The sequence below is a fragment of the Flavobacterium sp. W22_SRS_FK3 genome, from assembly GCF_052113665.1.
GTDB lineage: Bacteria > Bacteroidota > Bacteroidia > Flavobacteriales > Flavobacteriaceae > Flavobacterium.
In genome coordinates, this window is sequence record NZ_JBGQOF010000011.1 from 1 (window position 1) to 170,418 (window position 170,418).

General features: G+C 32.9%; 139 protein-coding genes, 3 tRNA genes and 2 riboswitches. Of the genes, 59 read left to right on the forward strand and 83 right to left on the reverse strand.

The genetic code is table 11. The annotated features are described in order from the left end of the window. Nucleotides 1-126: 126 nt before the first annotated feature. From gldD to mutY, 4 genes are read right to left on the reverse strand one after another with little or no spacing between them, the layout of a single operon-like run. Entirely contained in the window at nt 127-687 is a 561-nt protein-coding gene (gldD, locus tag ACEN2I_RS12185; RefSeq protein ID WP_441766376.1) for a gliding motility lipoprotein GldD, read from the reverse strand. Next, nucleotides 687-1,979, reverse strand: a complete 1,293-nt coding sequence (locus ACEN2I_RS12190) for a gliding motility-associated protein GldE (protein ID WP_441766377.1) — start codon at nt 1,977-1,979, stop codon at nt 687-689. Before ACEN2I_RS12190 ends, gldD begins: the two co-directional genes overlap by 1 nt. Nucleotides 1,980-2,002: 23 nt before the next feature. Then, on the reverse strand, nt 2,003-2,440 hold the full coding sequence (locus tag ACEN2I_RS12195) for a single-stranded DNA-binding protein (protein ID WP_441766378.1): 438 nt from the start codon (nt 2,438-2,440) through the stop codon (nt 2,003-2,005). 36 nt (nt 2,441-2,476) lie between these two features. Continuing rightward, a complete protein-coding gene (gene mutY, locus ACEN2I_RS12200; RefSeq protein WP_441766379.1) occupies nt 2,477-3,523 on the reverse strand; it encodes an A/G-specific adenine glycosylase in 1,047 nt (348 codons plus the stop codon). A 140-nt stretch (nt 3,524-3,663) separates the two neighbouring features. Between mutY and ACEN2I_RS12205 the strand changes: the two genes are divergently transcribed. Together ACEN2I_RS12205 and ACEN2I_RS12210 are read left to right on the forward strand one after the other, a co-directional pair. After that, complete coding sequence (locus ACEN2I_RS12205; protein ID WP_441766380.1) at nt 3,664-3,954, forward strand: HU family DNA-binding protein; 291 nt, start codon at nt 3,664-3,666, stop codon at nt 3,952-3,954. Nucleotides 3,955-4,342: 388 nt separating this feature from the next. Then, entirely contained in the window at nt 4,343-5,887 is a 1,545-nt protein-coding gene (locus ACEN2I_RS12210; RefSeq protein WP_441766381.1) for an Rne/Rng family ribonuclease, read from the forward strand. Nucleotides 5,888-6,147: 260 nt separating this feature from the next. On the opposite strand, the gene pbpC is transcribed toward ACEN2I_RS12210, so the two are convergent. Then, complete coding sequence (pbpC, locus tag ACEN2I_RS12215; RefSeq protein ID WP_441766382.1) at nt 6,148-8,523, reverse strand: penicillin-binding protein 1C; 2,376 nt, start codon at nt 8,521-8,523, stop codon at nt 6,148-6,150. A gap of 152 nt (nt 8,524-8,675) precedes the next feature. Beyond that, complete coding sequence (locus tag ACEN2I_RS12220) at nt 8,676-14,363, reverse strand: alpha-2-macroglobulin family protein (protein WP_441766383.1); 5,688 nt, start codon at nt 14,361-14,363, stop codon at nt 8,676-8,678. Nucleotides 14,364-14,579: 216 nt separating this feature from the next. Between ACEN2I_RS12220 and ACEN2I_RS12225 the strand changes: the two genes are divergently transcribed. Then, a complete protein-coding gene (locus tag ACEN2I_RS12225) occupies nt 14,580-15,110 on the forward strand; it encodes a hypothetical protein (RefSeq protein ID WP_441766384.1) in 531 nt (176 codons plus the stop codon). Nucleotides 15,111-15,112: 2 nt separating this feature from the next. On the opposite strand, the gene ACEN2I_RS12230 is transcribed toward ACEN2I_RS12225, so the two are convergent. After that, entirely contained in the window at nt 15,113-15,556 is a 444-nt protein-coding gene (locus ACEN2I_RS12230; RefSeq protein WP_441766385.1) for a nucleoside deaminase, read from the reverse strand. Between the two features lie 61 nt (nt 15,557-15,617). Here ACEN2I_RS12230 and ACEN2I_RS12235 point away from each other — a divergent pair, with 61 nt between their 5' ends. Genes ACEN2I_RS12235 through ACEN2I_RS12245 form a run of 3 tightly spaced genes read left to right on the forward strand, consistent with a single transcriptional unit; the run spans nt 15,618 to nt 19,362 of the window. Next, the gene (locus ACEN2I_RS12235) at nt 15,618-16,478 is read left to right on the forward strand and encodes a hypothetical protein (RefSeq protein ID WP_441766386.1); all 861 of its coding nucleotides are present in this window, start codon (nt 15,618-15,620) and stop codon (nt 16,476-16,478) included. 55 nt (nt 16,479-16,533) lie between these two features. Continuing rightward, nucleotides 16,534-18,321 carry a 1-deoxy-D-xylulose-5-phosphate synthase gene (locus tag ACEN2I_RS12240; protein WP_441766387.1) on the forward strand — a complete coding sequence of 596 codons (1,788 nt, stop codon included), beginning with the start codon at nt 16,534-16,536 and terminating at the stop codon, nt 18,319-18,321. Between the two features lie 39 nt (nt 18,322-18,360). Next, on the forward strand, nt 18,361-19,362 hold the full coding sequence (locus ACEN2I_RS12245; RefSeq protein WP_441766388.1) for a DUF3078 domain-containing protein: 1,002 nt from the start codon (nt 18,361-18,363) through the stop codon (nt 19,360-19,362). 122 nt (nt 19,363-19,484) lie between these two features. Here the strand turns inward: ACEN2I_RS12245 and ACEN2I_RS12250 are convergent, their stop codons facing one another. The 3 genes from ACEN2I_RS12250 to ACEN2I_RS12260 all read right to left on the reverse strand — a co-directional run bounded on the left by ACEN2I_RS12250 (nt 19,485) and on the right by ACEN2I_RS12260 (nt 21,892). Next, complete coding sequence (locus ACEN2I_RS12250; protein ID WP_441766389.1) at nt 19,485-20,831, reverse strand: deoxyguanosinetriphosphate triphosphohydrolase; 1,347 nt, start codon at nt 20,829-20,831, stop codon at nt 19,485-19,487. A 67-nt stretch (nt 20,832-20,898) separates the two neighbouring features. Beyond that, the gene (locus tag ACEN2I_RS12255; protein WP_441766390.1) at nt 20,899-21,375 is read right to left on the reverse strand and encodes an RDD family protein; all 477 of its coding nucleotides are present in this window, start codon (nt 21,373-21,375) and stop codon (nt 20,899-20,901) included. A 55-nt stretch (nt 21,376-21,430) separates the two neighbouring features. Then, on the reverse strand, nt 21,431-21,892 hold the full coding sequence (locus ACEN2I_RS12260) for an Lrp/AsnC family transcriptional regulator (RefSeq protein WP_441766391.1): 462 nt from the start codon (nt 21,890-21,892) through the stop codon (nt 21,431-21,433). 157 nt (nt 21,893-22,049) lie between these two features. Here ACEN2I_RS12260 and metE point away from each other — a divergent pair, with 157 nt between their 5' ends. Further along, nucleotides 22,050-24,374 (forward strand): 5-methyltetrahydropteroyltriglutamate--homocysteine S-methyltransferase, encoded by a 2,325-nt coding sequence (gene metE / locus ACEN2I_RS12265; RefSeq protein ID WP_441766392.1) that lies wholly within the window; start codon nt 22,050-22,052, stop codon nt 24,372-24,374. 408 nt (nt 24,375-24,782) lie between these two features. Beyond that, nucleotides 24,783-25,679, forward strand: coding sequence for a gliding motility-associated ABC transporter ATP-binding subunit GldA (gldA, locus tag ACEN2I_RS12270; RefSeq protein ID WP_441766393.1), 897 nt, complete (start codon nt 24,783-24,785; stop codon nt 25,677-25,679). 272 nt (nt 25,680-25,951) lie between these two features. Here gldA and ACEN2I_RS12275 read toward each other — a convergent pair whose 3' ends face one another. The 19 genes from ACEN2I_RS12275 to ACEN2I_RS12365 all read right to left on the reverse strand — a co-directional run bounded on the left by ACEN2I_RS12275 (nt 25,952) and on the right by ACEN2I_RS12365 (nt 48,694). Then, a complete protein-coding gene (locus tag ACEN2I_RS12275; RefSeq protein WP_441766394.1) occupies nt 25,952-26,104 on the reverse strand; it encodes a hypothetical protein in 153 nt (50 codons plus the stop codon). A 158-nt stretch (nt 26,105-26,262) separates the two neighbouring features. Continuing rightward, nucleotides 26,263-27,495, reverse strand: coding sequence for a DUF4374 domain-containing protein (locus ACEN2I_RS12280; RefSeq protein WP_441766395.1), 1,233 nt, complete (start codon nt 27,493-27,495; stop codon nt 26,263-26,265). Nucleotides 27,496-27,581: 86 nt separating this feature from the next. Next, nucleotides 27,582-29,909, reverse strand: a complete 2,328-nt coding sequence (locus ACEN2I_RS12285; RefSeq protein ID WP_441766396.1) for a TonB-dependent receptor — start codon at nt 29,907-29,909, stop codon at nt 27,582-27,584. A gap of 319 nt (nt 29,910-30,228) precedes the next feature. Beyond that, complete coding sequence (locus ACEN2I_RS12290) at nt 30,229-31,632, reverse strand: pyridoxal phosphate-dependent decarboxylase family protein (RefSeq protein ID WP_441766397.1); 1,404 nt, start codon at nt 31,630-31,632, stop codon at nt 30,229-30,231. A gap of 22 nt (nt 31,633-31,654) precedes the next feature. Next, on the reverse strand, nt 31,655-32,884 hold the full coding sequence (locus tag ACEN2I_RS12295; protein WP_441766398.1) for a dicarboxylate/amino acid:cation symporter: 1,230 nt from the start codon (nt 32,882-32,884) through the stop codon (nt 31,655-31,657). Nucleotides 32,885-32,972: 88 nt separating this feature from the next. Beyond that, the gene (locus tag ACEN2I_RS12300; protein ID WP_441766399.1) at nt 32,973-33,629 is read right to left on the reverse strand and encodes a class I SAM-dependent methyltransferase; all 657 of its coding nucleotides are present in this window, start codon (nt 33,627-33,629) and stop codon (nt 32,973-32,975) included. A 268-nt stretch (nt 33,630-33,897) separates the two neighbouring features. Next, on the reverse strand, nt 33,898-34,854 hold the full coding sequence (gene metF / locus ACEN2I_RS12305; protein ID WP_441766400.1) for a methylenetetrahydrofolate reductase [NAD(P)H]: 957 nt from the start codon (nt 34,852-34,854) through the stop codon (nt 33,898-33,900). 180 nt (nt 34,855-35,034) lie between these two features. Beyond that, nucleotides 35,035-35,301: a four helix bundle protein gene (locus ACEN2I_RS12310; protein ID WP_441766401.1), complete on the reverse strand. Its 267-nt coding sequence runs from the start codon at nt 35,299-35,301 to the stop codon at nt 35,035-35,037. A gap of 78 nt (nt 35,302-35,379) precedes the next feature. Next, nucleotides 35,380-38,055 carry a methionine synthase gene (gene metH / locus ACEN2I_RS12315; RefSeq protein ID WP_441766402.1) on the reverse strand — a complete coding sequence of 892 codons (2,676 nt, stop codon included), beginning with the start codon at nt 38,053-38,055 and terminating at the stop codon, nt 35,380-35,382. Between the two features lie 254 nt (nt 38,056-38,309). Beyond that, entirely contained in the window at nt 38,310-38,750 is a 441-nt protein-coding gene (locus tag ACEN2I_RS12320; protein WP_441766403.1) for a hypothetical protein, read from the reverse strand. Nucleotides 38,751-38,815: 65 nt separating this feature from the next. Next, nucleotides 38,816-39,820: a homocysteine S-methyltransferase family protein gene (locus ACEN2I_RS12325; protein WP_441766404.1), complete on the reverse strand. Its 1,005-nt coding sequence runs from the start codon at nt 39,818-39,820 to the stop codon at nt 38,816-38,818. Nucleotides 39,821-40,145: 325 nt separating this feature from the next. Beyond that, a riboswitch (SAM riboswitch) is annotated at nt 40,146-40,260 on the reverse strand. 217 nt (nt 40,261-40,477) lie between these two features. Beyond that, a complete protein-coding gene (locus tag ACEN2I_RS12330; RefSeq protein ID WP_441766405.1) occupies nt 40,478-40,612 on the reverse strand; it encodes a hypothetical protein in 135 nt (44 codons plus the stop codon). Nucleotides 40,613-40,837: 225 nt separating this feature from the next. Next, on the reverse strand, nt 40,838-41,890 hold the full coding sequence (locus ACEN2I_RS12335) for an NAD(P)/FAD-dependent oxidoreductase (RefSeq protein WP_441766406.1): 1,053 nt from the start codon (nt 41,888-41,890) through the stop codon (nt 40,838-40,840). A gap of 94 nt (nt 41,891-41,984) precedes the next feature. Continuing rightward, nucleotides 41,985-42,566: a precorrin-2 dehydrogenase/sirohydrochlorin ferrochelatase family protein gene (locus ACEN2I_RS12340; protein WP_441766407.1), complete on the reverse strand. Its 582-nt coding sequence runs from the start codon at nt 42,564-42,566 to the stop codon at nt 41,985-41,987. 42 nt (nt 42,567-42,608) lie between these two features. Beyond that, nucleotides 42,609-43,385 carry a uroporphyrinogen-III C-methyltransferase gene (gene cobA / locus ACEN2I_RS12345; protein WP_441766408.1) on the reverse strand — a complete coding sequence of 259 codons (777 nt, stop codon included), beginning with the start codon at nt 43,383-43,385 and terminating at the stop codon, nt 42,609-42,611. Next, nucleotides 43,378-45,468, reverse strand: a complete 2,091-nt coding sequence (locus ACEN2I_RS12350; RefSeq protein WP_441766409.1) for a HEPN domain-containing protein — start codon at nt 45,466-45,468, stop codon at nt 43,378-43,380. Before ACEN2I_RS12350 ends, cobA begins: the two co-directional genes overlap by 8 nt. Before the next feature lie 95 nt (nt 45,469-45,563). After that, nucleotides 45,564-46,808 (reverse strand): sulfate adenylyltransferase subunit 1, encoded by a 1,245-nt coding sequence (locus tag ACEN2I_RS12355; RefSeq protein WP_441766410.1) that lies wholly within the window; start codon nt 46,806-46,808, stop codon nt 45,564-45,566. A 146-nt stretch (nt 46,809-46,954) separates the two neighbouring features. Continuing rightward, nucleotides 46,955-47,854, reverse strand: coding sequence for a sulfate adenylyltransferase subunit CysD (gene cysD / locus ACEN2I_RS12360; protein ID WP_310276513.1), 900 nt, complete (start codon nt 47,852-47,854; stop codon nt 46,955-46,957). Between the two features lie 129 nt (nt 47,855-47,983). Then, nucleotides 47,984-48,694 carry a phosphoadenylyl-sulfate reductase gene (locus tag ACEN2I_RS12365; RefSeq protein WP_441766411.1) on the reverse strand — a complete coding sequence of 237 codons (711 nt, stop codon included), beginning with the start codon at nt 48,692-48,694 and terminating at the stop codon, nt 47,984-47,986. Nucleotides 48,695-49,019: 325 nt separating this feature from the next. On the opposite strand from ACEN2I_RS12365, the gene ACEN2I_RS12370 reads away from it, so the two are divergent. Next, nucleotides 49,020-49,802 (forward strand): sulfite exporter TauE/SafE family protein, encoded by a 783-nt coding sequence (locus ACEN2I_RS12370; RefSeq protein WP_441766412.1) that lies wholly within the window; start codon nt 49,020-49,022, stop codon nt 49,800-49,802. An 80-nt stretch (nt 49,803-49,882) separates the two neighbouring features. Here ACEN2I_RS12370 and ACEN2I_RS12375 read toward each other — a convergent pair whose 3' ends face one another. From ACEN2I_RS12375 to ACEN2I_RS12415, 9 genes are all read right to left on the reverse strand, one after another. Further along, nucleotides 49,883-50,293, reverse strand: a complete 411-nt coding sequence (locus ACEN2I_RS12375; RefSeq protein ID WP_441766413.1) for an RrF2 family transcriptional regulator — start codon at nt 50,291-50,293, stop codon at nt 49,883-49,885. A gap of 62 nt (nt 50,294-50,355) precedes the next feature. Further along, on the reverse strand, nt 50,356-50,874 hold the full coding sequence (locus tag ACEN2I_RS12380) for an alpha/beta hydrolase (RefSeq protein ID WP_441766414.1): 519 nt from the start codon (nt 50,872-50,874) through the stop codon (nt 50,356-50,358). Nucleotides 50,875-50,887: 13 nt separating this feature from the next. After that, nucleotides 50,888-51,403, reverse strand: a complete 516-nt coding sequence (locus tag ACEN2I_RS12385; protein ID WP_441766415.1) for an RDD family protein — start codon at nt 51,401-51,403, stop codon at nt 50,888-50,890. A gap of 159 nt (nt 51,404-51,562) precedes the next feature. Further along, the gene (locus ACEN2I_RS12390; RefSeq protein ID WP_441766416.1) at nt 51,563-52,735 is read right to left on the reverse strand and encodes a trans-sulfuration enzyme family protein; all 1,173 of its coding nucleotides are present in this window, start codon (nt 52,733-52,735) and stop codon (nt 51,563-51,565) included. Nucleotides 52,736-52,773: 38 nt separating this feature from the next. Beyond that, nucleotides 52,774-53,208: an OsmC family protein gene (locus tag ACEN2I_RS12395; protein WP_441766417.1), complete on the reverse strand. Its 435-nt coding sequence runs from the start codon at nt 53,206-53,208 to the stop codon at nt 52,774-52,776. A 78-nt stretch (nt 53,209-53,286) separates the two neighbouring features. After that, nucleotides 53,287-55,701 (reverse strand): bifunctional aspartate kinase/homoserine dehydrogenase I, encoded by a 2,415-nt coding sequence (gene thrA / locus ACEN2I_RS12400; RefSeq protein ID WP_441766418.1) that lies wholly within the window; start codon nt 55,699-55,701, stop codon nt 53,287-53,289. Nucleotides 55,702-55,722: 21 nt separating this feature from the next. Then, nucleotides 55,723-56,685 carry an alpha/beta fold hydrolase gene (locus ACEN2I_RS12405; protein ID WP_441766419.1) on the reverse strand — a complete coding sequence of 321 codons (963 nt, stop codon included), beginning with the start codon at nt 56,683-56,685 and terminating at the stop codon, nt 55,723-55,725. Between the two features lie 76 nt (nt 56,686-56,761). Then, nucleotides 56,762-56,869: riboswitch (SAM riboswitch) on the reverse strand. A 180-nt stretch (nt 56,870-57,049) separates the two neighbouring features. Then, nucleotides 57,050-57,250 (reverse strand): hypothetical protein, encoded by a 201-nt coding sequence (locus tag ACEN2I_RS12410; protein WP_441766420.1) that lies wholly within the window; start codon nt 57,248-57,250, stop codon nt 57,050-57,052. A gap of 687 nt (nt 57,251-57,937) precedes the next feature. Further along, entirely contained in the window at nt 57,938-59,245 is a 1,308-nt protein-coding gene (locus tag ACEN2I_RS12415; RefSeq protein WP_441766421.1) for an O-acetylhomoserine aminocarboxypropyltransferase/cysteine synthase family protein, read from the reverse strand. Between the two features lie 985 nt (nt 59,246-60,230). Here ACEN2I_RS12415 and metK point away from each other — a divergent pair. Next, on the forward strand, nt 60,231-61,481 hold the full coding sequence (gene metK / locus ACEN2I_RS12420) for a methionine adenosyltransferase (RefSeq protein ID WP_441766422.1): 1,251 nt from the start codon (nt 60,231-60,233) through the stop codon (nt 61,479-61,481). A 222-nt stretch (nt 61,482-61,703) separates the two neighbouring features. Here the strand turns inward: metK and ACEN2I_RS12425 are convergent, their stop codons facing one another. Together ACEN2I_RS12425 and ACEN2I_RS12430 are read right to left on the reverse strand one after the other, a co-directional pair. Continuing rightward, nucleotides 61,704-64,391, reverse strand: a complete 2,688-nt coding sequence (locus ACEN2I_RS12425; RefSeq protein WP_441766423.1) for a carboxypeptidase-like regulatory domain-containing protein — start codon at nt 64,389-64,391, stop codon at nt 61,704-61,706. 47 nt (nt 64,392-64,438) lie between these two features. After that, a complete protein-coding gene (locus ACEN2I_RS12430) occupies nt 64,439-65,341 on the reverse strand; it encodes a GLPGLI family protein (protein WP_441766424.1) in 903 nt (300 codons plus the stop codon). A 234-nt stretch (nt 65,342-65,575) separates the two neighbouring features. On the opposite strand from ACEN2I_RS12430, the gene ACEN2I_RS12435 reads away from it, so the two are divergent. Together ACEN2I_RS12435 and ACEN2I_RS12440 are read left to right on the forward strand one after the other, a co-directional pair. Continuing rightward, the gene (locus ACEN2I_RS12435; protein ID WP_441766425.1) at nt 65,576-66,391 is read left to right on the forward strand and encodes a hypothetical protein; all 816 of its coding nucleotides are present in this window, start codon (nt 65,576-65,578) and stop codon (nt 66,389-66,391) included. Next, nucleotides 66,391-67,005 carry a deoxynucleoside kinase gene (locus ACEN2I_RS12440; protein WP_026983862.1) on the forward strand — a complete coding sequence of 205 codons (615 nt, stop codon included), beginning with the start codon at nt 66,391-66,393 and terminating at the stop codon, nt 67,003-67,005. Before ACEN2I_RS12435 ends, ACEN2I_RS12440 begins: the two co-directional genes overlap by 1 nt. A 70-nt stretch (nt 67,006-67,075) precedes the next feature. On the opposite strand, the gene ACEN2I_RS12445 is transcribed toward ACEN2I_RS12440, so the two are convergent. Then, the gene (locus tag ACEN2I_RS12445) at nt 67,076-69,925 is read right to left on the reverse strand and encodes a triple tyrosine motif-containing protein (protein ID WP_441766426.1); all 2,850 of its coding nucleotides are present in this window, start codon (nt 69,923-69,925) and stop codon (nt 67,076-67,078) included. A gap of 371 nt (nt 69,926-70,296) precedes the next feature. On the opposite strand from ACEN2I_RS12445, the gene ACEN2I_RS12450 reads away from it, so the two are divergent. From ACEN2I_RS12450 to ACEN2I_RS12485, 8 genes are all read left to right on the forward strand, one after another. After that, on the forward strand, nt 70,297-73,383 hold the full coding sequence (locus ACEN2I_RS12450; protein ID WP_441766427.1) for a SusC/RagA family TonB-linked outer membrane protein: 3,087 nt from the start codon (nt 70,297-70,299) through the stop codon (nt 73,381-73,383). 26 nt (nt 73,384-73,409) lie between these two features. After that, nucleotides 73,410-74,957, forward strand: a complete 1,548-nt coding sequence (locus ACEN2I_RS12455) for a RagB/SusD family nutrient uptake outer membrane protein (RefSeq protein WP_441766428.1) — start codon at nt 73,410-73,412, stop codon at nt 74,955-74,957. Between the two features lie 317 nt (nt 74,958-75,274). Further along, nucleotides 75,275-76,735 carry a glycoside hydrolase family 30 protein gene (locus ACEN2I_RS12460; protein WP_441766429.1) on the forward strand — a complete coding sequence of 487 codons (1,461 nt, stop codon included), beginning with the start codon at nt 75,275-75,277 and terminating at the stop codon, nt 76,733-76,735. Nucleotides 76,736-76,798: 63 nt separating this feature from the next. Further along, nucleotides 76,799-78,259, forward strand: coding sequence for a glycoside hydrolase family 30 protein (locus ACEN2I_RS12465; RefSeq protein ID WP_441766430.1), 1,461 nt, complete (start codon nt 76,799-76,801; stop codon nt 78,257-78,259). Between the two features lie 35 nt (nt 78,260-78,294). Beyond that, entirely contained in the window at nt 78,295-80,553 is a 2,259-nt protein-coding gene (locus ACEN2I_RS12470; RefSeq protein WP_441766431.1) for a glycoside hydrolase family 3 N-terminal domain-containing protein, read from the forward strand. A gap of 169 nt (nt 80,554-80,722) precedes the next feature. After that, entirely contained in the window at nt 80,723-82,465 is a 1,743-nt protein-coding gene (locus tag ACEN2I_RS12475; protein WP_441766432.1) for a cellulase family glycosylhydrolase, read from the forward strand. Between the two features lie 138 nt (nt 82,466-82,603). Then, the gene (locus ACEN2I_RS12480; RefSeq protein ID WP_441766433.1) at nt 82,604-83,443 is read left to right on the forward strand and encodes an endonuclease/exonuclease/phosphatase family protein; all 840 of its coding nucleotides are present in this window, start codon (nt 82,604-82,606) and stop codon (nt 83,441-83,443) included. A gap of 9 nt (nt 83,444-83,452) precedes the next feature. Then, complete coding sequence (locus ACEN2I_RS12485) at nt 83,453-85,681, forward strand: glycoside hydrolase family 3 N-terminal domain-containing protein (protein WP_441766434.1); 2,229 nt, start codon at nt 83,453-83,455, stop codon at nt 85,679-85,681. A gap of 99 nt (nt 85,682-85,780) precedes the next feature. Here the strand turns inward: ACEN2I_RS12485 and ACEN2I_RS12490 are convergent, their stop codons facing one another. From ACEN2I_RS12490 to ACEN2I_RS12515, 6 genes are all read right to left on the reverse strand, one after another. Beyond that, the gene (locus tag ACEN2I_RS12490; RefSeq protein ID WP_441766435.1) at nt 85,781-88,330 is read right to left on the reverse strand and encodes a sodium-translocating pyrophosphatase; all 2,550 of its coding nucleotides are present in this window, start codon (nt 88,328-88,330) and stop codon (nt 85,781-85,783) included. A 112-nt stretch (nt 88,331-88,442) separates the two neighbouring features. Further along, a complete protein-coding gene (locus ACEN2I_RS12495) occupies nt 88,443-88,973 on the reverse strand; it encodes an inorganic diphosphatase (RefSeq protein ID WP_441766436.1) in 531 nt (176 codons plus the stop codon). A 189-nt stretch (nt 88,974-89,162) separates the two neighbouring features. Then, nucleotides 89,163-89,762, reverse strand: coding sequence for a DNA-3-methyladenine glycosylase family protein (locus ACEN2I_RS12500; protein ID WP_441766437.1), 600 nt, complete (start codon nt 89,760-89,762; stop codon nt 89,163-89,165). Nucleotides 89,763-89,818: 56 nt separating this feature from the next. Then, on the reverse strand, nt 89,819-90,874 hold the full coding sequence (locus tag ACEN2I_RS12505) for an acyltransferase (RefSeq protein ID WP_441766438.1): 1,056 nt from the start codon (nt 90,872-90,874) through the stop codon (nt 89,819-89,821). 47 nt (nt 90,875-90,921) lie between these two features. Further along, nucleotides 90,922-93,423 (reverse strand): DUF5686 family protein, encoded by a 2,502-nt coding sequence (locus ACEN2I_RS12510; RefSeq protein ID WP_441766439.1) that lies wholly within the window; start codon nt 93,421-93,423, stop codon nt 90,922-90,924. 68 nt (nt 93,424-93,491) lie between these two features. Beyond that, on the reverse strand, nt 93,492-94,469 hold the full coding sequence (locus ACEN2I_RS12515) for a pyruvate dehydrogenase complex E1 component subunit beta (RefSeq protein WP_441766440.1): 978 nt from the start codon (nt 94,467-94,469) through the stop codon (nt 93,492-93,494). Between the two features lie 484 nt (nt 94,470-94,953). Between ACEN2I_RS12515 and ACEN2I_RS12520 the strand changes: the two genes are divergently transcribed. From ACEN2I_RS12520 to ACEN2I_RS12535, 4 genes are all read left to right on the forward strand, one after another. Beyond that, nucleotides 94,954-95,700: an electron transfer flavoprotein subunit beta/FixA family protein gene (locus tag ACEN2I_RS12520; protein ID WP_441766441.1), complete on the forward strand. Its 747-nt coding sequence runs from the start codon at nt 94,954-94,956 to the stop codon at nt 95,698-95,700. Between the two features lie 74 nt (nt 95,701-95,774). After that, nucleotides 95,775-96,743: an electron transfer flavoprotein subunit alpha/FixB family protein gene (locus ACEN2I_RS12525; protein WP_441766442.1), complete on the forward strand. Its 969-nt coding sequence runs from the start codon at nt 95,775-95,777 to the stop codon at nt 96,741-96,743. 166 nt (nt 96,744-96,909) lie between these two features. Beyond that, nucleotides 96,910-97,533 carry a bifunctional nuclease domain-containing protein gene (locus ACEN2I_RS12530; protein ID WP_441766443.1) on the forward strand — a complete coding sequence of 208 codons (624 nt, stop codon included), beginning with the start codon at nt 96,910-96,912 and terminating at the stop codon, nt 97,531-97,533. Between the two features lie 120 nt (nt 97,534-97,653). Then, nucleotides 97,654-98,505, forward strand: coding sequence for a thymidylate synthase (locus tag ACEN2I_RS12535; protein WP_441766444.1), 852 nt, complete (start codon nt 97,654-97,656; stop codon nt 98,503-98,505). Between the two features lie 34 nt (nt 98,506-98,539). On the opposite strand, the gene ACEN2I_RS12540 is transcribed toward ACEN2I_RS12535, so the two are convergent. Further along, a complete protein-coding gene (locus tag ACEN2I_RS12540) occupies nt 98,540-98,836 on the reverse strand; it encodes an isoamylase early set domain-containing protein (RefSeq protein WP_441766445.1) in 297 nt (98 codons plus the stop codon). Nucleotides 98,837-99,075: 239 nt separating this feature from the next. On the opposite strand from ACEN2I_RS12540, the gene ACEN2I_RS12545 reads away from it, so the two are divergent. From ACEN2I_RS12545 to porT, 4 genes are all read left to right on the forward strand, one after another. After that, nucleotides 99,076-99,420, forward strand: coding sequence for a 2TM domain-containing protein (locus ACEN2I_RS12545; protein WP_441766446.1), 345 nt, complete (start codon nt 99,076-99,078; stop codon nt 99,418-99,420). Between the two features lie 12 nt (nt 99,421-99,432). Next, nucleotides 99,433-99,915, forward strand: a complete 483-nt coding sequence (locus ACEN2I_RS12550) for a dihydrofolate reductase (RefSeq protein ID WP_441766447.1) — start codon at nt 99,433-99,435, stop codon at nt 99,913-99,915. A 556-nt stretch (nt 99,916-100,471) separates the two neighbouring features. After that, entirely contained in the window at nt 100,472-101,203 is a 732-nt protein-coding gene (gene ubiE / locus ACEN2I_RS12555; RefSeq protein WP_441766448.1) for a bifunctional demethylmenaquinone methyltransferase/2-methoxy-6-polyprenyl-1,4-benzoquinol methylase UbiE, read from the forward strand. 1 nt (nt 101,204) lies between these two features. Continuing rightward, a complete protein-coding gene (gene porT, locus ACEN2I_RS12560) occupies nt 101,205-101,912 on the forward strand; it encodes a type IX secretion/gliding motility protein PorT/SprT (RefSeq protein WP_441766449.1) in 708 nt (235 codons plus the stop codon). Nucleotides 101,913-101,921: 9 nt separating this feature from the next. Here the strand turns inward: porT and ACEN2I_RS12565 are convergent, their stop codons facing one another. After that, nucleotides 101,922-102,650, reverse strand: a complete 729-nt coding sequence (locus ACEN2I_RS12565) for a TrmH family RNA methyltransferase (protein ID WP_441766450.1) — start codon at nt 102,648-102,650, stop codon at nt 101,922-101,924. Nucleotides 102,651-102,687: 37 nt separating this feature from the next. Here ACEN2I_RS12565 and tamL point away from each other — a divergent pair, with 37 nt between their 5' ends. The 3 genes from tamL (at nt 102,688) to accD (ending at nt 107,341) form a co-directional block, all read left to right on the forward strand. Then, nucleotides 102,688-105,243, forward strand: a complete 2,556-nt coding sequence (gene tamL / locus ACEN2I_RS12570) for a translocation and assembly module lipoprotein TamL (RefSeq protein ID WP_441766451.1) — start codon at nt 102,688-102,690, stop codon at nt 105,241-105,243. Between the two features lie 59 nt (nt 105,244-105,302). Further along, nucleotides 105,303-106,370, forward strand: a complete 1,068-nt coding sequence (fbaA, locus tag ACEN2I_RS12575; protein WP_441766452.1) for a class II fructose-bisphosphate aldolase — start codon at nt 105,303-105,305, stop codon at nt 106,368-106,370. A gap of 116 nt (nt 106,371-106,486) precedes the next feature. Continuing rightward, nucleotides 106,487-107,341, forward strand: a complete 855-nt coding sequence (gene accD, locus ACEN2I_RS12580) for an acetyl-CoA carboxylase, carboxyltransferase subunit beta (protein ID WP_441766453.1) — start codon at nt 106,487-106,489, stop codon at nt 107,339-107,341. Nucleotides 107,342-107,496: 155 nt separating this feature from the next. Here accD and ACEN2I_RS12585 read toward each other — a convergent pair whose 3' ends face one another. Beyond that, a complete protein-coding gene (locus ACEN2I_RS12585) occupies nt 107,497-108,744 on the reverse strand; it encodes an ABC transporter permease (protein WP_441766454.1) in 1,248 nt (415 codons plus the stop codon). A 165-nt stretch (nt 108,745-108,909) separates the two neighbouring features. Here ACEN2I_RS12585 and purH point away from each other — a divergent pair, with 165 nt between their 5' ends. The 6 genes from purH to rodA all read left to right on the forward strand — a co-directional run bounded on the left by purH (nt 108,910) and on the right by rodA (nt 116,167). Next, a complete protein-coding gene (purH, locus tag ACEN2I_RS12590; protein ID WP_441766455.1) occupies nt 108,910-110,436 on the forward strand; it encodes a bifunctional phosphoribosylaminoimidazolecarboxamide formyltransferase/IMP cyclohydrolase in 1,527 nt (508 codons plus the stop codon). Nucleotides 110,437-110,493: 57 nt separating this feature from the next. Then, nucleotides 110,494-111,522 (forward strand): rod shape-determining protein, encoded by a 1,029-nt coding sequence (locus tag ACEN2I_RS12595; RefSeq protein ID WP_008466528.1) that lies wholly within the window; start codon nt 110,494-110,496, stop codon nt 111,520-111,522. A 109-nt stretch (nt 111,523-111,631) separates the two neighbouring features. After that, nucleotides 111,632-112,456: a rod shape-determining protein MreC gene (mreC, locus tag ACEN2I_RS12600; RefSeq protein ID WP_441766456.1), complete on the forward strand. Its 825-nt coding sequence runs from the start codon at nt 111,632-111,634 to the stop codon at nt 112,454-112,456. Then, nucleotides 112,449-112,955: a rod shape-determining protein MreD gene (locus ACEN2I_RS12605; protein WP_441766457.1), complete on the forward strand. Its 507-nt coding sequence runs from the start codon at nt 112,449-112,451 to the stop codon at nt 112,953-112,955. Before mreC ends, ACEN2I_RS12605 begins: the two co-directional genes overlap by 8 nt. Further along, nucleotides 112,952-114,916: a penicillin-binding protein 2 gene (mrdA, locus tag ACEN2I_RS12610; RefSeq protein ID WP_441766458.1), complete on the forward strand. Its 1,965-nt coding sequence runs from the start codon at nt 112,952-112,954 to the stop codon at nt 114,914-114,916. The genes ACEN2I_RS12605 and mrdA overlap by 4 nt, the downstream gene beginning before the upstream one ends. A 15-nt stretch (nt 114,917-114,931) precedes the next feature. Further along, the gene (rodA, locus tag ACEN2I_RS12615) at nt 114,932-116,167 is read left to right on the forward strand and encodes a rod shape-determining protein RodA (RefSeq protein ID WP_441766459.1); all 1,236 of its coding nucleotides are present in this window, start codon (nt 114,932-114,934) and stop codon (nt 116,165-116,167) included. Between the two features lie 51 nt (nt 116,168-116,218). Here rodA and ACEN2I_RS12620 read toward each other — a convergent pair whose 3' ends face one another. The 8 genes from ACEN2I_RS12620 to ruvC form a co-directional block, all read right to left on the reverse strand. Then, a complete protein-coding gene (locus ACEN2I_RS12620; protein ID WP_441766460.1) occupies nt 116,219-116,929 on the reverse strand; it encodes a PH domain-containing protein in 711 nt (236 codons plus the stop codon). 49 nt (nt 116,930-116,978) lie between these two features. Then, nucleotides 116,979-117,350 carry an MmcQ/YjbR family DNA-binding protein gene (locus tag ACEN2I_RS12625; protein WP_441766461.1) on the reverse strand — a complete coding sequence of 124 codons (372 nt, stop codon included), beginning with the start codon at nt 117,348-117,350 and terminating at the stop codon, nt 116,979-116,981. Between the two features lie 8 nt (nt 117,351-117,358). Beyond that, on the reverse strand, nt 117,359-117,709 hold the full coding sequence (locus ACEN2I_RS12630; protein WP_441766509.1) for a DUF4260 domain-containing protein: 351 nt from the start codon (nt 117,707-117,709) through the stop codon (nt 117,359-117,361). Next, nucleotides 117,709-118,110 (reverse strand): GNAT family N-acetyltransferase, encoded by a 402-nt coding sequence (locus tag ACEN2I_RS12635; RefSeq protein WP_441766462.1) that lies wholly within the window; start codon nt 118,108-118,110, stop codon nt 117,709-117,711. The genes ACEN2I_RS12630 and ACEN2I_RS12635 overlap by 1 nt, the downstream gene beginning before the upstream one ends. A 52-nt stretch (nt 118,111-118,162) precedes the next feature. Next, nucleotides 118,163-119,242 (reverse strand): DUF4421 family protein, encoded by a 1,080-nt coding sequence (locus ACEN2I_RS12640; protein ID WP_441766463.1) that lies wholly within the window; start codon nt 119,240-119,242, stop codon nt 118,163-118,165. A 39-nt stretch (nt 119,243-119,281) separates the two neighbouring features. Further along, complete coding sequence (locus ACEN2I_RS12645) at nt 119,282-120,043, reverse strand: cyclase family protein (protein WP_441766464.1); 762 nt, start codon at nt 120,041-120,043, stop codon at nt 119,282-119,284. 21 nt (nt 120,044-120,064) lie between these two features. Next, a complete protein-coding gene (hemW, locus tag ACEN2I_RS12650) occupies nt 120,065-121,201 on the reverse strand; it encodes a radical SAM family heme chaperone HemW (protein WP_441766465.1) in 1,137 nt (378 codons plus the stop codon). Between the two features lie 79 nt (nt 121,202-121,280). Continuing rightward, entirely contained in the window at nt 121,281-121,835 is a 555-nt protein-coding gene (gene ruvC / locus ACEN2I_RS12655; RefSeq protein WP_441766466.1) for a crossover junction endodeoxyribonuclease RuvC, read from the reverse strand. A gap of 139 nt (nt 121,836-121,974) precedes the next feature. Between ruvC and ACEN2I_RS12660 the strand changes: the two genes are divergently transcribed. Further along, complete coding sequence (locus tag ACEN2I_RS12660; protein ID WP_441766467.1) at nt 121,975-122,904, forward strand: hypothetical protein; 930 nt, start codon at nt 121,975-121,977, stop codon at nt 122,902-122,904. After that, nucleotides 122,901-124,004, forward strand: coding sequence for a glycosyltransferase family 2 protein (locus ACEN2I_RS12665; RefSeq protein ID WP_441766468.1), 1,104 nt, complete (start codon nt 122,901-122,903; stop codon nt 124,002-124,004). Before ACEN2I_RS12660 ends, ACEN2I_RS12665 begins: the two co-directional genes overlap by 4 nt. A 115-nt stretch (nt 124,005-124,119) precedes the next feature. Here the strand turns inward: ACEN2I_RS12665 and ACEN2I_RS12670 are convergent, their stop codons facing one another. Continuing rightward, nucleotides 124,120-124,605: a hypothetical protein gene (locus tag ACEN2I_RS12670; RefSeq protein ID WP_441766469.1), complete on the reverse strand. Its 486-nt coding sequence runs from the start codon at nt 124,603-124,605 to the stop codon at nt 124,120-124,122. Nucleotides 124,606-124,651: 46 nt separating this feature from the next. Continuing rightward, entirely contained in the window at nt 124,652-125,029 is a 378-nt protein-coding gene (locus ACEN2I_RS12675) for a hypothetical protein (RefSeq protein ID WP_441766470.1), read from the reverse strand. A gap of 50 nt (nt 125,030-125,079) precedes the next feature. Between ACEN2I_RS12675 and ACEN2I_RS12680 the strand changes: the two genes are divergently transcribed. Beyond that, nucleotides 125,080-125,580, forward strand: coding sequence for a DUF456 domain-containing protein (locus tag ACEN2I_RS12680; RefSeq protein WP_441766471.1), 501 nt, complete (start codon nt 125,080-125,082; stop codon nt 125,578-125,580). 269 nt (nt 125,581-125,849) lie between these two features. Beyond that, nucleotides 125,850-126,437: a DUF937 domain-containing protein gene (locus ACEN2I_RS12685; RefSeq protein WP_441766472.1), complete on the forward strand. Its 588-nt coding sequence runs from the start codon at nt 125,850-125,852 to the stop codon at nt 126,435-126,437. Nucleotides 126,438-126,455: 18 nt separating this feature from the next. Here ACEN2I_RS12685 and ACEN2I_RS12690 read toward each other — a convergent pair whose 3' ends face one another. The 6 genes from ACEN2I_RS12690 to xrtF all read right to left on the reverse strand — a co-directional run bounded on the left by ACEN2I_RS12690 (nt 126,456) and on the right by xrtF (nt 131,190). After that, nucleotides 126,456-127,136, reverse strand: a complete 681-nt coding sequence (locus ACEN2I_RS12690; protein ID WP_441766473.1) for a DedA family protein — start codon at nt 127,134-127,136, stop codon at nt 126,456-126,458. A gap of 132 nt (nt 127,137-127,268) precedes the next feature. Continuing rightward, complete coding sequence (locus ACEN2I_RS12695; RefSeq protein WP_441766474.1) at nt 127,269-127,610, reverse strand: heavy-metal-associated domain-containing protein; 342 nt, start codon at nt 127,608-127,610, stop codon at nt 127,269-127,271. A 51-nt stretch (nt 127,611-127,661) separates the two neighbouring features. After that, on the reverse strand, nt 127,662-129,668 hold the full coding sequence (locus tag ACEN2I_RS12700; protein WP_441766475.1) for a TonB-dependent receptor plug domain-containing protein: 2,007 nt from the start codon (nt 129,666-129,668) through the stop codon (nt 127,662-127,664). 106 nt (nt 129,669-129,774) lie between these two features. Further along, complete coding sequence (locus ACEN2I_RS12705) at nt 129,775-130,173, reverse strand: HYC_CC_PP family protein (protein WP_441766476.1); 399 nt, start codon at nt 130,171-130,173, stop codon at nt 129,775-129,777. Nucleotides 130,174-130,217: 44 nt separating this feature from the next. Further along, nucleotides 130,218-130,664, reverse strand: a complete 447-nt coding sequence (locus ACEN2I_RS12710; RefSeq protein WP_441766477.1) for an exosortase F system-associated membrane protein — start codon at nt 130,662-130,664, stop codon at nt 130,218-130,220. After that, on the reverse strand, nt 130,654-131,190 hold the full coding sequence (gene xrtF / locus ACEN2I_RS12715; RefSeq protein ID WP_441766478.1) for an exosortase family protein XrtF: 537 nt from the start codon (nt 131,188-131,190) through the stop codon (nt 130,654-130,656). Before xrtF ends, ACEN2I_RS12710 begins: the two co-directional genes overlap by 11 nt. A 68-nt stretch (nt 131,191-131,258) precedes the next feature. Between xrtF and ACEN2I_RS12720 the strand changes: the two genes are divergently transcribed. From ACEN2I_RS12720 to rpe, 10 genes are all read left to right on the forward strand, one after another. Then, a complete protein-coding gene (locus tag ACEN2I_RS12720) occupies nt 131,259-131,714 on the forward strand; it encodes a GAF domain-containing protein (RefSeq protein ID WP_441766479.1) in 456 nt (151 codons plus the stop codon). 31 nt (nt 131,715-131,745) lie between these two features. Then, on the forward strand, nt 131,746-132,441 hold the full coding sequence (locus tag ACEN2I_RS12725) for a hypothetical protein (RefSeq protein ID WP_441766480.1): 696 nt from the start codon (nt 131,746-131,748) through the stop codon (nt 132,439-132,441). A 220-nt stretch (nt 132,442-132,661) separates the two neighbouring features. Further along, nucleotides 132,662-132,928, forward strand: a complete 267-nt coding sequence (gene rpsO, locus ACEN2I_RS12730; RefSeq protein WP_042566099.1) for a 30S ribosomal protein S15 — start codon at nt 132,662-132,664, stop codon at nt 132,926-132,928. Nucleotides 132,929-133,145: 217 nt separating this feature from the next. Next, a complete protein-coding gene (locus ACEN2I_RS12735) occupies nt 133,146-135,281 on the forward strand; it encodes a polyribonucleotide nucleotidyltransferase (protein WP_441766481.1) in 2,136 nt (711 codons plus the stop codon). Between the two features lie 183 nt (nt 135,282-135,464). Continuing rightward, entirely contained in the window at nt 135,465-136,208 is a 744-nt protein-coding gene (locus tag ACEN2I_RS12740) for a hypothetical protein (protein WP_441766482.1), read from the forward strand. Beyond that, nucleotides 136,209-138,992 carry a TonB-dependent receptor gene (locus tag ACEN2I_RS12745; RefSeq protein WP_441766483.1) on the forward strand — a complete coding sequence of 928 codons (2,784 nt, stop codon included), beginning with the start codon at nt 136,209-136,211 and terminating at the stop codon, nt 138,990-138,992. It abuts the gene before it with no gap. A gap of 4 nt (nt 138,993-138,996) precedes the next feature. Then, nucleotides 138,997-140,223, forward strand: a complete 1,227-nt coding sequence (locus ACEN2I_RS12750; protein WP_441766484.1) for a DUF4249 domain-containing protein — start codon at nt 138,997-138,999, stop codon at nt 140,221-140,223. A gap of 13 nt (nt 140,224-140,236) precedes the next feature. Continuing rightward, nucleotides 140,237-142,030 carry a hypothetical protein gene (locus tag ACEN2I_RS12755; protein ID WP_441766485.1) on the forward strand — a complete coding sequence of 598 codons (1,794 nt, stop codon included), beginning with the start codon at nt 140,237-140,239 and terminating at the stop codon, nt 142,028-142,030. Between the two features lie 223 nt (nt 142,031-142,253). Then, nucleotides 142,254-143,117, forward strand: coding sequence for a sigma-70 family RNA polymerase sigma factor (locus ACEN2I_RS12760; protein WP_007804760.1), 864 nt, complete (start codon nt 142,254-142,256; stop codon nt 143,115-143,117). 195 nt (nt 143,118-143,312) lie between these two features. Next, the gene (gene rpe, locus ACEN2I_RS12765; protein ID WP_441766486.1) at nt 143,313-143,975 is read left to right on the forward strand and encodes a ribulose-phosphate 3-epimerase; all 663 of its coding nucleotides are present in this window, start codon (nt 143,313-143,315) and stop codon (nt 143,973-143,975) included. Here rpe and ACEN2I_RS12770 read toward each other — a convergent pair. Next, a complete protein-coding gene (locus ACEN2I_RS12770; protein WP_441766487.1) occupies nt 143,952-144,725 on the reverse strand; it encodes a DNA/RNA non-specific endonuclease in 774 nt (257 codons plus the stop codon). The genes rpe and ACEN2I_RS12770 overlap by 24 nt on opposite strands. 87 nt (nt 144,726-144,812) lie before the next feature. After that, nucleotides 144,813-146,999 (reverse strand): carboxy terminal-processing peptidase, encoded by a 2,187-nt coding sequence (locus ACEN2I_RS12775; RefSeq protein ID WP_441766488.1) that lies wholly within the window; start codon nt 146,997-146,999, stop codon nt 144,813-144,815. Between the two features lie 212 nt (nt 147,000-147,211). On the opposite strand from ACEN2I_RS12775, the gene surE reads away from it, so the two are divergent. The 5 genes from surE to ACEN2I_RS12800 all read left to right on the forward strand — a co-directional run bounded on the left by surE (nt 147,212) and on the right by ACEN2I_RS12800 (nt 152,027). Next, complete coding sequence (gene surE, locus ACEN2I_RS12780) at nt 147,212-147,991, forward strand: 5'/3'-nucleotidase SurE (protein ID WP_441766489.1); 780 nt, start codon at nt 147,212-147,214, stop codon at nt 147,989-147,991. Further along, on the forward strand, nt 147,984-148,256 hold the full coding sequence (locus ACEN2I_RS12785; protein ID WP_441766490.1) for a hypothetical protein: 273 nt from the start codon (nt 147,984-147,986) through the stop codon (nt 148,254-148,256). The genes surE and ACEN2I_RS12785 overlap by 8 nt, the downstream gene beginning before the upstream one ends. A 78-nt stretch (nt 148,257-148,334) precedes the next feature. Next, nucleotides 148,335-149,447, forward strand: a complete 1,113-nt coding sequence (lpxB, locus tag ACEN2I_RS12790; protein WP_441766491.1) for a lipid-A-disaccharide synthase — start codon at nt 148,335-148,337, stop codon at nt 149,445-149,447. 17 nt (nt 149,448-149,464) lie between these two features. Then, a complete protein-coding gene (locus tag ACEN2I_RS12795; RefSeq protein ID WP_441766492.1) occupies nt 149,465-149,947 on the forward strand; it encodes a C40 family peptidase in 483 nt (160 codons plus the stop codon). Nucleotides 149,948-149,996: 49 nt separating this feature from the next. Further along, complete coding sequence (locus tag ACEN2I_RS12800) at nt 149,997-152,027, forward strand: ComEC/Rec2 family competence protein (RefSeq protein WP_441766493.1); 2,031 nt, start codon at nt 149,997-149,999, stop codon at nt 152,025-152,027. Between the two features lies 1 nt (nt 152,028). Here ACEN2I_RS12800 and ACEN2I_RS12805 read toward each other — a convergent pair whose 3' ends face one another. The 6 genes from ACEN2I_RS12805 to ACEN2I_RS12830 form a co-directional block, all read right to left on the reverse strand. After that, entirely contained in the window at nt 152,029-152,475 is a 447-nt protein-coding gene (locus tag ACEN2I_RS12805) for a thioredoxin family protein (RefSeq protein WP_441766494.1), read from the reverse strand. A 566-nt stretch (nt 152,476-153,041) separates the two neighbouring features. Beyond that, a complete protein-coding gene (locus ACEN2I_RS12810) occupies nt 153,042-153,494 on the reverse strand; it encodes a thioredoxin family protein (protein WP_441766495.1) in 453 nt (150 codons plus the stop codon). 221 nt (nt 153,495-153,715) lie between these two features. Beyond that, the gene (locus tag ACEN2I_RS12815; protein ID WP_441766496.1) at nt 153,716-154,210 is read right to left on the reverse strand and encodes a thioredoxin family protein; all 495 of its coding nucleotides are present in this window, start codon (nt 154,208-154,210) and stop codon (nt 153,716-153,718) included. A gap of 48 nt (nt 154,211-154,258) precedes the next feature. Then, nucleotides 154,259-155,743 (reverse strand): peptide MFS transporter, encoded by a 1,485-nt coding sequence (locus tag ACEN2I_RS12820; RefSeq protein WP_441766497.1) that lies wholly within the window; start codon nt 155,741-155,743, stop codon nt 154,259-154,261. A 1-nt stretch (nt 155,744) separates the two neighbouring features. Then, complete coding sequence (locus ACEN2I_RS12825) at nt 155,745-157,421, reverse strand: peptide MFS transporter (RefSeq protein ID WP_441766498.1); 1,677 nt, start codon at nt 157,419-157,421, stop codon at nt 155,745-155,747. 36 nt (nt 157,422-157,457) lie between these two features. After that, nucleotides 157,458-159,629, reverse strand: coding sequence for a S9 family peptidase (locus tag ACEN2I_RS12830; protein ID WP_441766499.1), 2,172 nt, complete (start codon nt 159,627-159,629; stop codon nt 157,458-157,460). A gap of 180 nt (nt 159,630-159,809) precedes the next feature. Between ACEN2I_RS12830 and ACEN2I_RS12835 the strand changes: the two genes are divergently transcribed. Together ACEN2I_RS12835 and ACEN2I_RS12840 are read left to right on the forward strand one after the other, a co-directional pair. Beyond that, nucleotides 159,810-161,108: a hydroxymethylglutaryl-CoA reductase, degradative gene (locus ACEN2I_RS12835; RefSeq protein ID WP_441766500.1), complete on the forward strand. Its 1,299-nt coding sequence runs from the start codon at nt 159,810-159,812 to the stop codon at nt 161,106-161,108. An 89-nt stretch (nt 161,109-161,197) separates the two neighbouring features. Then, entirely contained in the window at nt 161,198-162,118 is a 921-nt protein-coding gene (locus ACEN2I_RS12840) for a GYDIA family GHMP kinase (protein WP_441766501.1), read from the forward strand. 6 nt (nt 162,119-162,124) lie between these two features. On the opposite strand, the gene ACEN2I_RS12845 is transcribed toward ACEN2I_RS12840, so the two are convergent. The 7 genes from ACEN2I_RS12845 to ACEN2I_RS12875 all read right to left on the reverse strand — a co-directional run bounded on the left by ACEN2I_RS12845 (nt 162,125) and on the right by ACEN2I_RS12875 (nt 169,086). Continuing rightward, nucleotides 162,125-162,559 (reverse strand): hypothetical protein, encoded by a 435-nt coding sequence (locus ACEN2I_RS12845; protein WP_441766502.1) that lies wholly within the window; start codon nt 162,557-162,559, stop codon nt 162,125-162,127. 287 nt (nt 162,560-162,846) lie between these two features. Further along, the gene (locus ACEN2I_RS12850; RefSeq protein ID WP_441766503.1) at nt 162,847-164,943 is read right to left on the reverse strand and encodes a peptidylprolyl isomerase; all 2,097 of its coding nucleotides are present in this window, start codon (nt 164,941-164,943) and stop codon (nt 162,847-162,849) included. A 109-nt stretch (nt 164,944-165,052) separates the two neighbouring features. Further along, nucleotides 165,053-166,312, reverse strand: a complete 1,260-nt coding sequence (locus ACEN2I_RS12855; protein WP_441766504.1) for a hemolysin family protein — start codon at nt 166,310-166,312, stop codon at nt 165,053-165,055. Between the two features lie 3 nt (nt 166,313-166,315). Beyond that, complete coding sequence (locus ACEN2I_RS12860; RefSeq protein WP_441766505.1) at nt 166,316-166,510, reverse strand: hypothetical protein; 195 nt, start codon at nt 166,508-166,510, stop codon at nt 166,316-166,318. 13 nt (nt 166,511-166,523) lie between these two features. Then, nucleotides 166,524-167,081 (reverse strand): LPS export ABC transporter periplasmic protein LptC, encoded by a 558-nt coding sequence (gene lptC / locus ACEN2I_RS12865; RefSeq protein ID WP_441766506.1) that lies wholly within the window; start codon nt 167,079-167,081, stop codon nt 166,524-166,526. A 51-nt stretch (nt 167,082-167,132) separates the two neighbouring features. Further along, complete coding sequence (locus ACEN2I_RS12870; RefSeq protein WP_441766507.1) at nt 167,133-168,359, reverse strand: hypothetical protein; 1,227 nt, start codon at nt 168,357-168,359, stop codon at nt 167,133-167,135. Beyond that, nucleotides 168,352-169,086, reverse strand: coding sequence for a type III pantothenate kinase (locus tag ACEN2I_RS12875; protein WP_441766508.1), 735 nt, complete (start codon nt 169,084-169,086; stop codon nt 168,352-168,354). The genes ACEN2I_RS12870 and ACEN2I_RS12875 overlap by 8 nt, the downstream gene beginning before the upstream one ends. A 142-nt stretch (nt 169,087-169,228) precedes the next feature. Between ACEN2I_RS12875 and ACEN2I_RS12880 the strand changes: the two genes are divergently transcribed. Then, nucleotides 169,229-169,304, forward strand: a tRNA-Phe gene (locus ACEN2I_RS12880). A gap of 655 nt (nt 169,305-169,959) precedes the next feature. Here the strand turns inward: ACEN2I_RS12880 and ACEN2I_RS12885 are convergent. Then, nucleotides 169,960-170,033 (reverse strand) — tRNA-Asp (locus ACEN2I_RS12885). Between the two features lie 320 nt (nt 170,034-170,353). Continuing rightward, nucleotides 170,354-170,418 (reverse strand) — tRNA-Asp (locus tag ACEN2I_RS12890).

A 170,418-nucleotide genomic window follows, 5' to 3' on the forward strand; every position in this document is an offset into this window, starting at 1 on the left:
CGTTGACTACGCTTTACATATTTTATTTGATCTTCCATAACGATGCTTTTTGTGTATCGCTATTTCAGGACTAGACATTTAAAACATATAAAAAAAGCGTTCAATTGAACGCTTTTTTTATATGTTTTATTTCCATTTCAAAGTTTCCATAAGTCGCTGCATATCGTTTTTAATATAACTTGCTGCCGGCATAATAGAATCAAAATTTGGTTTTGCATAAAAATAAACTGATCCCGTTATAAAATGTTTTGTACTATCGGTCACATAAAACTGCGAGTTAGTAGCTGCATTTCCATTTACCTGATAAAACATTCCGTACACCTTGTTTTCAGGGTTTAAATACGGCTGTTCCAATATATCATCTGCCTTAATAACATGCTCATAGGTTAATTTCTGGGCATCTCTAAGTAATTTATCGATATTATTATTAACAGGTTTGTAAGTCAGATAAATCGTGGCTTTCATTTTTGGATATGTAATAGCAAAACCACACTCTTTTTCACCTTTTATCACTGCAGCTTCATTCATTTCAAAAGAAAAAGGACATGGATTTTGAAAGTTTACATATTTAGCTTCCGGGTAATCCAGCCGTAAAAAACCAGCTGGCTTGGGAAGCACTTCATCCTTACAACTGCACACAATTAATAATAGAGAAATTGTTGTCAGGAAAATTATTTTTTTTAACATTATTCAATTGTTACTTTTATTTGTTTAACACGTTTTTTATCAACTGCTTCTATGGTAAAAACACAGTTTTCAAATGCCACTTTTTGATCTTTTTTAGGGAAATTTCCAAGAATTTCGAGAATAAAACCTGCCAGTGTTTCTGCTTCACCTTTATGAGATTCAAAAACATCTTCATCAACATCTATAATTCTATAGAAATCTTTCATGTTTATTTTTCCTTCAAAAAGATAATTTTTATCATCAATTTGAGAGAAATTTAAATGCTCATCATCAAATTCGTCACTTATATCTCCTACGATTTCTTCAATTACATCTTCTAAAGAAACTAAACCGGACGTTCCTCCATACTCATCAACCACAATCGCAAGATGGCTTTTCATATTCTGAAAGTCTTTAAGCAAATTATCCAGTTTTTTATTCTCCGGAACAAAAAAAGCTTCTCTAATTAAGGTTTTCCAGTCAAATTCGACTTTATCAATATGAGGCAATAAATCCTTAACAAATAAAACGCCTTCAATTTGGTCAATATTATCGCGATAAACCGGAATTCTTGAATATCCTTTCTCAATTATTTTGGCGTAAATTATTTCGAAAGATTCTGATATTTCCAATGCAAAAATATCTATTCTCGGACTCATTACCTGTTTGGTATCTGTATTTCCAAAAGAAACAATTCCTTCTAATATTTTTTGTTCCTCACTTGATGTTCCTTCAGAATCTGTGAGTTCTAATGCCTGTGAAAGCTGATCCACCGAAAAATTAGTTTTTTGTTTCCCTAATTTATTATGCAAATATAAAGTAACTGCTCGCATTGGTAAACTTACCGGAGAAAGTAATTTATCTAAAAAAGCCATTGGATAAGCTATCTGTTTGGCAAATTTTATATTATTTCTGCTGGCATAAACTTTAGGCAGCACTTCCCCAAAAAGTAAAATCAAAAAAGTAACAACAATTACTTCTAAAATAAACCTCAATAAAGAGGAATTAATACCATCAAAAACATTTTTACCTACAAATGAGAACAGAATCACTACTCCAATATTTAAAAAATTATTGGCTACCAACAATGTCGCTAAGAGTTTTTTAGGCTTATCTAATAGGTTCGAAATTATTTTACCCTTAGGATTATTTTCCTGAAGGACATCGTCTATATCCTTTTGAGACAGGGAAAAAAAAGCTACTTCAGCACCTGAAACAATAGCTGACAAAAAAAGCAAAACCAATATTCCGACAAAACCAATAATTAAATTAGTGTCAGCTGATGCAAAAAACAAACTGGGCTCCGGGTCCAAATTAAAAAAAATTAGTTAAACAATTAAAAAGGCAAATCATTGATAGGCAAGCCCTCATTAGGAGTTTCAAAGTTAGTGTTTTTTGGTGATTCTGAAGGCTGATGTTGTTTATTATCTGTTTCTTTTTTTGTTGTCAGAAACGTAAATTCGGTTACCTGAATTTCGGTAGTATATTTTGTAATTCCGTCCTCAGCTTGCCATTGCCTTGATTTTATGCGGCCTTCAACGTATATTTTATCTCCTTTTGATAAATATTTTTCACAGATTTCAGCAGCTTTATTGCGGACAACTAAATTATGCCACTCAGTCGAAGTAATTTTTTCACTTGTAGATTTATTGATATACACTTCGTTTGTTGCCAATTGAAAGCGCCCGATGCAGTTACCTCCATCAAAATAATGCATTTTAACATCATCGCCCAAATGGCCTATCAACATCACTTTGTTTAATGTTCCGTTCATGATATAACATTTGTGTGTACCAAAGATACATTTTTTTTAACGTCTTATTTCTTCCTTTTCAATAAAATTATAAATAACAATAGGGAAAGGAAATGTTTTTAATTCACTATTATTCAATCCATTAGGAATAATTTCATCAATTTTAACTTTCCAGAATTGAATATGTAAATGCTGGTGGGAAAGTTTATGAATTACTGTTGCATGCGAACATTCTTCAACACATTTAATAGTATATGAGGCCAAAATGCCATGCTGAATTGTTTTTGAAATAAAATCAAAATCGACAATTTCATCAGTTTCCAGCAAAGGAAATTCATATAAATTATGCCAAATACCTTTTGAAGTACGTTTTTGAATTAAAGTGTTTCCTAAAACATCTTCTAAAATCAGATAATTAAAAAACCGATTGGTAATCTTTAACTTTTTAGATTTTACCGGCAAAACATCAACTTTCTTTTTTTGCAGAGCCAGACAGCTTTCATTAAAAACACAAATAGAACAATCAGGATTTTTGGGCACACATTGCAAAGCTCCAAATTCCATTATTGCCTGATTGAAAATTGCCGGATTATCTTTTGGCATCAATTCATAAGCTAGTTCTGTAAACTCTTTTTTAGTCGCAGGCAAAGCAATATCAGATTCGATATCAAAATAACGTGCAAGAACCCTAAATACATTTCCATCAACCACCGGAACAGCTTCATTGTAAGAAAAAGAAGCAATAGCAGCTGCTGTATATTGGCCAACTCCTTTTAATTTTAATAAATCATTATAAGTAGCCGGAAAAATTCCATTTAAATCATTTGCAATATATTGAGCGGTTTTATGCAAATTTCTGGCCCGCGAATAATATCCTAATCCCTGCCAAAGTTTTAAAACTTTCTCTTCATCCGCATTTGACAAATCAAATACGGTAGGAAATTCTTTGGTAAAAGAAAAAAAATAGGGCATTCCCTGCGCTACTCTTGTCTGCTGCAACATAATTTCTGAGAGCCAAATATGATACGGATTAACAGTATTTCGCCACGGCAAATCACGTTTGTTTTGTAAATACCAATTTATCAGAAAGTTATGAAATTTCATTGCAAAATACTTAGAATGCAAAAGTAAATGTTTATGTGATTAAAATTTAACGAATTAGCTTGATTAATTATTTTTTTAATTCCTATATTTGCAAACTCAAAAAATAGTACATCATTTAAAAAAATAAAATAGGAAAGAAAATGACGAAAGCAGATATCGTAGCGAAGATTGCAGAAAAACTAGGTCTTGAAAAAGGAGATGTTCAGGCAACAGTAGAAACTTTTATGGAAGAAGTAAAAACTTCTTTAGAAACTGGAGATAATGTTTATCTTAGAGGTTTTGGAAGTTTCATCGTAAAAACTAGAGCTGAAAAAACAGGAAGAAACATTTCTAAAAATACCACAATCAAAATTCCTGCACACAATATTCCTGCTTTTAAACCTGCAAAAGTTTTTGTAGAAGGAGTAAAAACAAATAACGAAGCAAAATAACACTATTAATTAATCATAAAATCGATACGATATGCCAAGTGGTAAAAAAAGAAAGAGACATAAGGTAGCTACTCACAAAAGAAAGAAAAGAGCGAGAGCTAACCGTCACAAAAAGAAAAAGTAGTTTTAAACTACTTTTTTCTTTTTAAACGTTCATTGAAATTGAAAAAAGACGAAAGAGTAAAGAAAAAAGAATATAGACATCAAAATCTATTCTCTTTGTCTATTCTCTACTAGTCTTCTTTTCCCCGGGTTCAATACCTGTTAAAAATATTGTTTAATCCATCCTTGCAGAAGTTGATGGTTTTTAGTTTTTCAGACTATATGGTTATTTCACCAATGACTGATAATTAATTACTGTAACTAATTCACGGATAAAAATTTACAAATGAATAAAGAATTAATTATTCGATCAAGTTCAGATTTCGTAGATTTTGCCTTATTAAAAGATGGAAAACTAATTGAATTACACAAGGAAGAAGAAAAAAGCAACTTTCAGGTTGGTGATATTTTTATTGCCAAAATACGAAAACCAGTTGCCGGACTTAATGCTGCTTTTGTAAATGTGGGCTTCGAAAAAGATGCTTTTTTACATTATCACGATTTAGGCCCAAACTTAGCTTCCCAACTGAAATTCATAAAACTTGTAAGCGCAGGTAAATTAAAAGATTTCTCCCTAAAAACCTTTCAGTTTGAAAAAGAGATTGACAAAGATGGCATCATTACTGATATTTTAAGTGCCAATCAATCTGTCTTAGTACAAGTTGTAAAAGAACCTATATCTACCAAAGGCCCAAGGATAAGCGCTGAGCTTTCATTGGCAGGAAGATTTATTGTTCTCGTTCCGTTTTCTGACCGCGTTTCTATTTCACAAAAAATAGAAGACAAAAAGGAAAAGGATCGTCTAAAAAAACTTGTATTATCGATCAAACCTAAAGGATTTGGTGTTATTGTTCGCACAGTAGCCGAAGGCAAAAATACAGCCGAATTAGAAAAAGATTTGCAGAACCTGCTTGGCAGATGGACTGCAATGTGTAAAAAATTACCAACTGCTCATCATCCATCCAAAGTATTAGGAGAACTCAACAGAGCTTCTTCAATATTGAGAGATGTTTTTAATGATACCTTTAGTGGTATTCAAATAGATGATGAAGAGTTGTACCATCAAACGAAGGATTATTTGCAAGAGATTGCACCTTCAAAACAATCAATTGTGAAGTTTTATCAATCAAACGACACTCCGATTTTTGAGAAATACAATATAGAGAGACAAATCAAAACTTCTTTTGGAAGAACGGTTTCGATGAGCAAAGGTGCTTATCTTATTATAGAACATACTGAGGCTCTTCATGTTATAGACGTAAACAGTGGAAATCGTTCCAATAAAGCCACCAATCAGGAGGATACAGCCATGGAAGTAAATATGATTGCTGCCGCTGAAATTGCCAGACAACTTCGTCTGCGTGATATGGGCGGAATAATCGTAGTAGATTTTATCGATATGTCTAATCCCGAAAACAGGAAAGTTTTGTTCGACTTCTTGCGAGAAGAAATGAGCGACGATAAAGCAAAACATAAAATCTTACCGCCTAGTAAATTTGGCCTGGTTCAAATTACCAGACAACGCGTAAGACCGGAAGTTAATATTAAAACCAGAGAAGAAGATCCAAACAATGAAAATGGCGAAATTGAAGCACCAATTTTAATCATTGATAAAATCGCATCCGATCTGGACAGAATTTTAAAAAACCACAATAAAGTAGTACTTAATGTACATCCGTTTGTGGCTGCATACCTCAGTAAAGGTTTTCCATCCTTACGTTCAAAATGGTTTTTTGAGCATAAGAAATGGGTGAAAATCATACCTCGTGACGCTTACACGTACTTAGAATACCATTTCTACGACAAAAAAGGAAATGTTATTTCAGAATAAAATAAAAACCGCCTCTCGAAAGACTGGCGGTTTTTTTATGCGTCTTTGCGAGTAAATCTCGTCTTCAAAATTTGGAATTTAGGTTTTTAAAATTGGAACTTGTTTTACTAGGAGCTATTTCCAGCTATCCGCTTGTATCTTTTTCTGGCTAAAAGAGCCAGAAAAAGGATACCGCTCCTATCTGGGCTAGGGCTCTCATTTTCATGAGAACCTTTAATACTTTGAGATATCTTTGGCTTTTTGAATTTATTTTTTAATTTTTATTCTCTCACAATTTCAATCTTTCTTCTAATTTCATTCCCAAATGCATCCACAACCGTAATATAATGTATTCCTGAAGTTGGTATAATCGGCAATTCATGAAACGTTTTGGTTGTTGCTTTATAAACATCATCAAGATACCAAAACAATTCTTTATCTCTTTCGGAATAAGCCACTTTCAAAATTACAGGCTGTACTTCGCTGTTAAAATCCTTGGTCAAATAAATTTTACTATTGGCTTTCGGGTAAATAAAATCCATTGTCTTATTCTGCGTTCCCTCACAACCATCCTTAAAAGGAGGCAAAGGTAAATATTCAATATGCTGGCTCTTGTAATACCAAGCCATAACCGGAGGTAACACAAACCAGCCTTTAGTGACAATATCATCAACACTCTCACAACTACTGTTTACCTGAAATAGCTCAGATTTATCTAAATGAACCTTTTTATGATACGGACAAACAACAGTAGATTTTCCTTTTTTAGAAACCCATTGCTTAATTTTTGGACAATCTTCCTTTGCTAAATAACCGCTTAATCGGCAAATCTCAACATTTTCTAAATCTTTATAAGGTATTTCAAACCATCTTTGCCTTGGTAACAAATTAAAAACATCAAATAAAATAGGTGCGGCACTAGTAACTCCTGTTAAAGCTGGCCTTCCCTCCCCAGTTGCATTTCCTACCCAGATTCCTACCACATATCTTGAATTAGTCCCAATAGCCCATGCATCTCTGTTTCCGAAACTGGTTCCTGTTTTCCAGGCAATTTTTAAGGAACTGTCATAAAATTTCCAGGCTTCGTCACCTTCCGGTCTGTTTACTTCTTCCATTGCATTATACGTTAACCAGATTGATCCTGCTCCCAAAATATTCTTCTGATCTGTTTCTGTTCCAAAATCTGGTTTAAAATTATTTTTATAATTTAATTCTGTAAACTCATTTGTTCTATACTTATCCTGATTTTTACAGAAGTAATTTAATGTTGAAGATAAATTAGCGTAGGTTCTGCATAAATCCCATAAATTACTTTCTGCTCCGCCTAAAATAAGGGAAAGTCCATAATGATCTGGCGTTTTATTAATATCTCTCAGTTTGAACTTTTGCAATTCCTCATAAAACTTATTTACACCAAAATCCTGCAGCATCAGAACTGCCGGGATATTCAATGATCTTGATAAAGCACGATGAGCAGGAACAGCACCATCAAAAGTGAGATTGTAATTTTGCGGTGTATAACCGGAAATTTGTGTTGGAATATCAGCAATTAGAGTATTTGGCAATAATTCACCATCATCCAGCATTGCTCCGTATAAAAGCGGTTTTAAAATACTTCCGGTACTTCTTGGAGCCTCAATAATATCTACATCCTTTTGATGATCTTTATCTGTTGGTGCATTTCCAACATAACTCATTACATTTCTATTTTGTACATCAATCACCAAAATAGCCAGATTATGCACTTCATTCTGTTTATACTGGTTATAATAAGATATAGCTATCTGATTTACTCTATTCTGTAAAGCATAATGAAGTGTCGTTTTTACTCGTGTTCCTTCCTCTTTTTTAGCCACTCTTTGTAATAAATGCGGTGCAATTTGTGGCAAATTATAAGGTTTTTTCGGTAACGGCTCTTGTATAGAAAGTTCATAAGTCTGACTATCAATAATTCCTTCGTGATATAGCTTTAATAAAAGCCGGTTTCTCTTATTTAATAGCTTAATCTGATTCTTACCTGGATAAATCAAACTTGGTGCGTTGGGCAAAACGGCTAAAACAGCACTTTCAGCCCAGGATAATTGATTGGACTGCACGCCAAAATAACGCCATGAAGCCATTTCCAGTCCAACAACATTTCCCCCAAAAGGCGCATGAGCGGCATACATTTCGAGAATTTCATCTTTAGAATAACGCAATTCTAATCGGGTTGAAAGAATGATTTCGATTAATTTTTCAAAATAAGTTCTGTTTTTCCCTTTTCTGGATAATCGAATAACTTGCTGTGTTAAAGTACTTCCGCCTCTAACTACTTTCCCTGCTTTTCTGTTTTGCTTGAAAGCATTTACCATCGCTCCCGGATTAAATCCCGGATGTTTATAGAAATATTCATCTTCAAAATAAACAATGCATTTTTTGAATTTATCCGGCACACTGTCTTGCGCAGGAAAACGCCATTGTCCGTCACTAGCGATTTTAGCTCCAAGTAATTCTCCTTCTTTACTTTCTATAACGGTTGAATAGGGCTCTCTGAATAAAGTTCTGGGTATGGAAAAATAGTAAATCAGCAAGAGTATAAATACAATTGCTGATTTTATTTTATTCTTTTTTATCCAATTTATAATGCGTTTTGAGAACGCTATTAATTTATTTTTCAACCTATTAGTTATTTAGTAGCGAACCAGCACAAAGGTTTACGCCAAAGTTCGCAAAGAATATTCTTTAAAAATTTTAGCCCGCAGATTAAGCAGGTCTTGCAGATCAGAATTTAAAAAATCAGCTAAATCTTAAAATCTGCGTGCTATTTAATTTACTTCGCAACCTCAACCCAGAATCCTTTTGTTCTGGCCAGGAAGGTATTGTCGTACATAGCTTCACATTGTAAACCTGGCAAATAATAGTTTCCTAAATACGATGCGTTTAAGAGAATTCTGAAAACTTTGGTTTCTCTGGCTTTCATTCCAAAATAAAAATTAGTTCTATCGTCACGAATATCAATATAATCGGCAATGTTATTTACTGGGTCTCCATAATCTGTAAAACGAGTATTTACGATTTCAAATCCGGAAGGCAGAATTTGAGATAATGCCACATTTTTAACACTCTCTCCTCTTTGATTTTTAATAGTAACCTCAGCAACAAACTCTGTTCCCTGATTAATTTTCGAAACATTAATTACATTTCCTTTTCTGTTTTTGAAAACTAGAGAAGCTGAAACATCATTTTGAACAGCATTTTCTTCTCCGATCGGTAATATTCCTGTATTCAATACACGAACATAAATCGTATTATTTTTATTGTTTTTCAACGTTATACTATTTGTTCCGGTTGCTACCGATAAACCACGATCAGCAACAGTTTTTTGAGTATTTATCGTTTCAGCTTTACCATTTTTGCTAAACTGAAGATTGATTCCTTTAGGACCGTTACTAATAGCGAACTTCGACATTGCATACAAACAATACGCCGTAGTTTGTGTACTCATCCATTGATTGGATGACATTTCTTTGGCTAATTTCGAAGCCATTGTAAAGACTTTTTGTTTTTGTCCTAACAGCAGCATGGTTTCCAAAGCCATTGCTCTGTTTCTTTCGCCCGAACCATAATAGTAGTAACTATAACCATCTGAATTACCATCAATACTTGTTTTCAAAAACAAATTTTGTCCAGCCGATTTTTGACCAGCCAAAACATAGGCAGCTGCCAAACGAAGCATACTTTCATTAGAAATACCTTTTGTTTCGCGCAATCTGTTCATTGAAGATAAATCGGCATTTCCGGTTAAAGCTAATGTATATAATCTATAAGCCTGAGCTAAATCATTACCATATTTTGGTTCAAAACGCCATTGTTTAGCTTCTTTTTGCTGATATGCCAACCATTTTGATTTGAAATTTATTGGCAATACATATCCTTTTTTCTCTGCTTCTATCAGGAAATGGCCCGCATATGAAGTCCCCCAATCATCAGCAATTGAATTTCCCTGCCAATAAGATAATCCACCATTTGACAATTGGAAATTCCCTAATCTTGCAATTCCCGCTGCAATATTTTTTTGGATAATATCTTTACGTTTCGCATCAATATCGGCAACATCGCTTAAGAATAATTGAGGAAAAACGGATGAAGTCGTCTGCTCCACACAACCATACGGATATTGAATTAGATATTGTAATCTTCCGTTCAAATTCATGGATGGCATTGACGATACTTCTAATCTTGCTTTATTACTTCCTGCTACACCAAAAGTTTTCCATGAAAGTGTTTTAGTACTATTTGGCGACAGAACGACATCTGTAAAAGTATTTGTTACGGGATTCGGATTTGTCATGTCAATCTCAACATCATAAACTGACTTCTCATTTCCTGAAGTAGCAATAACCTGTACTTTTGCTATTCCGGTTGCAGCACCTACCACTAAATTGAAATACGCCATTTTTTCATCTGGCTGTGCAAAACATAGTTTTTGAACAGGGCTTCCAATTACTTTCAATCCGTTACTGGTTTTTACCTGAATCGAAACATTTTTAATTTTGCTTTCTGTAGCAAAAACAGTTACCGGAAGTGTCACTTTTTCTGATGGTGAAATTTTTCTCGGTAATGAAGCCAATACCATCAAAGGACTCTTAACCGGAGTTGCTTTTTCTACACTTCCATACGCACTTGTTACTGCATCTCCAGCCACAACCATTGTCCTAACAGAACCTATATATTTTGGAAGCTTTAATTGATGTGATTTCGTTTCTCCTTTTTCTAATTTAAACGGACCGTAATACAATACAACCGGTTTAAAACGATTGGCTTTTTTAGCTTTTCCGCCGCCCAAATCCTGATCTCCACCAATACTGAAAATCTGATTTATTTTTCCGCCATACGCACCAATTACATCATCATAAACATCCCATGTTTTTACACCCAAAGCTTCTCGCACATAAAAACTGTCCCAGGCATTTGGTGTTTTAAAACGGGTCAAATCCAAAAGTCCTTCATCAACAACGGCAATCGTATATGTCATTTCTTTGCCCGACTTCTCTCCTACCTTTACTGTAAAAAGCTGTTCTGGTTTCAGTACATCATGCATATTAATTGTTGGTGCCAGAATGGTGTTTTTATCGACAACTTCAATCGGAACGATTCCATACATACGAATAGGCGAATCATTTTTGGTTGAAGCGTGCGGCTGTAATAAGGTGATATTAAAATAGACATTTGGTGCCATTGCTCCCGTAATTGGAACTTCGACTTTTGTTTCTCCATTTTTAGTTTCTGCCCATATGGTCTGGATTACCCGAGATCCGTTTTCAATAGAAATTAAAGCGCGTCCGCCATCACTTGAAGGGAAAGATATTTGCGCTTTTTCTCCAACAGCATAATTCTTTTTATCAGTAGAAAAAACCAGCATATTTGCTGTTGAAGCATCTCTGTTTCGCGTTTTTCCTGACCAGATTGGCCAATCTATATTTACCGTTAAGGCAGTTGCGTGTCCACCGTTTGTGTCTTCAACCCGGATCAAATAACGACCCCATTCTTCATCGGTCAACGCAAATTCAAAATTTCCTCTACCGCTTGAATCTGTATTAATCATTTTGCTTCTGTAAGAAGTCGTTGCATTAGAAGAATTATAATTGGATAAATTATCGCTTGAAGCATCCCACCACCAGCGCCATTCTACTTTATAAATTCTTACTTCGAGATTTCTTACTGCTTTAGCTCTTCCGTTTTCGTCAACGGTAACAACTTCAAAACGATTATTAGTTCTGGTCTCCAGCATGCCGTATTTGTTAGGCTCAGGCGATTTAATACCTACATATGTTTTATATGGAGAATAAGTTGTCGAAATCACATCAGTACTAAAATCTCCTCCTTCTTCATATACTTTTGTAATAAACGAAGCTCGTAACATTCCCGGAGCCTGACCTTGTAATTTTGGCTCAATATTTACTGATGCTTTTCCGTTTTCATTTAATTTTCCGGAAAAAACATTGATTTCTTCTGTACTGAACTGACGCACTAAATCATCAAAAGTATATTTCTCAAACCCTTTAAAACTGGTTATTTGCTGAGAAAATTTTGCCTGCATTTCTACATTTAAATTCTTAGCAATCGCACCATGAAGCCAGGTTACTTCAAGATTATCTGTATTGGGAGAAGAAGAAGAAAGTGTTTTTCTGGCAAATGTATTTTTAATTTTCAAACGATTTGGTTTGATCGTTTCTATTTTAATACTTTTATAAAATTTAGCACCTCCAACACTAACCATCGCTTCCCAATTTCCTGTGGGTGCTTCTGTACTTGTTGGAACTGTAAAGACATAATGATTTAATTCATTAGTTTTTTGAACAGTCTGATAAACCGTTTTTCCATTCGGATCATTCAGTCTAAATTTAATTGGATGTGATTTTGGAAGCTTATTCGAAGCATCATTCAAAATAAAAGACAAATACAAATTATCTCCCGGTCTCCAAACGCCTCTTTCACCATAAATAAATCCTTTTAGACCTTTCTGTAATGTCTCACCAGAAACATCAAAATTACTGACAGACAACGAAAGTCCGTCATCCAACTTTACATAAGTCGATTGTTCTCCTAATGTAACTATAGCAAAATAAGCAAATTTGTCTAATTGGAAAGAAGCAATTCCTTCGCTGCTTGTCGCTTCAGTTCTAATTTTTTGTTGTTGGTAATTATACAAATCAACTCTGGCATTCGAAACTGGTTCTGTCGTTACAATGTTATTTACAGCAAATAAATAAGACTTATTTTCACCTCTTTTAGCGATAACTCCTAAATCTGAGGCCAGAATATTAGTCGCAATTTTGGCATTATAATAATAGGAACCAGAGCAGGGATCCTGACTTTCTCGCCAGTCATAATCATCATAATAATAATCGTCATACGAGTTACCGCTATAATTTACGTCATTTTCATCAACTTCTTCCTCTTCTTCATTTTGATCCCCATCTGATGTTTCGCATTTATATAAAGAATATTTCTTTTTGTATTCAAATTCTACTCTATAAATCGCGCCCGGTTCAGGTTTGATAATTTTAGATAAATCTAAAGCATATGTATTCCATTTTGCGAGGTTAACCAGTGTGCTTTCTTTTAAATTAAGTGTAGTCTTGGCAATTGGCTGTGCTACTTTCTTAAGATTTTGCGCTCCGTTTAATTCGTTGTACTGAAGAAATTGTAGAATATTGTTTTTGTAGATTTTATATACTTTTACATCAACAGCACTTAAATTTACGGCCTCAAAATTTAATTTTAGATTATTTGAACTTGGCAGAATCGTCCCGTTTTTAATAAAGCGAACACTTGGTTTTATCTGGTCAAAAGAAATTTTCTCACTATAATTTGCGTCCATCTTTTTGCCGTACTGGCTCTCGATTCCCTGAAAAACTTCCAAAAGTAATTCTCCTGTAATAACTTGTTCCGGCTCTTCGTCAGGAACTACTTCAACGGCTGTGTCTGCATAATCAGCAGCTGCGACCTCAACTACAGCTGCGGCAGAATCAACAACAACTACAGTCGAATCAACAGTAACAACTTCGGTTTCTTCCTCAACAACAATGGGCTCAGGTTGTTCTTTTTTAGTGGCAGTTTCATTTTTAAAATATACTTTCAATAAATTTCCCTGTGTAGAAAACTTTAAATTATTGGTGTTCTGAATTGATACTAATCCTTTAAAATCCTGTCCTTTTTCCAAAGGTTCAGAAAAATTAATCAAAACCGATTGACTGCTCCCGTCAGGAACTTCAACTTTTATAATTTTAAATTCGTTTATACTGGTAACTGGAAAATCAATCTGCCCTTTCTGTTCGATATCAAAATCTTTTCCATCATATAAAATTTCAAGATTTGTAGCTTCAGGGTAACGCTGAATACTATCAATTATAAAACGAAATTCTTTAGCTGTACCAGTCGTTTTTTCAAACTTGATTTTAAGGTTATTTCCTTTTTGTTTGGCTTCAACTAATTTAACAGCAGTTTCAAAATCAATATTATCTGCTGTTTTTAAAACACAGTTTAAATATTGATATTCTTTACTATACGATTGAATATCTGCCGTATTTATCGTAAAATCCTGTTTGATTGTTTTAACTGTGAAATTAAATTTTGAAAGTTCTTTTTCTTTCTCTTTCGGAATCGCAGTCAGCTTATCTAGGTTTAAAGTTACCTGGTATTCTGTTCCGGGCGCTAACTTTTTCCCCGGAATAAAAGCAATTGTATTGGTAGAAAGAGCCACGACTTTTCCGCTTACACCTGGCGAAATATCAAATAAGTCCTCATCTAATTCCTGATTGGGTTTCCAGTCGTTTTTATCGAAAGCCAAGACCACTCGAATATCAGAATCAGAAGAAACGATTCCACCCGTAAAACTGGTTATATACTCTTTAAAAAGTGAAAAATCGGAATTGAAATCTGCCGCCGATTTTTTGCCGCAAGATTGAAAAATAAAAAATACAAAAAATACGAGACTTAATCCTTTTACTTTCACTTTTATGTAATGTTTATGGTTAAAAAATTAGAAATTTAATAGGATTCACTTTAAAAACAAAACAGTAAATTCAAATTAAATTGCAGTAAATATAAAATTTTTTTTGCTTTTTTTTAAGAAGAATTTTCTTTGTACCAGCACTTAACTTTTTTATTTAAGTTTTAGAAAAACGAATCCTTAAAATACTATATTTCACAACATTTTAATACTATAAAAATGGCCGCCCCAAAAAACAGATATTCTACTGAAAGTGAATTTATTATAAAAAATAAAGGTGTAATTATATATTTGCTGACTGTAGTAACATTTTTTATTTTGACTGGTTTCGCAGATTATTACATTTTGCCAGTTTCAAAAACTACAGATTTAATAACTCATTACAGTGTTCAAACTACTGGAAAATCCAAACAAAAAGTTTCTTACCATTATTTTACAAAAAAGGGATTTACATTCTCAACAGCAAAAGAATACATTCAAGACAATAATATTGAAATCGAAACTTCCGTATTATTTAAATCAATAACTGAAGTAAAGTCAAACACAAGAAACTATACAAGTCTAATTTCAAGCGGATTAAGCATTAATGGTGTTCTGTTTTATTTTTGCCTTGTTCTGCTTTTTTCGATAGGAATAAGTTTAAAAATACTTCTTTCAAAAAAAGGTTTCTCAGAAAACACGTTTTATAATATAATCTGCTTTAATTCATTTATGATTTTCCTATGTCTTTACATGACTTACTTATTCTAAAATTATTTTCTTCTTTCTAAAAAAAAACGCTTCATAAGATCTGCTGCTTCATTCGCCATAACACCTGAAACGACAGTAGTTTTAGGATGCAGTTTTGTTCCCATAATCATAAAGCCACGTTGCTCATCACGAGCGCCAAAAACGATTTTAGAAATCTGACTCCAATACAAAGCTCCGGCACACATTTGACAAGGTTCAAGAGTCACATATAAAGTACAATCTTTTAGATATTTTCCACCAAGAAAATTGGCTGCGGCCGTTATCGATTGCATTTCGGCATGAGCTGTAACATCATTTAGCAATTCGGTTAAATTGTGACTGCTTGCAATTACTTTATTAGCCACAACAATTACGGCTCCAACAGGAATTTCGCCCTTTTTATAGGCTATTTCTGCTTCCTGTAAAGCTTTTTTCATAAAATATTCGTCAGTGAAGGGATTTATCATAGTTACAAAAATACTGTTTTAGTATTTATTTTTTATTACATTTAATTTTTGAAATTAAAATATGGAAAGAAAACATAAAATAACGATTCCGGAACCTTGTCATGAAAATTGGAATAAAATGACTCCTAAAGAAAATGGCCGTTTTTGTTTAAGCTGTTTTAAAACTGTTGTGGATTTTACGACCATGTTACCAGATGAAGTGCAGCATTATTTTATTCAAAATAAAAATGTTTGCGGAAGGTTTAAGAAATCACAATTAGATACAATTACAATACAAATTCCGAGTCGGATTTTATATACTCAAACACATTATCATAAAATGTTTTTATTAGCCTTGTTCATTGCAATGGGTACAACTTTATTTAGTTGTCAGGATAAAAAAGGGAACAAACAAAAAATTGATACAGTTGAAGTAGTTAAAAATTCAAAAACAGAACATATACAAGTTGGAGATATCAAAATAAAAAATATTGACACAAATAATATACCGCCTCCGCCACCTCTGCCCAAAGTTGACCATGTTAAATTTGTAAATCCTGCTGATATCACTAAAAGCAAAAAAATAAAATCAGCAAAAATCAGCAGCAAAGAAAAAAGTAAAGAAGATGATTCATCATTTGTTACAGGTGCGGTAATGCAGAAAAATGCAGAATTCCCAGGTGGCATTGACCCGTTTTACACCTTTTTTGGAAATGAATTTAAAACTCCGGAAAATACAAACACCAAAAATCTCAAAATTAGAATATCATTTGCAGTTGAAAAAAATGGATCTTTGTCTTACATACAATGTGAACCGGCTATTGACAAAACAATAGAAGCAGAAATCATCAGGGTTTTAAGCTTATCCCCAAAATGGCAGCCGGGAGAATCAAATGGCAAAAAAATAAAAATGCAATACTCCTTACCAATTGTATTGGAATAAGATCTCAGTTAAAAAAATTAAATTTAAAAACCGTAAATTTGCTTTTTATCATACAATGAAAAGCAATTTACTTTCAACCCTATATAATCCTGCAGATTTACGATTACTTTCGGAAGAACAGCTTCCGGAAGTTGCAAAGGAATTACGACAATTTATAATTGATGTTGTTTCTGTAAAAGAGGGACATTTAGGTGCCAGCTTAGGCGTCGTTGAATTGACAATTGCCTTACATTATGTCTACAATACACCCGAAGATTTACTGGTTTGGGATGTAGGGCATCAGGCTTACGGGCATAAAATCTTAACCGAAAGAAAAGAAAACTTTCATACCAACAGACAAATCGGAGGTATTTCCGGTTTTCCAAAAAGAAGCGAAAGTATTTACGACACATTTGGTGCTGGACACTCTTCAACCTCTATTTCAGCAGCATTAGGAATGGCCATTGCCTCTAAATTAAAAGGTGATTTCGACAAGCAGCATATTGCAGTTATTGGCGATGCTTCGATCGCAAGCGGAATGGCATTTGAAGGCTTGAATCATGCCGGAGTTAGTGATGCTAATTTATTGGTTATTCTGAATGATAATGCTATCGGAATTGATCCAAGCGTTGGAGCACTAAAAAAATATCTGACAGCTGTAAAAGAAGGGAAAAACCCGAAGCAGAATAACATGATCAAATCATTAAATTTTGATTATTCGGGTCCTATTAATGGCCATGATCTTCCGGCCCTACTGAAAGAATTAAAACGCTTAAAAAAAACAAAAGGCCCAAAATTCCTTCATATCGTTACGATTAAAGGAAAAGGCCTGCAGCAAGCAGAAGAAAATCAGGTAAAATATCATGCACCGGGAAAATTTGATGCTTCAACAGGTGAGATTCATTTAAAATCTGAAGAAAATTTACCTCCAAAATATCAGGATGTATTTGGTTTAACTATTTTAGATTTAGCCAAAAAGAATGAAAAAATCATCGGAATTACACCAGCCATGCCATCCGGAAGCTCCTTGAAATTTATGATGGATGAAATACCGGAACGCGCTTTCGACGTTGGAATTGCTGAACAGCATGCTGTAACACTGGCTGCAGGAATGGCGACACAAGGCATGATTGTATATTGTAATATTTATTCTACATTTTTGCAACGCGCTTACGATCAGGTTATACATGATGTTGCATTGCAAAATTTGCCGGTAATTTTTTGTTTAGACCGAGCTGGTTTGGTAGGTGAAGATGGCGCTACACATCACGGTGTTTTTGATATTGCTTATTTACGAGCAATTCCAAATATGATTGTTTACGCACCAATCAACGAAATTGCTCTTCAAAATATTTTATATACTTCTCAATTAGGACTAAATCATCCTATAGCAATTCGATATCCGCGTGGTCGTGGTGTTTTGCCAAATTGGGGAGTAGAAAATTTCGGACATTATGAAAAAATTAAAATTGGAAAAGCAAATTGCTTAAAAAACGGAAATAAGATAGCTGTTTTGTCAACAGGAACTATTGGAAATAATGTGGTAGCTGCGTTAAATGAATCTGGCAATCCTGAAGCTATAGCTCATTATGATTTTCCGTTCATTAAACCTTTGGATATCAAATTATTAATTTCTATTTTTTCAGATTTCAATACTATAATCACTATTGAAGACGGCACAATAAATGGAGGTTTTGGAAGTGCTATTTTAGAATTTTCTGCTGCCAATAATTTCACTAAAGAAATAAAAATTTTAGGTGTTCCCGACCTTTTTATCGAACACGGCACAGTAATTGAGCAGCAACAATTTTGTAAAATTGACGTTAAAAGTTTAATAAATCTTTTTTCAAAGATTGAAAAATAAGTATTTTGCAACTCCAAAAAAAATCAAAAGTTAAACCTAATGAAATTATTGCGAACATCCCTTTTATTACTTCTTTTTTTATTTTCTTCCAACAATTTTGCCCAGAGTATTATCCGGACTACATTAGATCCTGGCAAAGTTCCGCCTCCACCATCTAATTGGAGCAAAAAAAACAAACTTGGTTTTGATATTTCAGAAATTGCGTTCGTGAACTGGAGTGCCGGGGGAACTAGCTCCATTTCAGGACTTTTTAAGGGTGAGTTTACAAGAACGTATGCTAAAGAAAACCATAAATGGTTTAATGAGCTTATTGTAAAATATGGTATGAACAAACAAGATGGGACCGAACTGAGAAAAACAGATGACGCCTTTCAATTTAACTCTACATACGGATTTAGAAATGATACACTTTCAAATTGGTATTATTCGGCTAAGTTTAATTTCAATACACAATTTACCAACGGTTATAAATATCCAAACAGGGATATTGCAATTTCAAAACCTTTTGCACCAGCTTATATCTTCCTTGGAGCCGGAGCGGAGTATTCAGACAAGAAAAAAAACAGGACCTTTTATTTCTCTCCAATTACATTAAAAACTACTTTGGTATTGGATGACAATTTAGCAAACCAAGGTGCTTTTGGTGTTAAAAAAGCAGTTTATGCTCCTGACCCACTCGATCCTGAAAACCAGATCTTAATTGAAGAAGGCCAAAAAGTAAAGGCTGAATTTGGTATATTATTTACCGGATATATGAAAAGCGAAATTTATAAAAACATTTTTTACGAAAACAGATTGACTTTATATACAGATTATTTAAATCATTTTGGAAACGTAGATGTTGATTACGATACACGCTTAGATCTGGTAGTTAATGCTTATGTAAAAGCAAACATTGGTGTTCATCTTGTTTATGACGATGATATCAAAACAAAAAAAGATGTTGTTGACCCTACAACGGGTACAACATCTCAGGTTAATGATGGACCAAGAACTCAATTAAGACAAGTTTTAGGCGTGGGTCTTGTATATGCTTTTTAGAAACTTGTAAAAACAGATTTTCTTATTTGAAAATAAAAAAGAGAGCAGTAAGTTCATTTTTTCTGCTCTCTTTTTTAGGGCTATTACATCCTATTTTATTAAATGCTAAATATTTTCAACTACTAATTCGTTTTCCTGCCGTTGATTGTTTCAAATAACTCCAAAGCATTACCATCAGTTAGAAGCGAAACATAATGGCAAATATGAAGCAATCGTTCATACAAATTGGTTTTGTCCAAATGATGCTTTTCCGGCAGCATTTTTAAAATCAGTTTATCATAATTGGATGCCGTTCCATCGTATTTGTTGTTAAACGCATTGATAAATTTATCCAGCAAAGTCTGAATAATTTGATAACCTACAATTTCTTTCTCTATAACTTCACGGCTCTGATAGATTTTTTCGACGCTCAATTTGATGATGTCATCCATCTGGGCTTTGTATTTACTTTTATCTGTTAGAGCATAAGGAAAATTTCCGGACAAAATTTCTTCTTCATTTTCAATAAAAACATTCACTGCATCATTGATTAGAGCACCAATTGCCAATGCACGCAGATAACTGATTCTGTCTTCTTTAGTTTCTAACAATTTATACTTGGCAACCCCAATATTGTCTTTTACTAATTTTATTAAATATTCTAAGGCGAAATCTTCAGAAACCAAACCTAAATTAATTCCGTCTTCAAAATCGATAATGGTGTAGCAAATATCATCTGCTGCTTCAACCAAATAGGCTAAAGGATGTCTTTCAAAACCAATGTCGCCATCAGATTTATTAGCAATCATCCCCATATCATTGGCAACTTCTTCAAAAAATGATTTATCTGTCTGAAAAAAACCATATTTTTTATCGGCAATATTATTTGTTGGCTTTTTAGGAAGACTTTCTTTTGGATATTTCATAAAAGCACCCAAAGTGGCATACGAAATTCTAAGTCCGCCTTCAATTCCCGGTCGACTTGCTGTCAATACTGAAAATCCGTTCGCATTTCCTTCAAAATCAATTAAATCCTGCCATTGTTTAGCGGTCAGTTTATCTTTATATTTTAAGCCTTTTCCGATTGAAAAATATTCTCCAATTGCTTTTTCGCCAGAATGCCCAAAAGGAGGATTACCTATATCATGCGCTAAAGAAGCTGCTGCTACAATAGCACCAAAATCGTTCATATGATAGCCATGAATCTCTTTTAAATATGGGTATTTTTCAATAATTTTTTTTCCAACTAAACGCCCCAGCGAGCGTCCCACAACCGAAACCTCTAAACTATGCGTTAACCGGGTATGCACAAAATCTGTCTTAGAAAGCGGAATCACCTGTGTTTTATCCTGCAAAGACCGAAAAGCCGCCGAAAATATGATTCGGTCATAATCTACCTCAAAGCCTAATCGGGTATCATCTTGTTCTACACGTAATCTTTTGCTAGTATCGCCTTGGCGTTTTAGTGATAAAAGTTGTTCCCAGTTCATTATGATTTTTGATTGTCGATTAACGATTTAGAATTATGATTCAGAAGATTCAAAAATACGTTTTATTTTAGGACTTTTCTAAAGATACTAATTCAAGATGTTCTTTTATTTCTTCTTCGAGTTTACATTTTAAAACAACAAAAGTTTTAGAATTTTTATCATGAAGACCGAAATCGCGACCCCTTAAAAAACTAAATGCTTCGAATGGCAAAATACGTAATAAAGTCCGCGCCATGATAGTCATTAGGCTAGGTTTTGAACCGTCATCCATAACAACAATTGTTTTAGTAAAATATTTGGCTGGAGACCGGGAAAGAAACGTTTCTGTCATTCCATAATATACAAAACTAATAATGCTCCAGAACAAGTAGCGTTCGACCATATCTAATGAGTCTATCCTATTTGCAATCTCCGAAATATTTAGGAATGTTATCACCAATCGAACAATAATTAGCTTTATTATGCCATCAAAAATAAAGTTCAAAAATCGCTTTTGTTTTGATGCCAATAAATAATTTGAGATTTTAAAACCTTCGCTTTTCATTTCAATTTCTGATTTAAAAACCAAAAATACATTTTATTTTAGGACTTTCTAAAGATCAAAATTCCAGTGCCGTACTATGTTTAATTTCTCCCATTACAAAAATACTGTTCGTATTTCCAATGTTTTCAATGGTAGATAGTTTATTCATTACAAAATCCTGATAGCTTTCCATATCTTTCACTAATAGTTTGAGCATAAAATCGTAATCTCCGGCAATATTGTAGCATTCAATAATTTCCGGAAGTGCCACAATATCCTTTACAAAATTGCTTCCCACATTTTTGGCGTGTTCTTTTAAACGGACATTGCAGAAAACAGTCATGCCACGATTCATTTTTTTCTTATCCAATAATGCCACATATTTTGTAATGTAACCATCACGTTCCAGCCTTTTTATACGCTCATAAACGGGTGTTACTGTCAGAAATAATTTACTAGCCAGGTCTTTTGTATTGATATTGGAGTTTTCCTGAAGGTGTTTCAGGATCAATAAATCGGTTTTATCTAAGTTTTCCATAGTGTTTTTTACGGCTAAAGCTTCATTTAAATAAATTTATCAGTAAATAAATCTTATAGAATTCATTTTAAAAATACATTTTACTGAAATAATCTTCAAATATAAGTTTTAAAATCTATTACAATAAATTTGTACAGTAAAAAATACTGAAATAAATATGAAAACAAATAATTTAGGTTATCCAAGGATTGGAAGCAACAGAGAACTTAAAAAAGCCTCTGAATTGTATTGGGCCGGAAAAATATCGGCTGATGAACTTATCGATGCCGGAAAAGAAATTCGCCTTAAAAACTGGAAATTACAAGCCAATTCAGGAGTAGATTTGATTCCGTCTAATGATTTTTCTTTTTATGATCAGGTTTTAGATTTAACTCTGACTATTGGTGCAATTCCGGAGCGATACCATGAACTGGCAAAAACAAACTCATCATTAGATCTGTATTTTGCAATGGCCAGGGGTGCACAAAAAAAAGGTCAGGATGTTGTTGCGATGGAAATGACAAAATGGTTCGATACCAACTATCATTATATTGTCCCTGAATTCACTAAAAACCAAAAATTCGAATTGTTCTCTGAAAAAATAATCAATGAATTCAAAGAAGCAAAAGATGTAGGAATTGCAACAAAACCCGTTTTAATTGGACCCATTTCATATTTGCTTTTAGGAAAAGAAAAAGAAGAAGGTTTTCACCGAATTGATCTTATTGATAAACTGCTTCCGGTTTACTTCGAAATTTTCGAAAAACTACAAGCTGAGAATGTAGAATACATTCAGTTAGACGAGCCTTTTTTAGCTTTGAATTTGACTGATAAAGAGCGTAATACTTTCACGAAAGTATATAACAAAATCAACCAACGTTTTCCTAATATCAAAATCGTTTTGGCTAATTATTTTGATTGTTTCGGAGAAAATTTAGCAACAGCTTTGGCTCTACCTGTTGACACTTTTCATTTAGATTTAGTGCGTTGTCCTTCTCAATTAGATGATATTTTAGAATCTGGACAATTAAATCCAAACGTAAATCTTTCTTTGGGTGTTGTTGACGGAAGAAATATCTGGAAAAATGATTTCGTAAAATCGTTGAGTTTAATCCAAAAAGCAACGGCTGCATTAGGAAAAAACAGGATTTTAGTTGCTCCTTCTTGTTCATTAATTCATAGTCCGTGCGATTTAGATTCAGAGACAAATGATCAGACTTTAACTCCTGAAATCAAACAATGGCTGGCTTTTGCAAAACAAAAAATCAACGAAACTGTATTATTAAAACAATTTGCTTCAAACGAAGTTAATGTTAAGCTTTCAGTTGATTACGAAAGAAATATTGCGGCAAATGACAACCGTAAAACTTCAAAATTAATACATAATAACGAAGTAAAAACCCGTGTTGCAAACATAACAGCTTCAGATGACAAACGTAAAAGTACTTTCGCAATCAGAAGAAAAAGCCAGATCGAAGGCTTAAACCTTCCTTTATTTCCAACCACCACAATTGGTTCTTTCCCTCAAACAGCAGAAGTGAGAAGTTGGAGAGCGAAATTCAAAAAAGGAGAACTAACAATAGAACAATACAACGGTTTAATTGAAAAAGAAACCGAAGCGACGATTCGTTTTCAGGAAGAAACGGGAATCGATGTTTTGGTTCATGGTGAGTTTGAGCGTAACGATATGGTGGAATATTTTGGAGAACAATTGTCCGGATTTACGTTTACCAAAAATGGCTGGGTACAAAGTTATGGTAGCCGTTGTGTGAAACCTCCCGTTATTTATGGAGACGTTTCCCGACCAAACCCAATGACTGTAAAATGGTCACAATACGCACAATCTTTAACTCCAAAATGGGTAAAAGGAATGCTTACGGGACCGGTAACTATTTTGCAATGGTCGTTTGTTCGTAACGATCAGCCTCGTTCTAAAACCTGTACGCAAATAGCTTTGGCGATTCGTGATGAAGTTTTGGACTTGGAAAAAGCCGGAATCAAAATTATTCAGATTGATGAGCCAGCCATTCGCGAAGGTTTGCCATTAAGAAAAGAAGAGTGGGCGAAATATTTGGATTGGGCTGTAAAAGCGTTCCGAATTTCTGCTTCCGGTGTACATGATGATACGCAAATTCACACGCACATGTGTTACAGCGAATTCAACGACATTATTCAAAATATTGCTGACATGGATGCTGATGTGATTACAATCGAATGTTCCCGTTCGCAAATGGAACTTTTAGATGCTTTTGCCAACTTTAAATATCCAAACGAAATTGGACCCGGAGTTTACGATATTCACTCACCGCGTGTGCCTTCTAGCGCAGAAATGGTTCGTTTGCTGGAAAAAGCTTCTTCGGTTATTCCGGTAGATCAGTTATGGGTAAATCCGGACTGTGGTTTAAAAACCCGTCATTGGGATGAAACCAAAAAAGCGCTGATCGAAATGGTTGCTGCTGCTCAGGAGATGAGAATTACTGTAGAAAATACCGTGAGCTTATAATTTTTCTTTAAATATTTTTGTTTTTTAATGCCAACTGGTGAAGTCGAAAATCTTGTAGTTATGATTTTGTTTCGACTTTACTTAAGTTGGCATTTTTTATTGTATTTAAAAAAGATCTTATTTATTTTTTGAAGCAGAAGCTTTATTTTTCAGAACATCTGCAGTCCTGCTATCCGCTATATCTTTTGTGACAAACACTGCCACAAAAGGATATAGTTCCTATCAGGGCTAGATTAGAAATTTAATTTTCAAAAGATTTTTAGAATTGTAAACATCTATCACCACTATTTGGAGGCTTTCTCAAATTAAATATATAATTTTACATAGAAGTTTTTTTATAGCTTCTTTAAAAGACAAATTTTAGCAATCAACACTATTTCTGTTTACTTTTGTAGTAAATAAAAAGTTATGTCGATAGAAGTAAACAACATATCCAAAAGTTACGGAACTCAAAAAGCATTAAATGCTGTTTCATTCTCTATTCAAAAAGGAGAAATCGTTGGATTTTTAGGACCAAACGGAGCCGGGAAATCTACTTTAATGAAAATTTTGACAACTTATTTGCTTGCCGATGAAGGTTCGGCAATTGTAAATGGTAATGATGTTTCTGCTAATACAAAAGCAGTTCAGCGTTCTATTGGTTATTTACCAGAGCACAATCCGTTGTATTTGGATTTATATATTCGTGAATATTTGGCTTTTAATGCCGATGTTTATAAAGTGCCAAAGTCAAGAATTGAAGAAGTAATTCAGCTGACAGGACTGATAACGGAAAGTCATAAAAAAATAAGTCAGTTATCTAAAGGTTATCGTCAGCGTGTGGGACTTGCCAATGCCTTATTGCACAATCCCGATGTTTTGATCCTGGATGAACCTACTACCGGACTTGATCCGAATCAGTTAATAGAAATACGAAACGTAATCAAAAATGTCGGTAAAGATAAAACCGTTTTTTTATCGACTCACATCATGCAGGAAGTAGAAGCAATTTGTGACCGCGTCATCATTATTGACAAAGGAAAAATTGTAGCCGATAAAAAACTGGATAATTTAATTTCTGCAGATAAAGAACAAGTTATTGAAGTTGAATTTGATTACAAAATTGAAGAACAACAAATTGCTAAAATTCCGCATTTAAAATCATATAAAAACATACACGATTGCTCTTGGGAGCTAACTTTTTTATCCGACAAAGATATGCGCCCGGCTGTTTTTGATTTTGCACATGATAATGGATTGAAAACATTACAATTGAATCAGAAAAATAAAAACCTGGAAGCTGTATTTAGAGAGATTACTAAATAGGTTTAAAATTTCAATTTTCAAATAAAAAAGCTTGTTTAATATTTTAAACGAGCTTTTTATCTTTCTAGCCTCAATAACTTTTACAATTTTTAAAGAAAAAAAATAATTCTATTTTGAATAATCAAATCAAAATTTATGCTTTAGCTTTCTGTTTTTTCTTTCTTCCCCACCAGATATAAAATCCTGTTATTGGTAAACTAGTACAAATTAAGGCTAGCGGTACAATAGATCCTCTTGGTTGAAAGTCCCCCAATTGCGCCAATACTAAGACTCTAATTAGAACGTATTAACCAGTTTGAAAAGAGTTCATCGCTAAAATATTTTTGTGGTTTTGGAAGCAATTGCAAGGTTTTATAATCAAAATCTAACCATAAATAGCGCTGCCCTTCATCAATTTCATGAAAGAAATCTTCGTGATCTACCATTTCGGTAATTTCACCGTTATAGGGATTTTTTGATTACTAATAGACATTCTATAAATCTTAGTATTTCACCAATAATGAAATCATTAATATTAAAAAACCATATAACCAATACTCTAAAAGCATTGATTATATGGTTAGGTATTAAGAAACTCTTAGAGTTATAGTCTTGGCGTTAATTTTGTAATTGCCGAGATGTCAGTTCCACCTCCTGTTACTTTTGCACCTGCAGTTGCAGCACCAGTTGCAATGTTGATTTTGTAAACACGAACCTCCTCGTTTGTTACAAAAGCTTTGTAAGCATTTCCATCCTCAACAAATAAACTTCCAACCCCAAAGTAACTATCACCTGCATGAAGAGGCAATCCCGTTACTGGAGTTACCGTTTTAGATGGCAAGTCTATAATAGCAGATTTAAACTTGTATGAAGAATGATTTAAGAATCCCCAAGACACACTATCGTCTGCAGTAGGAACATACACAACATAGGCTTTTTCTCCTCCAAGCGGATAAGCAGCAACTACTTTACCATTTAGAGTACTCTCCTGAATATCAAAGAAATAATTAGCATCAAATTCTGTTTGTCCTTTATTGATACGAAGAATTCCTGAGTGTGCATCCTCTATTATATTATATCCTGATGCTAAAGCATTTGAAGAGAAAGTGTAAACATTTCCAGAATCAGTACGGATAATACCTGTATTTGTATAGTACATACCAACTGCAGTAGTACGTGGATCAGCAATTCTTTTTACAAAATTTAATGATGGGTAATCGTAAATTCTGATATATGCCTTTTTTTGATCAATATCCCAATCATCACTTGCATCTCTGTCAAATACAGATACAAATACTTTATCTCCAACTACTGTTACACCTGTTGGAAAATCAAAACGTCCAGTAGTTGTAGCGAAATTATTAAATTTACGATTTGTTATAGCTTGTTTTATTGGGTCGTAGATTATTAATTCGTTATCTGTAGAGCTTCCTTCCCAAGAAGCACCAATAATTAATAATTTATTATCATCTGTCACTCCGTATGCAAATTGGGATTCAATAAATATACGGCTTCCCGCAACTAATTGACTAGCAGAATTTAAATAAAAAGGAGCAGCACCTTCTACATCTGTATCACAAGCAAACATGCTGTTTGCAATTGGAATATAAGAACCACCTTGTTCGATTCCTTTTCCAGTCATGTCTATCGTTCCTGTCATTAATTGATCTAATGATTCAAAACTCCACATGTAATTACTATTCCATGTTGCTGTTTGATATCCTAATACATATTTACTTCCTTCTACTGTATTTTCATCTGAAGAATCATCGTTGCTACAAGAAAATAGCACAGCTGAAATTAACATAACAGCTAATAAATTTTTAATTGTTTTCATAGTAATTGATTTTTAATTAATTTTCTGTTCTATAACAGATTGTGGTATTGATTGTATTTCGATTTTATTTCTATTAGAAAATTATATTACATAAAGAAATATCTCAGCTTTAGCGTAAAAGATCTTCCTGGTTTTTGTACATTATAATAATCGTATAATTTTACATCGGTGATATCATGACATTCTAAAGCGATATTGTAGCGCCCGTTTTTAAGGGTATAAGCTAAAGAAGCTGAATAATAAAGCTGTTCTGGAATTTCTTTTTTATTTTGGCTTCCTAGTGTTGGAGGATTTAGATAATAACTTGCCGAATAGGTTGTACCCAGATTAAAAGTTAGGAAATCATCTGTAAATTTTAAACTTTTAAAGTGAAATCCTAAATTACCATTACCATAAAAAATTGGCTCGTTTGGCACTTGTGTTTTATATAAATAATTTACTTGATTTGTTCCTGGCAAAAGAGTATCATCCATGTTTAACTTTTTTTGATACGTCGCATTAGCATCAAAAGTGAACCATTCTTTGTAACCATAATGCATAACACCATCTACACCTGTAACCTGAATATTCTTAAAGTTTCGGCTTTTACTTTTTGTAGCATCATTAGGGTCAATTCCTGCCTGGATAAAATTATCTCCCTGACGATAAATAAAACTTGTCTCTAATCCTAAAGAGTGTACACCAAACGTTTTTTTGTAAGCAAAACCAAGATTGATATTGTCACTGACCTCTTTCTGAAGAAGCGGGTTTGCATTTACTCTATACCCTCCATCTCCTAATAATTCAAGAGCTGATGGTAGCCTGTAAGCATGTTCGTAAGAAGCTTTTATTTGGAATTCTTCCGGAATAATAAAATAGGCTGCAGCTGTACCATACCCAATATCATTAAACATTGGTTTTGTAATGGTACCATCCTGTTCCGTAATTTCGCCTTTCATATCAAACATTTTAGTGAAAGCCGTAAAAGACAATCTCTTTTCTAAGGCAGATAAATTATAAGAAAGACCTAAAATGTTTTTATTAATAAATGGCTCGCTTGGAGTATCTTTTGTAGTGTACTCGTTGTCTTCATTACGTTTATAATTAAGTAGTGTATAATTAAAAGCAAAAGCATTATTTTCGTCTAATTCATATCGAAGATTCGCATTACTTTGAAGCGATTTAATATCAAATACCATTAAAGTCTTAACCGTATTAATTTCTCCCCCGCTTTCATAACTTTTTATGGTGTAATTACCAGACCAGTCATATCTTGCAGAGGAAGTATCTACCACACGACTTTGTTCAATATTATAAGAGGCAGCCAAACTTGCTGTTAAGCCCTTCGTAAATAAATCTGTTTTTTTGTATTTTAAAGAGGGAACAAAATTGTGACTATCTGTAAAAGCATCTCCAACAACTCTTAACATGGTAGTTCCCTGTTGAATTTCTTTTTTATTTGCACTTATAGCCGCACCAAATAATAAATAATCAGCATATCTTTTATTTTTCACTCCAACTTCTACCATAAATGCGGCTTGTTTATATCCGTCATGAAAATGTTTAAGTTTTTGTTCAGGTCCATAAACTCCTGAAAAAGCATCTGGAATACGAGCATCAACTTTAAAACTATTATCTGAATAATTTCCGAATGCTAAAATATTAGCCACAACGCCTTTTTTACTGGTTAGTCTGGTGCTGAGAGATAATTTATGAGTATTAAAAGATCCAAAACTATAAGACGCATCAACAAATCGATTAATACTTCTATTCGTAATAATATTTACAGCTCCTCCTAAGGCATCTCCTCCAAGCTCAATTGGCACAACACCTTTATAAACATCAATTCGTTCTGCCATCGTTGTTGGAATATTGTTTAAAGTAAACGATGACCCATAATTATCCATTGGGATTCCATCAAGGAAAAATTTAATTTGTTCTCCTGCAAAACCATTTACAGAAAATTTAAATTCAGATCCCATTCCTCCCGATTCACGAACACGAATTCCGGTAGTCGTATTAAGAACCTGATTTAAATCTGCCGAGGTATTATACAATTGTTTTAAATCTACAGAGGAAATATTAAAAGGCTGCTCTCTAACCCGTTGTACTTTTGTTTTCCCTTTGACCTGAACTTCATCTAAAGCAGCCATATCCTGTTCAATAGATAAGGTGGAAGCTTTTTGGTCTGATTGTAGATTTATTTTGATTTGTTTTGATTTGTACCCAACATAAGTAACAGATAAAACATAATTTCCCGGCTCTGCAGTTAATTCATATTCTCCTTTTTCGTTGGTTAAGGTTGAATAGGCTGTTCCTTTTAATGCTACAGAAACCCCTTCTACAGGTTTGCCACTATCAGCTAAAATAACACCACTTAAATTTACTTTGCTTTTTTGAGAGAAACCCTGAATTGAAGTTAAAAGAATTAACATTAGGATTAATATTCTTTTTATTTGCATTAGATAAAATTTGATTGAAATTAAAATTTGGCACAAAATTAACTTCTACAAACAGTAATTGCAAATTATTTTTAATTATTCTAAATAAGAATTGTTATTAACTTTTATAAAGGGAAATTCGTAAAAAAGTGTTCTATTTTTTACGATAAGATTAAAGTTGAATTAAGATTTGCTTAAATTTAGAATTGAAAAGTTAAAAATTCTAAAATCTCAGTTATTAAAAATCCTACAAAAAATAAAAAAATAGTCCTACTTATAGTGAGTAGGACTATTTGAATAGATGATAATTTAATTATATTTCTGCAAAAACAGTTTTCATTTCTTCGATAACTATTTTTATATCATTTTCAGAAGTACGCCAGTTAACAAATGAAGCTCTAATTCCTTTTCGGCCTTGATAGATCGTTGGGGTCATAAATACTTTTCCTGTGTCATTAAGACTGGTTAAAAACTGAAATACTTTTTCCTGATTGTGATCTCCTCGTAAACTAAAGCAAACATTATTGAGTCGTATTGGAGCCAGAAGTTCAAAAAGCTCCTCTTCAATAAGAGCGTTTCCAAAATGCAAAGCCAATGCAATATTATTTTCAACTATATTCCGAAATCCTTCCTTTCCATACGCCAGTAAAGAAAACCAAACCGGCAAGGCTCTTAAGCGTCTTGAGTTTTCGGGCAATACATTAAGGTAATTAAAATTTTCTAATGGGTTCCCTAAGTATGGTGCATTTGAATTTTGAAAAGTTTCAATCTGCAAAGCCGTATGCTTTTCTTTTACCAAATAAAAAGCACTTTCATAAGGTACATTTAACCATTTGTGACAATCAATCGTAATACTGTCAGCTCCTTCCCATCCTTTTACCAGATGTTTATATTTATCTGAAACTGCTGCAAAACCTCCAAAAGCTGCATCTATATGCCACCAGAAATCGTATTTTTCTTTAAGTTTTGAGATGACTCTAAAGTCATCAAAATCAGCAGTATTGACAGTTCCTGCACTCGAAATTAAAATAAAAGGATTTCCGTTTAAAGCTTCAATATTTTTTTCTAAATCTACAATATCAATCGCTTCACGATTTCCTTCTATAGTTTTAATAGCTGTATAATTTTGGCTCCCAATTCCTAACATCGATAATGTTTTTATGGAAGAAGAATGTGGCGTAGCAGAAAATATATTTATGGTTTCTGAAATTCCGTTTTTAGCGAAATCTTTTCCAAATTGTTTTCCAAACCATTGCCTTGCAACTCCTAAACAGGTAAAATTTGACATTGTTGCACCAGTTACAAATCCTCCTAAAAATGATTTTGGCAGCCCTAATAATTCCAAAAGCAGATTGATTGTTTCAAATTCGATTAATGCCGAATTACCTCCCTGGGCTTTTACAGCTTGTGTATTTTGATCATAAATTGAAGTTAGCCAATCCCCTAAAATCGAGGCTGGTGTTGAACCGCCGGTTACAAAACCCCAATATCTTGGCCCTGGAGAAGCGACCATTAATGGTGCCAATCTTTCATTAAATTCTTCTAAAACTGCTAGTGAGCCTAAACCTAATTCGTTTAATTTCCTGCTGTAATCAATGGATTTTTTGTTAGAAGTTGGAATATTTTCGAGATTATTTAAGAAGTCAATTCCTTGCTGTTTTGCTTTTTCTAAAATATTTTCGAAATCGTTTAGATCGTGTTGTAATACTGAATTCATATTATTTTGAAATAGTTATAAATTATATTTTTAGAATTTTTTTTTCAGAAAATCGAGAAATCATCATCGAACTTATTAAATCACCGTTCACATTTAATAAAGTAGCAATTGGGTCAACAAGAGTTCCTAAAATCATGGCAACTGGCAAAGCTTCTTCCATTGGCAGGCCGTAAACTGTAATCGCCAAAACTTCTCCAATATAACCTCCATTCGGAATGCCGCCTTCAACAATTGATACAATTACAGTAATTCCTAATGCTAAAAGTATAGTCGAAGGCTCTGTAAAATCTTTTCCAAACATGGCAAAAAGAACCGTTATTTTTAGAATGGAAGACATACTCGAACCGTCTTTATGCAAAGGTGCACCAAGCGGAATAACCAGGTTACGAATATGTTTTGGGATATTCATTTTTTCAGCCGCTTCCAGATTGGCAGGAATAGTGGCTATGCTGCTACAAGTGCCGACAGCTGTTAAAGCGGGCGTAATATTATTGCTCCAAAATGTGATGAAAGCTTTTTTTCCTCCGGCAACCAAAGCATAAAAACTAAAAAACACAAAGAAATAAAAAGTACAGGCACCGTAATATATTCCTAATGGCTTGGCATAAACACCAAATAACTGAGGCCCAAAAACGCCAACCTGATAAGCAAAATAAGCTCCCAGACCTATTGGTGCCAATTTCATAATCATATTCAGAAGCTGTTTCATGACTTCATTTCCTGAATCCAGAAAGTTTCTGAAAGCATTTGCTTTTTCTCCAGATTGCAGGCTTGCAAAACCAATTAAAAACGAAAATATAATTAAGGCCAGCATACTTTTTCGGGAAAGCAATTCGAAGAAATCATTAACAGTAAGCAATTGCGCTATCTGATCGCCAATACTTCCCGACTGAATACCTTCAATTGGAACTTTAGAAATGATGATGCTTTGATGAATTGGAAAAAGATAAACTGCTAAAATCATTACGATAGCCGAAATTAAGATTGTCGCTAAAAAAACAGCAACCATGATAATAAAAAGCTTTCCTAACTTTTCTGTCCTTTCCAGATTAGCAATAGAAGAAGCAATTGTAAAAAATATAAGCGGAATAATAGCTGTGAAAAGCAAGTTCAGAAAGATGTCGCCGAGAGGTTTTATAACCTCAACTTTTTCTCCAAAAACTAATCCTAAAATACTTCCGAGTATTATACCGCCAAGAAGCAATAAAATACTGCTGTAACTTTTGAGAAAATTTATTTTTTTAATCTCCATATTTTAAAAAGTATTAGTCTTTATAGAAATAGAAACGTGAATAAAATCAATGAATTTAATGAAAAAGAGGTATTAAAAGACCTATAATTTATTTTTCTAAAGCAATTGTAGTAAAATCACGATCAACCCATTCACCGGTTTTAGTTTTTATCTTTTCGGTTAAAGTTTCCTTATATAGGTACCTGAAAGCTGTTTTTTGAATGAGACTCTCAACTTTTTCAGTACAGTAGAGTTCAAATTTGTATTTGGTAAAAGGTAATTGTTTCATAAAACTTTCTTCTGCAAAAGTGATACACAAAATACCTTTTGGTTTTAAAACCCTGTAAATTTCAGAAAGCAATTTTTCAGGATCCTGCCAGAAATAAATAGTATTTACTGTGAATATTTTATCGAAAAAATCATCTTCATATGGAATTACATTACCATCATAAATTGAAAAGAAAGCTTGTTTTTGAGAGACAAAATTCCTGTTGATCTGGCGTGCTTCCTGAAACATTAATTCAGACATTTCAAGTCCGTAGTATCTCATATTATCCCCTTGTTGAAATATAAACTCTACATGTCCTGCGTTGCCGTGACCTAATTCCAAAATTATATTTCCTGCTGAAATATTTAGATTTTGAATGGAATGGCGGGTCATATTGATGTTGGTTTCATGCATCATATTGGCCATTTCTATTCCTTTTTCTCCGGTTGGATGTTTTAATTGGGAGGCAATTTCCTGTAATTCTTCTTGTTTCATCATGTTTACATTTATAACCAATTGAAATTAGAATTCCTGATGCCCTAGCCCAGATGGAAACGGCATCCTTTTGTGGCGGGGTTCGCCATAAAAGATAGAGTGGACAGCTGGAATAGCTTCTGGAAACCAATAAACTACTCGCTATATTTGTCATTCTGAGGAACGAGGGATCTCCGTTGCTAAATCGACAAAGATTTATATCTGTTACGGGGCTACTTGTGAAGATCCTTCCTTCGGCAGGATGACAATATTGCGCTAATAAATTATTATATTAAAAAACCTGGCTCGCGATTTGACGAATATTTTCAGATTTCCCCATTGAATAATAATGCAAAAACGGAACTCCTGCAGCTTTAAGTTCAAGTGACTGCTGAATGGCCCACTCGATTCCGACTTGTTTAATCTCAGCGTTATTTTTGCATTTATCAACTTCATGAATCAAATCTTCCGGTAAATCGATACGGAAAATCTGAGGCAGAATCTGCATGTGTTTTTGAACCGCGATTGGCTTAATGCCCGGAATGATTGGAACCGTAATTCCCATTTCTCTTGCTTTTTCTACAAAGGCAAAATATTTTGAATTGTCAAAAAACATTTGCGTTACCACATAGTCGGCTCCTGCATCTACTTTTTCCTTTAATCTTCGTAAGTCAGACTGTAATGACGGAGATTCCAGGTGTTTCTCCGGATAACCGGCAACACCAATACAAAAATCAGCTCTGTTATCAATATCCATAACTTCATGAAGATATTTTCCGCAATTCAAATCGTTGATTTGTCGCACTAAATCTATAGCAAAATGGTTACCTCCGGCTTTAGGCACAAAAGATTGTTCGTCTTTCATGGCATCACCTCTCAATGCCATTACGTTGTTGATTCCCAAATAATGACAATCTACCAGCATATACTCAGTTTCTTCCTGTGTAAAACCACCGCAAAGCAAATGCGGTACCGTATCAACATTGTATTTGTGTTTTATAGAAGCGCAGATTCCAAGCGTTCCCGGACGCATACGGGTTAGTTTTTTGTCTAAAAGTCCGTTGCCTTTATCGATATAAATGTACTCTTCGCGTGAAGTCGTTACATCAATAAACGGCGGTTTAAATTCCATTAACGGATCGATATTATCGTATAATTCCTGAATGCTTTTCCCCTTTTGAGGCGGAATAATTTCAAATGAAAATAATGTTTTTCCTTTGGCGTTTTCTATATGTTCTGTTACTTTCATTTTTTAATGGTTGATTGTTTTTGGTTGATTATTGTTAGTTTTCAAATGTTATTGATGAGAAACCATCAACCAACAACTGCTAACCATCAACTATATTAATTTTTTATAATAGTTAATAAATCCGTTTAATAACTTTTTGCAAGTTTTAATTTGTTCTAAAGCAGTATTATTTTTTTTTCATCAATGTATTTTTTGATCAAATGCCAGGTAATATTGCGTTTCCAATTCACATAAAGATCCTCTTGAAATATGAAGAAAATGAATTGTATCCTTTGAGGTTTGCCGTCCACAACCTTCAGCAATATTGGAAGGTATTGAAATAGCAGCTCTTCTCATTTGATTCGTCAAACCAAATATTTCTTCTTTAGGAAACAACTTGGTAGAATCATATAAAAAATTTACCAACTTCCGAGCTTCAACCCAAACATCTAATTTACTGTAATCCATATTTTGTTGATAGTTGTTTGTTGTCTGTTGCTAGTTTCCAAATGCTATTAATCAAACAACCAAAAACTATCAACTAATTTAATCTGCTATATTAGGGTTTAACCATTTCATTGCGTAATCTGTCGGTACATTGCGTCGTTTGGCGTAATCGACCACCTGATCTTCTTTTATTTTTCCGAGTCCGAAGTATTTACTTTTTGGATTTCCGAAGTAATACCCTGAAACAGATGAAGCCGGCCACATTGCCATGCTTTCTGTCAGGGTTACTCCAATCTGTTTTTCAACATCCAGAAGTTTCCAAATCGTTGGTTTTTCTAAGTGATCCGGACAAGCCGGATAACCCGGAGCCGGACGGATTCCTTTATAAGATTCTTTAATCAATTCTTCATTGGTTAAAGATTCATCTGAATCGTAACCCCAGAAATCTTTTCGAACTCTTTCGTGAAGATATTCGGCGAAAGCCTCAGCAAAACGATCTGCCAATGCTTTTACCATAATCGAATTATAATCGTCAAGGTTTTTCTCATATTCGGCCGCCCATTCATCAACACCAAAACCTGTGGTGACACAAAAAGCTCCCATATAATCATCGATTCCGCTTTCTTTTGGCAAAATAAAATCAGCCAGAGCGATATTTGGTGCTCCTTTGGTCTTTTGCGACTGCACTCTCAACGTTAAAAATTTTTCTAAAACTTTTCCGTTTTCATCTCTTAACTCAATATCATCGTCATCAACCTGATTACAAGGAAAAATTCCGTAAATACCTTTTGCTTTTAGTTTTTTCTCTTCCAGAATCACTTTCAGCATCGCCTGAGCATCTGCAAAAACAGCAGTTGCCTGTTCACCCACAACCTCATCAGTTAAAATCGCAGGATATTTTCCATGCAGTTCCCAAGTCTGAAAAAAGGGGGTCCAGTCAATGTACGGAACCAAAACATCCAAGTCTATTTCAATAGTTTGAGGACCGATAACTTTTGGTTTGACTGGCGTATATTCACTCCAATCCAATTGTAATTTGTTTCTACGGGCATCTTCAATCGTCAGGAAATTTTTATCTCTCGAACGATTTAAAAATGTTTCCCTAAACGCATCATATTCTGCACGAATATCCGCTGCATATATTTTTCGGTTATGATCTAACAGATTTCCGGCAACGGTAACGGCACGCGAAGCATCGTTTACGTGAATAACCGTTTCTCTGTATTGCGGAGCAATTTTTACGGCAGTATGCGCGCGCGAAGTCGTTGCTCCCCCAATCATAATTGGAATTTTGATTCCTTGTTTGTCTAATTCTTTGGCCAGATACACCATTTCGTCAAGCGAAGGCGTAATGAGTCCGCTTAACCCAATAATGTCAACATTATGTTCAATCGCAGCGGCAATAATTTTTTCCGGAGGCACCATAACACCAAGATCTACAATCTCGTAATTATTACACGCCAATACTACCGAAACGATGTTTTTACCAATATCATGAACGTCACCTTTTACGGTCGCCATCAATATTTTTCCATTTCCTTGTTTGTCGCCGGCTTGTTTGCTGGCTTCAATATAAGGCAATAAATACGCTACTGCTTTTTTCATTACACGTGCCGATTTTACTACCTGAGGCAGGAACATTTTTCCGCTTCCAAATAAATCTCCAACCACATTCATTCCGGTCATCAAATTGATTTCGATCACTTCAATTGGTTTTGTTGCGGCCAAACGCGCTTCTTCAACATCTTCTTCAATAAAAGCATCAACCCCTTTTACCAATGAGTGTGTAATACGCTCCTGAACAGTTCCTAAACGCCATTCCTGAACCGCTTTTTCATCTGATTTCACTTCGCCTTTTACGTTTTCTGCAAAATCTAAAAGTCGTTCTGTAGCGTCATCGCGTCTGTCTAAAATTACATCTTCAACGTGCTCTAATAAATCTTTCGGAATATCATCATAAATCGATAGCATTTCCGGATTCACGATTCCCATCGTCATTCCGTTCTTGATTGCGTGGTATAAAAACACCGAGTGCATCGCTTCACGAACCGTATCATTTCCCCTAAAAGAAAACGAAACGTTACTTACTCCACCACTAATATGTGCGTGAGGTAAATTATCTCTAACCCATTTTGTACCTCTAAAAAAGTCCAAAGCATTTAAGCGATGTTCTTCCATTCCGGTCGCAACGGGGAAAATATTTAAATCGAAAATAATATCCTGCGGAGGGAAACCAACTTTATTAACCAAAATATCATACGAACGCTGACAAATTTCAACTCTTCGGTCAAAATTATCGGCCTGACCTACTTCGTCAAAAGCCATGATAATGGCCGCTGCTCCGTAACGTTTGATTAATTTGGCGTGATGAATAAAAGCTTCTTCGCCTTCTTTCAACGAAATCGAGTTGACAACGCTTTTTCCTTGTACTACTTTAAGACCCGCTTCGATGATTTCCCATTTCGAGCTGTCAATCATAATCGGCACTCTCGAAATATCGGGTTCTGATGCGATTAAATTCAGGAATTTTGTCATTGCCTGAACACCATCAAGCATTCCTTCATCCATATTAATATCGATGATCTGTGCTCCACCTTCTACTTGTTGTCTTGCAATATCAAGCGCCTCGTCATATTTCTCTTCCTTGATTAAGCGAAGGAATTTTCGCGAACCCGTTACATTCGTACGTTCCCCAATGTTTACAAAAACACTTTCGGGCGTAATAATCAATGGTTCTAATCCTGCTAATACAAGGTCTCTTCTTTTTTCTGCCATTTTCTTTTAAGTTACTAAGATTCTAAGTTGCTTAGATTCTGAGTTTTTTTATTCTATTTTCTTTCCTGCAAGGTTTTCAAAAACCTTGTCGGTATATTTCGTTTTTAATAATCTTATTTTGGGCGTGTCCCAAGGGCCGGGCTATCCGTTACAAGTCCTCGACCAATTCCGTTTCACTGCATTGGTCTGCGGGCTTTTCACTTCTATCCCTCACGCAAACTCGGTTTCAATAACCTTTTATTTTCCCACCGAAATCATTTCCATTTTGACTTTTCTATATATTTACAAGTTACACCTGCATCATATATATAATATTTTGCTTTAGTAAAACCCGCTTTAACAAGGGTAATCGAATCGGGTTTTAACTCATCTTCTAAAACAATATAATTTTCACTAAAATCATTTGGATTATATTTTACTTTATAAAACTTATTTATAAGTGTCTCACCACTTTCTTCTATCTCAATCTTCGATAAAATTTTCTCATTTAAATAAAAATAATATTTCAAATGTGAAATTTCATCACCATACTCAGCTCTAGTTGCAAATCCAATAGTTTCTTCTGTAAGTCTCTTTTTAAATTTCTCACGCTCAATATTATCATAACTTCTAACAAGAAAAATTAAAATCATACCTAATAAAAAAATAACTATCATTCCCAAATTAGATATATGTTCTGATTTGCTTTCTTCCATTTTCTTTTTAAGTTCCTAATATTATGCTCTTCTCTCGTAAAAGGTTTAAATCTTCTAATAAAACATTATACTAATACCGGCGCAACACGTGGTTTATAATCCTTCGCAACCTCAGCAATTAATCGAATATGATCCGGCGTTGTTCCGCAACAGCCGCCGATAATGTTAATTAAATTATCGTCTAAATATTCTTTGATTAAGGCCTGAGTTTGTTCCGGTGTTTCATCATATTGTCCGAAAGCGTTTGGCAAACCTGCATTTGGATGCGCCGAAACGTTAAATTGTGTATGCTGTGATAATGTTTTTAAATACGGTTTCAACAAATCGGCTCCAAGAGCGCAATTGAAACCTACACTCAATAACGGAATATGTGATACTGAAATCAGAAAAGCTTCAACCGTTTGCCCGGAAAGTGTTCTTCCTGACGCATCGGTAATCGTTCCTGAAACCATGATTGGAATATCAATATTACGTTCGTCTTTTACTTCTTCGATGGCAAAAAGTGCCGCTTTTGCATTTAAAGTATCGAAAATGGTTTCTACTAAAAGTAAATCGCAGCCACCATCCATTAAGGCTTCCACTTGTTGTTTGTACGCAATACGTAAATCATCAAACGTTACGGCTCTGTAACCCGGATCGTTTACGTCTGGCGACATACTTGCCGTTCTGTTTGTCGGTCCGATTGAACCGGCCACAAAACGAGGTTTCTCCGGATTTTTGGCTGTGAATTCGTTAGCTACTTCTTTGGCTATTCTTGCCGATTCGTAGTTTAACTCATAAACGAGGTCTTCCATAAAATAATCAGCCATACCGATTGTCGTTCCAGAGAAGGTGTTGGTTTCTACGATGTCAGCACCAGCTTCGAAATATGCGGCGTGCACATCGCGGATTGCCTTCGGCTGTGTTAGGGATAATAAATCATTATTTCCTTTCAACGGATGTTCAAAATCTTTGAAACGCTCTCCACGAAAATCTTCTTCGGAGAAATTATAGCGCTGCAGCATGGTTCCCATTGCCCCGTCAAGGATTAGGATATTTTTTTTGATTGCTTCCTGAATTGTTATTGACATATTTTTTATCTTTTAGCTACTAAGTCCCTAAGGCCCTTAGATGCTAAGTTTTTATTTAATTATAATTCCGATTATAAATCTGAAGGGGTTAAAAATCCGTCAGGTCTAATACTATATTTTGTTTCACATTAATTCCAAAAATTCACGATGGTTGGCTATCTAGTCCGGATTAAGCCGGTATCCTCGTAGTGAAACGTAGAGATAAAGGCGAAAGCGGGAACCCGTGACTACAAAAAATGCGTCAATGATTCGCTCATCATACTGAATCAGTAAAATAATATTGTATGGTTGTCAGGAAGAGTTTTAGGAAATACTGTATGTATTTGTGTTATCTATCTTTAACATTAAGAATTAATATAAAGTAGAATGTAGCACCTTCTTTATGATAAAGGGTTGCTAAGGTTTCATTGGGTCTTTCCCTCCGCCTTTCGTGATAACTTTCAATAATTTTAAGAACAGTGCAAAGGTATGAAATAGCCTTACTACATGCAAATGTTTTTTTAAGTTTCTAAACTATTCAGATTCTGAAGTTCTAAGCATAAGCTGCTTAAATGATAAAGCTCAAACTACAGTAGTACTTTGAGCTTTGATTTTAAATCTTAGTCTAATATAATCCCCAAGATAAGGGCTTACTATATTGATCAAAATGAGTGTTGGTTAAAAACTTCTGTCCCATTTTAGAAATGTATCCATGACTTCCTGATGATCTGAAAACTCATTATCTGTCGCGGCCATTTCGTTGTCAATTTTAGACTTTTCTTCTCGTAATTGTTCTTCATTCCAATTGTTCATAATAGATAATTTATTGAATACTTTCTTAAAGTTAGCATTTTATCTTTATTATTCAAAATACTATAATTAAATTTTTTCTTTGAAAGATTTTAAGCCACAAAGTTACTTAGCTTTTTAAAGACTAAGTTTACCTTAACATCAACAAAAAAGCCCAAACTAAATAAGTTTGAGCTTTTGTATCTAAAAATAGTAGTCGCTTAGAACCACGTAATAGCCTCTCTAAAATTAAACGATCGCTTTTACAACCGCTTTTGGTGCTTCTTTACGGGTTCCGTCGAAACCGTCAACACCTGAAACTGTTGTATATTTCAATACGTATTTTTTACCCGGATTGATAATTTGATAGGCTGCCTGACACATTAAAGTTGCTTCATGGAAACCGCAAAGGATTAACTTTAATTTTCCAGGGTATGTATTCACATCACCAATAGCAAAGATTCCCGGAATATTGGTTTGGTAATCTAAGGCGTTGTTTACTTTAATTGCATTTTTCTCGATTTCTAATCCCCAGTTTCCGATTGGCCCTAATTTTGGCGTTAATCCGAAAAGTGGAATAAAATAATCACAAGGAATACTACGGTGCGCACCGTTCTCGTCTAAATCTACAGACTCAACGTGCTCTGCTCCTTTAATTCCAACCACTTCTGCGGGTGTAATTAATTTAATTTTTCCTGCTGTTTTTAACTCCTGTACTTTTTCAACAGAATCCAAAGCACCACGGAATTCATTTCTTCTGTGAACCAAGGTTACTTCTGAAGCTACATTTGCTAAAAAGATACTCCAGTCTAAAGCAGAGTCACCTCCGCCGGCAATAACGACTCTTTTGTCTCTGAATTTTTCCGGATTCTTGATAAAGTATTTCACTCCTTTATCTTCGTAAAAATTGATTCCGTCGATCAAAGGTTTTCGTGGCTCAAAACTTCCTAAACCTCCTGCAATAGCAATTACTGGTGCGTGGAATTTTTTTCCTTTATTTGAAGTAACAATAAAACTTCCATCTTCCTGTTTTTCGATTGTTTCAGCACGCTCGCCTAATGTATAACCTGGTTCAAATTGTTTAATTTGCTCTTGTAAATTATCGATTAAGTCACCTGCTAATACTTCAGGAAAACCTGGAATATCATAAATTGGCTTTTTAGGATACAATTCCGAAAGTTGTCCGCCCGCTTGTGGCAATGCATCTAAAATATGGCATTTTAATTTTAATAATCCTGCCTCAAAAACGGCAAATAAACCTGTAGGCCCGGCTCCAATTATAAGTATGTCTGTTTTAATCATTACGTATTGTTTATAATCATTCTTAATAATACAAAGAAACGAATAATTTATTCTTTTTTAAATGATTTTTATCATTCATTTCTTTGGGAAATTTTTACTCTTTATTTTTTAATGAAGCGGTAATTTCGTTCATTCTTTTAACTTTATCTTCAAAATCACCTTTCAATGTTTTACGGTATTCATTAAGGTTTTCTACCATTTGATTAATATCTTCTGGTATAACTTCTTCAAAAAATTCGCGTAACCTTTTTGCGGTTGTTGGTGATTTTCCGTTAGTAGAAATGGCAATTTTGACATTTCCTTTTGTTACGATTCCACCTAAATAATAATCACATAAATCGGGTGTATCAGCAATATTGCAAATCAAATAACGCTTTCGGGACAAATCGTATACCTTTTTGTTGACTTTTAAATCATCGGTACAAGCGATTACCATGTGGCGTTTTTTGAGCATTTTCTTTTTGAACTTCGCTTCCGTCAGTTTGATTGAAGGATGGTTTTCAGCTAAAACTTTAATTTCTAAGTGAAAATCTGGTGCAACTACTTCAACATTGGCATTTGGACTCGATTTTAGTAAAAAAGAAAGCTTTTCTAATCCTACGTTTCCACCACCTACTATAAGAACATTCAGATTGTGAAGTTTTAAAAATATCGGATATAATTCGTTTTGTTCCATTTTAATTTATTTTCATCCAGCCAAAATTAGATGATTTTTATTTTATCGAACGATTTCTTTTGATACAAATTCTTCGTAAAATCCTTTTAATATATTGCTTTCGCGTATTACTTCACCAAGAACAATGATCGCTGGCGAACTCAATTTTCTCTCTTTTACAATTTCTAAAATCGAATCTACCGTTCCAACTCCAACTTTTTCTTCATAAGTAGTTCCGTTTTGAATAATCGCAACTGGCAAATGACCTTTATTTTCTTTTTGAAACAAATCGATAATCTGAGACAATTTATGCATTCCCATCAAAATCACAACTGTTGCTGATGATTGCGCTGCCAAAGCAACATCCGAAGACAATTTTCTGTCAGTAGTAGTACCCGTAATCGCCCAAAAGCTCTCAGAAACGCCTCTTTTAGTAATCGATATTCCCAAACTCGCCGGAACAGCCACTACTGAAGAAATTCCAGGAACTACAACGGTCTCGATTCCGAAACTCCCCGCAAATTCAATTTCTTCGCTTCCACGACCAAAAATAAAAGGATCTCCGCCTTTTAAACGTACAACATTTCCATACGTTAAAGCATTATCTACAATCAACTGATTGATTTGATCTTGCGTGTAAGCGTGATTTCCTATTTGTTTTCCGACAAAAATTTTGATAGATTCTTTTGGAGCGTGTGCTAAAATTTCCTCGTTCGCCAAAGCATCGTATAAAACCACATTTGCCTCAGCAAGTGCTTTTACACCTTTTAAAGTAAGCAAGTCCGGATCACCGGGACCCGCTCCTACTAAAGTTACTTTGGGTTTTACTGTATTAAGCATTAGCTAATTCTTGAGCTCTGTATTTTTCAATGATATCAAAAAATGCAATTCCTTCCTGAATGTATTTTTTTGCAAATGCTTCTGATGGTTCAACCGAATTGATTTGGTACACCAGCTCTTTAAAGCTTGTTGCCAATTCAATTTTACCAGTTGCAATAAAAACAGTATCAAACAAATCAATAATTCCAGCGTGATTATTGGTTTTTTCGTTTTCAGAAAGCAATAACGCTTTAGCCCCATTTACAAATCCTGCGTAAGCATGGTAAATAGCATCTGACCATTTTCCTTCGTCGAAAGATTCCTGTGCGAACGTTAATTTGTCTTTTGCTTCTAATAATAAAGTAGCTACTAAATCAATGACAACCCCGGCACATTCACCAACTCCAACTGCTTTTACGTAGTTATCTGCATTACCCCAGTCAATAAAATCAGCTTCCGTTAAATTGGTTACATCTGCAAAAGGTTTTAATATTTCATAGAAATACTTTTCTCCTTTGGCATCATAATAATTTAGAAATTTATCCCCGTTTCCATTAACTCCATAATCATTTAAGATGGTACGCAAAGCATCTGGTCCTCTACGGCTTGGGATTTTGATTACTTTATCTGCAAAACGCCCTTCTCCGTTTCCTAATCTTCCTCCGCCTAATAAAACCTGTAATGCCGGAGCTACTAATTTTCCTGAGTTGATTGACATTCCCTGAAAACCAATGGCAGACATATTATGCTGTCCACAAGCATTCATACAACCCGAAATTTTAATTTCGATTTCACGGTTATCTAAATACTGAGGATATTCTGCTTTTAAAACTTTTTCTAATTCTTCTGCAATACCGGTACTGCTTGCAATCCCCAAATTACAAGTATCAGTACCAGGACATGCCGTAATATCTACTGTAGAATTATAACCTAAATGAACAAAATCCAACTTAGTTAATTCCTGATAAAAGAAAGGTAAATTTTCTTCTTTTACATGACGTATTACAATGTTTTGACGCAATGAAAAACGCAATTCATTTGCTGCATAATTCTTAATTAAATCGGCTAATAATCTGGCTTTATCGGTATAAAAATCTCCTAATAAAACTTTGATTCCAATTGCGTAATAACCTTCTTGTTTCTGAGCAATTACATTCGATTTTTTCCACGCTTCATAAGCTGCACTATCTTCGATTGTAACTTGCGGTGCTTCTAATAATGGTTTCGGAATTGGTCCCTCAAAATCGGTTGTATCAATTTCGTAAGTTTCGAAAGCGATTGCTTTTTTCTCTTTTTCAACCAAATCAAGGAAAACATCTCTTCCCATTTCTTTGATTAAGAATTTCATACGCGCTTTCATTCTTTTGGCACGCTCACCATAACGGTCAAAAATACGGATGATTCCTTCTGCTGTTGGAATAATTTGATTTGCCGGTACAAATTCCGAAAGTAATTCAGCATGTGCAGGCTGAGATCCTAAACCTCCACCAAACATGATTTTAAAACCACGAACACCATCAACTATTTTCGGAATAAATCCTAAATCATGTAAATAACTCAAAGCTGTATCTTCATCTGAAGAAGAGAACGAAATTTTGAATTTACGTCCCATTTCCTGACAAATTGGGTTTCTTAATAAATATTGAAACAAAGCATGTGCATAAGGCGAAACATCAAATGGTTCGTTTACGTCTATCCCTGCTAATTCGCTTCCTGTAATATTTCTAACGGTGTTTCCGCAAGCTTCACGCAATGTAATATCATCTTTAGCCAGATTTGCCCAAAGTTCAGGAGTTCTGTCTAAACTTACGTAGTGAATCTGGATATCCTGACGTGTTGTAATGTGCAGACGACCTGTAGAATATTCATCAGAAACTGCGCAGATTCTATTTAATTGTTCGCTGCTCACTTTACCATAAGGCAATTTGATACGAATCATCTGAACGCCTTCCTGACGCTGTCCGTAAATTCCGCGTGCTAAACGAAGACTACGAAAACGCTCATCATCAATTTTTCCTCCGCGGAATAAATGAATCTTTTTTTCCAAATCGATAATCTCTTTTTGAACTATCGGATTTTCTATTTCTGTTCTAAAACTTTCCATTTTCTTTTGGCTTTGGGCTTTAAGCTTTAGGCTATAAGCTTTATTAACTTTGTGTTTTTTTGCTTAAAGCCTATGGCTTAAAGCTTACTGCAGGTCTACCTAATAAATCCTACTCCTGCTGTTGTATTGGTTACGGCATCAATTAGAATAAACGCGCCGTTTGATTTATTTTCATTGTAAGAATCAAAATATAATGCTTTACTCAATTTGATACTAACTTCTCCAATTTCATTTATCGCTAGTTGTGAAGCCGGAGTAGTTCCCGAATAATCAGTTGCAATGGTATTGGTAACACTCTCAATTTTAGCTAAAACTCTATTTGTATTGTGCTGTACAAAATATTTAGCTCCTGGAACTAACTTTTTGCTATCCATCCAACACACTGTAGTTACAATATCTTTTTCAATTTTTGGCAACTCATCCGATTTTACAATCATATCGCCTCTTGTAACATTGATATCATTTTCTAATTCGATTGTAATCGAAGAACCTGCACTGGCTTCTGAAAATTCTTTATCGAAAAAATGAATATTTGTAACTTTTGATTCGGTTAAAGAAGGTAAAACGGTTACAGCATCACCAACTTTAATGGAGTTACCGTATAATTTTCCGGCATACCCTCTAAAATCATGATATTCTTCTGTTTTTGGACGAATAACGGTTTGAACCGGGAAACGTGCTTTTCCAGCTTCAAAAACATCCGAAGAATGCAATCCTTCTAAATGTTCTAAAATTGTTTGTCCTTCGTACCAAGACATTTTACCTAATTTCTCAACAACATTATCTCCTGTTAAAGCACTCAACGGAATGTAACTTACATTTTGTTCCTTGAAAGTACTTTTAGCATTCAATGCCTGAAAATCTGCTTTTATTTTATTGAAAACTTCTTCAGAATAATCTACTAAATCCATTTTATTAATCGCAACAATTACCTCTTTAACTCTCAATAAGTTATTGATAAAAAAGTGACGGTAGGTTTGTTCGATAACTCCTTTCCTGGCATCAATTAAAATGATAGAAACCTGCGAAGTCGAAGCTCCTGTAACCATGTTTCTTGTGTATTCTACGTGACCCGGAGTATCGGCAATAATATAACTTTTCTTTGCCGTTGAAAAATAAATATGTGCTACATCAATCGTGATTCCCTGCTCTCTTTCTGCTACCAATCCGTCTGTTGCCAATGAGAAGTCAAGATAATCGTATCCTTTTTGCTTACTGCTTTTTTCGATTGCTTCTATTTTATCAGTAGTCAATGATTTTGTATCGTACAATAATCTTCCGATCAAAGTACTTTTTCCATCATCTACACTTCCTGCTGTTGCTATTTTTAAAACTTCCATTTTTTTTGTTATTGGTTGTTGGTTGTTAGTTGTTGGCTTTCAAACATTGACTAAAACCCTCAAAATATTAAACTCCTTTTTGATGTAATTGGCTGTGATTATTGACAGTTTAAAACTATCTACTAAAAACCATCAACCATCAACAACTAAAAGTATCCTTGTTGTTTTCTTTTTTCCATCGCGGCTTCAGAACGTTTATCATCGATTCTGGCGCCTCTTTCTGAAATTGTGGAAGATCTGATTTCACCCACTACTTCAGCAATTGTTGCTGCATACGAGTCAACTGCTGCTGTACAGCTCATGTCTCCTACTGTTCTGAAACGAACAATTCTTTCTTCGATTTGCTCATCTTCTTCCTGATATACAAAAGGTGAATGTGACCAGATCATACCATCTCTCAAGAAAACTTTTCTTTTATGGGAAAAATAAATGGACGGAATTTCGATATGTTCTTTTTCGATATAACTCCAAACATCTAATTCTGTCCAGTTTGAAATTGGGAAAACACGAACATTTTGACCATTTTCAATTTTTCCGTTCAAAATATCAAACAACTCAGGGCGTTGGTTTTTTTCATCCCACTGACCAAAATCATCACGAACTGAAAAAATACGTTCTTTCGCTCTTGCTTTTTCCTCATCACGACGTGCTCCACCAATACAGGCATCAAACTTAAATTCTTCGATTGCATCTAAAAGTGTAGTCGTCTGCAAGCTGTTTCTACTAGAATACTTTCCAGTTTCTTCCACTACTTTTCCTTCATCAATAGCGTCCTGAACATTACGAACAATTAATTCTAATCCTAATTCTTCAACCAATTTATCTCTGAAAGCAATGGTTTCAGGAAAATTATGTCCCGTATCAACATGCAAAAGAGGAAACGGAATTTTAGCAGGGAAAAATGCTTTTTGTGCCAAACGCACTAATGTTATAGAGTCTTTTCCTCCTGAAAAAAGTAAAACCGGTTTGTCAAATTGAGAAACGACCTCTCTAAAGATATATATCGCTTCACTTTCTAAAGCATTTGTTTTTAATACTGAACTCATTATTTTTTTGTTTAAAAAGTTTCAAGTTTTAAGTTTCAGGGTTGTAATCCTAACTAAATCTCTCCGCCATTATTTTATTCTATTATCTTGCTTCTATTCTCTTTCTTTTGCTTCTATAGTCTAATCTCTTTACCCTTTGTTCGCACTATGCAAACCACATTCTTTATGACTTGATTCCCACCACCATCTTCCGGCCCTTATATCTTCGCCTGGAAAAATGGCTCTCGTACAAGGTGCACATCCAATACTTACAAAACCTTTTTTGTGTAATGCATTCTGAGGCACGTTATTTTCCTGCAAATAATCATCAACTTCCTGCAATGTCCATTTTAATAACGGATTGAATTTTATTATATCAAAACCGCCATCGTATTCAAACAATTGCAAATCATTTCTGTTCTCTGATTGTTCTGCTCTTAAACCTGTAATCCAAACTGCGTTTCCTGCCAAAGCTTTTCTTAGCGGAACTACCTTTCGGATAAAACAACATTCTTTTCTATTCTCAACCGAATCATAAAAACTATTTGGTCCTTTTTCTTTTAGCAGATTTTCTATAGCGGTTGCTTCCGGAAAATAAACCTCAATAGGAGTTTTATATTTTTTTAATGTCTTGTGAAAAACATCATATGTTTCCTGAAATAACCTTCCTGTATCTAATGTAAAAATGGTTATACCTGTATTACTTTTTGCTATAATATCCGTAATTACCTGATCTTCCTGACCAAATGAAGTCGAAAAAATTACTTTGCCCGGATATTGATTAGCTAAAAAAGTCAAAGTTTCCTCAAGAGAAAAATCTTTAGTTATATCCAATAATACCTTAATATCTTTTGCATTCATTATTATTTTTTTTATTTCAAATCCATTACCCTATCGGGCTAGTAGATTACTGTGCAAAATTACTACTTATTTTCAAATATCAAAATAATATTTTTAATTTTTTATATTAGATTGTCTTATAATTATTCACTCTCAGGAAAAACATCAAAACAACATTTGAATTTTGCTTACTAAAGCAAATAAAAAATATTAAAAATCATATTATAAGCTATTTACAAGAAATAAATTACCACAGTTATAAATTTTATCAAATCAATTCTAATAACTCTACTTTTCCTATAGGATAATATCGAAATAGTTACTATTTTTGCCAAAATATTTTTTTATGGATTTTCAAATTGGACTCGTAATTGCAGGTTTAGTAGTAGGTTTTGTGGTAGGTTTAACAGGTGTGGGCGGTGGCTCATTAATGACCCCAATTTTATTATGGTTTGGTATTCCCCCAACCACTGCAGTCGGAACCGACTTACTATATGCTGCATTTACCAAAATGGGTGGAGTACTAGTTCATCATAAAAAAAGAAACATTAATTGGTCGATTACCGGCTGGCTTACTTTAGGCAGTGTTCCTGCGGCTTTGATCACTCTATGGATTCTGCATAGCATTAAAACAGATATATCAACTATAAATGCTGTTATAAAATACAGTTTAGGATGGGCTTTGCTTTTTACTTCAATTGCCATTTTGTTTAAAAAGAAACTTTTAGTTTTATCACAAAAACATTCCGGTGATAAATTCCATACCGAAAGCAGGACTCAGAACCTGCTAACAATTGCAATTGGTGTTTTATTAGGCGCAACCGTAACTCTGACTTCAATAGGAGCAGGTGCTTTGGGTACTGTAACCTTATTTTTTCTATATCCTCTTTTACCAACCCCAAAATTAGTTGGAACCGAGATTGCTCATGCAGTACCGCTAACCCTTGTGGCTGGTTTAGGTCATGCTACCATGGGAAACTTAGACTTAGGCTTATTAGGTCAGTTATTGATGGGATCGTTACCTGGTATTTATATGGGAAGCATGCTAAGCGGAAAAGTCCCTGATTTATTTCTTAGAAATGCTATTGCAGTAATGTTATTTATGGTAGGTTATAAATTGGTTTTTTAAGTTTCTAAAACCAATTTAAAAAGTCCCTTTTATACAAAACATAATTGAGAGGGACTTTTATTTTTACTATTTAATATAGCTTAAAAAGCTATATCTGCCAAAGAATTATTTTCAAGGACCTTTAGCGTATTGTCTCTAATTTGTGTCATTAATCGTTTTGCCGCACAAATATTCTCATCAGGGCAATCATCACATTTTTCATAAAAATTGTGACTGGCACAAGGAAGCAAGGCAATTGGTCCCTCTAATATTCGGTATACTTTTGCCATACTAATATCTTTTGGGTCCTTGATCAGATAATATCCGCCGCCTTTACCCTTTTTAGCCCCTAAAAAACCGGCATTACGAAGTAATAACAAAATGCTTTCTAAAAATTTTATTGAAATTTTTTCAATTCTGGCTATTTCAGCAATCTGAACAGGTTCCTGATTTTCCTGTCTTGCCAAAAAAGTCAATGCTTTTATTCCGTATTTTGTTTTCTTAGAAATCATTAATGAATTATTTTAAGAGTACGAAACTACTAAAATTTTGCGTAAGGATTTTTCTTTAAAAGCTAAACTTTTAAAATATCTCTGCAAATTAATTCAATATATTGCTCTTTGAAATAAAAATCATGTTCACAATTTTCAAAGTATTTCTCTTCAATACTCAAATCAGAAAACCATTTTGAAGTGGGTTTATTATCATCTTTCTGCCCAAAAAACAACTTTAGCCTACAATCTGGAACTGCAGTCTCCAAACGCAATCTTGTTGAGGAAGCTGCTACTAATTGAGAAACATTCAAACCTTTTAAACAAGCTTTCCAGGCAATTGTGCCTCCTATGCTAAATCCTAAAACAAATACTTTATTTTTTTCGAGCTTTAGCAAATTGTCAACTGCTTTATCAATTCCACCGTTTAAAAATTGATTATGAATATTTACTTCGTTTTCTAACGCCTCAATTTTACCTAATTCTAAAACATCATAATACTGAATTTCAAATTTAGAATTCAATTTTTCAATATAAAAATTAATCCATTTGGTTTTTTTTCTTCCAAATAAATCAGATAGAATAAGCAATCTTGGTTTCATAATGCATAGCGATTTAATTAATCTCTACTTCTTGAACTCCAATTTGATTAAGTTCGTAAAACATTTTCTTACTTTGTTCCAATCCTTTTCTTTCTACAACATAAGTATCCGAAATCGAATCATGCCAGCCTCTTCCGCCACTTATGAAAGAAAAAGCTTCAAAAGGTAAAAACCGACAAAAAGTTCTTTTTACAATCATATCAAAACTTGGCTTATTACCATTTTCGTCAACAACGATAGTACCTGTAATGAATTTTGCAAAAGATTTTCCAAAAAAACCTTCAGTTGGTATGTAGTAAATAAGCATTAATACTGCACCTATTAAATAAGCTTCTAAATCATTAACATTTTGTAACCACTGGGCAAATATTGTTATATCAATACCAAGTAAAGTAGAAACAATTCCTAATACAAACATCAAAATATAAAATATTGCGAAAATAAAAATTAGATCTAAAAAATAATTCAACAATCGTTTTCCGTTGGCTGCTAATAAACCGTCGTCAAGAATATAGGTAGAATCACTCATGCTAAAATAGGTTTTAAGTTAAATAATTTTGGTTTTTGAGAGAAATCAAAAATATACTTTTTACTCTAACAAATGCAAAAACAAACAGCGTTTTTAACAGTAATAAATTTACTGTCAAAATCGGTGATTGTTTTTATCATACTTAAAGAATATAGTTCCTTAAGAAAGTGCCTGATCTAAGTCAGCTATAATGTCTTTTACTGTTTCCAAACCTACAGAAACACGCACCAAACCTTCTGTAATACCAACAGCAATTTTTTCTTCAACAGATAATTTGCTGTGTGTTGTGGATGCAGGATGCGTTACAATAGTTTTAACATCACCAATATTTGCCGAAAGGGAACATAATTTTATCTTGTTTAAAAATGCTCTTCCAGCTTCCAGACCTCCTTTAATTTCAATGGCAATAATATTACCCCCTAAAAGCATTTGTTTTTTGGCAATTTCATATTTCGGGTGTGACTTTAAGAAAGGATATTTCACACTGTTCACATTTGGGTGACTCTCCAAAAACTCGGCAACTTTCAAAGCATTTTCACAGTGTCTGTCAACACGAACTGCCAAAGTTTCTAAACTTTTTGACAATACCCACGCATTAAATGGCGACATTGCCGGTCCTGTATTTCTTGAAAAAAGATAGATCTTACGAATCAATTCGGCATCACCAACTGCAATACCACCCAAAACGCGGCCTTGTCCATCCATTAATTTTGTAGCCGAATGAACGACAATATGCGCTCCATATTTAATTGGCTGCTGAATATATGGCGTTGCAAAGCAATTATCGATTATTAAAATTAAATTATGTTTCTTCGCTATTTGTCCCAACAATTCCAAATCAATCACATCTACACCAGGATTTGTAGGTGTTTCAGCATATAAAATTTTAGTGTTTGGCTTAATAAAACTTTCGATTGTTTCCGGTTTGTTGATATCAAAATAAGTAGTTTCAATATTCCATTTTGGAAAATAAGTCATAAACAATGCATGAGTCGACCCAAAAACACTTCCCGCAGAAACAATATGATCTCCTGAATCCAACAAAGCGGCAAAAGTCGAGTAAATTGCAGCCATTCCAGTTGCAAAAGCATAACCTGCCTCAGCTCCTTCCATTGCACAAACTTTATCTACAAATTCTGTAGTGTTAGGATTACTGAAACGGGAATAAATATTACGTACCTTCTCTTCAGTAAAAGAGGCTCTCATATCCTCTGCATCCTCAAATACAAAACTGGATGATAAATACAAAGGAGTTGAATGTTCCTGAAATTGTGATTTTTCTAAATGTGTTCTAATAGCTTGTGTTTCAAAACCAAATTCTTGTTCGTTCATTTTAATTAGTTTATAGTTGTTAGTTTGTGGTTGTTGGTTTAGATTTTGGCTAATTCCAATCCGTTCAAAACTACTTTATAATGTATCTTTGCCGTTGGTTCAACAGTTTTAGAAACCGAGCAATATTTTTCGAATGATAATTGTGCTGCTTTTGCCGCTTTGTCTTCTTTTATATTTCCTTCCAAAGAAAAAACTACATAGATATCTTTAAAGGGTTTGGCTTCTCCTACCTGTACACGCTCGCCTTCAACCTCAGCTTTAAAAGACGTAATTTCCTGACGTTGTTTTTTTAGAATCGAAATCATGTCAATTCCACTACATCCTGCCACACCCATTAAAACTAATTCCATAGGACTTGGCCCCATATCATTTCCTCCAAATTCTGGTCGTGCATCAACATTTACTACATGTCCACGTTCGTTTTTTAATTGAAAATGGAAGTTTTCGTTTACTCTGTCTAATGTTATTTTCATTTTTTTATTTTTTGAACGCCTGATGACGTAGATTTTTATTTAAAAACTGAATACTAAAAAACTTGTCACTGGTCACATTTATCCTTTATCCGATAATCTCAAAATATCTCCAAAAACACCTCTTGCTGTTACGGCTGATCCTGCTCCGGCACCCTGAATTACAATTGGTCTGTCTCCGTACGATTCTGTATAAATTTCGAAAAAAGAATCAGAGCCTTTTAATCCTCCAAGTGCAGTGTCAGAAGGTACTGAAACTAATTTCACTTCAAGATTTCCTTTATCGTTTTGCAAATCACCGGATAATTCACCAATGTATCTTAATACGTGATTTGGCTTTTGTTCGGCTTTTATTTTATTGTAAATCGGATCGAATTCTTTTAATTTGGTTAAGAAGTCAGAAACATTTCCTTCACGTAAATGTTCCGGGATTAAATTCTGAATTAAGATTTCTTCAAATTCGTTTTGTAAATCTAATTCTCTCGCCAAAATCAATAATTTTCTTCCCACATCATTTCCGCATAAATCCTCGCGCGGATCCGGTTCTGTGTAACCGTTATCAATTGCTTCCTGCAGAATTTCACTAAAAGGAGCGTCTTTTGCAGAGAAATTATTGAATAAATAACTCAGTGTTCCTGAAAATACTCCTTTTATCTTGGTGATATTTTCGCCAGAAAGATGTAATAATTTAATCGTGTCAATTAATGGTAATCCGGCACCAACATTGGTTTCATACAAATAATTCTTTTGATTTTCAGCCAGAACTTTTCTCAGTTCCTTATAAAAACCATAACTCAATGTATTAGCTACTTTATTAGACGAAATCAAATCGAAACTGCTTTCTGCAAGTTTAATATAATTCTCCACGAATGTTGCACTTGCCGTATTATCAATCGCAATTAAATTCTCTAAATGATATTTATCTGCATACTCAATAATATCCTGAATAGTGTAATCAAGTCCTTTACTCTGAATTTCATTTTTCCAGTCTGAAGTCACACCATTTTTATTTAAAATCAGTTTTTTAGAATTCGCAATGGCAAAGACATTCAGCTTAATATCTTTTCGTTTTTCGATAGCATCCGCAGATTCTAAAATTTGATTGATTAAAGTTCCGCCCACTAACCCATGTCCAAAAATAGCAATATTGATTTTTTTAGAGACACCAAAAATTTCTCCGTGAATTACGTTTAAAGCTTTGTTTAATTCCGATTTTTTAACCACCAAACTCACGTTTTTACCCGTAACGGTATTGTTAAACAATATCGGAACAATTTTATTTTTGATTAAAGCAGTATAAGGTTTATGAAAAGTACTTAAATCTTGTCCAATGATTGAAATAACCGAAACATTATCTGTTACTGTAATCTGATTTACATCCTTTGAATAAAAATCATTTTCGAATTCTTTCTCCAATTCAACCATTGCCGTTGTAGCTTTATCAGTGGCAACCACAAGACCAATTCCTCTTTCTGAGGAACCTTGCGAAATAATACTTACACTTATATTGTGATCTCCCATTACCTTGAAAATTCGGGCATCAACTCCGGATTTCCCAAGCAATCCGCGGCCTTCAAGATTTAAAAGCGAAACATTTTCAAGAACCGAAAGCGTTTTGATTCCTTCTTTTGCAGTATCAGAAGTGATTAAAGTTCCCCGGTTTTCATGGTTGAATGTATTTAAAATTCGAAGCGGGATGTTTTTTTCCAACAAAGGAATAATCGTTTTGGCATGCAAAATTGTAGCACCAAAATTCGCTAATTCATTTGCTTCATTGAAAGATAAAAATTCTATTTTTTTAGCATCTGCAACCAAATCAGGATTTGCTGTATAAATACCGTCAACGTGTGTAAAATTTTGTAACTCCTCTGCATTTAAATAATTAGCAATCAAAGAAGCGGTATAATTACTGCCATTTCTTCCTAAAGTTGTCGTATCGTTATTGTTATTCGAACCAATAAAACCAGTTACAACATTAACAGTCGATCCATTGTACTCTTTAAAATAATTGACAACATTTTTCTTGGAAAGCTGTTCCAAAGGCTGTGCATCACCAAATTTAGAGTCTGTTTTTAGCAGCTCTCTTGAATCGGCAAAATTAGCAGGAATTCCTTTTTCGATTAAAATTGCAGTTAATAGTTTTGCAGAAAGCAATTCGCCTTTAGACAAAATCTGATCTTTAATTTTATTGCTGTAATCGCCAATTAAACTTACCCCTTCATAAAGTTTATCCAAAATAGTAAACTCTTCAGATAAATCGACCTTAGGATAATCTGAAATTTGGTAGGTCTTAAAATTTTCTAATAATCTTTTGTAATCACCGTTTTTAGCGGCAATTTTTAAAATATATTCTAATTCATCCGTAGCATTTCCTCTTGCAGAAACTACTACGGCAATTTTTTCGCCCTGGTTTACTTTCTCGGCAATTATAGAAACGACTTTATTAAGTCCTTCTCCGTTTGATAATGACTTACCTCCAAATTTTAATATTTTCATTTTATCTTTTTATTATTCTGCTTAAAAAATAGCAGCCAGTAAATTATCTAATTGTTTGTACTCGATTAAAAAAGCATCATGTCCATGTACTGAATTTATTTCGCTGTAAAAAACATTTTCTTTGAACTTTTTTAACTCCTGAAACGTTTCCCGGTTTTCTTTTGGTGTAAAAAACAAATCAGAATCGATTCCGATAATATGGATATCTGCATTTGATTTTGACATTAAAGTTTGGAAATCTTCTCCGTTTCGGGTAATATCTATTGTTTTAAGCAATTGGTTCATCAATTTATAAGAAGCCAATTGATATCTTTTTTGTAATTTATCTCCGTGATGTGCCAGCCAGCTTTCTATATTAAAAATTAAAAGATCCTGATTAATGGTTCTCTGAAATTTTTCTTTGAATGATTCCGGAGAACGATAACACAACATGGCGTGAATTCGGGCATCCTCGATTGGCTTTGATGAATTATTCAGAATTTGCTCCTGCAAATAACAATTGGCAATCATCCAGTCTGTCGATTTCCAATCTGTCGCTATCGGAATCAGATGCTTGGTAATATTAGGTTCAAGAGCCAGCATTTCCCAGGCAATTCCACCGCCTACAGAACCTCCAATGATAGCATAAAGCTGTCCGGTTTTTAATGCTTGGATTCCTTTCAAAAAGATACGGGCAATATCTCTGGCCGTAAAATCCTTATAATTTTCGATAGTAAAAGAATCGTTCCCATTGCCCGGAACATTAAATGCCAATACTGAATATTTGGTAGTGTCAATTGTTTTTCCATCACCAATCAAATCATTCCACCAGCCATTTTCACCGGTAACCTGTGCATTTCCTGTTAAAGCATGATTGACCAAAACAATTGGTGCACTGTGCAGCGGTAAACCAAAAAGTGCAAAACTTAAGGATAATGAATTATATGAAGCACCACTTTCGGTAGTGAAATTTTGTAATATGATAGGGTCTGGTATACTTTCCAATTTCAAATCTTTTATTTTTGATTTGTATATGGAAATATTAGAAAGAAAGTCTAGAACGAAACTAGAAAAACTCTTTTTGTTATCTTTCCACGTTGGGCGTGGTAGAATGCAGCACCTTCTTCGCTTTACCGAAGGGTTGCTAAGGATTCATCGGGTCTAATCCCTCGTCCTTTCTTTATAACATTTCAATACGTTTCTGAACTTAATGGTGCAAATTAAATACTATTTTCTTAAACAAACAAATTTAATCTAAAGAGATTATTTTTATATCAAATAACAAAAACTATTATACGCAGAAAATTACCGAATGTAAAATCCAGTAAATTCCAGAAGGCTTCACCCTATTTTATGATGTTTTTTCAATTTAGATGAAAAGAGTATCATTTTCTTTTGAATACATCAAAAACAATAAAGAGTTGGCTTCTTTAGTAGTTGTTTTTTTATCCGTTTCCATGAGACCAAATCTTGGATGAATCAATTCATTTATTGGCGGCGGATTATTTCTTTTTGCCCTTATGTTTTTCAATGTTGAAAATGTCTTTGTTAAGTAGTTTAAAGTTCGCATAATATTAAGTTTTAGTTTGTTTATGTATTATTATCTTTATTATTGTTTTATCATTTTGTTACGGCAAGCTGACGAAATAAAAAAACCCTTTTGGATTTAGATACCAAAAGGGTTTAAGTCGTTTTAACTTACTATACTTTTGGAATCAACAGACGAATATGCAAATAGACGCGACATTGAACATTTTGTTCATCTGTAGGGAATCATTCATCTGTGATTTATATTTTATTTTAAAAAACTCTAGCATTTTGTATAAATTTAAAAAGCCTCCCAATTACTTTGGGAGGCTTTGCTATATTAATATTGTATTTACAATTTTAAGCAATAGACAACCCAACGGTTTCTCTCGAAAGGACGCAAAACATTTTAGATTGATTAAACATATTTTTAGTAGTTTTTGGGTTTAACAAATATGCAAATATTTTTTTAATGCACCAAATAAATATGCACGAAAAAACTTCAAAAAACAAAATAACTTACAGATTATCATTAAAAAACATCTTACAAAATCACATTTTACAAAAAACAAGTAAAAATCTTACATATTTAAACTCTCAAAATTAAAATTTCAAAGAACTTATAGAAAAGTTAAACTGTTTACTCATTTAAAAAAACAAGTATTTATCTATAAAAAAATCACCTCTGTTAAAACTGAGTTTACTAAAGGCAATTTTAAAACAAAAAACTTTAATTTTTATTAAATACTGTATTAGGCGATTTTGCAACACTTGCAAAAACTGTTTTCAAGTCATTAATTAAATCTTCGACATCTTCAATTCCTACTGAAAGTCGAATCAAATCCTTTGAAACGCCAGTTTCCAATTGCTCTTCATCAGTTAACTGTTGATGGGTTGTACTCGCAGGATGAATAATAAGCGATTTAGTGTCACCTATGTTTGCTAAAAGTGAGAACAATTTTGTTTCGTCAACCACTTTTTTGGCCGCTTCAAAACCTCCATGCAAACCAAAAGTAATAACGCCACTTTGACCTTCGGGCAAATATTCCTGAGCTAAATCATAATACTTGCTCGATTTCAAGCCAGGGTAATTAACCCATATCACCTGATCTTGTTTTTCTAACCATTCAGCTAAAGCCAAAGCATTTTCGCTGTGTTTTTTAATTCGGATTGGCAAAGTTTCCAAACCCTGAATAATCTGAAAAGCATTGAATGGACTCAAAGCTGCTCCAAAATCCCGTAATCCTTCAATTCTTGCTTTTGCAATAAAAGCTGCATTTCCAAGCGCTTCATGATATACTAATCCGTGGTATCCTGATGAAGGTTCTGTAAATTCAGGGAATTTTCCGTTCGACCAGTCAAAAGTTCCAGCATCAATAATAACACCTCCTAATGAAGTTCCGTTACCTGAAAGATATTTAGTCAAAGAATGGATTACAATGTTTGCCCCGTATTCAATGGGTTTTAATAAATAAGGTGTTGCCACAGTGTTATCTACAATAAAGGGTACTTTAAAGTTTTTGGCTTCCGCCGAAATGGCTTTCAAATCCAATACATCTAATTTTGGATTTCCCAGAGATTCAACAAAAAAAGCTCTTGTATTTTCTTTTGCTGCTTTCGTAAAGTTTTCAGCTATTAAAGGATCAACAAAAGTCGTTGTAATTCCTAAACGAGGCAAAGTTACTTTTAACAGATTGTAGGTGCCTCCGTATAAACTATTTGAAGCTACGATATGATCGCCCGATTTTAGCAGCGTTAAAAAAGTCGTTGCAATTGCCGATGCTCCAGATGCTGTCACTACTGCTGCGATTCCGCCTTCTAGCGATGCCAGTCGTTGTTCCAAAACATCGTTTGTAGGGTTATTTAATCTGGTGTAAATAAATCCGGATTCAGCCAAACCAAATAAATTGGCAGCATGATCAGCATTATTAAATACGTATGATGATGTTTGATAAATAGGTACTGCTCTTGTGTTTCCATTTTTAGTTACATCGTGTCCAGCGTGAAGTGCATTTGTTGCGAATTTTTGTTTGCTCATGATTTCTTAGTTTTAAGTATTATTAATATTTTATTGAAATTGATTTTTAAATTATTTCTTTAAATAAAAAGGTTATCGTTTTCCGCAGAATACATATGTGCGAGCAATGAGTCTGTTTGGTTAGAGTATAATTTTCCTTTTTGCAAACTGAAGTTTGTTTTTTGATTTTGAACTAATCCAAAAATGTTTTTTGGGTTAATTACTTTCAAGATTCTATATAGTGTTTTCATGATTTTTAATTTTAAAGTAATTGAAATAAAAAAAGCCCTTTCGGATGGCTACCAAAAGGGCTTATAGTAAGGAACTATAACAAAGATTTTATCTTTCACTTTCGGCAATAGCAAATTGGGATGCACATCGGCATCACACAACACATCATCATTTTATTTACCACTGAATTATTCATTTTATTTTTTTAGTTTTCACCATATAAGGGATATAAGTTCATTTTAGTTTTTATTTTTTACTTTAAGCAAGACTTATATTTCTCAGTTGGTTTAAATTTTATTTCGATTTGAATCAAAAAAAACCTCCGCGATTGGCAGAGGTCTTATTGTTATTTTAGATTTAGATACTAAACAATAGTAAACTCTGCGGAAACTTTCGACATCATACAGCACATATTTTTATTAACTAAATTCATTTTTCTAATTGTTTGTTTGGCAAATTTGAGAACTTTTTTTGAAAACTCCAAACAAAAAGCAAATTAATTTCAATTACCCTATCAAAATAGTATGCTATGTTAAATTTATCTTTATAAAAATAAAAAATACAGAACTTTAATTTGCAAATCAAAATGGTTTTGTACTTTTGCACCCTAATACAGAGGAAAAATTTGAACTGATTGCAACCTCTTCATAATGAAATGGTTCGTTATGGATACTGAAAGATCGATTTCAGTAGTAAAAAATGCTAAAGCAGAAACTCTCCTTTAGTCTTTTTCAGCAATTATTTTCCTCGCTTAATTTTAATTTAATACATTATTATGGCTTATTTATTTACGTCAGAATCTGTTAGTGAAGGGCATCCGGACAAAGTTGCAGATCAAATTTCGGATGCATTAATTGATAACTTCTTAGCATTTGATGCCGACTCAAAAGTAGCATGTGAAACTTTAGTTACGACTGGCCAGGTAATTTTGGCCGGGGAAGTAAAATCGAATACGTATCTTGATGTACAGCAAATCGCCCGCGAAGTAATTCGTAAAATTGGATATACAAAAAGTGAGTACATGTTTGAGGCAAATTCTTGTGGAATTTTGTCAGCAATTCACGAACAATCAGCAGATATTAATCAGGGTGTAGACAGAGCTAAGCCAGAAGAGCAAGGTGCAGGTGATCAGGGAATGATGTTTGGTTATGCAACTAACGAAACGGAGAACTACATGCCATTGGCACTTGATTTATCTCATAAATTATTGCAGGAATTAGCTATTTTAAGACGTGAGAATAATGAAATCACTTATTTACGTCCGGATGCTAAATCTCAGGTAACTTTAGAATATAGTGACGATAACAAACCAACCCGTATTGATGCAATTGTAATCTCGACTCAACACGATGATTTTGATGAAGAAGCTACGATGTTGGCTAAAATCAAAAAAGATATTATCGAAATTTTGATTCCGAGAATTATCGCTAAAAACCCTACTCATGCTCATTTATTTAATGATACAATCAACTACCATATTAACCCAACAGGAAAATTCGTAATTGGAGGACCTCACGGAGATACTGGTTTAACAGGAAGAAAAATCATTGTGGATACTTACGGTGGAAAAGGAGCTCACGGTGGTGGTGCTTTTTCAGGAAAAGACCCGAGTAAAGTAGACAGAAGTGCTGCTTATGCAACACGTCATATTGCTAAAAACTTAGTAGCTGCAGGTGTTGCCGACGAAATTTTAGTTCAGGTTTCTTATGCCATTGGTGTTGCGCAACCAATGGGAATCTTCATTGAAACTTACGGAACTTCAAAAGTAAATTTGACTAACGGTGAAATCGCTAAAAAAGTAGAAGCTATCTTTGATATGCGTCCTTACTTTATCGAACAACGTTTGAAATTAAGAAACCCAATATATAGCGAAACTGCTGCTTACGGGCACATGGGACGCCAACCAGAAACCGTAACTAAAACTTTTTCTGCTCCAGGAGGAAACGAAAAAACAGTTACTGTTGAGTTATTTACATGGGAAAAACTTGATTTTGTTGACCAAGTAAAAAATGCTTTTGGATTGTAGAATCAGATCATTAGACTGTTAGATTTTTAGATTACTTTTAATCTTAAATATTAAACCCCGATTTCTATTTTTTTAGATTCGGGGTTTGTTTTTTTATTTTGAATCTTATAAATTATAAATATATATTAACGGTATACAGCCCGATATGGGAACGACATCCTTTTTCTCGCTTCTTTAGCGAGGAAAAGATATAGTGGACAGCAGGATTAGCTTCTCATTAAACTACAAATTATACTTCATCGAAAAGATAATATATCTAGGCTGAACGGTATACTGAGAAACCCTTGTAGAAAATTGCGAGAAGCTGTCATCATTGAGATAGGTAGTATTTAATAGATTAGTCGCTGAAATTTTATATTCCCATTTACTGTTTTTCTTTTGGTAAATTAAGCTGGCACTTAAAAAATCATATTCGTTATTGACTGATTTATTAGTGTTGTAATAATGATAAAATTCGTACTCCGAAACAAACGAAAAACTATTCAGAAAATAATAATCTAATCTTGCAAAGGGTTTATCTGTGAAGTAGGTTGAGCCGCTATATTTATTGACTAACATAGTATAACCAAACTCAATATTAGGCAGGTTTTTATAATTAGTTGAAGCTTTTACGGTATAACTTTGAGTAAAACTCTCTGTTGTTGTTGGTTCTTCATTTTGTCTATTATTGAATTTTGACCAATTAAGGCTTGCACTTGCCGAAGCTTTGTAATTCTTTAAAAATGAACGGCCATAACTTCCCATTCCTGAAAAAGTTTCATCTGCCAAATTCGAATTATACGGTTCCGAAGACTGATTAATTCCGTTAAAATCAGCCTCGGTTTTTATAGCATCGACTTTCTTAGTGTAAGTTGCATTAGCGAAAATATTCTCAAAATTAAACATATTGTATTTAAAATAACGTAATGAATGCACTTGAGAAGTTGCGTTTTCCAACGAACGATCTCCTCTAAACAAACTGCTGTAATCTGACAAAACATAACCAGCAGCCAATTGGTTTATATCGGTAAAATCGTTTGACAAGGAGAAATTATACGTCAATGTTTCTGATTTTTTGATTTGATAAAGCGCAAAGAAATCAGGCAGTACTTTTATGAAATTTTGAGAATAATCTGTGCCTAATTGTTTGTTTGTCATTTTATACGAATGTAGACTTACTCCTGGCGTCAATGTAAATTTTCCGGCTAAAATCTTATAATGGAATCCTAAAAACGTATCATTAAAATTATAGTTTACGTTATTATTATTTGACGAATCATTTAAATCATTTTTATCTCCGTTATCCAGCATCTGAAAAATATGTGAATTGAAATTTTGGTACGAATACGTATTTCCTACTGTTATATTGATGTTGCTTTTTGGTGTTACCATATAATAATAATCCAGCTTGGCATCTATTTTGTTTGTTTTCACAAAACGGTCCTGATTCAGGTCATTTCTTTCCTGACCTGAAGTATAACCTGATAAAATAAAAGGCTGTGTCCGCAGATTAGCGTTATAAAAAGGACTTTCATCCTGATACAAATGCTGGACCTCAAGAGCAAAGATATTCTTGCTGCTTTGTGTATAATACAAACTTACATTTTGGCTTATTGATGTTGGATCTTGCTTTTTATTGGTCAAAATGGTTTCAACATCCGAAATATTTTCCACAATCGATTCACGCAACAAATCAGTATCTTCTTCCTGTTTTGTCAACTTGGTCAGAATATCATAATCGAACTGTAATTCTGCATTAGGTTTATAACTTGAACTGAGTTTAAAAAGTCCCAAATTATTTTTCTGATGCGTTAATTCATCTCTCTTCTGCTGATCTCCAGAATCTAATATCGTTGTTTGTGATTTGGTTTCAAGATCTGTTATAGAGGTTGAAAGTATTCCGAAACCGCTAATATTCCATTGTTTTGTAGGTGAATAGGCAAAATTGGTCGCCCCAAACTTGGTTTCAATTTCCTTCGCACGATTGTTTCGTAAAAGTGAAATTCCAATATCGTTAGAAGAAATATTAAAATTGCTTCCGCCCTTCTTCATCATATTTTTAAATCCACCCGTAAACTTAAAATAATCCTGGGCCGTGAGCGGTAATTCTCCAATATTATTAAAATTTGTAATTAGATTAATACTGTACTTCGGACTGTAATAAAATAATTTCGGATTGATAACGTAGCGGCTATAAAGTTCTCCAACACCAGTTCCTGCCGTAACATCTCCAAACCAGAAGTTCTTTTTCCCTTCTTTCAATTTGATATTCATCGCCACATTATCCTGATCATTTTCGAGACCTTTAAGGGCACCCACTTCATTATAATTTCGTAAAACCTGAATTTTATCGATAGCATCTGCCGGAATGTTTCTAACGCCTAATTTGGTGTCTCCGTCAAAAAAGTCTTTGCCTTCGACCATTAATTTGGTTACTTTTTTTCCTTCCACCTCAATTTCTCCATCGGCGTTAACCTCAACTCCGGGCAGTTTTTTAAGGACATCTTCCAGTTTTCTTTCGGTTCCGGATTTAAAAGAATCGGCATTATACACAATGGTATCTCCTTTTATAGATACCGGCATTTCGCGGACAATCTCTACACCTTCTAACTCAATTCCAACATCGTCCATGACAATATTTTGAGTTATATTTTCTGTTTTGGTTGAAATCCCGATTTCTTTAGATTTCATTCCGAGATAACTGATTTTTACAAAGTAAGCAGTATTAGGTTTTAAAGTCAGTTGGAACTTTCCTTTATCATTTGTAATCCCATAAGAATCCATTGCTTTTGTGGCAGTATTAACCGCCATAATATTGGCCATTTCCAACGGATTTTTTTGTTCGTCCTGAATAAAACCATCAAAACGAACACTTTGGGAAAAGGAAAGAGATGTCAATAAAATGGCTACTAAACAAAGTATTTTGTTCATTGTAAAAGTTTGGATTTTGGAATTTTTAATTTGGAATTTACCGCAATTTATCTTCCCATCATTGGAGGACCTCCGGCACGTCCACGATTCATTTCTCTGAACTCTTTCATTTTTTTCACGACTATTTCGTCATAGTCTTTTTGAGAAATTTCTTTTCCTTTGGTGGGTGCTTTTATGTCTGTTTTTTCTTTGGCATTCAAAACAATTTTTGAACATAAAATGGTTGTAGTTCCGTCATTAATTTCTAGAATTAAACCCGGTAATCCCCAATAATTTTCAGGTCCCTGATTAACCGGAATTTCGGGCGTATACCAAGCTGTTACAATAATTTCTTTCGGTATTTCAAAATTATCTTCAAAATTGGTTTTGGTTTCACCAGCTGTTTTTTTAGGGTCATCCTTGTTTTTATCACCCTTTTTAGCTTCGTCATTTTTAGGTCTGAAATTCCTAAAATCGGTTTTACTGGCTTCTTTTACGGCCGTTGCTTTATAACAATTATATCCTCCAATTTGTTTGGTTTCCTGTTCTAATTTCCAGTTTAATTTTGGTAATGAATCTTTAACCAAAAATTCTTTTCCCATAAATTCCTTATCAACTGTGTACGTTTTACTTTTTACATCTTTATAAAAAGTGCCTCCACCGCCCATCATAGAACTCATCATCATTCTCATTCCGCCTCCTTGTTGTCCGGGAGCATCCAGTTTTTCTTCTTCTTTATATATAGAAGCCGATTTATCAAAATTCAGAATAAATGTTTTTTCTAACATTTTTTTCATTCTTTCTTCTATGTTTTTTTGCATTTCGGGAGTAATATCTCGATTTCCAGACATTGCTCCAAATTTTGGCGTTTGGGTTTTTGACTCATAAACAGCCAATCCCTGAAAATCTTTCTGTGCCTGTGCCTGACTAAAAACAAGTACTAAAAGCAAACAATAGGATATTTTTTTCATTAGTTTCTTTTAAAAAATTGAGTAAATCCGATAAAACTTACATTCAAATGTATTATTAATTTTAAAATACTGAAAATTAAATATATCAATACCGGTAAGGTATAGACAAAATTACTTAATGCTTAGACTATTAGAATCTTAAAAAGTTTAAATGTCAAATTTGACTAAAAATCTATTTTAAACAACTTCATACTATACTTTTTTGTAATTTGGCTTTTCAGAAAATTAATTCAAATGAGAAAAACAGAAAGCAAAATTTTATTCCTATTTTTTATTGCCTGTTCTTTCTCAGCTTTTTTTGCACAAAATCAAAAAAAAATCTTAACTCCTCTTTCACATTTTACAATTGATGCTGATGAATTTTTAGGTTCTGATTCTTTTGGATTTTCTTATCAAATAAAAGACAATATATTCAGCAAAATAAAAGGAAAGGAGGCTTTTGAGTATAAAAATGTCTCATTAGGAAAAATCACTAAAACCGATATTTTAAATCCGCTTAAAATTGTTTTATTTTATGAAGATTTCAATAGTGTTGTTTTGCTTGACAATCAGTTAAATAAAATTACAGAGATTAATTTTTCTCAAAATAACACTCCTATTGTTGTTACTGCCATTGGCATGTCGACTCAAAATCAATTATGGATTTACAATTCCCTGAATCAGCAAATTGGCCTTTTCGATTACTTAAAAAACGAATATAAAACAGTTTCTACTCCATTGACAGAAAATATCAAGTTTTACCAAACCGATTTCAATACCTTTTATTGGATCGATGAAAAAAACAATTGGTTTTCGTGTGATATCTTCGGAAAAACAACTGCATTAGGAAAAGTTGATGAGTTTGATAAAATTGAGGTTTTAAATCCCAAACAATATATTTTCAGCAAGGCTAATTTGTTGTATTTTAAAGACATTCGTAATGATGGATCTGAAACAGTTTCTGAAATTGAGATTTCACAAAAAACATTAAATAATTTCTGTTACAAAGACCAAATTTTATCTATTTTTACAGCTAAAGAAATTACCAATTATAAAATCGTAATACCGTAATGCACATAGCGATAGCAGGAAACATAGGGGCTGGAAAAACAACTTTGACTAAATTGTTGGCCAAACATTTTAAATGGGAACCCCATTATGAAGATGTTGTTGATAATCCGTATCTGGATGATTTTTACCATCAGATGGAGCGTTGGTCATTTAATTTGCAGATTTATTTTTTAAACAGCAGATTCCGCCAGGTGCAGCAAATTCGTGAAAGCGGAAAAAAAATCATTCAGGACAGAACCATTTATGAGGATGCTTATATTTTTGCCCCCAATTTATATTCGATGGGATTAATGACTAGCCGTGATTTTGAAAATTACACCTCCTTATTTGAATTGATGGAATCATTGGTAAAAGCTCCTGATTTATTGATTTATTTAAGAAGTTCTATTCCGAATTTAGTGGGACAGATTCACAAACGCGGACGCGAATACGAAAACTCTATTTCGATTGACTATTTAAGCCGCCTTAACGAAAGATATGAAGCCTGGGTTCAGACTTACACTAAAGGAAAACTATTGATTATTGATGTAGATAACATTAATTTTGTTGATAATCCTGAAGATTTAGGAAACATCATTAATAGAATTGATGCCGAATTGAATGGATTGTTTTAGAATATATCTTTGCAAAATTATACAAATAAAAATGCCTCATTACTTTTGTCATGAGGCATTTCTGTATGTATTAAATACTCATCAAAAACCCAATCAGGTTTTCTTTCTTATTTAAACCGAGTTTTTTTCTTAATCGGTATCTTGCCAATTCTACCCCTCCATTCGATATATTCATAATTTCTGCAATTTCTTTGGTTGACATATTCATTAATAAATAGGTTGATAAATCTAATTCTCTTGGCGAAATTGTAGGATATTTTTCTTTTAATCTTTTTAGAAAATCAAAATGTACATTTTTAATATGCTTTTCTAAATCTTTCCAGCTTTTGTCTGTATTAACTTCTTTTACAATACTTTTATGAAGTTTATTAAACTCTGATTTGGTTGAATCATCTAATATATTGGCATCTATGTCTTTGAGTTTACTTATTATAGTGTTTAAAGTTTTGTTCTTTTTTACAACCTGCAAAGAGTTATTTACTAATTCTTTATCCTTCGCCAGAATTTTAATTTGAAGCTTATCACTTTTTAATTTTTCTATTTCCTTTTCAAGTTCATGCTGATCATGCCTGATTTTAGATTCTCTTTCAAGATATAAACGCCTTTGTTCAATGGTCTCATAATATTTGTTTTTCCTGATTTTTAATTTAATTCTATTCGAAATAACATAAATTCCTAAACAAATTAACAGCAAATATAAAATATAGGCTAAAAAATGCCTATACCACGGCGGCGTGATAGTAAATTTAACCTCATCGATTTCTGAAACTATGCCAAAACTGTTTTTAGCTCTTAATTTCATCGTGTAATTACCTTCTCTGAGATTGGTGTATTCCTTAATAGAAACAGATGACCAACTGCGCCACGTATCTTCAAAAGGTTTTAATTTATATGAATACGTAACGTTTTCCTGATTTTCAAATATTGGAGAAGAAAATGTAAACTTAACATGATTACCACTGTAAGGTAAATTAAACAGCTTTTCATTTGCTTTTAAATTCCCTGTTATTATAGTATCACCAGGAAAAGAAAAACTCTCTATAAAAACAGTGGGTTTTGTTATAAATGTATTAGGAATTGTAGCATCATAATGGGTTAGTCCATCTGTTAAGCCTATAAAAATATTCTTCGAATTAATTGTATTTACAGATATGTAATTATTAACCAGATTTCCGGATAAATTAGAAAATGGAGCCTGTTTCTTAACATATTTACCATTGTCAGATTTTTCCAAAACTCCCAAAGATTCGTTAAAGGAATACCACAAATTGCCTTTTGAATCCTGGATTAATGTGTTTATAACTGGGATATTATTAAAAAGATTACTTATTTTTCTATCTTCAAAAAAAACATCCTGATCCTTAGAAAATCTATAAAAATGATTTTTTGTCTGAAAGTAAACTTTATCATTAATTGATTGTAAGCTTCCAATTCCTTTATTTATTGCAGATATTTGAGTGTATTTTTTTTTAGTCTCAAATTTTTTCAAGTCATCAGAAAGCTCCATTCGGTATAAGTATGAATCTTTTTTTAACCACAAATAATCGTTATCTAATTCAACCTCAAATGTATTAGTAGTTTCATCAAAACCCTGAATCTGATTTATAAATGCAGCTCTGTTGGATGCAATTTTAAAAATTGAGAATCCAGTATAATTTTCTCCAATCACATATTCAGGGTGTTTAGGTATTTGTTTAAAGCCAAAATATCCTTTAGTGTCCAATATTTTTGAGACCTTGTTATTTTCTATTACTAATGCTCCGCTATTACTGGAACATAATAAGGTATTATTTATAACCTGAATATTCCAGGCTTGTGCAATTGTCCCTTCAACTCTGTTAAAAGGTTCGTCTGCAAAAGGAGTATTCCAGGAGTGGAAAAACAATCCCTGATTTGTTGCTACATATAAATTATTTTGATGTAATACTGAAGCATAAACGGTTCCTATATTATAACTATAATCAAAATAAGTAAAGGGAGAATTTTCATTTATAAAGGTTATTCCGTTATCAAGACCTAACCAAATATTATTTTTATTATCAACAAAAGAAGTTAGTATCGTATTATTTTGAAGTCCCTTTTGACGGTTTAAATGCTGAATTATTTTTCCGTTTAAATCACAGATTATAACACCATTTAAAACTGAATTTAAAATAATAAATTTATTTTTTATGATTGCGCCTCCAAGGGAAGTATTTCTCTTTATAAAAACATTCGCGTCAGTATTCCATTCTTTCACATTATTGTAATCGTAAACAAAAAGGCCCTTTTCTAAAGTTGCCAAAAGAATCTTATTATTAGGTAATGGAAACATAGCCCAAATTTCTTTATCATTGAGAACCGTTGTTCCCTTTAATGGATAAAGTTTTTGATTTTTAAATTCCAAAATCCCCAATACTTTATCCTGAAAGAAAAGTCTATTATTTACTATAAAGGAAAACTGAAACTTTCTTGGTGCATTCAGAATGCTGATTTTGTCGTTTTTGTAAAAAAGTGCTTTTGTAAAAGACTGAAAAATAACTTCTCCTTTATAAATATGAATCCTCCAGATTAAATTTATATTTTGAATATCCTTCTTTTTAATTAGTTTTAAAAGCGAAAAATATTGTAATTCTCCTTTTTCATTTGCTTTAAAATAGCCAAATTCACTATTACCTCCAACAAAAATTTTTCCTGAATCATCAATCTTCAAACTACGTATGGGAGTATTATTTGGTAAAGAATATTTACGCCAGGTAGAACCGTCAAATTGAATTAACCCACTATTATTTGCAAAATATATATTGCCATTTTTATCCTGATCTATACTCCAATTTTGAGTTCCTCCTTTATATTCTGTCCTTTTATAATTCTTAACATTAGGCATTCCTATATTCTTTATCTGGCCTGAAAGCCCAAAACTGAATAAATATGCAATCATGAGGAAATATCGTTTTATGAATTTCATAATTTTTCGACCCTATTTTTATTAGTAATACTCATCGCTTGTTTTTAATGGTGATTTCTACACTTATTAAAATACTGTATGTCATCAGGATATACCTGATAACCTATACAAATTGATTTTTAATAAATGTAGTGTTTTTTTTTAACAATTAACATTATCATAACAGTATAAATATTTATATAAATTATTTAAAATCAAACAATTAAAATTATTTTGATGTGTTTTTGTAGTGTAGTAAATTATAATTTGATGTGTTTTTGTAATGAAATTAAATTACCAATAGTTAAAATTTAAACTTATTATTGCATCAAATTACTAATTAATTAACCAAAATTTTTAGAAAAATGAAATTAACAAAATTACTTATTTTTTGTTTTTCATCCTTGTTGCTTTCAGTTAGTGCAATGGCACAAGATGTGTCTGTAAACGGAACAGTAAATGATGAAAGTGGGATGCCCGTTCCTGGGGCAACAATTTTAATTAAAGGAACAAATAAGGCAACTGCTTCTGACTTTGATGGAAAATTTCAAATCAATGTTCCTTCTAATGGAACTTTATCAATAAGCTTTGTAGGGTATACTACAGTAGAAGAGATAATAAATGGAAGAACTAAAATTGAAATTAGATTAAAACCAGAATCTCAAAGTTTAAATGAAGTCGTGGTTGTAGGATATGGAACACAAAAGAAAAGTGTTGTAACTGGTGCAATTTCTTCAATAAAAGCTGAACAAATTGCAAATTTATCAGTTGGCCTATCATCACAAGTACTACAAGGACAAGCTGCAGGTGTGACTGTTTTGGCACAATCAGGGGCTCCCGGAGCCGGGGCAAAAGTTCGCATCCGTGGAGCGGGATCAAATGGAAACTCAGATCCTATCTATGTGATCGACGGAATGCGAACAAGCAATATTGACTTCCTTGATTCTAATGACATTGAAAAGATAGAAATATTAAAAGATGCCGCATCTGCAGCAATCTATGGAGCTGATGGAGGTAACGGAGTAGTAATGATTACCACTAAAAAAGGTAAATCAGGATCTATGAATGTTTCCTACAGCACACAATTCGGGTTCCAGTCATTAAGAACAAAACTGGAAATGATGAATGCTGATCAGTATGTTCGATGGATTGACGAAACAAAACCTCCTGGAAACAGGCCAAATGTAGCTGACTGGGCAGGTAAAAAAGGAACAGACTGGATTGATGAAGCTGCCGAAGATGCGGCACCAATGCAACACCATACGCTCCAGCTTGCAGGTGGAAATGAAGTATCAACTTTTTTACTTTCAGGTAACATTTTTTCACAAGATGGTATTTTTGGAGGAGACAAAACTAACTTTAACCGTAAAACAGTAAGAGTTAACTCTAATCATAAAGTGAGTAAATTCTTAGAAGTTGGAGAAAACTTATCCATTTCAGTAAATAAACGTAAGGCTTTTACTGAAGATGACAGTTTTAATGGAATCATGAATCATGCAATGTTAATGGATCCATTAACACCTGTTTTTTATCCAAACGGAACACCACTGCCACAACACGTTCAGGATGCATTAGCTGCAGGTAAAGTAATCGCAACTAATGAAAATGGTGAGTATTATGGTATCTCTGACTATATTGATGGCGAAATAGCAAATCCTATTGGACAAATTGCAATTGATCATGGTCTGAGTCAGGAAACTAAAATTATTGGTAATGTATATGCCAATATTAAACCTTTTGAAGGATTTGTATTTACGACACGTTATGGTATAGAGCAGGCTTTCAATAATTATGATGACTGGACTCAAAAAGCCTGGTGGAATTCAACTAAAGAAAACACTACAAATTCTAAAACTTACAACCAGGGGATTTTTAAAACATGGTTATTTGAGAACTTCGCAACTTACAGCAAAACAATCGGTAAGCATGAATTCTCTGCTATGATAGGTATGTCTGCGCAAGATACTGAATATCGCTATTTGAATACACGTACATCAGGTATGATTAAAGAAGGTGATCAATGGGCACCGGTTGGTGAAACTCCTGTGGCGGGAACTATATCCGGCAATATAACTCCATCGTCAATGAATTCTTATTTTGGACGTCTTACATATTCATACGAAAACAAATATTTATTTCAGGCTTCTTTAAGAAATGATAACTCTTCTCTTTTTGCACCAGATAAACGCGCCGGATATTTTCCAGCTGTATCTGCGGGCTGGATAGTATCAAATGAGTCGTTTTGGGGAACTGAAACTGTAAATCATTTAAAATTAAGAGCATCCTGGGGTCAAAATGGATCTACATCTAATATTGCTGCTGGTCAATGGCAAGCCTTTATTACAAAAGATGGTTTAAAATACCCGGATGCACTTGGTAATTATCATACAGTTGGGGAACTTAAAGCATTACCTAACAAAGATATTACATGGGAGACAACAGAACAAACTGATTTAGGATTTGATGTAAGAGCTTTCAACAATAGATTAACATTTGGTTTTGACTATTATAAGAAAGTTACAAAAGATTTATTAACTCCTTCATCTCCACCTTTGTCAACTGGTTATGCGGCTCCTTATGCTAATGCAGGTGATGTAACAAACAAAGGATTCGAAATTGAAGCAGGATGGAGAGAATCAGGACATGAATTCAACTACGGAATCAACTTAAACCTAACTACAATTAAAAATGAAGTTACGTATTTAAACCCTTTACTTACAAGAGTTGACGGAACGAATCTTCCTGTATTAGGTACTGTAACTTCTTTCGAATTAGGAAAACCTGTTTGGTTTTTCAGAGGTTATAAAACAGACGGTATATTCCAGAATCAAGCGCAAATAGATGCTTATAAATCGACTTTGGGAAGTGTTACTACATGGAACCCTACTCCAGGTGACCCGGTAGTTGTAGATGCGAATGGTGATGGGGATATTACAGATCAGGATAAAACATACATCGGATCACCACAACATGATTTAATAATTTCAACAACTATTGACTTTGAATACAAAGGATTTGATCTTAAAATTTTTGCTCAAGGTGCATTTGGAGGAGAAAACTTTCTGGCTTTAGCCAGAGTTGACAACCCGGCTTCTAATCGCCCATCATTCTTTTATACAGACAGATGGACTGGAGAAGGAAGTACCAATAGTTTTCCAAAAGCTTCTTATAGTGATCCTATCATTTACACAAGTGATTTAATGGTTCAGGATGCATCTTATGTAAAAATTAAACAAATACAATTAGGATATAATTTTAAATCTGAATGGATTAGACAAATGAAAATGACTAGTTTAAGATTGTATATCTCGCTTGATGATTACTTCACATTTACAAAATACAAAGGAATTGATCCTGAAGTAGGAAGTTTTTCAAATAACTCTCAGGGTATTGATAGAGGTTTGTATCCAAATGCTAGCCGTCTAATGACAGGACTATCAGTAACTTTTTAATTCAACGAAGAATAAAATAAATAACGATGAAAAAATTAATTTATAAAATTTCATTTATTGCAGGCTTAGCGACTGTGCTGATTTCCTGTGCAGACGATTTCTTAGATCAACCAGTTTATGGCGTTTTGGCTGCTGATGATTATTTCAAAACCGAAGAAGAACTTCAGGAAGGTGTATTTGCCTGTTATGATGTTTTGCAATGGGCTTACACTACTGACTGGAATTCAATGTATGCTGTAAAATCATTTCCTGCAGATGAAACACACGCTGGTGGTGGTTCAGATGGTGACCAGCCGTCATACCAACAGTTAGATGACTTTTCATATACAGCTGAGAACAAGCCAATTGAACATTCTTTCAAAACCATGTATTTTGGTATTATGAGAGCTAATGCCATTATTAATATAGCTGAAGGAGATACGCCTACTAAAATCCAGATGATAGCGGAAGCAAAAGCATTGAGAGCCTTTTTTTACTTTGAATTGGTTTCGATGTGGGGCGGAGTTCCATTACGACTAGAGCTTCCTAGCGCATCTGAATTTGCTCTCGAAAAATCGACTCCGGAACAAATCTATGCGCAAATACACAAAGATTTAGATGAAGCTATTCCAAACCTGCCTAAAAAAAGTGAATATGCTGCCGAAATGCGTTTCAGAATGTCAAAAGGGACTGCTCAGGCTATAAAAGGTAAAGCTTATTTATACCAAAAGATGTATGCTGAAGCTGCCGATGCCTTTGAGGACGTTATTACTTCAAATGAGTATGACCTCGCTCCTGATTATTCAAAATTATTTTTAAAAGAATCTGAATATGGCTTAGAATCTTTATTTGAAGTTGGATATAATATCGAAGGTTATGATTGGGGAAATTTTCAATGGGGAGGAAACCGTTCTATGGAAAACAATATAAACTGGCAATTAATGGGCCCAAGAGGCGATTATTTTGTAACAGGAACTTCAGGACTTCTGCCAGGCTGGGGTTTTAACTATCCAACAGCTAAAATGGCACAGGCATTTGATGCAGAAGGTGATATGGTTAGAAAAAATGCTTCAATATTGTCAGTTGCAGATCTTAGAACAAAATATGGCGGAGACTGGACAGAAGACTGGACATCATCAGATCCGGTATGGGGAATGGAAGGCTATTTTAGACTAAAATACGGTACATTAAAATCTGAAACAGCACCAAGTCCGGGTGTTGCTGAATTAAACTATGGAACAAATGTTAGGTTAATTAGATATGCTGATGTTTTATTAATGGCAGCAGAAGCAAATCTTTTGGCAGGAAATGTTTCAACTGCGCAAGACTATTTTACAAAAGTACGAGACAGAGTAAACTTGCCGGTTAAAACTGTTACTCTTGACGCAATTAAAACAGAAAGAAGGTTAGAATTAGCATTTGAAGGATTTAGATTTTTGGATTTAATTCGTTGGGGTGATGCGGCGGCAGTTCTTAAAAATCAAGGATTTAGAAAAAACGGCAACTTCGCTGATAAACATAATTTATATCCAATACCATCTGCAGAGATTCTTAATAATAGTAAAATGACACCAAACCCGGGTTGGGGTAATTAGGTGTGAACCACAAAAAATCAGTACAGTAAAAACACTTATTACTTCAATGCGATTGTAATAATACTTAAAAGAATAATATTAAAACAACTTCTCAATTTATCTGAGAATAAAAAAAGTGAATGAATTAAACGTTATTCACAAAAAAATGAGAATGTATTCACACTAACAATGTGAAATAAGTTTAAGGTTAAGTTTAAGTTAAGTTTGGTTGTTAGAATAGCCCATATTCTTTTTTGACTATGGGCTATTTTTAAATCATTTTATAGAAATTCAAAAAAGATATTTATGCCTAAGTCTTAATTATTAAAACATATACAATGAAAAAAAATAGCTTTATTATTACTTGTTTATGTTTATCCTTTTCTGTTTCCTCACAACAGAAAAAACCAAAGCAGACAAAAGAATTTATTACAAATAATAAAACGATCACAGTGTATACTACTGCTGATAACACAAAATTAAGGTTAACCCCTACAGATAATTTAAAATTTATACCCTCTAAACAGCCTATCGAAACTGAAATTTCAGTTTTCGTAGAACCGTCTAAAAGATTTCAGACTTTTATGGGAATTGGAGGCGCTATAACTGATGGAAGTGCCGAAATTTTTGCGAAACTTTCTAAAGAGAAACAAACTGAATTCCTTAATGCTTACTACGATACTCAAAAAGGTATAGGCTATTCATTGCTAAGAACAACAATACAAAGCTCTGATTTTAGCAGTGGAAGCTATTCTTACATCGAAGAAGGAGATAAAGATTTAAAGACTTTTTCTATTGATCATGATAGAAAATATCGTATCCCATTAATCAAAGAAGCCATAAAAACTGCCGGAGGAAAAATACCTACCTATGCAACACCTTGGTCACCTAACGCCTTCATGAAAAACAATAAAAATGTTCTTAAAGGCGGAAAATTATTACCTGAATTTTATCAGCCTTGGGCAAATATGTATGCCAAATTTATCAAAGCATATGAAAAAGAAGGTATTCCAATTTGGGCAACTTCTGTACAAAATGAGCCTATGGCAACCCAAACCTGGGAATCTTGTTTGTATACCGCTGAAGATGAGAGAGATTTCGTGAAAAATTTTCTTGGACCAACACTAAAAAAAGAAGGTTTAGGAAATGTAAAAATTATTGCATGGGATCATAATCGTGATTTAATGGTACAAAGAGCAAATGTAATTTTCTCAGATCCGGAAGCTTCAAAATATGTTTGGGGAATTGGCTTTCATTGGTATGAAACCTGGACTGGGGCAAAACCAATGTTCGAAAATGTTGCGAGAGTTCATGAAGCCTATCCAGATAAAAAATTAATATTTACAGAAGGCTGTGTGGAAAAATTCGATGCTTCAAAATATCAGTTTTGGCCAAATGCCGAAAGATATGGAACATCTATGATTAATGATTTTAATAACGGAACTATCGCCTGGACCGATTGGAATATTCTTTTAGATCAATTTGGAGGACCAAATCATGTTGGTAATTTTTGCTTCGCACCAATTCATGCCGATACAACAACTGGCGAATTAATTTATACACCATCCTATTATTACATTGGTCATTTTTCTAAATTCATTCGACCGGATGCAGTTCGGGTTAGTACAGCCGTAAGCAGAAGTTATTTGTCAAGTACTTCTTTTTTAAATAAAGATGGAAAAATGGCAACTGTGGTAATGAATCATACTGATAATGAAATCACTTATAATTTAATAATCTCTACAGAAAAAACGGTAGTAAAAATACCGGCACACGCCATACAAACCTTAGTTTACTAATTTATTTTGTCAGTAAGAGGGTTATTTATTTAGCAATTATTTGGTAATATATATAAAAATATAATGAAATCAATAAATACAATTTTATTATTGTTAATATCAATTCTGCAATCAGGTTGCTCCACATCCAAAATTGATGAAAGCAATAAAGATTCAGCAATTAATAAAATTGAAGTTTATACTACCGCTCAAGATTCTGATTTGAGATTGTCATCTACCAATAATTTTATTTCAATTTCATCACAACAACAATTAAATCCTCAGGTTTATATAACGATTGATGCAGAAAAAAAATTCCAGACTTTTATAGGAATTGGAGGTGCTATAACGGATGCAAGTGCCGAAGTTTTTGCTAAATTATCTCTTATAAAGCAACAAGAATTTCTTACCGCTTATTATGATAAAGACAAAGGAATTGGATACTCATTAGCCAGAACCAATATTCATAGTTGTGATTTTAGCAGTGAAATTTATACGTATATAGAAGATGGCGATAAGGAACTTAAAACTTTCAGCATTGATCACGATAAAAAATATCGAATCCCTTTAATCAAAAAAGCAATTGAAACTGCCGGCGGGAAATTAACCTTATATGTTAGTCCATGGAGTCCCCCAGCTTTTATGAAAGACAATAAGGATATTTTGCACGGCGGCGTTTTATTGCCTGAATTTGCTCAACCCTGGGCAAATTATTATTCCAGATTTATAAAAGAATATGAAAAAGAGGGAATTCCTATTTGGGGGTTAACCATTCAAAATGAACCGATGGCAAGCCAAAGCTGGGAATCGTGTATTTATACTCCCGAAGCCGAAAGAGATTTTCTGAAAAATTTTCTCGGACCAACTCTTGAAAAAGAAGGACTTGGTTCCAGAAATATTATTATTTGGGATCACAATCGAGGAGATATGCTTGAAAAAAGAGCCAATTTGGTTTTCTCTGATCCTGAAGTTTCAAAATATGCATGGGGAATAGGATTTCATTGGTATGAAACATGGAATGGCGGTCCACCACAATTTGAGTCAGTCGCTAATGTTCACAAAGCATTCCCCAATAAAAATTTATTCTTCACAGAAGGCTGCAACGAAAGATTTAATGCCCAAAAACTTCAATTTTGGGGCAATGCAGAACGATATGGAATTAACATGATGAACGATTTCAATAACGGAACAGTAGGGTGGACAGATTGGAATATTCTTTTAGATCAAAACGGAGGGCCAAACCATGTAGGAAATTTTTGCTTTGCTCCGGTTCACGCCAATACAAACTCAGGAGAAATAATATATACACCGATGTATTTTTACATTGGGCATTTTTCCAAATTTATCAGACCTGAAGCCAAAAGAATTAGCAATGTCACAAGCAATAAAATAGTAACGAGTACTTCTTTTTTAAATTCTGATGGAAAAATTGCTACGATTGTAATGAATCAATCTGATAAAGAAGTTCTTTACTCTATAAAGTTCAATTCACAAAAAACAATAATCAGAATACCGGAACATGCCATTCAGACTTTAGTTTTCTAGGGCTTTATTTGAAAATATTAATCTAAAAATACAAAATGAAAAATGCAATTTTGCTACTATTTACTTTTTCCATTTACAGCACAACATGGAGTCAGGTAAATAAAAAAACAGAAATAGACACCAAAGTTTCCGAATTACTTTCAAAAATGACTCTTGAGGAAAAAGTGGGCCAGATGACACAAATCACGGTTACGATTTTTGAAGACCCAAAGAAACCGGGTTACTTTGATTCTTCAAAATTAATACAAGGAATACAGAATTACCACATTGGTTCCATTTTAAATGTTCCAAATCCAGGTGCGCCCACTTTGCAAAGATGGCAGGAAACCCTCACTGCTATTACCAACGAAGCGAATAAAACAAGACTTAAAATTCCGGTATTATATGGCATCGACGCTATTCATGGAGCGAGTTATACAGCAGGTGCAACTTTATTTCCACAACAAATAGGCCTGGCGGCAACATTCAATACTGATTTGGTAAAACACGGTGCCCAAATTTCGGCTTACGAGACCAGAGCTTCATCCATTCCGTGGGTTTTTTCGCCGGATTTAGATTTTCCAAGAAACCCAGCCTGGTCAAGAATTTGGGAATCTTTTGGAGAAGATGCCTATCTATCTTCAAAAATGGCAGTTGCCTTAGTAGATGGCTTTGAAGGAAATAATGTTGGTTCAAAATACAGTGTTGCTTCCTGCATGAAACATTATATCGGTTACGGAAGCACAACTACAGGAAAAGACAGAACGCCAAGCATTATTCCAGAACGTATTTTAAGACAGTACGATTTAACAATTTATGAGGCTGCCATAAAAGCCGGAGCTAAAAGCGTGATGGTAAGTTCGGGCGAGATCAATGGAACCCCGGTTCATGCCAGCAAACATTTAATTACTGATATCTTAAAAACTGAATTAGGTTTTACCGGAGTTGTAGTAACTGACTGGAAAGATATTATCTACTTAAACACAAGGCATAAAGTAGCCGAAACCAAACGCGATGCGGTAAGAATAGCGGTTATGGCCGGAATTGATATGAGTATGGTTCCAGAAGAATTTTCTTTTTATACTGACTTAGTTGATTTGGTTCAAAAAGGAGAAGTTCCAATGTCAAGAATTGATGATGCGGTTACCCGAATTTTAAGAATGAAATTCGAGTTAAATTTATTTCAGAATAGCGTTGCTGATTTAAAAGATTATCCAAAATTCGGATCAGCAGAACATATTCAGGAAGCTTATAAGACCGCAGCAGAATCAATTACTTTGCTGAAAAATAATAATGCCGTTTTGCCCTTGGGTAAAAACGAAAAGATTCTAGTTACCGGAGCGACTGCAAATAGTATGAAATATCTAAACGGAGGCTGGTCATATACATGGCAAGGTGAAAACTCAGATGCTTATGCTTCCGATAAGCTGACCATTTTGGAGGCTTTTCAAAACAAAATAGGAAAAGAAAATGTGTTTTATACGAAAGGCGCAGATTTAGAAAATGAAGATGATGCTGAAATTCAAAAAGCTGTTGATTTAGCTAAAAATGCTTCTAAAATAATTTTGTGTTTAGGCGAGAAAAATTACACTGAAACTCCTGGTGATATCAGCAATCTCTACATGAGTAATTCCCAAGTTAAATTAGCTTTAGCTTTAGCCAAATTAAACAAACCAATTATTTTAGTTTTAAACGAAGGCAGACCCAGATTAATTAGTGATTTTGAAGATAAAATGAATGCTGTAATTCAATGTTATCTTCCAGGAAATGAAGGAGCACGGGCTTTGGTTGATATAATCTATGGTGAAGTAAATCCAAGTGGAAGATTACCTTACAATTATCCAAAATATCCAAATTCATTAGAGAAATATAACAGAAAATATACTGAAAGTATTTCTGAAGGTGAACAAAATGATGATGCTAAATATGAAAAAAGTTATTTGCCTCAGTTTGAATTCGGAACAGGATTGTCATACACAACTTTTAAATATTCGAATTTAAAAATTGATAAAACGGAAATTAATAATACAGACGAAATAAATGTTTCTGTAGATGTTACAAACTCCGGAAAAAGAACTGGAAAAGAATCAGTGTTATTGTACTTATCTGACAATTTTGCAACTATTACACCGGAATTTAAAGCTTTAAAAAGATTCGAAAAAATTAATTTAGAGCCAAATGAAACTCAAACAGTGAAATTTATCCTAAATCAAAAAGATTTACAGTTTGTAAACGACGATTTAAAATGGATTTCTGAAAAAGGAACTTTTACTATTCAGATTTCAGATCTGAAAAAAGATTTTTCTTTACAATAAAATCAGAACAAAAAATTTAGGATTGAAAATCACTTCTTTCCCTCATTTAATCGATTTTTTTTCTTCGTATTTTATCGATTTTCACAATTTTATTTGTGTCCGTTTGTAAAATTCGTGGCTTTTTTACAATGTCTTTTTTCACAATATAATTTCATTTAAATAAAAGATTATGACTAAATTAATTTTAACCTTACTATCATTATTGTTCTCAATAATCTTTTTGGGACAGGATTTCCTGCATAGAGAAGGACAAAAACTTGTCGACAGCAAAGGAAAAAATGTAGTTTTGAGAGGTCTGGGTTTAGGTGGGTGGATGGTCCAGGAAGGGTATATGCTTCAGACACAGCCTTTCGCCAGTCCACAATATATGATAAAACAAAAAATTCAGGATTTAATTGGTAGAGAAAACACAACAGCATTTTATAAAGCTTATAAAGCTAATGGAATTACAAAACAAGATATCGATTCATTAGCAGCCTGGGGATTTAATTCTATTCGTTTACCCATGCATTATAATTTATACACACCTCCTGTTGAAACAGAAAAAAATGGTGAAATCAGCTGGATTGAAGATGGCTTTACCATGACTGACAATTTGCTGAAATGGTGTGCTGAAAACAAAATATATTTGATTTTAGATTTACATGCAGCTCCCGGCGGACAAGGAAATGATGCTGCTATTTCAGACTATGACACAACCAAACCTTCACTTTGGCAAAGTGAAGCCAATCAGAAAAAAATGATTGCCTTATGGAAAAAATTAGCTTCTCGTTATAAAGATAATCCCTGGATTGGAGCTTATGATATCATTAACGAACCAAACTGGAATTTTACCGGAACTAATAAAAATGGGTGTGATGAAAATTCAAATGGCCCTTTAAGAGAATTAATGATAGCCGTTACAAAAGCCATTCGTGAAGTAGATACGAATCACTTGATTTTTATTGAAGGTAATTGCTGGGGAAATAATTACAACGGAATTTTTCCTTTATGGGATGAAAACATGGCGTTGAGTTTTCATAAATACTGGAATTATAATACGACCGCTTCTATCCAGAAAATGCTGGATTACAGGACAGAATATGATGTCCCGATTTGGATGGGAGAAAGTGGCGAAAACTCCAATGTTTGGTTTAAAGAGGCTATTTCGCTTGTCGAAAAAAATAATATCGGATGGGCTTTCTGGCCAATGAAGAAAATAGAAAATATCTCAGGCATTACTTCAGTGACCAAGATTCCGGAATATGATATTTTACTAAAGTATTGGAAAGATGGCGGTGAGAAACCTTCTGCAGATTTTGCCAAGAAAACTTTAATGAAAATAGCAGATAATTACAAAATGGAAAACGTAACAGTAAAACCGGATGTAATTGATGCCATGTTTAGGCAAATTCAAACCAATGATACAAAAGCATATAAAAAACACTCCATTCCTGGGAAAATTTTTGCTTCGCAATATGATTTAGGAACAAATGGATATGCTTATCTGGATAAAGACTTTGTGAATTACAGGGTTGAAACAGGGAATTTTGAAGAATGGAATAAAGGAAACACCATGCGAAATGATGGAGTTGATATTTTACCATGCAAAGATTCTGGGTCAAATGGGTATCAGGTTTCTTTCATAGAAGACGGAGAATGGCTACAGTTTACAACAGAAGTAGCAAAAACCAAAACTTACAAAGTGGCGATTCGGTATTCTAGCATAAAAGGTATAGGACAAATTTATTTTGAAACTGACAATGGCAAAAAATCAAAAAGTGTGATACTTCCTGCAACAGGCTCAGATACTGATTGGAAAACCGTCACATTATCAGGACTTCAGTTAAATGCCGGAAGTAATAAAGTAAGAGTCATTTTCGAAAAAGGCGGTTTTAATTTAAATTATTTAGATTTTAAAGTTGAAAAATAAAAACCTTAAAACAGCCTGAATATCTTAAAAATTGAATGTTCACGGTAAGTTAAAGTAGGTCATCAAATATTTTGTTACATTAGTTTTTCATCAAAGCGCTATCAATAAAAAAGCTTTGTCCTTAAAATTATGTATGTTATGAAAACAAAGAACATTTTACTTTTGTTACTGATGCTATTATTGGTTAGCATTTCAAATTATGGTCAAAATTTAAAAATTATGACCTATAACATTCGTCTCAACGTAGCTTCAGACGGAGAAAATGCATGGCCCAACCGAAAAGATTTTTTTACGTCGCAAATACAATTTTACAGCCCGGATATTTTTGGCGTACAAGAAGCAACGCCAAGCCAAGTGACTGATATTGCTGCTGAACTACCCAATTACAATAGATTTGGAATGGCCAGAGAGGGTGAGGGAAAAGGAGAAGCAAGTACTATTTATTATAAAAAAGACCGTTTTCAAGTACAGGATTACAACACGTTTTGGCTTTCTGAAACACCAGATAAAATATCGATGGGTTGGGATGCAGCCTGTCATCGCGTATGTACGTATGGATTGTTTAAAGATCTAAAAACAAAAAAAATATTCTGGGTTTTTAATACCCATTTGGATCATATTGGCAAAGAGGCCAGAATCAAAGGAGTACAATTGATACTTTCTAAAATAGCGACTGTAAACACTAAAAAATATCCTGTGTTTTTAATGGGGGATCTTAATTCAGAACCCGATACACCACAAATTGCAGAAATCAAAAAAGTAATGGATGACACAAGAGATGTTTCGACAGAAAAACCTTTTGGACCAGCCGGAACTTTCAATAATTTCGAGCATGATAAACCAGTAAATTTATTGATAGACTATATTTTCATCTCAAAAAATAGCGGACTAAAAGTTCAAAAACATGCCGTTTTAAGTGACGCAATAGATTTAAAATATCCTTCAGATCACTTGCCGGTCTTTATTGAAATTAATTAAACTAAAAAAATGAAAAGAATAACCACAATGACCCTGATGATAGTGTCCTTATTTGCAACGGCACAGCAAGAAACTATAGATCAAAAAGTCAATGTTTTATTGAAAAAAATGACTATTGAAGAGAAAATAGGTCAACTCAATCAATATACGGGTGACAACTCTGCAACGGGTCCTATTACCATAAATCCAAACAAACAGGCAGAAATCAAAGCAGGTTTAGTGGGTTCTATGCTAAATATTATCGGAACAAAATATACCAGACAATATCAGGAGCTAGCGATGCAGTCACGTCTTAAAATTCCGTTGTTATTTGGTCAGGATGTTATTCACGGATACAAAACTACATTTCCAATTCCCCTCGCAGAAGCAGCGAGTTGGGATTTGGAAGCTATAGAATTGGCAGCGAGAGTAGCCGCAAAAGAAGCCTCAGCAAGCGGCATTCACTGGACATTTGCACCAATGGTAGACATTGGTCGTGATCCTCGTTGGGGACGCGTGATGGAAGGTGCCGGAGAAGACACCTATTTGGGTTCTAAAATTGCTTATGCCAGAGTAAAAGGTTTTCAGGGTAATAAATTGGGCGATTTGAATTCGGTTATGGCCTGTGTAAAACATTTTGCAGCTTATGGTGCTGCAGTTGGAGGAAGAGATTATAACTCTGTTGACATGAGCGAAAGAATGTTGTGGGAAACGTATCTGCCTCCTTTTAAAGCTGCTTTAGATGCCGGAGCAGCGACTTTTATGAATTCATTTAATGATCTTAACGGAATTCCGGCTACCGGAAATGTACATTTACAACGAGACATTCTAAAAGGGAAATGGAACTTTCAGGGATTTATAGTATCAGACTGGGGTTCTATTGGAGAAATGGTTGCACACGGTTATTCAAAAGATTTAAAAGCCGCTGCTCTTTCTGCCATTACAGCCGGAAGTGATATGGATATGGAAAGTAATGCCTATCGGTATAATTTAGCCGAATTGGTTAAAGAAGGTAAAGTTTCTATTGATCTGATTGATGATGCGGTAAAAAGAATTCTTCGTAAAAAATTCGAGTTAGGTTTATTTGATAATCCTTACCGCTATTCAGATGGAAAAAGAGAAGAAAAAGAACTGAACAACCCCGAAAACAGAAAAGCAGCTCTTGAGGTGGCTAAAAAAAGTATTGTTTTGCTAAAAAATGAAAACGAAATTTTACCTCTTTCTAAAAAGGTAAAAACCATTGCCTTTATTGGCCCAATGGTAAAAGAATACAAAGCCAATATGGGTTTCTGGGCTGTTGATTTACCGGAAGTAAATTATGACAAATGGGTAGTTTCGCAATGGGATGGTTTACAAAATAAAGTTGGTAAAAACACTAAATTGCTTTATGCCAAAGGATGTGAGGTCGATGGAGATAATAAGAATGGTTTCGCTGATGCTGTTGCAAAAGCTAAACAAGCTGATGTTGTTATTTTAAGTATTGGCGAAAGACACAATATGAGCGGGGAAGCCAAAAGCCGGAGTGATATTCATTTGCCAGGGGTTCAGGAAGATCTCGTTAAAGCTATTATGGCTACGGGAAAACCGGTTGTAGTTTTGGTAAATGCAGGGAGACCACTTGTTTTTAACTGGACTGCTGATAATGCTCCTGCCATTTTATACACCTGGTGGTTAGGAACCGAAGCCGGAAATGCTATCGCAGATGTTTTGTTTGGTGATTACAATCCGTCTGGTAAGCTGCCTATGACTTTTCCTAGAGAAGTGGGGCAAATTCCAATTTATTACAATCATTTCAATACCGGAAGACCTGCCGCAAATGACGAGGCAACTAATTATGTTTCAGCATATATTGATCTGAAAAACTCTCCTAAATTCCCTTTTGGATATGGATTGAGCTATACCAAATTCAATTATAGTGATTTGAAATTATCTTCTGTAAAAATAAAAAATATGGAATCCATTAAAGTCTCTTTTCAATTATCAAATGTTGGAAAAGTAGCTGGAGAAGAAGTCGTTCAGTTGTATTTGCAGGATAAATTTGGTTCTGTTGTACGGCCAGTTTTAGAATTGAAGGATTTTCAGAAAGTAAACCTAAATGCCGGAGAATCCAAAACTATTGAATTCACAATTGACAAAGAAAAACTTTCTTTTTACAATAATACATTAGAATGGGTTGCCGAACCGGGAGATTTTGAAATCATGATTGGTACCTCATCTGCAGCTATTAAATTAAAATCTAGGTTTGAATTAGTTAATTAAAAATAGGTTTTAATAGAAAATGCCTCATTACTAAAAATTGTAATGAGGCATTTGCCTATTTATTTTTGTTTAAATCAGAAACTATGACAAAACTGTTTACTATTTGGCAGCCTCAATTTTTGCTTTAACATCTGCTTCTGTTCCTTCATAAACTTCTGTAGTTGTCTTACCATTTTCAGTTTTGGTAACGGTTCCAACAGTTACACCATTTGTAGTGGACAAATTAACCTCAACTCTATTTTTATCATATTTGGTTGTATCAAAACAATCTGTTTTTTGATGAACGTATTTCCCTTTCGCATCAAAGTGAGCCAGGCATTTTGCAGTTTCTTCGGCTGAACAACCTTTTTCTTTGCACATTTTTATACATTCTTCTTTAGTCATTCCTGACACATCTCCGCATTTAGAAACTCCACCTGCATGCATCTCCATTTTACAGCAAGAACCTTTTGCAGCAATATCGGATGGTGCATGTCCATCTCCTAAAATTGGCGCAATTACCAATCCGATCAAACAAGTTAGTTTAATTAAAATATTCATTGATGGCCCAGATGTATCTTTAAACGGATCTCCAACAGTATCTCCTGTTACCGCTGCTTTATGAGCATCAGAACCTTTATAGGTCATTTCGCCATTGATTAAAACTCCAGCTTCAAAAGATTTTTTAGCATTGTCCCAGGCACCTCCCGCATTGTTTTGGAAAACTGCCCAAAGTACACCTGAAACGGTTACTCCTGCCATATAACCACCTAACATTTCGGCGATTAACTGGTTGTTATCTGCGTAGACTAATTTTCCTAATAACACAATGGCAATCGGAAAACCAATTGTTAAGATTCCAGGCAGCATCATTTCGCGTAAAGCGGCTTTTGTCGAAATTTCCACACATTTTCCGTATTCCGGTTTTCCGGTTCCTTCCATAATACCCGGAATTTCCTTAAACTGACGGCGAACTTCATACACCATATCCATAGCCGCTTTTCCAACAGAATTCATGGCTAAAGCAGAGAAAACTACCGGAATCATTCCACCAACAAATAACATGGCTAAAACGGGTGCCTTGAAAATATTAATTCCGTCAATTCCTGTAAAAGTTACATAAGCTGCAAATAATGCTAATGAAGTCAAAGCTGCAGAAGCAATGGCAAAACCTTTTCCAGTTGCAGCCGTTGTGTTTCCGACAGAATCCAAAATATCAGTTCTGGTACGGACTTCTTTTGGTAATTCGCTCATTTCAGCAATTCCTCCCGCATTGTCAGAAATAGGTCCGAAAGCATCAATTGCTAATTGCATGGCTGTAGTTGCCATCATTGCCGAAGCCGCTAAAGCAACACCATAAAATCCAGCTAAAGCATATGAAATCCAGATTGCGGCTGCAAACAATAATACGGTTGGAAACGTAGAAATCATTCCGGTTGCCAAACCTGCAATAACATTTGTACCTGCTCCGGTTGAAGATTTCTGTACAATTGCCATTACCGGTTTTGTACCTAATCCTGTATAATATTCGGTTACTGATGAAATAGCCCCGCCAACCACTAAACCAACCAATGTAGCATAAAAAACACGCATGGAAGAAATATCTTTAGAACCCTCTCCGAAAAAACTCATTTGCATGGTTTCCGGCAACATATATTGTACTAAAAAGAAACAGGCAACTGCAGTCAATATAATCGAAACCCAGTTTCCAATATTTAAAGCTTTTTGTACCTGCGCTTCTTTGGCATTATCATCAGAAATACCAACCAGCATGGTTCCGATAATCGAAAATAGAATTCCGAAACCGGCAATTGCCATTGGAAGTAAAATTGGGCCAATTCCGCCAAAAACATCCTGAATGTTCCCACCCATATCTTTAATCACGTAATTTCCTAAAACCATAGCAGCCAAAACTGTTGCTACATAGGAACCAAATAAATCAGCTCCCATACCGGCTACATCACCCACATTATCTCCCACATTATCTGCAATTGTTGCCGGATTACGAGGGTCATCTTCCGGTATTCCGGCTTCAACCTTACCCACTAAATCAGCTCCAACATCGGCCGCTTTTGTATAAATTCCACCTCCTACTCTGGCAAACAAAGCAATTGATTCTGCGCCAAGTGAAAATCCTGCTAATGTTTCCAGAACAACAGTCATGGTTTCTGTATCTTTCCAAACGCCGCCAGACAAAAGATTAAAGAAAATGATAAAGAAACCCGTCAAACCTAAAACTGCTAAACCTGCCACTCCTAATCCCATTACAGTTCCTCCGCTAAAAGAAACTTTTAAAGCCTGCGGTAAACTGGTTCGGGCTGCCTGAGTAGTCCTAACGTTTGTTTTAGTTGCGATTTTCATTCCTATATTACCTGCATAAGCTGAGAATAACGCTCCAAAAATAAATGCAACTACGATTAATAAATGTGTTTTTACACCCGGAATAAAAGTAACTCCTGCTAAAGCTATACTTGCAATGATTACAAAAATAGTCAACAACTTATATTCGGCTTTTAAAAAGGCAAGCGCCCCTTCATAAATATGATCTGAAATCTCTTTCATTTTGCCGTCTCCGGCATCTTGTTTTAAAACCCAAGTCCTTTTTATTCCCATGAAAAGTAATCCAATAATTGCCATAAGAATTGGCAAATAAATCATAAATGCATTCATAATATTTTAATGGTTTTTGGTTAATAATCAACAAACTAACAAAACGAATTTAAACAAAAAAGCAATACTCTTAACGGAGTATTGCTTTTTTTATAAAATATGTGGCCTAAAATTATTTAATACTAAATAATCCTTCTGGTTTGTTTTCAATATCATTAAAACGCTTCGTGCACTCATCAATAATTGCAAAAGCTTCTTTTACATCTCCCCAACCTTCAACATCTACTTTTTTATTTTCAAGGTCTTTGTAAACCTGGAAGAAATGTTCAATTTCTTTAAGTAAATGCCCATTAATATCTGAAAGGTCATTTAATGAATTCCAGATTGGATCAGAAACCGGTACACAAATAATTTTTTCGTCAGGTCCTTTATCATCAGCCATATGGAAAACTCCAATTGGTTTTACTTCTATAACACATCCAGGAAAAGTTGGTTCGTTAATCAAAACCAATACATCAAGAGGATCACCGTCAAGAGCTAAAGTTTCCGGAATAAATCCGTAATCTGCCGGGTACATCATAGAAGAGAATAACATTCTGTCAAAACGCATTCTTTTGATTTCAAAATCGTACTCATATTTATTTCTGCTTCCTCTTGGTATTTCGATTAATACATCGAAAGTTGTTAGTTTGTCTGCGGTCATTTTTATTTTTTATTATTTCTATAATTTCTTTCCGATACTATTTAAATTTTGGTTGTCAGGAACCCACTTTTATTTCATCGGAATATTTTTTTATTTTTATGGGTTTCGGTTGCAAAAGTAACCAAAGAATCCTTTTTTACAATGAAAAACTCCATTAATCTGTGTACTTTTCTTTTAAATAACAGACAGTTAATACGTAATTTTCTTATTTCGCTTATTTAGGTAATAATGCCAAAGCAAATAGGTCGCATAAGATCGGTATGGACTCCATTGTTCCACATGAATTTCCATTTCCTGTCTGTCATGAATATTCAATAATTCTTTGATCGTATTTATGACTGCAATATCACCAAGCGGAATCAAATCCGGCTCCTGAAGACAAAACATCAAATAGATATCAATGGTCCAGTTTCCGATACCTTTTAACTGAATGAGTTCTTCCCGAACTTCTTTTGCCGATTTTGTGGCTAAACTTTCAATATCTAATGCTTTGTTTAAAACTGCTTCCGCTAAAATCTTAATGTATTTTGTTTTCTGGCGGCTTACACCCAAATTTCTAAACTCTTCATCTGGTAAAACCGACATTGTTTCGGGATTACATGTTGCATGGTTTTTAATTTTTAAGAAGGTGGCTTTCGCCGAATCTATAGAAACCTGTTGTTCGAGGATTAACAGTACCAAAGTTTCAAAACCCTGTGGCCGTTTTGGAATTGTCGGCAATCCATATTTCTCGATAATCTCCTGAAATATTGAATTCTTGGTTAATAAATAATCGATAGCTTCTTGCATAATAACTATGATTTAATCTTTTACAGAGCAGCTTATACCTTTATTTTTAAGACGTTCTATCCAGATATATATTTACCCAAAGGTAATTTATTGACTATATATATTATTGATATAGAAATTAATAAGCAAATTATAGTTACTAAAGGAATTCCAAATATGGGATTTATAAAATTATTATTTATTTTCACTATACCCATTAATCGTAAAACCAAAATATGCACTAAGTAGACACCATAACTGTATTCGCTGATAAAGGTTATAATTCGTGTAAAGAAAAGATTAGAAATTTTTACATTCTTAAAAAATATAAAAACTCCAACAGAGGCAATCAAAACATTTAAACTAGTGTCACTATAAAAATATTCCTGAAAACTATTATTCTCAACAGTTAAAAAATAAGTTCCTAATATCGTAATACTTACTCCTAAAATTATTAGAAAAATAGAAATCATTTTAATCGTTCCCTTACTAATTGTAAACTCTTTAATGGATAAATAATATCCTAAAACTATGTATCCTATAAATCCAGAAAAGTAAGTCAAATTTATATCCACCCTGAACTTTGACAAAATGGGCTGATTAATAAATAAGGTAAATAGCCAGATAAATATAAAATACAGGATTTCTTTTTCAGTTGCATTTTGAATCCATTTGCTCAGTATTGGAATAAAAAGATATATTCCGATTATCATATAAATATACCAAAGATGAAGTGAGCTACCGTTTTTTAATTTATTGATTAGCCATTTTATTATTTCAAAAAAAGACATTTCATTATTACCTCCAAAAATTTTAATGATTAATGAAAACAATGCGTAAATCAGACTCCAAAATAAAAAGGGCAGAACAATTCTTAAAAATCTTTTTTTGAGAAAATCATTCAATTCATATTTTTTTCCTAACAATAAAACTCCAGTAAGCATGACAAAAACTGGAACACAAAATCGCACTAAACTATCATAAATATTACCTGTCCACCAAATAGAATTAGAAATAGTTCCATATTCATAAAGAATGTCTGCTGTAACATGCAGAAAAATTACACCGATTGTTGCTACAACTCTTAAATTAGTTGTCCAGGATAAATTATTAGTATTTAGGCTTTCCCTCATAAAATTTTATTAATTATAATAATGAAAACTAAGAATCAAAATGACAACTAGAAATAAAACCCAAAAGATCCTTTTACGGCAAATTTAGCCGCATCCGGCATATTCAAATAATTCCCTCTCCATGAAAAATCAATTCTGAAAACTTTAAAGATATTTCCGATTCCGGCGTTATATTCCCAATACACATTTTCGGGTGCATTATATGGGAGTCCGGAAGCATTTATCGCACGGTTTTCATCAGAAATGGTTCCATGAACTGCTCTGACACCCACAAATTCTCTCCAATTTAGTTTTCGCATAAATGGAATTCTCGCAAACAATCGTCCGCCAAAATCATGATTCCATTGCAAAGTTGTATATTGATCGGTAACAAATTCATAAAAATTCAGGTTACTAAACGTATTTTCGATTGTAAAATAAGTCTGGTTTCCTGGAATAACACTCATTAACCCTAACGGAATTGTACCAAATGTTTTTCCGGTTTCCAGAATAATATTTGATCTTCCCAAAGGTCCAATAATAATGGGCTGTTTGTAGTATAGTTGTATTTTTTCGTAAGCAAAATTACTATTTAAAACTCCTTTTAAACCATAGCTGAAATTCACAAAGAAATGGCTATAAGGACTATCAACAAGGTCCCGTTCTACACCAAAACCAATAGTTTTACGGTTTGGCATAAACTCAAATTGAATATTAGCCTCAGATTGTGTTACTTTACTTTCTATAATGCCATCCGGATTTGAAGGACTAGGTAATGTTGTATAATAATCCAGACTAAAAGTAGTAGAAGCTGATTCTAATGTTCTGTATGAAAGGCCCGCCTGAACAACAAAGTTTTTCAAAGGCTCCATTTCAGCAGAAACATTACTCAGATTGATACTGGTTAATTTTCCGTTGCTTCCGGTTGTAAACAATGCAGAAGAAGCAAAACTTCGTCCTAAAACATCGTTTGTTGTGGTTAGACTGGCTCCTATTTGTTCAATATCACGCCTGTTTCCACCGGAAATAATAAATCTTTTTTTCTTATCAAGCATCCATTTCCCGGAAACTCCATATTTAAATTTATTATCATCGAAGCCATAAGCGGTATAAGCTTGTATACGCCAAGGGTCGTTTGGTCCAAAATAAGTTCTTCCTCCAACTCTTAGTCTCAAACCTTCAACTTCATTATAACCAAATGTGGAGAATATAGGACCATAGTCGAAGTTTTTGAATTCTATATAACCGCTTCCCAAAATGGAAACCAAATTATACAATTGCTTAAATTTCTTGACAGTCTGTAAAGTATCCAGCATTTTATAAATGCCTTGTTCGTCTTTATTTAGTTTCTCAAAACGATTTTCATCCCAAAATTCATCTGGCCTGTCATAAACAGCATTGTCAATATAATTGACTTCTTCTTTATAAAATTTTTCAGGTTTTGGAATATTAAATTTATGCCCACGGTAAAGTGTAGTTCGTTTTCCGTAAACCCCTTTTGATTTTTCTTTTTTGTTTAAGGCAAAATCAGACATCATATAATCACGGGTTAAAAGGAAAACCGAATCGTTTTCTACCTCAAATTCCTGTTCGATATAAATATCTTTTACCCAGTTAATATTGGCACTTTTAGTAACACCCATATTAATTTTTTTAATGGCAAATGTGGAGTCATTTACCCAAAAATCTCCTTTAAATGTCAGTTCGTTTTTACGTCTTGGATAGAAAACAATATTATAACACCACTTTTTATCAATGTAAGCACTGTCTTTCAAAACATAATTATATACGTCAATTCCGGTTTTTGAAAGTGGGCTTGTGAAACTTTTATCAAAAAATTTCAAGTGATTATCGTAAATATTATAGTCTGAATAAAGGTCTTTTACAAAAGATAAAATCTGTTGATTTCCATTAAATCCGGAGGTTTTGCTTCCGGTAATATTTTCTTTTGTTTTCTTTAATTTATTATCTCCGTATACATCATAAACCGATTCGTTGATAAAAATTGGCAGGTAGGTTTTTCCGGTAACATCTGAAGTATCAACATGATTGAAAACAAACTCCATTCCTTTGAAGAGTTTATTTTTCATAAAAGCACTGTCGATAGTGTTCATATCAAACTCGACTTTTTCGTACTTCTGCATTTGATATTGATTGAATTGATAAAGTCCGTTTTTACGCTTTCTTTCCCATATTTTTCTCAAAATATCCAATGCCGGATTATTCTTTTTTGATGTTTTACCAGTAAAAATCACGACTTCATTCAATGCTTCCGCCTCACTTAAAACAACTTTAAAATCATAGTTTACAGCTTTTTCTAAAGTAACCTCTTTATCCGAAAAACCTGCAGAACTAATAATTAAAGTAGTATATGTGTTGGGTGATTCTAAATAAAAACGGCCATCTTCATTAGAAACTATTCCGGTATTTGATCCTTTGAAAACAACATTTGCAAACGGAATAGGCTGATTGGATTTGTCCATAACAACTCCACTCACTTTCGTTTGTGCAAAGACAATATTTGCGAAAGCAAATACAAAAAACAGGCTGAGTAAAATTATTCTTTTCATATTCCGGCAAAAAAAAACTCCATCAATTAACTATGACTGATGAAGTTTTATAAGTATTGTTTAATTTACTATTTGTACATTACTTTCTTTACTGCTTTTACTACATCAGCTGCATTTGGCAACCAGTCTTTTAGTAAAACAGGAGAGTAAGGCGCAGGAGTATCTGCAGTTGTAATACGCTGAATTGGCGCATCAAGAAAATCAAAAGCTTGTTCTTGTACGATATAGGTTATTTCAGATGAAATACTTGCAAATGGCCACGCTTCTTCTAAAATTACCAAACGGTTTGTTTTCTTAACTGATTTTAAAATCGCTTCATTGTCCATTGGACGAACGGTTCTTAAATCGATAATCTCACATGAAATTCCTTCTTTAGCTAATTCATCTGCAGCGATAAAAGCTTCTTTGATGATTTTTCCGAAAGAAACGATAGTTACATCTGTACCTTCACGTTTAATATCAGCAACTCCTAGTGGAATTGTATATTCTCCGTCCGGCACTTCACCTTTGTCACCATACATTTGCTCAGATTCCATAAAAATTACAGGATCATTATCACGAATGGCAGATTTTAAAAGTCCTTTTGCATCATAAGGAGTTGAAGGAACGATAACTTTAAGACCCGGAGTGTTAGCAAACCAGTTCTCTAAAGCCTGAGAGTGAGTAGCTCCTAATTGACCTGCAGAAGCAGTTGGTCCACGAAAAACGATAGGCACATTAAATTGTCCACCTGTCATTTGACGCATTTTAGCAGCGTTGTTTATAATTTGATCAATACCAACTAAACAGAAGTTGAAAGTCATATATTCTACAATTGGTCGGTTACCGTTCATTGCAGAACCTACTGCAATTCCTGTAAACCCAAGCTCAGCAATTGGAGTATCGATTACTCTTTTTTCACCAAACTCAGCAAGCATTCCTTTTGAAGCTTTGTATGCTCCGTTGTATTCTGCAACCTCTTCGCCCATTAAATATATGGATTCATCGCGACGCATTTCTTCGCTCATCGCTTCGCAAATGGCCTCTCTAAATTGTATTGTTCTCATAGTTGTATATTATGTTCTTTTTTCTGATGAGCAAAAATAAATATTTTAAATAACTTAAATGCATAAATTGAGTTTAAAATAACAGTAACTTCTCCTTCTTCTTTCACTTTTAACTTTTTAAAATTTATTGTGATATTTAGAAACAGATAAACAGACACTTTTCTTCACTAAAAGATATCTCATAAAAACTCGATTTTATTTTTCTATTCCGAAAACATGTGAAATTATTTTCTATGAAAATTCAATAACCAAGTATTAATTTCCTGTTAACAAACATCTTACATTTTTAAAACTCAAAAATATGCCAAGAATCAATATTAGTCAAAGAAATGTTATTTTTATTTTTATCTAAAATAACATGCAAAAAACCAATAATTTTCGAAATCGTAATAGTTTTTAAAAATATTATGCATGCATAGTATAATTATTCCAAATTAAATTCTAAATTTGTAAAAGGAATTAAATAAATATAAAATATATACTTATGAAAATATTAGTTTGCATCAGCCATGTGCCTGATACTACTTCAAAAATTAACTTCTCCAATGGTGACTCAGAATTCGATACCAACGGTGTACAATATGTAATTAATCCTAATGACGAGTTTGGTTTAACGCGTGCAATTTGGTTTCAGGAACAACAAGGCGCAAATGTTACTGTAGTAAATGTTGGAGGACCTGACACGGAGCCAACTTTACGTAAAGCATTGGCAATTGGCGCAAACGAGGCAATTCGCGTAAACGCAAACCCAACTGATGGTTTTTTTGTTGCAAAACAATTGGCCGAAGTAATTAAAAATGGCGGTTACGACTTAGTAATTGCCGGAAAAGAATCTTTAGATTATAATGGCGGAATGGTTCCTGGAATGATTGCAGGAATTTTAGGTTTTAACTTTTTAAACTCTTGTACTTCTTTAACTGTTGACGGAAATAATGTAAAAGCTGTTCGTGAAATTGATGGTGGAAAAGAAACGGTAAGCACTACTCTTCCTTTAATTATTGGCGGTCAAAAAGGTCTTGTTGAAGAAAAAGATTTGCGTATTCCGAACATGAGAGGAATCATGACAGCAAGAACTAAAGCTTTAACTATTTTGGAACCAGTTGATGCTCCTGTAAATACAAAAGCAGTAAAATTTGAAAAACCAGCTCCAAAATCAGCAGTGAAATTAGTTTCTCCTGACAACTTAGATGAATTAATCAGTTTATTACACAACGAAGCGAAAGTAATCTAATAATCAGTTTTAAGTCCCAGTTTAAGTTTATGAACTTGAAACCTGAAACTTAAAACTTTTAAATAAAAAACATCATGTCAATATTAATATATGCAGAATCTGCAGAAGGAAAATTTAAAAAAGTAGCGTTTGAATTGGCTTCTTACGCTAAAAAAGTAGCCGAAACTTTAGGAACTACCGTAACTGCTTTAACCGTTAACATTAACGATGTAAGCGACTTATCTAAATACGGAGTTGACAAAGTACTAAAAGTAAACAACGATAAATTAGCCGGTTTTACAGCTAAGGCTTACGCCGATGTCATCAAACAGGCTGCTGAAAAAGAAGGCACAAAAGTAGTTTTACTTTCTTCTACAACAGATAGTATTTATCTTTCATCATTAGTTGCAGTTGCCTTAAATGCCGGTTTCGCCTCAAATGTTGTTGGACTACCGGTAAGCACTTCACCTTTTCAGGTAAAAAGAAATGCTTTCTCAAACAAAGCTTTCAATATTACAGAAATCAGTACTGATGTAAAAGTTCTGGGTCTTGCTAAAAACTCTTACGGAATTTTTGAAAGTGCAGGAGCTGCCACTGAAGAAGATTTTAATCCATCAATTGGAGACAATGATTTTGGTGTAAAAGTAGAATCTGTAGAAAAAGTTTCCGGAAAAGTATCTATAGCAGATGCTGATATCGTAGTTTCTGGCGGACGTGGATTAAAAGGCCCAGAAAATTGGGGACTAATTGAAGATTTAGCGTCTGTTTTAGGTGCTGCAACTGCATGTTCTAAACCAGTTTCAGATTTAGGATGGAGACCTCACAGCGAACACGTAGGACAAACAGGAAAACCGGTTGCAACCAATTTATATATTGCAGTTGGAATTTCAGGGGCGATTCAGCACATTGCAGGTATCAACTCATCAAAAGTAAAAGTAGTTATTAATAGTGATCCTGAAGCTCCTTTCTTTAAAGTGGCTGATTATGGTATAGTTGGAGATGCGTTTGAAATTGTTCCTAAATTAACCGAGAAACTAAAAGCTTTCAAAGCACAACATTCTTAATTTAAGAAATTCTCTATAAAAATATAGCTGCCTAAAAACAAGATAATCGTATCTTTGTTTTAGGTAGCTTTTTTGTTCCATAATTTTTGATTAAAATTGCACCTTTATTTTCCAATCAAAAAAAGTATTAAAATGAGGCATTAACTGCCCTTTTTTAACCATAAATATGAGTCTAGTAAAATTATCCATAAAAGGAATATCATACAGTCAAACTCAAAATGGCGCTTACGCCCTAATTTTGAATGAAGTTGATGGCGAAAGAAAATTACCAATTGTTATTGGCGCTTTTGAAGCCCAATCGATTGCTATTGCATTAGAAAAAGAAATAAAACCTCCTCGACCATTAACTCACGATTTATTTAAAAACTTTGCAGAAAGATTTGATATTGTGGTTAAACAGGTCATTATTCACAAACTTGTTGATGGTGTTTTTTATTCAAGTTTAATCTGCGAAAGAGATAAAATCGAAGAAATTATAGATGCCAGAACATCCGATGCTATAGCGTTGGCACTACGTTTTAGCGCTCCGATTTTTACTTATAAAAACATTTTAGATAAAGCCGGTATTTACTTAAAATCGAATACAGCAGATACCGATCAGGGAGCTCAGGAAATAGATGATGTCCTTTCTAATCCTGAAACTTTTGGACACGAAGAAGAAACCAACCAGTCTGGAGATCTTTATGCCAAACATAGTTTACAAGAGCTAAACGAACTTTTAGATCAGGCAGTCTCTCAGGAAGATTATGAAAAAGCAGCAAAAATTAGAGACGAAATCTCGAAACGTTAGGCATTTACGCTATAAGCTTTAGGCAATAAGCTCAAAGCATGAAAGCAAAAGAGAAATTAAAGATCAAATGTAAGCATTAAGCAAAAGCTTGAAGCCTACAGCATAAAGCTTAAAGCAATTATGAAACAGTATTTAGACCTAGTAAAACACGTTTTAGAAAACGGCAATCAAAAAGGAGATAGAACCGGAACAGGAACTAAAAGTGTTTTTGGCTACCAAATGCGTTTTGATTTAAGTCAAGGTTTCCCAATGGTAACAACCAAAAAATTACATTTGAAATCTATAATTTACGAATTACTTTGGTTTTTAAAAGGTGATACCAATATTAAATATCTTCAGGAAAACGGAGTTAAAATTTGGGATGCATGGGCAGATTCAAATGGAGATTTAGGTCCTGTTTACGGACACCAATGGCGCAATTGGAACAGCGAAGAAATCGATCAGATTTCTGAATTGATTACCGAATTAAAAACAAACCCAAATAGCCGCAGGATGCTTGTTTCTGCATGGAATCCATCTGTCTTGCCAGATACAAAAAAATCATTTGAAGAAAATGTATCTAATAATAAGGCGGCTTTACCTCCTTGTCATGCCTTCTTTCAGTTTTATGTTTCAAGTCCCGATACTGAAAAAGGAGAGAAAAAAGGCAAACTTTCTTGCCAATTGTACCAACGAAGTGCTGATATCTTTTTAGGAGTACCTTTTAATATTGCATCTTATGCATTGTTAACCATGATGATTGCTCAGGTCTGCGATTTAGAATATGGTGAATTCATTCATACTTTTGGTGACGCACACATTTATAACAATCATTTTGAGCAATTGGAATTGCAATTAACACGCGAACCAAAACCATCACCAAAAATGATTTTAAATCCTGCAGTCAAGAATATTTTTGATTTTGATTATGACGATTTTACCCTTGTTGATTACGAACCTCATGCTGGGATAAAAGGAAGCGTTGCCGTATAACAAACATAAAAATCCGCTGAATTAAGCGGATTTTTTATATTACTAAAACACTATTTTCACTTCCTGCAAAATCATTCCATTTATAAGAATCTGCCTCAGGATCATTTACATACATGCCATCAATTACATACTTAAACTCGTAAATAGTATCTTTTACTAAGTCATAAGTAGCTTTAAAAGTTCCGTTTTTTAACTTGCTTAAAGTTCCTTCTTCGGCATTCCAATTATTAAAATCCCCAACTACAGCAGCAGAACTAGCATCTTTCGCTTCAATTGCAAATGTCACTTTACAAACTGGTTTCGTTTTTATAAATTGTTTTTTTAAAGACATAACTGTTTCATTTTTAGTTTTATACACTCAAAGTTCGCAAATTCATTTGAGTAAACAATGCTTCAAAATGTGATTTATGATTATAGCAATCAGAAGTATTTTTTTTATATTATCGCCATTTTTAAGCTTTTAAATTTTTAAATTCGGATTTACAGTCAATTTTTGAACAAATATTATTTATCCAAAATGGTGAATTTTCAAAATAAATTATAACTTTATAATCTTATTTTGAATTAATTATGGAAAAAGAAGTTCATGAGCAATACGAGTATGCTCGTAAAAGAATCAGACAGAAAAAAGTATTATATTTTCATTTTGTCCTTTTTCTGTTGGGAAGTTTATTTTTATTTATAGCGAATAGATTTTTTGGTTTTAGCATTGGAACAGAACAAAATTGGTGTATTTGGATCATTACTTTATGGTTTTTTGTGTTTATTTTACACTTCATAAAAATCTATATAACGGATAGATTTATGAATAAAAAATGGGAAAGGGACCAAATTGACCGATTAGTTGCTCTCCAACAAAAGAGAATCAATCAATTAGAATCTTCTATCAATGACAATCCTGAAAATATAATTTAGTTTTAATATACTATGCTAATAATGATAGCGGCTGTTGCCGAAAATAATGCCTTAGGCAAAAAAAATAAATTAGTTTGGCATCTGCCAAATGATTTTAAAAGATTTAAATCTCTAACTACTAATCATCATATTATAATGGGGAGAAAAACTTTTGAAAGTTTCCCAAAACCTTTACCTAACAGAACACATATTGTAATATCACGACAAGAAAACTATAATCCGGGAGGCTGTATTGTAGTTGGCAGTATTGAAAAAGCGATTGCTCTTTGTCCTGAAAATGAAGATTCATATATCATAGGAGGTGGAGAAATTTACACTTTAGCCTTACAATATGCTGATATAATTGAAATAACACGTGTTCATCATACTTTTGAAGCAGATGCGTTTTTCCCTAAAATCAATGAAAAGGAATGGCAGTTGGTAGAATCTGAAGCAAACTTTAAAAACGAGACCCATCTTTATGATTATACTTACGAAACATACATTAAGAAATAAAAAAACATCCTCAATTGCTTGAGGATGTTTTTATTTAAATCCAATGATAAGAGCAATGACCTACTCTAGAAACAGTATTTGATAACATAAAATAAAAATTACAAATATTAAAAATACTCCTGAAAGGAATATGATAACATTTGATATTTTTTGAGAGTACATCTCAAAAAAACCCTTAATACCAAATACCACGAAGGTACTAAAGGCAAAGAAAATTAAAATTTCCAAAAACAAATTTAATCCTAAGAACGTATTTTGCGCTTTAAATATAATACTGCTCTCAAAAACAGCACTTTCAAAACAGCCTACAAGAACAAATGAGATGCTAAGCACAAGAAGCACCCATTTGATTTGGGTCATTGTATCTCTATTTATCATTGAAAAAATATTAACATTTTTACAGATGCTAAATTGACCAATAAATACTTCACCTACAATACCCACTTTTAGTGATTTTACAAAATAATCTCTACAAATCTGAAAAACATTTTTTATCGTAATTAAGAAACACAATTGCAGTTAAATACTTTATGTTATATTTGCGTAAATAAAAAAAATGTCTGAAAAAATAACTCCGTACAAAAACTCAACATTAGGCAAAAAAGAACAAGTTGCACAAATGTTTGACACTATATCAGGAAACTACGATAATTTAAATCGTGTAATTTCATTTGGAATAGATGTAAAATGGCGTAAAAAAGTTTTAAAAATAGTTTCTGACTCAAAACCAAAGATCATACTTGACATTGCTACCGGAACCGGGGATCTTGCTATTTTGATGGCAAAAAGCAATGCCGAAAAAATTATTGGTTTAGATATTTCTGCGGGAATGCTCGAAGTTGGGAGAAAAAAAGTGGAAGAAAAAAAACTTTCAAATAGTATTGAGTTAGTCTTAGGGGATTCTGAAAATATGCCTTTTGAGGATAATTATTTTGATGCTATTACAGTTGGCTTTGGAGTTCGAAATTTCGAGAATTTAGAAAAAGGCTTTGCTGAAATTTTAAGAGTTTTAAAACCAAACGGTGTATTTGTAATTTTAGAAACATCAGTTCCAGTAAAAACACCATATAAACAAGGATATCGTTTTTATACCAAAAATATACTTCCAATTATAGGGAAATTATTCTCTAAAGATAATTCAGCTTATGGATATTTATCAGAATCTGCTGCTGTTTTTCCTTATGGAGAAGCCCTGAACAATATTTTGAGAAAAATTGGGTTTATAGATGTTGTGGCTATGCCTCAAACTTTTGGAGTTGCAACCATATATTCTGCTTCTAAAAAATAGTATGAAAAAAACAGTAGTCTTAATTTTATTAGTATTATCGACACAAGGATATTCTCAATTTGCTAAAAGTATGTTTAGCAAAGATCCTATTATTAATCTGGAAAACTGGCAAAAGCAACGTTTGTACTTTGGGTATTATTTAGGTTTTAACAGCTTTGATTTTAAATTTGATTACAAAGAAGTTACACAGGATATTCAGGTAAAAAAAACAACAGGATTTAATGTTGGGGTTGTCGCAGATTTAAGACTGCAGGAATATGTAAATTTACGTTTTGAGCCAGGTTTATACTACACAAAACGAGATTTATATTTTCCTAATTTCACTTCAGAAAATGACTATTTAAGAGAAGTCAACAGTACATATATTCATTTTCCGTTACTATTAAAATTTTCATCTTTACGTACCGGAAATATCCGCCCTTATTTAACAGGGGGATTTTCTACCACTTTAAATTTATCCAGTAATTCAAAATCTAAGGATGATAACTTTGAAGGTACATTTAGAGTTAAGCCATGGAGTTATGCTTACGAAATTGGTTTCGGGATTGATATTTTTTCTGAATATTTTATATTTTCACCTTCTATCAGAGGTATGTTTGGAATAAGTGACGAACTAATTCGTGATAACCCAGGTCAGGCAAGTCCCTGGACAGATAATATAGATTCAATGAAATCGAGAGCGATTTTAATAAATTTTACTTTTCATTAAAACAAAAACTTAACTATTTCGTTTAAACTCACTAAGAACAATAGCAGTTGCGGTGGCAACATTTAAACTTTCGGTTTTTTGTAGTTTACCAAATCTTGGAATTGTGAGTCGGCTTGTTACTGTTTTTTCAATCTCTACAGAAATACCATTGGCTTCATTGCCCATGATAATGATTACGTTTTGAGGCAAATTAGATTGATAAATGTTATCCCCATTCATAAAAGTTCCAAATACAGGCAATTTTGCGTTTATTATAAACGATTTCAAATCAACATAATTTACATTTACTCGTGCAATAGACCCCATCGTAGCCTGCACGACTTTTGGGTTGTAAATATCGACAGTTTCTTTTGAGCAAACAATTTGTTGAATTCCAAACCAATCGCAGAGCCTTAAAATGGTTCCTAAATTTCCTGGATCCCTTATATCATCCAAAGCTAAAAGTAAACCGGAGTCGATTACTTTTTTTTCGGCAGGGATTTTGAATACAGCCAAACATGTATTTGGAGTTGAAAGAGCACTTATTTTTTTAAGTTCTTGTTCTGTAATAGAAATGCGTTTTGAAAATTCAACTGTTTCAAAATCATTTTGCGTAGTGAACAAATGTTCTAATTCAAAATTGGATCGTAACAATTCCTGAATTACTTTTATTCCTTCGGCAAAAAATAATCGATTAGCAAAACGTTGCTTTTTTTGATGTAAACCTGATATAAGTTTTATTTGGTTTTTACTAATCATAAAATAATGTACTTTTGAATTAAATATTAAAAAACACTTGAAAAAGATTTTTACAAAAATAACAGCATTTATTCTAATAGCAATACTTATTTGCGCTTGTAATGCTGTGAAAAGAGTTCCAAACGGAAAAAACTTACTTACAAAAAATGACATTATTGTAAACGGTAAATCTACAAATGATGAAACCGCTTCTAATCAGATGTATCAAAAGCCAAATAGTAATTTGTTAGGATATCGCCTGCGTTTAAATTTATATAATCTGGCAAAATTAAATCCTGATTCTTCCTATCAGGCAAAATTTAAAAACAACCCAGGCAAATATGAACGTCAATCCAAAATATTATCTGCTAAACAAGTTGATCGTCTCGGGCAATCTTTTTTATACAAAGGAATTCATGAATTCTTAAAAAGAACCGGTGAAGCTCCTGTAATTATTGATACTTCAAAAACTAAAAAAACCTTACTTCGCTTAAAATCTTATTATTTTAACAATGGTTATTTTAATGTAGCAACTACTTATGACATTGACAGCGTAGGGTATAAAAAAGCAAAAATCAATTACAACATTACAACAGGGCCTGTCTACACTTTAGATTCAATTATAGCCAGTATTAGTACTCCGGCTTTAGATTCATTACATAAAAAAAACCCCGAACCTTCTGTTTTAAAATCAGGTAATCAATTCAAAACCAGTGATTTTGAAGAAGAAAAAAATCGAATCACTACCTATTTTAGAAATCACGGAGCTTACTATTTTCAGCCTACTTATGTTACTTTCGACGTAGATACTATTGGAAAAAAAAACAAAGCCGATATAAATTTAATTATAAAAGACAATAGCATACAAGAAAAGGATTCCAGCAGAACAGAACCTTTTAAATTGTATAAGATAAGTGACGTTAATATTTATACCGATTATTCTCCTGCCCGTTCAAAAAGTCAAATTAAGGACAGTACGACTTACAACAACTTTAATTTGTATAGTTACGATAAATTAAAATACAAACCCCGCGCGATTACAGATGCCATTTTTATCACTAAGGGAGGCACTTATGCTGATTTTAGAACCACTCTTTCATCACGTTATTTAAACAACCTGAAAATTTTTAATTATCCATCTATACAATATGAAGTTGACAAACGGGATTCAACAGCGCAATCACTAATTGCAAATGTTTATTTAACGCCAAGAAAAAAATATAGTTTTGGAGCTACTTTAGATTTAACCCATTCTAATATTCAGGATTTTGGAATAGGGGCCAGCATTTCAGAAACGATTCGAAATGTATTTAACAGAGCTGAAACCTTAGAAATTTCAGCACGTGTAAACGTCGGCTCTTCAAAAGACATGGCCAATCCTAATAATAATTTCTTTAATGTTTCGGAATACGGAGTTGACATGAAACTTAATTTCCCTAGGATTCTGATGCCTTTTGGTACTGAGAAAATTATTCCAAAAAGCATGATTCCATCTACATCCATAGCGGCAGGTTTTTCTAAACAAAGAAACATTGGTCTTGACAAAGAAAACTTTACTGGCGGCCTGTCCTATCTTTGGTCTCCAAAAAGATATAATACTGCAAAATTAGACTTACTGAATGCACAATATGTACGAAATCTAAATCCAGACAACTACTTCAGAGTTTATACCTCTTCTTATGATGAATTAAACGGTATTGCTGACGTTTACAATACAAACCCTAATAATATTGACAGTAAGGGAAACTTGATTATAAACGAAGGAACTACAGGATTTACAAATGATGTTTTGACAGGTAATACTGTCTTATCTCCACAAACTAATGAGTACCAGAATGTAGAAAGCATTGAAGAAAGAAGAATTAGACTTACTGAAAATGACTTTATACTGGCTACCAGTTATACATTTACTAAAACGACCAAAAAAGATTTAGCTGATAATACTTTTTATCAATTTAAAACCAAAATAGAATCAGCAGGTACTCTATTATCAGCCATTTCAAGTTTGGCAAGTTTACCTAAAAATTCAAGTGGAAATTACGACATATTTAATCTGGAATATTCAGAATATATAAAAACCGAATTTGATTATATCAAACACTGGGATTTTGGAAAAGAAAAAGTATTAGCTGTCAGAAGCTTTTTTGGTATCGCAATTCCTTTTGGAAATTCAGATTATATTCCTTTTTCACGTAGTTATTATTCTGGAGGATCCAATGACAATCGCGCATGGCAGCCTTATGCATTAGGTCCCGGAAGTACAGATGCTGTCAATGACTTTAATGAAGCTAATATGAAACTTGCCCTTAGTGGTGAATTTAGGTTCAAAATTTTCGGAGATGTTAAGGGCGCAATTTTTGCAGACGCCGGAAATATCTGGAATGTACTTGATAATGTAACCGATGAAAAGGCAAAATTCTCCAGCTTAAACGATTTCGAAGAAATTGCTTTGGGAACAGGATTTGGTTTACGTTATGATTTAAGTTTTTTTGTTATTCGTTTAGATTTAGGCTTTAAGACTTATAATCCGGCGCATGAGCCGGGTGACCGTTGGTTCAAAGAGTACAATTTTGGGCACTCGGTTTTAAATTTTGGGATAAATTATCCATTCTAATGCTAATTAATTCTTATTTTTGCAACCTAAAAACCTAAAAACAACTAAAAAAAATTACAATGGCACACAATATCAAACCCGGCGTGGCTACAGGAGATCAAGTACAGGAAATCTTTAATTATGCGAAAGAAAAAGGATTTGCTTTACCTGCAGTAAACGTTACAGGATCTAGTACAATCAATGGAGTTTTAGAAACTGCAGCAAAATTAAATGCACCGGTTATCATTCAATTTTCTAATGGAGGAGCACAATTTAACGCTGGAAAAGGATTATCTAATGCAGGCGAAAAAGCAGCAATTGCTGGTGGAATTGCTGGAGCAAAACACATCCATGCTTTAGCAGAAGCTTACGGTGCAACTGTAATTTTACATACTGACCACTGCGCAAAAAAATTATTGCCTTGGATTGATGGTTTGTTAGATGCATCTGAAAAACATTTTGCAGAAACAGGAAAACCATTATTCAGTTCTCATATGATCGATTTGTCTGAGGAGCCAATCGAAGAAAATATAGAGATCTGTAAAGAATACTTAGCTAGAATGAGCAAAATGGGTATGACATTAGAAATCGAACTTGGTATTACAGGTGGAGAAGAAGATGGTGTTGACAACTCTGATGTTGACAGCTCAAAATTATATACGCAGCCAGAAGAAGTAGCTTATGCTTACGAAGAATTATCTAAAGTAAGCCCTAAGTTTACAATTGCTGCAGCTTTTGGAAACGTTCACGGTGTTTACAAACCAGGGAACGTAAAATTAACTCCAAAAATCTTAAAAAATTCTCAGGATTTCGTTCAAAACAAATTTAATACTGGTCACAACCCGGTAGATTTCGTTTTTCACGGAGGTTCAGGTTCTACACTTGAAGAAATTAGAGAAGGAATTAGCTACGGAGTTATCAAAATGAATATCGATACAGATTTACAATTTGCATATACTGAAGGAATTCGTGACTATATGGTTAAAAACCTTGACTATTTAAAATCTCAGATCGGTAACCCGGAAGGTGCTGATGTTCCTAATAAAAAATATTATGACCCAAGAAGATGGGTTCGTGAAAGCGAAGTGACATTCAATAAAAGGCTTGAGCAGGCTTTTGCAGACTTGAATAACGTAAATACATTATAAAAAAGTTATCAGTATATAGTAGTTTTAAGTATTCAGTCGAAAATAAACCGAATACTTAAAACTAAATAAAAAACTGATTACTGAAATTGATTACTGAACACTGAATACTTAGAGAGATGGCTTGGTTTAAAAGACAGGAAAAAGGGATTACGACCGCTACAGAAGATAAAATGGACGTTCCGAAAGGATTGTGGTACAAATCTCCAACAGGAAAAATTATTGATGCCGACGAATTGGCCCGAAACTTATTTGTTAGTCCTGAAGATGATTTTCACGTTAGAATTGGAAGCGCAATCTATTTTGAAATTTTATTCGACAACAACGAATTTGTTGAGTTAGATAAAAACATGACATCAAAAGATCCTTTGCATTTTGTGGATACAAAAAAATATGCAGAGCGATTGAAGGATGTAATGGAAAAAACACATCTTAAAGATGCAGTGCGCACCGGAGTAGGTAAATCGAAAGGAAAAGAACTTGTAATCTGCTGTATGGATTTTGCCTTTATTGGAGGATCTATGGGAGCTGTTGTAGGTGAAAAAATTGCAAGAGGTATTGATCACGCTATTAAAAACAAATTGCCTTTTGTAATGATTTCTAAATCTGGTGGAGCTCGTATGATGGAAGCCGCTTATTCATTAATGCAATTAGCTAAAACATCAGTAAAACTTGCTCAACTTGCCGAAGCTGGTTTACCCTATATTTCTTTATGTACAGATCCAACTACCGGAGGAACAACAGCATCATATGCGATGTTAGGAGACATCAACATCTCTGAACCAGGTGCTTTGATTGGTTTTGCTGGTCCGAGAGTCGTTCGTGATACAACAGGGAAAGATTTACCGGAAGGTTTTCAAACTGCTGAGTTTCTTTTAGAACACGGTTTCCTTGATTTTATTACCCCAAGAAAAGATTTAAAAGACAAAATCAACTTATATATTGATTTGATTCAGAATAACGACATTAGATAGTTTTTTTGAAACCGCTAACAACATTTAAAATCTCATCCGCTTAAATAGCAGGTGGGATTTTTTTATATCTATAACATATAACATGTCATTACTATTGAAATTAATCACAAACTCAGAAGCTTTTTCTAATCTGACCCTTTTAATATTCAAAAGAACTACATTCCTGTTCTAATAGCTTCAACCGGATCTAAATTTGCAGCTGAAATTGCCGGTAAAATCCCTGAAATTAATCCAATAAGGGCAGCCAGAGTAGTTCCTAAAATTATATTTCCAAAGCTTAAAACAAATTCAAAATCGAGCGCTTTTGTTAGAATAAGTGCAATTCCCCAAACCATTAGTAAACCAATAATTCCGCCAATTACAGAAAGAATTATAGCTTCGAATAAAAACTGAAATAAAATAAATCGGTTTTTGGCTCCAAGTGATTTCTGAATTCCAATTAAATTCGTTCTTTCTTTTACAGATACGAACATAATATTCGCAATTCCGAAACCTCCCACTAAGAGAGAAAATCCGCTAATAATCCATCCTACCACATTCATCTGTCCTAAAATTCCATCAATGAAATCGGTAAATCCGGAAAGCACATTGATAAAAAAATTATCCATCTCCCCTGCTTTCATGCCACGAATTGCTCTGAGTTTTTGTGCCACTTCGGCTTTATAAGCATCCATATCAATTCCTTTTACAGGTTTTAAAACAATTACGGGAGTCATTGCATCACTATCTCCATACATACGACGTAAAAAATTAGCCGGAAAATAAACTGAAGTATCATTACTGTCACCAAAAAAACCTGCTCCTTGTTTTACCATTACACCAATAACCGTAAAACGCTGTCCATACAAACGAATATTTTTTCCAATAGGATCACTATCTCCAAAAAGCCCGTTAGCAATATCATAACCTAAAACAATTACAGGAGTTCCTGAATTTGATTCAGATTCGTTATAAAATCTTCCTTTATCAAAACTTAATCCGTCAATATCAACCATTTCAAACGAAGAAGGAACCATATTTACATCTGCAACAGTTTTTGAATCGTATTTTAAACTTTCTCTATTTACAAATAACTGATATCCCACCTGCTCAGTATTATTCAATGAGTTTTTTAAATTGACATACTCGTCATATTTAACATTTGGAAACTGTTCTCTTTTCCATTGTGGAATTTCTGAAGGACCAAAGCAATATTTCATTAAATAAATCGTATTTTTATCTAAACTGCTCAAATCTTTAGAAATTTTTCTATCCAGAGAATCAACAGCGGCAAGTACAGCAATGATTGAAAAAATACCAATGGTCACGCCTAACAATGACAATAAAGTTCTCAATTTATTATTTCGTAAAGCATTAATTGCAAAGCCCAGACTTTCTTTTAATAACCTAAGATAAAGTAGCATATTTTCGTTTTTTTCGATAAAGTAAAATTCAATAAATTTAAATCAAAAACCTAATAAAAGGTAACTAACTCATCAGTAGTTTTTTTTAATATAATGTTACAAGAATTCCTTTAAATATATTATCAAAAAAAACTACTTTTGCAGTCTGAAAATTATAACTACACAATGAGCACAACTAAAACAATACAATCAGCTTTAATATCTGTTTTTTCGAAAGATGGATTAGAGCCTATCGTTAGAAAATTACACGAACAAAACGTTACACTTTATTCAACTGGAGGAACCGAAGATTTCATTAAAAACCTTGGTATTCCTGTGGTTCCTGTTGAAGATATTACTTCTTTCCCGGAAATTCTTGGTGGAAGAGTAAAAACGTTACACCCGAAAATTTTTGGCGGAATTTTAAATCGTCAGGATAACGAAAGTGATGTTCAGCAAATGAAAGAATTTGATATTCCACAGATTGATTTAGTAATTGTTGATTTGTATCCGTTTGAAAAAACAGTTGCTTCTGGTGCAAGCGAACAAGATATTATTGAGAAAATTGATATTGGCGGAATTTCATTAATCCGGGCAGGTGCGAAAAACTTCAAAGACACTGTAATTGTAGCTTCCGTAAACGAATATAGTTTACTTTTAGATTTAATTACAGAACAAAACGGAGCAACAACTCTTGAGAACAGAAGATTGCTTGCTACTAAAGCATTTCACGTTTCTTCTCATTATGATGGAGCAATTTTTAATTATTTTAATACTGACGAAACAATATACAAAGAAAGTATTGCAGATGGTCAGGTTTTGAGATATGGCGAAAACCCTCATCAAAAAGGATTTTTCTTTGGTGATTTTGATGCAATGTTTAAAAAAGTTCATGGAAAAGAATTGTCATACAACAACTTATTAGATGTTGACGCTGCAGTAAACTTAATTAATGAATTTAAAACTGACGGACCAACATTTGCTATTTTAAAGCACAATAATGCTTGTGGTTTAGCATCCAGAAAAACAATCAGCGAGGCTTATTTAGCAGCTTTGGCTTGCGATCCCACATCAGCATTTGGTGGTGTTTTAATTGCAAATACCAAAATTGATTTGACTACAGCACAGGAAATCAATAAATTATTCTGTGAAGTTGTAATAGCTCCAAGTTATGATGACGAAGCAATTGCTGTTTTACAAGAAAAGAAAAACAGAATTATATTAGTTCAAAATGAAGTTGAATTACCTTCAAAACAAGTAAGAACATGTCTTAACGGTTTGTTAATTCAGGAAAGAAATAATATTACGGATACTAAAGAGCATTTAAAAACCGTTACAATTACAGAACCTACAGCCCAAGAGATCGAAGATTTAATATTTGCTTCAAAAATTTGCAAGAACACAAAATCAAATACAATTGTTTTTGCAAAAAACGGAACATTAATTTCCTCAGGAACAGGTCAGACTTCAAGAGTTGATGCTTTAGTACAAGCAGTTGATAAAGCAAAAGCTTTTGGCTTTGATTTAACCGGAGCTTCTATGGCCAGCGATGCATTTTTTCCATTTCCGGATTGTGTAGAATTAGCCAAAAAAGCAGGAATAACGGCAGTAATTCAGCCAGGGGGTTCAATAAAAGATGAATTAAGCATAAATTATTGTAACGAAAATAATCTTGCAATGGTATTTACAGGAACACGTCATTTTAAACATTAATTTGTTTAACTTTGTTCGATAAATAATTTTATAACATTTTAAACCCCTAAAAAACTTATGGGATTTTTTGATTTCATGACCGAGGATATTGCGATAGACCTTGGTACCGCAAACACTTTAATCATACACAATGATAAAGTTGTTATTGACAGCCCCTCTATCGTAGCGCGTGATAGAGTATCAGGGAAAATCATCGCTGTTGGTAAAGAAGCCAACATGATGCAAGGTAAAACACATGAAAACATCAAGACCATAAGGCCTTTGAAGGATGGTGTAATTGCCGATTTTGATGCTTCAGAAAAAATGATCAATATGTTCATTAAAAGCATACCAGCATTAAAGAAAAGAATGTTTACTCCAGCTTTGCGCATGGTAGTTTGTATTCCTTCTGGCATTACTGAGGTGGAAATGAGAGCGGTAAAAGAATCTTGTGAAAGAGTAAATGGAAAAGAAGTTTATTTGATCCATGAACCGATGGCAGCAGCAATTGGTATTGGTATAGATATCATGCAGCCAAAAGGAAACATGATTGTTGATATTGGAGGTGGCACAACTGAAATTGCCGTTATCGCATTAGGTGGAATTGTTTGTGACAAGTCTGTAAAAATTGCAGGTGACGTATTTACAAATGATATTGTTTATTATATGCGTACCCAACACAACCTTTTTGTGGGAGAAAGTACTGCAGAGAAAATAAAAATTCAAATTGGAGCTGCTATCGAAGATTTAGATGGTCCTCCTGAAGATATGTCCGTTCAGGGTAGAGATTTGCTTACAGGTAAACCAAAACAAGTAGATGTATCGTACAGAGAAATAGCCAAAGCATTAGACAAATCAATTCAACGTATTGAAGATGCTGTAATGGAAACTTTATCACAAACTCCTCCCGAATTAGCAGCAGACATTTACAATACCGGTATTTATTTAGCTGGTGGCGGATCGATGTTAAGAGGGCTTGACAAACGTATTTCACAAAAAACAGATTTACCAGTTTATATTGCTGAAGATCCGTTAAGGGCTGTTGTTCGCGGGACTGGAATGGCGCTTAAAAACATCGCAAAATTCAAAAGCATCTTAATTAAATAAGATTCAAAATAACAATAAAAATATTTTTATAAGAGTCAAATTTAATGGTTTGACTCTTGTAAATTTGAAGTCCAAAAGCATATCCTGAAACAAAATAACCAAACAAGAAATGCAGCAAATTTTTAATTTCATTATAAGAAACAGTAATCGATTGCTGTTTTTGCTGCTTTTAGGTATTTCGTTGGCACTCACAATCCAATCTCACTCTTTTCACAGAAGCAGAATAATCAGTTCTGCTAACTTTATTAGCGGCGGGGTTTATGAAAAAATAAGCAACGTTAATGAGTATTTGAATTTGAGAACCCAAAATGACGAACTGGTACTTGAAAACGCAAGATTAAAAAGTCTTTTATTTAACATAGAAGATACTACCAAAAAGCCAATGATTGATAGCCTTAAAGGAGTAAAACCTGCTGATATTATTGTTTCTAAAGTAATTCATAACTCATACAGTACGCACGAAAACTACATTACTTTAAACTCCGGGACTAAAGAAGGTGTTAAACAAGACATGGGAGTAATTAACAGTTTAGGAATTATTGGTATCGTAGACAACATCTCACCTAATTATTCTACTGTAGTTAGTATTTTGAATATGAAATCTCAGATTAATGCAAAAATAAAAAAGTCAAATCACTTTGGTTCACTTACGTGGAATGGAAAAAGTACAGGTTATGTTCAATTAACCGATGTTCCGAGATTGGCTTCAGTTAGAAAAGGGGATACTATCGTTACTGGAGGACAATCTGTAATTTTTCCTGAAAATATAAACATAGGTACTGTTTATAAAATTTATACAGACACAAAAACTACATTCTATACCATTGATGTTAAATTATTTAACGACATGACTAATTTAGGACACGTCTATATTATCAAGAGTAAGAACAGAGAAGAACTTATTAATTTAGAAAAAAAGGAAAAGGATGAATAGCGCATTGTTAGTCAATATTTTTCGATTTATTATGTTGCTGGCGATTCAGATTGTTATTTTTAATAATATGAATTTCTTAGGATACATTAGTCCTTTTCCATATGTTCTCTATATTATTTTATATCCTGTAAACAGTAATCGATCCGGTTTAATAATTTCCAGCTTTTTATTGGGTTTTACAATGGATATGTTTTGTAATTCAGGAGGTATTCATTCAGCAGCCTGCCTGATTTTAGCCTATTACAGGCCTTACATTTTTAAGTTTTCTTTCGGATTAAGCTATGAATATCAAACTATAAAACTGAACGAATCTTTAACACCTGAACGTTTTTCATTCATTCTCGTTTCCGTTTTACTACATCATATAGTCTTATTTATTCTGGAAGCTTTTCAATTTAAATTCATTTGGGATATTTTACTAAGAACTCTATTTAGTACCGTTTTTACAATACTCATTTCTATAATAATCATATATCTTATTAAGCCGAATAAACGATGAGAAAAGTCCTGCTGCCCACTTTAATTATTATTGCAGCATCTTTGCTAGTGATCAGGATATTTTATTTACAGGTTATTGATGATTCTTTCAAATTGAAATCAGAAAATAATGCTATTAAAATAAAATATGATTATCCTGAACGCGGATATATTTACGACAGATATGGAAAACTTCTTGTTGCAAATCAATCTTCTTATGACATAATGGTAATCCCAAGGGATATTAAAAAAGACCTTAATATTACAGAATTCTGCGAATTATTAAAAATTACAAAAGAAGATTACGACAAACGACTAGCAAAAGCAAAGGTTTATAGCCCAAGATTACCTTCTGTTTTTTTATCACAACTTAATAAGACAGAATTTGCCGCTTTTCAGGAAAAAATCAGGAAATATGAGGGCTTTTATTTTCAAAAACGTTCTCTTCGTGATTATGAGGTAGATTATGGTGCTAATATTTTTGGTTTTATTACGCAAGTAAACGAAAGACTGATTGCAAAAAACCCATATTACAATAGCGGTGATTTAATTGGAATGCAAGGTGTTGAACAAAGTTATGAAGAAGTTCTACGCGGAATAAAAGGTGTAAAATACATTCAGAAAGATAAATATAACCGGGAAATTGGTTCTTATAAGGATGGCAAATATGATACTATTGCCGTACAAGGAGAAGATATTAATTTAACTATTGATGCTGCACTTCAAAAATATGGCGAAGAATTAATGATCAATAAACGAGGAGGTATTGTAGCAATTGAACCTCAAACAGGAGAAATTTTAGCTTTGGTAACGGCGCCTTCTTATGATCCCGGAATTTTAGTAGGAAGACAGCGTTCTAAAAACTACACTCTTTTATATCATGATTCTATTGCAAAACCACTTTATGACAGAGGGCTTTTAGCTGAGTATCCTCCGGGTTCTCCTTTCAAAATTTTAACAGGTCTGGTTGCGTTGCAAGAAGGTGTAATCGATGAACAGACTACTTTTATGTGTCACCATGGTTTTAGCTATGGTAGAGGACGTTTTATGAAATGTCACGGTTTTGGACCTCATCAATTACATAATGGAATTTACAATTCGTGCAATACTTATTTTGCTCAATCATACATGTTAACTATAAATAAATACAATAATCCAGCGAAGGCTGTAGATGTTTGGAGTAATCATGTAAAGAGCTTTGGACTTGGTCAGTTTATGGGTTATGACTTGCCAACAGGAAAAAGAGGAAATATCCCTACTTCAAAAACATATAAAAAAATATATCCAAATGGAGGCTGGCGAAGCACTACAATTGTATCAAATGCAATTGGTCAGGGAGAAGTTTTAATGACGCCAATTCAACTGGCAAATATGATGGCAACTGTTGCTAACCAGGGTTATTACTATACACCACATATCATCAAAAAAATAGAAGGCAAAAAGATTGATGCAAAGTTTACTACTAAACATGTAACAACCATAGATAAAAAATATTTCCCACCTGTTATCAGCGGTCTATTTGATGTATATAATCTTGGTACTGCTCATGGATTAAATGTTCCTGGTATTGATATTTGTGGAAAAACCGGTACAGCTGAAAATTATGCAAAAATAAATGGTAAAAGAGAAAAACTCAAAGATCACTCTATTTTCGTAGCTTTTGCACCAAAGGATAATCCAAAAATTGCCATTGCCATTATGATTGAAAATGGTGGATTTGGAGCTACAGTTGCGGGACCTATTGCCAGTTTAATGATTGAAAAATACCTGAAAAAGAAAATTTCAAGAACCGATTTAGAAGTTAGGGTTTTAAACAAAAGTTTAAAGGGTGAATATGCAAAATTAGGAGGGATGACAGAAGCAAGTTTAATAGAATCAACACCTAAAGATTCTATTTTGAAGGCTAAGATTATTACTCCAAAAACAGAAATACCCAAAACAGAAATTAAAAAAACTACAGTAGACACTACAAAAGAAAATTAATACGGATTATTTCAAATGAAAAATCAAAGTGTAAAAAATAATATTGACTGGATAAGTGTAATTATCTATAGTGTACTGGTAATTCTGGGGTGGTTAAATATATACTCCTCTTCTTTATCTTCTACAGAGGGCACTTATGAAAAACAATTTATATTCATTTGTTGTACAATCCCATTAATTCTCATCGTTTTATTTGTTGATGGAAAATTCTATGAAAAATACGCCAGTATCATTTTTGGCGTTTCTTTATTATCATTAGCGGGATTGTTTCTCTTTGGAAAAACAATTGCTGGACAAAGATGCTGGTATGCTATAGGGAGTTTTACGCTTCAGCCTTCAGAATTTGCAAAGGCTGCAACTTCATTAGCATTGGCCAAATATTTAAGTGATACTCAAATTAATCTTAAAGAAACTAATCGTCAGATTCAGGCGCTTGCAATCATATTTCTACCTGTACTTTTGATTTTGCCTCAACCAGATCCCGGAAGTGCTTTAATTTACAGTATCTTCATTATTGTTTTATATCGTGAAGGCCTGCCTTCATGGTATGTGTGGACTGGATTTATAACAATACTGCTATTTGTTTTGACACTCGTTTTAGAACCTTATGTGGTTATTTTATTAGCAGTAGCTGTATTGGCAATACTATATTTTAAAGGTAGGGCAGTCGACCGAAATATTATTTTGAGTAGTATACTTCTGGTAATTATTTCTGCTTTTGTTTTTTCAGTTGATTATGTTTTTGAACATGTATTCAAGCAGCATCATAGAGATCGTTTTAATATTTTACTTGGTAAAACTGTTGATATGAAAGGCATTGGATATAATACTAATCAATCGGAAATTGCTATTGGAGCCGGTGGCTGGCTGGGAAAAGGTTTTTTAGAAGGAACACAAACAAAAGGTGGCTTTGTACCGGAACAGCATACTGATTATATATTTACAACAGTTGGTGAGGAATGGGGTTTTGCAGGTTCGTTTATCGTTATCAGTTTATTTGTCGGATTATTCTTGAGAGTGATTTATTTAGCTGAAAGACAAAAAACAAAATTCAGCAGAGTATACGGATATTGTGTTGCGGGAATTTTATTCATTCATTTCTTTGTGAACATTGCCATGGTAATCGGTATTTTTCCAACAATTGGAGTTCCACTTCCTTTCTTTTCTTATGGCGGTTCAGGTTTGTGGGGTTTCACCATTTTACTTTTTATATTCTTGAAAATGGATGCCAATAAAGTAAATGAATGGTAATCTCTAAAATTTAAAATAAAAAAATCCGAAGCTATAAACTTCGGATTTTTATTACATATAACTTAAAATTTCTTTTTTATAAGTGTCATATTCTCCCTGAAGAATTAAACCATTATCTAATAATTTTTTATAATTCTGTAATTTATCAAAAAGTTCCTCTTTAGACAATTCGCTTAACTTGCGCTCTCCAGTTAAGGGCTGAGTTTGCTGAATTGGTTCAAAAGTTTCCGTATAAGACGGAGTTGTTGCCGGCATAATTTCAGCAAAATTAGTTACTTCTTCTGTTTCAATTTCTTCAATTTCAGGTTCTGAAGATTCTTCTTCAGGAAGAGCAGTTTCTATAGTTGGAGCAGAAATCACAACAGGATTTTTAATCAAATCCAATTGCTCTTTTGCGTAAGTATATATTTTTCGAGCCTGGATTTTCGGAATATAATCAATCGAAATTGATAAATCAGTATTCGTATTAAATGAGAATTCTGAACCTAAAATATTTTCTTTTACAAAAGCACCCGCAACATTATCCCAGGTATAATCTGTAAAATCCATTGAAAGACCTAAATTTTTAGGTTGACAAATAATGATTCGTTTGTTTGTTAATACAATACTATCAGGAAAAACAGTAATTGCCGGTTTTTTTTGAACGGCAATATATCCAATTTCTTCACCTTTCATCAATAAATCATTGAGTTTTGAAGTGATTTTTTCAATCGCTTTAGGATCTTGTTCTTCGTTTAGAAATTTTTTAAATTGTTCTTTCATGGGTGATGAATTGCTAAGTTTTGTTGTCGTAATAGTACAAATGTAATGCCTAATTTTCTAATTCAATAATTTCATTCTGAATTTTCCTTGTCAAACTTTTGAAAACCAATTCATACGAATGATCGATAAGTTCTTTAACTAAAGCTGTTGATAGATTTCCGTTTAAAGCAATAGTATTCCAATGTACTTTGCTCATATGAAAGCCCGGTTTGATCTCATCATATTCAGCTCTCAATTCCTGCGCACGTTCAGGATCACATTTTAAATTGACCGCCTGTTCGTTCTTTTCCCATTGTGACAAGGAAGATAAAGCAAATATTTTTCCGCCAACTTTAAAAACCAATGTATCCTCATCAAAAGGGAAATGTTCTGTTGTGCCTTTTTTATAAAGACAATATTCGTAAAACGTTTCTAAATTCATATCATTTTTTATTTACCAATTTCACCCAAATGAGTGTATTTGAAACCCTTTTTATATTTCAATCCATAACCAAAAATGCGATCCATTGCAGAATGAGCCAATAAAATAACACCAATAAGCTGCACTAATTCAATTTGTAAATAACAGCCCGTTAAGTAAAGCAAAACCGCAATTCCTTTATGATGAAATGCATTGTACAAAAAAGCTCCGGTTTTATTATTTATGGCATATCCCAGCATCGAACAATCCGGTCCCAGAATCAAAACCAAAAACCACCACCATTGATAATCTAGTAGATTAAACAAATAGATTCCTAGAACAAATAATCCTAATTCTTCTAATTTAATAGCTGTTTTCATCATTTCTTTTCCATCATTTTTTCAGGATTTTCTAAGGGTTTAAAACCAAATTTTTCATATAAAAAATGTGCATCTGTAGTCGCTAATCTCCAAATTTTAATATCTTTTAAAAGCGGTTCGTTCATCACATTTTTAATTAAAACAGACGAATACCCTTTTCCGCGTTGTTTTTCGGTAATAAAAACATCCATCACATATCCAAAAACAACATAATCTGTAATCACACGGGCAAAACCGATCTGATCGTCATTTAAATAGATTCCAAAACAAACCGAGGCGTCAATTGTAGTTTGTACTTCCTTTATCGTTCGCCCAGCTGCCCAATAAACATCTTTTAAAAAGTTTTGTATAAACGGAATGTTAAGTTTTGTTTTATCAGTCGAAACGGTAATTTGATTCATTATTCGTGATACATTTTAATAGAGATCTAATTTTTAACAGGATCAGTATTGATTACATTTTAATTTTATCATCTATTTTCTCAACTGGTTTTGCAATAAAACCCGGGGCATCAAATCGATATCCAAAATACAATAATCCATAAACTTTATCATTGGTAATAACCGTTGTTTTATCCTGATTATAAGAACTGCCGTCAAAATTTAAACTTGCCCCAAAAAGAATGCGTTCATTGTTATAACCTATTTTTATCCCGCCTTCAATATTTCTTGTAAAATAACTTTCTTTTTCAATACTTCCAACACCTGAATCAATACTTTTATCATTTAAAAATTTGACTCCAATCGAAGGGGATAAATGCGGTGCAATATAAAAGTTTTTATGAATGATAAAATTATAATAATAACCTACAGACAATCGAATATCAAACTCTTTTTGTTTCCCGTCAAGATCATCTGATCTGGAAGTAATTTTATTATAACTGTAAATTAGAGACGGGACAAAACTTCCGGCACTCTTTTTTTGCCATTCTGTAAATGAAGTTATACTTTTTAGAGAGAATTTTGGATTAAAAAGGTAAGATGTCGACATTGCGTATTGTACCGTTTTAAAATCAGGAAACTGAAGATACGGATCTTTTCCCTCCACCCAATCCGGATTAAATTCAGACATGTTCGATACATAATATCCTTTCGTTTTACTGTAATTAACCGTTTGAAGCCATCTGCCTAAGAAGAAACGAAAATTATAATCTGAAACAGAAGATTTTCCTTTTAAATCTTCATCGTTATTTCCTCCAAAAAATTTAGGATAAAAACCATAACTAAAACCGATAAATTTATAGTCGATACTTAAAAATAGTTTGTAACTATTATTAGTTTCCAGATCCAGATTTGGACCGTTATTATTTGTCAATAAATAAGCATCATTTTGCGTGCTTACGTTTGCCCTAATCATGATTTTATCTGGATAATAAATAAAATTTACAGTGTCTTTTTCTGTTTTATTCTGGCCAAATAATTTTGTAAAACTCAAAGAAAAAAGCATAAAAAATAAAACTGCAAAAAGTGCATAATCATTTGTTCGCTTTAAATGTTTTTTGGTAGCTGCTTTCAATGTAAAATAATTACACATTAGTAATTATAAAACTACAAATTTAAATTGATAAATTAATTATGAAAATTTTACGATAGCATATAAAACAGGTTTGCTCGGACTTGCATCATTTTCAAAAGAAGCAATTTGTAAATTTAAGAGATAATCTCCATCTTCAATTTCTTCGGGCACAAAAATCATTTCTGTAATTGTGGCTTCAAAACGGGCCTCGCTATTTATGTTGTGCGTGTCTTTCACGTTCCAGAAAGCTTTGTGTGCCAATAATTTTCCTCCGTCATGTTCTTTGTCAACACTTGGAAGATCAATTAATAAATGCTGAATTTCGCTTTCGCGGATGAAAATCGCCGCTTCTTCAGACAAATAAGGAGGATTTGTATTCGAATATTTTCTAGACTTTTTATCTTTTTGGTTGGGAAGTGTCCTAATTATTATTGCTTCTGTTTTTTCACTTACTAAAGCTGAAACCTGCTTTTTAGTAATCACCAAATCATCGCCCATTTTTTCAGGTTCTATAGTAATCAATCTGGCAAAAAAGAAAAACTGTTTTAAAGACTGATTAATACTGTAAAAATCATTTGTAATATGCCCAAGACATTCTGTATGAGTACCATGTCCGTGAGGATTAAAGGAAATAGTATTGAAGTTTGTGGATGATTTTCCTTCAGAAACTTTCCCAATCCAATCACCAAAAACTACAGGTTCAATAACCGGTTTTTCGATGTACCAGGCAATCGGGTTTTCATCAGTATTCGTTAATGGAATAGAAATATCAATTGGTTTTGATAAGTCAATTTCGAAGTTGTTGATTTTTGCTAACATATTTTTTTAACCGTAAGGTTTTTATTCTTCCAAATTTAAGTAAAAGAGATCACTTGCTATTCCATCGGTCAAAAATTTTCCTTTTGCGGTTGGTTTTAGGATGTTATTTTCAATGGAAACTAGCTTGTCACTCAAGAATTTCTCACTCTGTTTTAGAAGGTAATTCAAATAATCCAAACCAAATTCTTTTTCAATTCTGTCCAATGAAACGCCCCAAATTGTTCTTAAGCCTGTCATAATGTATTCATTATAACGATCAGACTTTGATAAAATTTCGGTTTCGATCGGCAAAACATCTTCCTGAATCGATTTTATGTAAAGTGTATTATTGGCAATATTCCATCCTCTTTTTTTACCATCATAACTATGTGCCGAAGGACCAATTCCGATATATTTTTTTCCCAGCCAATAGGCTGAATTATTTTTAGAAAAGTAATTCTCTTTCCCAAAATTGGATAATTCGTAGTGAATAAAACCGTTTTTTTGAAGTGTTTCTACCAAAATCATAAAATGATTCGAAGCCACTTCGTCTTGCGGTTCAGCAATTTTCCCGGTATCAATCAATTTTTTTAAAGCTGTTTTAGGCTCGACGGTCAAAGCATAACTGGAAATATGAGGAATATCAAAACTCAAGGCTGTGTCAATATTTTGTTTCCACATTTCATCAGTTAATCCCGGAATTCCATAAATTAAATCGAGTGAAATATTATCGAAATATTTAATCGCTTCTTCTAAACATTTTTTGGCTTCCGCCGAATTATGAGCGCGATTCATTATTTTCAGATCTTCTTCATAAAAAGACTGAATTCCGATGCTCAGACGATTTATTGGACTTTTAGATAATTCTAAAATTCGTTCTGAAGATAAATCGTCAGGATTGGCTTCGAGCGTAATTTCGGGATTTTCAGAAACTTTATAATTTTTATAAACTTCAGCAATTAAAAAGTTAATTTCGTCATTACTCAAAACAGAAGGTGTTCCTCCACCAAAGTATATAGTTTCTACAACATCATTTTCAAACTCATTTTTACGCATACCAATTTCTTTGGCCAAAGCCAAAACCATATCATCTTTCTTTTTCATCGAAGTCGAAAAATGAAAGTCGCAATAGTGGCAAGCCTGTTTGCAGAATGGGATGTGAATGTAGATTCCTGACATTTTTAATTAGATAATTAGAGAGAGTGTCAATTAGATGATTTATTAGTTGTCTACAGAATTATCAAATTGGCACATTAACTCATTTTTTAACTCGTTCCTCATTTTGTTTTACAAAAGCATCCCATCCGGAATAACTTTTTCCTGCCACAATTTTCCCCGAATTAAAAAAATGACATACTGCAGCCGCCAAACCATCAGTTGAATCGAGATTTTTAGGTAATTCTTTTAAACTTAAAAGCTGTTGGAGCATTTTGGCCACTTGTTCTTTACTGGCATTTCCGTTTCCGGTAATCGCCATTTTTATCTTTTTAGGCTCGTACTCCGTAATTGGAATATCTCTTGAAAGTCCGGCTGCCATGGCAACACCTTGCGCACGACCTAACTTCAGCATTGACTGCACATTTTTACCAAAAAAAGGTGCTTCGATCGCAATTTCGTCAGGATGGTGTGTCTCAATTAATTCGATGGTACGCTCAAAAATGATTTTTAATTTTTGGTAATGGTTGTCATATTTGGACAATTGCAATTCGTTAAGCTGCAAAAACTCCATTTTTTTATTGGTAACTTTAATCAATCCAAAACCCATGATTGTTGTTCCGGGGTCAATACCTAATATGATTCGTTCTTTTGTCATTTTTTATTTCACGAAGATTCAAGAATAAAACTCAAAGATTCACAAAGTTTTTATTTCTGACTATAATAATTTAAATCTTTACGAAACTCTGTGGACCTTCGCATGACTTTGTGTAATAGTTTTTCCTTTACTTTGCACCATGATTTCAATTCCTCACAAAGCTAAACAATTCCTTGTTCTTCTGGTCAAACTTTTGATTGTAGGTGGTGCATTTTATTTTATTTATAATCAATTGGCGAATAATGATAAACTGGACTGGCAAAAATTTATAACGGTTTTTCATAAAAATAAGTCGGTTTTGGGTATTGGCTTTATTTTGCTTTTGAGTGTAATGAATCGGTATTTTGAGATTTTGAAATGGCAGAATTTAGCCCGAGTCATTTATCCAATATCTTTAGGCGAAGCTACGAAACAGGTTTTGGCTGCTTTAACCGCCGGAATTTTTACACCAAACGGAGTTGGAGAATATGCCGGAAAAGCACTTTACTTTCAAAAATCAGAAACGAAAAATGTTGTTTTTCTGAATTTAATCTGCAATGGAATCCAGATGGTTTTAACTGTTGTTTTTGGAACTATTGGTATTTTAATTATCGGGCATTCGAAATGGTTTTTAGGAATAATCGGCATCGCAGTTTTCATTTTTCTGTTTTCTTTCTTCTTAAAAAAGATAAAAATAAAGGGATATTCTATTGAGAAATTAATTGAAAAGATCAATACAATTCCCAAACCAATTCATCAAAAAAATATTGTTTTAGGGATTTTACGTTATCTCGTTTTCTCGCACCAATATTACTTCTTGTTTTTGGCTTTTAATGTTGATTTGCCTTATCTGACATTGATTTCAACAATTGCCGTTGTTTACTTTTTGGCTTCATCATTGCCCACATTTCAGTTTTTAGATTTTGCCGTAAAAGGAAGTGTTGCTATTTATTTCTTCGGAATTTTAGGGGTAAACGAATGGATTGTGGTTTTTATCAGTACACTAATGTGGTTTTTAAATGTAGTTTTACCCGTTATTTTAGGCAGCTATTATGTATTGAATTTTAAACCAAAAACGGCAATAGCATGAGTTTGGTTTTATTCTTAATATTGAATATTTACGTCGTAAGTATTAGCTTGCTTATTTATGGTTTTACCAAAGTAAAAAAATATCAAAAGACGAATTTAACTCAACAAACGAGTTTTACCATTATTGTTCCGTTTCGGAATGAAGCTGAAAATTTACCGAAGCTTTTAGAAAGCTTTTCAAATCTAAATTATCCGACTGATTTATTTGAAGTGATTTTGGTGGATGATAGTTCAATACAGAAATTCCAAATTTTAAATCCCAAATTCCAAGTTTCTATAATGGATAACCTTCGGATTTCTGATTCCCCTAAAAAAGATGCTATTTCTACAGCAATGCAACACGTAAAAACCAATTGGGTTATTACTACTGATGCAGACTGTATTGTGCCTGAAAACTGGCTTTTGACATTCGATAATTATATACAGGAAAAGCAGGTTTCAATGTTAGCTGGTGCTGTTTCATATGCCTGTGAAAGCTCATTTTTAGATTATTTTCAACAATTAGATTTGACAAGTTTGCAAGGTGCTACAATTGGAAGTTTTGGACTTAATAAAGCTTTTATGTGCAACGGAGCTAATTTTGCCTATACAAAATCATTATTCGAAAAAGTAAACGGATTTGAAGGAAACGATAAAATTGCCAGTGGCGACGATGTGTTTTTACTGCAAAAAGCTTTCAATTTATTTCCTGATGAAGTTCATTATTTAAAAGCTAAAGAAGCTATTGTGATTACCAAACCTACAGAAAATTGGAAATCTTTATTTTATCAGAGAGTACGCTGGGCGGCAAAAACAAGTTCGTATCAAAGTAATTTTGGAAAGATTTTAGGATTGATTGTTTTTTTTGTAAACCTGAGTTTTGTAATTGGTTTTGTGTTTTTTCTTTTTGGAATTTGGTCATCCGCGCTTTTGGTTTTGTATGCCGTTTTAAAATTTGCTATAGATTTTGTACTTCTTTATATTACCAATCAATTTTTGACAAAAGCCAGAATAAAACATTTGCTATTAAGCAGTTTATTTTATCCTTTTTTTAGTTCGGCTGTGGCATTGTACAGTTTGTTTGGCTCTTATGAATGGAAAGAACGTCGATTTAAAATATAATTTCTGTTGTATTTTAGTGCCTAGCCCTGATGGAAGCGACATCCTTTTTGTTTTTTCTTTAAAAATAAAAAGATACAGCGGACAGCAGGAAATGGCTCCTGAAAAATTTTCTAATTTATTTTATTTCTTTTTCCTTAAGAATTACAGGTAAAATAAATTGTGTTTTTACCGGAATTCCTCGTTTTATAGCAGGATTTACTCTTGGAAAATCAATTAATCTTGCACGAAGGATACTGTCCATTCTGATGGTATCGTATGTTACTGAATCTTTCGGAAACTGTGGCTCAAATTTTAAAGTTGAGTTAGGAAAAACAGTTACTTTGACTTCTATAGTATCTAATTCGGGATATAAAACGGATAATGTATCTATGTCTAATTTTTCCTGAATAAGCTGTGACATGATTTCGAAAAAACATTGTTGACGTTGCTTTTTATCGCTGATTTTCTCACAATCTGCAACCGATGGGTATTCATCGACTTCTTTCCAGTTAATTGATTTTAACTCTTTTTGAAGTAATTCTTTTTCAGACGGAACCTGCTTGTCAAAATATTGACAAGAATTGAAAAATATAAAAATTAAAAAAAGGAAAAAATGCTTCAAGATCTTGATGTTGAATTGAAATTAGTGTTTAAATGTAAAAATACAATTATTTTTTTTGGGAAGCTTTGTATTGTAAATATTCTTCATAGTTTTCTGACAGCCACTTTTCTTTGTTTTGAGCTGCAACCTCTTTTTGTTCAGGATACAATGCCGCAAGTCTGTCTGAAAATGTGGCGATTTGAACTGTGTAATTATAAAATTCGGTTTTAGTCAAAATAACTTTAGGGTCATTTTTTTTATTAAAAAAATCAAAAAAAAGTGAGTCAAATTCTTTCATAGAGAAATTAGAAACTTTTTTCTTATTACTTTTATAAATGCTGTCTTGTAACAGCTTATCGTCTATAGAAAATTTTCCAGCTTGTGCCTGACTGTCACAAACAGAAAAAATCAAAAAATAAAGCAATATTAATTGGAGAAATTTCATTTTTTTAATTGCTGCAAAAGTTGATACACTCAAAATTACAAAAAAATATTATGGATTTACTATTGATATTACTTGGTTTTATATGCATGATTATTGGAATCTTGGGTAGCTTTTTACCCATTTTACCGGGTTTATCAAGTTGTTGGATTGGATTATTATTACTTTATTTAGCAAAAGCAGTCGAAAACAACTACTGGATTCTGAGTATCACTTTTATAATCATGATTTTCGTCACAATTTTAGACTACATAATTCCGGCTAAAGGAACTAAACGCTTTGGAGGCAGCTCTTATGGCATCTGGGGAACCAACATTGGCTTAATAGTTGGTATTTTGGCTCCAATTCCTCTTGGAGTGATTATTGGCCCTTTTGCAGGAGCTTTTATAGGGGAAATCATATATGATTCAAAAAACCATAAAAGAGCATTAAAAGCAGCAACAGGCTCATTAATTGGTTTTCTAGCCTCAAGTTTTATAAATTTTTTATTATGCGTAATTTATTTAGGTATATTTATTAATATAATCTGGCAAAATAGAGAATTATTGTTTTAGTCCACAATTTACGCTTAAGCTTTTTCTTATTTTTTAAAAAATAAAAATAAAATAAAAAATAAAAAATTATTACTTTATTTTGATAACCAGATACTATAGTTATTGATTATATCAATTTTTGTTAATTAAATTACAAAAGAGATAAAATAAAATTTTTAACTTATTTTTTGGATATGTTAATTTATTTTATATTTTTATCACTATAAATGATAAAATACCACCCTTAATCATTTATTTGAAGCAATTATTAATTAATCCAGTATACAATTATGACCCCAAATCTACAAATTGAACTACGCCGTTTTATCTCTTCCAATGTAATATCCAAACTGAACAAATTTTATTACGAAAATGATGCCTTATTAATTAAGGCTATAGACGTATCGTTAGGAACTGTTTTAATGGGATATTACAACAATTTTGATGAGAAGACATTAAAAGAAATGACTAATTTCGTCCAAAACACTATTTTTTATAAGGAAGTCGATTTTGCTTCTTCCCGAATATTATCTGTGGATGATAATTACAAACTGGAAGGCAATCACCTTTTAGAAAAAATTTTCACAACTAAAAGAGCGAGAATTACCGAAATGATTTCGAATGAAGTTGGCATTAAAAGTGAAACAGCACGTGAGGTTTTAAATTTCTCTGCTTTACTTATTATTTCTTATTTGAAGTATAATACTGAAGTAACTTCAAGTTTAAAATTGCTTTTAGACGAACAGAAAAGAGATGTTTTAAACAGTATTCCTCCAGGGATTAAAATTATTTTAGGCTTCTCATGTTATGAAACTGTAGAAGAAAAAAACAATTCGCGTTTTGCAAGATCTATTTTTAATCTTTTTGGAAATATCTAATTTTTATTAAACTAAAAATTAGATTTTCTCAATTGGTCTTTTTTTTAAAAGTTTCAATAGAACAGGGAATGTAGAAATAATCACAATGATAATAATGATATATTCAATGTGGTGTTTCAAATCAATTCCTTGTTTTAAAAACACGCCGTATAAATAATGACCCGAAAAGATTAGTATAAAAGACCATAAAAAAGAACTCAAAACATTATAGAACATAAATTTCTTTTTATCCATAGAAACTATACCCGCTATAATGGGAGCGAATGTTCTGAAAATTGGTAAAAACCTTGCATAAATGATAGCCTTACCTCCATACTTTTCGAAGAAATCCTTCGATTGTAAGAGGTATTTCTTTTTAAACCAAAATGTATCTTCTTTTTTAAATAAATAATAACCACTTTTGGCACCAAACCAGTATCCTGTCATATTACCAAAAACCCCCATTATAGCAACCAAAAAAGATAGTATAAAGACATTTAGGAAATCATTAGAAATAAAAACCATATTTTCTATCAGTTCCCGACTGTAAATCCCCGCTAGAAAAAGCAGACTGTCACCAGGCAGAAAAAAACCGGCAAACAATCCTGTTTCTGCAAAAACTATAAATAAAACAATAAATAAACCAATTTGAAAGCCACCAATACTTAATGTGATGTAAAATTCAGGGTTTATTAATTGAGTCCAGTCAAAATTATTCATATGGGGCTTGGTTACATTTATAAGTGTGTGAAAGTAACAATAATTTAATTTAACTACAATAAAATACGGTATTTTAAAGATAAATTAACTATTAAAAAAGCCCAGGCTTTTTTTTAAACCTGGGCTCCTTAATTATTGTCTTTCATACTTACAGCAAGTATGCAAATTATCATAATCTTCCTGAGATGCTTTTACTTCTTTTGTATCATGACCTACCTTTGCAACCGCCTTATTCAGATCTGCTGTTGATGACTTTTCCTCATTTAAAATAACTGTAAGCTGGTGTGAGCTAACGTCCCAATTTGCGGTTTTTACACCCGGAACACTAAAAGCCGCTTTTTCGATACGTTTTTTACATTGCTCACAATTTCCGTTAACTTCTGTAGTATATTTTAAATTCTTATTTTTTTTAGTTTGAGCCTGAGCTGAAAATCCTAAAAAAGCCATTAGTGCTATTAAAATTATTTTGTTCATTTTATTAAATATTAGTGTTATTGTAATTGATTTTTGAATTTGATATTGCAATTATTTTATTTTAAATCTTAACCCTGCATAATACATTTGTCCAAAAATGGGAGCATATGCAACAGAAGCATCAAAATTAGGGCCAAATGGATCATCTGAACCTAAAATTGCTTTTTCCTGTTTATAATTACTTATATTCTCTCCTCCTATATACACTTCCAAAACGGGAGAAAAAACTCTGGTGACCTGAACATTCATAACTGCATAAGAAGGTGAAAACTCAGAAAACTGATCTACTGCAGGATTTGATGCCGTGTAAGGTAATTGTTGTTGCCCTGACCAATTAAGTGTATAATCGAATTTCCATTGTTTGTCTCCGTTCAAATTGGTTTCGTATTCAAGATTTCCTAAAAAACGATGTTTTGCCTGCATTGGTCTCTGAAAAGTGCCTCTTAAATAATCCGTTTGAATGTCATAATATTTATATGCTGTTCTTAAATTCAGATTATGAATTAACTCATAATTAAACTCCACCTGCAAACTATTTGCAAATGAATTTCCTTTTAAATTATATAACAAAACTTCCTGAGGACTTTGCATTAAATCGACAATGGCCTGATTTTGAAAATCAGTTCTGTAGATATCAAAACCTGCTTCGGCATTTTTATTGAAAAGTTTAAATTTCTGAGAAAAACTCAAGCCATAATTCCATGCAATTTCAGGATTTAGTCCATAAATTTTTCCGTTATGATCTAAAATGGAAAAAGTTTTTGAGCTCGCAAAAAGCTGTTGATTCTCTGCAAAAATATTAGCCGAACGTTTTCCTCTGCCTGCAGAAAAACGAAGAACGCCATTTTTCCACGGGTTGTATCGCACATGTAAACGAGGTGTTACAAAAAAACCTAATCGGTTATGATTATCGATTCTTCCTCCTAAAATTACACTAAAATTATCTGTATTATCATATGTATATTCAAAAAATGCCCCAACCGAATTATCGATTCTACTGTAATCATTTACATTCACAAATTCCTGATATTGATCGTAAGTAAAATTTAGGCCGGTTGTAAATTTATGCATCGTATTATTGATAATCGAATTGAAAATTAAATTCGAATAAAAACTATTCTGTTTAATATCGTATTGGTTTAAACCAAAATAAGAATTTTGATTATGACTATTAAAAGCATTTTGAAAACCAATACTTTGATATGGCATGTCTGGAAAAACGTAACCAATTTTTGTCGAAACATCAAAACGTTCAGTATTGATTTCTGAGCCCCAATGATTGGTTGTTCCTCGATTTGTATGTTTATCGAAATCAACTTCTCCGGTCTGCTTTTGATCATTCATATATCTGAAATTGATAAAACTAACCAAACCTTTTTCCGCATTATAATATTGATATCTGTTTAAAACATTAATTTGTTTCCCTAACGGATTATCCAAAAATCCGTCATCGTTCATATCATTTTTTGCCACACGAGTATTTCCGTGCAGAAACAGACTTGTTGCCCATTTATCAGATAATTTTTTATTGAAATGTGTATTCAATTCAAAACGGGAATCGGTAGAACCATAAGCATTCAGAAAAAACGGAATGTCGCTTAAAGGTTTTAAAAGTTCTGTATTTATTTGTCCCGAAATACTTTCGTAACCATTGATAACACTTCCGGCTCCCTTTGTAATCTGAACACTTTCTATCCAGGTTCCAGGTGTAAATGACAAACCATAAGCCTGAGAAGCCCCACGTACGGAAGGAATATTTTCCTCAGTAATCATTAGATATGGGCTAGTTAAACCCAACATTTTTATCTGTTTTGTCCCTGTTAAAGCATCAGAAAAATTGACATCTATTGACGGATTGGTTTCAAAGCTTTCTGCAAGGTTACAACAGGCTGCTTTTAGCAATTCCTTGCTTGTAATTACAGTAGTATTGGCAGTAAGCGTATAGGATTTTTTAAGTCCTTTTTTCTTTTTTGTAATTTTCACTTCCTCCAGATCTTCTTGCGAAAACACAGAAACAGAAAGTAAAAACATCACAAAAAGCATGATATTTTTTTGCATAAAAAATGATTTTAATTATTTAGATAATTCTGTTTTTTCGTTTAACATTAAAAAACAAAAAACAGTAAAGCACAAGTCGTAACTGACTTGATTCTAAACATTAAAATCAGGCGTAAAAAATATATTGCTGGTGTAGTTGATATAAAGGAGGTGCATTCGCATCAGCATAATACGAAAGGATTTGATTGCTTTTGAAATTTGGAATTGATAAAAAAGCAATGGGTTGAAGTTCCTGAATTATTGCCGGAAAAGCAATCTGAAAAAAGAAAATCTTAAGAGTAGCATCATCTGATTTTTTTTCAAAATGAACTACTTTGTCTTTACAACAAGAAGATTTTTTTTCTTTGGCTTCGCAGCATTTTCTTTCAGGAGATACTGAAAAAGAGGCATTTAATGAAACAGAAGCTATTTTTCCTCCGCAATAATGCACATCAAAAGCAAACCCAATGTTGGAAACCAACAATAGGAACGCTAAAAATAATCCTGTGCATTTCTTTAAATTCATACTGCAAAAGTATTTAAAAAGTTTTTACAAAATCTAATAAAATGTTATTTTTTGAGATTTTGCCCCTGATAATAAAATGCCGGTATAAACAGCAACACTAATATGGGCTGAATGATAAATCTTCTCACGTAAAAAAGCAGCCAATTTGACTCAGGAAAATAATTTAGAATTATAAAAAACATTACAAACAACATCACTAGAAAAAAAACATATATAAAAGTAGTGAATTTTAAAATCCCAGGAACCCGAAACAAATTGTAAATAAGTATTAGTGATAAAATAGTATTTAACAAATAACGAAAAAAAAGTCCGAAAAAAAGCTTTAAAACATCAAATTCAGGAATTGGCAAATTCTTAAAATCTGACTCAAAATAATCTAAAAAAGGATCATAAAACAATTGGTTCTCAAACGCCCTTACCAATCCCAAACACAGCACAACTACTATTGTGATAAGAATTTTAACTTTATGTTCAAATATTTTATTTAGCATATTTTGAAAATCTATTAATCCAAAATATCCATAATATAAAAACCAATCCGTAAATTATTAAAGGAAACAGGACTCCATGTAAAATGTGTGCTTTTTCTGGAAAACGGTATAATAAAACGGTTAATAATGCAATTCGAATTACATTTAAAATATAAATAAAAAGACTCCCTAACAAAATATAAGAAATGGTAGTTTTAAATTTACCGGAAAAAGCAATTACAAAAGAAATAAATAGAATAATAACACTTATCGCATTACAGCCTTCTACAATTCGAACTGTAAATTTTTCATTATACCAGACTTCTAAATAAGGATTCAACTGATTTTTCTGAATTCTAATGTCACAGTTAAACAACTGTATTACCTGTTCAACATTTCGACCCACAATATTTGTAACTCCATCTACATCGTTCGTTTCAAAACTATTTAAATAAAGTTTATAAAGTAAAGTCAGTACAATGTAAGCGAAAAAAAAAGTCACTATAAAAAGTAGAAAGGGCTTAAATTGTATTAAATATTTTTTCAAAAGATTTTTTTTCAAATTTATATCTTTTTGAGTTCAGCATTAAATACTTTTGTATAAAATTTTAAATTATGATATTTCAGGAATTACAACCCAAGATAAGTAGTATTGTAGCTGATACAAATACCGTAAGAGATGAAAAATTATTGGCAATCTGTCAATTATTAAATACAAATGTAGAATATTATAACTGGGTTGGTTTTTATTTTGCCAATCATGAAAATAAAACTTTGCATTTAGGCCCTTATGTAGGTGCTGAAACTGACCACACCGTAATTCCTTTCGGAAAAGGAATCTGCGGACAAGTTGCTGAAAGCAATGCAAATTTTGTAGTGCCGGATGTTGCAGCTCAGGACAATTATATTGCCTGCAGTTTTACAGTAAAATCAGAAATCGTAGTTCCATTATTTGTTAATGGTGTAAACATTGGTCAAATTGATATTGATAGTCACGTGATTGATCCGTTTACAGAAGCTGATGAGCGTTTTTTAGAATTTGTAAATCAGGAGGTTGCTAAATTATTCTAGAAATCCTATTTTTATATAAAAATAGATCTGAATGAAAAAAAATATGTCCCTAATATTTCTCCTTCTAATTTCAGGAAATCTATTTGCACAAATTAGCATGGTCTCGAAAAAGTTTTTTCTTGATTCTTTGAATCGTGAAGCAACTCCAGAAAATTATAGTTATACGCGGGTAATCACAAACTATTCTCAAAAAAGTGTTAGATATGTCGTTACCGATTTTTATAAAAACGGAAGAAAGAAAATGACAGGTACAACCTTAGACAGAGACGTCTTGAAAAAAGACGGCGAGTTTATTTATTATTACAAGAATGGTTCAAAAGAATCGGTTATAAATTATTCAGAAGATCATAAATCAGGAAAGGAAGTCAATTGGTACGAAAACCAAAGTAAAAAATCTGACAAACAGCATTTTTGGGATCCTAAAACTAAAAAATCTCAAACCTTAATTCTTAATTTTTGGGATGAAAATAAAAATCAGACTGTAATTGACGGAAATGGAGAATACGAAGACAAGAATGAATCCGTAACAGAAAAAGGAGCCATTAAAAATGGTTTAAAGCAAGGTGTCTGGCAGGGAAATGATAACGTACTAAAAATTACATTTACCAATAATTATGATCAGGGAATTCTGGTTTCAGGAATAAGGATAGACGAAAACAATGTAAAGACTTCTTATTCTTCATTGAATGAAAAACAAACTGGTAAAAGATTGGAAAAGAAAAAGTAATTTTCGTTTAATATAAATTCCTGAAAAAATACTTTCAAATAGCAATATTTAAAAACGAAACAAACTGAAAATCAACAAATAAAAGCTTTTTAGCGCCATAAATTCACTAATCATTAAAATTTTCAATTTATAAATTTATTTTCTCAAAAAAAAGTTCTATTTTTGCACCCGTCTTACAAAAGCTGTATGACATACATAAAAATCATTAAATAATATTGGAATGTATTTAACTAAAGAAAAGAAAGAAGAGATTTTCGCACAACACGGTGGTGCAACAAACACTGGAAGCGCAGAAGGTCAGATTGCATTGTTCACTTACAGAATTTCACACTTAACTGAACACTTGAAAAAAAATCGTCACGATTACAACACTGAGCGTTCACTTGTACTATTAGTAGGTAAAAGAAGATCTTTGTTGGATTACTTGAAAAAGAAAGAGATCAACAGATATCGTGAGATTATCAAAGTATTGAATATCAGAAAATAATCAATATAGTAAAGAGGTGCGAGAGTGCCTCTTTTTTTATTTAAATTTTAAAAATCTGAGTTTAGATTTTTAATTTTACAAACGAATTAATATTGATTTTTGAAATTGATATTAACATTAAAAAAAGTTTGGTTTTTCATTGGGTTTTAGAAACAACAACTACACACAACAACTACAACACAACTAAAACCCATTGTATAACCAATAAGGAAAAATTATGATTCCACAATTATTTGTAGAAAGTATCGATTTAGGTGATGGCAGAAGCATCACAATCGAGACAGGACGTTTAGCTAAGCAAGCTGACGGTTCGGTAGTAGTTAGAATGGGCGACACAATGATACTTGCAACAGCAGTTTCAGCCCGCACATCTAACCCAGGCGTTGATTTTTTACCATTAACGGTAGATTACCGCGAAAAATTTGCAGCCGCAGGTCGTTTCCCGGGAGGCTTTTTCAAGAGAGAAGCTCGTCCAAGCGACAGTGAAGTATTAACAATGAGATTAGTTGACCGTGTTTTGCGTCCGCTTTTCCCAGATGATTACCATGCTGAAACGCAAGTTATGATTCAGTTAATGTCTCATGACGAAGAAGTAATGCCAGATGCTTTAGCTGGTTTAGCTGCCTCTGCAGCATTAGCAGTTTCAGACATCCCCTTTTATAACCTAATTTCTGAAGTTCGTGTTGCGCGTATTGACGGAAAATTTGTTATCAATCCAACAAGAGCAGACTTAGAAAAATCTGATATCGATATGATGATTGGAGCCTCTATGGATTCTGTTGCGATGGTAGAAGGTGAGATGAAAGAAATTTCAGAAGCTGAAATGGTGGAAGCTATTAAATTTGCTCACGAAGCTATTAAAGTTCAGATTCAAGCACAATTGCGTCTCCAGGCTGCTTTTGGTAAAAAAGAAATTCGTACTTACGAAGGTGAGAAAGAAAACGAAGATATCTACAAAAAAGTAAAAGCTGCAGCTTACGATAAAATTTATGCTATTGCAAAAGTTGGTTCGGCTAAACACGAAAGAACTGCTGCATTTGCTGAAGTAAAAGAAGAAATAAAAGCTTTATTTACAGAAGAAGAATTGGCTGCTGATGGAGATTTAGTTTCTAAATATTTTTACAAAACAAACAAAGAAGCTGTTCGTAACGTAGTATTAGAATTAGGTGTTCGTTTAGATGGTAGAAAAACAACAGACATCAGACCAATCTGGTGTGAAATTGATTATTTACCAAGAGTTCACGGTTCTGCATTGTTTACTCGTGGAGAAACCCAGGCATTGGCTACTGTAACTTTAGGAACTTCTAGAGAAGCTAACCAAATAGATTCACCATCTGAACAAGGTGAAGAAAAATTCTATTTACACTATAACTTCCCTCCTTTTTCAACTGGTGAAGCAAAACCTCTAAGAGGAACTTCAAGAAGAGAAGTTGGTCACGGTAACTTGGCTCAAAGAGCTTTGAAAAACATGATTCCTGTTGACTGTCCTTACACAATTCGTATTGTATCTGAAGTTTTAGAATCTAATGGTTCTTCTTCTATGGCAACAGTTTGTGCCGGAACAATGGCTTTGATGGATGCTGGTGTTCAAATGGTAAAACCAGTTTCTGGAATTGCTATGGGATTAATTACTGACGGTGAGAAATTTGCCGTATTGTCTGATATCTTAGGTGATGAAGATCACTTAGGAGACATGGATTTTAAAGTAACCGGTACTGCTGACGGTATTACAGCTTGTCAAATGGATATTAAAATTGATGGTTTACGCTATGATATTATGGAGCAAGCTTTAGGGCAAGCCCGTGAAGGACGTTTACACATTTTAGGGAAATTGACTGAAACTATCGCAGCTCCAAGAGAAGATGTAAAAGCACATTCTCCAAAAATCATCACCAGAACTATTCCTGGAAACTTTATTGGAGCATTAATTGGGCCTGGTGGAAAAGTGATTCAGGAATTACAAAAAGCTACAGGAACAACTATTGTGATCAACGAAGTTGATGAACAAGGTGTTATCGAAATCTTAGGTACTGATCCTGCTGGAATTGAAGCAGTATTAGCTAAAATTAAGTCAATCACTTTCAAACCTCAAATGGGAGAAGCTTATGAAGTGAAAGTAATTAAAATGTTAGATTTTGGAGCTGTAGTTGAATATACTGCTGCACCAGGAAACGAAGTTTTATTACACGTTTCTGAGTTAGCCTGGGAACGCACTGAAAACGTTACTGATGTTGTAAACATGGGTGATGTGTTTGAAGTGAAGTATTTAGGGCTTGATCCTAAAACGAAAAAAGAAAAAGTGTCAAGAAAAGCGCTTTTACAAAGACCTCCGCGTGAGGAGAAAAAAGAGTAATCAGATCTTAGTTTACTAAAGGTTTATTCATAGAAAACCCCCAATTCAAATATTTGAATTGGGGGTTTTTGTTTTATTTAAATAGAATTTTTATTACATTTTAACAGTCTTAAGTTATTTTTGTAACATTTTTTCAATACTTTTGAAACATGCCAAATTAAAACCATAAAAACATCAATTCCTTTGAAAAATCGTCAAAAAAAAACTATAAATCTATTGATTTTTAGCATCTTCTTGAATGTTTCTTATTTGTATTGCCAAACTAATGAAAATTCTTCATTATACAATTATTTTGATAATGCTGTAGGAAAAGACAATCTCAATATTAATAATGGAGTTGTGCATAGCGAGCCTTTTCGTCCAATGCCAAAAAATAACAGATATTATATTGACGAATTTAATATTGGTGATTTAAGTTTTGAAGATGAAATTTATGCGAATGTTAACATAAAATATGATGTTTATGATGACCAGGTTATTTACAAACAAAATGGCGAAACAAGCAACCTGCCTATAACTCTTATAAAAGACAAGGTTGATTTTTTTATCTTTAAGAATAAAAAATTTATCCATTTAAAATCTGAGTCCATTAAATTCCCTAAACTCGTTAATGGCATTTATGAAGAGAATTTTACAGACACTGATATTTCTTTTTATACAAAACACAGAAAAGAAAAAATTAAAATATTTCAGGCTGATGGGGTTTATTACAATTTCATCTATTATACTGACTTTATTATAAAATACAACGGCTTATTTTATAAAATTCAATCTGTAAAAGATATAAGAGCAATCTTCCCATCATATAAAAAGGAAATTAATAATTTTTATAAAACAAACAGGAAGTTAGAAAATTCAGATAAAAAACAATTCATGGAAAATATAGCAAAACAAATCAATGGTCTTTTAAGAAAAAGTTCTAATTAAATGAAAAAAATTACTCTCTTATTATTTTTATTTGCCCTTCATCACATTACATATTCTCAAGTTATTAGTGACAAAGTTTCTGTTGAATTTAAAAATGCTAATCTTCGAACTGTTATACAAAACATAGAAGAAACTTCATATTTTAAGTTTTATTTTGATGAAAGATGGCTGGAATCGGATAGCATAGCCATAACAAAACAATTTAAAGAAGTGCGAATAGCGGAAGTCCTTGATGAAGTTTTACAAAATACCAGTTTTAATTTTTACATCTCTGAAAACAAAATCATATTAACTAACAATAGCATAATTTATAATCAGCTACCGGATGATTATTTTGGGATTCCTTTAGAGAAAGACGAAAATGGAATTGCAATAGCCCCCATTTTTTATCAACAATTTGATTCATTGAAAAGAGAGAATACACGAAATCCTAATAAAAATATTCGGGATATCGTACTTATTGGTAAAGAGGCAAAAAATCAAAAGAAGAAAACTTACATACTTTCCGGTTACATAAGAGGTGGTAAAAACAGGGAAGGACTTTCCAATATAATAGTAAAAATTCCAAAAACTGAATTTACAACCATTACAGATAAAAACGGCTACTATAAATTACAAGTTCCTCCCGGAATAAGTATAGTTGAAACAGAGACTTTTTCATATGATAAGGTAAGCAAAAAAATTATGGTTTACAATGATGGTACGCTTAACTTCTCTTTAATAGACAATATGAACCAACTTGATGAAGTTTTAGTAAAAACAAATAAAAACAAAAATGCAAAAGCTGCAATAACAGGGGTTACCACTATTGACTCTGAAGGAATTAAAAACGTACCCCTGGTTTTGGGAGAACGAGATATCTTAAAAGTAGCCTTAACTTTACCTGGAATAAAAACAGCAGGAGAAGGTTCATCTGGTTATAATGTAAGAGGAGGCAAAGAGGATCAAAATTTATTTTTATTAGATCATGCCGTTTTATATAATCCATCTCACTTTTTTGGTTTTTTTACTGCATTAAATCCTTACACGACAAAAAAAGTTGACATCTACAAAGGAAGTATTCCTGCTGAATTTGGCGGAAGATTGTCATCTGTTTTTGATATTTCTTCAAAAACCGGAAATTTTGACAAGTTTGAAGGTGAAGGCGGAATAGGCCCTGCAACAAGCAATTTGATGCTTTCGACACCTGTTATTAAAGGAAAATCAAGTCTGGTTGTGGGAGGAAGAGCAAGTTACTCAGACTGGATTTTAAAAAGCTTAGATGATGAAAAATTAAAAAACAGCCAGGCTTCATTTTATGATATTATTTTAAAATACAATCACAAAATAAACACCAATAATGACATTGAATCAACATTATATTATAGTCATGACAAGTTTAGCGTTTCATCAGATTCATTGTACAAGTACAGTAACAGACTAGCAACATTAAAATGGAATCATACCTTTAATGAAAAAAACAAAGGATCACTAATTTTAACCAATAGTGAGTATAAATTTAATATTGATTATCAATCGCCTGGGATAAATTCATTTGATTTTGGTTATAAAATAAACGAAACTCAATTGGCTGCAAAAATGACTTATACCTATAATGAAAAACATAAATTTAGTTATGGCATCTCAAGCAAATTGTACGGTGTTGATCCCGGATATTTAAACCCTAAAAATCCCCAATCTTCTCTGGTTCCTGTTGATGTAGAAACAGAAAAAGGATTAGAATCTGCTCTTTATGTTGGTGATAATTTTAAAATAAGCGATAAATTCTTACTTGACTTTGGCTTACGCTATTCTTCATTTGCTGCATTAGGAAAATCTACTCAAAGAATTTATGAACAAAATCTCCCTATAAGCGATGCTACAGTTATTGAAACAAAAACCTATGCAAATAATGAAATAATTAAAAAATATGGAGGATTTGAACCCCGAATTGCAGCGCGATATTATTTAACAAATGATTTCTCTGTTCGTGCTAGTTATGACAAAACCTATCAATACATTCATTTATTATCAAATAATACAACACAATCCCCAACAGATATTTGGAAACTTTCAGATTTAAATGTTAAACCAGAAAGCGCGCAACAATTTTCTTTAGGCTTTTATAAAAATTTAAATAATGATGAACTTGAACTTAATTTAGAAGGATATTACAAAAACTCTAAAAATATTTTAGATTATAAGGTTGGTGCTGACTTATTACTGAACGAAAACATTGAAACTGAACTTTTGCAAGGAGAAGGAAAAGCTTACGGAATAGAAGTATTATTAAAAAAACAAGAAGGCAGACTTAATGGCTGGCTAGGTTACACATATTCGAGATCATTAATAAAATTAAACAGTCAGTTTAATGAAGAAAAAGTGAATGATGGAAAGTATTTTTCTTCAAATTTTGATAAACCTCACGATTTTAGTGCAGTATTAAACTACAGATTTACTAAACGTTATAGCTTTTCAAGTAATTTCATCTATCAAACAGGACGCCCTATAACCTATCCTATTGGAACTTACGACTATGGAAATGCTCAATATACAGTCTATAGTGATCGTAATAAATTCAGGATTCCTGACTATTACAGATTAGATATCGGCATTAATATTGAAGGAAATCATAAAATAAAAAAGTTAGCACATAGTTTTTGGAACATTTCTGTCTATAATGTTTTGGGAAGAAATAATCCATATTCTGTATTTTTTGTAACAGATGAAGGACAAATCAAAGCCTATAAGACTTCCATATTTGCTATTCCGATTCCTAGTATTACCTATAATTTCAAGTTTTAAAATCATGAAATATTTTAATAAAATATCACTTTTTCTTCTTCTGTCAATTACCTTAACAAGCTGTACTGAACAGTATGTTTTTCAAAATACTGATTTTGAAAGCGCTCTTGTTGTAGAAGGAACTATTACAAACGAAGTTAAAAATCAGATTATAAGGGTTTCTCAGGTTTATCAACTTGATGAAACCGGTCCGAAATATGAAAAGGGTGCAAATGTTTTTATCACAGATGATCAGGGAAATGAATATCAGTTTGAAGAAAAAGATACTGTTTATGCTTCTTTGACTCAGTTTAGAGCCGAACCAGGAAGAAAATACAAATTAAATATTAAAACCCAGGCGGGCAAAAATTATACTTCTGACGAACAAACTTTAACTACAGAAACCAAAATTGACAATATAACAGCTACTGTAGAAAGGGTTGGTTCCGAAACTGGAGTACAAATAAATGTAAATAGTTTTGACCCAACAAATTCTTCAAAATATTATCGATACGAATATGCCGAAACCTACAAAATTGTAGCCCCAGTTTGGTCACCATTAGAAACTACTATACAAATAAGCCCTGCAATTCCGCCGGATCTTGAAAATGATTTCCCAGGAGCTCCCGCATCAGAATACATTTTAATATCTCAACGAAAAAAGGAAACAGAAACCTGCTTTTCGACTAAAAAATCAGAAGATATTCTTCTAAATAGTACAAATGATCAAAGCGACGACAGAGTACACTTTCCTATACGTTTTATAAGTGATCAAAACTATATCATATCGCACCGCTACAGTATTTTTGTAAAACAGTATGTACAGAATTTAGCTGCCTATACGTACTACAAAACCTTAAAAGATTTATCAACATCAGGAAGTGTCCTTTCTCCAAAACAGCCTGGCTTCTTTTATGGAAATATAAAGTCAGTAGAAAATCCTAACGAAAAAGTTATTGGTTATTTTGAAGTTTCTGCAGTTTCATCTGAAAGAATATTTTTCAATTATGCAGACTTATTTCCCAACAAGCCACTTCCTCCTTACTATGAAAGTGATTGTGAAATTAAAGATTATCTTGATTGCCCTGGCGATTTCCCTTGTAAACAAGCCATTTTACGCTCTTTAATCCGCACTAAATCAAGTACATTTGTATCCTTCAGCGAGCCATGGACTTATTTTATGGTAAAAGCTGCTTGTGGAGATTGCACTACATTTTCATCGAATATTATTCCTCCTTTCTGGATTGATTAATCTTTTAAAATTTATGAGAACATTTTCTACATACAATAAAACAAATATTTTGCATAAAATCAAACCAATTTTACTTTTGACATTTTTGTTAATGGTAACTTTTTTTGCTTCTGCTCAAAATAGCATTCCTCAAAACAAAAGTTTAAACGTCTCAATGCAGGAAACGATTTTTGTGAATACCAATACAACAACGTTTCTAACAGGTGAAACTTTGTTTTATAAATTGTATTCCCTAAATACAATAAATAACACTCCAAGTCTGATTAGCAAAATTGCTTATATCGAGTTGGTTGATAACAATAAGAATTCCTTTCAAAAAAATAAAGTGTATTTGGAAAAAGGAATTGGCACGGGAGAACACTTCATTCCAACTACCTTAAAAACAGGAAACTATAAAGTAATTGCTTATACAAAATGGATGCTTAACAATCCTAAATCCCAAACGCATGAAATAGATATTTTTATTATTAATCCATTTCAAATTCAGGAACCGAATGAAAATATAACTTTTGATACTACTTCAAAGAGTGCTATTTCAACTGTTCAAAGTTCAACATCTTCAAATTTAAGCAACGAAAAAAGAGTAGATTTTGAATTTGACAAAGAAAGCTATTATACCAGAGATAAAGCTAATATAAAATTAAAATCACTAACAGAAACAGTAGAAAAAGGCAATTACTCTCTCTCAATTCGAAAAATTGACCAGATTCCTACTTTAAAACAATTAAGCCCACTGGAATTTGTAAAAAAAACAACTGACAATTACACAAATTACAATACATCTTTTTTTACTTACATACCTGAATTAAGATCAGAATTAATTACCGGTATAATCGTATCTAAAAACGATCTTCCTGTAAATGAAAAGTCTCTTTCGCTTTCTTTACCGGGAAAAGAATTTGTTTTAAAAATAGTTAAAACAAATGCTCAGGGAAAATTTGCTTTTTTATTGGACAAATTTCCAAATTTTTCCAATGCAATAGTTCAGGTTTTGGATGATAAAAGTAACGATTATACAATTATTTTCGATCCGTTTCCGAAATTTGACACTTCTGGGTTACAATTTACATCAAAACTTAATTTAACACCAGATCTAAAAAAAGATATTGAAGAAAGGTCAACTGCAAGTCAAATCCAAAATGCCTATTATCAAATTAAAAAGGATAGTCTAGCAACCGAGGCTGTAATAAATCCATTTTTCAACACTATAGAAAAGACATATGTACTTGATGATTATACACGTTTCCCAACCTTAAAAGAAAGTATAGTAGAAGTTATTATAGAACTTTATTATCGTAAGGAAAACGGTAAATTCAAATTACGTGTGCGAAATGATCATAAAGATTTAGAAATATATGGTCCGCCCTTGGTTCTTGTTGACGGGTTATTAATACAGGATCCAAGTGATTTATTTGACTATAACATGGGAAATGTTGACAAAGTAAGCCTTATCAATGAGCCATATGTTTATGGCCCAAATCTGTATGGAGGAATGATTAGTTTTGAAACCAAAAACAGTGATTTTGCTACTACATATGCCAAAAAATATTTGAAAACAATTGAAATTCAACGACCAAATTCGAAAAAAGTATATTATAATCCTGATTATTCAGCCGGAAATAATTTGAAAAGAATTCCCGACTACAGATATCAATTATTATGGGAACCAAATCTCATTTTAGATAAAAAAGAAGACACTTTATCTTTTTACACATCAGATATTAAAGGCGATTTTGAAGTCATTTTAGAAGGTTTTACAGAAAACGGACAACCGGTTTATGTTTCTAAAACGATTAGCGTTAAATAGCACTTTATATTTAAGTATTCATTATTTCAACACTCTATTTTTTTATTTTTTTAATTAATTTACAGCCTTTAAAAGTCTATTAATCACAAGTAATTCAAATATATACATAATATTTACTCATTAAAAATGAAGCCAGAGAAAAATTAAAAATCTTTTTTGTAACTTTTTGAAACCTTCTTACGTATAATCATTTGTACACTTTAAAAAATAGGGAGACAACAACATGAGACAACTTAAAATCACCAAGCAGGTAACCAATCGTGAAACTGCATCGTTAGACAAATATCTACAAGAAATTGGAAAAGTTGACCTAATTACCGCTGATGAAGAGGTAGAATTAGCACAAAGAATAAAGGCCGGTGATCAAAGAGCATTAGAAAAACTAACAAAAGCCAATCTACGTTTCGTAGTATCTGTGGCCAAACAATATCAAAATCAAGGATTAACACTTCCTGATTTAATTAACGAAGGAAACTTAGGTTTAATCAAAGCAGCTCAACGTTTTGATGAAACCCGTGGTTTCAAATTTATCTCTTACGCAGTTTGGTGGATTCGTCAATCGATCCTTCAGGCTTTGGCAGAACAATCACGTATCGTTCGTTTACCATTAAACAAAATTGGTTCTATCAATAAAATCAACAAAATGTATGCGTTATTAGAGCAATCTAACGAGCGTCCGCCTTCTGCTGAAGAAATTGCAAAAGAACTTGACATGACTGTAAATGACGTAAAAGAGTCTATGAAAAACTCTGGTCGTCACTTATCAATGGATGCACCTCTTGTTGAAGGTGAAGATTCAAACCTTTATGACGTTTTACGTTCTGGAGAATCTCCAAACCCGGACAGAGAGTTAATTCACGAATCATTACGTACTGAAATTGAGCGTTCATTAGAAACATTAACCCCAAGAGAGGCTGATGTGGTTCGTTTGTATTTTGGCCTTGGCGATCAACATCCAATGACTTTAGAAGAAATTGGAGAAACTTTTGACTTAACTCGCGAGCGTGTTCGTCAGATTAAAGAAAAAGCAATCCGTAGATTAAAACACACTTCAAGAAGTAAAATCTTAAAAACATATTTAGGCTAATGTCTAAAAGTTAGAAAGTTAATAAAAGTCCAAAATCTGTTTCGACTTTTAGACATTAGACTTTCGACTATATAGTAAACAACAGTTTGATTGACTGTTCGTTTTTTGATTGATGATTGAAACTCCGGCTGATTACCGGAGTTTTTTATTTTTTATAATTACCTTTGCAAAAAAAACACAACACACAACTACACAATGAAGAACACACTTATTGCTCCTTCTATTCTTGCAGCTGATTTTGCCAATTTACAACGTGATATCGAAATGATCAATAACAGCGAAGCTGATTGGCTTCATATTGATATTATGGATGGTGTTTTTGTTCCAAATATTTCCTTTGGAATGCCCGTTTTAGAGGCAATTTCAAAACATGCAAAAAAGTATATTGATGTACATTTAATGATTGTTGATCCGGATCGCTACATTCATACATTTGCTGATTTAGGTGTCAATGGTTTAACTGTACACTACGAAGCTTGTACACATTTGCACAGAACTTTACAAGCTATTAAAGCTGAAGGAATGAAAGCAGGAGTTGCTATTAATCCTCATACAAATATTGATTTATTAGAAGATGTAATTAATGACATTGACCTAGTTTGCATCATGAGTGTAAATCCAGGATTTGGTGGACAGTCATTTATAGAAAATACTTATGACAAAGTTAAAAAACTAAAAGCTTTAATTACACGCAAAAATGCTTCGACACTTATTGAAATTGATGGTGGTGTAACGAATAAAAATGCAAAGCAATTAGTAGAAGCGGGTGCTGATGTTTTAGTCGCAGGAAGTTTTGTTTTTAAAGCAGGAAATCCAACAACAACTATTGCCGACTTAAAAATCCTTACTGCTTTTTAAGTTTTTTAAATTAGGAAAGAAATCAATTCCAGTCATTTTTTCTAAAGTTTCAACAGGAACAACAAACTCATAAATTCCTTTTTGACTTTTTTCATTTGGAATTAAAAAAGCAATTGCTTTGTGATCTTTTCCTGATTTAGCCAAAATAATTTTATAAAAATATTTTGGAACAGAAACTTTTTCTGTTCCAATTTTTTTATCAGAATCTTTTAAAATCCCTCCAGTTACTACATAAATATCGTTATACTTCACCGCCCAATAACGCACTTTATTTTCTAAACGATTCCAGATTCCACTATTAAAATCATGATTTTGAGGAGAAATGTTTGAAGTATAAAACGTATCATCATATGCTTTTTTATCAAACTCCATATCACCTGCCGGACAGAGGTGTCCTTTGTCATACCCGGATTTCTTATAATTTCTCCAATCTGCCGAACCAGTTCCTACCATTGGATCTTCGATAAAATAAGGCCTTTTGAAATCATTGTTTTTCAAATACTTTTTTTTTAATTCATAAGCTACCCATTCTGCCTGTTCAAATTTTTCATTATATGATAATGTATAATAATCATGTTTTACAATTTGCCTGGTTGTAGAAGTAGGTAAATATGCAATTGAATAAACTGATTGGGAAACATTTTGCGATTGGTTTACAAAAGTATTTTGAGCAAGCAGTATTTCTTTTTTTTCGTTTTTACAAGAAACAATAAATAATGTGATTATAAATAAAACGAATACCTTTTTCATATATGAGATTATATTTTTTTCAAAAGAAAAGCTCCATAAATTTAGTAATATGGAGCTTTTCTTTTTATCTAAGTTCAATTTCAAAAATTAAGATTTAACCAGTTTGTCTTTTTTAATTTTAGAAGAATTAGTTTGTTTGTTAATACTGCCTTTAGGCTGCAAATCATCTAATACATTCAAAGCCTCTTCTACATATATATCTTTGGCAAGGGCTTGATGCCAGGCTTCTCTTTTTTCTTTTAAAGAAGCATCATTAGCAATTTCAAGATTTTCATAAGGCAATGATTTAAAAATCAAATTGTTTTTATAATCAGCGATTGGTTTATACTTCTTTCCTTCACTTTCTACTTGCTCTTGTGTTGCTTTGAAACTTTTAATATTCAGACTGTACGTATTTTCTTTGTTTTTAACATCAATCCATTTAGCATTATCCTCTATTAATTTAAACTGAGGATTTTGAGCAATTCTAAATTTACTATTTGATATCGCCTGATTAAAATTTTCATTGGAATTCCATGTGCTATAACTTGCCGGATCTATTTTATCCCAAGGCATTGCATTATCCATATCACGCTCACCCATTTTTAAATAAGCGTAACGATCTGGCATTACAACATCACTTTTAACTCCCTCTAACTGTGTAGAACCTCCATTAATTCTATAGAATTTTTGAGCAGTTGCTTTCAAAGCTCCAAAATCCCCAAATTCAGTGTTACGAACAAACTGATTTAAATCGATAACTGTTTGCACCGTACCTTTGCCATAAGTTTGTTTACTACCAATAATAACACCACGTTTATAATCCTGAATTGCTGCAGCAAGAATTTCTGAAGCTGAAGCTGAAAAACTATTAACCATTATTACCAACGGACCATCCCATTCAATTTTTTTATCTTTGTCATATAAAACCTCTTTCTTTTTTCCAGCCGATTTTACCTGAACAATTGGTCCTTCTTCAATAAATAAACCGGCAATATCAACTACAGTGGAAAGCGATCCACCACCGTCATCTCGTACATCAAGTACGATTCCGCTAATATCTTCTTTTTTAAGTCTTGCTACTTCTAAAGCAATATCTTTACCTGCATCTCGACCATCTTTGTTTTCAAAATCAATGTAAAACTTAGGCAAATAAATTACACCATACTTCAATCCATTTCTTTCAACAATACTTGATTTAGCATATGTTTCTTCAATTTCAACTACATCTCTAATAATCGAAATTATCTTAATTGTTCCGTCGACTTTTTTTACTGTAAGTTTTACTTCTGTTCCTTTATGGCCTTTAATTTTTTTCACCACATCATCAAGACGCATACCCACAACATCTACTGGCTCATCGTTCCCTTGTGCTACTTTCAGAATTAAATCACCTGCTTCCAGTTCTTTTCCTTTCCACGCCGGACCTCCTGAAATCAATTCGTCAATTTGCGTAAAATCGTTTTTCTTAGTCAAACGAGCTCCAATTCCTTCTAATTTCCCACTAATATTGACATCAAAACGATCTTTTTCTTCTGGAGCAAAATAACTTGTATGGGGATCAAAACGAGTCATAATTGAATTAACATACACAGAAAACCAATCTTGCTTGTCCAAATCTTTTATTAAACTAAAATTATCATCTAGTGATTTAAGAGAACTTTCGCGCGTTTCTTTTTCTAGGGTTTCAAAAGATTTTATTTTATAAGTAGGATCCGTTTTCTTTTTATCTTCCTCTAATTTTTGTTTTGTTACCAAAGATGACAAGGTAGACAGTTTAATTTGCTTTCTCCATCTTTCATTTATTTCTGCACCATTTTTTGCATACGGAATTTTCTCATAATCTGCATTAAAAGTTTCATCAACATCATAATTAAATGGTTGTGCTAAAATAACTTTATATCTTTTTTTGCTTTCTTCCATACGTTTCATTAATCTGGTATAGGTAAGATTAAAAAACGTCAAATCTTTATTAAGGAACTGCTCATCCAGCATTAATTCATATTGCTTAAACTCATCAATATCAGATTGCAGAAAAAAGCGTTTCGAAGGATCAAGTGCTTCAATATAATCTTTGAAAATCCCTTTTGAAAATGCATCGTCAATTGGAGGCGGACTATAGTGTCCTTTTTCTATAACAAAAGCCAACAACTCTAAAAGCATTTTGTCTTTATTTGGATCCGGATCTATTGTTTTATCTGCATTTACCTTGAATGCAAACAAGGTTACAGACAAGCACAATACGGCTATGAGAATTTTATAATTTCTTTTCATAAATTTAATAATAGCATTCATCAATTTTTTAATCTAAGTTATAGTAAAAACCAAGTCAATAAAGCCAAGCTTACTATAATTTTTTGTTAAAGATATGAAAATCTTTGAATGGTAAAAAACTTAGATAATTTAGTTGACAAATTTTAATTTATTTGTTAGTATTCTAATAAAATCTGTTCCTACATTTGTCTTCAAAATCTTATATTCGCAATAATTCTTATCATATCCTCACCATGAAAAACAAAAAGCCTTTAATATTAGTAACAAACGATGATGGCATTTCGGCTCCCGGAATCAGAAATTTAATTGATATTATGGCAGCAATTGGCGAAGTGATTGTTGTAGCACCAGACAAACCGCAAAGTGCTATGGGGCATGCCATAACGATTAACAACACTTTATATTTGGACAAAATCTCTAAAGAAAATGATCCTGTAACAGAATACAGCTGTTCGGGAACTCCTGTAGATTGCGTAAAACTTGCAGTAAATGAGATTTTGAAGAGAAAGCCAGATTTATGTGTATCAGGAATCAATCACGGTTCAAACTCTTCAATAAATGTAATTTATTCAGGGACCATGAGTGCTGCTGTTGAAGCAGGAATTGAGGGAATTCCGGCGATAGGTTTTTCATTATTAGATTATAATTGGAATGCTGATTTTGATCCAGTTAAAACATTTATCAAAAAAATAGTTTTAGAAACTCTTGAAAAAAAACTACCCCAAGGTGTAATTTTAAATGTAAATTTTCCCAAATTAAAAGAAAAAGAAATCAAAGGCATTAAAATTTGCAGACAGGCAAAAGCACTTTGGATAGAGAAATTTGACAAACGAAAAACTCCTTTCGGAAAAGACTATTATTGGCTTTCGGGAGAATTTGTAAATCAGGATAAAGGAGATGATACTGATGAATGGGCATTAGAAAATGGATATATTTCTGTAGTTCCGGTTCAATTTGACTTAACTGCTCATCATGCAATTCAACAACTAAATACGTGGGATTTAAATGAATAAAAGAGACATACTCATAGGCTTTCTTATTGGAATTTTCACTTCTTTACTTGGAAGTTATTTGTTCATTACCTTTTTTACAAGATTTGATATTTCATCCGGAATTCAAATAATAAAAGAAAATGGTTATTTAGGAAAAGTCATAACATTAGGAACGACTTTAGACCTTGCCGTTTTTGCAGTTTTACTAAAAAAAGATAAAGAATTTATGGCCGGCGGTGTCATTTTATCAGTGATTGTTTTGGCAATTTCAACTTTACTGACTTAAGTTGCTATCTTTGTATTACATTTTTTGCCTTTATTAAGTCAAGAGTAACTTATTCTTTTTAAAAAATATTATCGACGTATGAAATACTACATTATTGCAGGTGAAGCTTCTGGTGATTTACACGGTTCTAACTTAATGAAAGCCTTATATCATGAAGATGCTGAAGCTGAAATTAGATTTTGGGGAGGAGATTTAATGCAAAAAACAGGTGGGACTTTGGTAAAACATTATCGTGAGTTGGCCTTCATGGGATTTATAGAAGTGGTTTTTAATTTGAAAACTATCCTAAACAATATTAAATTTTGCAAAAAAGATATTTTAGAATTTAAACCTGATGTAATCATTTTTATTGATTACCCTGGATTCAATATGCGAATTGCAAAATGGGCAAAAGAATTAAATTACAAAACTCATTACTATATTTCGCCTCAAATTTGGGCATGGAAAGAAAATCGAATTACGGCAATAAAAAATGATATCGACAAAATGTTCGTGATTTTACCTTTCGAAAAAAGCTTTTACGAAGATAAACATCATTTTCCGGTAGAATTTGTTGGACACCCATTAATTGATGCTATCAATAATGAGACTGTTTTTGATGAAACTGTTTTTAGGCAGGAGAATCAATTAAATGACAAGCCAATTATTGCTATTTTACCAGGAAGCCGTAAACAGGAAATCACCAAAATGTTAAGAGTAATGTTAAGTGTTGTTGATGAATTTAAAGATTATCAATTTGTAATTGCGGGTGCACCGAGTCAGGATTTTGAATTTTACCAACAGTTTATTTCGAATAAAAACATAAAATTTATTTCGAATAAAACCTATGATTTACTTCGTTCTTCAACAGCTGCCCTAGTAACTTCAGGAACAGCAACCTTAGAAACTGCCCTTTTTAAAGTACCGGAAGTAGTTTGTTATAAAGGAAGCTGGGCATCTTATCAAATTGCAAAACGTATTATTACTTTAAAATACATTTCCCTAGTTAATTTAATTATGGATGACGAAGTGGTAACCGAATTGATTCAAAACGATTGCAATACCAAAAGAATAAAAGAAGAATTGCAAAAATTGTTAACTCAGGATTATCGTCAAGAGCTATTAAAAAAATATGATATCCTGGAACAAAAACTTGGAGGAATCGGAGCCAGTAAAAAAACAGCCAAACTTATTGTATCAGATTTAAAATAATAATAAAATTTATCGTTTTGAAAAAGGTATTCTTACTAATCTTATTTTCTGTTTTGTTAGCATCATGTAAAACAGGTTTATCTTCTGTAAGTAAAGAATCAAAACATGAAGCAAAATACATTGTAAATAATCTGATTGAAACTGCAACTGATAATATTGGTGTTCGTTATAAAGCAGCTGGCACTACAAAAGCAGGTTTTGATTGTTCAGGTTTAGTTTATTATACTTTTGAAAAAGAAAACATACAACTACCCAGAAGTTCTTACGAGCAATCGAAAGTTGGGAAAATAATAGAATTTGATGATGCCAAAAAGGGAGATTTAATTTTCTTTAAAACCAATAAAAACAAGCAAATCAATCATGTTGGACTTATAACTGAAGTCAATCATGATGAAATAAAATTTGTACATTCCTCTACATCCAAGGGAGTAATTATTTCTTCTACAAAAGAAACCTACTATAAAAATTCATTTGTTCAAATTAACAGAATAATTGAATAAGAAAAAATAAAAAGTAATTTTCTTACATTTTTTTTAATACTTTTATAATATGAAAGTATTAAATTTTCCATTGACAAGAATTACAATTTGTTTTATAATTGGTGTTTTGACAGCATATTATTGGAAACCGGGTCTGTTTTTTATAAATGCAGCGGTAACTACTTTACTAATTACGTTTTCTGGTTTCTATTTTTTATCAAAAAAAAGAACGGAGTTTATCTTCCTGTTTTCAATAAACACATACCTCACATCATTTTTTATTGGCTGTCTAACTTTATTATTCCATACTGAATCTTTACAAAAGACAAACTATATAAATTGTAAAAAAGCCTTTGAAAAACCACATAATATAACACTTTGCCTTCGGGAGAAATTAAAAGGCAATGATTATAATCAAAGATATATTGGTGTGATTAAGAAAATTGAAGATCAGAATTATTCGGGTAAAATAATAATAAACATCCAAAAAGACAGCTTATCCAATTCGCTGATAATTGGAAATATAATTCGTTTAAAAACCATATTACAAAGGAACCCTTCTCCTAAAAATCCGAATCAGTTTGATTACAGTAAATACTTAAAAGACAAACAAATTTATGCGCAGGTTTATATTACAAAATCAGAAATCAGCATTAACAAAACAATAAATAAAAATATATGGTATTATTCGGCAAAATTACATTCAAGAATTGTAAATAATCTTAACCGAAACCATTTTAATCCTAATGAAATGAATGTCGCCTTAGCACTTATTTTAGGACAAAGGCAAGAAATATCATCCGAAATTGTTCACGATTACCAATTTTCAGGAGCAATGCACGTTCTTTCCGTTTCAGGGCTGCATGTTGGTTTTATAATGTTTTTTATAGCTTTTATACTAAAACCAATAGCAAACACACCAAAAGGTTCGATTGTAAAATTAATTACTGTTTTAACTTCACTGGCTGTATTCGCAATAATCTCAGGCTTATCTCCCAGTGTGTTACGTTCAGTAGTAATGTTCTCATTTTTGGCTATCGGAAATCAATTACGAAGAAACGGTAACACCTATCATACTTTATTGGTGTCAATACTCTTAATATTACTTTTCGAGCCTTACTTTTTATTTGACATTGGTTTTCAACTCAGTTACTTGGCATTGTTTTTTATTCTTTGGCTACAGCCAATATTAAAATGTATATGGACTCCAAAAAATAAAATCCTTATAAATATCCGGAATGTATTGACAGTTTCTTTTGCTGCACAAATAGGAACATTTCCATTGTGCTTATATTATTTCCATCAATTTCCAGGATTATTTTTTGCCACTAATATTATTATTATTCCTATTTTATCTCTCATTATGTTTGTTGGAATAATCGTTATGATTTTGGCAGCTTTTAATATTGTGCCTCTATTTCTTCACCAAATTTTAGAAAAAAGTATTTATTTCCTTAATAAAGTGATTCATTTTGTAGCTTCATTTGATTCGTTTGTAATAAGAGACATCAGCTTTAATTTCTATTATCTTTTTACTTTTTACCTGATGATTATTTCTGCTATTATCTGGTGGAAAAAACCAAGTTATAATAAATTCATCATTTTACTGATATCGATAATTACAGTACAGATCTCTTTAATTTACACTAAAAAAGAAAGCGAAAGCCAACATGAAATGGTTATTTATAATATTAAAAAAAACACTTTAATTTCTGAAAGGATTGGCCACACTATTTCATTTTATACTAATGACACGCTTTCGGTAAAAAGTTCTAATGTTTTAAATTCTTATACTGTTGGCAGTTTTGGCAATTTAAAATCAGTCTCTAAAATTAAGAACACACTTTTTTTTAATGACAAAAGAATATTTGTTATTGATAGTTCGGGAGTTTATGGAAACAAAATACAGCCCGACATTTTACTTATAACTCAATCTCCGAAAATAAATCTGGAACGTGTTCTTCAGAATTTACATCCAAAAATTATAATTACAGATGCTTCGAATTCTAATTCAATTCAGAAAAAATGGAGGACGACTTGCCTTAGAAAAGGAATTCCTTTTCATTCCACTGCCAAAAATGGTTTTTATAAACTCTTATAGTCTATTCTCCCCGTAAAACTCTTTTAGCCTCAGAAAGCCACTTTTTTGCTCCGCCTTGTTTATAATCGAGTAGTCCAAGTTTATTGATCGTTGGTCTGTTTTTTCTGACAGATGCTGTAGCCAGACAAACTTTTGGCAACTCCTCAACCCCTAAAGCTTCTTTTAATTTTAAATTCTGCTCTCTCTCAGTACTTGATATAGAAGCATCAGATAAATCGAGTTGCAACAAAACTACATTCTCAGACCAATCTATAAAATCTGGAGTCGAAAAAATTTCTTTTTGCATTTGTTCCGAAATAGGTCCGGCAGTAAAAAAAATCAACATCGGTTTTCTTTCTTCGTCACTTAATAAAATGGCCTCATTCATATTAGTTTTCCATAAAGCACTTTGTGAATGCAAAAGAAATGAGCTGAAAAAAAATAGTAGAAAAAGTAATTTTTGTTTCATGTTAAATGGATTTTAATTATTTTGATCTAAGAAAACATAAGTAACAAATCTATCAGTCAAAATCTTCGCCCGCATTGAGTCACTTATAAAATTATTCAGCCTTAAAAGCAAAAAGAGATTTAAAATTAAATTGGCCTCAGCTATTCATTTTTTAACTCACCTTGTTTGTACGAAACAAAGCCCAGATCATTATTATCACAACACCAGACGACAAAATCGGTTATATCAAAACATCAGTCTGAATTCGTTTTGACTTACCAGATACTATAAAATAAATCAAAATGGATCTGTTTGTTCATATCAAATTTATTAGCAGGCTAACGCCGCTAAATTAACACAATATCCCAACAAAACAAGCTTATTATAATTAAATAATGATGTAAATTTAACAAAAACACCAAATTAATAATAAAAAAGCAAAATTTTAGTAAAGCTAAAAAAAAACACCTCATAAATAATAATACCTCATTTTTATAGCTATATAGGTTTCAAAAAAAATATCCCTTTTCGCTTATATACGAAAAGGGATTCTACAAATTAAATTAAGAAACTTACTTTAATTTAAATTATTCACTTGGATGTAAAATAGAGTCAGATTCAGAAATCCACGCTTTAGCACCGCCAGGTTTATATCCAATTTTACCAAGCGCCTGAAATGTAGTTTTATTTTTTCTAATAGAAGCACTTGCAAAACAGACTTCAGGCAAATCCTGGACACCAAATGCATTTTTAAGCCTAATATTTTGTTCTTTTTCACTTTCAGATGCATTAATATCAGATAAATCTAATTTAACTAAAATAACATTATCTCTTGACCATACAGCAAAATCGGGTGTTTTAAAAACTTCATTTTGAAGATTGCTTGGAGCATTTGAAGCAGTAAAAAAAATCAACATTGGTTTCCTTTCCTCGTTGCTGGCATTTATAGCAGTATCCATACTGGTTCTCCAGACTAAATTTTGTGCTTGAAAAGTAATCGATCCTAAAAAGAAAATTAGTAGAAGTAATTTTTTTATCATAATGTCTAAGATTTGGTTAGTTAGCAAAACGAAATTAACATTATATTTTAATTCTACAAGATTTTTTAGTATTAAAATTATATTATATGTTTTTTTATTTATAATATTTTATTAAAACAAAATATTATAAATAAAAAACCCGTAAATTTTATACCCAAAAGAATAAAAAAAAATCCTTTCACTTTTAATTGTGAAAGGATTATATTTAAAAAAAAGAATTTTTACATTTTTTGAGACTTAATTATACCGTCTGCAACCGCCAACCAAGCTGTTGGGCCTCCGGCAACATAGCCGGTCTGACCGAGACCCTTAAAATTTACTTTTCCATCTTTGCTTTCTGCACTGGTAAAATAAACTGTGGGAAATCCTTGTATTCCGAAAGCCTGCTGCAATTCGGCATTTTGATTCTTAATCTCTGGCGCCTGAGGAGTTCTTCTAGGATAATCCAATTCAACCAAAATTACATTTTCATTGGCCCATTTTTGAAACTCAGGTGTTTTTAGAACCTCATTTTGCAATCGGATACACCAGCCACACCAATCACTTCCTGTGAAAAACATCAGCAAAGGTTTTTTTTCTTTGTTACTCACTGTTATTGCTTCTCTTACATCAGTATGCCAATTTAGTTGATTCCCCTTTTCAGTTACACTTGAGCTCTGAGCTTCAATAGTAAAAGAACCAATTACGAAAAATGCAAGTATAAATATTTTTTTCATGTCTATTTATTTTTTTCAAATTTAAACAAAAATACCTCTTCAAAACACCTATTTGACTTCTTGCATTAATTTTTTAATTAAAGGAGATATTGCAATTAGAATAACTCCTGCAATTAGCGAATAAATTGCCAATTGATAGTAACCCTCAGTATAAGATTGCAATTTAGAAAGCAATGTATCGCCAGTATTTGATTTAGAAATTTCAGCTCCCAATTTACCTGCGAATAATTGCCCAAAAGCAGATGCTAAAAACCACAAACCCATCATCATACCAAATAATCTCTTTGGAGATAGTTTAGTAATTATAGACATTCCAATTGGACCTAAACAAAGTTCTCCAATAGTTGTGACTAAATATGCCAAAGTAAACACATTCAAAGAAGCGATACCATTTGAGTCAGCAAAGAATTTAGTTAAATAAAATATATAAAATGAAACTCCTAAAAACAAAAATCCAATTCCAAATTTAATTAATGTATTGGGTTCTATTTTTCTTTTTCCCATCCAAATCCATAACAATCCAATTAGCGGACTCAAAGCAACCACAAAGAAAGTATTTGAACTGTTATTTACAATATTTGGATCAATTGAAAAAAATAATAATTTGTCATTTAAATTATCTTTTGCAAAAAGTGATAAAGAGCCTCCACTCTGTTCATAAATTGCATTAAATAAAAGGTAGAAAAACACAAATAAGAATGCAGCAAAAAGTTTTTTCTGAAGTTTTACATCTCCAAGTTTGATCAATTCATAAGCGAAATATAAAACTGCAGCAATTCCTATAGTATACATGAAGTAATCCGTATAATCGGTATTTTTCACCATTATAAAAATAAACGGTATGCACAAAAGTGATGATGCATAAACAGCAACTTCACGAATTCTTCTTTTTGACGGTTCTAAATCCAATAATGGCGAATCCCCTATTGGGCCTAAGTATTTCTTAGTAACCAAAAAAGTAATCAAACCTAAAAACATTACCAAAGCTGCTGATAAAAAGCATAATTGCCAAGAATAATATTTTCCTAAGTAAACACACAAAGCACCTCCAAAAAGCCCCCCAACATTAATTCCTGCATAAAACATTCCGTAACCGGCATCTCTTCTGCCATCCTCTTCTTTGTATAATTCTCCTACCATAGAAGAAACATTTGGTTTAAAAAAACCCGTTCCAATAATCGAGAAAGCGATTCCATAGTAAAACATTTCTTGTGGAGAAAAAGCAATTAAAAGATTTCCGAGAATCATGACGATTGCTCCAAAAAATAATGATTTTTTAAATCCTAGAACTTTATCCGCAAAAATGCCTCCTATAAAAGTAAAGGCATAAACAAAAGCCTGAATAGCTCCATATTGCAAATTAGCATGTTCATCTTTCAAAAAAAGCTGGTCAACCATAAAAATAACCAGAACCCCACGCATTCCATAGAAACAAAAACGCTCCCACATTTCTACCAAAAACAAGTACCATAATTGCTTAGGATACTTGCCTTCAAAATTTTGAATTTCTTCTAAAGTGATTTTGCTTTCCATATTACCTAACGCCGTGCATCATTTTTTTTAAGAACGGAGTCAAAGCAAATAATAAAATCGCCGCAACACCAGTAAGTACAACAAAAACCATAAAGAATTCGTATAAGTTATGAATTTCAAATCCGACAAAAAAGTGGTTATGAGCACTAATTTGATGCTTTTCCAAAAGAGTTAATTGCTCAGCAGTTGGTATGATTTTATTATCCAAAACCGCCTGAAGATCAATCCCCAATTCTTTTGCTTTTGCAAATTTATCCCCAGTTGCCGGCAGAATAGAACCTAAAGTTCCACCTAAAGCATAACCTGATGCATTTGACAAAAAGAAAACTCCGTATAATAATGACGCAAAACGTTTTGGAGATAATTTACCAACCAACGACAGACCAATTGGAGATAAGCATAACTCTGCACAAGTATTTAAGAAATATAACAAGATAAGCCATTTAACCAATAACAATCCCGAAGTTCCTATATACGAAACCTGGGTAGCAATCATAAAGAAACTAATAGAGATTACCACTAAACCAACTGCTAATTTCACAGGCGAAATAGGCTCTTTGTCTTTAGCTCTTAAAGTATCCCAAAGTACACTGAAAGGTACCGCCAATATAACCACAAATAGACCATTAAAAATCTGAACCATTGACGGAGGCATCTGCCAGCCAAAGAAATTTCTATCGGTTTGATTGTCTGCAATAAAAGTTAATGATGAACCTGCTTGTTCAAATGCTGCCCAAAAGAAAATAATGAAAAAAGAAACGATATAAATTACTATGATTCTGTCTCTTTCGATTTTTGTTAATGATGTGTCTGAAATAATTAATCCGGCCAATGACAATCCGCTAGAGTAAATCAGTGTATAAATTAAGTTCTGCCCTACAATATAGTGAAAGAAGAAACCTAAAGCAACAAATGCAATTCCTGCAATCACCAAAGCCTGATTAGAGAAATTAGCTTTTTGAGCTTCCCCTTCTTCAAAATCAGCAGCAACATTTTTAGAAGGCAAACCACCTAAAGGTCTTCCTTCGGGAGAAACCACATATTTATTTTTTAAAAAGTAAAAAAGAATAGTTCCCAAAAGCATTGCAACAGAAGCTGCCATGAACCCCCATCTAAAAGCATGAATATCTCTAATTCCTCCGGCATCTTTTACATCTCCCAACAAAGGACAGATAGACTGACCTAAAAAAGCTCCAATATTAATTCCCATATAGAAAATAGTAAAAGCGCTATCTAATTTTGTTTTCTCCTGTTTAGGATACAGACTTCCAACCATACTTGAGATATTCGGTTTGAAAAATCCGTTACCAAAAACAATAACTGCTAATGCAGAATACATGATTGTTTTTGCTAAAGATAAATTGTTCTCAAAAACACTTCCACTGGCAAACAACAACATTTGACCAATCGCCATTAATAAACCACCCAATAAAATACAATTTCTGTTACCCAAAAAACGATCGGCTACAAATCCTCCTAACATTGGTGTTAAGTAACAAAGTCCAAGGAAACCGCCATAAATTAAAGATGCTTCTTCTTCTTTCATTAATAATGAATTCACAAGAAATAAAGTTAACAAAGCCCGCATTCCATAAAAATTGAATCGCTCCCACATCTCCGTCCCAAACAATACCCAAAGTCCTTTTGGATGTGCAGTTTTTACTTGAGTTTCTTTCATATTATTCTATTATTATTTAAGATTGATAAAGTTGTATTATAAATTTTCTTTAATAAAGTTTGTCATTTTATTATAAAGCTGAATTCTGGTTTTTCCTCCATAGATTCCGTGATTTTTATCAGGATATATTTGAGAATCAAATTGTTTGTTAGCCTGAATTAAGGCTTCCATCATTTGCATAGAGTTTTGCACATGCACATTGTCATCTCCAGATCCGTGAATCAGTAAAAATTTTCCTTTTAACTTATCAACATGATTTATTGGCGAATTTTGATCGTATCCGCTCGCATTTTCCTGTGGAGTCTGCATGTATCTCTCTGTGTAAACACTATCATAAAAACGCCAGTTGGTTACCGGAGCAACGGCAATTGCCATCTTGAAAACATCATTCCCTTGAAAAATACAGTTAGAAGCCATAAAACCTCCATAACTCCATCCAAAGATTCCAATTCTTGAAGCATCAACATACGGATAAGCTCCAATTACTTTAGCAGCATCGATTTGATCTTCTACTTCGTATTTTCCTAATTCTTTTTGTGTTACTTTTTTGAATTCAGCACCTTTAAAACCAGTTCCTCTACCATCAACGCAAGCTACAATATAACCTTGCTGTGTAAGTGATAAAAACCAATAATCATCACTATTATTCCAGTCGTTGTTTACCTGCTGAGATCCAGGACCAGAATATTGGTACATGAAAACTGGATATTTTTTTGAAGCATCAAAATCTTTTGGTTTCAAAATCCATGCATTAAGTTCATTCCCTTTAGCTGTTTTTAAAACAAAAAATTCTTTTGCTGGCAAGCTATACGCTTTCAATTTATCAGCAAGAGCCTGATTATTTTCGATAACCTGAATTTCTTTGCCTTTTTTCGCTTCATTTAAGGTATAAGTTGTCGGCTGTAAATTACTAGAGAAAGTAGTAATAAAAAAATGGAAATTAGGGCTGAAAGTCGCAGCGCTTGTTCCAGTTTTTGAAGTCAAACGTAATTTGTTTTTTCCGTCTAAACCAATTCTGTAAAGATCTCTGTTGATTGAACCATTTTCTGTAGATTGATAGAAAATAGTTTTAGTTTTTTCGTCGAAACCGTAGTATGAAGTTACTTCCCAGTTTCCTTTTGTAACCTGATTTTTCAATTTTCCGGTTTTATCATACACATAAATATGATTAAAACCATCTTTTTCGCTGGTCCAGATAAAACTGTTGTCTTTTAAAAAAGTCAAATTATCTGTTACATCAACATAAGCTTTATCTTTTTCATTCAAAACTACTTTTGCTGCAGCTGTTGTTCCGTCAACAAATAACAAATCCAAATTATCCTGATGGCGGTTTAAAACCTGAGCCGATAAAGTGTTATTATCATTTGTCCATTGTAATCTTGCAATGTAAAAGTCGTTGTATTTTCCTAAATCAACTTTTTTGGTTGCATTTGCAGACGCATCATATATATGTAATGAAACTTCTGAATTTTTTTCTCCTGCTTTCGGATATTTGAACGTTTCGATTGTTGGATATAAATCTTTGTGAAACATTGACATTGAAAATTCCGGAACGGCACTTTCATCAAAACGAATATAAGCCAGTTTTTTACTGTCTTTACTCCAGTCAAATGCCCTTACAAAAGCAAACTCTTCTTCATAAACCCAATCCGTAATACCGTTGATAATGGTATTTTTCTTTCCATCTGTAGTAATTGCTGTCGTTTTTTTTGACGCTACATCATACACATAGAGATTATTTTCTTTAGCATAAGCAATTTTAGTTCCATCGGGTGAGAAAGTTGGCTCCTGAACCTGAAAATCAAAAAGCTTGATTAGTGATTTTGAAGCAATGTCATATAAAAAATAATCTGCTGTAAACGAATGACGGAAGATTTGTTTTGAATTATTAGCAATTAAAATCTTTTTCTCTGAACTATCAAAAGTGTAACTATCGATTCCGTCAGCAAGATCTTTATGATTTTTTGTATCAATTAAATTTGATACCTTTTTAAGAGTTGCAAAATCATATAAATCAATCTGCATACTTCTGCTGGCCTGATCAACATTTAAAACAGTATATTGATCCGTGTTTTTTAAAGATTGGAGTTCGTCCATTCCTTTGGCTCGAAAAGCTCCACCATAAATATTTTCAACAGTAATTTTTTGTTGCCCGAAAACAGTAGCAACTAAAAACAAAAGTATAACAGTGATTTTACTTGTATTCATTTGAATTAATTTAATATAAAAAAGAGCCCAATTTTAGTGAAAAAAATAAACATAATACACATTTTAAGTGTTAAATGTTAAAAAAAATAACGATTGCGTATTTTACAATTTTAAATAGATTGTAAACAAAACCCTTAAATTGGTATCTTTGCCGCAACATTATTATTTAAAATACTGAAAATGAACAATGCTGTTGCCGGATTTTCGAAATTATCCAAAAAAGAAAAAATTAACTGGATTGTCAATGAATATTTTTCAACGCCTGAAGAAGCCCATAATATAATAAGAAATTACTGGAATTCAGACGAAAAGCTTCAACAACTGCATGATGAATTCATAGAAAACACGATAACAAATTTTTATATTCCACTTGGGGTTGCGCCGAATTTTTTAATAAACGGAAAAAACAAAACCATTCCAATGGCCATTGAAGAAAGTTCAGTTGTCGCTGCAGCATCAAAATCTGCAAAATATTGGGCAACCCGTGGCGGTTTTAAAACAACCGTTATCGATACTGAAAAAATAGGTCAGGTTCATTTTACTTTTAATGGAGATGCTCAGAAATTAGAAGTGTTATTTAACCTCATTAAGCCAAAATTTTTCTCAGAAACTAAAAGCATTACCAAAAACATGCAATTGCGTGGAGGAGGAATTCTGGATATTCAATTAAAAGACAAGAGAAATTTACTCGCAAATTATTTTCAGCTTCATGCAACTTTTGAAACAAAAGACAGCATGGGGGCCAATTTCATCAACTCGTGTTTAGAACAATTTGCTACCACCTTAAAAGAAGAAGCTCAGAATGCTGACTTAGAAATTGAGGTAATTATGAGCATTTTGTCAAACTATGTTCCAAATTGTATTGTACGAGCTGAAGTTTCCTGCCCGGTCAAGGATTTAACAGAAAAGCATATTACAAACCCACAGGATTTTGCCGAACGTTTTGTGCAAGCCGTACAAATTGCCGAAGTTGAACCTTATAGAGCCGTCACTCATAACAAAGGTATTATGAATGGTGTAGACGCTGTGGTTCTGGCAACTGGAAACGATTTTAGAGCTGTCGAGGCCGGTGTTCACGCCTATGCCTCCAGAAATGGTCAATATTCAAGTTTATCACACGCTAAAATAGAAAATGGTGTTTTTACTTTCTGGCTGGAAATTCCGCTTGCTTTAGGAACCGTAGGCGGATTGACTTCGTTACATCCATTAGTAAAATTATGTTTAGAAATTCTTCAAAAACCTTCTGCCAAAGAATTAATGGAGATTATTGCCGTAGCTGGTTTAGCTCAAAATTTTGCAGCTTTACGTTCATTAACAACTACCGGAATTCAGGAAGGCCACATGAAAATGCATCTTAACAATATCATTAACCAATTTGAAGCCAACGAACAAGAGCGTCTTTTAATAAAAACTCATTTTAAGAAAATAGCAGTTTCACATAGCGCCGTAGTTGAATTTATTGAAAATTTAAGAAAATAATTAGAAGCTATTCCCGCTGTTCACTAAATCTTTTATGGCGAACCCCGCCACAAAAGGATATCGTTACCATCGGGGCTAAAAAATAACGAATGAAAACAACCTTTTATAGCAACGGAAAACTTTTAATAACAGGAGAATACTTAGTTCTTGACGGCGCCAAAGCTTTTGCATTACCAACAAAATTTGGCCAGAATCTAATTGTAGAAAATGGTACAAACAAGGAAATCATCTGGAAGAGTTATAATGCTGATCAAAAAATTTGGTTTGAAGACACCATTTCGTTTAATGAAATAATTAATAATGTAAAGGCAGAAATGGAAACCGTAAAAACAACACTGATTACCATTTTGCATGAATCCTATCTTTTAAACCCTGCTTTTATTGATAATGCTGAAGGATATAAAGTAACAACAGAGCTAACCTTTCCGAAAAACTGGGGATTAGGCACCTCTTCAACTTTATTAAACAATATTGCAAAATGGGCACAAATTGATGCTTTCATTCTTCTTAAAAACAGTTTTGGGGGCAGCGGTTATGATATTGCCTGCGCACAGAATGACACTCCTATTATTTATCGGTTAGAAAACAACTATCCAATTGTAGAACAAATAACATTTTCTCCTGATTTTACCGAAAATATTCATTTTGTATACCTTAATAAGAAACAAAGCAGCAAAACAGCTATACAAGCTTACAACGACAACAAAAACAGTCATTTAGCCACAAACATATCCGAGAATGACAAGCTTACTGATGCGGTTATAAAAGCAAAAACACTAAAAGAATTTAGTATTACATTAGAAAATCATGAAATCCATTTGAGTGATATACTGAAACTGCAAACCATTAAAGAAATGATTTTTCCGGATTTTAACGGAGTAATTAAAAGTCTTGGTGCGTGGGGCGGTGATTTTGTAATGGTCGTTTCAAAAGAAAATCCGAAAGATTATTTTACTTCAAAAGGATATAAAACTATACTTTCTTATGATGAAATGATTTTACAAAAATAATTGGCATTAGTAATTTACTTTATTGCCTTTAGTATGTTTTGTTTCGAGGTGAAGAACCTTTTCTGTTTCTGTTTCATTAGATTCAATAAGCGTATTATGCAAACGCTCTGCCATTTTTTCTATACTGTTTGTAATAGAATCATATACCAATTCCATTCTACGGTGTTTCTCCTCTTTTACTGCTGTTAAAACATGCTCGACAAAAACCTTATCGTACTTTTCGGCAACAGAATCACGGGTATTGGTTAATCTGATAACATAATCGTTGCTTAATATAGTAACTTTAAAGTGCTGTTCTTCATTACTCAAATAATATTTCCCTCCTAATTCATCAACATTGATGTCGGTACTGGGGATCTTTAAAAGTTCAGATATTATTCCAAAAATGTGACTTTCAATTTTAGAATATACTTTAGGTTTCTTTCTAAACAGATTAAACATAACAAAAATTAAATACTTGATTATTAGCGATCTTCACCATAATTCTTTGATTTTTTTTATTTAACATCTTTAAAAACACTGACTTTGTTAAAACAAAAATTCTGACAAATTAAATGTAATAATTTGAATATCCCAAATTTTTTAAATCATATTTAGATCATCTCTATATAACTTAAGAAAAAGCATCAATATTAATTAATGTAAAATCTTACAAAATTTTTATAACTAAACAAAAAACCCGAAACGTAAATGTTTCGGGTCCTATTTTTTATCTGTACTAAAAATAATTAGTAATTAAATTGCAATCTATTATCTTCAATATCAGCATTGCTTTTCAAAGCTGGCAATATTCTGCTTGCATCAGATGCACTCTGAGCTTTTAATTTCGATACGTATTCAGCATGATTAGCTATAGCAGGCGCTTTAATTGTACTGATATTTTTAACAACATACACTCCTGTATTTCCTTCGATAGGAGCAGAAATTTTATTTGGTGACAAAGCAAATGCATTTCCAACAACTTTAGGTTCCTGACCAACCCCTTGTAAAGTAGGGTTTTCCATAGTTATATTAGTTGCTTGCTGTACTGCAACTCCAACACCTTTAGCAATAGCCTCAATATTAGAACCAGTCATTTTAGCTTTTAAAAGCTCTGCTTTTTTCTTATTTTTCAGAATTGGTTCTACATAAGGTCTTGCCAATGTAACAGATACTAAACCTGATTTATTTTCACTTTTATATTGTGCAATTACATGACCAATATTTGCTATCTCAAAACGCTTTACATCACCTTCTTTAGTCTCTTTATCAAATGCCCATCTTACAATAGAACGTTGGTTTCCTAACGGACCAAAAGCTTCATCCATAGCTTTTACTGTTACCGGAGCAGCAACTTTTAAGCCTAACTCTTTTGCAGTAGCAGCAAAATCTTTATCGGCAGCTTCCATTTCGAATTTAGTAGCTAGTGTAAATACTTTATCAGAAGTAGCTTCAGAAGGTTCAATTTTTTGAGCGATTGTAGCTAAACGAATTCCGTCTTGTTTATCTGTAATTTTGATAATATGATATCCAAAAGCAGTTTCAACTAAACCAACTTTACCAATTCCGTTATTAAATACAAAATCATTGAACGGTTTTACCATTTGGTTTGGACCAAAATAACCTAAATCACCACCTTGCTGTGCAGATGAATCGTCAGAACTTGTAAAAGCAAGCATCATGAAACTGTCCGGATTGGCCTGAACCTGAGCTAAAATTTCTTCCGCTTTAGCTTTAGCTTCTTCTTTTGTTCTTTTTTCTTTTTGGTTTGGAGTTTGAGAACCTTCATAACCAATTAAAATGTGACTTGCTTTTGCATTAACTCCTGATTTAAATCCTAAAGATTTAGAAATTGCATAATATTTTCCAAAAACATATGGCCCATAAATTTGACCCGGAGCCAAACTAAATAATTTATCAGCATCAATTGCAGGTAAAGAATTTTTAGCGATATATGTTGAATCGTAAGGCACATCTGAATTAGCATTTACAAATTCAGCAACATTTGCAGCATTTCTAAATCCTGGCAGTGTATCATTTTTACCGGTTTTAGCGTTATACTCTACTCTTCCATTTAATAAAGCTGTAATTTTAGATTTAATTTCAGCATCGTCTTCTTTTGAAGGCTTGTCTTCAACTAGCACATACTGAATTTCACGAGTTGCATCTGCTTTAAATTTCTTCTCGTTTTTCTTCATGTAGTCAACAATCTCTGAATCAGAAATTTTCACTTCACTATCTTTTATAGAAGAATATAATGCAGCCGCATAAGCAAAATTCACTTTATTAGCTTCCATTTCATATTTCAGTTTTCCTTCGCTTGCAGTAGTATAAAGTCCTGATTTTACTAATGTATTGTAAATTTGAAATTTTGCATTTAATTCAGCATCTTTTTCTTTTTCAGTAATAAACTGAGCTGCTTCCGGATTTGCTTTAAAGTATTCTTTGAATTTAGCAATATCAAACATACCCGCAGCATTTAAAAACATTGGATTTTTACCAATATTTGGATCTGCTTTTAAAACTTCCAAAAGGTGTTTTTCACCAACTCTCAATCCTAATTTATCAAATTGACTTGACAATAAAGCGATTGAAACTTCTTGATCCCATACTCTGTTTGCAGCTTCAGTGGAAGTAATTCCTTGTCCACTTTTTTCAACATTACTAACTTTAACTCTAAAGTCTTCAAATGAAATATCCTTTCCATTGATGCTTCCTACATCTTTTGAACTCTGACCGAAGCTTCCTCTTGTAAATAGATCTTGTATTATAAATGCAAATAATGCAAGTGCAATAACACCTATCAATAAAGCGGAACGCTGTCTAATTTTTGCTAAAACTGCCATTTTTATTATCGTTAATTTTTATATTCAGTTTGCGAAAATACAATTATCTAGTTAATAACAATACAACTAGTGTTTTATTTTACACATTTTTTTTTAATTAATAAATATTTTACTCTTTTATAGTCATTTTTACTAATTCAATTTTCTTATTGGAACATTCTTGTATTACAAAACAATAATTGCCAATGTTTATTTTTTCACCTTTTTGAGGAATTTCTTTCGTAAAATCTACAATAAACCCGCCCAATGTACCATAAGAATCCTCTTCTGGAATCCCTAACTTATAGGTCTCATTTAAATATTCTACATCCAATCTGGCTGAAAAGAGATATTCTCCTTCACTTAATTCCTGTTCAATTAATTCTTCATCTAAGTCATGTTCATCTTCAATTTCACCAAAAAGCTCTTCTACAATATCTTCAATAGTCATAATACCTGAAGTACCACCGTATTCATCCAAAACAACTGCAACATTTTTTCTTTTTTTCAGAAGCAAACTTAAGACATCCTTTATCAAAATCGTTTCAGGAACAAATTCAACTGCCATTAAAACCGACTTTATTGTTTTTGGTTTCTTAAACAAATCAAAAGAATGAACATAACCCACAATATCATCAAGAGAATTTTGGCTCACAATAATTTTAGAATAGCCTGTCTCTATAAATAACTCCTTGAGATCTGTAACACTATCAAATAAATCTATATCTACAATTTCTGTTCTCGGAGTCATAATGTCGCGAGCCTTCACACCTGAAAACTCTAATGCATTCTGAAAAATCTGAATTTCAGAATCAACTTCATCATTGTCCTCAACAGAATTCATCTGTTCAGTAATGTAATTTCCGAGTTCAATTTTGCTAAAATACAACTGTACCTGATCACCCTCGGTCTTAAAAAATTTTCTTAAAATAAAATCGGAAATCCAGATAAAAAAAGTGGAAATATAATAGAAAAGCCGATAAAAAACATAAGCAGGAACAGCAAAGATCCTAATTAAGGAATTGGCATAGATTTGAAAAAAGACTTTTGGAAAAAACTCCGCGGTTATTAAAACAATAAAAGTAGAAATCAGGGTTTGAATCAACAAACTGGTAAACTCTGAAAATTGATATCCAAAATTCACCATACACTTTAAAATCAAATCTCCGGTAAAAAAACCATAAACAACTAATGCTATATTGTTACCAATAAGCATTGCTGCAATAAATTTAGAGGGTTTTTCGGTAAGTTTTGTTAGTATTATGGAAACAAAATTATTTTGTTTCTTTTCGATTTCAAGATAAATCTTATTAGACGAAACAAAAGCTATTTCCATTCCTGAAAAAAAAGCTGATAGTATTAAACATAGTATTATAATACTAATTTCCATTTTTTACTGTTTTTTATAATGATCGTCAAATTTTCTAGAGAACTTTCTCCTGAAGAAAAACATAAAAATACTCACACCAGCAATCAAAAAACTAAGCCAGGCAGTTTCACCCGGATCATTCAGTTTTGTAATTCCGTCATAAATAAAAGCAACTGCAATTAATAAGTAAACGTATTGTGTATATTTTAAGTAATTCATAATTAATATTTTTTTAATCTTCGTCGGCTTCAATTTCTCCGGTTACTCGTTGTGAATTTATCACTTTAAAATCTTTACTAAAATCTATCCCCTGACCATTCGAAATACCTTTTGCATCCGTAAGTTTAAATTTTCTTTCGGTGTAAAACCATTCGTTTTTCTGATCAAAATATAATTGTTCTGTTTCAAGCACCTGGCCGGCTTCAGAAGTGATTTTTACTTTTCCCTGTAAATCAATTATACCGGTTTGTTTATATGACAGTGCATAATTTGCTACGATAAAAGTACGTTTTTGCTTTTTATCATACAAAGTCACATCAATTCCTTTTGGAAATTCGGTAAAAGGAAAATCAACACTGGCATAATCCAACATTTTTCTGCTTTTTAAAACTCCAGTTATACGACCAGAATCAGTGTATTTTATATTGATTGTATCAGCATCTGTAGCAGGGAAAAATTCTGAAAAGTTAATTTTCTGAACTTCTTTAAAATTACTTTCGCACCCAAAAAACAGTGTCACAGCAAAAACTGTGACAACATTTATAATAGTATGTCTTTTTGGTAAATTCATTCGCCAAATGTAGTAAATTGTATTGAGCTTATAAAAACATAAATTTAAGCATTAGTTGAATTTACTTCTCACGAACCATTTGTCATTGAAAGAAAAGCTAAGACTAAAGTTTATATAGTTTTCCTGAACCAAATTTGAAGAAACGGTTCCTTTTTTACCGTATTCAATTCCAAAATTCACATTAGAAAAAGTTCCTGTGATAGGAAAACCTGCTCCCAATGTCAACCCAACATCTTTTATTGATTCATTATTAACCACAAGACCAATTTTTTCATATTTCAATCCTGCCCTGTAAGTAATTCTGCTAAGATAGCTTGAAAATGAGGTATAGTTTGGAAGATAATATCCTCCGATTGCATATTTTGCATATTTCTCATAACGCACATCCTCACTTGTATTATAATAATTTTCAAATTTACCATCACCCTGAAAAGCCAAAGTAGTACCTACTAACCATTTTCGTGCTTCTCCCACACCTGCACCGATAGTTAGTTTATTTGGCAATTTTAAAGTTGAAGCACCTGAATCATTTATATTACTGGTATCACCATCTACCTCAATAATTCTTTCACTGTCAGATTTTAAATTACTCCCAAAAGTATAAGCCAAACTCGTAAACAATTCTATTTTCTTATAGATTTTAGTTTGATACATGGTACCAATATTAAAATTAGCTCCAGATAAAGTAGAAGTGTTAGTTTCTCTTGTAGCGCTGGAAACCCCAGTAACAGCTTCTATACTTGTAGTTTCAATTTTTCCGAAATTATATTGCAAATCGGCACCAACATTCCAATTTGGCTTTATTTTATATCCCAATGCAAAAAAGACCTTGTTTAAACCACCTTTTCCTTCAAATTGACTGCTCGTTTCACCTTCAACATCTGAATTATCCTCTCTGATTTTATATCCAACTGATGAAACCGGGATCAATCCAAATCCTGCTCCAAATTTACCCATTGGAATTCCTACCAATAAATAATCAAAAGTTGACCTTGTAGTACTGGCTTTTTCAGTATCCGTTTTTATTTTTGAAGTCCCGTAAGTCCCTCCTACAGTAAAAGTAGTTTGCATAAGACTGGCATAACTTGCTGGGTTCTCTACATTCAAATGTATACTATCCTGCTCTACCGAAACACCTCCCATTGACCTGTTTTCTAAGGTTCCTTTAAATCTTACATCCCCAATTCCGTAAAAAGAATATGGGGAAGCAGTACCTTGCTGAGCAAATGAAACGAACGAAATAAGCAAACAAGCGCTTAGTATAATTTTTTTAATCATTGTCGATTTTATATTGAAATGTTTGATTCAAACTCTCAAGCAAGAAATTTGAATTGGCAAATATGGTATTTTTTAATCGTTTAGCCAAAAATTCTGTATCTCCTCCCGTTAAAATTATTATAAAATTTGGAAAATTTGCCCGATATTCATCGATAAAACCGTCAATCTCATAGACGAAACCATTAACAACCCCCGAATGTATTGCTTGTGCAGTAGTAGCTCCTATATATGATCCAGAAGCCTCCACAGCCAGCAAAGGCAGTCTAGCCGTATAATTATGCAGTGCATCATAACGCAATCCCAAACCCGGTGAAATAGCTCCTCCTAAATAATTATCGAATTCGTCGATAAAATCGTAGGTTACACATGTTCCGGCATCAATCACCAATCTGTTTTTTTTAGGAAATTGCAAAGTCGCTCCTGCTGCCAAAACCATCCTGTCTATTCCTAACGTTTTTGGAGTTGCATATCTATTTATGAAAGGAAAAGGATCTTCATGTGTCAAAAAATGAATATTAAGCTGTTTTTCGAAAATCAAAAAAGATTGTTTTTCGACATTTCCGACAGATGCAACGACTAAATCAGAACAGTTTTGAAATTTTTTTAAAATTTTTTTAATTTTTTTTTCAAGCTCATTTTTCTCAAAAACAAAACTTTCAAGAACAGTACTTTCCTCAAAGACAGCAGCTTTAATTCGGCTATTACCAACATCAACTGTTAAAACCATATTTATTTATTTACCAATGCGAAGGTACGAATTGATTTTTTTAAAAAAATGTTTTGGATAAACGAAAAATGATCCTATATTTGCACCCGCAAACACGTTCACACAACACTATGAAAATAGAAAAAAGTGATGTAATAAGCAAGGTACCTTAGCTCAGATGGTAGAGCAATGGACTGAAAATCCATGTGTCCCTGGTTCGATCCCTGGAGGTACCACCACAAAACCCGAATAGCAATATTCGGGTTTTTTGTTTTTATTAATTTGACATCAATATCTATAAAAGCAAATAACGGATCAGGCACAAAAGTTGGGGACTAATCAAAAAGAGATCTAGGACAAATCTTGAGAAGGAAACATCAAAATAAAATAAGAAATTAGCAGCCTTAAGAATTTCGATGAAAACTATTGAGCTTTTAAAATTTATGCTACCTGATTTTTTAACTGATAACTTTGAAGTAGTTTTTCCATATAGAAGAAATATTGCACTTGTATATTAAAGAGAAAATTACCCCATTAAGAACCAACCAAACATCTGTATCTGCACATTAAATGACGTCTTTTGACTAATAAAACTAAAGGAAAAATTATAAAAAAGATTGGAATTTAGCAGCCAAAGCACCCATCATAAATCAAGAGTTTGGGGCTCTTTTAAAAAAAATCAATAGACAACAACGCAACTAATTGCCAAATTACTGAAGGTTTTTTTTCGTCCTTAATGGTAAAAACCTCAAAGACAACATAAAAAGCTTTTGAACTCCTTCCCGTTTTGTACTCGCATGATTCCAAATCTTACCGTTCTTACATCAAGAAAGCTTTAATTACTCATAATCATAAAAAAAGCCTTTCCGTTACGAAAGGCTTCTTCCAATATTGCGGTCTGGACGGGACTCGAACCCGCGACCCCATGCGTGACAGGCATGTATTCTAACCAACTGAACTACCAAACCAACTGCGTTATTGTGTGTGCAAAAATACAATAGAACTTTGATTCTGCAAGGGTTTTTACGAATAAAATCAATAATTTTTTAATCTACTGATTTTAAATAAACTCCAATCTTTCAAATTCCATATTCCAATCCATTTGCGGTTAAATCAAAAGTGTTCTAAATCAAAAAAGCCATCCACAAAAGTGGAAAGCTTTTCATTGGTCTAACTACTAAACCGAGCTACGAGTTACAAAGTCGTAGCAAACAACACAACTAATCTTAGATACCGTATTTGGGCAAAAAAGCCTTTCCGTTAAGAAAGGCTTCTCCCAATATTGCGGTCTGGACGGGACTCGAACCCGCGACCCCATGCGTGACAGGCATGTATTCTAACCAACTGAACTAC

Coding starts and splice junctions, on each gene's coding strand:
- ACEN2I_RS12330 (WP_441766405.1), bottom strand. CDS start 40,612: ATGAACAATTGGAATGAAGAACAATTACGAGAAGAAAAGTCTAAAATT.
- ACEN2I_RS12550 (WP_441766447.1), top strand. CDS start 99,433: ATGCTAATAATGATAGCGGCTGTTGCCGAAAATAATGCCTTAGGCAAA.
- rodA (WP_441766459.1), top strand. CDS start 114,932: ATGAAAAATCAAAGTGTAAAAAATAATATTGACTGGATAAGTGTAATT.
- ACEN2I_RS12690 (WP_441766473.1), bottom strand. CDS start 127,136: ATGAATAATTTTGACTGGACTCAATTAATAAACCCTGAATTTTACATC.
- ACEN2I_RS12645 (WP_441766464.1), bottom strand. CDS start 120,043: ATGTTAGCAAAAATCAACAACTTCGAAATTGACTTATCAAAACCAATT.
- ACEN2I_RS12755 (WP_441766485.1), top strand. CDS start 140,237: ATGAGAACATTTTCTACATACAATAAAACAAATATTTTGCATAAAATC.
- ACEN2I_RS12745 (WP_441766483.1), top strand. CDS start 136,209: ATGAAAAAAATTACTCTCTTATTATTTTTATTTGCCCTTCATCACATT.
- accD (WP_441766453.1), top strand. CDS start 106,487: ATGGCTTGGTTTAAAAGACAGGAAAAAGGGATTACGACCGCTACAGAA.
- ACEN2I_RS12320 (WP_441766403.1), bottom strand. CDS start 38,750: ATGGAAGAAAGCAAATCAGAACATATATCTAATTTGGGAATGATAGTT.
- ACEN2I_RS12800 (WP_441766493.1), top strand. CDS start 149,997: ATGAAAGTATTAAATTTTCCATTGACAAGAATTACAATTTGTTTTATA.
- ACEN2I_RS12835 (WP_441766500.1), top strand. CDS start 159,810: ATGAACAATGCTGTTGCCGGATTTTCGAAATTATCCAAAAAAGAAAAA.
- ACEN2I_RS12850 (WP_441766503.1), bottom strand. CDS start 164,943: ATGGCAGTTTTAGCAAAAATTAGACAGCGTTCCGCTTTATTGATAGGT.
- lpxB (WP_441766491.1), top strand. CDS start 148,335: ATGAAATACTACATTATTGCAGGTGAAGCTTCTGGTGATTTACACGGT.
- ACEN2I_RS12620 (WP_441766460.1), bottom strand. CDS start 116,929: ATGAAAGAACAATTTAAAAAATTTCTAAACGAAGAACAAGATCCTAAA.
- ACEN2I_RS12660 (WP_441766467.1), top strand. CDS start 121,975: ATGATTTCAATTCCTCACAAAGCTAAACAATTCCTTGTTCTTCTGGTC.
- thrA (WP_441766418.1), bottom strand. CDS start 55,701: ATGAAAATATTAAAATTTGGAGGTAAGTCATTATCAAACGGAGAAGGA.
- ACEN2I_RS12870 (WP_441766507.1), bottom strand. CDS start 168,359: ATGATTAAAAAAATTATACTAAGCGCTTGTTTGCTTATTTCGTTCGTT.
- ACEN2I_RS12525 (WP_441766442.1), top strand. CDS start 95,775: ATGTCAATATTAATATATGCAGAATCTGCAGAAGGAAAATTTAAAAAA.
- ACEN2I_RS12385 (WP_441766415.1), bottom strand. CDS start 51,403: ATGAGTGATTCTACCTATATTCTTGACGACGGTTTATTAGCAGCCAAC.
- ACEN2I_RS12415 (WP_441766421.1), bottom strand. CDS start 59,245: ATGAGCAAACAAAAATTCGCAACAAATGCACTTCACGCTGGACACGAT.
- ACEN2I_RS12470 (WP_441766431.1), top strand. CDS start 78,295: ATGAAAAATGCAATTTTGCTACTATTTACTTTTTCCATTTACAGCACA.
- ACEN2I_RS12535 (WP_441766444.1), top strand. CDS start 97,654: ATGAAACAGTATTTAGACCTAGTAAAACACGTTTTAGAAAACGGCAAT.
- ACEN2I_RS12455 (WP_441766428.1), top strand. CDS start 73,410: ATGAAAAAATTAATTTATAAAATTTCATTTATTGCAGGCTTAGCGACT.
- ACEN2I_RS12605 (WP_441766457.1), top strand. CDS start 112,449: ATGAATAGCGCATTGTTAGTCAATATTTTTCGATTTATTATGTTGCTG.
- ACEN2I_RS12230 (WP_441766385.1), bottom strand. CDS start 15,556: ATGATAAATCCCTTCACTGACGAATATTTTATGAAAAAAGCTTTACAG.
- lptC (WP_441766506.1), bottom strand. CDS start 167,081: ATGAATTTACCAAAAAGACATACTATTATAAATGTTGTCACAGTTTTT.
- ACEN2I_RS12640 (WP_441766463.1), bottom strand. CDS start 119,242: ATGTGTAATTATTTTACATTGAAAGCAGCTACCAAAAAACATTTAAAG.
- ACEN2I_RS12625 (WP_441766461.1), bottom strand. CDS start 117,350: ATGAATTTAGAAACGTTTTACGAATATTGTCTTTATAAAAAAGGCACA.
- ACEN2I_RS12735 (WP_441766481.1), top strand. CDS start 133,146: ATGATTCCACAATTATTTGTAGAAAGTATCGATTTAGGTGATGGCAGA.
- ACEN2I_RS12855 (WP_441766504.1), bottom strand. CDS start 166,312: ATGGAAATTAGTATTATAATACTATGTTTAATACTATCAGCTTTTTTT.
- ACEN2I_RS12430 (WP_441766424.1), bottom strand. CDS start 65,341: ATGAAAAAAATATCCTATTGTTTGCTTTTAGTACTTGTTTTTAGTCAG.
- ACEN2I_RS12815 (WP_441766496.1), bottom strand. CDS start 154,210: ATGAAAAAAATATTTATACTTGCATTTTTCGTAATTGGTTCTTTTACT.
- ACEN2I_RS12510 (WP_441766439.1), bottom strand. CDS start 93,423: ATGAAAAGAATAATTTTACTCAGCCTGTTTTTTGTATTTGCTTTCGCA.
- ACEN2I_RS12770 (WP_441766487.1), bottom strand. CDS start 144,725: ATGAAAAAGGTATTCGTTTTATTTATAATCACATTATTTATTGTTTCT.
- ACEN2I_RS12805 (WP_441766494.1), bottom strand. CDS start 152,475: ATGAAACAAAAATTACTTTTTCTACTATTTTTTTTCAGCTCATTTCTT.
- ACEN2I_RS12595 (WP_008466528.1), top strand. CDS start 110,494: ATGGGATTTTTTGATTTCATGACCGAGGATATTGCGATAGACCTTGGT.
- hemW (WP_441766465.1), bottom strand. CDS start 121,201: ATGTCAGGAATCTACATTCACATCCCATTCTGCAAACAGGCTTGCCAC.
- ACEN2I_RS12290 (WP_441766397.1), bottom strand. CDS start 31,632: ATGAATTCAGTATTACAACACGATCTAAACGATTTCGAAAATATTTTA.
- ACEN2I_RS12530 (WP_441766443.1), top strand. CDS start 96,910: ATGAGTCTAGTAAAATTATCCATAAAAGGAATATCATACAGTCAAACT.
- ACEN2I_RS12310 (WP_441766401.1), bottom strand. CDS start 35,301: ATGGATTACAGTAAATTAGATGTTTGGGTTGAAGCTCGGAAGTTGGTA.
- rpe (WP_441766486.1), top strand. CDS start 143,313: ATGAAGAACACACTTATTGCTCCTTCTATTCTTGCAGCTGATTTTGCC.
- ACEN2I_RS12325 (WP_441766404.1), bottom strand. CDS start 39,820: ATGTCAATAACAATTCAGGAAGCAATCAAAAAAAATATCCTAATCCTT.
- ACEN2I_RS12705 (WP_441766476.1), bottom strand. CDS start 130,173: ATGAATTTAAAGAAATGCACAGGATTATTTTTAGCGTTCCTATTGTTG.
- ACEN2I_RS12350 (WP_441766409.1), bottom strand. CDS start 45,468: ATGGAAAGTTTTAGAACAGAAATAGAAAATCCGATAGTTCAAAAAGAG.
- ACEN2I_RS12240 (WP_441766387.1), top strand. CDS start 16,534: ATGAAAAGCAATTTACTTTCAACCCTATATAATCCTGCAGATTTACGA.
- porT (WP_441766449.1), top strand. CDS start 101,205: ATGAAAAAAACAGTAGTCTTAATTTTATTAGTATTATCGACACAAGGA.
- ACEN2I_RS12680 (WP_441766471.1), top strand. CDS start 125,080: ATGGATTTACTATTGATATTACTTGGTTTTATATGCATGATTATTGGA.
- ACEN2I_RS12520 (WP_441766441.1), top strand. CDS start 94,954: ATGAAAATATTAGTTTGCATCAGCCATGTGCCTGATACTACTTCAAAA.
- ACEN2I_RS12495 (WP_441766436.1), bottom strand. CDS start 88,973: ATGACCGCAGACAAACTAACAACTTTCGATGTATTAATCGAAATACCA.
- ACEN2I_RS12515 (WP_441766440.1), bottom strand. CDS start 94,469: ATGAGAACAATACAATTTAGAGAGGCCATTTGCGAAGCGATGAGCGAA.
- ACEN2I_RS12465 (WP_441766430.1), top strand. CDS start 76,799: ATGAAATCAATAAATACAATTTTATTATTGTTAATATCAATTCTGCAA.
- ACEN2I_RS12685 (WP_441766472.1), top strand. CDS start 125,850: ATGACCCCAAATCTACAAATTGAACTACGCCGTTTTATCTCTTCCAAT.
- ACEN2I_RS12225 (WP_441766384.1), top strand. CDS start 14,580: ATGGCCGCCCCAAAAAACAGATATTCTACTGAAAGTGAATTTATTATA.
- surE (WP_441766489.1), top strand. CDS start 147,212: ATGAAAAACAAAAAGCCTTTAATATTAGTAACAAACGATGATGGCATT.
- ACEN2I_RS12370 (WP_441766412.1), top strand. CDS start 49,020: ATGGATTTTCAAATTGGACTCGTAATTGCAGGTTTAGTAGTAGGTTTT.
- mutY (WP_441766379.1), bottom strand. CDS start 3,523: ATGAAATTTCATAACTTTCTGATAAATTGGTATTTACAAAACAAACGT.
- ACEN2I_RS12700 (WP_441766475.1), bottom strand. CDS start 129,668: ATGCAAAAAAATATCATGCTTTTTGTGATGTTTTTACTTTCTGTTTCT.
- ACEN2I_RS12425 (WP_441766423.1), bottom strand. CDS start 64,391: ATGAACAAAATACTTTGTTTAGTAGCCATTTTATTGACATCTCTTTCC.
- ruvC (WP_441766466.1), bottom strand. CDS start 121,835: ATGACAAAAGAACGAATCATATTAGGTATTGACCCCGGAACAACAATC.
- ACEN2I_RS12630 (WP_441766509.1), bottom strand. CDS start 117,709: ATGAAAACAGCTATTAAATTAGAAGAATTAGGATTATTTGTTCTAGGA.
- ACEN2I_RS12825 (WP_441766498.1), bottom strand. CDS start 157,421: ATGAAAGAAACTCAAGTAAAAACTGCACATCCAAAAGGACTTTGGGTA.
- metF (WP_441766400.1), bottom strand. CDS start 34,854: ATGAAAGTAACAGAACATATAGAAAACGCCAAAGGAAAAACATTATTT.
- ACEN2I_RS12545 (WP_441766446.1), top strand. CDS start 99,076: ATGGAAAAAGAAGTTCATGAGCAATACGAGTATGCTCGTAAAAGAATC.
- ACEN2I_RS12285 (WP_441766396.1), bottom strand. CDS start 29,909: ATGTTAATTCTTTTAACTTCAATTCAGGGTTTCTCTCAAAAAAGCAAA.
- ACEN2I_RS12830 (WP_441766499.1), bottom strand. CDS start 159,629: ATGAATACAAGTAAAATCACTGTTATACTTTTGTTTTTAGTTGCTACT.
- rpsO (WP_042566099.1), top strand. CDS start 132,662: ATGTATTTAACTAAAGAAAAGAAAGAAGAGATTTTCGCACAACACGGT.
- mrdA (WP_441766458.1), top strand. CDS start 112,952: ATGAGAAAAGTCCTGCTGCCCACTTTAATTATTATTGCAGCATCTTTG.
- ACEN2I_RS12775 (WP_441766488.1), bottom strand. CDS start 146,999: ATGAATGCTATTATTAAATTTATGAAAAGAAATTATAAAATTCTCATA.
- ACEN2I_RS12845 (WP_441766502.1), bottom strand. CDS start 162,559: ATGTTTAATCTGTTTAGAAAGAAACCTAAAGTATATTCTAAAATTGAA.
- ubiE (WP_441766448.1), top strand. CDS start 100,472: ATGTCTGAAAAAATAACTCCGTACAAAAACTCAACATTAGGCAAAAAA.
- ACEN2I_RS12475 (WP_441766432.1), top strand. CDS start 80,723: ATGACTAAATTAATTTTAACCTTACTATCATTATTGTTCTCAATAATC.
- ACEN2I_RS12500 (WP_441766437.1), bottom strand. CDS start 89,762: ATGCAAGAAGCTATCGATTATTTATTAACCAAGAATTCAATATTTCAG.
- ACEN2I_RS12235 (WP_441766386.1), top strand. CDS start 15,618: ATGGAAAGAAAACATAAAATAACGATTCCGGAACCTTGTCATGAAAAT.
- ACEN2I_RS12540 (WP_441766445.1), bottom strand. CDS start 98,836: ATGTCTTTAAAAAAACAATTTATAAAAACGAAACCAGTTTGTAAAGTG.
- ACEN2I_RS12695 (WP_441766474.1), bottom strand. CDS start 127,610: ATGAACAAAATAATTTTAATAGCACTAATGGCTTTTTTAGGATTTTCA.
- ACEN2I_RS12490 (WP_441766435.1), bottom strand. CDS start 88,330: ATGAATGCATTTATGATTTATTTGCCAATTCTTATGGCAATTATTGGA.
- ACEN2I_RS12460 (WP_441766429.1), top strand. CDS start 75,275: ATGAAAAAAAATAGCTTTATTATTACTTGTTTATGTTTATCCTTTTCT.
- ACEN2I_RS12195 (WP_441766378.1), bottom strand. CDS start 2,440: ATGAACGGAACATTAAACAAAGTGATGTTGATAGGCCATTTGGGCGAT.
- ACEN2I_RS12450 (WP_441766427.1), top strand. CDS start 70,297: ATGAAATTAACAAAATTACTTATTTTTTGTTTTTCATCCTTGTTGCTT.
- metH (WP_441766402.1), bottom strand. CDS start 38,055: ATGGCAGAAAAAAGAAGAGACCTTGTATTAGCAGGATTAGAACCATTG.
- ACEN2I_RS12565 (WP_441766450.1), bottom strand. CDS start 102,650: ATGATTAGTAAAAACCAAATAAAACTTATATCAGGTTTACATCAAAAA.
- ACEN2I_RS12260 (WP_441766391.1), bottom strand. CDS start 21,892: ATGGAAAACTTAGATAAAACCGATTTATTGATCCTGAAACACCTTCAG.
- ACEN2I_RS12300 (WP_441766399.1), bottom strand. CDS start 33,629: ATGATGAAACAAGAAGAATTACAGGAAATTGCCTCCCAATTAAAACAT.
- ACEN2I_RS12720 (WP_441766479.1), top strand. CDS start 131,259: ATGATATTTCAGGAATTACAACCCAAGATAAGTAGTATTGTAGCTGAT.
- ACEN2I_RS12820 (WP_441766497.1), bottom strand. CDS start 155,743: ATGGAAAGCAAAATCACTTTAGAAGAAATTCAAAATTTTGAAGGCAAG.
- ACEN2I_RS12505 (WP_441766438.1), bottom strand. CDS start 90,874: ATGAGGGAAAGCCTAAATACTAATAATTTATCCTGGACAACTAATTTA.
- cysD (WP_310276513.1), bottom strand. CDS start 47,854: ATGAGTTCAGTATTAAAAACAAATGCTTTAGAAAGTGAAGCGATATAT.
- ACEN2I_RS12365 (WP_441766411.1), bottom strand. CDS start 48,694: ATGAATGCAAAAGATATTAAGGTATTATTGGATATAACTAAAGATTTT.
- ACEN2I_RS12585 (WP_441766454.1), bottom strand. CDS start 108,744: ATGCTACTTTATCTTAGGTTATTAAAAGAAAGTCTGGGCTTTGCAATT.
- ACEN2I_RS12335 (WP_441766406.1), bottom strand. CDS start 41,890: ATGATTAAAACAGACATACTTATAATTGGAGCCGGGCCTACAGGTTTA.
- ACEN2I_RS12295 (WP_441766398.1), bottom strand. CDS start 32,884: ATGGAGATTAAAAAAATAAATTTTCTCAAAAGTTACAGCAGTATTTTA.
- ACEN2I_RS12340 (WP_441766407.1), bottom strand. CDS start 42,566: ATGGAACAAAACGAATTATATCCGATATTTTTAAAACTTCACAATCTG.
- ACEN2I_RS12205 (WP_441766380.1), top strand. CDS start 3,664: ATGACGAAAGCAGATATCGTAGCGAAGATTGCAGAAAAACTAGGTCTT.
- ACEN2I_RS12760 (WP_007804760.1), top strand. CDS start 142,254: ATGAGACAACTTAAAATCACCAAGCAGGTAACCAATCGTGAAACTGCA.
- ACEN2I_RS12710 (WP_441766477.1), bottom strand. CDS start 130,664: ATGCTAAATAAAATATTTGAACATAAAGTTAAAATTCTTATCACAATA.
- ACEN2I_RS12875 (WP_441766508.1), bottom strand. CDS start 169,086: ATGGTTTTAACAGTTGATGTTGGTAATAGCCGAATTAAAGCTGCTGTC.
- ACEN2I_RS12840 (WP_441766501.1), top strand. CDS start 161,198: ATGAAAACAACCTTTTATAGCAACGGAAAACTTTTAATAACAGGAGAA.
- ACEN2I_RS12275 (WP_441766394.1), bottom strand. CDS start 26,104: ATGGTAGATCACGAAGATTTCTTTCATGAAATTGATGAAGGGCAGCGC.
- ACEN2I_RS12440 (WP_026983862.1), top strand. CDS start 66,391: ATGCACATAGCGATAGCAGGAAACATAGGGGCTGGAAAAACAACTTTG.
- cobA (WP_441766408.1), bottom strand. CDS start 43,385: ATGCTTAATACAGTAAAACCCAAAGTAACTTTAGTAGGAGCGGGTCCC.
- ACEN2I_RS12395 (WP_441766417.1), bottom strand. CDS start 53,208: ATGAAAATAACATTAGACAGAGTAAACGAAAACTTCCATTTTCAATTA.
- ACEN2I_RS12355 (WP_441766410.1), bottom strand. CDS start 46,808: ATGGAAGTTTTAAAAATAGCAACAGCAGGAAGTGTAGATGATGGAAAA.
- ACEN2I_RS12725 (WP_441766480.1), top strand. CDS start 131,746: ATGAAAAAAAATATGTCCCTAATATTTCTCCTTCTAATTTCAGGAAAT.
- ACEN2I_RS12380 (WP_441766414.1), bottom strand. CDS start 50,874: ATGAAACCAAGATTGCTTATTCTATCTGATTTATTTGGAAGAAAAAAA.
- gldD (WP_441766376.1), bottom strand. CDS start 687: ATGTTAAAAAAAATAATTTTCCTGACAACAATTTCTCTATTATTAATT.
- ACEN2I_RS12280 (WP_441766395.1), bottom strand. CDS start 27,495: ATGAAAACAATTAAAAATTTATTAGCTGTTATGTTAATTTCAGCTGTG.
- ACEN2I_RS12750 (WP_441766484.1), top strand. CDS start 138,997: ATGAAATATTTTAATAAAATATCACTTTTTCTTCTTCTGTCAATTACC.
- ACEN2I_RS12245 (WP_441766388.1), top strand. CDS start 18,361: ATGAAATTATTGCGAACATCCCTTTTATTACTTCTTTTTTTATTTTCT.
- ACEN2I_RS12410 (WP_441766420.1), bottom strand. CDS start 57,250: ATGCGAACTTTAAACTACTTAACAAAGACATTTTCAACATTGAAAAAC.
- ACEN2I_RS12445 (WP_441766426.1), bottom strand. CDS start 69,925: ATGATTGCATATTTATTCAGTTTTGGGCTTTCAGGCCAGATAAAGAAT.
- ACEN2I_RS12860 (WP_441766505.1), bottom strand. CDS start 166,510: ATGAATTACTTAAAATATACACAATACGTTTACTTATTAATTGCAGTT.
- ACEN2I_RS12250 (WP_441766389.1), bottom strand. CDS start 20,831: ATGAACTGGGAACAACTTTTATCACTAAAACGCCAAGGCGATACTAGC.
- mreC (WP_441766456.1), top strand. CDS start 111,632: ATGCAGCAAATTTTTAATTTCATTATAAGAAACAGTAATCGATTGCTG.
- ACEN2I_RS12390 (WP_441766416.1), bottom strand. CDS start 52,735: ATGAACGAACAAGAATTTGGTTTTGAAACACAAGCTATTAGAACACAT.
- ACEN2I_RS12480 (WP_441766433.1), top strand. CDS start 82,604: ATGAAAACAAAGAACATTTTACTTTTGTTACTGATGCTATTATTGGTT.
- ACEN2I_RS12255 (WP_441766390.1), bottom strand. CDS start 21,375: ATGAAAAGCGAAGGTTTTAAAATCTCAAATTATTTATTGGCATCAAAA.
- purH (WP_441766455.1), top strand. CDS start 108,910: ATGAGCACAACTAAAACAATACAATCAGCTTTAATATCTGTTTTTTCG.
- ACEN2I_RS12435 (WP_441766425.1), top strand. CDS start 65,576: ATGAGAAAAACAGAAAGCAAAATTTTATTCCTATTTTTTATTGCCTGT.
- metK (WP_441766422.1), top strand. CDS start 60,231: ATGGCTTATTTATTTACGTCAGAATCTGTTAGTGAAGGGCATCCGGAC.
- ACEN2I_RS12675 (WP_441766470.1), bottom strand. CDS start 125,029: ATGAAATTTCTCCAATTAATATTGCTTTATTTTTTGATTTTTTCTGTT.
- ACEN2I_RS12210 (WP_441766381.1), top strand. CDS start 4,343: ATGAATAAAGAATTAATTATTCGATCAAGTTCAGATTTCGTAGATTTT.
- fbaA (WP_441766452.1), top strand. CDS start 105,303: ATGGCACACAATATCAAACCCGGCGTGGCTACAGGAGATCAAGTACAG.
- ACEN2I_RS12810 (WP_441766495.1), bottom strand. CDS start 153,494: ATGATAAAAAAATTACTTCTACTAATTTTCTTTTTAGGATCGATTACT.
- gldA (WP_441766393.1), top strand. CDS start 24,783: ATGTCGATAGAAGTAAACAACATATCCAAAAGTTACGGAACTCAAAAA.
- metE (WP_441766392.1), top strand. CDS start 22,050: ATGAAAACAAATAATTTAGGTTATCCAAGGATTGGAAGCAACAGAGAA.
- ACEN2I_RS12635 (WP_441766462.1), bottom strand. CDS start 118,110: ATGAATCAAATTACCGTTTCGACTGATAAAACAAAACTTAACATTCCG.
- ACEN2I_RS12665 (WP_441766468.1), top strand. CDS start 122,901: ATGAGTTTGGTTTTATTCTTAATATTGAATATTTACGTCGTAAGTATT.
- ACEN2I_RS12485 (WP_441766434.1), top strand. CDS start 83,453: ATGAAAAGAATAACCACAATGACCCTGATGATAGTGTCCTTATTTGCA.
- ACEN2I_RS12785 (WP_441766490.1), top strand. CDS start 147,984: ATGAATAAAAGAGACATACTCATAGGCTTTCTTATTGGAATTTTCACT.
- ACEN2I_RS12375 (WP_441766413.1), bottom strand. CDS start 50,293: ATGATTTCTAAGAAAACAAAATACGGAATAAAAGCATTGACTTTTTTG.